This is a genomic window from Dietzia sp. WMMA184, assembly GCF_002441635.1.
In the GTDB taxonomy this organism is placed as follows: domain Bacteria; phylum Actinomycetota; class Actinomycetes; order Mycobacteriales; family Mycobacteriaceae; genus Dietzia; species Dietzia kunjamensis.
In genome coordinates, this window is sequence record NZ_NXEI01000001.1 from 1,035,130 (window position 1) to 1,265,815 (window position 230,686).

Genomic DNA, 230,686 nt, shown 5'->3' on the forward strand with positions numbered 1-230,686 from the left:
CGGACGCAATGAACTCCCCATCGCCGACCAGTGGCGAGGCGAGGGCGCGATCATCCTGCACATCCTCGCCGAGGGCCGGGTGATCGGCGCGCTGCGGCTGGCCGACGAGATCCGGCCGGAATCCCGGGACGCCGTCGACGCCCTGCATGCCGCCGGAGCCCAAGTCGTCATGATCACCGGCGATGCTCGCGCCGTGGCCGACACCGTCGCCGCCGAACTCGGCATCGACCGGGTCTTCGCCGGGGTCCGGCCAGAAGACAAGGCCGCCAAAGTCGCCGAACTGCAGTCCGAAGGCAAGAAGGTCGCCATGGTCGGCGACGGGGTCAACGACGCGCCCGCACTGGCCCAAGCCGACGTCGGCATCGCCATCGGCGCCGGGACCGACGTGGCGATCGGCTCCGCCGGCGTCATCCTGGCCTCATCGGATCCCCGCTCTGTGCTCTCGGTCATCGAACTCTCCCGGGCGAGCTACCGCAAGATGAAGCAGAACCTGTGGTGGGCCGCCGGCTACAACCTCGCCGCCGTGCCCCTGGCCGCAGGTGTCCTGGCCCCGATCGGATTCGTACTGCCCATGGGCGTCGGCGCCATCCTCATGTCCGCCTCCACCGTCGTCGTTGCTCTCAACGCGCAGCTGCTGCGCCGTCTCGACCTCCGCCCGGACACCGTCACCACAGCGATGCAACGAGGATGAATCCGATGAACACCACCCACTCCACTCGGAGACGAGCCGCGATCGCGCTCGTTGCCGCCGCTGCCCTGACCCTGACCGGCTGCTCGCCCGGGCCCGCCGAAAATGCAGTACCCAACTGGCCTCCCGCGTCGTTGGAGCACTACGACCTCGCCGGCCTCGACGCACCCCAGATCATCAACACGCTCGACACCATGCCGGTGGCCGACAGGCCGAACGATCTGATCGCCTCGGTGCAGCCGACAGAGCTGGTCTTGACCAGTGGCGATGAGAGCCTCGAGACGATTCCTATTCCAGAGGACCAGTTCTATCTGTCAGTGGCTCCGTATTACACGAGCACCCACCCCTGCCGATTCCACAGCCTGACCACTTGCCTCGGCGAGATCGCCAACGAACAGGTGCACGTCACAGTCACCGATAACGCCTCCGGTGACACCCTCATCGACGAACCGCTCACCACCTACGACAACGGCTTCCTCGGGCTCTGGCTACCGCGAGGCATCACGGCCACGCTCACCATCGACCACGACGGCAGAACGGCCACCGCTCCGATCTCCACGGGCGACGACGACCTCACCTGCCTGACCACTATGCAACTCGCCTGACATCCCCACTCGCGCCGATATCGCCACCGACGCGGCCACCCACCGGCAGGAAGGTAGTGCGGTCAGCATGGACCACAGCACACAGTCCCAAGACAAGCTCACTCTCACCGGATCCGTCGCGCTGGGAACCGGGGTAATGATCGGAGCCGGCATCTTCGCCCTGGTGGGCCAGGTCGCGGAATTGGCCGGCGGCTGGGTGCCGTGGGCGTTCCTCGCCGGCGCGGTGGTGGTGGCGTTCAGTTCCTACTCCTACATCCGGTACTCGGCCACCAACCCGTCCTCGGGCGGGATCGCGATGCTGCTCAAAGCCGCCTACGGGCCCGGGGTGGCGGCCGGCACGTTCTCCCTGTTCATGTACGTGTCGATGATCCTCGCCGAGTCCCTGCTGGGGCGGACCTTCGGCACCTACGTGCTGCGGCCGTTCGGCATGCAGGACTCCTCCCTGTGGGTGCCGGTGCTGGCAGTGTTCGCCATCGCCGCCGCCGCGCTGGTCAACCTGGTGGGCAACCAGTGGGTCGAGCGGTCAGCCACCGCTACCGCGGCGCTCAAGATCGTGGGCATCGCGGTGCTGGCGATCGCCGGCATCCTGGCCGCGGGCGTGTCCTCGCTGGGCCGACTGTTCACCGTCGCCGAACGCACCCCACCGGAGCACGGCTGGATGGGCTTTCTGGCCGGGGTGACCCTGTGCATCCTGGCCTACAAGGGCTTCACCACGATCACCAACCAGGGCGCGGACCTACGGGACCCGGAGCGCAACATCGGCCGCTCCATCATGATCTCCATCGCCCTGTGCACCGTCCTCTACCTGTTGATCACCGTCGCAGTAACCGCCAGCCTGACCGTTCCGCAGATCATCGGGGCCCGCGACTACGCCCTCGCCGAGGCTGCCAAGCCGATGTTCGGATCCTGGGGCGTCACGCTGACCGTGATCATCGCGGTGGTGGCGACGCTGTCAGGACTCATCGCGAGCTTGTTCTCTGTCTCCAAGCTCTACGACATGCTCCGCGACATGGGCCAGGTGCCGGGCCTACCCGGGGCTGGCGGACACCAGTCGCTCTACATCACAGCCGGCCTGGCGATCCTCATGGCAGCCTTCTTCGACCTGTCACAGATCGCCTCCCTGGGGGCGATCTTGTACCTGGCAATGGACATCGCCATCCATTACGGGATCGTCCGACGCCTCAAGGACGACGTCAATGCCAAGGCGTGGATCCCGTGGGTCGCGATCGTCCTCGACGTCGCAGTGCTCGTACCCTTCCTCCTGCTCAAGGCGCAGTCCGACCCACTCACGCTGGGCATCACCGCGATCGTGGCCCTAGTCATCATCACAGCGCAGTGGATCACCGTGCGTCACCGCTCCGCACAATGATCCGCCCTTCTGCGAAAAGCCGCTACAACGGGTATTGGACGCTTGTTATTACAAAGATTCTGCGAAGGTCGAACCGAGGGACTGTAGCCAGTTCTGCGCATCAGTAGCGTCGGCGTTAGCTGGGCGCCTCCAGCGACGACTCGGAGAAGAAGGGAGCACATCGATGTCTCACATCACTTCAATGATCGAAACCCACCCCAACGACGCTTCCGGCATAGACGTGCAGAAGCTTGCCGACTGCATCGCCGCGTGTCTCGAATGCGCACAGACTTGCACCTCGTGCGCTGACGCCTGCCTGGCCGAAGAGATGGTCGCAGACCTACGGAACTGCATTCGCCTCAACCTTGACTGCGCCGATCTCTGCGCAACCACTGGCAAAATCCTCAGCCGTCGCACCGGGCAGAACCTCGCCACGGTCAAGACCACGCTCGAGGCATGCCGGACAGCATGCGCAGAATGTGCCACCGAGTGTAAGAAGCACGAGGACATGCACGAGCATTGTCGCGTCTGCGCCGAAGCCTGCCGCAAATGCGAACAGGCCTGCACCGAACTCCTGTCCGCGATCAGCTAACGATCAATGCCCGGCCTGGTCGGTCGTACGACAATCGACCAGGCTGGGTCACCCGCCGATATCCAGACCTTATGTCAAGTCAGCCTCCTCCCCGTAGGTGAACCTGGTAGATGGCGCTTCACCAGAACGTCCCGGGATAGGTCGGCCCCTTGCCGGGCCGACTGCCCACCACGGGCATATCCAGGAGGCCACCGAGTTTGACCCGCCCGCAGCACCCCACGCATTGAAAGGGGCGCGGCGAGTCAGGGCGTCCCGTGAACGTGTCGCGCGAGTTTGGAGTGAACACCACTAGGGAAGTCGATCGGAGGAACCTAACGGTACACAAGTGGTAGCCGTCTCTTCCATCGGCTTGTATGGTGCCCACATGAGTGACTTCGAGTACAGGGGCGACTGGAACAATCAGTGGAATTTCATCGAGAAAAGCACTGGGATGGCCTATACGTACAATCGATTCGACGACGATTCGTTCGAGTTGGACACGGGCGACCGTCTTATAGTCACTCAGGCGAATAGTACTCGTTTCGTGTGGTCACTCAGAGAAAACAGAAATATAGAGTGGCTTTAGCTTCCCTTCGCCTAGTCGCGGAAGAAGCGCGCTGCGGGGAAAGCTCAAGAGCCGGCGACGTCAACTAGCGTTCTCCCCACGACCGTGACAGTCCGGCCTGGATCATCTTCCATGGATGAAACGTTTGCTCGGGAGGCCCGGTGACCTCATGCCAAGGGACCGGACCCCACGCAGGTGTCGCGATTGACGATCACCAAATGCGGTACGTGTTGCGCCTTCCCAGCGTCAGTTCCGACAACTGCACGATCGAACTATTCGATCACGTCTTCCGTGGCGTACACCTCGGGAATGGGGTGACGCTCCCCGGCGAGGTGAGCATTGAGTTCGACCCCGGCTTCCAATTGGTGTCGCTCGGCTCTGCGCTCGGCGTCATACTCGGAGGGATGGCCTCCGCGTGAGTGTGCCCCGCAGGGGCACCTCCAGTGATAGAGGGCCCGCGTCTCGGGCTCAACTAGCTTGCGAAGGAAGTTCTTGACCATTTGTCTCTCCGTCTCTGGCGTAATCTTCGATTCTATCGTTGGGGTGCTACCACCAATTACGGTCTGCGCTCAACCGGCACTCGCTGAGCGGAAACTTGAGGACTCGCGCGGCTCAGGACGACGTCTGACTTATCCGCGCTGTCTCGTTCACGTGTAGGTCCGGCTTCGTCATGCTGGGGACGGGCTACCGCTACACATCAGCTATCTACGACTGCGGGCGCTGAAGTGCGCGATAGAGCGTGGAACGGCCCACTCCGAGGTCCCGGGCAATGGCCGATGGCCCCTCCCCCGCCTGGATGTGGGCGCGGGCCTTGTCGATCTGCTCCTCGGTCAGGACGCGTTTGCGGCCTTTGTACTTGCCCTTCGCCTTGGCGATGGCGATGCCCTCGGCCTGGCGTTCACGGATGATGGCGCGTTCGAACTTGGCGAACGCCCCGAGAAGAGAGAGCATCAGGTCGGCGCGAGGATCCTGGGCGCCAGCTGCGTAGGTGGCCCGCTCGTGGACGAACTCCACACTCGCGCCTTTTCCGGTGATCTCGCCGACGATCTGTTTGAGGTCGACCAGGGATCGGGCGAGCCGGTCCATCGAGGCGACAACCAGCTCGTCACCATCTCGCAGATACCTGATGCATTCGGCGAGCTTCACCCGATCAGCACGCGAGCGAGCCGACTGCTTTTCGACATAGACCCGGTCGCACTCCCCCACTGCCTCGAGCTGACGCGCCTCGTTCTGATCGGCGGCCGACACCCGCACGTACGCCACTCGCTGCCCACGCGGACGCGAGGCCCGGCGAGCCGACTTCGGAGCCGGCTTTGGCTTCGCATTCCGCTCGATGACGTTCTCCGAGTCCGTCGACTCCACCCGGAAGTTCCAACCCAACTCATCCCGGCGACGGAACCGAGTGCGCACGCTCCCGCGGCTGACGATGAGCACCTCCTCGTCACCGTCACCCGAGCGGCCCCGCAACGTCCCGATCCGATCAGCCATCAGAAGACCCTTTCGCCCGGTCTGCGTGTCAATACATACTAGACCCGGCGGGACGCCGTTTCATAAGTATCGAACCGAACCCTGTGGACTTGATCGCTTTGTGGCGGTCTTCTGTCGGCTACTTTTTGGCGGCGACGTACCAATCGGGCGTTCTGTCGGAAGGGTTAGAGCGAGTCGGCGGCTCACGAGTGTGCGGTGGGGTTTGAGTCGGTTTTGTCAGAGTCCGAATGCTCCGCCGCTGATCAGGATGAAGGCACCTAGGCCGATCAGGACTATCGGGAACAGGATGTGTTCCCAGCGCTCTAGGACTTCGGCGATAGGTCGGCGGGTGGCGACGAATTTGGCTATGCCCACCAGTCCCGCCACCAGCACTAGGAACACGATGCAATAGGCGACCACGGCTCCTGGGCCCACGTTGAGAAAGACGGGGACGTAGACGCCGATGTTGTCTCCACCGTTGGCGAAGGTTACGCCGGCCACGGTCCACACGGCGACGTTCTTGCCCTCGATCTTTTCGTCGTCGTCATCATCGTCCCCGCGCCAGGCATGCCACGCGGCCCACAGTCCCAAGCCAAGTGGGATCAGGCCGAAGTAAGGGATGGCCTCCGGGGGCAGGAAGGCTCCCGCGCCCAGGGAGACGAGCACAGCGGCGCCAAGGATGCCGGCGAATCCAAGGTATTGGCCGACCAAGATGCGTGCGGTGGTTCCGCGTTGGCCTGCTCCGCGGGCGAAAAATAGCGACAGGACGATGATGTCGTCGATATTGGTGGCAACGAACAGGCCGATCGCCTGCAGGGCCGAGGACAGGATCACGCCTGGACCTCCGTGGCGTGACAACCCGGCACTGAGCAGTCGGGCTCCAAGCAGGGGGCATCTTCGTTGACGGCGAGGGTGACCTCGACCAAGGAGGATAGCGACCGCGCCAAGTGCGGGTCTGCGATCTCATACCGGGTCTGGCGTCCTTCGGGCACTGCGACAACGATCCCGCAGTCGCGCAGGCATGCTAGATGGTTCGACACGTTCGACCGCGTCAGCTCCAAGATGCGGGCCAGCTCTGCCGGATAGGCCGACCGCTCGAGCAGGATCAGCAGTATCCGGGACCGTGTCGGGTCGGCCATCGCCCGTCCTAACCGGTTCATTACATCCACACGAGAAGCAATAGTCAGCACTTGCTGAACTATACAGCGTCTACTGAACTACTGCGAACGCCTTGAAAACCTAAAGGTTGTCAAGACACTTAATCTCGTCCAGGACTACGGCCAGTTTTGAACAGGTTTCCTGGCGCTACAGGCACCCACCGGAGTCTCACTAAGTCGTCTTGACGTAATTTGTTTCAGAGCCGGCTTCGGTAGGGATTTGTGGGGCAGAATCGGGCTATGAGGCATCTGGGGTACACCACGACCGTGTCGCCGGACTCGACGTAGTCCAATAGCCGCTTCATCCCCGGGCGTTCGATCGCGGTCCGGCTACCCGAGGTCACATCCGCGAACACATCCCGCTTCTGCACCCCGGAATCCACGAGTGCATCCAACTGCAACTGCGCGTCCTGACTCGCAGTGCTCACGCGGGTGTACCCCAAGAGCCTCACCCCGCTGATTCACGGGCCGGTGTGACTGCTGCTGTCGGGTGACGGCGGGCTTGTTTTCGCGTAAGGGCGTGCGGGGGTGCCGGCTGGCGCTGCCGGTGGGCGGGTCTCCGGGTGGTGATGTCGAGGGCGGGCAGGTGAGATCAGGCTGGTTTGGGGATCGCGGCGATCTTGTTGAACGCGGCGACGATGGCGGTGGCCCAGGGCCACGTTTCGGGGATCTTCACCCGGCGTCGCCGGCCGCTACGGGTCAGCCGGGCTGCGACGTGCAGGAAGCGGTAGCGCAGCGCTTTGGGCTCGCACAAGGCCAGAACCGCAGCCTCGCCGGTACAGGCCAGCATCCGTGTCCACGCCACCAGATCTGCGGCGAGCATCACCGCCACCAACCAGGCCTGGTTGAGCGCGAACTCGCGTGAGGGCAGACGGCCAAGACCGGTGTCCTTGGCGTGACGGATCCGGTCCTCTACCCGGGCGTGCGCCCGATGCCGTGCTTCAAGAAACTGCAGTTGCCCGGTGGTGGTGTTGGTGGCAAACGCCTGGTAGCGCCACCCGTCGATCTCCTCGAACATCGACAACTGGGCGCCGGGGTGGGGTCGTTCGCGGCGGACGATGACCCGCATCCCGTCTGGCCACTTGGCGAGCATCCCGGGAGCGAGAAATCCGGTCAGCTCGGCAACCTCGGCCCCGTCCCGGATGTCACCGGAGGGATTGAGCGCTGGTCCCCACGCGGCCTCGGGGCAGGTCACGATGGCCCGGCGAATCGGGGCGGTGATGGAGAACCCGACCGAGTACTCCACCCGTCGACCACGGACGCGGTTCTGCTCGGTGATCCAATCCAACAGGTCGTGAGAGGCGCCGGCGCCGTCCGAGCGGATCAGCAGGTCACGCCGGTGAGCAGCGGGGATCTGCGCGATTGCCTGGCCCAGGACGTCGATGTGGTCGGCAGCGGTGTTGGAGCCAGCATTGCCCGGGCGCAAGCTCGCGGCGAGGAACTCTTCTGTGTTGTCGCACCACACGCCGATCGGGTGGTAGCCGAACGTGCGCTTATACGTCGGAGCTGCATGTTCCTTCTCGCTGTGGGTGACCACGATGGTGGCATCCACATCGAGCACGACCGTCGATCCCAGATCCCGCCCCGCACACGCCGATGCGGGCACCCCGCCGGGCAGGTGCGACCACACGTGCCGCCGGGTGCGGGCACGCGCGACCTGGATCTTCTTGCGCTTGCCGGCAGTGACCTCATCGAGCGTGCGCCACACCGTCGGCGCCGACGCCACTGGGCCCAGGGCCCCGGACTGGTGGCGCAGGACGCCGATGTCGGAGATGGACTCGCCGCCATCGGCGAGCATCACCGCGGTATCGATCAGCACACGGCCGCGGTCGTGGATCGGGATAAATTGTCGGCGAGCCATGGCCCCTGACAGCTCGGCGGTCAGACCGACCTGATCAGCCAGAAGTCGAGGCGCGATGGCCCCGGCGTGGGCGATCACCCCGACACCATCAGCAGTAACGGACAGACCGGCCGACCACGAAGTACGCTTCACCTACCGAGTGCTTTCTGCTGGAGAACATGGAACCTTAGACAAGTCCCAGTTTCCCCTGTTCAGGAAGCACTTCGGTCTATTTTCGCCCAGCGATCCGCAGATCCCCGTGAATCACCGGGGCTCATGACATGATTATGACTCACAAACCCCTACCGAGCACCACCCTGCGACAGTTCACGGTGAGACGACTTCGCGAGAGGCAGAAGGTGCCCATCGGCCCATGAAGCGGTCTCGGCGTCCGGTCCCCGCCTGGTGTCTCATAAGACTGTAGGTTTTTAAGGCACATTCACGGCGCCAGGCGGGCCGCCGCGGGAGCCCTCGTCCACCCCGCTGGGGCCGCGGGTTTCAGGCGCAGCATGACGTCGGCATCTGGTTTCGGAAGAGGCCGGCCACGATGCGCAGGCTTTCGCTCATGGTCAGGTACGGCGCCCAGGTGTCGGCCAGATCGTCGACGGTCATGCCGCTTTTGATGGCGTAGGTGGCCGCCAGCATGATCTCCCCGGCCCCGTCCGCCAGAGCGTGCACGCCCAGAACCTTGCCGCTCACGGCGTCGGCGACGAGCTTCACCGCCCCGCGGGTGTCGTGCTGGACGAGCGCCCGGGGGACATCGGACAGGTCCAGGACGCGGCAGTCGCACGCGTGCCCTCGGGTGAGGGCCTCGTCCTCGGTCAACCCCGCCGAGGCCAGCTGGGGCCGGGTGAACACGACCGCAGGAAAGCCGGCGTAGTCGACCCGAGCTGCCGGCGGGTACCTGTCCTCGGTCAGGGCGTTGAGCGCGGCGGCCCGACCGCCGGCGGCGGCGGCGTAGACGTACTGGGGAGCCCCCGAGACGTCACCGGCGGCCCAGACGCGCGGGTTGGAGGTGCGCTGGGTCTGGTCGACCACGACGAAGCCGCGCTCGTCCACGTCCACACCGGCAGCGGCCAGGTTCAGGCCGTCGGTGCGGGGCAGGCGTCCGGTGGCCACCAGGACCTGCGCGCCGCGCACCTGTTCGCCCGAGTCCGTGGTCACCACCACCTCTCCTGCGGGGCCTAGTTCGCGGGCCACAGTGGTCGCGCGCTCTTCGACCACGGTGATGCCGTCGTCGGTGAAGACTTCCCGAAGTTTCTGGGCCAGCTCCGGCTCGGCGTGCGGCGCCAGACGCCCGACCACAGAGACCCGGGTGCCGAGGTGAGCGAACAGCTGGGCCTGCTCCATCCCGACGTACCCGCCACCGATAACGACCAGGGACTCAGGCAGCTCGGTCAGCTGCATCGCGGTGGTGGACGTCAGCCGGTCCACAGAGTCGAGACCGACCACCTCCGGGATGGCGGGGGTGGCACCGGTGGCGACCAGATAGGCCCGGGCCCGCAGCGCCTGGCCGTCGACGGCCAGGGTGTCCCCGTCCAGGAAGCTGGCCTGGCCTGGGCGGACCTGGAAGCCGTAGGCAGCGGCCACATCGGCGTACTTCGCATCACGCAGGCGCTCGATGAGTGCGTCCTTCTGGGCCACCAGATCGCCGAGGTTCACCGGTGCGGCTGACGTTGGGGCACCTTTGAAGGGATTGGTGAGCGCGGCGTGCCGGGCCCCGGCGGCCGCCAGGAGCGTCTTGGACGGCACGCAGCCGATGTTCACGCACGTCCCGCCCAGAACACCGCGCTCAACCAGCACGACGCTCTTACCGGCCTGGCTGGCCGCGATGGCGGCGGACATCGCCGCGCCTCCTGAGCCGATCACGGCCAGATCGACGTCGTAGTCCACACCCATTTGCCCACCTTCCTTCGCGTGACCCCTCTTCAGCGTCCATAGTGGACGTTCCAGCGCAGGGGAAGGTCAAGGCGAACATGGACGAGAGCCGAGAAAGGGGCCACTGTGCGCATCGGTGAGTTGGCCGTGGCCAGCGGCACCACAACCAAGACGCTGCGCTTCTACGAAGAAGCCGGCCTACTACCTGCGCCTGAGCGCACCGCCAACGGATACCGCGACTACACCCCTGCGGCCCTGGCGCGCCTGGACTTCGTTCGCCGCGGCCGCACCGCTGGGCTCACCCTGGCCCAGATTCGCGAGATCCTCGACATCCGCGACGCCGGAGTCGCACCCTGCCAGCACGTGCACGCCCTGCTCGAAGCCCACCTGGGCGACCTGGACCGCCAAATCGCCGACCTGCAAGCACTGCGACACACCGTCGCGCACCTTCACCACAGTGCCACCTCCAGCGACCCCACCAAATGCGACACCACGACTGTCTGCCGCTATCTGTGACCAGACCGGTGCTCGCGTGTATCGCCATGAGCAGATGCCGCCACAGAGCGTCGACAGAACCCCGCCATATAACGGCGAAAGCCACAAACTAGACCCTGTGGCACAGCAGCGATGGTCGGAGGCTTATCGTCCCGCACGGGTGTACCCCAGAGCGACAGTATTTGCGTCTTCAGGAGCTGTGAAAACCCGCCAAATGAAGTTGCGAGTCACAGTACGGCTACCCCACGGGGCACTATCACCGCAGCCTGTTGCCGAACTAAACCCCGCTGTCATCTCAAGCTGCGGCAGTCCTGCCGCAGCTTGTACAGAGTGCGTGTCAGAGGCATCTCGTACTCTCGTTTCAGGCAGGTAGCAGCGAGAGGACGCGATGAGCAGAAGTGACACCATCCGGTCAGACATCAGTCGGCTGGAGACCAAAGGGGCCACACTCTCACGTGACTTAGCCAAGCACCAGGACGCAGCAGTAAAAGCAGACGCTGCGGCTAGCAAGAAGCGCGCGGAGGCGGCTCGAACGAAGTCCGAACCCACTCGCAGATCAGCGGTCGCGGCAGCGGAGCGAGAAGATAGAAAGAAGGTCGATGCGCTGAGAAAAGCGGCGGAGGTCGAGAAAAAGATCGCGGCCAATAACAGGGCCATTGGCCAAAAAAGTACCGCGCTGACCGGTGCGTTGAAGTCCGAACAGACCGTGCAGGACCGAGCTGCCGACAAGCGCCGCAGGACCGAGCTGCAGCATGCTCGTCAGGTCGTGCAAGCCTCTCGTCCTACCAGTGCGATCCGGTATGTCCAGGTTGCCCCGCCCCAGCCAGAAATCCTGCGCGTGCTGTTCGTGACCGCGAACCCCGAGGCAGTTGAGAGAACCGTCGAGCATCCGGACGGATCGGTTGAGACCACTGGCGTATGGCTCCGCGTGGACTACGAGGTGCGGCAGGTCCGAGAGATGCTGAAGAAGTCGAAGTATCGTGAGCTGGTCACGATCGAACACCTAGAGCCTGTCAAGATAATTGTGTGAGTTTTGGTTAGTGATGTCTGTCACATGTGGGGGTCGAAGCGTTCCGGGTAGGCCAGTGCGAGTTCGGCCAGTGCGGCTCGCCAACCGTGGATGGTGGCGCCTTCGACGAGTCTGGGGATCGATTTCCGGGGGCCTGCGTGGCCGTCTGCTCGGCGTTGAGCGTCCTTGGCGCGTTCTCGGTCTCGTCGGTCCTCGATGTTGCGTATGGCTAGCCATAGCAGCTTGATCGCGGCGGCATCGCTGGGGAAGTGCCCGCGGTTCTTGGTGATCTTGCGCAGCTGGTAGTTCAGCGACTCGATCGAGTTCGTGGTGTAGATCAGCTTGCGTGTGGCTGGGCCGAAGGCCAGGAACGGGATGAACCGCTCCCAGGCGGCCTCCCACGACCTGACGGCGGTGGGGTACTTGGCGCCCAGCGGCGATTCGGCGAAGGCCTCCAGTGCGGCTCTGGCGGCCTCGGCGTTGGCGGCGGTGTAGATCGGCTTGAGTGCCTTGGCCACGTTCTTGCGGTCGCTGTAGGACACGAACCGCATCGAGGCCCGGATCAGGTGCACCACGCAGGTCTGCACCTCGGCGAAAGGCCAGGTCGCGGCAATCGCCTCGGACAGTCCGGTCAGCCCGTCGCAGGCCACGATCAGGACGTCTTTGACGCCGCGATTGGCCAGTTCGGCGCACACGCTGGCCCAGAACGCCGCGCCTTCCTTGGCCTGCACCCAGATGCCGAGCACGTGCTTGACGCCCTCAAGATCGACCCCGACCGCGATGTGGGCAGCGCGGGTCTTCACGTGGGCTCCATCGCGGATCTTGATGTGGATCGCGTCCAGGAACACCACCGGGTAGAACGCCTCCAACGGGCGGTGCTGCCAGGCGGCGACTTCGTCCAGGACCGCGTCGGTGACGTTGGCGATGGACTCGTGCGACAGCTCCACCCCCAGGGTCCGCGCGAGGTGGTGCTCGATCTCCCGGACGGTCATTCCGCCGGCGTACAGCGAGATGATCTGGTCCTCCAGCCCGCCGAGCCGGCGGGCGCCCTTCGGGACGAGCTGGGAGGCGAACGAGCCCTGCCGATCGCGGGGCTGATCCAGTTCCACCGGGCCGACCTCGGTGGCCACGGTCTTGCGCGAAGTGCCGTTGCGGTGGTTTCCGTCCCCGCCACGGGCGTGGGCATCGCGGCCCAGATGCTCGGTCAGCTCGGCGCCCATGCCCCGCTCAAGGACGGCCTTGAGCATCTCGTTCAAAAAGCCGTCCTTGCCAGTCAACTCCAACCCTCGCGAACGGGTCTCGGCGAGTACGTGATCAATCAGCGCATCCGAGAACACCTCCCGGCGAAGCCCAGCAGCATCTGATACATCCGTAGCGTCGTGGTCGTCAACAGCCATAGCGTTCATGATTCCTCCTCCGGCTCAACTCACACAGACCATCTGACACGCCCAACACCTACCCGCCGCGACCACGTATGACCTCCTTGAAGGCCTCAACGAACACCGGCCCCACGTCGTGCACTTCTCCGGACATGCCAATAGTCTCGGCTTGCTCATGGAGAACGACGCTGGGACTCAAGTGGGAGACGGGCTGGACTTCAGTTTGCTCGCACGTCTGCTCGGCGCCACCGACGAGCCTCCGCGTCTAGTAGTCCTCAACGCCTGCGAGAGCTTGGCCGGAGCTGAGGATCTACTTCAAACGATCCCTACCGTGATTGCGATGTCGGAGGCAATCGACGACGCCAGCGCAGTTGTCTTCGCAGCAAGGTTCTATTCAGGAGTTGCATCCGCCCAGTCCGTTGCAAGTGCACTGGAACAGGCGAAGGTAGCGATGGAAGCTGCTTCGTTGGATGGATCGCACGTCCCCGAAGCTCGAAGCAGGGACGACGTAGATCTGGAAACGCTCGTTTTAGTTCGACCACCGACCTAAGCGGTATTCCAAGGGCGCTCTACCGTATGTCTAGGAGCGTTCACGGTCCGCACCGTTCCGATCAAGCATTTGTGTGTCGGAACAGTGAATCGGCCCATGTAGATCAGGAGTGTGTGAGTGTCGGCGACGACGTTGGACCGCGGCCAGATTCGTCAACAACTGCAAATCTTCTCGACCCACTGGTCTGAACGCATTGCTCAGTGGCGCAGCGACAAAGTCACTGGGACCGAGTCGAGCTTCGCCCAATCATTTTGGTCTGACCTTCTCGCCTGCTTCGGCATTAACGCCGCTCGCATCGACTTGTTCGAGCGGGAAGCTACCCGTGCCAGTACTGGAAACAAGGGCTCGATCGACGTCTTCCAGTCCGGGGTGTTCATCGGCGAAGCCAAGTCTCTCGGCGTCGACCTGGACAAGGCCCAAGCCCAGGCCCAGGATTACCTCGCGGGCGGTTCCATTGGACAGCACGAGTTCCCCAAGTACGTGGTCGTCACCGACTTCGAGCGCATCCGCATCGACCAGCTCGGAGAGGGCGAGAGTCACGTCGAGTTCACTATCGACCAGGTGCCCGCACACCTCGATGAGATGCTGTTCCTTGCAGGGCACGAAACCGTCACGCGGCGCGAGGAGCAGGACGCCTCCATCCATGCCGCGCAACTGATGGCCCAGCTCTACGAAGCGATGGTCGGTGACGAGGCCGATCAAGACATCGACGTCGATTTAGTTCTCACCGGAGATCCCGCCGATGAGGACGCCAGTGTGCAGCGGGCCTCGATGATGCTGACCCGCATCCTGTTCCTGCTTTACGGCGACGACGCCGGGCTCTGGGAAGCGGACCTGTTCCACCGGTGGGTCGAGCAACGCACCGACGCCGACAACCTCGGCGCACAACTGCACTCCCTGTTCGGTGTGCTCAACACCCCGACCAGCAAACGCAACAAAAATCTCGGTGACCTGCTTGCCCGTTTCCCTTACGTCAACGGTGCCCTGTTCGCCGATGCTCTGCCGCTGGAGTACTTCACCCCCGCCATGCGCGACGCGCTCCTAAAAGCGTGCCGGTTCAGGTGGACCCGGATCTCCCCAGCCGTGTTCGGCGCGATGTTTCAGCTCGTCAAAAGCAAAGAAGCGCGACGCGAGGCCGGGGAGCACTACACCTCCGAGACGAACATCCTCAAGACCATCGGGCCGCTGTTCCTCGACGACCTACAGGCCGAGGCCAACCGACTCTGCGATAACAAGTCCACCAGCGTCAAAGCACTACGCGAGTTCCGCGACAGTCTCGCTACCCACGTGTTCGTCGACCCGGCCTGCGGATGCGGGAACTTCCTGGTGGTCGCCTACCGCGACCTGCGACGGATCGAAACCCAGATCATCCGCGAAATCCGCACCCGCGAGGGGCAAACCGGTATGGCACTGGACGCCACGCTGGAAACCAAGGTCACCATCGGTCAGTTCCACGGCATTGAGATCAACTGGTGGCCGGCCAAGATCGCCGAAACCGCCATGTTCCTCGTCGATCACCAAGCCAACCGTGAACTCGCCGCCGCCGTCGGCCAAGCTCCCGAACGCCTACCGATCGCGATTACTGCCCACATTCACCACACCAACGCTCTCCAAATCGACTGGAAGGACCTCCTTCCCGTACCAGCCGGAAACACCTACGTATTCGGTAACCCGCCGTTCCGTGGGGACGGTCGGGAGCAGGACCAGCTGCGCGATCTACAAGCTGCGTGGGGCGAGGACAAGCAGCTCTCTCGCATGGACTTCGTGACTGGGTGGCACGCGAAAACTCTCCAGTTGTACGCCAGCCGGGCCCACGGCGAGTGGGCGTTTGTCACGACGAACTCGATCAGCCAAGGGGACCAGGTTCCGCGCCTATTTGAACCGATCTTCGACGCTGGTTGGCGGATCAAGTTCGCGCACCGCACTTTCGCCTGGGACTCTGAAGCGCCAGGCAAAGCAGCTGTGCACTGTGTCATCGTCGGTTTCACCCGAGACCGTAGTGCCAAGCCTGAGCTCTGGGACTATCCCGATGTGAGGGGCAGGCCCACACCGCGCAGCGTCTCAACGGGAATCAATGCGTACCTAGTGGACGGCCCCAACGTTCTAGTCACGAAGGCTGCTGCACCGATTTCACCGGAGGTCGGCAGGACTGTTTACGGGTCGAAGCCGACCGATGACGGGAATCTGATCGTGGAGGTCGACGAGTATGACGAGGTCATGGCTGACCCCATTGCAGCGAAATACGTGCATCAATTCGTCGGAGCGCGTGAGTTGTTGCGTGGAGAAGACCGCTGGTGTCTGTGGCTCGACGGAATGAACCCGGCCGACGCAAGTCGGTCTCAGATCTTGAAGACGCGTATCGAGCGGGTACGCGACTTCAGATCGGCATCGCGAGCAGCTAGTACTCGTGACTTCGCGCAGTTCCCCCATCTGTTCCGTCAGCGTGCCAAGCAGGATCTTCCCTATGTGTGCATCCCCAGGCACGTTAGTGAAAACCGGCGCTACTTTCCGGTGGCAAAGTTCGGTCCAGAGGTGATCGCTGGCGACGCAAACTTCACTCTCAAGGACCCGGACAACCTCCAGTTCGCCCTGATCTCATCGTCGATGTTCATTACTTGGCAGCGAACTATCGGTGGGCGAATCAAGTCTGATTTGCGCTTCGGAAGCACGCTGACTTGGTACACCTTCCCCGTGCCTGAACTCACGGACAGGGACAGGAAACGAATCATCGAGGGCGGCCAAAAAGTTCTGGATGCTCGAGCGCAGCATCCAGACCGAAGTCTGGCGGATGCCTACAACCCGTTGGCGATGGACCCGGTGCTCGTGAAGGCGCACGATGCTTTGGACCGGGAGGTTGACCGAGTTTTCGGTGCGTCTCGGAAACTCAGCAACGAACGGCAGCGGTTGGAACTCTTGTTTGCCCGGTACGCCGAGCTCACCCACTAGCCCACTAGGCCCCTAGGGCATTAGGACACTGTGGGCTAGGTAGCTAGTGACCTAGGTTCGGGGCTCCCTTGGCAGATAGGGCCAGTGGGTACGCCTAGTCCGGCGATCCGGTGTGTTATCTCGCAACATCGTGGACACCGGATCTCGACTCTTCGGTGACAGCCGATCTCACGACTTCGTGCACGTCTACCAGGCATCGCGCGTTGCCCCGTTGGAGTTGGTGGCCGGTGTCATCGACCGTCCCCAAAGACTTCGGGGACAGCCTCCTGACGCCGAGCGAACTCTGCTTCATGTTCGGCAATCTTCCGCGCCCACTGTGCGGTCGGGTTGGCCACGTGAACGCCTCGGATGGCGTAGGAGGCGACGTGCCGGCCGCGGACCCGCAGCGCCACCATTGGCAGCGGGAAAGACATGACGACCTCGCCGGTGGTGATGTCGGACAGGAGAAATTCGTCGTCGGTGATGGTCCGGTAGAACTCGCGTCCGCCGAACGTGGTCGGAAGACGCACGGCGTACCCGTGGTAGTAGACCTGCCGGTTCGCTGCCGTGACCTCAACGACCGTTTGGTCTGCGGCCTGCTCCATCGCGTCGACGCTGGGCGGTTCAGGCAGCACTTGCCCTGACTTGGAGACCGTTACCGTTGCACGCCCGATCTGTCGTTGGCTCAAGCGTCGAGCCTGCCGATACTGGGAGGCCTTTGCTTGGAGCACCTCCATGCGAATCGGTTCGACCGCAGGGGTGTGGTCGAGTAGATCCCACGCAGTCCGTGGCGTGGCCTGGTCCAGAGCCTGGTGCGGGCGGCGGTGGTTGTAGTGCTCGCGGAACCTGGTGATCCGCTCGCGCAACTGCTCCAGCGTGCCTGGACGGTTCGCATTGAGAAACCGGGTCATCGTCTGGTGTGAGCGTTCATTCTTGCCCTGCGTGGTGGGCCTTCCCGGCAGGCCCGTGATGGGCATGGTGCCTCTCGAGGCGAGGAACACCTCCACGTTGCCGATCCTGCCACCGCGTAGCTGGTTGAACGCAGACGAGTTGTCTGACAGCAACTCCTGAGGAGCGCCGTGCCGCTCAATCGCGTCCTCGAGTACACGTTTAGCGTCGATGCTGTTCTCGTGCCGGCTATGGGCCCACGATCCGACGTCGTAGCGGGTCGCGTCGTCGAGCACCTGATAGACGGTCGCAGTTGTGCCGTCAGCGAGGCGATACTCGAACGCGTCCAGCTGCCACAGCGCCATCGCTGTGGCGCGGACGAACGGGATGTAAGACGACTTCGGTCGCTTCTTCGGGGCCGGGTCGACTTGCCCGACTGCGGACAGCAACCGGCCGATGGTCGCCACCGACGGAATGAAGTCCCCGGGGAAGGCGTCTTGCATCGCGGCCTCGTAGTGGATCGAGCGTGGGCCGTAATCCCATCCATCCTTCTTGAGACGCTTGCGGATCCCGACGATCTCGTTGACCACGTCTGGGCCGTACCGCCGAGCCGGTGACCGTGGCGCTCGAGAGCGAGGATGCAACGCCGCCGTCGACTCCTGGGCCGCGCGGGTGCGCACCTTGTAGAACACGCTGCGCGAGATCTTCAAGGACCGGCAGAACTCGGTCACGGACAAGGCGTGCGGTTGGGTCGGGTCGTAGTTGATGATCGAGGCCCGCGTGCGCGGCGACAGTGAATTGGACATGACCGCCACACTCGCCCAGCCCACGCCGATTCCTGTGCACGATGTGGTGAGACAGCGTGTCCACGATGTCATGAGATCGTGTGTCCTCGAAGTGATGAGACAGGACACACGAAGTCGTGAGATCGGCTGTCACCGAAGAGTCGAGATCCGGTGTCCACGATGTTGCGAGATAACACACCAACTCGCCGGACCCGCGGTACCGACAAGCCCTATCTGCCACTCCCTGGCCGCGATCGGTCCCTCATTTACGACTTCCTCGACCTAGAGGGTTTCTACCTGCACTTTCGTTGGCGTGCTGCACCGGCATGAGTCGCCGATAGGGTCACCGACCTACAACGAAAGGAGGTGAAATGGAGACCATCGTTTATTCGTTCATCGCACTCGCGTTGATGCTCGTGGTCGTCGCCGCTGTTTACGGAGGAGTGACCGTGCACAAGGCGGCGAACGGCACCGCGTCCAGTGGTGAGCTGGCAGTCGGGGCCGTTCGTGTCGCAGGCATCATCGCGGCCGCGAGCCTGGTCGCGTTCGCGACCAGCTACACGGCGACATTCCTGTCGCAGTTCGGCTGAGTCACCCAAGGGGCGCCCCTGCGGTCTGACGACTGCGGGGGCGTCGTCGTTGGTTAAACTAAACGTCGGACTGGTTTTCGTCGGTCCCCCCAGCACCCGCCCTACGGATGTGCCGATAATGTTGGGTTATGTGAAATTCCCTGGTCAGCGCTCGGGCGCCGGCCGCGTTCAATCCCCTCCGAGCGTATCGGCGACACTCCGCCGCTTCGACTCACGCTCGGGATTCGAGGCGTACAGCCACGATTCCGCTTCGCCCGGCCTGACCAGCGCGCGGCCGACCATGATCACAGCAGCCTGCCTCAGTCCGGCAGCCTCGACCGCGTCCGCGATGTCAGCGAGAGTGCCGCGCAGCTCCACGCGGTGCGGGCGGCTCGCGTTGGCCACCACGGCCACCGGGCAGTCGGCGCCGTGCGTGGGGATCAGCCGCTCAGCGAGTTCGCGGGTACGGGTGATCGCCAGGTGCAACACAAGCGTCGCGCCGGTGGCGGCGAAATTCTCCAACGACTCAGTCGACGGCATCGCCGTCGATCGCGCCTGAACACGGGTGAGCACCACCGACTGAACCACTTCGGGAACCGTGAGCTCCACGCCCAGCTCGGCGGCCGCGGCGGCATAGGCGGGAACACCAGGAACTACATCCCACGGAACGCCCGCCGCGTCGAGTCGGCGAGTTTGCTCGGCGAGCGCCGAGTACAGCGACGGGTCACCCGAGCACAGCCGGACCACCTCGAGACCCTCTGCGTGAGCGGCGACGATCTCGCCGATGATCCCATCCAAGTCCAGATGTTGGGTGTCCACCAACCGGGCCTCGGGTCGGCAGTGGTCGAGCACACCGTCGTCGAGATACGTCCCCGCGTACAGGCACACGTCGGCGGCGGCAAGCGCCGCAGCCGCGCGCAGCGTCAGCAGGTCGGCGGCGCCGGGGCCGGCTCCCACGAAGTGAACGGTCACGAGCTCTCCCCTGTTTCCGAAGTATCAGCCGTAGCGACGAAGGGCTTCACGGCCACCCACTGCACCACCGCACGGGCGGGGGCCCAGCCGGTGAACCGGCCGATCGAGTCCGCGTGCTCGACCTGGATCCTGGTCAGCTCCCCGCCGAATTCGGAGCGGGCGTCGACCACCACGCGCTCGGTCTCCAGCGTCACCGCGTGGGCGACCAGCCGGCCGCCCGGCGCCAGCGCTTCCCAGCACTGTCGCAGCAGGCCAGGAGCGGTGCCACCCCCACCGATGAACACCGCGTCCGGCCGCGGCAGATCGTCCAGAGCCTGGGGCGCCCGTCCGTAGACGACCTCCAACGACGGCACCCCGAGCCGCGCGGCGTTGCGCGCGATACACGCCGCCCGCCCGGGATCGGCCTCGATGGCGATAGTCCGGCAGGACGGGTGAGCGCGCATCCACTCGATGCCCACCGACCCGGCGCCGGCGCCCACGTCCCACAAGAGCTCACCGGGGGCCGGTGCTAGCCGCGACAGGGCCGAGGCGCGTAGGTCGCGGCGGGTGAGCTGGCCGTCGTTTTCAAAGGCGTCGTCGGGCAATCCCGGCGCCAGCCCGAGCGGGCGGGCGGACGCGTCGGCCACGAATTCAACCGCCAACACGTGCAGGGCGGGAGCCTCGCGGCCAGCCGCCCAGTCGCGCGCCGCGCGGGAAAAACGGGCCTCGGCCGGGCCCCCGAGATCGGACAGAACGGTCATCGCGCTCCCCCCGAAGCCGGCGCCAACAAGCATCGCGACGACCTCTCCCGGCGTGTGCCGGTCGGCCGAGAGCACCAGCACCCGCCGTCCCGGCGCCAGCTCCCGGGGCAGCGCGCGGTGGTCGCGCAGCACCGCCACGGACTCGGCGGGCCACCGCATCCGGGCGCAGGCCAGCGCGACCGAAGACACCGCCGGGAGCACCTCCACCGCGTCCACGCCGAGTACATCGATCAGGGTGGTGCCGATCCCGGCGACCAGCGGATCACCCGAGGCCAGGGCCACGATCGACCGCCAGCGGAACCGCTCGAGGAGCTCCGGCAACCCGTCCCGCAGCGGCCGCGGCCACGGCACTCGTTCGGCCGTCACGTCGCCCGGAATCATCGCCAGATGACGCTCCCCGCCGAGCACCACATCGGCGCCCAGGACGGCGCGACGGCGGGCCTCGTCGAGCCCCGCCCACCCGTCGCCGCCGATGCCGACGACCACCACCCGTGCATTCATGACGCGGAACCCTACCGCGACACCTGAGGCGCCCCGGGACAGGCCGTTGGGCTAGCCTCGGGACCACACAACCGAACAGACCCCACAGCACGAGGTGCCCCACGACCCGCCACTGGCGGAGCGGAGGGGAGAATCAGGGAAGCCGGTGAGAATCCGGCACAGGGCCCGCTACGGTAACCCGGCCTCTCAGGCGATCGCGCCCCGCGCGCACGTCCGAGATGAGCCGGGAAGTCCGGAGACCGGCCTCGCGCTGACCAGCCTGGCAGACGAGAGCGGGAGCCCCCATGCCACTGCACTACCCCTTCAGCGCTGTCGTCGGTTCCGACGACATGGCGCTGGCCCTGACGCTGACCGCGGTGTCCCCGGCGGTCGGCGGCGTGTTGATCCGCGGTGAGAAGGGCACGGCCAAGTCCACGATGGTTCGCGCCCTCACCGGGATCCTGCCGGAGGTCGAGGTCGTCACCGGCGACCGCTTCTCCTCCGCACCCGAGGACCGCGGCTCCGAGACCCCGGACGGGCGTATCCCCCACGACGCGCCCACCGAGCGGCGGCCGGTCCGCCTGGTCGAGCTACCGATCGGGGTGTCCGAGGACCGCATCACCGGATCACTACACCTGGAGAGTGCGCTCGCCGACGGTGTGACCGTGTTCCAACCTGGCCTGCTCGCCCGCGCGCACCGCGGACTGCTCTACGTGGACGAGGTCAACCTGCTCCACGACCACGTGGTGGACCTGCTGCTCGACGCCGCCGCGATGGGCCGGGTGACCGTGGAGCGCGACGGCATCTCGGTGGAGCACGCCGCGCGCTTCGTACTGATCGGCACCATGAACCCCGAGGAGGGTGAGCTCCGGCCCCAGCTGCTGGACCGCTTCGGCCTCACCGTGGAGGTGGCCGCGCCCCGGGACCCGGAGCTACGGGCCGAGGTGGTGCGCCGCCGGATCGCGTTCGAGGCCGACCCGGCGGGATTCGTCGCCGCCCACGCCGCTGACGAGGTCGCAGTGCGCGAGCGGATCGCCGCCGCGCGGCGCGTGCTCGACCGGGTGTCGCTGACCCCCTGGGCGCTGTCGACCATCGCCCGGGTGTGTGCGGGCTTCGACGTGGACGGCATGCGCGCCGACATCGTCACCGCCCGCACCGCCGCCGCCCACGCCGCGTGGCAGGGCCGGACCCGGATTACCCGCGAGGACATCCGCGTCGCCGCGCGCATGGCGCTGCCCCACCGCCGCCGTCGTGCCCCGTTCGATGCGCCGGGGCTCGACGAGGACCTGTTGGAACGGCTCCTGGGCGACGACGACGAGCCCGATCCCGACCCCCGGGACGAGACCGCGCCGGCCGAGAACGCCGAACAGTCGGAGTCCGCAGAGGAGTCCGCGTCGGCAGACACCCCGGATGCTGAGTCGACCCCGGCGCGGGCGTCGGCCGAGGACGCCGGGCACGAGCACGCGCCCGAGCAGACCGAGCAAACCGAGGACGGCCCCGGCGCTGGCGACAACTCCGGCACCGCGGGCACCGACCAGGCGGACGGCCAATCGGACGACGACGCCGACGGCCGAGCCGACGAGCAGCCCGGCGGACACGCCGCGGAGGACACCCCCGGCGACGGCTCGCGGTCCGACGCTCCCGTGCCCACCCCGCCCGAGCCAGGCACGGTCACCGCTGCCGCGGCGCCGTACCGCACCCGCCTGCTCGCCGTCGCCGGCACCGGCCACGGCGCGGCCGGCCGCCGGTCGAGGGCGATCACCACCAGCGGACGCCGCATCGGCGCGGGCGCGTTCACCGGGTCCGACCTGCACCTGCCCGCCATGATTCGGTCCGCCGCGCCGCAGCAGCCCGCCCGCGGTCGCGAGGCCGGCCGCGACGGTGGCCGACTCCGGCTGGCCGCCGAGGACCTGCGCTCGTCCGTCCGCGAGGGCCGCGAGTCGAACCTCGTGCTGTTCTGCGTGGACGCCTCCGGCTCCATGGCCGCCCGCACCCGGATGGAGCAGGTCAAGACCGCGATCCTCTCCCTGCTGCTGGACGCCTACCGCCGCCGCGACAAGGTGGGACTGGTGACCTTCCGCGGGTCCGCGGCCCACGTGGCCCTGCCGCCCACGTCGTCGGTCGACATCGCGGCCACCCGCCTCGCGGAACTCCCGGCGGGCGGCCGGACCCCACTGGCCGAGGGACTGCTCACCGCCGCCGAGGTCCTGCGCATTGAAGGCGTCCGCGATCCGCGGCGGCGGGCCCTCCTCGTCGTCGTCACCGACGGCCGCGCCACCCACGGCCCGGACGCCCTCGCCAGGTCCCGCACCGCGGCGACCGGGCTGGCCTCCCTCGGCGTGGCCTCGGTGGTGGTGGACTGCGAGACCGGCCGCTTCCGGATGGGCCTGGCCTCCGAGCTCGCCGGGCACCTGGGCGCTGAGCACGTGCCACTGGGCGAGGTCACCGCCGAGGGACTCACCGACACGGTCGACGTTCACACAGCCCGCGCCCGCACCGCGCGCCCCCGGGGCGTCGACCCCCGGAACGAGGTGGCCTGATGCCCAAGGGACAGCCGGAGATCGTGCCCGACGACGGGCTCAGCACCCGCCAACGCCGCAACCGGCCGCTGGTCATGGTCCACACCGGGCCCGGCAAGGGGAAGTCCACCGCCGCGTTCGGCCTGGCCATGCGCGCGTGGAACCAGGGCTGGGACATCGGGGTGTTCCAGTTCGTCAAATCCGCCAAGTGGCGCATCGGCGAGCAGACCGTCATGGAACGCCTCGCCCGCCTGCACGACGAGACCGGCGAGGGCGGGCCGGTGGAGTGGCACAAGATGGGCTCGGGGTGGTCGTGGTCGCGCAAGGACGGCACCGAGGACGACCACGCCGCCGACGCCGCCGAAGGATGGGCCGAGATCAAGCGGCGCCTCGCCGACGAGCGGCACGACCTCTACCTGCTCGACGAGTTCACCTATCCCATGAAATGGGGCTGGGTGGATGTCGACGACGTGGTCGCCACCCTCGCCAGCCGCCCCGGCCGGCAGCACGTGGTGATCACCGGCCGCGATGCCGACCCCCGGCTGCTCGAGGTCGCCGACCTGGTTACCGAGATGACCAAGGTCAAGCACCCGATGGACGCCGGGCAGAAGGGTCAGCGGGGCATCGAATGGTGACCGCGCTGCCGCGGATCGTCGTGGCCGCGCCGGCGTCGGGGCACGGCAAGACCACCGTCGCGACCGGCCTCATGTCCGCGCTGCGCCGCACCGGGCTGGAGGTCTCGGGGCACAAGGTGGGCCCCGACTACATCGACCCCGGCTACCACGCCCTGGCCACCGGGCGGCCAGGCCGCAACCTCGACCCGCACCTGGTGAGCGAGGAGCGGATCGTGCCGCTGCTGCTGCACGGCGCGGGGGCGGTCAACCGGCCCGGGGGGCGGCCCGCCGACGTCGCGGTGATCGAGGGCGTGATGGGCCTGTACGACGGCCACATCGGCGGCAACGGGTTCGCCTCCACGGCCCACGTCGCCGCGCTCACCGCAACCCCCGTCGTGCTGGTCGTGGACATCTCCCACGCCTCCCGCAGCATCGCCGCGGTGGTGCTGGGGATGGCCTCCTACGACCCGGCCGTGCACATCGCCGGGGTGGTGCTCAACAAGGCCGGCTCGGTCCGCCACTCCGACGAGGTCCGCCGCGCGCTGGCCCCGCTCGGCATCCCGGTGCTGGGTGTCCTCCAGCGCGACGATGACGTCACCGCCCCCTCCCGCCATCTCGGCCTGGTCCCCGCCGCCGAACGCCCGGAGGCTGCGCGGTCGCTCGATCACCTGGCCGGGAAGGTGGCCGCGTCGATCGACCTCGAGGCGGTCATGCGGATCGCGCGTGAGGCGCCGCCGCTGGCGGGCGGGGCGTGGTCGGCGCGCGTGGCGCTGGGTGGTGACCGAGCCCACGAGGTCGACGACGACGAGGGCCGCCCGCTCATCGCCGTGGCCGGTGGCCGGGCCTTCACGTTCCGCTATGCCGAGACGGTCGAGTTGCTCGAGGCGGCCGGCTGCTCGGTCGTGCCGTTCGACCCGCTGTCCGACGAGGCACTGCCCGACACCGCCGGGGGGATCTACCTCGGGGGCGGGTTCCCGGAGGTCCACGCCGCGGACCTCGCCGCCAACGAGCCGATGCTGCGGGCGCTGCGCGCGGCGACGGCCGCCGGGACGCCGACCGTCGCCGAGTGCGCGGGCCTGCTCTACCTCTGTCGCACCCTCGACGGTGTCCCCATGGTCGGTGCGGTCGACGCCGACGCGGCCATGGCCCCGCGGCTCACGCTGGCCTACCGCCGGTCGACCGCCGTCGCCGACAGTGTCCTGGCGACCGCCGGCACCGAGGTCACCGGCCACGAGTTCCACCGCACGGCCGTCAACCCGCCCGCCGGCGCGGCGGGCGCGGCGGGCTCTTACGCGGCCGTGCCCAGCACGGACGGGCCGGGCGCGGCTCCGGCCTGGACCAGCAGCGCCGGACCGGAGGGCTTCGTCAGCGGGTCGGTCCACGCCTCCTACCTGCACACGCACTGGGCCGGGCATCCGGCGATGGCGGCCCGGTTCGCGGCGCACGCGCGGCGCTTCGCCCGGTTAGCGGACCGCGGAATGGGCACGGCCGCCGAGTTGGTCTGACTCCGCGACGACGAGCGCGCTATCCGGCGACACCAGCCCCTCAAACCGCGCTCACTGATACACATCCCGTCTGTGCTCGACCCGGAGAACGAGGATCTCTCTGGCGTCGTCGTCGATCCGATACAGGATGCGATAGGTCCCGCGACGGGCGGAGTACACGCCGCTCAGCTCCCTCCGCAGTTCCTTGCCCACTCGCCGCGGGTTCGCGATCAATGGCCCGGTAAGGAATTCGACAACCGCCGCGGCGATGTTCTCCGGAAGGCCCGGCTGGATCGCCCGAGCCGCGGGTGGGGCGACGACGAGCTCGTAGCCTTCCACCGCGCGGCCTACGGACGGAGGGCCCGGACGGCATCGACGCCGCGCACGACATCTCCGCGCGTCCTCGCCGCATCGGCCTCCCGGATATCCGCCAACGCTGACGGGTCGGAGAGGACATCAAGCGTCTCCTCGAGAGCGGCGAGATCGTCCGGGCTCATGACCACGGCCACCGGACGTCCGTTCTTGGTCACGGTGACGCGCTCGTGGTGCTTGGAGACACGGTCAACCACGTCGCTGAAGTTGGCCCGGACCTCACGGAGCGGCTCGGTAGACATGTACACAATTGTGCCACGCTTCGCGCGTAGGCGACATCCTCAATCCAGGCTGTGGGCCCACTCCGCGGCGGCGGCCGCATCGGCCACCACGTGCACGCCCGGCGCGGACCCGGGCCGCCGCACCACCACGATCGGTACGCCGAGCTCGTCGGCCACGGCCATCTTCGACCACGTGTGACCGCCGCCCGAGTCCTTGGTGACCAGCACGTCCACACCGTGATCGGCGAAGAGCTCGCGCTCACCCTCCACCGAGTAGGGGCCGCGGTTCAGCAGCAGCCGCCACGACGCGGGCAGCTCCACCTCCGGCGGGTCCACCACCCTGACCAGCGCGTGGTGCTCGGCGAGCGGGCCGACGAACCTGTCCAGCGACTGCCGGCCGATCGTGAGGAACGGCCGCCGGCCCACGCGGGACGCAGTAGCGGCGGCCTCGTCGTGGTCGTCCACCCAGTGCCAGCCGTCCGCGCCGGGGGCGGCGGCCCACCCCGGTCGCTCGAGGCGGAGCAGCGGGACCTCCGCGGCGGCGCAGGCTGCGGCGGCATTGGCCGAGATGCCGGCGGCGAAGGGGTGGGTGGCGTCCACGACCGCGGCCACGCCGGCCTCCGTGAGGTGCCGCCGGAGCCCGTCGATGCCGCCGAACCCGCCGACGCGCACCTCCCCCACCGGCAACCGCGGCCGCGCGACCCGGCCCGCCAGAGACGAGGAGAACCGCAGGCCGCGCTCCTGCAGCAGGACGGCGAGGTCGCGGGCCTCGGCGGTCCCGCCGAGGATCAGCACGCTCACCGCTCCGCCCCCGGCGGCAGCAGCGGCAGCTCCGGAGCACCCGAGCGGGCCAACTCGAGAAGCGCGTCCAGGTCGAGGTGCTCCTCGGCGAGATCGGCCAGCAGGTCGAGCCGCGCCTCGCGGGCCCGCGCGAAACTCACCCCGGAGGCCGGACGCACACGACCCGCGCCGCCGGAGCCCTCCCCCACGCCGCCGGAGCCGCCGACGACCTCGGCCAGCAGAGCCGACCGGAAGCCGTCCGACTCGAGGGTTCCGTGCCACATGGTGCCGAACACGCGGCCCCGCCGGGCTCCGCCGGGGAACTCCTCGTCGTCGTCGACCCGCTCGCCCCCGCCGCCGACGCTCACCCTGCCGTGGTGGATCTCGTACCCGCCCACGTCCTCGCCCAGCGCACGTCCGGTGGGCAGTCGCAGGACCTTCTCGGCGCCGAAGCACGTGGTGGTGGGAAGCAGTCCGAGTCCGGTCACCCGCGCGCCGGGCTCGCCCTCGATGCCGTCCGGGTCGGAGATCTCCCCGCCGAGCATCTGGAAGCCGCCACAGATCCCCAGCACCGCGCCGCCGCGCTCGACGTGGGTGGTGAGCGCACGGTCGAGGCCCCGGGCGCGGAGCCAGGCGAGGTCGTCGAGGGTGGCGCGGGTCCCGGGGACGACGACGAGGTCCGCCCCCGCGAGGTCGCGGGGCTCCGTGACGTACTCCAACTCCACGTCCGCCTCCAGGCCGAGTGCGTCGACGTCGGTGAAGTTGCTGATCCGCGGCAGACGGATCACGGCCACCCGCAGGGTGGCGGCGGCGTCGGCGGCGCGGGGACCCACCGCGAGGGCGTCCTCCGAGTCCAGCCAGAGGTCGGGATTCCAGGGCAGCACCCCGTGGACCGGCCGGCCGGTGAGGTCCTCGATCTGCCGCAGCCCGGGGGCCAGCAGCGTCGGGTCGCCGCGAAACTTGTTGATGACGAACCCCGCGACCAGCCGCTGATCGGCGGGCTCGAGCAGTGCGACCGTGCCGTAGAGGGCGGCGAAGACCCCGCCGCGGTCGATGTCCCCCACCACGACGACCGGCATGTCCGCGTGCCGGGCCAGGCCCATGTTGACGTAGTCGCTGGAACGCAGGTTGATCTCGGTGGGGCTGCCGGCCCCCTCGCAGATGACGAGCTCGTGACGGGAGGCGAGGTCGTCGTAGGCGGCGTACGCGGCCTCGGCAAGGTGGGCCCGTCCGTCGACGAAGTCGCGGGAGGACACCGACCCGGCCGGCTGTCCCATCACCACCACGTGACTACGCCGGTCGCCGCCGGGTTTGAGGAGCACCGGGTTCATCGCGGGCTCCGGGGCCACGCCCGCGGCCAGCGCCTGGATCCACTGCGCGCGCCCGATCTCGGCGGTGCCGTCCGGGCTTGTGCTGTGCGGACCTGTGCTGTGGGGGGCGGCGACCACCATCGAGTTGTTGGACATGTTCTGGGCCTTGAACGGGGCCACGTCGATGCCGCGTCGGGCGAACGCCCGACACAGTGCGGTGGTCACGACGCTCTTTCCGGAATCGGAGGTCGTACCGGCGACGAGCAGTGAGTCGACCATGGAGATCGATTCTAGTCGGGCGCTCCGGGCCCGCCTGACCGGGCCGACCCGCGTCCGCGGTGGGGTCGCGGCGTGGTGGTGGGGCCAGCTGTGGTGGGGCCAGCGGGGCTCGAACCCGCGACCAGCGGATTATGAGTCCGCGGCTCTAACCAACTGAGCTATAGCCCCCCGCACGCGCCGGGTATGTCACCGGCACGCGCCGCGCAATCGTAGCAAGACGTCAGGAGTCTCCGGCGGGCCACCAGACCGCGCGGACGTCGGCCAGTCCGTCCTCGACGACGGCGGGAGGGTCATCCCACACCTGCACCCGTCTCCCGGGAGGCGCATAGGGCGGGGACCCAGGGTCCCCGGAGCGGACGAAGTCGACCCACGACCGGTGCATCGCGTCGACCAGATCCGGAGGCGCATCCGCTCCGAGGTAGGCCCGCACGTTCGCGGCTTCCGGCACCGACCAGAAGAACGGCAGGTCCGCGCAGTGCACGGCGCCGCGGCCCTCGGCCCAGCGGAAGTCGTACACCCAGGTGGGCGCGCCGGCCGCCACCCGGGTCTCTGCCGCCCGCACAACGGTCGAGTGGATGGTCGCGGCGTCGACCACCGCCCCCACCGCCCGGCGCAGCGACTTGCCCGCCGACTGTCTGGCCAGCGCGCGCAGTCCGGTGGTGGGCAGTTCCTGGGACCGCAGGATCATCGCGGCACCCGGCACCAGCGCCGGACCGGGGAGGGCCCGGACGACCCCCTCGAACTCCGTGGCCGTGGAGCCGATGAGCAGGGGCAGGGCGAGCCCGGGACCGCTCCCGATGCCCTCCAGGGGCGGGACCGGGACGGTGTCGTCGCCGACCGTCGGCCGGAACGGCATGAGGAAGGGATTGTCCTTGCGCAGGCGCCGGTGGAATTCGTCGACGGCGCCCCGCCCGCCGGCGGCCAGTTCCGCCGCGGTCGTGCCCTTGGGGGCCTGAGCGGCAGGCGATCGCAGCACCGCGGGCGACGAGGCGATCCCCCGGTGGAACAGGCCGACCGACAACGGCGAGGCGAGCAGGCAGAGCACCGCCCCGCCGCCCGCCGACTGACCCGACACCGTGACCTGCCCGGGGTCGCCGCCGAACGCCGCGATCTCGTCGCGGACCCACTCCAGGGCCATGATCCAGTCCCGCACCCCGCGGTTGTCCGGGGCGTCGGGGAACGCGGTGAACCCCTCGACGCCCAGGCGGTAGCCCACCGAGACCACGACGATCCCGGCGCGCGCGAAGGCGGTCCCGTCGAACCAGGGCTGGTGCGACGACCCGGACTCCCAGCCGCCGCCGTGGATCCACACCAGAACCGGGTGGCCCGTGCCCTCGGTGGGAGCCCACACGTCGACGTGCAGGATGTCCGTGCCGGCGACGATCGGCTCGGGGATCGCCGGATCGGGGTCGAAGCGCAGCCGCTGCGCGGTGGCCGCCGGCCGGGTGGCGTCGCGGACGCCCGGCCACGGTTCGCGGCGGACCGGGGCGGCGAACCGCAGGTCGCCGACGGGGTCCTCGGCGTACGGAATGCCGTAGTAGCGGACCACATCCCCCAGATCGGTGCCCTTGACGCGGCCGGTGGACAGCGCGATCTCGACGTCGGTCATGGCGGCCAGATTAGCGACGACAGCTGAGATCCCCCGGCGATCACTGCTACCAAGGGGAGATGACAAGTGATAGGGACCTGATCATTGAGCGTCTGGCCGACGTGGCCTCAGCGTTGGACTCACGTGACTGGGACGGGCTGGGCGAGCTGTTCACCGAGTCCGCCACCGGGTACGGCGCGACCGGTCGGCAGGCGATCATCGAGAGGGTCAGGGAGCACCTCGGGGGCTGCGGACCGTCCCAGCACCTGTTGGGCAACCATCGGGTCCAGCTCGCCTTCCACGGAGACGAGGACCGGGCACGAAGCCTCACGTACGCGCGGGTCCTCCACCTCGGTGCCGGGGACCAGTCCGATCTGTCCTACGAGTGCCTCGGCGAGTACTCGGACCTGTGGACCCGCACGCCGGAGGGCTGGCGGATCGACTCGAGGAGGTTCCACATCAGCTTCGACCGAGGCGATTTCCGGACACTCCAACCGGGCTGATCGCCGACTGCCTCCCATGGGAGGCGGCTTCGGGTCGTACAACGACAACGGTGATTGGGGCGGCTACTGACGATTCCGGCGTGTTCGACCCCTGGGTCACCCAGATGACCACGCTGCTGACCACGGTGGTGTCAACGACGCTGGATGGTCCCCTCGACTGGCCGGACGCGGCCATCGTCAGCGGAAACGCCGTCGAGGTGGTCGCTCGCTTGAAGCAGCAATCCGACGTGTCGTTGCGCTCGCACGGCAGCTTGTCGATGAACCGGGCGCTGATGGCCGCCGATCTGGTCGATCGGGTGCAGGTGACGGTGTTTCCCTGGCGCAGTGGGTGGGTACCAGGTTGGGGTGAGTGATCGAAAATGATCGAACCCTTGTGCTAGTGCGCCGGTGCGGGTATTGTCGAATGTAGGTTCGATGTCGGTGGCGGAGGGGGTGGAATGGTGACGACGACGAGTGCACTGTTCGCCGTACCCGAGCCCCTCGGCATGGTCGACATGGAGGCCGTCAGCGAGGCGGCCCGTGCCGCGACGTTGGCGCAGAACCGCGCCGGGGCCACGCGGCTGGAGGCGGCGCATGTCCTGGTCGACCAGTTCGCCCGGGCCGCCCAGGCACAGGCGGAGCAGGCCGACGAGGCCGGCGCCGGTTCGCGTCGGCCCGCGTACGCCCGGCTGGATCCGGAGGCCCGGGCCCGCGATCACCTCGTGGCGGCGTGCCAGCTCACGTGCTGGCACGCCGCGCGGTTGGTGACGGCCGGGACGCAGATCCACCGACGGCTGCCCCGTCTGCGATCCACGGTCGACCGCGGGCTACTGCCCGAGCAGTTGGCGGTCGATATCGCGTGTCGCCTGGCGGAGGTGTCCGACGCGATCGTGTCGATCGTGGAGGACGAGGTGGTCGCGCGCTTCACGGACGATCTCGACGGTGGCGACCGGCCGACCCGCAACGCGGTGGACTCGGCGATCGATGACGCCGTGGAGCGACACGACCCGGCTGCCGCGCAGGACGCCGCCGCCGCGGCGGCCGCCACCCGCTCGGTCCGATTCCGCGGCGACCGGAACGGCATGGCCACGATGTGGGCCAGGCTCACCGCCGCCGATGCCGAACTCCTCCGTCGTCGCATCGAGACCGATGCGTCGGCCGCCTCGGCGGACGGACTGGACGGTTCCCTGGACCAGCTCCGCGCCGACGCCCTCGCCGCGCTCGCCGTCTATCCGCCTGCTGGTGACCCGTCCACGACCAGCCCCGGCCCCGGCTCCGACACTGACTCCGCGTCCGAGCACGACGGCATCGCACTCGGCGACGTCAGGCTCGGGGCGGACCTCCCCCGGCCCACGCTGGGTAACGCCGCGCGGGCCGGTCAGCCGATCCGCATCAGCGTGATCGCCTCCGCGGCCCGGGGCCTGCCCAACCGTGTCGAGTTCGTCCACGGCACCTACAGCAGCGTCGAATGGCTCTGCACGGAACTGCTCGAGGGCGACGACGCGAGCGTGCGGTTCGAGCTCATCGACCCCGCCCCCGGCGTGCTCGACTCCCCCGAGCACGCCCTGCGGTACATGATCACCCCCGCGATGGCCGAGCGAATCCGCATGCGCGACGGCACCTGCCGGCACCCCGGGTGCTCGGTTCCCGCCGAGGCCTGCGACGTGGACCATGTGATCGCGTTCAACACGAAGGACCCCGAGCTCGGCGGGCCGACCACCGAGTGGAACCTCGTCTGCCTGTGCCGCAAACACCACCGGGAGAAGACGTTCGGGACCAACGCCTACCGGTCCGGGCCGTTGGGTGAACTCGTCATCATCACCGACACCGGACACGAACACCGCACCCGACCCAAGGGCCCCTTGGCCCGTGCCCGTGACGCCATCTGGGAACGCGAGTGGAACGCCTTCGCCGACCGCATCGTCGCCGACGACGGCACACTCATCAATCCGCCGGGTCAGGACAGGTACCGACCCCGCAGACGGCCGGCCTGACCAACTCAGCAGTCGCCGACGCCCACCCATTCGGAGACGCCGTCGGTGAAGCGCTGCCGCTTCCAGATGGGCACCCCGTGCTTGAGACGCTCGATGAGCTCCGAACACGCCGCGAACGCCTCGGCCCGATGCGGAGCCACGGCGACCACCACCACCGCGACCTCGCCCACCGGCAGCACGCCCACGCGGTGGACGGCGGAGACGCGGACCGTGCGCCCGGAATCGGCCGCCGAGGTGTGCTCGACCGCGACCTCGTCGCAGAGCCGGGCGAGAGTGTCCCGGGCCGTGGGGTGAGCGGAGTATGACCTCGAACTGCTCGAGAGCCGCACCCTCGACGGCCGGATCCAGGAGCTGATCTACCGGCCCACCCTGCACGCCCCACCCGGCTGACCACCCTGAAATGCAGACCAGGTCAGGGCTCGGAAGCCACTGACCTGGTTGCTGAGCTCCCCCAATTGGACTCGAACCAATAACCCTTCGATTAACAGTCGAATGCTCTGCCAATTGAGCTATGGGGGATCACTGCTGGCGCCCGGCGGTGATGCCGGATACCGAGAACTCACCTTAGTGCGCCCCGGGCCGACGAACCAAATCGGCTGGTCAGGCGATGTCCGGAGTCGCGCCGACCGCCTGGTTCAACAGGCCGCGCCGGTACTCCTCCAGAGCCACCAGATCACCGAACAACGCGGAATAACCCTCCGGGTCCTCGGCGGGGCTCATCCGCTGCACCTTGGACTTGAGGTCCGCGATCTGACCCGAGACCCACACCTCCTGCAGACGCGCCAGGACACCGGAGATGTAGCGGGGCAACGCCTCCTCGGACACGCGCAGCGTCTCCACCGCGAGGCTCCCGACCAGTCGGCGCAGCCCGTCGTCGCCCAGCCCCTCGGAGACCTCGGAGACCCAGTTCGCGCCGCTCTTGCCGGCCGCGCACCCCCCGGCCTTCGACAGCGCCTGCGCGATCGTGGCATAGGCGGGGTGGGTGTAGCACTCCTCCGGCAGCGAGTCGAAGAGCGGACCCGCCAGGCCCGGGTACTGCAGGGCCGCCTTCACGGCCTCCCGCTGGGGCCACAGCACCGGGTCCGCCGCGGCGGGGATGGGAACGCCCGACGGCACCTCCGGTGTCTGCGGAGCTTCGCGGCCGCCGACCTCGTCGTCGTCGTATCCCCCACGGCCACGACCCGCGCCGCCCCCACGCTCGGCGGCGTCCCACCCCGGTCGGGCTCCCCCGCCCGGTCCACCGGGGGCACGCTTGCGCAACCCGGGACCCGACCCTGCCGACCGCGCGCGGCCCTTCTTGCGCGCCTCCTCGCGGACGCGACGCACCACCGTCGCCGGGTCGTCCCAACCGACCCAGCCGGCGAGCTGGCGGGCGTACTCGTCACGCAGCGTCGAATCGCGGATGTCCGCCACCACCGGCACCGTGCGACGCAGGGCCTCCACGCGCCCCTCGGCGTGGTCGAGGTCGTAGTCCTCGAGCATCGAGCGGATCGCGAACTCGAACATCGGCACCCGCGCGGACACGAGATCCCGCACCGCCGCGTCGCCCTTGTTCTGACGCAGGTCGCACGGATCCGTCCCCGGCGGGGCCACCGCCACGAACGTCCGGCCGGAGAACTGCTGATCCCCCGAGAACGCCCGGAGCGCGGCCTTCTTGCCCGCCTCGTCACCGTCGAAGGTGTAGATGATCTCGCCGCGGAAGTAGTTGTCGTCCAACATCAGGCGCCGCAGCGTGGACAGGTGGTCCTCGCCGAACGCGGTGCCACACGCGGCGACCGCGGTCGTGACGCCGGCCGCGTGCATGGCCATGACGTCGGTGTAGCCCTCGACCACCACCGCGCGGCGCTGCGAGGCGATCTCTCGCTTGGACAGGTCCAGACCGAACAGCACCTGCGACTTCTTGTAGAGCATCGTCTCGGGCGTGTTCATGTACTTGCCCAGGGTGTCGTCCTCGAACAGCTTGCGCGCGCCGAACCCGATCACCTCACCGCCGAGGTTGCGGATGGGCCACAGCAACCGGCGGTGGAAACGGTCGATGAGGGTGCCGCGCGAACTCGTCTTGGACAGCCCGGCCGCCTCCAGCTCCTTGGGCTCGAACCCCTGACGCATGAGGTGCTTGCTCATGGTGTCCCAACCGGCGGGCGCGTACCCGCAGCCGAAGTGCTGGGCCTGGGCCATGTCGAACCCGCGGTCGGTGAGGAAGGTGCGCGCCGTCTCCGCCTCCGGATCCTGCGCCAGTCGCTCGGCGTAGAACTTCTGCGCGGCCGCGTTGGCCTGCGCCAACCGGGACCGCGTGCCGCGATCGCGCTGGACGACCTGCCCGCCGCCCTCGTAGGAGATGCGGTAGCCCAGCCGGTCGGCCAGCTGCTCCACCGCCTCGACGAAGCTGATGTGCTCCATCTTCATGAGGAACGCGAAGACGTCGCCGCCCTCACCCGTGGAGAAACAGTGGAAGTAGCCGTGCTGCGGACGCACGTGGAACGAGGGGGTCTTCTCGTCCTTGAACGGGGACAGCCCCTTGAGCGAGTCCGCGCCACCTGGTTTGAGCGCGACGTACTCGCCGACGATCTCCTCGATACGGGTGCGTTCGCGGATCGCGGCGATGTCCTGCTCCGGAATCCGCCCTGCCATGACGCCCAGAGTAGCCGCCTCCGGCGAGGACCGGCGTGCCCCCTGTTCGGGGCCGATACGCTGGGGCCATGATCGCCGCCCAACTCCTGCCCGCCGCCGCCCGGCGACCCCGTTCCCGGTTCAGCCAGGCCCCGGTGACAGCGCTCGCGACGGTGGTCGCGTTCCTGGCCTGCGCGCTGGTGTGGGCCGCCCCCGGCGCCTCGGCCGAGCCCCCGTCGAACCTGCAGCAGCAGCTCACCGACTCCGCGGGGGTCCTCGGCGGTGACACCCCCGAGGTGGAGAGCCGACTGGCCGAACTGCGCTCGACCGACCAGATCCAGCTGTGGGTGACGTTCGTCGACACCCTCGACGGCATCCCGGTCGAGCAGTGGACGCAGCAGACCCGGGAACTGTCCGACCTGGGCGCGTCCGACGCGCTGCTCGTGGTGGCCGTGGACGAGGGCAGGTACTGGTTCGAGTTCGACGACCCCGAGGCCTCGCCCACTGCCGATCAGCTGACCGCGCAAGAAATCGCCGATCGCGACATCGAACCGCGCCTCGCCGCCGGCGACTGGGCCGGCGCCGTCACCGGCGCGGCCGACGGGCTCGAACGCCAGGGCTCCGGCTCGGAGATCTCGCCGTTCGCCATCCTGGCCATCATCGTGGTGATCATCGCCCTCGTCGCGGCCGTGATCCTGTTCGCCCGCAGGCGCCGCGCCACGCGGACGGCCAGGCAGGCCGAGGACGCCCGCGACATCCCCGGCGACGACACCGCCCGGATGTCCGCCCTGCCGGTGGAGGTCCTCGACGCGCGCGCCCGCTCCGGGTTGGCCGATGCCGACCAGTCGGTGGACGCCTCCACGGACGCCCTCGAGACCGCCGCGGGCGAGTTCGGCGAGCTGCGTACCCGGCCGTTCCGCTCCGCGCTCGACTCGGCACGGGCCGAGGTCGCCGCCGCGCACGCACTGGTCCAGCGGCTCGATGACGACATCCCCGAGACGCCCGACCAGCGCAAGGCCATGCTGCTGGAGGTGGCCGCCCGCGCCGAGCGAGCCGAACGCGGCCTCGAGGGACAGGCCACGGCCTTCGCCGAGATGCGCGACCTGCTCATCAACGGCGCGGCCTCCGTCGACACGCTCACCCGCCGCGCGGTCTCCCTGCGCGCCCGGCTCCCCGAGGCCGAGAAGACCATGGCGGACCTGCGCGAGCGGTTCCCGTCGGCCGTGCTCTCCTCCATCTCCGACAACCTCTCGCTGGCCGGGGAACTGCTCGACGCCGCGGAGGGCGAGACCGTACGCGCCCGCGCGGCACTGGCCCGGCCGGTGGGCGAACAGGGCGAGGCCGTGGACGCCATCACCTCCGCCGAAGGCGAGCTGTCCCGGGCCGAGAAGCTGGTCAACGGCGTCGAACACGCCGCCGACGACATCGCGACCGCGCGCCGCGACCTCGACCCGCTGATCGAGGAGGTCGAGGAGGAACTGACCATGGCCTCGCGGCTGCTGGCGTCGACCGACGTCAGCGACACCTCCAGCCAGACCCTCACGCAGGTGGCCGCCGCCGCGCGCGAGGCCGTCGACGCGGCCCGCCGCGACGGTGAGACCGATCCGCTGGGGACGTTCTCCCACCTCATCGACGTGGACCGCGACCTCGACGAGGCCCTGGCCGCCGCCGGGCACGAGGCCGAGGCCGCCAACCGCGCCCGGGCCGCCCGCCGGGCCGCGATCACCCGCGCCGCCGGAGCGGTCCGCGAGGCCGACGACTTCATCGGCAGCCGCTCGTACGTGATCGGGCAGGCCGCCCGCACCCGCCTCGCGGCCGCCAAGAGCTCGCTGGCGACCGCCGAGGGCACGGTCGGACCGGCCGCGTTCCCCGCCGCCGAGCGCGCACTCAACCTCGCCCGCGAGGCGCTCCGTCTCGCACAGAGCGACGCCTCCCGGCCCCAGTACTCCGGCGGCTACGGCGGGTACGGCGGCCGGGGCGGCCCGTACGGACGCGGCGGACGACGCGGGTCCAGCACCGGCGCGATGGTCGGCGGCATGGTCGCCGGCGCGCTCATCCAGGGGATGCTCCGCGGCGGCGGTGGCGGTTTCGGATCCGCCCGCGGCTTCGGCGGCGGCGGCCTCGGTGGCGGCTTCGGCGGTGGCTTCGGAGGCGGTGGGGGCGGCTTCGGAGGCGGCGGCGCGGGCGGGCGGTTCTGACCCCATGACACGTCGTCGGAAAGCTCTCATCGCGGTGGTCGCGGTGGTCGCGCTCCTCGTCGCGGCCGTGGTCGCGGTGGGCGTCTGGTACCGGCCGATGCTGCTCACCGGCACCGGGTACGCCACCCACAACGCCTGCGCCCTGCACTACCTCGTGGGCCGCGAGGATTACGACACCGACCTCCCGCCCAATCCGCTGGTCCCCGTCATGCGGACATCGGTCGACGAGGAGGCCGGGACCGCGACCGCCTCGGTGCTGGGGGTGGGCTTCCGGCAGACCGCCCACGTCTCCGAGCACGGCTGCGCCCTCGGTGACCGCGCGGCGGGATCGCAGGGCACCGAGCCGCCCCCGCCGCTGCGCGAGGACGGCGCCCAGGGTGTCCGCCTGGCCGAGGCGACCGACGCCCCGGACGAGGTCTCGTCGGCACTGGATGAGGCCGCGGCGCAGGAGGGGACGCGGGGCCTCGTCGTCGTCCATCGCGGCGAGATCCTCGGCGAGCGGTACGCCGACGGTTTCGGCCCCGACACCCGCCAGCTCGGCTGGTCCATGGCCAAGAGCGTCGCCGCCACCCTCGTGGGGCGCGCGCAGGTCGAGTTCCCCGACGCCGACCTCGACCCCGCCGCCACCGGCCTGCGTCCCGAATGGACCGACGAGCGGTCGCAGATCTCCCTGGACCACCTGCTGCGCATGACCTCCGGCCTTGAGTGGGACGAGGAGTACGACCTGGGCACGCCCATCACCCGGATGCTCTTCCTCGAACCCGACATGGCCGCCTTCGCCGCCTCCCAACCGGCCGCCCACGCCCCCGGCGAGTTCCGCCAGTACTCGTCCGGCACGAGCAACATCGTCTGCGACCTGCTGCACGAACGCACCGGGCTGGGGCCGGAGATGGCCGAGGAACTGCTCTTCCGCCCGCTCGGGATGCGCAGCGCAGTCCTCGAGGCCGACGCCTCGGGCGGATCGGTGTGTAGTTCGTACCTGTGGGCGAGCCCGCGCGACTGGGCGCGGTTCGGTCAGTTCGTGCTCGACGACGGCGAGGTGGACGGACAGCGGCTGCTGCCCGCGGGATGGATGGACTACGCGACGACCGGGGTCCCGGCGGGCGGCGAGCCCGAACCGTACGGCGCCCAGTGGTGGCTCAACACGGCCGGTGACGGGACCCCGCTCCGGTTCACGGGCATGCCGACCGACGCGTTCTGGGCCTCCGGGCACGACGGGCAGTACGTCGTGGTGGTCCCCTCGGCCGACCTCGTGGTGGTCCGCACCGGCTTCTCCCCCGGCTCGACACTCGACGCGGTGGGCGTGGACCGGCTTGTCGGCGCGGTCGTGCGCGCGGTCGGCTGACGGGGCCCGGGCGCGGGCGGCTCAGCCCCAGGCGGCCTGGATGCCGGCGCTCGCCCGGTCGACCCGCTCGAGCCGGCTCTCGGTGTACAGGGCGATCTGGTCGACGATCACCCGCATCCGCGCGGCGTCGTCCGGCGCCGAATCCCACAGGGGCCTCAGAACCGGGTCGAGGCCCGCGGGCGCGGACTGGGCGAGGAACTCCGCCACCCGGTGGATCCGGTCCCGCTGGCGGTCCTGCCTGAGGCGGTGGCCGGGGTCGCTCATGACGTAGCGCACCGCCATCGTCTTGAGCATCACCACCTCGGCCTCGACCTCCACCGGCACCTCGAGACCCGCGCTGTAGCGGCCGTGCGGCCTGGCCCCGTGCACCTCGCGGGTGGCGTGGATGGCGGGCATGACGAACCGCCCGACCAGCTCACTGGTCAGGGCCTTGAGCGCCACGAACCCGGTGAAGCTCTCGGAGAACGGCTGCACGGCGCGGACCACCTCGAGCGCACCGAGACGCCCGGCGGCCTGCTCCAGCTGATCGGCGTCCGGACCGCGGAACTCCTCCGCGCCCAGTTCCGCGAGCGCGGCGACCTCCGACCGGTCGGACAGCGAGCGCAGGTCCAGCCGGCCGGCGACGATCGCGTCCTCGACATCGTGGACCGAATACGCGACGTCGTCGGAGAAGTCCATGATCTGCGCCTCGAGGCACCGGGTGTCCCCGGGAGCGCCTTGCCGGATCCACGCGAGGGTGTCCGCGTCATCGGTGTAGGCGCCGAACTTCCGCGTCCCCTCCCGCGGCAGCCACGGGTACTTGGTGGCGGCGTCCAGCGCGGCGCGGGTGAGGTTCAACCCCACCCCACGTCCGGAGGCGTCGACGACCTTGGGCTCGAGCCGCGACAGGATCCGGACGGTCTGGGCGTTGCCCTCGTAACCGCCGAACCCGCGCGCGACCTCGTCCAGCGCCCGCTCGCCGTTGTGGCCGTAGGGCGGGTGCCCGATGTCGTGGCTCAGGCCCGCCAGGTCCGCCAGGTCCGGGTCGCACCCCAGCCCGGCCGCGATGCTGCGGGAGATCTGGGCGACCTCGAGCGAATGGGTGAGGCGGGTCCGCGGGGTGTCGCCGTCCCCGGGGCCGACCACCTGGGTCTTGTCGGCGAGCCGGCGCAATGCGGCCGAGTGCAGGACGCGGGCGCGGTCCCGGTCGAACGGGCTGCGTTCGCTCGCCTTCCCGCGGGCGCGGCCGGAACCCTCGTCGACCCGGCGCTCGGCGTCCGCGGCGTCGTACGCGTATCCCGTCATCCACTTCTCCTCCGGGCGTCACCGCCCCGTCATCCCTGCGGCAGGCCGCATCCGCACGCGCGACCCGCCCCGGCGGTTCAGTCCGGGAAGTCCACACTGCTCCCGGCGAGCCGGTGGTACTGGTACCAGAGCACCGCGCCCGTCTCCCGGATAATCCCCATGATCTGGTTCTCCCGGGTCCACACCGCCGGCCCGTGGCGGGTCGGCGAGGTCCACGCGTCCAGCCCCGCGTCCCGCGCCATCATGCGCGAGCGATACGAGTGCGTGGGGTCGCTGACCAGCACCACCGACTGCCCGCCCTGGTCGCGCACGGTCTGGGCCACGGCGTCCAGACTGCCCTCGGTGTTGGTCCCGGTCTCCACCGCCAGGATCACCTCCGGGGGCACGCCGAGGCGGGTCAGATAGGCCCGCCCCGACCCGGCCTCCGTGTACAGGTCACCCGGCTGGCTACCACCGACCGTGATGACCTGGGGCGCGACCCCCTCCTCGAAGAGCAGGGCCGCGTGCTCCAGCCGGGCCTGGAACACGGGGGTGGGGATGCCGTTGTACTGCGCTGCGCCCAGCACCACGATCGCGTCGGCCGGAGATCGATCGTCGACACGCGCCACGGACCACACCCGGAACGAGATGAATCCGGGTATGACCAGGCACAACAGCAGTGCGATGGCCAGGAGCCAGCCGACGGCCCTGGACACCGCACGGAGCGGGGACCGGGTTGTTCTTCTCACCCGACCAGTGTGCCAGGGGAGTCCGTCAGCACCCGATCAGGCGCTGGGCGAGGTACCCCTCGACCTGGTCGATCGCCACGCGCTCCTGCGCCATGGTGTCTCGCTCACGGATGGTCACGGCCTGGTCCTCCAGGGTGTCGAAGTCGACCGTGATGCAGAACGGGGTGCCGATCTCGTCGTGGCGGCGGTAGCGGCGACCGATGGCCTGGGCGTCGTCGAAGTCGACGTTCCAGTTCTTGCGCAGCTGGGCCGCCAGATCACGGGCCTTGGGCGACAGGTCCGCGTTGCGCGACAGCGGCAGCACCGCGGCCTTGACCGGCGCGAGCCGGCGGTCGAGCTTGAGCACCGTCCGGGTGTCCACCCCGCCCTTGGCGTTGGGCGCCTCGTCCTCCGTGTAGGCGTCCACGAGGAACGCCATGAGCGAGCGGGTCAGGCCGAAGCTCGGCTCGATGACGTAGGGGATGTATTTCTCGCCCGAGGCCTGGTCGAAGTACTGCAGGTCCTCACCGGAGTGGGTCTGGTGCTGCGTGAGGTCGTAGTCCGTGCGGTTGGCGATACCCATGAGCTCGCCCCACTCGTTGCCGGAGAACCCGAACTTGTACTCGAAGTCGATCGTGCCCGCCGAGTAGTGGGCGCGCTCGTCCTCCGGGACGTCGAAGCGACGCAGGTTCTGCGGGTCGATCCCCAGGTCCACGAACCAGTCCCAGCAGTCCTCGACCCACGTCGTGAAGTGCTCGTCCGCCTCGTCGGGCTTGACGAAGTACTCGATCTCCATCTGCTCGAACTCGCGGGTACGGAAGATGAAGTTGCCGGGGGTGATCTCGTTGCGGAACGCCTTGCCGATCTGGCCGATACCGAACGGCGGCTTGCGACGCGCGGTGGTCATGACGTTCTTGTAGTTGATGAAGATGCCCTGCGCGGTCTCCGGACGCAGGTAGTGCAGGCCGGTCTCGTTGTCCACGGGGCCGAGGAAGGTCTTCATCAGGCCCGAGAACAGCTGGGGCTCGGTCCACTGGCCCTTGTTCCCGCAGTTGGGGCAGGCGATCTCCGACATCGGGGCCTCGGACGGGTGATCCAGCTTCTTCTTGGCGGCGTACGCCTCCTGGAGATGGTCCTGACGCAGCCGGGTGTGGCAGGACCTGCACTCGACCAGGGGGTCGGTGAACGTCTCGACGTGGCCGGAGGCCTGCCACACCTGGCGGGGCAGGATGATCGACGAGTCCAGGCCCACCACGTCGTCCCGGCCGGTGACGAAGTTGCGCCACCACTGCTTCTTGATGTTGTCCTTGAGCTCCACACCCAGGGGGCCGTAGTCCCACGCCGAGCGCGTACCGCCGTAGATCTCGCCACACTGGTACACCAGTCCTCGGCGCTTGCAGAGGTTGACGACGGTGTCGATGACGGAAGCTGAGGCTGCCACGTCGGGGGTTCTCCCTTGGTGAGTCGGTTGGCGGAGGCGTCGGGTGGACCACCTCGGCGCGGGCCGGCGCCCGGGCACTTTCACCAGGGTATCCGGTCGGCCCCCCGGGTCTGGGATACTGGGGTCCCCTACCCGATACGACGCCGGCGGCGACCGAGCCCGGGAGCGAGCCCGGAAGGTGGAGACGATGCACAGCGGACCCCGATCGACCGGATCCGACCCGGTCACGGACGTCCACGACGCCGACCACCGGGCCTCCCCGCTCCCCCTGCCTCCCGAGCGGGTGGTGTCCGCGGCCGGGGAACTGCTCCGGGCCCTGTCCGCCCCGCTGCGTATCGCGATCGTGCTGCAGCTACGGGACGGTCCCCGGTGCGTGCACGAGTTGGTCGACGCACTCGGCGTCACCCAGCCGCTGGTCAGTCAGCACCTGCGCATCCTCAAGTCCTCCGGCGTGGTCTCCTCCCACCGGCAGGGTCGGGAAATGCGCTACGAATTATTGGACGAGCATCTGCTCGACATCGTCGAGGCGGCCGTCGGGCACGCCGGGGAGCAGTAGATCCATGACGACACCGGACAAGCCGATCGGCGTGCGGTCGACTCGCCAACGCAGCGCGATCTCCGCTCTGCTCGACGAGTCCAAGGGCTTCCGTTCCGCCCAGGACCTGCACGCCGAACTCCGCGAGCGCGGGGACACGATCGGGCTGACCACCGTGTACCGGACCCTGCAGTCGATGGCCGACGCGGAGGCCGTCGACGTGCTGCGGACCGACTCCGGGGAACTGATCTTCCGCAAGTGCTCCGACTCGCACCACCATCACCTGGTGTGCCGCGTCTGCGGGTTCACCGTGGAGGTCGAGGAGCCGGGGGTCGAGGTGTGGGCCCATCGCGCGGGCCGGGCACACGGGTTCACCGACGTCAGCCACACCGTCGAGCTGTTCGGCCTGTGCGCGGAGTGCGCGGCGGGCCAGGCGGGCGGGGCTGGCCTGCCTGACTGACCGGGCCTCCGCGAGTCAGGGGCTGGTGACGCCGCCGAAGCGCCGGTCACGCTCGGCGTACTCCAGGCACGCCGCCCACAGGTCGCGGCGGTCGAAGTCCGGGAACAGCGTGTCCTGGAAGACGAACTCGGCGTAGGCGGCCTGCCACAGCATGAAGTTGGACGTGCGCAGCTCCCCGGACGGGCGCAGGAAGAGGTCGACGTCCGGCATGTCCGGCTCGTCGAGGAACTGGGAGAAGTTGTCCTCCGTGAGGTCGTCGGGCGAGAGTTCGCCGGCGGCCACGCGGCGGGCGAAGTCGCGGGCGGCGTCGACGATCTCGGCGCGACCCCCGTAGTTCACGCACATGGCCAGGGTCATGACCGTGTTGTCGCGGGTGAGCTCCTCGGCCTCCTCGAGTTCCGAGATCACCGACCGCCACAGCCGGGGTCGCTGCCCCGCCCACCGGACCCGCACGCCCAGCGAGTGCATCTCGTCCCGCCGGCGGCGCAGGACGTCCCGGTTGAAGCCCATGAGGAACCGGACCTCCTCGGGACTTCGCTTCCAGTTCTCAGTGGAGAAGGCGTACGCGGACAGGTACGGGATGCCCATCTCGATGCAGCCCTGGACAACGTCCATGAGCACGGCCTCGCCGCGCTTGTGCCCCTCGGTGCGGGGCAGACCGCGCTCCTGCGCCCAGCGGCCGTTGCCGTCCATGACCAGCGCGACGTGGCGGGGCACGAACTCGGCCGGGATGGCCGGCGGGCGGGCACCCGACGCGTGCGGGGTGGGTGGCCGGACCGTGGTCGCCTGAGGGGCGGGACGCTTACGAAATCTGGGTAGTCCGGGCACGGGACTCCTCTACTGGCTCGACGGGGCCGACCGTGCCGCGGTCGACCAGGGGCAGGCTGCGCAGGTCTCGTTCGAGATGCCACTGCAGGTGTGCGGCGGCGATGCCGGAGGCCTGCCGCACGACGGCGGGCGAGGACACCCCGACGGCGTCCCACTCCCCCGCCAGCAGCGCGGACAGGTGCTCGGCGACGCCGGGTGAGAGCATCGCGCATCCCTGCGGGCGGCAGTGCACGCACACGGTCCCGCCGGACGCGACGTGGAAGGCCCGGTGCGGGCCCACCACGCCGCAGCGCACGCAGCAGTCCAGGACGGGCTCCCAGCCGGAGGCGGACATGGCGCGCAGGAGGAACGCGTCGGCGACCAGTCCGGGCTCGCGGCGGTGCTCGGCCAGTGAGCGCAGGGCGTTCACGGCGAGGCCGAGCAGCCGCGGGGTGGGCGCCCCCTCCTCGCCCGCGAGGCGCTCGGCGGTCTCCAGGACCACGCACCCGGAGGTGTACGCCGGGTAGTCCGCCACCAGCGGACGAGCCAGGGACTCACGGCTGCTGGCCTGGCGGACGGTCCCGAGCCCACTGCGACCACGGCCCGGGGCGATCTGCACCTCCACCACCGCGAACGGCTCGAGGCTCGCGCCCATCCGGGACCGCGTGCGTCGCACGGCCCGGGCAACGGCGCGGACGAGCCCGTGCCGCTCGGTCAGCAGGGTGACGATCCGGTCGGCTTCCCCGAGGTCGTAGGTGCGCACGACGAGGCCCGTGTCGGTGAAGGGATGCATCCGGGCCTCCTTCCGGGGCGATGTCCGGGCGGGCGCGCACGCGGGTGCGTGCGCGCTCAGGTGTCCAGTGTCCCACGGGCCAAGAGCCGTGGAGAGGCTAGAAGCCCAGGCGTCCCAGCATCTTGGGGTCGCGCTGCCACTCCTTGAGGACCTTGACGTGCAGGTCGAGGTAGACCTTGGTGCCGAGCAACTTCTCGATGCCGGCCCGGGCGGTGGTGCCGACCTCGCGCATCCGCGAGCCGCCCTTGCCCAGGACGATCGACTTCTGGCTCTGTCGTTCCACGTACACGGTGGCGTGGACGTCCACCATGTCGTCGCGGCCCTCGTGCGGCAGGATCTCCTCGATCGACACGGCGATCGAGTGGGGCAGCTCGTCGCGGACGCCCTCGAGGGCCGCCTCGCGGATGAGCTCGGCCATGCGGCTCTCGTCGGACTCCTCGGTGATGATGTCGTCGGGGTAGAACTGGGGCCCCTCGGGCAGCAGGGTCGCGATGACGTCGGCCACCACGTCGACCTGCTCGCCGGACGCGGCCGACACCGGGACGACCTCCGAGTCCGGTCCGAGGAACTTCGATACGGCCACGAGCTGCTCCATGACCTTCTTCTTGGAGACGGTGTCGATCTTGGTCACCAGCCCGAGCACCGGCGTGGTGGGGCACAGCTTGCGGACCTGCTCGAGGATCCAGCGGTCCCCGGGGCCGATGCGCTCCCCGGCGGGGATGCACAGGCCGATGAGGTCGACATCGGAGTAGGTGTCCTCGACCAGCGCGTTGAGCCGCTCGCCGAGCAGGGTGCGGGGGCGGTGCAGTCCGGGGGTGTCGACCAGGATGATCTGGGCGTCCGGCCGGTGCACGATCCCGCGGATCGCGTGCCGTGTGGTCTGCGGCCGCGAGGAGGTGATGGCGATCTTCTCCCCCACGAGCGCGTTGGTCAGGGTGGACTTGCCCGTGTTGGGTCGGCCCACGAAGCTGACGAACCCGCTACGGAAGTTCTCGGGAGTGCTCATCGGTTGTCCTCGCGCTGGGGGTCGTCGTCGTTGTCGTCGTTCTTCTCGGTCCGCTCGGCCACCACGGTGACCACCTTGACCCGTCCGCGCCGGTCGTGGCCGCCCTCGGCGCGCAGGTCGAGCCCGGTGGACACGACGTGCGCGCCGGGCAGCGGGACGCGCCCGAGCTCCAGGGCGAGCAGCCCGCCCAGGGTCTCGACCTCCTCGGTCACCTCGTCGGCGAACTCGACGTCGAACAGCTCGGCCACCTCGTCCAGTCCGAGCCGGGCGGACAGGCGGTAGCGCCCGTCACCGAGGTCCTCGACGGGCGGCACCTCGGTGGTGTCGTACTCGTCGACGATCTCCCCGACGATCTCCTCGAGGATGTCCTCGATGGAGACCAGCCCGGCGGTCCCGCCGTACTCGTCGACGAGGATCGCCAGGTGGTTGTGGTCCCGCTGCATCTCGGCCAGCAGGTCGTCGATCCGCTTGGCGTCGGGCACGAACACCGCGGGGCGCATCACGTCGGCCACCGGGGCGGCGCGCCCGTCCGGGTCGTCGAGCCGGGCGACGATGTCGCGCAGGTAGACGACGCCCACCACGTCGTCGGAGTTGTCCCCGTCGACCACCGGGATACGCGAGTACCCGGACTTCACGGTGAGCCGCGCGGCCTGGCCGACCGTCTTGTCGGACTCGATCCACACCATCTCGGTGCGCGGGGTCATCACCTCGCGCGCGGTGGTGTCACCGAGTTCGAACACCGACTGGATCATGCGGGACTCGTCGTCGGCCACGACCCCGCGTTCGCGGGCCATGTCGACGATCTCGAGCAGCTCGATCTCGGAGGCGAAGGGACCGTTGCGGAAGCCGCCGCCGGGGGTGACGGCGTTGCCCAGGCCGACGAGCAGGGTGGCGACGGGGCCCAGGACGAACCCGGTCACGGTCAGCGGGGTCGCGGCGCCCAGGGCGAGGGAGTAGGCGTGTTGTCGGCCGAGGGTGCGGGGTCCGACCCCGGCCACGATGTAGGCGGCGACGGTGGTCACCACGACGGCGACGGCCAGCGCCCAGCCCGTGAAGTCGATGAGATCGTTGAACACGACGGTGAACAACACCGCCGCGGCCACCAGGCTCAGCATGTGGAGCAGGACGGTGACGTTGATGTACCGCGGCCGGGTGGCGAGCATCTTCGACAGCCGCGTCGCTCCGTGACGGTTCTCCTTGGCCATCTCCTCGACGCGGGCCACCGAGACCGTGCTCAGGGCGGCGTCGAGGGCGGCGAACAGTCCGGCGACGGGAATGAGCACCGCGGCCGCGACGGCCGTGAGGATGGTGGTGTCCACGTCTCAGGCGTCCACTCTCGGGGACTCGTCTCGGTGGTCGTACCACTCGCCCAGCAGTTCGTTCTGGAGGCCGAACATCTCCCGCTCCTCGGCGGGCTCCGCGTGGTCGTACCCCAGCAGGTGCAGGCACCCGTGGACGGTGAGCAGCGCGAGCTCGTGCGCGAGGGGATGGCCGGAGCTGGCGGCCTGGTCGGCGGCGAACGCCGGGCACAGGACGATGTCGCCGAGCATGGCCGGTCCGGGTTCGGGCAGGTCGGGGCGGCCTCCGGGCGTGAGCTCGTCCATGGGGAAGCTCATGACGTCGGTGGGGCCGGGCAGGTTCATCCACGTCACGTGGAGATCGGCCATCGTGTCCTTGTCGACGAGGGTGATCGACAGCTCGGCGGCCGGGTGGACGTCCATCCGGGCGATCACGAACGCGGCCACGTCGATGAGTTCTGCCTCGTCGACCTCCACGCCCGACTCGTTGGCGACCTCGATACTCATCGGCGGCGCTGCTCCCTGTTCTTGTGGATGGTGGGTCGCTCGCCTCGTTCGAGGCGCGCTTCGTGCTTGGCGTAGGCGTCGACGATCCGCCCGACCAGCGCGTGACGGATGACGTCGCGGGAGGTGAGTTCGGAGAAGTGGATGTCGTCGACCCCGGTGAGGATGTCGCGGACGACCTTCAGTCCCGAGCGCTGCCCGCCGGGGAGGTCGATCTGCGTGATGTCCCCGGTCACGACGATCTTCGAGCCGAAGCCGAGTCGGGTGAGGAACATCTTCATCTGCTCGGGCGTGGTGTTCTGCGCCTCGTCGAGGATGATGAACGAGTCGTTGAGCGTCCGCCCGCGCATGTACGCCAGCGGCGCCACCTCGATCACCCCGGCCGCCATGAGCTTCGGGATGGCCTCGGGGTCCATCATGTCGTGCAGCGAGTCGTACAGCGGCCGCAGGTACGGGTCGATCTTCTCGTGCAGGGTGCCGGGCAGGTAGCCGAGGCGTTCACCGGCCTCGACCGCGGGCCGGGTGAGGATGATGCGGCTGACCTCCTTGGCGCGGAGCGCGGCGACGGCCTTGGCCATGGCGAGGTAGGTCTTGCCGGTGCCGGCCGGGCCCAGTCCGAACACGATCGTGTGGTCGTCGATGGCGTCGACATACCGCTTCTGGCCGAGGGTTTTGGGCCGGATCATGCCGCCGCGGCGGGACAGGACGTCGGTGCCGAGCACCTCCTCGGGCGTGAGCGGCCCCGAGTCGGCGAGGATCTCCACCGAGCGCCGCACCGAGGCGGGGGTGATCTCCACTCCCCTGCGGGCCTGCCGCAGCAGGTCGGACACGACCCGGGAGGCACGGTCCACGTGGGGCGGATCGCCCGAGATGGTCATGGTGCCACCCCGCACGTGCAGGTCCGCGTCGAGCAGGTCCTCGAGTGCGCGGAGGTTGGCGTCGGCGGTGCCGAGCACCGCCATCGCCAGGTCCGGGTCGAGCTGGACGGCCGTGCGGGCGGAGGAGTCGCCGGTGTCCCGTCGGACGCCACCGGTGTCGGTGGCCGTGGCGGGATCCCGGTCGTTCCCGGTGGGACGGTCGTTCCCGGTGGCGCTGTCGTTTCCGGTGGCGCGGTCGTTTCCTGCGGTGCTTACGTGGATCACTTCCCGTGTCGTGGTGAGGTTGGATCGAGTGTAGACCCCGCGGGCGACCATCTCGGTGTGAGAACGCCGAGTGCGGCGAGCGCCACGGTGGCGGCGGTGGAGGTGCGGAGCACCTCCGGGCCCAGGACGACGGGCCGGGCGCCTGCCGCGGTCAGCGCGTCGAGTTCGGCGTCGGAGACCCCGCCCTCGGGGCCGACGACGACGAGGACCCGTGTCGCCGGCGGGCCCGCGGTGACCGCGTCGGCGAAACCGGCGGCGCCGTCCTCGTGCAGGACGAGTGCGCAGGCGCCGGCGTCGACCTCGGAGGCGACCAGGGCGGCGAGAGCGGTCGAGTCGACGAGGTCGCCGATCTCGGGCTCCCACGCCCGCCGCGACTGCTTGGCCGCGGCGCGGGCGGCGTTGGTCCACTTGGTGCGGCCCTTGTCGACCTTGGGGCCGGTCCAGCGGCTCACGCAGCGGTCGGCCTGCCACGGCACGATCCGGTCGGCTCCGGCCTCGGTGGCCAGTTCGACCGCCAGCTCGGACCGCTCGGACTTGGGCAGGGCCTGCACGACGGTGACCTCCGGGGTGGGGCGTGGGACGTCGACCCGGGTGACGACCTCCGCCTCGACCCTGCCGGGGCTCGTCGTCATCACCACACAGTCCGCCACCACTCCCCGACCGTCACCGACCCGCACGGCCTCTCCCACCCGGACGCGGAGCGCGGATCCGGCGTGCCGGCCCTCCGGCCCGTCGAGCACCAGTGTCTCGCCGACACCGGGGACCGTCCCGGCCCGGAACAACGACGGGGTCACGGGCGCCTCAGTGCCCCGCGACGGCGTCGCGCAGGCGGGAGAACAGGCCACCGCGGCGGGCGGTGTCCTCGTTGACGACCTCGGCCGAGTCGCCGTCGAGGCGGCGCAGCTGCTCGACCAGGTCGCGGCGCTTGCGGTCCAGCTTCTCCGGGACCACGACCTCCATGTGGACCGTGAGGTCGCCGGCGCCGCCGCCGCGCACGCGGGGCATCCCACGGCCGGTCAGCGTGACGGTGTGACCGGGCTGGGTACCGGACGGGATGTCGATCGTCAGGGGCTCGCCCACGACGGTCTCGAGTTCGACCTCGCCGCCCAGCATGGCGTCGACGACGGGCACGCGGACGGTGCAGTGCAGGTCCTCGCCGTCGCGGACGAACACCGGGTGGTTGCGCTCGTTGACCTCGATGTACAGGTCGCCGGCGGGACCGCCACCGGGACCGACCTCACCCTGCCCGGACAGGCGGATGCGCATGCCGCCGCCGACGCCGGCGGGGATCTTGGCCGAGACGGTGCGGCGCTTGCGGACGCGGCCCTGGCCGGTGCACTCACCGCACGGGTCGGTGATGATCTCGCCGGTGCCCGCGCAGGTGGGGCACGGGCGGCTGGTCATGATGTTGCCGAGCAGCGACCGCTGGACGGACTGGATCTCGCCCTGGCCCTGACACATGCCACACGTGGCCGGCGGCGTGTCCGTGGCCGACCCCTTGCCGTGGCACTTCTCGCACAGCACGGCGGTGTCGACCTGGATCTCCTTGGTGACTCCGGTGGCGCACTCGTCCAGGCCCAGGGTCACGCGGATGAGGGCGTCCGAGCCGGGCTGCACGCGGCTGCGCGGACCGCGGCCGCCGCCGCCTCCCCCGCCGCCGCCGAAGAAGGCCTCGAACACGTCACCGAGGCCGCCGCTGCCGAAGCCACCACCGAAGCCGCCGCCGGGCGAGGAGTCCAGCGGGTCGCCGCCCATGTCGACGACCCGGCGCTTCTCGGGGTCGGTGAGCACCTCGTAGATCGCGGTGATCTCACTGAACTTCTCACGCGCCTCGTCCGACGGGTTGACGTCGGGGTGGAGCTCCCGGGCGAGCTTGCGGTAGGCGCGCTTGATCTCGGATTCCGAGGCGCCCCTATCGACCCCGAGGGTCCCGTAGTAGTCGCGTGACACGTGTGGCCTTTCGTCGAGAGGAAGATCTGGCTCCGGGAAGGAGCGTACGGACGTCAGCGCCCGGTGATGAGCTCGCCCACGTAGTGGGCAACAGCGGCGACCGAGGCGATTGTTCCCGGGTAGTCCATCCGTGTGGGCCCGAGCACCCCCATCCCACCGAATGTCTGGCCCTCCGCCCCGTACTGCGAGGACACCACGGAGGCGCCGCGGATCTCGGCGGCCTGGGTCTCCGCCCCGATCTGGACGGAGACACCCCCCGGCCCTCCCCGGCCCACCGAGTGGGCCGCGGTGAGCAGCCGCAGGATCACGACCTGCTCCTCGAGCGCCTCGAGAACCGAGCGCAGGGAGCCGTCGAAGTCGGCGGCGCTGCGGGTGAGGTTGGCCGTGCCGCCGAGGACGATCCGGTCGTCGGGGTGTTCGACGAGCGTGCCGACCAGGACCGTGACGCAGCGCTCGACCGCGTCGCGGATCTCGGGACGGGCCCGGTCTCCTGTGCCGGCCAGGGCCTCGGAGGCGTCGGGAAGACGTTTGTCGGCGACGGCCTCGGACAGCAGGGTCCGCAGTTCCGCGAGGAGCTCGTCGGTCAACGGCGCGGCCAGTTCCACCGTCCGCTGATCGACGCGGCCGGTGTCGGTGATGAGGACCAGCAGCAGCCTGGTGGGGCTCAGGCTCACCACCTCGAGGTGGCGCACCGTGGAGCGACCGAGGACCGGGTACTGGACGACGGCGACCTGACGGGTGAGCTGGGACAGCAGCCGTGCGGCCCGCCGGAGGACGTCGTCCAGGTCGACGGCGCCCTCGAGGAAGGCCTGGATCGCCCGGCGTTCCGCGCGCGACAGCGGGGTGATCTCCTCGATGGAGTCGACGAAGTGCCGGTAGCCCTTCTCCGTGGGGACCCGACCGGAACTGGTGTGGGGTTGGACGATGAACCCCTCGGCCTCGAGTACGGCCATGTCATTGCGGATGGTGGCGCTGGACACGCCCAGCGAGTGCCGGTCGACGAGGGCCTTGGACCCGACCGGTTCGTGGGAGGCGATGTAGTCGGAGACGATCGCCCGTAAGACGTCGGTCCTACGATCGGCCGTACTCGACATACTCGCTCCTCCCTGTGCTCGTCGTGGCGATTCTATGCCACTTCCCGGGCCGACGGTTCAGACGAGGACGTCGCGCACGACCCCGTCGGCCAACAACCGGCCCGCCTCGGTGAGCGCGTAACCGGGGCCCGCGGGATCGCCGGCCGACCGTCGCCGGAGCAGTCCGGCCGCCACCTGGGTGTCGGCGCGGATCCGCTCGTCGGCGGTGAAGGCGCCGTCGTCGAGCCCCTCGGCCAGGCGGAGCCCGGTCATGATGCGCTCGATGTGGCGGTCGGTGTCGGTGAGGAGTTCCCCGCCGTCCACGGGCAACCGGCCCGCGTCGCACTCGGCGGCGTAGCGGGCGGGATGCTTGACGTTCCACCACCGGGCCCCGGCGACGTGCGAGTGCGCGCCCGGCCCGATGCCCCACCAGTCGCCGCCGCGCCAGTAGCCCATGTTGTGGCGGCAGTATCCCGAGGAGTCGGTGGCGAAGTTGGAGACCTCGTACCAGTGGAACCCGGCACGAGCGAGACGCCCGGCCACCTGCTCGTAGCGGTCGGCGAGGACGTCGTCGATCGTGCCCGGCATCTCACCGCGGCGGATGCGGCGGGCCAGCGCGGTGCCGTCCTCCACGATCAGCGAGTAAGCGGAGACGTGGTCGACCCCGGCGTCGACGACCGCGTCGAGTGTCCGCGCCAGGTCGTCGTCCGTCTCGCCCGGGGTGCCGTAGATGACGTCGAGGTTGACGTGCTCGAACCCGGCCCGCAGGGCCTCGGCCACCGCCTCCTGCGGGCGTCCGGGGGTGTGGGTCCGGTCGAGCACGCGCAGGACGTGGGCTGCCGTCGACTGCATGCCCAGCGAGATGCGGGTGAATCCGCCCTCGCGCAGTCGGGCGAAGAACTCCGGCGAGGTGGACTCCGGGTTGCTCTCGGTGGTGACCTCCGCGCCGGGCGCCAGCCCGAACGCCGAGTCGATGCGCTCGAGCAGGCCCACGAGGACGTCCGCGCCGACCAGCGACGGGGTGCCGCCGCCGATGAAGACCGTGTCGACCTGTGGGGGCGTGCCCGTCGCGGCCAGGGCCTGCGCGGCCCGGTCGATCTCGATGGCCGCGGCCCGTTCCCAGTCGACCGGGGAGGTCGCCGAGCCGAGTTCGCCGGCGGTGTAGGTGTTGAAATCGCAGTATCCGCACCGGGTGGAGCAGAACGGCACGTGGAGGTAGATGCCGAAGGGCGCCCGCGGATCGCGGGTCGGGGGCGCGCTCGCCAGTGTGGCGGGGTCGTGGGGCGCGGCGGTCACACCTGACCGGTCTGGGTGTCCGATGAGGTCTCATCTCCAGTCGGGTCCGGGGCGGGCAGGGTCTCGATCGGCGGGGTCGGCGTCGCCGAGATCTCGTCGTCGCCAAGGACTGTAGCCGCGGGCGCGCTGTAGGTCGGTGCCTGGGCGGCATCGTCGGGGGTACCCGGTCCCGCGGGAGCCTCCGGCGCGGTTGTCCGACGATCGGGCCCGGCCGCAGTCTGCGTGAGCGCGGTCTGCGTGGTCGCGGCCGGTGTGGTCGCGGCCGGTGTGGAGGCTGCGGGCTTGGACCCGGTCGGCTTCGCCGCCCGCTTCTGACGTGAACTCGTCGTGGCCGGGGTCTTTCTTGCCGAGGTCTTTTTTGCCGGAGCCTTCGTCGCCGGTGCCTTTTTCGCGGGCGCCTTTTTCGCGGGCGCCTTCTTCGCGGGAGCCTTTTCCGCCGAGACCTTCTCCGCGGGCGCTTGCTTCGCGGCCGCCTTCTTGGCCGGGGCCTTCTTCGCGGCCGCCTTCTTGGCCGGAGCCTTCTTCGCGGGCGCCTTCTTGGCCGGCGCCGTCGTGGCACCCGCCTCTCCGGCGGCGGGCCGAGACGCCGCGTCCGCGCCGGACTCGTCCTGCGTGGCCGCCCGGGTCGAAGCGCGATCGCGTCCGATCACCGCCGTGGCCTTGGACCCCGACTTCGCGGACTCCTTGGACGCCTGGCGGGCAGCACTGCGCTGCTCCTTGCGCTCCTGCGCCAACTCGCCCGCCGATTTGCGCGCGGCGGTGGGGGTGCCGCTCTTCTCCCGCTCCTCCGCCGCGACCACGAACTCCGCCAGGGCGTCCTCGACCGCGTTCGCCAACGGCCAGGGATCCGGGACGAGGTCACGACACCCGATGAACCCGAAGTGCAGACTGCCGTCCAGCGACATCACGGTGCAGTTGAGGCCCGCGCCGTGGAAGACCGGGCCCAGGGGCAGCATCTTCTCGATCTTCGCGCCGAGGAAGTACAGCGGGAAGTTGGGGCCGGGCACGTTCGAGATGACGAGGTTGTGCACCACGGGGTGGCGCTCGGACAGCCGGAGTCGCGAATACATGCGGACCGCGGAACCGAACACCGAGGGCGCCGCGAACTGCGCCCAGTCGGTGAGCAGGTTGGCGTCCAATGCGTCGGTGTGGTCCTTGGCGACGGTGTTGGCGTCGCGGATCGCCTCGAGCCGGCCGACCGGGTCGTCGATGTCGGTGGCCAGCGACATGAACATGCCGGAGACACGATTGGTGCCGGGGCGCGATTCCGCGGCGTGCACCGACATCGGGACCATGGCGATCAGCGGCTTGCGCGGCAGCGCGTCCCGGTCGTCGAGGTACTTGCGCAGGGCGGTCGAACAGACCGCGAGTACCACGTCGTTGACCGTGGTGCCGAACGCGTTCTTGACCCGCTTGATGTCCGCCAGGTCCACGCTCGCGTAGGAGATCGACCGGTGTCCGGTGATCGTGCGGTTGAACGGGGTGCGCGGGGCGGTGAACGGCGCGGGCATCGCCAGTCCCTTGCGGGCGCGGTTGATCCACGAGGGGAGCACCCCGACCGTCCCCGGCAACAGGGAGGCGAGTCGCCACGGCGTGGCCAGGCGCGACAGAGCGCCCCCGACGGCGAGTTCCAGGGCGCCGGATCCACCGGCGGTCTCCTCGACCAGCTCCTCGTCGAGCTCCGGCTCGTCCGGGGAGAGGGTGCACAGCTGCGAGAGCATGTTGGCGCCGGTGACGCCGTCGACGGTCGAGTGGTGCATCTTGGCGAAGACCGCCACCCGGCCGTCCGGCAGTCCCTCGATGACGTACATCTGCCACAGCGGCATCGACCGGTCGATCGGCTGACTGCTCAGGTGGGCGCACAGTTCGGCGAGCTCGTGGTCCCCGCCGGGCTCCGGTATACCGACGCGGTGGAGGTGGTGGTCGATGTCGAAGTCCTCGGCCTCGACCCACACCGGATGGTCCACGTTGAGCAGCGAGTCGTGCAACTTGCGCCGGAACGGCGGCATCGCGGTGATCCGACGTCGGAGCTCGGCTCGCAGGGCCTCGAAGGAGTACCCGTCCTCCATCCCGGAGACGTCCAGGACGATCAGCCCGCACACGTGCAGGAGCTGGGACCTGGTCTCGAAGTAGAGGAAGCTGGCATCGAGCCCACTCAAGCGCTGCATGTCGAGGAGTGTACGGCCGGACGGCGCCGCGTGGCGGTGGTTGGAATTCCGCGGCGATCGCGGACTTCCTGCCGTGGAACGGGGGTCAGAGCACCTCGACGAGGACCCATGCGATCACGACGAGCGCGATCAGCAGGACCAGGGCGAGTGTCACACGCGACCGGGGCATCAACGGACCTCCTTCCGGGTCTCGACGGTCCTCGGGGCGACGAGCGCCCGGAACCGGTGGACGAGGACATCCGCGCCCTTCTCGACCGCCACCGCGACGAGGAAGAACAGCGGGAGCCCCATCACGAGCAGGAGCATCACCTGCAACGGGAACGGCAGGGTGGCGAGCCAGAGCTCGACTCTGTCCCAGAACTGCAGGAACGCCGTCACGTCCCGATCCTACGACCGCCCGGCGGTGGCGACCCCGTGGCCTCCCACCACCGAGGAGTCGAGCCCACGCCGACGCAGCAGCGCGGCGGTGCTCGGCTCCGACCCCCGCATGCGGCGGTAGGCGTCGAGGAAGTCGATGGCCCCGCCCCGGGACAGCACCTCGCGCCGCATCCGCTCGCCCGAGGACCGCGTCAGGCCCCCGCTCTCGACGAACCACTCGGTGGCGTCGGCGTCGAGCACCTCGGCCCAGAAGTAGGAGTAGTACGCGGCGGAGTACCCGCCCGCGAAGATGTGCTGGAAGTACCGGGACCGGTAACGCGGCTCGATGCCGGGGACGTCGAGACCTGCCTCGGCGAGGACGCGGGCCTCGAACTCGTCGACGTCGGTGACGGCGTCGGCCTCCTCCGGCGACAGGGAGTGCCAGGCCAGGTCGAGCAGTGCCGCCCCGAGGTACTCCACGGTCGCCTGCCCCTCACCGAAGCGCTCGGCCTCCCGCATCCGCTCGACGAGGTCCTCGACGATCGGCGCCCCCGTCTCCACGTGCCGGGCATAGTGCGCGAGCATCTCTGGTCGACGCGCCCACATCTCGTTGACCTGGGAGGGGAACTCGACGAAGTCCCGGGGCACGGAGGTGCCGGAGAACACCGGGTACTCCACGTCCGACAGCAGCCCGTGCAGGGCGTGCCCGAACTCGTGGAACATCGTGGTGACCTCGTCCATCGTGAGCAGCGTGGGCTGCCCCGCCGCGGGACGGGCCAGGTTCATGACGTTGACGACGACGGGCCGCGAATCCAAGAGCCGGGACTGGTCGCGGAACGAGCTCATCCACGCCCCGCCGCGCTTGGTCGGGCGGGCGTAGTAGTCCAACAGCAGGAGCCCCACGCCGGCGTCGGGCTCGGCCCGCTCGTCGTCGAACACCTCGATGACTCGGACGTCGGGGAGGAACCCGCGCAGGTCGTTCCGCTCGGCGAAGCGCAGCCCGTACAGCTCGGATGCCGCGTGCATCACCCCGTCACGCAGCACCCGCTCGAGCTCGAAGTAGGGACGGACGGTCGCGTCGTCGACCCGGAACCGCTCGGCCCGCAGCCGCTCGGACGCCCAGGCCCAGTCGGCCGGGTTCAGTTCACGGTCGTCGCCGCCGAGCAGGTCCTTGGCCTCGTTGCGGGCGTTGGTCACGGCCGCGTCGACCACGTCGAGCAGCAGCCCGCGAGCCGCCTCGGGCGATCCGGCGGTCTCTACCGCAAGGACGTGCTCCGCGTGGCATCCCAGCCCGAGCAGCCGCGCCCGCTCGGCGCGTAGGCGGACGATCTCCAGCACGACCGGGGTGTTGTCGTGGCCCGGTGTCGCGCCCCGACCGAGTGATGCCTCCATGACGCGGTGGCGCAGACCGGCGTCGTCGAGCAGGGCGCTGATCGGCTGCACGGTGGGAAGCCCCAGTGGGATCAGCCACCCCTCTCGCCCCGACTCGGCGGCGACCGCGGCGAGCGTGGACCGCATGGACTCCGACAGGCCCGCGAGTTCGGCCTCGTCGGAGACCGGGACGGCCAGTTCCGTGGTCGAGGCCAGCAGGTTCTCGCCGAACTCGGTGGTCAACTCGGCCAACCTGGTGTCGATGGCGGTGAGTCGGGCGCGGCCGGCGTCGTCGAGGGCGGCGCCCGCGCGCAGCAGGTCGCGGTGGTGGCGGCGCACGAGCCGCTCCGTCTCGTCGTCCACCTCCAACTCCCCCGCCTCCAGAGCGGAGAGGACCGCGTCCACCCGGCCGAACAGAACCGGGTTGGTCGTCACCGCGGAATGGTGCGCGGCCAGCAGCGGCGAGACGACCCGGTCCACGTCGAGGCGGGCCTTGGTGGCGTCCGGACCGAGCAGGCCGTAGAACACCGACAGCACCCGGTCCAGGGCCAGGCCCGAGCGCTCGAGGGCGACCACGGTGTTGTCCACGGTCGCCGACTCCGGGTTGGCGACGATCGCGGCGACCTCGGCCGCGTGGTCGTCGATCGCGGTCCGGATGGCCGGCTCCAGATCCTCCTCCCGGATGGCGGCGAAGTCCGGCAGGCCGTACGGCAACGACGACTCGTCGAGCAGCGGATGACGGGAGGCCTCGGGGGTCGGAAGGGTCATGTGCGGGAGTCTACGTCCGCCGGCGGTCGCGTCGGCGCCCGCCGCGGCGGGCCCCGGGGTCACAGCCACTGCGTGGCGGTCTCCCAGGCCAGTCTCACCGCCAGGATGCTGATGACCACGAGGAACACGGTGCGGATGAACTCGTTGCCGTGCCGCATCGCCATCCGCGCCCCGAGGAACCCGCCGGCCAGGTTGGCCAGCGCCATGCACCCGCCGATGATCCACAGCAGTTCACCGTGGAGGCCGAACACCAGGATCGAGGCGATGTTCGTGGTGAGATTGGCGAGCTTGGCCGCCACGGTGCCCTGGAGGAACCCGAACCCCAGGAACGCGACGATCGCGATGACGAAGAACGACCCCGTCCCCGGGCCGAGCACCCCGTCGTAGAACCCGATCACCCCACCGATGAGCGCCGAGCGCCACGTCCGCGACCAGCCGGTGTGCCGTTCCTCGTGGACCCGCCCCATGGTCGGCTTGAAGTAGGTGTAGGCGCCCACCGCCACGACGGCCACCAGGACGATCGGCGTGAGGAGCTCCTTGGGGATGAACCGGGCCACCGAGGACCCGGCCGCGGATCCCGCGAAAGCCGCCACCACCAGTGGGAGCACCATCGCCACCGGCACACGGATCTTCCGGAGATAGGTCAGGGTCGCGACCAGGGTGCCGGCGACCGAGGACAATTTGTTGGTGCCGAGGATCTCCGGCGTCGAGGCCTCCGCCGGCAGCGCGATGACGAGCGCCGGCAGCTGGATGAGCCCTCCCCCGCCGACCACCGAGTCCACCCACCCGGCGACGAACGCCGCCAGGACGAGCGCGGCGAGCACCCAGACGGACACACCGAGTGCGGGGGACGCGGCGACGGCCGCGAACGATGAGGGCATGGCGATCACTGTGCTGTAATCGGTTTGTGTATATCAACCCTTACGGGGCCGATCCGGTCACCCTGGCCGCCGACCTGGCCAATCGCCGCCCCCGCACCACCCGCGAACTGGTGGACCGCTGTCGCGAGGCGGGGGTGACCATCGACCGGAGCGCCTCGGACGCGGACCTGGACGAGGTCGACACCTTCCTGGACGAGTGGCTCGTCGTCGTCGACACCACTGCGCCGCACGGGCGCGCCGACGCCCTCAACGCCCTCCTGGCCGAGCACTCGGCACCGCCGCGCCTGACCGACCACGACGGCCACTGGCACGTGCACTACCGCGCCGACGACGTCTCCTTCGCGCGCCTGCTCACCGCCATGTTCGCGGTGGGCACCGCACTGCACCTGACCTCGCGGGGCATCGACCGGCTCGCGCGGTGCGCCGCCGACGACTGCGACGCCGTCTTCGCCGACACCACCCGCAACGGACGCAAGACCTACTGCTCGACGCGGTGCACCAACCGGTGCGCCGTCCGCCGACACCGCGCGCGGACCTGAGTCACGCGCACGGTGCGGGGACCTACTTCTTGTCCGCGCTCGAATCCGCCGACAGTGCCGCGACGAAGGCCTCCTGCGGCACGTCCACCCGCCCGATGGACTTCATCCGCTTCTTGCCCTCCTTCTGCTTCTCCAGCAGCTTGCGCTTACGGCTGATGTCGCCGCCGTAGCACTTGGAGAGCACGTCCTTGCGGATCGCGCGGATGTTCTCGCGGGAGATGATCTTCGCGCCGATCGCCGCCTGGATCGGCACCTCGTACTGCTGACGCGGGATGAGCTCCTTGAGCTTGCCCGTCATCTTGTTGCCGTAGGCCTGGGCGTAGTCGCGGTGCACGATCGCGCTGAACGCGTCCACGGCCTCACCCTGCAGCAGGATGTCGACCTTGACCAGATCGGAGACCTGCTCGCCGGCCTCCTCGTAGTCCATCGACGCGTAGCCCTTGGTGCGGGACTTGAGCGAGTCGAAGAAGTCGAAGATGATCTCGCCCATCGGCATGACGTACCGGAGCTCGACGCGGGTCTCGGACAGGTAGTCCATGCCCTTCATCTCGCCGCGCTTGGACTGGCACAGCTCCATGACGGTGCCCACGTACTCGCTCGGCACGATGATCGTGCACTTGACGATCGGCTCGTAGATCTCGCGGTGCTTGCCCTCGGGCCAGTACGACGGGTTGGTGACCTGGTGCTCGCTGCCGTCCTCCGCGACCACCCGGTACACCACGTTCGGGGCGGTGGAGATGAGATCGAGGTTGAACTCGCGCTCCAGCCGGTCCCGGGTGATCTCCATGTGCAACAGTCCGAGGAAGCCGCAGCGGAAGCCGAACCCGAGCGCGACCGAGGTCTCCGGCTCGTAGTCCAGCGAGGCGTCGTTGAGCTGGAGCTTGTCCAGGGCGTCGCGCAGGACCGGGTAGTCGGAGCCGTCGATCGGGTACAGGCCGGAGAAGACCATCGGGTTGGGCTCGGCGTACCCCGCGAGCGGCTCCTCCGCCCCGCCGCGGGCGGTGGTGATGGTGTCGCCGACCTTGGACTGGCGGACGTCCTTGACGCCGGTGATGAGATAACCGACCTCGCCGGGCCCGAGCCCCTTCGTGGCTTTGGGCTCCGGCGAGATGATGCCGACCTCGAGCGCCTCGTGGGTGCTGCCCGTGGACATCATCCTGACCTTCTCGCGCGGGTTGAGCGAGCCGTCGAACACCCGGACGTAGGTGACGACACCGCGGTAGGTGTCGTACACCGAGTCGAAGATCATCGCGCGGGCCGGGGCGTCCGGATCGCCCACGGGCGCGGGCACCTTTTCGCACACCTTGTCCAGCAGCGCCTCGACGCCCATGCCCGTCTTGCCGGAGACCCGCAGCACGTCGTCCGGCTCGCACCCGACGATGTGGGAGATCTCCTCCGCGAACCGGTCCGGGTCCGCCGCCGGCAGGTCGATCTTGTTGAGCACCGGGATGATCTCGAGGTCGTTCTCCATGGCCAGGTAGAGGTTGGCCAGGGTCTGCGCCTCGATCCCCTGCGCGGCGTCGACCAGCAGGATCGCGCCCTCACACGCCTCAAGTGCGCGGGAGACCTCGTAGGTGAAGTCGACGTGGCCCGGGGTGTCGATCATGTGCAGGACGATCTCCTCGCCCTCGTGCGCACCGGAACGGGGTACCCACGGGAGGCGCACGTTCTGCGCCTTGATGGTGATGCCGCGCTCGCGCTCGATGTCCATGCGGTCCAGGTACTGGGCGCGCATGAGCCGCTCCTCGACCACTCCGGTGAGTTGCAGCATGCGGTCGGCGAGCGTCGACTTGCCGTGGTCGATGTGGGCGATGATGCAGAAGTTCCTGATCCTGGCGGGATCGGTGAACGTCGTCTCTGCGAAGTTGGGAATCTCGATCACTCCTCGGGCGGGCCCGGGCGTGGCTGGGTGCGGTCCGACCGGGCGATCACCCCATTGTCACACGCCCGCGCCGGGAACTCCCACCACGTACCGCCCCGTGGGCACGGCGTCCACCGTGCCGTCGTCGAGGAACCGTCCGGTCGAGGCGGTCATGGCCTCGATGTTGGCCGCCATGCGAGCGTCGTCACCGCCGGCGTCGAAGAACACCCCGAGGTCCGTCGCGGCCTCGATGGGGAAGACCTCCTCCACGATCCCGTCGATCACCGGTGCGTCGGCGGTCAGCGCGCGGACCACCACGTGCTGGGTGTAGGCGGTGGTGGACTGGGTGTCGATGGCGACCTGCGTGTGCTCCTCGAGCCACGTGCGCAGCCACTCCTCCCGGCCGATGCGCTCGGGCCGCCGCAGGAACGCCAGGTTGGCCATCCCCTCGCACCGGCCGTCCGGCCCCGGTCCGGGCGCGGGCAGCGGCTCGGAGGCGGTGACCGACCAGGCCGACACCGGCCCCAGGTCGCGCAGTGCCTCCAGCAGGTCGGCGCACGCGGAAGCCGAGGCGACCGGCACGCGGGCGCGCAGCGCCGCCAGCACCGGCCGCGGCGTGACCCGGACGTCGATCATCGCGCCCGCGACCGCCTCGTCGCGCACGTTGAGCAGGTACTCCTCCACCCCGAGGGCGGCCAGCGGCCCCTCGACGGCGTCCGCGATCCGTGCCCGCAGGCCCGCGGCGTCCGCAGGATCCACCGGGACGTCGTCGTCCGCCCACACCACTGCCAACAGCATGTCCATGTCGAGATCATAGGGCGGTTACGCTGACGCCCATGGCTATCGACTGGGCCCGGGTGGGTCGAACGGCGGTCCGCGTGGGCCGCAGGTACGGACCGACCGTCGCGCGCGAGGTACGTAGGCGGCTGGACGACCGTGGGGTCTCCCCCTCCCTGTCCCCGGAGGTCGCGGGCGGGGGACGCCCGGCCACCACCGGGACCGCCCCCACCTCGAGCCGGGCCCGCCGGATCGCCTACGCCCCCGACCTCGACGGCCACGCCGACCCCGGCGAGATCGTGTGGACCTGGGTCGAGTTCGAGGAGAACGACGGCCGCGGTAAGGACCGCCCGGTCCTCGTGGTGGGGCGCGACGGGGACCGTCTGCTCGGCCTCCAGCTCTCGTCGCAGGCCTCCAGGGACGACGACGAGGGGTGGCTCGGACTCGGATCGGGCCCCTGGGACCCCGAGGGCCGACCGAGCTGGGTACGCCTCGACCGGGTACTGGACGTTCCCGAACAGGGCATCCGTCGCGAGGGCGCGATCTGCCCGCGGCCGAGGTTCGAGGCGGTCGCCGATCGGCTCCGCGCCGACTACGGCTGGCGCTGAGACGTCCGACCCCTCCGGGGCCGGGGATCGACGGAGGCGTCCTCGCACGTTTTGGCCGGTGACACCCCCGCTGGTAAAGTGGGCCGTCGGTGTCCACCGGAGCACGTTGTGCACGTGTCCGCGCGGACGAGACGACAAGACATCCGATCGGCGGGATCCCCTCGTGGAGCCGTCGACACACGACAAAAAGGTGTGACGAGTGGCCAACATCAAGTCCCAGATCAAGCGGAACCGCACCAACGAGCGCAACCGCCTCCGCAACCAGTCGACCAAGTCGGGTCTGCGTACCGCCATCCGCAGCCTGCGTGAGGCCACCGCGGCCGGTGACAAGGAGAAGGCCGGCGCCCTGCTCGTCGCCACCTCCCGTCAGCTCGACAAGGCCGCCAGCAAGGGTGTCATCCACCCGAACCAGGCCGCCAACAAGAAGTCGGCGCTCACCAAGGCTGTCAACAGCCTCTGAGCACCCCGGTCCCTCCCCTGACCGGGAGGCACCCAGCCCCGCGTCTACTCGACTGACGTGACGAGGCTCCGAGGGCCCACCCCGCACCACGTGCGTGAGGTGGGCCCTCGTCGTATGTATGGTCGTCGTGTGCCTGGCCGCCATGTGTCTGGCCGTCGATTCCCCGATTCGGGCCCGCCCGCGTCCCCGCCGCGCGGGTCCGGTCAGCCGGCAGACGCGAGCGTTCCGACCGCGCGGACGGCGCGCTCGAGGGCGTAGGACGTGTCCTCCGCCCCGCCCTTGACCTCGCCGTTGAGCGTGGCGACGACCTGCAGCGCGCTGCCCAGGGTCTCGATGGACCAGTAGCGGGTCTGCGCGGTGACCTTCTTGACCTTCCACGGCGGCAGGCCCTGCCGGGCCAGGTCGGCCGGCGGCACGCCCCGCTGGGTGCCGACCAGGGCGATGGAGTTCACCGCGTCGGCCAGGGCGTCGGCGAGCACGACGTGCGGGACGCCGGTGTGCATGGCCCACTCGAGTGCCTCGATCGCGCCGGCCACGTCCCCCGTGACCGCGCGTTCGGCCACGGTGAACCCGCTGACCCCCACGACCCCCGAGTGGTAGCGCCGCACCGCCTCCACGTCGACCTTGCCGCCGGTGTCGGCCACGAGCTGACCGCACGCCGACGCCAACTGCCGCAGGTCCGTGCCCACCGCCTCCACCAGGGCCTCGCAGGCCTCGGGCGCGACCCTCACGTCGAGTGTCCGGAACTCGGACCGGACGAAGCCGACCACGTCCGTGTGCCGGGTGAGCTTGCCGGCCGCGTGTTCCTCGGCCCCCGCCTTGCGCAGGTCCGCCACCAGGGCCTTGGCGCGGCCGCCACCGGTGTGCTGGACGACCAGAACCGTCTCGGGGGGCAGGTCACGGGCCGCGCCGAGCACCGCGGACTGGGCGTCCTTGCCCAGCTCCGCCGCGCCGGTGATCACCACGATGCGGGCCTCACCGAACAGGGACGGCGAGAGCAGCTCGAACAGCTGCGGAGCCGTGACCTCGGGCCCGCCGAGCCTCGAGACGACCGGCGCGTCCTGCCCGGCGGGGGTCGCCGCACGCACCGCCGAGACGACGCCCGTGGTGGCGCGTTCGGTGAGGAACTCGTCCTCGCCCAACACCAGGTGCAACACAGCCGGTGCCGACCCCGATGCCATCTGCGCTCCTCGTCGTCGTTGTGGTTGTCGTCGTCATCTCTCCCAGTCATCGTGCCACGCCCCGCCGACAGGCCCGCACCACCACCGCGCACCGACCGGTCGACCCGGCCCGCTCCCCCACGTACTTTCGGGGCCACGAGCCAGTCCGACCGTGCGACGCCGACGCGGAGCGCCACGATGCGCGGTGTCCCAGCATCGAAAGGAACGACATGAGCGAGAACCAGGACGTTAACACCGAGACGACGGACCAGCTGACGTTCCAGAACCCGGCTACCCGCTACCCCGCCATCGAGCCGCCGGTCCAACACCAGGACGAGCCGGGCCTCGACGCCGACCTGGAGCCGAAGGCGGACCTCGGCGAGCACTCCTACCGTGGCACCGGCCGGCTCACCGGCCGCAGGGCGCTCATCACCGGCGGCGACTCGGGCATCGGGGCCGCGGTGGCGATCGCCTTCGCCCGCGAGGGCGCCGACGTGGCCATCCACCACCTGCCCGAGGAGGAACCCGACGCCCGCGCGGTCGCCGAGATCATCGAGCGCGAGGGCCGCACGGCCGCGCTCATCCCCGGCGATCTCACCGACCGCGCGTTCTGCGAGAGCCTCGCCGACACCGCCGTCGAGCGGCTCGGAGGCCTCGACATCCTCGTCAACAACGCCGGCAAGCAGGTCGTCGCACCCGCGCTCGAGGATCTGCCCGACGAGCAGCTCACCGACACCTTCGGGGTCAACATCGTGGGGATGTTCCGGGTGACCAGGGCCGCGTTGCGCCATCTGGAACCCGGGTCCACGATCATCAACACCACGTCCGTGGTGGCCTACATGGCGCCGCCGAACCTGTTGGACTACGCGTCCACCAAGGCCGCGATCAACAACTTCACCAAGGGGCTGGCGCAACAGCTCGCCCCCAAGGGGATCCGGGTCAACGCCGTGGCGCCCGGCCCCATCTGGACTCCTCTACAGGTGTCGGACGGGCAGCCCAAGGAGGAGTTGCCCGAGTTCGGCACGTCCACCCCGCTCGGCCGCGCCGGGCAACCCACCGAGTTGGCGCCCGCCTACGTGTTCCTCGCCTCGCCCGAGTCCAGCTACGTGATCGGCGAGACGCTCGCGGTGACCGGAGGCATGCCCACGCCGTGACCCCCGGACCTGTCGGCCTCAGGACCGCCGCTCGGCGTCCTCCATGACCATCCGCTCCCGGGTGTCACCGTGGACCGCGGTGCCCTCCGCGACCGGCTCGTGGAGGGCGCCGGCGGTGTCCGGCACGGGCGTGCCCTTGCTGATCTCGGACTCCGAGAGCTTCCCGGAGAACCGCTCGCCCAGCTCGCGGAACAGCCTGTGCGAGGACCTCGCGGTGCGGGCCTTGGGGCCGACCGGCCGCTCCTGCTGCGGATCGGTGCACGCGTCGATGATCGCCTCCACCACGATGTCGGGATCGTCCATCGCCGACAGCCTGGGCGCGTGTCCGGTGTAGTTTCCGACGTGATCCCACCAGGGCGTGTCGGCGGCCCACGGCAGGATCGTGGACACCGTGACCTGTTCGCCCAACCCGGCCAACCGCAGCTCCTCGTTGAGTGAACGTCCCAGGCTGCTGATGCCCGCCTTCGCCGCGGCGTAGCTGGCCTGGTACGCCAACGGCACCTCGCCGGCGACCGAGCCGACGTTGACCAACACGCCCTCCCCTCGAGCGGCGAAGCGGCGCAGCGCCGCATGGGCACCGAACATCATCCCCTTGAGGTCCACGTCGACGAGCCGCGCGTGGTCGGCGACGGGCACCTCCCAGAACAGACCCATGACGCCGACCGCAGCGTTGTTGACCCACACGTCGATGTGACCGAAACGCTCCTCCGCCGCCGCGGCGAGCTGCTCGACGGCGTCCGCGTCGCTGACGTCGGTCGGCACTGCCACCGCGCTGCCGCCGGCCCCGGTGATCTGCGTGACGACCTCCTCCAGCGGTGCGGCCCTCCGGGCGGCGACGACGACGTGGGCACCCCGCTCACCGAGTGCCAGTGCCGTGCCGCGGCCGAATCCGCTCGAGGCACCCGTGACGACGACCGTACGTCCCGCCAGGTCTTCCCGCTTGCCCATGATTCCTCCTCCGGGTGGTCTTCCAGGGTCCGACTGTGACGCCCATGGTCCACCGCGGTCGCCGACCACGCATCCGGTCAGGCAGCGCCGACGAACGGATGCGGCGGCCTGTGGTCGCCGGGATACTGGGGAGGTGGATCTGCTGCTCGACGCCGTACGCCGCTGGCGCCTGGAGAACGTGCCCGGCGCGTTGGCCAGGGTCGTGCACACCGGGGGGTCGGCGCCCCTTCCGCCGGGTGCGGCGATGGCGGTCGCCGCCGACGGCGAGGTCGTCGGCGGCGTCTCGGGTGGCTGCGTGGACGGGACGGTGTTCTCCCTGTGCGAGCAGGTGATCGCCGACGGCACCCCCGTGCTCGCCCGTTTCGGCGGGGATGAGCTCACCGCGTTCGCCGAAGGGCCGACCTGCGGCGGGACCTCGGAGGTCCTCGTCCACCCGCTCGACGACGCCGGTCACGATGCGCTGGAACGGGTGCGCCAGACGCTGCGCGGAGGTCGGTCGGCGGTCCTCGCGACCACCGTGACAGGCCGATGCCCCGGCGCCCACCTGGTGGTGGCAACCGACGGCACCGAGGGTTCCCTCGGTGACACGCACCTGGACCGTCACGCGACCCGCGTCGCGGCCGAACACGTCGGTCGCCCCGGTGCGGTGACGGTCGACATCCCCGGCCCCACGGGCGTCGACGAGCCGGCCACCCGCGTGCTGGTGCACTCCTTCGCTCCCCCCTCCCTTCTCATCTTCGGCGCGAGCGCGTTCGGCGAGGCGCTCAGCCGGGCCGGCGCCCTGCTCGGCTACCGGGTGGTGGTCTGCGACGCCCGCCCCGCCCTCAACCGACGAGAGCGCTTCCCGGAGGCACACGAGGTGATCACCTGCTGGCCGCACGACTACCTGGACTCCGTGACGGTCGCCGAATCCACCGCGATCTGCGTGCTCACCCACGACCACAAGTTCGACATACCGCTCCTGCGGTCGGCCCTGCGCAGTCCGGCGGGGTACGTCGGCGCGATGGGTAGCCGCCGCGTCCACGCCGAACGACTCGATCTGCTCAGAGCGGAGGGACTCACCGACTCCGAACTCGCCCGCCTGCGTTCCCCCCTCGGACTGGACCTCGGTGCGCGCACAGCGGAGGAGACCGCCGTGTCCGTCGCCGCCGAACTGGTCGCCCATCGCCGCGGCGGCACCGGCGCGCCGCTCACGGGCCTCGACGTGGCCATCCACCGATGACCGGCCTGGTGCTGGCCGCGGGCGCGGGTCGCCGGTTCGGCCGGCCCAAGGCCGTGGTCGACTTCCGCGGAGCACGGCTGGTCGACCACGCCGTGGCGCTGCTCCACGCGGGCGGATGTGAGCGGGTCGTGGTGGTCAGTGGCGCGGTCGAGCTGGACGTGCCCGGCGCCGAGGTGGTGCACAATCCGCTCTGGCAGACGGGGATGGGGTCCTCGCTGCGCGCCGGGCTCACGGCCGTCGGGGCCGAGGACGCGGTGGTCGTCCCCGTCGACATGCCGTGGCTGGGCGCGGAATCGGTCCGCCGGGTCATGGCCGCCGATGCGCCACTGGCGGTCGCGACCTACGGCGGGGTCCGTGCACACCCCGTCCTCCTCGGCGCATCGCACCATGCCGCGATCATCGCCTCGGCGGTCGGTGACGCCGGAGCTCGCCACCATCTACGGGAGCACTCGCACGAGGTGCGGGAAGTGCCGTGCGACGGCACGGGGTCCCCGCGCGACATCGACCATCCCGCCGATCTCGGGGACGACGGCGGTCCGACCGGCGGTCACTGATCGACGGGCAGGTGTTCCAGGAGCGCGTCGGCGTGGACCGGTAGGTCGCGGATGCGGGCACCGGTCGCGTTGTAGACGGCGTTGACGACGGCCGCCGCGCTGCCGACGTTGCCGATCTCGCCCGCACCGCGCGTGCCCATCGGGGTCGCGTGCTCGTCGACCTCGTCCAGCCACACCGCGTCGATATCCGTGGCGTCGGCGTGGGTCGGGACGTGGTAGTCCGCGAGGTTCTGCGTGACGACGTGGCCGAACCGGGTGTCCCGCACGCTCTGTTCGTGCAGCGCCATGGACAGCCCGAACGTCATGCCGCCGATGAACTGCGACCGCACGGTGCGGGGATTGACGACCCGGCCGATGGAGAACACGCCCAACATCCGGGGCACCCGGATCTCCCCGGTGTCGGCGTCCACGCGGACCTCGACGAAGTGGGCGCCGAAGGAGATCGCACGGTAGCGCTCGAGCTCGGGATAGTCGCCGGCTGCGGCGGTGGTCTCCGCGCCGCGGGGCGGATCGTCGCCGTACCTGGTCCGGAACCGTCCGGCCGCGGCGAAGATGGCCGAACCCCAGGATGAGATGCCGGACGAACCGCCGGCGACCGTGGCGTAGGGCAGGGCCGAGTCGCCGATCTCCAGGGTGATCGACTCGGCGGGTCGGCCGAGCGCGTCGGCGGCGACCGCGGTGAGCGCGGTCCACGTGCCGGTGCCGATGTCCACGGCCCCCACCCGGACGCGGTATCGGCCGTCGCCCTCGGCACGGATCGTAGCGCGCGACCCGGGTTGCACCATGTGCGGGTACGCCGCACCCGCCACGCCGTAGCCGACCAGCCAGCAGCCGTCCCGACGGGAGGCCGGAGTGGTCGGGCGTCGGGACCACCCGAATCGCTGCGCACCCTCGCGCAGGCAGTCGACCAGGCGCCGCGACGTCCAGGGTTTGCCCGACTCCGGGTCGGTCTCCGGGTCGTTGCGCACCCGTAGGTCGATGGGGTCGAGCCCGCACGTCTCGGCCAGCTCGTCCATCGCGACCTCCGCCGCGAACGCGCCCGGGGCCTCCCCCGGCGCACGCATCCAGTACGGCGCGGGCACATCCAGAGGCACGGCACGGTGAGTCGTCCTGCGGTTGGGCGCGGCGTACATCGACCGGGACGGGACCGCGGACTGCTCCACGAACTCCTTGACCCGCGAACTCTGCGACCAGGCCTCGTGGCCGATCGCGGTCAGGTTCCCGTCAGCGTCGGCGGCCAGCCGGATCCGGGACACCGTCCGCGGGCGGTACCCGACGAAGACGAACATCTGCTGCCGGGTGACCGCGTACTTGATCAGTCTGCGCGGCAGGTGCATCGCGCCCAGGGCGGCCAGCACGTCGTGGGCGTGCGGTGCGCCCTTGGAGCCGAAGCCGCCGCCGACGTGTGGCGCGATGACCCGGATCTGCCCGGCCTCCAGGCCCAACACCGGTGCCAGCGTCGTGGCCACGCCGTGCGGGGACTGGGTGGAGTCATACATCGTCAGCAGGGGCTCGTCGGGGTCCCAGTGGGCGGAGACGGCGTGCGGCTCCATGGGATTGTTGTGTTCCTCGGGAGTGGAGTAGCTCTGGTCCACGACGTGGCCGTCGACGCCCGCCTGTGCGAGGGCGGGGCCCATCTCACCGGTCGCGGACGTGGGCCCGTAGCCGCCGTTGACGACCTCGGGCTCGTAGGCGTCGGCATGGTCGGGGCGAAAGGCGACGTCGTGGGGCGCCTGGTCGTACGCCACCCGCACCAGCGACTGGGCCCACCGCGCCACCTCGGCGGTCTCGGCCAACACCAGTCCGATCGGCTGACCGCGATAGAGCACCTCCGCGTCCTGACAGATGGCGTACTCGCGCTCCGAGGTGTCGGCCAGCCGCGGCGCGTTCCACGGGGTGAGCACGGCGAGAACCCCCGGCTCGGCCTCGGCCGCCGCGGTGTCCATCGCGGTGACGGTGCCCCGCGCGATGGTGGCGGTGATCGGATGAAGATGCACCGTCTCGCCCGGCCCGGTGTGCTCGAAGGCGTACGGTGCCGTCCCGGTCACCTTGGCGGGGCCGTCGAGACGGGGGACGGACGTGCCCATGGCGCTCATCGAGCATCCTCCTGTCCGGCCGCACCGGCGCGACCGCTCGTAGACCCGGCCGTCAGGTCGCGCAAGACGGCGATCATCGTCCGCCGCAGCAACGGCACCTTGAACTCGGTGCCGTCGACGGGCTCGGCCGCGGCCAGCTCGGCGTCGGCCGCCTCGGCGAACGACGCGGCGGTGGCGGCCCGACCCGTGAGCGTCTCCTCGGCCCGGGTGGCGCGCCACGGCGCGTGGGCGACTCCACCGCAGGCGATCCGGGCGTCGGTGACGACTCCGTCGTCGACGCTCAGATGCGCGGCCACGGAGACGATCGCGAATGCGAAGGACGCCCGGTCACGGACCTTGCGGTAGGTGGCGACGGCGCCGCGCACGGGAGGGGGCAACTCGACCGCCACCACCAGCTCGTCACTCTCCAGGACAGTGTCCCGCTGGGGTTGGTCACCCGGGAGACGGTGGAACCGTGTGACCGGGATCCGACGTTCCCCGCCGGGACCCACGACGATCACAGTCGCGTCGAGTACCGCCAGGGCGACCGCCATGTCGGAGGGATGGGTGGCGATGCAGTCGGAAGAGTGGCCGAAGACCGCGTGATAGCGCGTGTAACCACCTATGGCGGAGCAGCCGGTTCCGGGCTCGCGCTTGTTGCACGGGGTGGTGACGTCCTGGAAGTACACACAGCGGGTCCGTTGGAGCAGATTGCCCCCCGTCGTGGCGAGGTTGCGCAGTTGCGGTGACGCGGCGGACAGCAGTGCGCGGCTCAGCACCGGGTAGTCGGCCCGGATGAGAGGGTGGGCCGCCAGGTCGGCGTTGCGCACGTTGGTGCCGATCCGCACGCCGCCGTCGCCCGACCGGTCGACGGAGTCCAGCGGGAGCCGGGACACGTCCACGACGACGTCCGGGGTGGCCACTCCCAGCTTCATCAGATCGATGAGATTGGTACCGCCCGCCAGTGGTCTGGCACCGGCGTGCTCCTGCAGGAAGGCGACGGCCGAGTCGGTGTCCGTGGGACGTTCGTACCGGAACGGTCTCATCGCTCGGCCCCTTCCGCCTCGTCGCCCGCGGAATCGACGACCTGTCGGATGGCGGCGACGATGTTGGGGTAGGCGGCGCATCTGCACAGGTTGCCGCTCATCCGTTCCCGGATCTCCTCGTCGGTCAGGGCGATCTCCGCACCCGGATCCTCGGTGACGAGGCTCGGCGCGCCGGCCCGGGCCTCGTCGATCATCCCGACGGCGCTGCACACCTGACCGGGTGTGCAGTAGCCGCACTGGAACGCGTCGGTGTCGATGAACGCCTGTTGGAGCGGATGGAGGCCGTTCTCGGACAGGCCCGCCGCGGTGACCACGTCTTTCCCCTCCTGCGCCACCGCCAGCGACAGGCACGAGGTGACCCTGCGGTCGTCAACCAACACGGTGCAGGACCCACACTGTCCGTGGTCGCAGCCCTTCTTGGCCGAGTAGTTACCGAGCCGGTCGCGCAGAGCGTCGAGGAGGGTCGTGCGTGTGTCCACGGTGACGACATGCTGCTCGCCATCAACCCTGAGAGTGATGTCCATCTCCATATTCCGACTGTAGGCGCGGCGGCAGGTGCCCCGCGACCGGTCGGGGGCGCGTGCGGTGGGAGCACACCGCCCAGTGCGCATACGCTCGACGGTCCGGGACCATCCCACCGCGGGCAGCCCGACCGCGGATAGAGAGGACGCACTCGTGACGACGACCCAGGCCGAGGCCACCGATCCCCACGAGGTGGCGCGCCGCGTGTTCGGCTGGGACGACCTGCGCCCGATGCAGGCCGAGGCGATCGAGGCGGCGGTGGGAGGCCGCGACGTGCTGGCGGTGCTGCCCACCGGCTACGGCAAATCGGCGATCTACCAGCTCGCCGGGATCATGGCGGACGGCCCGTGTGTGGTGGTCTCACCGCTCATCGCGTTGCAGAGCGACCAGTGCGAGGGTCTGAACTCGCTCGCGGATTCCGCGCCCACCCGGTCGCTGGCGATCAACTCCTCGATGGGCGTGCGACAGCAGGCGGAGGCCTGGGACGAGGTCGTCGCGGGGCGCGTCCACTTCGTGTTCCTCACCCCTGAGCAACTGGCCAAACGAGAGGTGCTCGACCGGCTCCGTGCCGCCGAGCCGAGCTTCCTCGTGGTCGACGAGGCGCACTGCGTCTCCGCCTGGGGCCACGACTTCCGCCCCGACTACCTGCGGTTGGACGCCGCCCGCCACCGGATGGGGTCGCCGACCGTCATCGCGCTCACCGCCACCGCCTCGACCCCGGTCCGCGAGGAGATCGTCGACAGGCTCGCCATGTCCGACGCCCTGGTGCTGGCCGGAGGATTCGACCGGTCGGAACTGCACCTCGCGGTGAGACGGCACGTCGAGGACGACGGCAAACAGGACGCGGTCGTGGAGCGGGCCGTCGAACTCGGCGGCCCCGGACTGGTCTACACCGCCACCCGCCGGTCCACCGAGGAGTACGCCGAGCGCATCGCCGCACGAGCGGCCGACTCGGATCGGCCGATGAGGGTGCGTGCCTACCACGCCGGCCAGAAGTCGGCCGACCGCGAGGAGACGCTGGGCGCCTTCCTCGATGGTGACCTCGACGTGGTGGTGGCGACGAGTGCGTTCGGGATGGGGATCGACAAGGAGGACGTGCGGTTCGTCCTGCACGCCGACATCCCCGACTCACTCGACACGTACTACCAGGAGGCGGGACGGGCCGGCCGCGACCGCGAGCCGGCGACGATCGAACTCCACTACCGCAGCGAGGACCTGGGCCTGCGGAGTTTCTTCTCGTCGCACAGCGCCGACGAGGAGGTCATCCGGGCGGTCATCAAGCACCTCCGCCGGGCCGACGGCCCGGTGCGGCTGACCCGGTTGAGGAAGTCGCTGGACTTCGGCGGAAAGCGCGTCACGGGGGCGGTCAATCTCCTCGCGGCGGCGGCGGTCGTCGAGTCCGGGCGGGAGGGCCTGCGACTCGTGGAGGACGTGCGGCCCAAGGAGGCGGTCCGGCGGGCCGAGGAGACGTCGGAGACGTTCGAGCGGATCGATCGCTCGCGGATCGAGATGATGCGCGGATACGCCGAGACCGACGGGTGCCGTCGCCAGTTCCTTCTGGGGTATTTCGGTGAGGAGCTCGCGGACCCGTGCGGGAACTGCGACACCTGCGACGCCGGCACCGCGGTCGACCTCACCCACGACGCGGCGGATTTCCCCCTGCAGTCCGCGGTCGTGCACCGTGAGTGGGGCTCGGGGATCGTCATGAGCGTCGACGACGACCGGCTCACCGTGTTCTTCGAGGAACAGGGCTATCGAACGCTGTCACTCGACCTGGTGCGCGACCAGGAACTGCTCACCCGGGCATGACGGGTGGCGAGCCCGGCAGCCCGGCAGCGATGCCGGCGACGGTCTCGAGCCACCACAATGCGGGGGCGCAGGCCGCGGCCAGCAGGACCGCACCGCTCTCCCACACCGGGCCGAGCGCGGCCGCCGCGGTGCCGAGCACGGTGACCAGCGGGACGGCCGGGGCGACGGCGATGTTCGCGGGCAGGGCCCACGGCCCCTGACCCAGGCCCGAGGCCACGAGCACCGGCAACGTGGCCAGGTGGGCGACGACGCACACCGCCAGGATGTCGGCGGCCGGCCCGGGCATCCACGGTCGACGGATCCGCTGGGCCACCGGCCTCGCCGCCAGGACCAGGGCGGCGGTCGCGGTGACGGACAGGACGAAGCCGGTGCCGGTGGCCGTGGCGGGATCGAGCAGGGCGACGACGAGCACCACCGCCGCCAGCGCGGCCAGCGGGCGGCCGGTGCGGTGGGCGCCGAGTGCCGCCAGACCGATGGCCCCGGTGCCGGCGGCGCGCAGGACGGCCGGTTCCGGGCCGACCACCGCCACGAATCCGGCCAGCGCGAGTCCTGCCGCCACGATCCGCCCGCGTCGCCCCACCCCGAGGGCCGCCGCGGCGAGCAGGACCGCACCCACGACGTAGGTGGTGTTGGCACCCGAGACCGCGGCGAGGTGCGCCAGCCCGGCCGCCCGGAACTCCTCCCGGGTCCGGGTGGACACCCCGCCCTCGTCGCCCAGGACGAAGGACGGGAGCAGCCCTGCGGCCTCTCCCTCGAGCGCGCGGCCGGACACCTGCCGGAGCCGCTCCCTCACCGCCGCCGGGACCCGTCCGGACCATCCGGGTGGGCCCGTCACGCGGGGCGGGGACAGCGCCCGGAGTGCAGGTGGTTCTCCCGCGGATCGCGGCTCCACCACCGCCACCGATGCCTCCACCCGGGTCCCCGGCGGGAGCCCCCGCCAGCCGTTGCGGGCCAGCAGCACAACGTCGAGTTCGGCCTCGCGCGCCGAGCTCCCCGACCCGGTGGACTCCACCCGGACCGGCACCATCACCCCGCCGCCGCGGATCGGCCGGTCAAAGCCGGTCACCACCGCCTGTACCCCTGTCCGCGCGCCCACCAGATCGTTCAGCGGGTGCGCGGACAGGGCGTGCACCCGGGCGGCCTGTACCCCCGCCGCAACCGCGCCCGTCGCGCACACCACCGCGAGGACGCCCAGCGCGGCGCGGTCGAGTCGCTCACGCACCCCGTGCCCGGAACCGGTCGACCCGCCGACGGACCACAGCGCGGCGACCACCGCGGCCGCCGCCAACACCACCGCGACGGCGGCGGCGAGAGCCGGGCGGACCACGCCCGTCGCGGCCGTGGCCGCGAACACCGCGAGCGTCGGCACGACCAGCCGCAGATCCCGCGCCGCAGGGATCCGGCGCCGTGACGTGTCGACCGGGTCGCTCACACCGTGACCAGCGGCCGGAGCCGTGCCAGGGTCGCCGGCCCGATACCGTCGACCTCCACCAGCTGGTCGACGCTGGTAAACGACCCGTTCGCGGCCCGCCACGCCAGGATCGACGACGCGGTCACCGGCCCCACGCCGGGCAACGACTCGAGTGCCGCCGCGTCGGCGGCGTTGAGATCGACCAGACCCCCACCTCCTCCCGGATCCGGTGAACCCGCCGCGGGCGCTCCGGTCCCCGGTGCCGCCTGCCCCGGGCCGGGGCCCGGTGCGATGATGTCGCTGCGCGGACCTCCCGACCCGTCCGGGCCGGGGGCCGACCCGACGAGGATCTGTTCGCCGTCGGAGACCTTGCGCGCCAGGTTGAGCCCGTCCCGGTCCCCGCCCTCCAGGACACCCCCCGCACTGTCGAGCGCGTCGGCGACCCGGGCGCCGGGCGCGAGGGTGACCAGTCCACTGCGGCCGACCAGCCCGACGACGGAGACGACGACCGGCTCCCCGGCGGGAACCGCCTCCCCGGGTACCGACCCCGGGGACGGCGGGGCGGGCCGGTGCGAGGCGCCGGTCTCGTCAGCGGCCTCGGTAACGGTCTCCCCCACCTCCGCCAACGGGAGGTCGGGCACCGCAGGCCCCTCGGGGACGGACGAGATCAGACGGTGCACGGAGAACGCGCCGAGACCCAGCACGAGCATCACCAGGGCGATCCCGGCGAGCCGGTCGGGCGCCCACCGGATGCGACCCCACCACGGCGGGTCGGCCCAGGCGGTCGCATCCGGGTACTGCGGCGGGATCCGCTCCGGCCGGTCACCCGCGGGGTCGAGGTCGGCCCACGGCACCGCGGCCAGCCGGCCGGGCCCACCACCGGTTGCCGGAGGGGCGTCGCCCGGGGCCGGACGATGATCGACCGCGGCAGGACGGTCGGCGTCCGGTGGCGAGAGTGCGCTGGCGAGTCGGTGCAGGGCGGCCGCCCGCGCAGGGTCCCGGTGGGAGTCGACGGGGCCGCCGGATCGTGCCGGGGTCTCGGTTCGCATGGCGCGAAGCTAGCCCGGCACATCCTCCGCGGTGGCCCCGATCGCGGCCGTCAGTCCGCCGGCTGTGGAGAGGGGGGAAGGATGGGGAATTCGGTGTCGACCAGGTCCGTCACCGAGACACCCACTGTTCCCGGCCCCAGGTGCCATGCGAGGACCTCGTCGAATTCGACGATCATGACCCGCTCCGGAAACTGGGTCTCCTTGCGGATCTCGGTGGCCATCTCCTCGGCCCGCTCGCGCGCCTGGTGGTGGTGGACCACCACCAGCACGTCACCGCGCGCCACGTCGTCGCGCAGCAGGGACCGCAGCCGCGCATGCGCCTTGGTGGTGGTGCGGGCCTTGGCCGCCAGGTCCACCGATCCATTGCGCAACACGATCACCGGGCGCATGGCCAGGGCACTACCGAAGAGCGCGGCGAGCGCACTGATCCGGCCGCCTCTGCGCAGGTTCTCGAGTGACTCCAGTGCGGCGTACGTCGAGGCGCCCCGGCAGAGTCGCTCGGCCAGTTCGTAGGTCGCGGACAGGCCGAGCCCGTTCCCCGCCGCCCACGCGCACTGCGCGACGGCGGCCCCGAACGCCATGCCCGCTCCGCGGGAGTCCGAGACCAGGACCCGGCCCCCGAACCTGGTCGCGGCGTCGGCCGCCGACTGCCACGTTCGCGAGAGCTCGCGGGACAGGTGCACCGACACCACGCCGGTGCAGTCGGGATCCGCGAGCAGTTCTCCGTAGATCTCCGCCAATTCGTCGGGCGTGACCGCGGCCGTGGACACCGCGCGGTCGTTCTCCTCCACGACGTGCAGACCCACCACCGTGATGCCGAACCCGCGGACCCACTCGGCCGGCAGGTCGGCACTCGAGTCGGTGACCAGGCGGATCGTCATGACGAGCCCACCGGAGGCGTGATGCCGGCGTTCCACTGGTCCAGGCGCCACAGAACACCTCGGGCGGCCTCGGTGGTGGGGCCGACCTCGGACTCGGGAGGCTGCGCGGCCGTGCCCTCGGGGCGGACGTGCGCCGACAGCTGCACCCAGCAGGTGTTGCCCAGTCCGTTGAACACCGAGTACTGCTCCACCGGCAGCTCGAGCAGCGACGCGGTCAGGGCCGCGATCGCGCCGCCGTGGGCGACGATCACGGCGGGGTGCTCGCTCCAATCCGGCGACGACTCGACCAGCTCGTCGACGACCTCTCGGGTCCGCCGCGCCACGTCCAGACGGCTCTCGCCCTCCGGCGGGGACCACCGCGGGCTGCTGCGCCACCGGACCCGGGCGTCGGGCCACTGCCCGTCGACCTCCGAGTGGCTCATGCCCTGCCACGTGCCCAGGTGCGTCTCCCGCAGCCGCGGGTCGGTGCGGACGTCCAATCCCACCTCGGTGGCCAACGCCTTCGCCGTCTCGTGCGCCCGCTGCAGGTCCGAGGACAGGATCGTCCACGGGCGACGCGGCGCCAGCACACGGCCCACGGCGTGGGCCTGCCGCACACCCAGCTCACTGAGCTCGGTGTCCAGCTGTCCCTGCATCCGCAACGAGGCGTTGTAGTGCGTCTGGCCGTGACGCAGGAGGATGAGACGTCGGGTCACCGGGTGGTTCAGAGCTCCTGATCCCGCTGTGGCTCCTCCGGCGCGAGCGAGTCGTCGGCGTTGCCGGCGTCGTCAGCGGACCGTCGCGACGTCTCGACGCCCTCGATCTCGACGACCGGGCAGTCCTTCCACAGGCGGTCGAGCGAGTAGTAGTCACGCTCGTCGACGTGCTGGATGTGCACGACCAGCTCGTTGTAGTCGAGCAGTGCCCACCGCCCCTCACGGGTGCCCTCGCGACGCAGCGGCTTGTGGCCGGCCTCGCGCAGCTTGTCCTCGATCTCGTCGACGACGGAGTTGACCTGCCGCTCCGTGTCGGCGGACGCCAGGACGAAACAGTCGGTGATGATGAGCTGGCCGGAGACGTCGATGACGACGATGTCGGTCGCCAGTTTGTCGTCGGCGGCGCGGGCCGCGATGGCGGCCATCTCAAGGGCCTCGGGGCTTGCGGTCACTGGGAATTCTCCTCGGGGTGGGGATCGGTGGGGACGGGCACCCGGTGTACCGGGGCCGTCGCTGCGGGGGTGCCGTCCAGGCGGGTCGAACCCTCGGGCCGGTAGAGATTGCGTTTCGCGATGTACTGCACGACACCGTCCGGCACGAGATACCACACGGGCGCGTCCTCGGCCGCCCGGCGGCGGCACTCCGTGGACGAGATGGCCAGCGCGGGGATCTCGAGCAGGTAGACGCGCCCGTCCCTGATCTCGGCGAGGTGTGTGTCGGACAGTTCGAACCCGGGCCGGGAGACCCCGACGAACGTGGCGAAGTCGAACATCTCCTCCCACCCGCGCCATGTGAGGATCTTCTCCAGCGCGTCGGCGCCCGTGATGAAGTACAGATCGGTGTCCGGGTGCTGGCGCAGCAGGTCCTTGAGCGTGTCGAGCGTGTAGGTCGGCCCGTCCCGGTCGATATCGACGCGGCTGACCGAGAAGCGCGGGTTGGAGGCCGTGGCGATGACCGTCATCAGGTAGCGGTCCTCGGCCGGTGACACCGCCCGGCCCCGTTTCTGCCACGGCTCGCCGGTGGGGACGAACACCACGTCGTCGAGACCGAACCGGTGGGCGACCTCGCTGGCCGCGACGAGGTGACCGTGATGGATGGGGTCGAAGGTCCCGCCCATCACTCCGATACGGCGTCGAGCGCCGTCGGAGGTCCCCGTCGTGGTCATGGTCGGTGAGTCTATCGGTCGGGGGTGACGCCCAGTCGTCTGCCGCGCCCCGCCGCCGCAATCGCTTACACGGGAAGCAGGCTCGCGACGACCGTCGTGAGCTGTTCGACGTTGCGGCACTCGTGCATGGGGACGTACTGGGAGTACAGCCTGGCGGCCGAATCGCCGGTCCCCCACTGCCGCTTGGGCTCCGGGTTGAGCCAGTGGGTGTGTCCGACCCGCTCGCTGACGAACTCGAGTGCCTCGACGGACGGATCCCGGTAATTGTTGCGGCCGTCTCCCAGGATGAGCAGCGACCCCGTCCTGGTCAGGGTGTGGGCGTACCTGTCCGCGAAGCCCGCCAGCGCGTGGCCGTAGTCGGAGTGACCGTCGTAGGTGACGATCTCGGCCTCGCGGACCATCCGGCTCATCGCGGATCCGAGGTCCGACCCGGTCTCGAAGAACGAGGTCACCTCGTCGGTGGTGTCGACGAACGCGAACACCCGTACCCGGGAGAACTGCTCCCGGAGCGAGTGCACCAGCTGGAGGGTGAAGTGGCTGAACCCGGCCACCGAGCCGGACACGTCGCACAACACGACCAGCTCCGGACGGGCCGGGCGGGGCTTGCGCAGCACCAGTTCCACGGGCACGCCGCCGGTGGACATGGACCGGCGCATGGTCTTGCGCATGTCGATCGCACCGTGCCGGTGACGACGCCGGCGGGCCGCCAGCCGGCTGCCCAGCTGCCTGGCCAGCGGACCCACCCTGCGGCGCAGTGCCTGCAGGTCCTGGTCGTTGGCCCGCAGGAAGTCGACCTGTTCGGCCGCGGGCCCCACCGCGTACTGCGCGACGCGGTCGCGGCCCACGGTCTCGGCGGTGCGGCGGCGGGTCTCGTCGGCGACCTCCCGCAGGAAGCCACGGACCATGTCGGCGGCCGAATTGGCGGCCGCGGTCTTCTCGGCGTGCCGCTGGGAACCGTCCGGGTCGAAGGGGTCGGCGCCGAGCAGCCCGTCCAGGATCCGCTGCATGATCGAGTTGGTGTCGAGCGGGCTCAGTGCCTGGTAGGCGGAGTAGCGCGGTCCGTTCACCGAGTCGTACGAGCCCAGCTGCTCGACCAGGAGTTCCGCCAACGCCCGGGCCTTGGCCCGCGACTCCTCGGTGTCCTCGAGCAGGAGCGACGCGATGAGCTCGTTCAGAGCGTCCGGATCCACCTTGCCGTCGTCGTCGGTCGGGATCTCCACCTCGAGCGTCACCGCGTCGCCCGCGGTGTGGGACCCCACGGCGGCCGGGAACCACAGGTCGAAGAGCTGGTCGAACACCCCACGGTGCGTGGACTTGTGCAGGATCGTCGAGGCCAGCGCCTCGCGCAGCGCGGCGCGGTCGAGCAGGTCGACGTGCACCATCGCCGCGGCGGCGTCCACGGCCTCGCTCGGGCCGACGGGGATGCCCTTGCGGCGCAATGCGTCGACGAAGTCGACGAGGTGACCGGACATCCCGCCCGGGGCCCTGTCGGTCATTCCACCCACCTCCCTGTCACCCACGGCCCTAGTTGAGCCGGAGCTCGGCGGCCGCGCGCAGCTGGTCGGACTGGTGCTTGAGCACCACGCCGAGCGTCTGCAGGACGACCTCGTCGTCGATGGTGTCCAGGCCCAGCGCCACGAGCGTGCGACCCCAGTCGATCGTCTCCGACACGCTCGGCACCTTCTTCAGCGCCATCGCGCGCAGGACGCCCACCACGCGCACGAGCTGCTCGGCCAGCCGGTCGTCCAGCTCGGGCACCCTCGAGGCCAGGATCTTGCGCTCGAGCTCGGGCGTCGGGAAGTCCAGGTGCAGGTAGAGGCACCGCCGCTTGAGCGCCTCGGACAGCTCGCGGGCCGCGTTGGAGGTCAGCACCACGAACGGGCGTCGGGAGGCCTCGATGGTCCCGAGCTCGGGGATGGTCACCGCGAAGTCGCTGAGGACCTCCAGCAGCAGCCCCTCGATCTCGATGTCGGCCTTGTCCACCTCGTCGACGAGCAGGACGGTGGGCTCACTGCGCCGGATGGCGGTGAGCAACGGCCGGGAGAGCAGGAACTCCTCGGCGAACACGTCGTCGCGCGTGGAGTCCCACCCCTCGCCCTGACCGGCCTGGATCCGCAGGATCTGCTTGGCGTGGTTCCACTCGTAGAGCGCACGGGCCTCGTCCACGCCCTCGTAGCACTGCAGGCGGATGAGTTCGGCCTCCGTGGCGGCGGCGACGGCCTTCGACAGCTCCGTCTTGCCGACACCGGCCGGGCCCTCGATGAGCAGCGGCTTGCCCAGCCGGTCGGCGAGGTAGACCACCGTCGCGGTCGATCGGTCGGCCAGGTACCCCTGTCCGCCGAGGGCCTCGATGACGTGGTCGATGCTCTCGAATGCGGGTCGCTGGGCGGTGCGGGCTCGGTCCATCGGGTGGGTCCTTTTCGGTTCGGGGTCGTCGGTGGCGGGCCGGCGGGTGGCCCGGGCGCGAGTGCCTCTACGGCCGCACGTGCCCCTTGCCGTGGGCGATCCACTTCGTGCTGGTCAGTTCCTCGAGCCCCATCGGGCCGCGGGCGTGGAGTTTCTGGGTGGAGATTCCGATCTCGGCGCCGAAGCCGAACATCTCACCGTCGGTCCAGGCGGTGGAGGCGTTGACCATCACCGCCGCCGCGTCGACGCGGGCGCAGAACTGGTCCGCTACGTCGATGCTGCGGGTGGAGATGGCCTCGGTGTGTCCGGAGGACCAGCGGTCGATGTGCTCGATCGCCTCGTCCACCCCGTCGACGACCTTGAGCGCGATGTCCATGCTGAGGTACTCCTCGCCCCAGTCGACGTCGTCGGCGGGGACGAGGCCCTCGCGGTCGCCGTGGACGGTGACGCCGGCCGTCCTCAACGCCCCCACGACGCGGTCCACGGCCGCGTCGCCGAGTGCGGAATCGAGCAACACCGTCTCGGTGGCGTTGCAGACGCTGCAGCGACGCGTCTTCCCGTTGAGCAGCAGGCTGATCGCCTCGTCCAGGTCCGCGTCTCCGTGGATGTAGAGGTGACAGTTGCCGGTGCCGGTCTCGATGGCCGGGACCTTGGCGTTCTCCACCACGGCCTGGATCAGCCCCGCACCACCGCGGGGTATGACGACATCCACCAGACCGCGCGCCTGGATGAGGTGGGTGACCGACGACCGGTCCTCGGACGGCAGGAGCTGGACCGCATCGACGGGCAGGCCGTGCTCCGCGAGGACACCGCGGAGCACCTCGACCAGCGCCTCATTGGAGTTGCGGGCCGAGCGCGACCCCCGCAGCAGTGCGGCGTTGCCCGATTTGAAGGCGAGCCCGAACGCGTCGACGGTGACGTTGGGGCGACCTTCGTAGATCATCCCGACCACGCCGAGCGGGACCCGGACCTGTCGCAACTGCAGCCCATTGGGGCGGGTCGAGCCACGCGTGACGGTGCCGACCGGGTCCGCCAGGCCGGCCACCTGGCGCAGACCGCCGGCGATGCCCTCGATCCGCTCGGCGGTGAGCCGCAGCCGGTCGAGCATGGCCTCGCCCATTCCGGCCTCGGACTGCTCGGCGAGGTCCCGGGCGTTGGCCTCGAGGATCGTCGACTCCGCCACCACGAGGGCGTCGGCGGCGGCCTGCAGCAGTGCGTTCTTGCGGTCCGCGGTGAGCAGGGCCAGCTCGCGCGAGGCGGACCGGGCCCGGCGGGCGGCGTCGTGGACGGCGTCGCGGGTCGGGTCCGCGGCGGGCCCGGCGTCCGTCTGGCCAGTGAGGTCGGAAGCGTCGAGGTGGCTGGCTGTCATACGTTCCAGCTTACCGATGCGGCCGGCGGAGCCACCTCCGACGAGTCAGACCGTCGGGACGGCTCCGGTCTCGCGCACGGCGAACTCCCGGAATCGGCGGGCCAGGTCCGGGTCGCCGGCAGGGCCCGATCGCTCACCGGGTCCGGGCGGGCCCGCGATCTGTCGGAAGCCCGTCGGTCCGATGTACGACGCCGGCGGCAGATCCTCCGTCGCCGCGAACAGCAGCGGGCGTGCCCCATCGGCGGCCGTGGGCACGATCCGCCGGCCGAGCAGGTTGAGCACGGCGTTGACCGGCGGGAACGGGGTCGGGTCGAGGATCGAGGTGGCGGCGAACCCGGGGTGCGCGAGCTGTACGTCCACCGCGGAGCCCGCGGCGGCGAGACGGGTCTGCAGGTCGAGTCCCCAGAGCATGCACGCCAGCTTCGACTGGGCGTACGCCGCCGCCATCGAGTAGGGGCGCTGTCGGAAGTGGGGGTCGTCGAAGTCGATCCGCCCCTTGGCGTGGGCCATCGAGGCCGTGATCACCACCCGCTCCCGGATCCGGGGCAGCAGGAGTTCGGTGAGCAGGAACGGCGCGAGGACGTTGACCCCCAGGTGCAGCTCGAAGCCGTCGGCTGTCTCCCGCCGGGTCTTGCTCATCAGACCTGCGTTGTCCATCAGGATGTCGACGGGGTCCGTGTACGAGGTCGCGAACTCCCGCACGGCGTGCAGGTCACTCAGGTCCAACTCGTGGACCTCGGTGGAGCCGCCGATCTCCGCGGCCGCCGCCTCCCCCTCGGCGCGGGTGATGGACGGGAGCACGACGTGGGCGCCCCGACGCGCGAGTTCACGCGCGGCTTCCTTCCCGATGCCGCTGGTGCCGCCCGTGACCACGATGGTCTTCCCGGTCAGGTCGGGCAGGTCGTCGACGGTCCACGCCGCGGAGGTCACGAGGCGGCCCCGTCGCTGCGCACGAGGACGGTGACCATGAAGCCGCTGTCGTCGTCGAACGGCAACAGATCCCACGTCGACCAGCGCTGCTGCACCCGCAGCCCGGCGCGGTCGGCGTCGCGGTCGAACTCCTCCCGGGTCCAGCCCCGGTCGAGCCCGAAGCCCACGACCAGGCGGCCGGCCCTACCCTCGGTGCCCTCGTCCGCCGTGGCGAGCCGCGCGGCGAGGTTGGTCAGCACGGTGCCGCGGTCGGCGGGGTCGACGAAGGCCAGGACGTTGCCCGCCGACACGGCGAGATCGAACGGCCCGCGGGGCCAGCCCTCGTCCGCCAGGTCCGCGACCTCCCACGACGCTTCGGGGCACAGCTCCCGCGCGCGCTCGATCAGGTGCGGGTCGAGGTCGACGCCGGTGACGCGGTGTCCACGCGAGTGCAGGTAGGCGCCGGTGCGCCCCTGACCACAACCCACATCGAGGATCCTGGCACCGCGCGGGGCCATCGCGTCGATCAGCCGCGCCTCGCCGTCGATGTCCACTCCCTCGGCGACCATGTCGTCCCACCGTCGGGCGTACCGCCGGGAGTGCTCGGGGTCTGCCTCCACGATCTGCTTCCATGTCTGAGCCATGCGGCCCAGTATGGCCGCAGGGAGCGACATGCGTCGCGGAGGACGACGACGACGACGAGCGCGGCCGCAGCAGGGCCGGCGGAACGCGGTGGTCACGAGCCGATGGCGCGGAGGAGTCGGAAGGTGGGCAGATCGGCTCCCCTGGTCTGGTTGACGAGGGTGACCGCGAGGGTCCCGCCGACGGTGTCGACGACGGTGATCGACCGGAACCCGCCGGTGCCGCCGTTGTGCCACAGGGTGCCCGGGCCGGCGCGATGCCACCCGAGCCCCATCCGTCCCGGACCCGACGGCGGCGTGGCCTGCGTGAGTCGGACGGCGGCCCTGAGGTCGGTGGTCGACGGATCGAGGTGCGCGGCGAGGAACCGCGTCATGTCGGCCGCCGTGGAGCGCAGTGCTCCGGCGCCCGGCATGCCGCGCAGCGGCCACGGTTCGGCGCCGCGGCGGCGGCTGCGGTGCCCGAGGGCCGTTCGTCGCCGCTGATCGTCGGTCATCTGATCCTCGGTCACGGTGTCGGGCATGCCCAGTGGTCCGCAGATCCGGTCGCGGACGAGCGCCCCGAAGTCGGCCCCGGTCGCGCTGGTCATCGCGATGCCGAGAAGGCCGAAGCCGAGATTCGAGTACCTCGGCGTGCCCTGCCCCGGGTGCCGACGCGGGCGGAGGCCACGGAGTCCGGCGAGGACGTCCGATTCCGTGAGGTCCACATAGGGATCCGCACCCGTGCGCACGTAGGCGAGGTTCTCCCGGAGCCCCAGCCGGCCGGGCGTCCTGGGGAGCCCGGAGGTGTGGGTCGCGAGGTGCTGCAACGTGATCGGGTCGTCGTCGCCACCCGGCAGGTCCGTGCCGGTGGGGAGCAGGTCCCGGACCGGGGTGTCCAAGCGCCACTGCCCCCGGACGACACCGTCGGCCAGCAACAGGGCGGTGAACACCTTCGTGACGGAGCCGATCTCGAAGAGCGTGTGGGCGTCCGGCGTGGCGCCCCGACCGGTGTCCCCGCGTGCAGCGGTGTGGACGCCGCCCGGTGGCCCGGCAGCCATCACGACCCCGACCCGCCGCCGCGACAGTCGGTCCGTCGCCCGCTCGACCTGCCCCGCGATTCCCTGCCCACCACTGGTCACGGGGCCGAGTAAACGCTCCCGGGCTCCGCTCCGCAGGTGAGCTGTCGGAGCGGTGGGGCACGATGGGCCCATGACCTCGACAGCGGACCGTCCCACTTCCGACGACCCGGCCACCGGGGACCGGGCCGCCCTCCGGGCCCGCGCCGACGAACTGCTCAGCGCCCTCGCCGGCCCGGGCGCCGTCCTGCGCGAGGACCAGTGGGTCGCCATCGAGGCCCTGGTGGCGGACCGGCGACGCGCGCTGGTGGTCCAGCGCACCGGCTGGGGCAAGTCGGCGGTGTACTTCATCGCCGCCCGGTTGCTCCGCGAGCTGGGGTCGGGCCCCACCGTGATCGTCTCGCCGTTGCTCGCACTCATGCGGAACCAGGTCGAGTCCGCCGCCCGGGCCGGGGTGCGGGCGGCCACCATCAACTCGGCCAACATGACCGAGTGGGACGAGGTCCGCTCGGCGGTCCGGGCCGGTGAGGTCGACGTGCTGCTGGTGAGCCCGGAGCGTCTCAACAACCCCGACTTCCGGGACACGGTCCTGCCCGCGCTCGCAGCGGACGCCGGCCTCGTGGTGGTGGACGAGGCCCACTGCGTCTCGGACTGGGGTCACGACTTCCGGCCGGACTACCGGCGTATCCGCACCCTGCTCGCCGATCTGCCCCACGGCGTGCCGGTCCTGGCCACCACGGCCACGGCCAACGACCGGGTGGTCCGCGATGTCGCGCAGCAGCTCGGGGTCGGTGAGTCCGCCTCGGAGGACACCCTCGTCCTGCGAGGCGGACTGGACCGCGAGTCGCTGCGGCTGTCGGTGGTGGATATCGACGACTCGGAGAAGCGCGCCGCCTGGCTCGTGGAGAACCTCGAGTCGATGCCGGGCAGCGGCATCATCTACAGCCTCACCGTCGCGGCGGCCGAGGACATGGCCGAACTACTCACCTCGGCCGGGCACCGTGTCAGCTCCTACACCGGCCGCACCGACGCCGGTGAACGCGAGGAGCTGGAGCGCGCGCTGCTCGACAACGAGGTCAAGGCCCTGGTCGCCACCTCCGCGCTGGGCATGGGCTTCGACAAGCCGGACCTGGGCTTCGTGGTCCACCTGGGTGCCCCACCCTCCCCCATCTCGTACTACCAGCAGATCGGCCGCGCCGGACGTGCCGCCGACCGCGCCGAGGTGGTCCTGCTTCCCGGGCCCGAGGACCGCGCGATCTGGAACCACTTCGCCTCCCTGGCGTTCCCGCCCGAGGACGTGGTGCGGCGGGTCCTCGACGCGCTGGAGCCCGATCGACCGCAGAGCACGCAGGCGCTCGAACCCGCCGTCGACCTCGGCCGCAACCGGCTCGAGATGGTGCTCAAGGTCCTCGACGTCGACGGCGCGGTCCAGCGCGTCCGGGGTGGCTGGGTGGCCACCGGGCGGCCGTGGCACTACGACGCCGAGCGGTACGCGGGGCTGGCGGAGGCACGGCAGTCCGAGCAGCAGGCGATGTTGGAATACCAGCGCACCGTGTCCTGCCGCATGGAGTTCCTCCGCGGCCAGCTCGACGACTCCACCCTCGACCCGGCCTCCGGCGGTTGCGGTCGCTGCGACAACTGCACGGGCCAGCGCCGCACCACGGACGTCGACTCCGGCGCCCTGACCCGCGCCCGCGACGCCCTCGAACGGCCCGGCGTGGTCCTGCCGCCCCGCCGCCAGTGGCCGACCGGCCTCGCCAAGCTCGATGTCCCGCTCAAGGGCAAGATCGCCGACGGCCCCGCCGAGGGCCGGGCTCTGGCCCGCCTGACCGATCTCGGCCTGGGCCAGAAGCTGCGCGCTCTGCTCGCCGAGCCCGACCAGGACGCTCCGGAATGGCTCGCACGCGCGTGTATTCCCGTCCTCCGCGAGTGGGGCTGGGCCGACCGGCCCACCGGCGTGGCCGCCCTCCTCACCGGCGAGCACCCGCAGCTGGTCACCACTCTCGCCCATGCCCTGGCGCAGATGGGTCGCATGGAACATCTCGGGGAGATCTCCCGCGATCCGGCCCTGCCCGCCGTGACGGCCCAGAACTCCGCATACCGCGTGGCTCAGTTGTGGGGCACGTTCTCCGGCCCGTCGACGCCGTCCGAGGGCCCCGTCCTCCTGGTCACCGACCTGCTCGGGACGGGGTGGACGATCACCGAGGCGGCCCGGCATCTCCGCTCCTCCGGGGTCCCCGCCGTCCTGCCCCTGGCCGTCGCCACATCCGGCTAGGTGTGATGTCCGGCTAGGTGTGTTGTCCGGCTGGGTGTGATGTCCGGGGAGGTCGCCGCCCGCGCATCGACAGACCGGAGTCCGGCACGGGATCATCGACCCATGGGTAACGCAACGAGACCGTCACCGTCGGCCGGGCCGGGGTTCACCACGATCCGGTCGGACCCGTCATGAGCGCCCTCACGGTGCTCGCCCTCGCGGTGGGATTCGTCCTACTCATCGGCGGCGGCGAAGTGCTGGTGCGAGGCGCCGGCGGTCTGGCCGCGACCCTCGGGATCTCCCCGCTGGTGGTGGGACTCACCGTCGTCGCCTTCGCCACCTCCGCGCCGGAGTTCGCGGTGAGCGTCGACGCCGCGCTGAGCGGGTACCCGGGGTTGGCCGTCGGCAACGTGGTGGGCAGCAACATCGCGAACATCCTGCTCATCCTGGGTCTGACAGCGATCGTTGCCCCGCTGGTGGCGACGTCCCGCATCGTGCGGGTCGACATCCCCATCATGGTGCTGTTCTCGGTGGTCGCGCTGCTGGTGGCACTCGACGGCACGATCAGCTTCCTCGACGGTCTGCTGTTGTTCGCCGGCCTCGTGGCGTATGTGGTGGCGACGATCGTCATCTCGCGCAAGCAGGATGGAGGCCGGGCCGCCGCGGCACCGGAGGACCCGGTCGCTGACGGCGCCGGTGGTGGCGACGCCGCCGTCGACGGCGCGGGTGATGGCGACGCGGGTGGCGCCAGTGCCGGCGAGACGCGGTCGTCCGGCGTCGCGTCGTCACACCCGGTTCTGGTCAGCAGCGTCTTCGTGGTCGTCGGAGTGGCCCTGCTGGTGGTCGGCGCGCGACTACTCGTCGCGGCGGCGAGTGATCTCGCGTCGGCATGGGGGATGAGTGACCTGGTCATCGGCCTCACGGTGGTGGCGGTCGGGACGTCGCTGCCGGAGCTCGCCACGAGCGTGGTGGCGGCGATCCGCGGCGAACGGGACCTGGCCATCGGCAACATCGTCGGTAGCAACATGTTCAACATCGGTGCCGTTCTCGGGATGACCTCGCTCATCACGCCCATCGACGTCGCCCCCGGGGCCGTCCGCTTCGACCTGCCGATCATGCTCGCCGTCTCGCTGGCCCTGCTCCCGATCGCCTTCACCGGTATGGCGATCAAGCGGTGGGAGGGACTGCTCTTCACCGGCTTCTACGCCGCGTACGTCGTCTACGTGGTGCTGCAGGCGGCCGACCACGACGCGTTGGATCCGTTCAGCGCCGCCATGCTCTGGTTCGTCATCCCCATCACGGCCCTGTGGCTCATCGTGCTGGCCACCTATGAACTCGGCGTGCTGCGGGGGCGCAGACAAGCGCGAGGACAGCGCGTCGCGGCGGGGGCGCGCGGAGCGGACGAGGAGGGCCCGACGGAAGGGGTGACCCGCGACGTCTGAGCGCCCTCGCCGGGCCCGTTCGCCGAGGACCTCCGGTTCACACGGAGAGTCGGAGGCTCCGGAGGCGACGGACCAGAAGACTCTGATGCCATCGTGTCTGCGATACGTCGATCTCGAGGTCCCCGCCGAGATCGAGGAGGAAGTCGAGTGCGGCGCGGGATTCCACGCGCGCCAGGGCCGCACCCAGGCAGAAGTGGATGCCGCGCCCGAACGACAGGTGCGAGCCCTCATCGCGGTCCGGTCTGAACCGGTCCGGGTCACCGAACCGGCGGGGGTCCCGGTTGGCGCTTCCCCAGAGGAGGAAAAGGTGGGTGCCCGCGGCGAGAGCGGTCCCACGGAGTTCGGTGTCCGTGGTGACGTGGCGGTAGTGCCCCCGGAAGGGCGCATCCGTTCTGAGGGTCTCCTCGATGAACGGCGAGCGGCGCCCCGGGTCCGACCGGAGTGTGTCGAGGTGCTCGGGGTGCTGCCCCAGGCGCCACGCCAGCGTGCCCAGGTGGCCCACGGTGGATTCGATCCCGGCCGCCACGAGCTGGACGAGGACCTGCACCGCGGCGTCGTGGGAGATCTCGCCGCGCTCCAGCTCACGGGCGAGTGCCCCGAGCACCGAGGCGCCCTGCCCGGCCTCCGCCCCGGTCAAAGCGGCCGAGAGGTGGTCGACCAGCTCCCCTCCCGACCGGAGCGAGTCGTCGAGCTCGTCGGCCGTGACCATCCCGTCCAACATCCTCGTGCTGGCGAACGCCCACTCCCACAGGCGGTCGGCATCCTGTGGCGGCAGCCCCATGAGCTCCGCGACGACGGCGGGCGGGAGACGCTCGGCGATGTCCCTCACCCAGTCGATCCCGCCGTCTCGCCAGCCGTTCGCCCACAGTTCTCGCAGTCGGCGGTCGACGAAGGGCCGCCAGGCTCGCAGTGTGCGCGGGGAGAGGGACGACGTGACCACGCTCCGGTGGGCTCGGTGCACCTGCCCGTCAACGGTCGCCAGCGCGTGGACGGGGGATCCGAGTTCGGCGACGGGGAACTCGGTCACCTCCCCGCCAGGGCCGACCACCATCGTCGCGGTGAGGTTGGACGAGAAGTCCTCGACCCTGCTCGCCGCCTCCACGATCAGGTCCCATGACCGGACGGCGTAGAAGCCCGAGTCCCCCACCCGCTCGATTCCCGGCGACGTCCTCGAGGGGTCGAACAGGTCCAAGATCTCGTGCGCATCCTGCATACCCGCAACACTCGCGGACGGGTACCCGGCCCACATCGGAATCGCACATTCCGGTGGTCACCCGGCGGGCGCGGGCGACCGTCGTGGGGCTCCGGGGGCCCGGAGCAGCACGACACAGCTGATCCCCGAGACCGCGGCGGAGGTCAGCAGCAGTGCACCGAGCCCCAGGGACGGTATGACGGCCCCGGCGAGCGCCGGCGCGATCTCCGAGCTCACGGCGCCCACCACCAGGCACGCCGTGAACGCCGCCCCGCGCGATCGGGGGCCAGGTCCGCCGTCCACACGGCGAGGACCGCCGAACCGGTCATGTACCCCACACCGAAGACGCAGGCGGAGATCACCGTCGCGCCCAGGGAGTTCCCCGCCTGACCCAGCAGCGCCAACGACACCGCGACGGTCACCAGGCACATCGCCGCGACCCGGGCACTGCCCCACCGTTGCGCCATGGCGCCGGTCGCCAGTGCCGTCAGGCCGCTGGCACCGATCAGGACGTAGGCCGCCGGGACAGCGAGCTCCGGCAGGTCCGTGCGGTCGAGGACGTCGGAGGCGTAGGTGAAGTAGATGATGACGACGGCGAAGTAGACGACCGCAGGGCGATCAGCCCGACGCCCGTACCGGTGGTGATCATCGCCAGCGCCCTGGGCTGTTGTCGGGCGGTCACCGTCCGGGTGACGATGTCCGAGTACGGCGCCCAGACCCAGCCGCCCGCGCTGCCGGCCAGAACCGCGCCCACGGCGAGCAGCCACGGCGACTGGGCGGTCACCACGATGGCGGCACCGAGCGCGCCGCAGACCCCGCCCACGGTGGTCGGTGCGCGCGGTCCACGCCGGGCCGTCAGGGGTCCCGCGAGCAGCAGGCCGGCCAGGTAGCCGACGAACGTGGCGCTGGCGACGAGCCCGAGCACCAGCTCCGGCAGACCGAGGTCCCGGCGGATGTCGGGCAGGGTGAGCCCGTAGACGTACCGCGCCATGCCGAAGGCGACGCCGACGACCGCCGCGCCGGCGATACCGATCCTCGCCGCGGAGAGCGTGCGCTCCTCGCGGCCGCCCGCGCCGATCAGACCTCCCGCGCCATCGCCCGGCCCGCCTTGAGCCCGGAGAAGATGCACCCGCCGAGGAACGTCCCCTCCAGCGAGTTGTACCCGTGCACGCCGCCGCCGCCGAAGCCGGCGACCTCGCCCGCCGCGTACAGGCCCGGGAAGGGCTCGCCGCCGGGGGTCAGGCACTGGGAGTCGAGGGTCGTCTCGATGCCGCCGAGCGTCTTGCGGGTCATGAGGTGCACCTTGACCGCGATGAGCGGGCCGCCGGAGCCGGCCGCCGAGCCCGTGCCCTGCCCCGAGTCCCTGAGCAGCCGGTGCGGCTTGGCCATCCGGGTGAGCTTGTCGGTGAGGACGCGCCGGGCGTTGTGGATGGCCTGCACCTGCGCGTCCTTGGCGAACGGGTTGTCCATCTGGCCGTCCATGGCCAGGACGAACTCGCGCACCCTCTCCACGTCGAGCTCCGGCTCCCCGTCGCGCAGCAGTGAGTTCATGCCGGCGACCATCTCCTCGAGGGTGTCCGCGACCACCCAGTCGACGCCCTTCTCGGCGAACTCGGCGATCGACGGCGGCAGTCCGCTGCCGGCCTTGGAGGCGAACTTCCTGATGCTCTTGTCCGTCAGCTCGGGGTTCTGCTCGGACCCGGAGAGGATGAACTCCTTGCCGGCGATGGCGGAGTCGAGGATGAACCAGGAGTAGTCCCGGCCGGTGCGGCGGATGGCCTCGATGGACGCTGTGGTGTGGAACCCCGGGAACAGCGGTACCGGCATCCGGTCGCCGTTCGCGTCCAGCCACAGGGTGGACGGCCCGGGGATGATGCGGATCGCGTGCGAGGGCCACACGGGCGCGTAGTGCTCGACGCCCTCGGTGTAGTGCCACATCCTGTCCCGGTTGATGAGGTTGGCCCCGGCCACCGCGGAGATCTCCAGGATCCGGCCGTCCACGTGCTCGGGCACCCCCAGGATCAGGCGCTCGGGAGCGTCGCCGAGCCGGTCCGCGGGCCAGTACCGACGAACGAGGTCGGGGTTGCCGCCGATACCGCCGGAGGCGAGGAGCACCGCCCCGGCCCGGAACTCGAACGCGCCGGTCTCCTCGCGCGGGGAGGCCACACCCCGGTCGTGGTCGCAGGGCACGAGGGTCGCTCCTCGCACGCCGACGGCGCGACCGTCCTCGACCACGATCTCGTCGACCCGGTGACGTACGGCGAAGCGCACGAGCCCGGCCCGGGCGGCCTCCAGGACGGGTTCCTCGAACACCCGCACCACCTCGGGCCCGGTCCCCCAGGTCACGTGGAAGCGCGGGACGGAGTTGCCGTGCCCGGCCACGTCGCCGCCGCCGCGCTCGGCCCAGCCGACGGTGGGGATGATCCGCAGGCCCAGGTCGTGGAGGTACCGCCGCTTCTCCCCCGCGGCGAACTCGACATAGGCACGCGCCCACTGCCGCGGCCAGTGGTCCTCCGGCCGGTCGAAGCCGGCGGAGCCGAGCCAGTCCCGCCACGCCAACTCGAGCGAATCGGAAATCCCGATCCGCTTCTGCTCGGGTGTGTCGACCAAAAAGAGGCCGCCCAGCGACCAGAACGCCTGACCGCCGAGGTTCTTCTCGTTCTCCTGGTCCACCACGAGCACCTTCTTGCCCGCGCGGGTCGCCTCGTGGGTGGCGACCAGTCCGGACAGACCGTGCCCCACGACGATCACGTCCGGGGTGAAGCCCGGCTCCGGCGCGGGAAGCGGTCCGGTGTTGGCCGCCCGTGACGCCGACGGCGGCTGCCACTCCGGGTAGACGGGGTGGACGGGCCGGGCCTCGCCGGTGGTGCGGTGCGATCGGGACTCAGAGCGGCTCATGCGCCCCAGTGTGCCCGGTCACTCCAGCAGGTGGCGCAGATACCGTTCCGGCGCGTCGAGATAGCGCCGGTGGTCGACCATCGCCAGATCCTCCCACCGGGTGCGGTGCATCCCGGCGTCGGAGAGCTCGTACACCGCGGCGCCGGGCACCGAAGCGAGGATCGGCGAGTGGGTGGCCATGAGCACCTGCGCCCCGCGCCGGTCGGCCAGCTCGAGCAGCAGGGCGACCAGTCGGAGTTGGGCGTCGAAGGACAGTCCGGCCTCGGGCTCGTCCAGCACGAACAACCCGCCGCCGGAGAACCGCGAGGTGGTGACGATGTCCCAGAACGCCTCACCGTGGCTGCGGGAGTGGAAGTCCTGCTCCGGGCCGGAGGACTGCAGGTAGGTGAACATGCCGTGCATGGTCTCGGCGCGCAGGAAGTAGCCCCACTTCGGCGCGCCCCCGCCCCGGACCAGCCGCAGTGAGTCGTGCAGCGGGGACTCCGACTCCCAGGTGACGTCACGGCCATTGACCGACCCGCCCTCGGCGCCGAGCCCGTACGCCATGGCGACGGCCTCGACGATCGTCGACTTGCCGGCGCCGTTCTCCCCCACGAGCACGGTGAGGTCGTCGAGTTCGAGTCCCTCGCGCAACAGCTGGGCCACCGCCGGGATCGAGTACGGCCACCGCCCCGCCCCGGCCGACACGGGCTCGGCCCGCTCGTCCACGCCCCCGTCGCGCTGCCGCTCGACGCGTACCACCGGTCGTGGATCGAGCACTCCACCTGCGGCCATGCCACGCACCCTACCGTCGGTCGGTACCGTTTCTCCCATGCGGATCCACCAGCTCAACTGCGGCACGATGGGGGGCCTCGTTCCGACGCGCGTGCTGCTCGTGGAGGCCCCGGACGGGCTCGTGCTGGTGGATTCCGGGATCGGGTTGCAGGACATCGCCGACCCGGCCGGCCGCCTCGGGGCGATGCGTCACGCGCTGCGCCCGGCGCTGCGCACCGGCGAGACCGCCGTCCACCGCATCGAGGCGCTGGGCCTGGATCCGCGGGACGTGCGGCACATCGTGCTGACCCACATGGACGTCGACCACATCGGTGGGCTCGCCGACTTCCCGCAGGCGCAGGTGCACGTCGCCGCCCAGGCGCTGACGTGGGCGGTGCGCACGCCGCGGTTCGTCGAGCGCCGCCGGTACCGCCGCCCCCAGTGGTCGCACGGGCCGCGGTTCGTCGAGTACTCCTACGGGACCGACCGGTGGGAAGGCTTCCGGGTGCACCCCCTGGACGACGTCGCCGAGGGGATGATGCTGGTGGACCTGCCGGGCCACGCGGTGGGTCACGCCGGGGTGTTGGTGCCCGGCGGCGGCCGCACCGGTGGTGTCGGGGACCACGACCGCGTCCACGGCAACGACGACGACGACGACAAAGACCTCCTCCACGCCGGGGACGCCTTCTACCACCGGGGGCAGATCGGTCAGACGGGTCGCGTGCCGCGGTCGATCCCCGTCCTGGAACGCGCCCTGGCCCTGGAACCGGGCGCGGTGTCCCTGACGCACGCCAGGCTCGCCGGGTTGGCCCGGCGTCGCCACGACACCCTCGACGTGGTGTGCGCGCACGACCCCTCGGGGCCCGGGGGCCTCTAGATGGTCAGGATCCGTGAGACCGCCTGGACGCCGGCCGAGCGCACGGAGGCGGACCCGGACCTGCCCGACCGCGCGGCCGCACTCGCCGAACTCCTCCGGGGCCGGCGGGCGGTGGTGCTCACCGGCGCCGGCATCTCGACCCCGTCGGGCATCCCCGACTACCGCGGGCCCGATTCGCCCGGCCGGACCCCGATGACGTTTCAACAGTTCGTGGGCGACCCCGCGTTCCGTCGGCACTACTGGGCGCGCAACCACCTCGGGTGGCGGCACATGGAGGCCGCGCGGCCCAACGCGGCGCACCTCCTGCTCGCCGACTGGGAGCGGCGCGGCCTCGTCACCGGGGTGATCACCCAGAACGTGGACCTGCTGCACCTCAAGGCGGGCAACCGCCGGCTCGTGGACCTGCACGGGACCTACGCCGTGGTCATCTGCCTGGACTGCGGCCTGCGACAGAGCCGGTGGGCGCTGCACGAACAGCTCGAACGCCTCAACCCCGGCTTCATCGAACGCGTGACCTCCCGCGGGGCGATCGAGGTGGCGCCGGATGCCGACGCCGTCCTGGCCGAGACCTCGGACTTCCGCATGGTCGATTGTCGGGCCTGCTCGGGAGTCCTCAAACCGGACATCGTCTACTTCGGCGAGAACGTCCCCGCGCATCGCGTGCAGGAGGCCAACGCGCTCGTCGACGGGTCGGACCTCGTCGTCGTCGTCGGCTCCTCCCTGACCGTCCGCTCCGGATACCGGTTCGTACGGCGTGCGGTGACCACCGGCACGCCCGTCGCGGTGGTCAACCGCGGCCGCACCCGCGCGCACGACGAGGCCACCCTGACGATCGACGGCGACTGCGTGGAGGTCCTCGAGCTGACAGATGCGGCCCTGCCGCACCACGGGTGAGCGTCGAGGAGCAAAATAGGGCCATGCAGATCGCAAAGACACCGGGGACCGCACTGGCCCGACTACTCCGCGGCAACGCCCGCTACGTGGCCGGGGAGAACCTCAACGAGCACAAAGACCCCTCTCGGCGCACCGAGCTCGCCTGCCAGCAGAATCCGTTCGCGCAGGTGTTCGGCTGCGCGGACTCCCGCGTCCCCGCCGAGGTCGTCTTCGACCAGGGGCTCGGCGACCTGTTCGTGATCCGCAACGCCGGCCACATCGTGGACTCGTCGGTGCTCGGGTCGATCGAGTTCGGGATCGAGGCCCTGAACATCCCGCTGACCCTGGTCCTGGGACACACCTCGTGCGGCGCGGTGGGCGCCACGATCACCGCCATCGACACGCACTCCACCCCGTCCGGGTACCTGCGCGACGTGGTCGAGCGGATCTCGCCGGCCGTGTTCGAGGCGCGGCGCGACCCGGACGCCGGGTACGACGACGTGGTGGTGGAGAACGTCCGCCACACCGTCACCGCGATCCGGCAGAAGTCGGCCGCCGTCGACCGCGCGATCACCGAGGGCCGCACCGCGATCGTCGGCGCGATCTACAACCTCGAGGAGGGGACCGTCACCCCGGTCCACACCGAGGGGACCGTCACGGAAGGCTGAGCGCGGGCCGACCGGGGTCGGTGGTCGGACCAGCGCTGGTCAGACCGGGACGAGGTCGTCGGCGTGCACCAACGGGCGCCCCTGACCGGAGCCGGTGCCGCCCGCCGCCCGGTCGACCAGCCGGGCGCGGACCTCGACCGAGTCGTACTGGGCGATCCCGCGGGCGACCACCCGGCCGTCGACGTCGTGCATCTCGATGACGTCGCCGAAGTGGAACAGCCCGTCCACCCCGGTCACCCCGGCCAGTAGCAGGGAGCGTCGCGAGCCGGTCACCGCTCGGACCGCTCCGTCGTCCAGCAGGACCGCCCCGCGGGCGTCCGCGGCGTGCCGGACCCAGAAGCGCCGGGCGGTCATCCGCTCGGGCCGGGCCGCGAAGACCGTGCCCACCGTCGGGTCGGCGGCGAGGGCCTGCGGCGCCAGCTCCGCGGCCGTGAGCAGGACCGGGATGCCCGCGTCCGCGGCCAGACGGGCTGCGGCGAGCTTGGAGGCCATGCCGCCGGTCCCCAGGGCACCGCCGGCACCGGCGATCACGCCGTCGAGGTCGCCCTCGCCGCCGACCATGGTCACCGCGCTGGCCCCGCCCTTGCGCGGGTCGGAGTCGTACAGGGCGTCGACGTCCGAGAGCAGGATGAGGGCGTCGGCGCTGATGAGGTGCGCGACCAACGCGGCGAGCCGGTCGTTGTCACCGAACCGGATCTCGTTGGTGGCCACGGTGTCGTTCTCGTTGATCACCGGCACCGCGTGCAGGGTGCGCAGGCGGTCGAGGGTCCGCTGGGCGTTGGCGGCGCTGTCCCGCCGCCCGATGTCGGCGGCCGTGAGCAGCACCTGGCCCACCACCCGGTCGAAGCGGGCGAACGAGTCGCCCCACGCGCGCGCCAGCTCGAGCTGTCCGACGCTGGCCGCGGCCTGCTTCGCGGACAGGGTGCCGGGGCGGGTGGTCATCCCCAGTGGCGCCATGCCGGCGCCGATCGCACCGGAGGAGACGACGAAGACGTCCGACCCCGCGGCCATCCGCGACTGGCAGACGTCGGCGAGTGCGTCGAGTTCGGCCCGCCGGATCCCGCCGTGGAAACTGGTGATGGCCGACGAGCCGATCTTAACCACCACGCGGCGGGCCGCGCCGATACGACGGCGCAACTCCCGCTCCGTGGTCACTCCAGGATCTCCTCGTCCGGGTCGATCAGGCCGCGGCGCACCCGCTTGCGGTACTTGCGCTCGGTGGCGCCGATCCGCTCGTCGGACTCCAGCCGGATGTCGGTCCCACGCCCGGTGCGCATGAGGTCGACGCCGGCCGGGGTCTGCGGCTCCCACTCGAACGAGACGTCACCGATGGTGACGGTGCAGCCCTCCGTGGCGCCGGCCTTGATGAGCGCCTCCTCGACCCCGATCCGGGCCAGCCGGTCGGCGAGGAAGCCCACGGCCTCGTCGTTGTCGAACTCGGTCTGACGGATCCACCGCTCCGGCTTGGCCCCGGTGACGATGAACGCGCCGCGGTCGGCGGGATCCGGGCGGACGCGGAACTCCTCGACGTCCACCGCCTTGGGGCGGATGACGATCCGCTCGGGCGCGGCGGGCGGGTTGGCCTTACGGTGCGCCTTGATCAGCTCGTACAGGCCGTACCGCAGCTCGTCCAACCCCTTGTGGGCCACCGCGGAGATCGCATAGACCGGCCACCCCTTTGCCTCGAAGTGCTCGCGCACCATCTCCGCCATGTCGGCGGCGTCGGGCACGTCGATCTTGTTGAGCACGACCACGCGGGGGCGGTCTGCCAGGTCGCCGATCCCGGCGTCGGTGAGTTCGGACCGGTAGGCGGCGAGCTCGGCCTCGAGGGCGTCCACGTCGGAGATCGGGTCCCGGTCGGACTCGAGGTTCGCGCAGTCCACCACGTGGGCCAGCACGGCGGTGCGCTCGATGTGACGCAGGAAGTCCAGACCCAGGCCCCGGCCCTCGCTGGCACCGGGGATGAGGCCGGGAACGTCGGCGATGGTGAAGGTGTCGTCGCCGACCGAGACCACGCCGAGGTTGGGTGCCAGGGTGGTGAAGGGGTAGTCGGCGATCTTGGGCTTGGCCGCCGAGAGCACCGAGACCAGGGAGGACTTCCCGGCGGACGGGAAGCCCACCAGTCCGACGTCGGCCATGGACTTGAGCTCGAGCGTGAGATCGCGGACCTCGCCGGGCTCGCCGAGCAGCGCGAAGCCGGGGGCCTTGCGGGCCCGGGAGGCCAGGGCGGCGTTGCCCAGCCCGCCCTTGCCACCTTCGGCGGCGACGAAGCGGGTGCCGACGCCGGTGAGGTCGGCCAGCACCTCGCCGTCCTCGTCGAGCACGACGGTGCCGGGCGGTACCGACAGTACGAGGTCGGCGCCCTGGGCACCGTTACGGTTGGCGCCCATACCCGGCTGGCCCCGGCCCGCGCGGGCGTGGGGCCGGAAGTGGAAGTCGAGCAGGGTGTGGACCTGGGGGTCCACGACGAGGACGACGTCGCCGCCGTGCCCGCCGTTACCGCCGTCGGGGCCGCCGAGGGGCTTGAACTTCTCGCGGTGCACCGAGGTGCAGCCGCGGCCGCCGTCCCCCGCCGCGAGGTGGAGCACTACGCGGTCGATGAATCTCGACATGGTGGGGACTCCTCCGGGTGACGGGCGATGACGGGCGGGGTGGTGCAAATACTCTCGGGGGCCGGGTGTGGGGTCTTGACGACCCCGCCCGGCCCCCGAGGGCTGTTCATGAAAGTGGTCGGCTGGGAGACTCAGGCCTCGACGCCGGCCGGCACGATGTTCACGGTCTTGCGACCGCGCTTGGTGCCGAACTCCACCGCGCCGGCGGAGAGGGCGAACAGGGTGTCGTCGCCACCACGGCCGACGTTGACGCCCGGGTGGAACTTGGTGCCGCGCTGGCGCACCAGGATCTCACCGGCGTTGACCTCCTGGCCGCCGAACCGCTTGACGCCGAGGCGCTGTGCGTTGGAGTCACGACCGTTACGGGTGCTGGATGCGCCCTTCTTACTTGCCATGTCCGAGTCCCTCCTTCAGGGAGCACGCCCGAGGGCGCTGAGCTGGTGGCCTGAGCGGCCGGAGATGGATTACTTGATACCGGTGATCTTGACGACCGTCAGCTTCTGACGGTGGCCCTGACGCTTGTGGTACCCGGTCTTGTTCTTGAACTTGTGGATCCGGATCTTCGGTCCCTTGGTCTGCTCGACGATCTCGCCGGAGACGGTGACCTTGGCCAGGGCGTCGGCGTCGGAGGTGACGGCCGAACCGTCGACCACGAGGATCGGGGACAGCGACACGGAGGTTCCGGCCTCGCCCTCGATCTTCTCGACCTTGACATGGTCCCCTTCGGCGACCTTGTACTGCTTGCCGCCGGTCTTGACGATCGCGTACATCGAGGGCTTCCCCTTGCTTCTCGGGTGTGCGGCCGCCTGGGGCGACCACACCTGGTGTGCGGTGTTCTCTCTTGCTCGCCGACTCGCGTCGGTCGAGGGTCGCGGGCCCCGGAACCGTTCCCGGTCCCGTCGCGCGACTCCTCGCGCCACGACGTAGCGCCGCGACGAGCGACCTGTCAAGGTTACGGTCCGGCGGCACAGCAGGTCAAACCGACCGTGCCGCCGGCCCGCGGCCGGGTGCGTCAGTCGCCAGCGGGGGCGGTCGTCGTCCTGGTGGCACGTCGCCTCGCGGGCCGCGTGCGCGGCTCGGCGACCACCGAGGTGGGCGCTTCCGCCAGGGGCGCGGCCTCGACCTTCGCCACCGGATCGGCCGGTGCGGCCTGCGGCGCGGTGTCGGTCCCGGCGGCGCCAGCCTCGCGGCGGGTGGACCGCCGGCGGGGGCGGCGCCCGCCCGGGGCCTGACCCGTGAGCCCGGTATCCGGACCCGCCGTGTCCGGACCCGCAGTGTCGGGACCCGGGGTGGAGACCTGCTCCACGACGGTCTCCGCCTCGGCGACCACGGCGGCCTCGGACTGCGGGGAGTCGGTCACCTCGGCCGCGGCTGCGTCCTCGGCCGCGGTCGTCGGCGCCGGAGCACTGCTCGTGGCCCGCCTCGCTGCCCGGCGGCGACGCGCCGGCCGCGTGGTCCCGGCGGCGTCCGCCGAGTCGGGCTCGGCGGTCCCCGGCGTCGGCTCGGCGGTCTGCTCCGCGGCGGGAGCGGCCGGTGCCTCCGCCGCGGGCGCGGTCACGACCTCGGGGGCGGTGGCCCCCCGGGCGCCGGCGTCCGCTCTCCCGGCTGCCCGGGTCTCGGGCGCCGCGTCACGGCCCTGGTCGGTGTCACGGCCCCCGTCGGTGCGGGTGTCACCCTGGGCGTTCGGCTCGGCGCCGCTGTCGGCGTCTGCCTCGGTGTGCTGCCGTGAGATCGCGAGCGCGGCCGGGTGCGCGGCCGGCGCGGGGCCGTCCTTGCGCGCGGCCTGCTTGGGCGCGGGCGCCTCGGACTCCCCCGAGCCCTTGCCGTTGCCACCCTTGCGACGGCCGCGGCGGCCACCGGGCTCGTCGGCGTTGTGCGACTCGGTGTGCAGGGGGTCCGCGTGCACGATCAGCCCGCGGCCCTGGCAGTGCTCGCACGGGGTGGAGAACGCCTCGACCAGCCCGGTACCGAGCTTCTTGCGGGTGAGCTGCACCAGCCCCAGTGACGTGACCTCGGAGACCTGGTGGCGGGTGCGGTCGCGCCCCAGCGCCTCGGTGAGGCGCCGCAGCACGAGGTCGCGGTTGGACTCGAGCACCATGTCGATGAAGTCGATGATCACCATCCCGCCGACGTCGCGCAGGCGCAGCTGGCGGACGATCTCCTCCGCGGCCTCGAGGTTGTTCTTGGTGACGGTCTCCTCGAGGTTGCCGCCGGAGCCGGTGTACTTGCCGGTGTTGACGTCGATGACGGTCATCGCCTCGGTGCGGTCGATCACCAGCGAGCCGCCGGAGGGCAGCCACACCTTGCGGTCGAGCGCCTTGGCCAGCTGCTCGTCCACACGGTAGGTGGCGAACACGTCCACATCCGGGTTGTCGTACCGCTCCACGCGCTCCGTCATCTCGGGCGCGACCCGCGAGACGTAGTCGTGCACCGTGTCCCAGGATGTCTCGCCCTGGATGACGAGCTTGGAGAAGTCCTCGTTGAACAGGTCGCGGACGACCTTGACCAGCAGGTCCGGCTCCTCGTACAGCGCCACGGGCGTGCCGGCCCCGGAGCCGGTGCGCTTGGCGGCCGCCTCCGAGATCTCGGTCCACTGGGCGGCCAGGCGCTCGACGTCGCGGCCGATCTCCTCCGCGCTGACGCCCTCGGCGGCGGTGCGGATGATCACGCCGGAGCCCTCCGGCACGACCTCCTTGAGGATCGCCTTGAGGCGGCGACGCTCGGTGTCGGGCAACTTGCGCGAGATGCCGGTGGAGTTGCCGTCCGGCACGTACACGAGGAAGCGCCCGGCCAGCGAGATCTGCGTGGACAGGCGGGCACCCTTCTGCCCGATCGGGTCCTTGGTGACCTGCACCAGCACCATGTCGCCGGACTTGAGCGCCTGCTCGATCCGCCGGGCCTTGCCACCGAGCCCGGCGGCCTCCCAGTTGACCTCGCCGGCGTACAGGACGCCGTTGCGGCCGCGCCCGATGTCGACGAACGCCGCCTCCATGCTGGGCAGCACGTTCTGCACACGGCCGAGGTAGACGTTGCCGACCATCGAACGCGCCGATTCGGTGGTGACGAAATGCTCCACGAGGACCTTGTCCTCGAGCACGCCCACCTGGGTCATGACGCCCTTGCCGTCGCCGCGCTGCTTCTCGCGGACCACCATGACGCGGTCCACGGCCTCGCGGCGGGCGAGGAACTCGGACTCGGAGAGGATCGGCTGGCGACGACGACCGGCCTCGCGGCCGTCGCGGCGGCGCTGGCGCTTGGCCTCGAGCCGCGTGGAGCCGGTGATGCCCTGGACCTCGTCGGACGACGTACCCGAGCCCTGTCCCCCGCGTCCGGAGCGACGGCGGGCCTCGCGTTCGTGGACCTCGGTCTGGGGCGGGTCATCGTTGGACGTCTGGGTGTCGTCGGAGCCGGAGCTCCCACTGCGACGACGACGACGGCGACGGCGCCTCGAACCCGACGGACCGTTCCCCGAGTCGTCCGAATCGTCACCGTCGGCGTCACCCGGACCGGACTGCCCGTCGGAGTCGTCGGCGGACCGGTCGTCGGTCTCGGCGGCGGAATCGGGACGGGCGTCGGAGCTCCCGTCATCGCTGCCGGAGGTCTCGTCCGGGGCGTCGTCGCGCTGGTCGCTGTCGCGCTGGTCTCCGTCGTCCGACGACTCGGTCCCGGTGTTCTCGCCGTTCTGGTCGTCGCCGGCCTCGCCGCGACCGCGCCCACGCCCACGACGGCCCCGACGGCGACGACGGGCCCCGCCGTCACCGGAGTCGGACTGGTCCGTGGCGCGGCCGTCGTCGGATCCCTGCTCCTGCCCGTCCTGCTCGACCTGCGCGTCCTCGGCGGGAGGGGTGGGGGCGGTGTCGGGGGCGGTCTCGGTGCGGGCCCGGCCCTGGGTCTGGCCCTGGGTCTGGCCCTGGCCGCGGCGGCCGCGGGGCTCGTCGCCCGAACGGGTGTCCGCCTGCGTCTGCGCGGGAGCCTCGTCGGGCGAGAGGAACAGTGGAGAGAACGACGGGGTCGCGGTGGACCGACGCCGACGGTTGCCCGACTCCTCCGACCCCACCTCGCCGGTGACGATCGCGATCTCGGGCAGCGCCGGGCGGTTCCGACCGCTCGTCCCGCCTCCCCCGGTCCCTGCGGACTCGTCCGCGGAGCCCTGCACGGACTTCTTCCCGGTCCTCGTGCCGGACTTCTCCGCGGACCTGGAGGCGGACTTCTCGGCGTCCGTGGCCTTCTCGGCGGTCTTCTCGGCTGTGGTCTTGCGCGCCGGGCTCTTCCTGCCGGACGCCTTCTTCGCGGGAGCGGTCTCCGTCGCCGACTCTGCAGCAGGCGCCTCGGCCGGCGTCTCGGCCGGCATCGTCTCAGCGGCGGTCGGCTCAGCCGACGCCGGGTCGGCGGGCACCTCTGCGGTGGGGGTCTTCCCGGCGGTCTTCCCGGCGGGCGCCTTGGCCGCCCTCTTGGCGGCGGCCTTCTTCGCCGGGGCCTTCCGGGCGGGGGCGTCGGTCGCGGACGCCTCGGCCGCCGGCGCCTGGGCACCGGTGTCCCCTGCCGGCGCGACACCGGACGCCGTCCCCGTGTCCTGCCCGCGGCTGGTGAACCAGTCGAACAGCACCTGCCTGGTCACCCCGGACTGGGCGCTCTTGATCTCCACGCCGATCCCGGCCATGGCGGTCAGGAATTCCCTGCTGCTCATGCCCACGGCCCTGGCGGCCGCGTGCGCGCGCATCCTCTCGGGAAGCGCGTTGATGTCGTCGATTGTCAGGTTCGGATCCGACACGTGTCTCCTCCGGCCGGACTCCGGGCGCGATCACGTCACCGGATACCGGTGACCCACGCCGCCGCACGGGGTCGGGCGTCTTCTTGTCTGGGCCCCACCGGGGTGGGGCGACGTCTTGTGGTCCGCGGCACCGGGACGAACCGGGCCACGGGTGGCGGGCGCCCGTTCCGGGGCGGACTGGTGGTCCACTCGCCAGGATGGGCTTCGACCATTCTCCCACACCCGCCGCCGAAACGTCGTCGCCCGGCACCACCGAACGCAAACGCGCCCGCCGGGCCTCAGGGCCGACGGGCGCGCGCAGCTCGATCACTGCGGGAGGACGGGGGATCTACAGACCGGGGAACCAGAGCGCGATCTCACTGGCGGCGGACTCCTCGGAGTCCGAGCCGTGGACGAGGTTGAACTGGGTCTCGAGACCGAAGTCGCCACGGATGGAGCCGGGCGCGGCCTTCTCCACCGGGTCGGTGCCCCCGGCGAGCTGACGCCACGCGGCGATCGCCCGGGGCCCCTCGAGCACGCCGGCGACGACGGGACCGGAGGTGATGAACTCGAGCAGGTCCCCGTAGAACGGACGCTCGGAGTGCTCGGCGTAGTGCTCGGCCGCCGTCTCCCGGGACACCTGACGCATGTCCATGGCGACGATCTTGAGGCCCTTGGCCTCGATACGGGCCAGGATGGTCCCGGTCAGCGCGCGCTCGACACCGTCGGGCTTGATGAGGAAGAAAGTTCTCTCGGTCACGAGGGCGATCCTACAAGCCCGGTGTCCACGCCGACCGTCCGGAGCCGTCAGTCGTGCTGGCTGGGCAGATAGCCACCGGCCATCCGGCGGGTCAGGTCCCGGCGCAGGTACAGGATGTACGCCCAGACCGCGGCGAACATCAGGCCGCAGACCCCCATCGACCAGTGCACGGCCCAGCCGGCGACGGCCAGACCCGCGAGCGTGAGGTTCAGCGGGATCGCCCAGGGCTTGCGCTGGAGTCCACTGGCCACGAGCATCGCGACCGCGAGGAGGCTGACGAACCACACCTTCCACGGCTGGAAGTGGGCGCCGCCGTCGAGCCGGGCGATGACCGTCAGCACCAGACCGATCACGATCGCCTCGAGCACGAGGGTGCCGGCCATGATGCCCCGCAGCCCCTTCCACGGGTCCACCGAGGGCTCGTGCGCGGCGCCCCGGGGGCCGGGGGTCGGGTCGGTCACTGTGCGTCCTTTCCGAACAGGCTGCGGGCGGCCCCGGCGGTCACCACGGAACCCGTGATGAGCACGCCGACGCCCGAGACGTCGTCGTCCGCGGTCGGATCCGGGACCCCGACCAGGTCGAGGGCCGCGCTGACCGCGTCGGGCAGGGTGTCCACCACGTGGACGCGCTGGGCGGTGAACCGTTCCTCGGCGATGCGTGCGAGGTCGCCCGGGTCCATCGCGCGAGATGAGGCGGCCCGGGTGACGACGACCTCCTCCACCACCGGCTCGAGTGCGGCGAGAAACGCGTCGGCGTCCTTGCCGTCGAGCATCGCGACCACGGCGACCAGCCGCTTGAAGTCGAACTCCGAGGTGACAGCCTCGGCGAGTGCGCGTCCTCCGTGCCCGTTGTGGGCGGCGTCCACCAGGACGGTGGGGCTGGAGCTGAGCCGCTCGAGGCGCCCGGGATTGTCGACCGCAGCGAAGCCGGCACGGATGAGTTCCGGGTCCAGGGCCCTGTCCGGGCCCGCGCCGAAGAACGCCTCGACGGCCGCGAGCGCGGTCGCGGCGTTCTCGGCCTGGTGCTCCCCGAACAGCGGGAGGAACACCTCGGGGTACTCGCCACCGAGGCCTCGCAGGGTGAGCTGCTGGCCGCCGACGGCGACCCGCCGCTCGACCACGTCGAACTCCGAACCGAGGCGGGCGACGACCGCGCCCACCTCCACGGCGCGACGCAACAGGACGTCCATGACCTCGGGCTCCTGGCGCCCGATCACGGCGATCGGGTCCCGCGGCAGCAGATCGTCCTCCGGGCCCGGCTGGATGATCCCGGCCTTCTCCCCCGCGATCGTCGCGAGGTCCTCGCCCAGGTAGTCGGTGTGGTCCAGGCCGACGGGGGTGATCACGGCGACGGCGGGCCGGACCACGTTCGTGGCGTCCCACGTCCCGCCCATCCCCGTCTCCACGACCGCCACCTCGACCGGTGCGTCGGCGAACGCGGCGAACGCCATCGCGGTCAGCACCTCGAAGTAGCTCATGCGTGGGCCGCCGGCCTCCTCGGACCGCTGGTCGACGAGCTCGAGATAGGGCTGGAGTTCGCGGTAGGTGTCCACGAAGGTGCGGGCGGTGACCGGCTCCCCGTCGAGCGCGATGCGCTCGGTGACGCTCTGAAGGTGGGGGCTGGAGTTGCGTCCGGTGCGCTGGTGCAGGGCCCGCAGCAGCGCGTCGACCATCCGCGTGACCGATGTCTTGCCGTTGGTGCCCGCCACGTGGACCACGGGGTACGCGTGTTGCGGGTCGCCGAGCACGGACATCAGCTCGGCGATCCGGTCCAGGCTCGGCTCGAGCCGGGACTCCGGCCAGCGGGTCGTCAGTTCCTCCTCGACCGCGGCCAGGTCGGCCGCGTCGGCCTGCCATTCGGGGCTGCCGACCTCGGGGACCGGGCGCGGCGGCAGGTGATCGTCGCCGTCGCCGTCCTCGTCACCCGGGATCGGACCACCGAGCGGGACGCCCGAGACGAGGCCGTCCTCGCCGAGCATCTCGGCGACGTCCTCCTCGGTCGGGGTGTCCCACCCCTCGCTCGGGTCGTGCGGTGGGAGCCACTGTCGATCGCTCACGCGGGGTCACTTCCTACCGGCATCGACTCGAGCCGGGCGGTGATCCGGGCGACCTCGGCCTCGGCGAGGTCGCGGCGACCGCGGATCTTGTCGACGACGTGGTCGGGCGCCTTGCCCAGGAACGCCTCGTTGCCGAGTTTGGCACCGGTGGTCTCGAGTTCCTTGCGGGCGGCGACGAGATCCTTCTCCAACCGGCGTCGCTCGGCGGCGAGGTCGATCGTCCCGGAGGTGTCGATCTCCACGTCCACCGTCGACAACCCGAGCCGGACCTCGAGCGAGGCCGTCGCGGTGAAGTCCTCGGCGGCCGGGGTCAGCCGGGCGAGTGCGCACACCTGGGCGAGCAGGTCCGCCGGCAGGTCGGCGGCGTCGACGCCGGAGATCCGTGCCGGCACCCGCTGACCGGGCTTGAGGCCCTGGTCGGAGCGGAACCGCCGGATCTCCGTGACGAGGGTCTGGGCGTCGGCCACGCGGCGGACCGGCTCCGTGGCGTCATCGGCCGGCGCCACGTCGGTGGGCCAGTCCGCGACCACCACGGACTCCCGCTCGGTCAGTGCCGTCCACAGCGTCTCCGTGACGAACGGGATGACCGGGTGCAGCATCCGCATGAGGACGTCCAACACGTGTCCGAGGACGAGTCTCGTGTTCTCGGCCCGCTCGGACGCGCGCGCGGCGTCGTCCGAACCGAACTGGACCTTCGCGAGCTCGAGGTACCAGTCGCACACCTCGTCCCAGGCGAAGTGGTACAGGGCCTCGCACGCCTTGGAGAACTCGTAGCGGTCCAGCGCGTCGTCGACGCCCACCCGCACCTCCCCGAGGCGATGCAGGATCCACCGGTCGGCGTCGGTGAGCGCGGACGCGGCGGGCAGCTCGCCCACCTTCGCCCCGTTCATCAGCGCGAAGCGGGTGGCGTTGAACAGCTTGGTGGCGAAGTTGCGCGACGCCTGGGCGGCGTCATCCCCGACCGACAGGTCGCCGCCCGGGCTGGCCCCGCGGGCCAGGGTGAAGCGCAGGGCGTCGGCGCCGAAGCGGTCCACCCAGTCGAGCGGGTCGATGCCGTTGCCCTTGGACTTGGACATCTTCTGGCCGTGCTCGTCGCGCACGAGGCCGTGGAGGAAGACGTCGGTGAACGGAACCTTCCCCGGAGCGGCCTTGTCGCCGGTGAGGGTCCGGCCCACGAAGGTGCCGAACATCATCATCCGCGCCACCCAGAAGAAGAGGATGTCGTACCCGGTGACCAGGACGGACGTCGGGTAGAACCGCTCGAGGTCGGCGGTGCGATCGGGCCAGCCCATGGTGGAGAACGGCCACAGTCCGGAGGAGAACCACGTGTCGAGCACGTCGGTGTCCTGGGTGTATCCGGCGGGCGGCTCCTCGCCTGGTCCCACGCAGACCACGTCGCCGTCGGGGCCGTACCAGATCGGGATGCGGTGACCCCACCACAGTTGGCGGGAGATGCACCAGTCGTGCATGTCGTCGACCCAGTCGAACCAGCGCGGTTCCTGGCTCGTCGGGTGGATCACCGTGTCACCGTCGCGCACGGCGTCCCCGGCCATCCTCGCCAGTTCCTCGACCCGCACCCACCACTGGAGCGACAGCCGCGGCTCGATCGGCTCGCCGGACCGTTCGGAGTGGCCCACCGAGTGCAGGTACGGACGCACCTCCTTGACGATGCGCCCCTGCTCGGCGAGGTCCTCCCGGACGGCCTTGCGGGCGTCGAAACGGTCCATGCCGTCGTAGCGGGTCCCGGTCCCGGTGATGTGGCCGGTGGCGTCCATGATCGTGGGCATCTCGAGGCCGTGACGCTGGCCGATCGCGAAGTCGTTGGGGTCGTGCGCGGGCGTGACCTTCACCGCGCCGGTCCCGAACTCGGGATCGACATAGTCGTCCGCGACCACTCGCATGGTCCACCCGTCCCGGAACGGGTGCGGGATCTCGGTGCCCACCAGGTGCGCGTAGCGCTCGTCGGAGGGATGGACGGCGATCGCGGTGTCACCGAGCATCGTCTCGAGCCGGGTCGTGGCCACGACCAGGTGCGGCTCGGAATCGTCCATCGAGCCGTAGCGGAAGCTCACCAGCTCGCCCTCGACGTCCGCGTACTTGACCTCGATGTCCGAGATCGCGGTCTGCAGGGTGGGCGACCAGTTGACCAGTCGCTCGGCGCGGTAGATCAGACCGCTGTCGTAGAGCTCCTTGAAGATGGTCTGCACCGCGCGCGACAGTCCGTCGTCGAGGGTGAACCGCTCACGCGACCAGTCGACACCGTCGCCGAGGCGACGCATCTGCTCCCCGATGGTCCCACCGGACTCGCGCTTCCATTCCCAGACCTTCTCGATGAACGCGTCGCGGCCGATCTCGTGGCGGTCGATCCCCTCGTCGCGGAGCTTGCGGTCCACGAGGGTCTGCGTGGCGATCCCGGCATGGTCCATGCCGGGCAGCCACAGGACCTCGAAGCCCTGCATGCGCTTGCGCCGCGTGAGCACGTCCATGAGGGTGTGGTCGAGCGCGTGGCCCATGTGCAGGCTGCCCGTGACGTTGGGCGGCGGCAACACCACCGAGTAGGCGGGCTTGTCGCTGGACGGATCGGCCTCGAAGTAGCCGGCCTCCACCCAGCGCTGGTACAGCCCGCCTTCCACCTCACCTGGGTTCCAGGAGGCGGGCAGGGCGTCCGCGCGGTCGGTGTTCGGGGAGGCAGAAGCTGGAGTCGTCACCCGACCATCCTAGGCCGTGGACGCCGGGGCCCGGCACACGCCGTCAGCCCCGGTGCACCCGAGGTCAGTCGGCCAGTCCCAGTCCGTGAACGGCGTCACGCTCCGAGACCAGCTCCGCCACCGACGCGTCGATGCGGGCTCGTTGGAAGTCCCCGATCGCCAGTCCTTCGACGACCTCCCACTCCGCGCCGCGGCTGCGGCAGGGCAACCCCGTCACCACACCCGGCACGGTGCCGTACTGCCCCTCCGACGGCAATGCGACCGTGGTCCAGCTCTCCCCACTGGTGCCGTGCACCCAGTCGCGCATCTGGTCGACCGCCGCGCCGGCGGCCGAGGCGGCCGACGACGATCCGCGCACCGAGATGATCTCGGCTCCCCGGTTCGCGACCCGTGGGATGAACGTGTCGGCCAACCACTCCTCGTCGAGCCCGGAGGTGACCGGCTCGCCTCGTCGCGTCAGGTACGACACGTCGGGGAACTGGGTGGCCGAGTGGTTGCCCCAGACCACCACCCCGTCCAGGTCGGCGACCGGCGCTCCCAGCCGGGTGGCGAGCTGGCTGAGCGCGCGGTTGTGGTCGAGCCGCATCAGGGCGGTGAAGCGACCGGCGGGGACGTCGGGCGCGTGTCGGTGGGCGATGTAGGCGTTGGTGTTGGCGGGGTTGCCCACCACCACCACCCGCACGTCGTCGGCGGCGTGGGCGTTGATGGCGCGGCCCTGTTCCCGGAAGATCGCCCCGTTGGCGGTGAGCAGGTCGGCGCGCTCCATCCCCTTGCCGCGCGGCCTGGCGCCCACCAGGAATGCCGCGTTGGCGCCGTCGAACGCGGTGTCCACGTCGTCGGTGATCTCGATCGACTCGACCAGCGGGAGAGCGCAGTCCTCGATCTCCATCGCGACGCCCTCCGCCGCGACCACGGCCGACGGGATGTCGAGCAGACGCAGGCGGACCGGGGTCCCGGGCCCGAACACCAGCCCGGAGGCGAGACGGAACAGCAACGAGTAGGCGATCTTTCCGGCGGCGCCGGTGACGGTCACGGTGGCCGGGGTGGCGGTGACCGGGGTAGAGGTGCTCATGTGGGACGGACCTTCCGGGGACGACGACGGGGTCGGTTCCCACAGTAGTGAGAATCCGACCCCGCCTCCCGCCTCCGCGGGCGGTGTACACCTGACGTCCACCCGAGCGTCGACTCAGGCGTGGATCTCGGCGCCCGTCTTCCGGCGGACCTCGTCGATGGTCACGTCCGGCGCCAGTTCGACGAGTCGGAAGCCCTCCGGCGCGATGTCGAGGACGCACAGGTCGGTGACGACCCGCTGGACGCAGCCCTTGCCCGTGTACGGGAGCGTGTTCTCCTGCATGAGCTTGAGGTCGCCCTTGCGGGTGACGTGGTCCATCATCACGATCACGCGGTCGGCGCCGTGGACGAGGTCCATCGCACCGCCCATGCCCTTGACCATGGCGCCGGGGACCATCCAGTTGGACAGGTCGCCGGACTGCGAGACCTGCATAGCGCCGAGGACGGCGACGTCGACGTGACCGCCGCGGATCATGGCGAAGGACTCCGACGACGAGAAGAACGCCGCCCCCGCCTCGGCGGTGATGGTCTCCTTGCCTGCGTTGATCATCTCGGGGTCGAGCTCGTCGTCCGTCGGGTACGGCCCGACGCCGAGGATGCCGTTCTCCGAGTGGAGGGTCACCTGCACACTCTCGGGAAGATATCCGGGGATGAGGGTGGGCATACCGATACCGAGGTTGACGTACTGGCCGTCGGTGAAATCCGCGGCGATGCGAGCCGCCATCTGCTCGTGGGTCCAGCTCATGGCTCAGGCCTCCCTGGTGGTGCGGATCTCGACGCCGGTCTCCTGGCGGCCGACCTCGACAATCCGTTGGACGAAGATGCCGGGGATGTGGACGTTGGCCGGGTCGATCCCGCCCGGCTCGACGACCTCCTCGGCCTGCACGATCGTGATCCGACCGGCCATGGCCACGTCCGGGTTGAAGTTGCGAGCCGTCCCACGGAACTGCAGGTTGCCCACGGTGTCGGCCCTGTGGGCGTGGACCAGGGCGAAGTCGGTGACGATCCCGCGCTCGAGGACGTACTGTTCGCCGTCGAAGACCCGGACCTCCTTGGGCTCGGACGCCTTGGCGACGCCCCCCTCGCCGTCATAACGCAGCGGCAGGCCCCCGTCGGCGACCATCGTGCCGACGCCGGCCGGGGTGTAGAAGGCGGGGATGCCGGCGCCTCCGGCCCGCATGCGCTCGGCGAGCGTGCCCTGCGGCGTGAGCTCCACCTCGAGCTCGCCGGAGAGGTACTGGCGGGCGAACTCCTTGTTGGCGCCGACATACGAGGCCGTGGTCCGGGTGATCCGGTGCGATTCCAGAAGCTTGCCCAGGCCGAAACCGTCGGTGCCGCAGTTGTTGCTCACCGTGCTCAGGTCGGTGGCGCCCTGCTCGAGGAGCGCGTCGATGAGGACGGCGGGGATGCCGACCAGACCGAACCCGCCCACGGCCAGGGAGGCACCGTCGGGGATGTCCGCGACCGCGTCCGCGGCCGACGAGAAGATCTTGTTGGTCATGTCACGAACCCTATCCGGTGTTCGCATCTTGTACAAGTGTTCGCCCTTCGCACGATCTCCGCGTATCGTGGTCCCGAACCGGAAACCAGACGCACGAGAGGACCGACACCATGCCCGCCACCCTGTCCCACGAGGTCAGCGGACCCCGGTCCGCCGACACCCCCGTCCTCGTCCTCCTCGGATCACTCGGGTCCGACCGTTCGATGTGGGACGCGCAGGTCCGGGACCTGTCCCGCGACCACACCGTGGTCGCGGTGGACCACCGGGGCCACGGCACGTCCGAGGTCGCCCCCGGGCCGTGCACGATCGCCGACCTGGCCGCCGACGTTCTGGCCCTGCTCGACTCGCTCGACGTCGACCGGTTCCACGTGGCCGGGTTGTCGCTCGGTGGCGCGGTGGCCCAGTGGCTCGCCGTCCACGAACCCACCCGCGTGCTCTCCACCGCCCTCCTGTGCACCGCCGCGAAGTTCGGTGAACCGTCCGGCTGGGCCGATCGCGCCGCCGCGGTCCGCGAGGGCGGGACGGCCGCGGTCGCCGACGCCGTCGTCGCACGGTGGATCACCGCCGCGCGGGCCGAGGCCGAGCCCGAGCTGGTCGCCGGGCTCCGTGAGATGGTCCTGGGCACCCCGGCCGAGGGATACGCCTCCTGCTGCGACGCGCTGGCCGGCTGGGACAACCGCGCCGAGCTGGGTCGGATCTCCTGCCCCACCCTCGTGCTCGCCGGGGAAGAAGACCCCTCCACTCCCCCGGAGGTACTGCGCGAGATCGCCGACGGGGTGCCCGGAGCGGACTTCGTCGTCGTCTCCCCGGCGGCCCACGTGCCCACCGTCGAGATCCCGGACCGCATCACCGACGTGCTCCGCCGACACCTCGACGCCGCACGGAACACGGGCGCGGCGTGACCCGCCCCGACGTAGTGTCGACCCCGGCCGGGTCCGTGGACGACGGCGGCGACCGCCCGGCCTCCCCCGACTTCGTCCAGTCGCTCGCGCGCGGCCTGGCGGTCATCCGGGCATTCGACGCCCGCCAGCCACGCCAGACCCTCAGTGACGTCGCGCGCAACACCGGACTGACCCGGGCGACCGCCCGCCGCTTCCTCCACACCCTCGTCGAACTGGGCTACGTGGACACGGCCGACTCTGTCTTCTGGCTCACCCCCCGGGTCCTCGACCTCGGGTACAGCTACCTGTCGGCGCTCCCGCTGACCGATCTCGCCCAACCGCACCTGGAGAAGCTCAGCTCGCGGCTCGGCGAATCCTCGTCCGTGGCGGTACTCGACGGCCCCGACATCGTCTACGTGGGGCGCGTCCAGGTGCGTCGCATCATGACCATCGGCATCACCATCGGAACCCGGTTCCCCGCCTACGCCACATCGATGGGGCGGGTCCTGCTCGCCTCGCTCCCCGCCGAGGACCTCGACGCCTACCTCGCCGCGACGGACCTGCGGGCGCTCACCCCCCACGGCCTCGCCGACGAGTCAGCGCTCCGCGCGGAGCTGGCGCGGGTGGCAGAGCGCGGGTGGTGCGTCGTCGACCAGGAACTCGAGCCCGGCCTGCGCTCGGTGGCCGCCCCGGTCCACGACCGCCACGGCGCGGTCAGCGCCGCCCTCAACGTCTCCACCCACGCCGCCCGCTACTCCCCCGACCAGCTCACAGGCGAGGTCATCCCCGAACTGCTGGCCACCGCCCGCGCACTGTCGGCCGACCTCGCCATCGTCAACCGCTGAACCCGAACTGAGGAAAATCCATGCGTGACGTCGTCATCTGCCAACCCCTGCGCACCCCCGTGGGACGCTTCGGCGGGGTGTTCCGCGACCTGGACGCGAACACCCTGGCCACCGACCTGCTCACCGCCCTCGTCGAGCGCACCGGCCTGACCGGAGCCGACGTCGACGACGTGGTGCTGGGACAGGGCTCCCCGAACGGCGAGGGACCCGCCATCGGCCGCATCGCCGCACTCGACTCCCCCCTGGGGATCGACGTGCCGGGCATGCAACTCGACCGGCGCTGCGGCTCCGGACTCCAGGCGATCATCACCGGCGCACTCCAGGTCGCCTCCGGCGGCATGGACCTCGTGGTCGCCGGCGGCGTCGAGTCGATGAGCCAGGTGGAGTTCTACGCTTCCCCGAGCCCCCGCTGGGGCATCCGCGGGGACGGGATCTCGCTGGTCGACCGTCTCGGCCGGGCTCGCACGACCGTCGGCGGACGCTCGCACATCATCGACGGCGGGATGATCGAGACCGCCGAGAACCTCCGTCGTGAGTACGGCATCAGCCGGGACGAGCAGGACCGGTTGGCCGTGCAGTCCCACCAGCGGGCCGTGGCCGCGCAGGAGTCCGGGGCGTTCGCCGAGGAGATCGTCCCGGTGACCGTTCCGCAGCGCAAGGGTGACGACCTCGTCGCAGACACCGACGAGCATCCCCGTGCCGACAGTTCCGTCGAGGCGCTGGCGCGCCTGCGGCCCATCATGGGCCGCACCGACCCGGAGGCCACCGTGACCGCCGGGAACGCCTCCGGCCAGAACGACGGTGCCGCGATGTGCATCGTCACTACCGCGGACAGGGCCGCCTCCCTCGGACTGACCCCCCTGGTCCGCCTTGCCTCGTGGGCCGTCGCGGGCGTGGCACCGGAGACGATGGGCATCGGGCCGGTCCCCGCCACCGCCAAGGCGCTCGACCGACTCGGCCTCACGCTCGCCGACATGGATGTCATCGAGCTCAACGAGGCGTTCGCCGCGCAGGCCCTGTCCGTGATGCGCGAGTGGGACATCGACCCCACCTCCGAGCACCTCAACCCGCACGGCTCCGGCATCTCCCTGGGCCACCCCGTCGGCGCCACCGGGGCGCGCATGCTCGCCACCCTGTCGCGCGAGATGGTGCGCCGCGACGCGCAGTGGGGCCTGGAGACCATGTGCATCGGAGGCGGCCAGGGGCTCGCGGCGGTGTTCGAGCGCGTCTGACCGACACACCTCCCGCGCGACGAGGCCGCCCGCCCCTTTCGGGGCGGGCGGCCTCGTCGTCTTCCGCGGGACGGGAGTTCCCGGGCGGTCAGCCCGGCGCGATCACTCGATTCGCGACGGGTGCCGCGTCAGGGCCATGACCTCGATGTCCATGTACGGGAACAGCGGCAGCCCCTGGAGGATCTCGTGCAGTTCGTCGCCGGACTCGACATCGAAGATGCTGATGTTCGAGTACCGGCCCACGATGCGCCACAGCGCCCGCCACGTGCCGGAGCGCTGCAGCTCCTGGCTGTAGGCCTTCTCACGGGCCAGGGTGTCGGCGCGGACCTCGGGGTCCAGGTCATTGGGGATGTTGACGTCCATGCGGACGTGGAACAGTGCCATCGTCGGGCTCTCCTTCTCGTGTGGTGCCGCGGTCAGCGGCGGGTGAACTTGTCGACGGCGTCGTGGTCGAGCTCGACGCCCAGCCCGGGCCCGGACGGCAGGTGGACCCGGCCGGCCTCGTAGCGGATCGGGGTGGTCACGTAGGTCTCGGCGAGCAGCAGCGGCCCGAAGAGCTCCGAGCCGTAGTTGAAACCGGGCTCGGCGCACGCGAGATGCAGTGAGGCGACGGTCCCGATCGGCCCCTCGAGCGACGTGGCGGCGTGGCAGGCGATCCCGGCCGCGCGGGCGATCGCCACGACCTCCTTGCCCCGGGTCAGTCCACCGAGCTTGGTGGTCTTCACCGCGATCACCCCGGCCGCGTCCCGGCGTGCCACCTCGAGGGCGTCGTGCGGGGACTGGACCGACTCGTCGGCCATGAACTGCACCGGCAGCGAGCGGTTGAGCTCGGCCAGCACCTCGATCTGCTCGGTGGGGGTCGGCTGCTCGATCAGCTCGATGCCGGCCTCGACGAGCGCCGGGAGGTGGACGTTCGCGGTGAACCGGTCCCAGCGTGCGTTGATGTCCACCCGAAGGCCAGCCCGGCCGTCGAGGCGCTCGGCCAGCGCCGCGATGCGGGCGACGTCCTCGGCCGGGTCCAGGGCGCCCATCTTCAGCTTGAACGTGCGGTGACGATCCGCGGCGAGGAGCTCGTCGATCTCCTCGACCATCTCCTCGAGCGGCATCGCGCCCAGGGCCCACGTGCACTCGATCGAGTCGCGGACCGCTCCGCCGAGCAGCGAGCGCACGGGTACGTCCAGCGACCGGGCCCACGCGTCGAATAGGGCGATCTCGAGGGAGGCCTTGGCGAAACGGCCGCGGGCCACCACGCCCTCCATCGCCTCGAGGACGGCGGGGATCTCGTCGACCCGCCGACCGACGGCCACGGGGGCCAGGTACTTCTCCACCAGGACCTGCATGGTCTCGGCGGACTCGCCTCCCCACCAGGGGCCGCCCGGTGTGACGCCTTCGCCGTAGCCCACGACCCCGGACTCGGTGGTCACCGCCACGAGCAGGATCGACTGGGCGGTGGCGGTGGTGGTGGCGAACTTGTGCGGCCTGATGAGCGGCACGTCGAGGATCCGTGTCTCCACGGAACGGATGGTCAGGTCAGACATCGTCGAGCCCTTCGTGTTGGTGGTCCGGCCGGATCGACCGCCGACGCCCCGGCCGCTCGTGGCGGCCGGGGCGGGCGGGGATTGCAGACGAGGTCGTCGCCGGTCAGGCCACGAAACGCTTTTCGGAGACGGGGTCCAGGACGAAGTCGTAGACGACCTCGTCGATCCCGTCCGCGTTGGGCTTCGGGTCCAGGATCAGCTCGGGCTTGACGGCCCCGGCCACGTCGTCCTCGACCCACTTTCCACCCTGGAAGTACAGCTGGGTGGTGATGAGGCGCTTGCCCGGGGCGGTGACCTTCAGGTGCAGGTGCGCCGGACGCCACGGGTGGCCACCGTAGCTGGCGATGAACTCGCCGGTCGGGCCGTCGTGCGGGATCTGGTACGGCGCCGGCTGGACCGTGGTGATGTGGAAGTTGCCCTCGGCGTCCGTGGTGAAGGTGCCGCGCAGGTTCCACTCCGGGATGCCCATGCCGTCGTCGAACTGCGAGTAGTAACCGTCGGCGTCGGCGTGCCACAGCTCGACGGACGCGCCCTCGATGCCCGTGCCGTCCAGGTCGCGGACCTGGCCCTTGAACACGAACTGCGTGCCCTTCTCGTCCTCGCGCATCGGCATGACGCCCTTGGCTCCGAGCTCCGGGGCGTTCGGCACGTAGTAGGGGCCCTCGATGGAACCCTTGGTCCCGTTGAAGATGCGGCTGTTGGAGTCCTCGATGAAGTGCTCCAGGAAGACGTCCAGCCAGAGCGGCCACTCGCCACCCTCGCCGACCTCGATGAGCCACTGCTTGAGGACGCGGTACTCGTCGTAGGTGACCTCGTGCTCGAAGATCACCTCGGACAGCTTGGTGAGCACGTCCTTGTAGATGGCGGCCGCACGCTCGGTGCTCGTGTCGGACGTGAAGCGGCTGCCCTTGAACTTGTCCGTCGCGGCGGAGCCGGAGCCGGCGGCGGTGGGCACTGCGGTGCTGGTCATGACGCTCCCTTTGGTGGGGTCGGGGTGGGGGTCGGATCGGACCGGTGGGGCCCGGTCGATGTCCCTACTGTGCGCCGGATTCGATGTGTCGTCAATCACCGCACACAACGTCTGTAGAGGACCTTTCGTGCGCGAAGCGAACACTTTTCAGGCAATAGCGCAGGTCTCGCGCCTGATGCCTCAAAAGTGTTCGCATTGCGAACGCAACACACCTAGGTATGACTAGGAGGTGCCCTAGTGTGATCGAACCCACAGTAGGGCACCGTGGAGGAACACCGGCAGCAGGCCGCATCGTCGCGGCCGGAACCGACCCCACGCTAGGAGCCCTCGATGTCAGATCGACTCGACCACGTCCAGGCCACCCTCGAGACCGCACTCGAGGACCGGCCCGCGGACGGCATCATCCGCGCCAACCGTCGCATCTTCACCGACGAGGAGATCTTCGAACTCGAGATGAAGCACATCTTCGAGGGCAACTGGGTCTATCTGGCGCACGAGAGCCAGATTCCGGAGGTCGGCGACTACTTCACCACCGACATCGGCCGCCAGCCCGTCGTGATCACCCGCGGCAAGGACGGGCAGCTCAACTGCCTCATCAACGCCTGCTCCCACCGCGGCGCGATGCTCTGCCGGCGCAAGACCGACAACCGCACCACCCTGACCTGCCCGTTCCACGGCTGGACGTTCTCCAACTCCGGGGAGCTGCTGAAGGTCAAGGACCCGCGGGACGCCGGGTACCCCGAGCAGTTCAACACCGACGGCTCGCACGACCTGCGTCGCGTGGCACGCTTCGAGAGCTACCGCGGGTTCCTGTTCGGCAGCCTCAACCCGGACGTGGTCCCGCTGGAGGAGCATCTCGGTGACAGCCGCACGATCATCGACATGCTGGTCGACCAGTCCCCCGAGGGACTGGAGGTCCTGCGCGGCTCGTCCACCTACACCTTCGACGGCAACTGGAAGCTCCAGGCCGAGAACGGGGCCGACGGTTACCACGTGTCGGCCACCCATTGGAACTACGCGGCGACCACCGCGCGCCGCTCGTCGGGTGAGTCCAAGAACGAGACCAAGGCGATGGACGCCGGCACCTGGGGCAAGCAGGGCGGCGGCTACTGGTCGTTCGAGCACGGCCACCTGCTCCTGTGGATGTGGTGGGGCAACCCCGAGGACCGGCCGCTGTGGGACCGCCGCCAGGAGCTCGCCGACCAGATCGGCACCAAGAAGGCCGAGTTCATGGTGGGAGCCTCCCGCAACCTGTGCCTGTACCCGAACGTGTACCTGATGGACCAGTTCTCGAGTCAGATCCGGCACTTCAAGCCCGTCTCGGTGGACAAGACCGAGGTGACGATCTACTGCATCGCCCCCAAGGGCGAGAGCGCCGAGAACCGCGCGGCCCGGATCCGTCAGTACGAGGACTTCTTCAACGCCACCGGGATGGCGACCCCGGACGACCTGGAGGAGTTCCGGTCCTGCCAGAAGACCTACCTGGCGGACGTCGCGCCGTGGAACGACATGACCCGCGGCAGCACCCACCAGATCACCGGCCCGGACGAGACCGCCCGCGGCCTGGGCATGGAGAACGTGCTGTCCTCCGGGGCCAAGACCGAGGACGAGGGGCTGTACCCGATCCAGCACGCCTACTGGCTCGAGACCATGCAGCGCGCGCTCGAGGCCGAGACCGCCGCCCGTGATGCCGCCGAGGCCCGCGCCCGCGAGGACGACGAGCGTCGGGCCCGGCAGCGCACGACCGTCCCGGCCGACGCCTGACCCGGCCCGAGTCGACCGCACGCCCCACCCCCGCCCCACGAAAGGCCTGACCATGACCGCACCCGCCGTGGCGTCGATCTCCGTCGACGAGATCTCCGCCTTCCTGTTCCGCGAGGCACGACTGCTCGACGACCGCCAGTTCGAGCAGTGGATCGAGTGCTACCGCGAGGACGCGATGTACTGGATGCCCGCCTGGGACGACGACGGTGAGCTCACGACCGACCCGTACTCGGAGATCTCGTTGATCTTCTACCCGAACCGGGCCGGTATCGAGGACCGGGTGTTCCGCATCCGGACCGAGCGCTCCTCCTCAACGTCACTGCCGGAACCGCGGACGAACCACCTCATCAGCAACATCGAGGTGCTCGACCGCCGGCCCGGAGAGGTCGACATCCGCTTCAACTGGCTGTCGTCGTACTTCCGGTACAACACCACCGACCAGTACTTCGGCACGTCCTTCTACACCCTCGACGTCACCGGTGAGTCCCCGCTGATCACCTACAAGAAGGTGGTCCTGAAGAACGACTACATCCACCACATCGTGGACGTCTACATGGTGTGATCCCACACCCACGCCGGCGCCCGCCCAGGGCGCCGGCACCCACCCGGTCGCGTGCGCGGCCGACACCGCCAGCGACCTGGAGTGAGACCCCATGAGCTATTCAGTGGCACTGGCCTTCGAGGACGGCGTGACGCGCTTCGTCAACTGCGGTCCGATGGAGACCGTCGCCGACGCCTCGTACAAGGCCCGGATCAACATCCCCCTCGACTGCCGCGACGGAGCGTGCGGGACGTGCAAGTCCCTGTGCGAGTCCGGCGACTTCGACGGCGGCGACTACATCGACGACGCCCTCACCGAGGACGAGGCCGCGGCCGGATACTGCCTGCCCTGCCAGATGGTCCCGCGATCCGACCTGGTCGTGCAGATCCCCACCACCTCCGACGTGGCCAAGACGGCCGCCGCGGCGCACCCGGCGACGGTCACGGCCGTCGAGCGCCTGGCCGAGGGCGCGTTCGCACTGTCGGTCGAGTTGGACGACCGCGACGCCCTGGCGTTCCTGCCCGGCCAGTACGTCAACATCTCGGTTCCGGGTACCGACCAGACGCGGTCGTACTCGTTCTCCACCGGAGCGGACTCGCGGCACCTGTCGTTCCTCATCAAGTACGCCTCCGGCGGGGCGATGTCGGAGTACCTGGCCCAGCGCTGCGCGGTGGGCGACCGCCTCGAGCTGACCGGTCCGATGGGCAGCTTCTTCCTCCGCGAGTCCAGCCGCCCCCTGCTCCTGCTGGCGGGCGGCACCGGCCTGGCGCCCGTGCTGTCGATCCTGGAGACCCTCGCCGCCGCCGGCACCGCCGACCGGCCGGTCCACCTCATCTACGGCACCTCGTTCGACACCGACGTGGTCTACACGGACCTGCTGGACGAGTTCACCACCCGGATCCCGGGCATGACCTGGGATCTGGTCGTCGCCGACCCGGCCACGACCCACCCGAACAGCGGGTACGTCACGGGGCTGATCCGCCCGGAGCACCTGCATGACGGGACGACCGACATCTACCTGTGTGGGCCTCCCCCGATGGTCGAGGCGGTGCGTGGATTCCTCGACGACGAGGGCCTGCAGGTGACGCATTTCTACTACGAGAAGTTCACTCCCGCGACCGCGGTGCCCGACCGGTCCGCCGAGCCCGCCGCGGAATCGGCGGAGCCGACGGAGGAGGCCGCCCTCGTCGTCGACACCTCCTCCTCCACCCCGGAGACGGAGCCCGCGGCACCCGCCGCGGCCACCACGGCCCCGGCCGCACCACACGGGCCGGCCCGGATCATCTCGCGCCGCCCCGGGGACCCCGTGCCGGCCATCGAGGCCCGACCGGTCGGCTACACCCCTCCCGCCCCCGGTGGCCACACGGCGCCCGTCACCCGGACCGCCGAGCCGGTGGCGAACATCGCCGCGCGCCCGGTCGGTTTCACCCCGCCGACCCCGGGCGGGCACGCCGTGCCCGCCGACCGCGCGACCGAATCCCCCGCGCCCATCGCCGCACGCCCGGTCGGCTACGTCCCGCCGCAGGTCACCCTCGCGCCCGCGTCGCCCGCACCCACCGCCGGCACCACGACCACGGTGTCCCTGGCCGGCGGGAACCGCTCCGAGACCATCACCTCGGCCCCCGGCGTCGTCAGTGGCGAGGTGCACCCCGCGATCCGCCACTCCGACGCCCAGTTCGACGCCCGCATGGCGCTCGAGCTCGGCGTGATCGAGCTGACCATGGGACGCCTCGACGGCGCCCGCCTCGCCGAGTTCCGGATGCTCGCCGAGTCGGCCAACCAGTACATCGAGGGCGATCGGTTCCGCGACCCCGAACGGTTCACCGCCGCGAACGCCCAGTTCCACGAGTTCCTGTTCCGCTGCACCGGCAACGACTCGCTGCTGCAGGCCTACCGCATGCTGGAGGTGACCCAGGTGATGAACAGCGTCCTGCCCGACGCCCGCTGGGTGTCCGAGGACATCGTCCCCGAGCACCTGGAGATCGTCGCGGCCTTCGAGACGGGCGACCGCGACGCCGCCCGATACCTCATCCGCCGGCACAGCGAACACGCCAAGGCCACCATGCGCACCGCACTGGACCAGAAGGCCGTGGAGGCGGCGTCGTGAGCGCGCCCGTCGGCGAGTACGACCCCGTCCCGCCCGTCGTCTCCCCCGGTCGCTTCGCCGGCCGGTCGGTGCTCATCACCGGCGCCGTCCAGGGGATCGGCCGCACCGTCGCCGACCGGGTGGTCCGCGAGGGCGGGCTGGTCACCGTGGTGGACCGGGCCGACCTCATCACCACGGTCGCCGACGAGCTGACCGCGGTGTCCCCGGACGGCCACCGGGTCGTGCCCGTGGAGGCCGACCTGGAGACGTTCGAGGGTGCCGAGTCGTCGGCCCGTGCGGCGTTGGACGCCCACGGCCGGATCGACGTGCTCATCAACAACGTCGGTGGCACCATCTGGGCCCGGCCGTACCACGAGTACTCGGCCGAGCAGATCGAGGCCGAGGTCCGCCGCTCCCTGTTCCCCACGCTGTGGATGTGCCGGGCGGTCCTGCCGTCCATGGTCTCGGCGGGCGCGGGCACGATCGTCAACGTCTCGTCCGTCGCCACCCGCGGCGTCAACCGTGTCCCCTACGCCGCCTCCAAGGGCGGCGTCAACGGCCTCACCTCGGCGTTGGCGCTGGAAGCCGCGCCGCACGGGGTGCGGGTGGTGGCCACCGCCCCCGGCGGAACCCTCGCCCCCGAACGACGGATCTCCCGCGGCGGCGACGCCCGCACCGACCAGGAGAAGACCTGGTACTCGGAGATCGTCGAGCAGACCGTCGACTCGACCGTGATGGGCCGCTACGGCACCCTCCACGAGCAGGCCGCGCCGATCTGTTTCCTCGCCTCCGACGAGGCCTCCTACATCACCGGATCCGTCCTCCCCGTCGCCGGCGGCGACCAGGGCTGAACCGCCTGCCACCCCGGGGCTGACCGCCCTGCCACCCCGGGGCTGACCGCCCTGCCACCCCGGGCTGACCGCCCACACCTCTCCCCACCCCCCACCGAACGGAGCCCTTCCGTGTCCTCGAGCACCCCTGTGCCTTCCAGCCGCCCCGTCCCCTCCAGCCCACCCGGGACGACCGCCCCCGCCTCCGAGGTGTGGGAGTCCCCCGCCCACCGCCGCACGGTCTACGGTGTCCTCGCCGTGGTGGCGCTCGCCATCCTCTTCGACGGCTATGACCTCGTCGTCTACGGCGCCGTCCTGCCCACCCTCATGGCCGACCCCACCCAGATCGGCGCCCTCGGCGCGGCTCAGGCCGGCGCACTCGGCTCGTACGCCCTCGTCGGAGTGATGATCGGCGCCCTCACCGCCGGCGCGGTCGGTGACCGCATCGGCCGACGCCGGATCATGCTCGGCGCCATCGCCTGGTTCTCCGTCGGGATGGCCGCCACCGCGTTTGCCCGCGACATCACCACGTTCGGCGTCCTTCGCCTGCTCACCGGGCTGGGGATCGGCGCCATCGTCGCCACGGCCGGTGCGATCATCGCCGAGTTCGCCCCCGCCGGGCGTCGCAACCTTTTCAACGCGGTCGTCTACAGCGGGATCCCCGCCGGCGGTGTCCTGGCCTCCGCGCTGGCCATGGTGCTGCGGGACCACATCGGATGGCGCGGCCTGTTCCTCATCGGCGCCGTCCCGTTGGTGCTGGTCCTTCCCTACGCCTGGTTCGCGCTCCCCGAGTCCCCGCGGTGGCTGGCCTCCCGCGGCCGCACCCGCCAGGCCGCCGAGGTGTGCGCCAGCAGGGGCCTGCCGCTCGAGATGGCCGCGGCGCCGGGCGCGCCCCGCACCGCCGACACGACGCCTCGCGATGACCGCGACGCCAACTACGACGACGACAACTACGACGACGACAAGGTGGCCGCCCGCACCGGCTTCGCCGCCCTGCTGTCCCCCGCCTATCGTCTGGGCACCCTGCTCCTGGGGTTCATGAGCTTCGCCGGCCTGCTGCTCACCTACGGCCTCAACACCTGGCTGCCGACGATCATGGAGAACTACGGCATCGACGCCAAGAGCTCCCTCGGCTTCCTGCTCGTCCTCAACGGCGGCGCGATCGTGGGCGGTCTCGCGGCCTCGTGGCTCGCCGACCGGCACGGGCCGCGCGTGATCGTCGCCTGCTCCTTCGTCCTGGCCACGCTGGCCCTGGTCGCCATCACCGTGTCCCCACCGTTCGTCCTGGTCGTCGCCCTCGTCGCCGCCGCCGGCATGGGCACGATCGGCACGCAGGTCCTGCTGTACGGGTTCGTCTCCAACTACTACGAGACGGGCGCACGCGCCGCGGGTGTGGCGTGGTGCGCGGGGTTCGGACGCCTCGGCGGCATCCTCGGTCCCGTGATCGGCGGATTCCTCGTCGCGGCCGGACTGGAGGCCGACACCTCCTTCCTCGTGTTCGGCGGGATCGCCCTCGCCGGCGCCGCCCTGACCCTGGCCGTGCCCCGCTCGCCCGCCCAGTCCGAGCCCGTCGCGGTGCCCGACGAGATCACGCCCCTGGACTTCGACCCGCCGGCCGCCGCGGTGGCCGGGGAGCCCGTCGCCGCGGAACCGGTCGAGCATGCCGGGTCGGATCTACGCTGACCGCATGACCTTCGCCCACCCCGTCCCCCGCTACGGTCACCGCCGCGCCGCGGATCGTCTCCATTCGATCCACGGCGCGGTGGCGGGCAAGCGGTCGACGACCGTGCTGGTCACCGCCGCCGACGGTGGGGGCAAGAGCCACCTCGTCGATTCCGTGGTCGCCGAACTCGCCGGGGTCACCTCGGTGCTCGTGCGGGCGCTGCCGTGGGAGAAGGACACGAGGCTCGTCGTGGCCGCCCGGGTCCTCGAGCGCCTGCCCCGGCCCGACGCCGAACCACCACGTCGCGCCGCGGCCGCAGAGACGGCCGGGGCCGCGGGGGCCGCAGGGACGGCCGGGCCGGTCGGTGACGTCGTGCTCGTCGAGGCCCTGGCCCGGGCGTTCGTCACCGCCGGCCCCGGCGCGGTGGTGGTGATCGACGACGCGGAGTACTCCGATCCCGACTCCCTGCGTGTCCTGGCCTCGGCTGTGGAGGCGGCCGGCCGGGCCTCCGTCATGCTCGTGCTGACCCTCGGCAGCCCCGCGCACGGTCCCTCCGCCGAACTGTGCGCGGAACTGGCCCGCGAGACCGTGCGGCTGGGAGCCCTGGACCAGTCCGAGATCCGGACGCTCGTCGCGACCCGGACCGGGCGCGAACCGTCCGCCGCGGCGGCCCGGCGCCTACTGGACTACACGGGCGGCGAGGCGGGTGCCGTGGCGACGGTGGCCGATCAGGCGCCCGACTCGTGGTGGATCGCCCCCTTCTCCGTCCCGCCGCTGCCCGCCTCCGTCGAGCGGGAGACGGCGGCCCTGCTCGCCGCGATGGAGCCCGGGCAGCGGGAGGTCATCGAGGCTGCCGCCGTCCTGTCCCCACCGGTCACGCTCGAGTCGCTGACCGCACTCATCTCCGCGCGGGGCGGGGTCGTCCCCGGCCCCGCGCTCGTGTCCGCCGCCCTGGACGCCGCCCACACCGCCGACCTGGCCCAGGTGGACCTCTCCCCCGGCGCCGCGACCGTCCGGTTCCGCTCCCCACTGTTGCGGACGGCCGTCCTGCGCGGGGTACCGCCCAGCGAACTGCTCCACCTGCATGCACTGGCCGGCCGCGTCGCCGAGGCCGCCGACGACGTCGACGGCGCGCTCGACCACCGCGCCTCCGCGTCGACGGGGCCCGATGCGGACCTGTCCGAGACGCTGCGCGCCCGCGCGCTCGTGCACGCCCGCGCCGGTCGATGGAGCTCGGCCGGCCACGCCTACCTCACCGCGGCGGCGCTCACCCCGGACGGCGACCGCGCCCGCGACCTGCACATCGACGGGGTCGACGCACTCATCAACGCGGGCCGGATCAGTGAGGCCCGATCACTGGCCCAGGGACTGGAGCGGGTGCGGTCGGATCCCCGGCGGGACGCCGTGCTGGGATCCCTCGCGGTTCACCTCGGTCACGCCGGGGAGGCCCAGGTCCTGCTCGACCGCGCCCTCGCCGCCCGGGAGGGCGGCGTGCCGGGTTCGCCCGCCGCGGACCCGGTCGCCCTGGCCCAGAAGTTCGTCGTCCACTCCCTGTGCGAGTGGCGACCGACCCGCATCCGCCACTGGACACGGGTGGTCACCGGCAGCGGGCGCCCGGACCAACCCGAGGTCGAGGAGGCCCGGGCCATCGAGATGCTGGGCCGTGCGATCGAGGGCGGCCCCGACGCGTCCCCCGCCGTCGATGACCGGCTCGCCGGCCTCGCGCCGGCCGTGGCCCAGCGCTTCGAGATGGCGGCGGGGTGGATCGCCCTGGCTCGCGACGACCTGGAGACCGCCCGCCGGCACCTGGGATCCGCGGTCCCCACGGCGGACGTCTCGGGCTCCGCACGCATCTCCATCTGGGCCCAGGCGTGGCTCGCCCGCACGCTCCTGCTGCGCGGCGACTGGGATGACGCCCTGCGGGTGGTGGACACCGCCGCCCGCAGGGTCGACGATCTCGAACTGGACCTGCTCGCCCCGGTCGTGCACTGGCCCGGCGCCGTCATCCGGTCCATGCGGGGTGACCACCTCGGGGCGGCCGCCCACCTGCGCAATCTCACGACCAGCGCCGACGCCTACCCGGTCCAGGTCATCCCGTCGGCGATGGCGCGGATGCAGGTGGCGGCCTCGTCCGGTGACTACACGTCCGTGCGTCTGGCCGCCGAGCCCCTGGTGGCCCTGTCCCGCGAGCTCGACATCGATCAGCCCGGGTACTGGCCGTGGCACGACCTGTACTCCCACGCTCTCGTCCTCGCGGGTCGGCTCGACGAGGCGGAGGACCTCATCGGTCCCGCCGAGGCCCGCGCCGAGCGCCGGGGCCACCGTTCCACCCTCGCCCGGCTCGGGGCGGTGCGCGCCCGGGTCGCCGCGGTGCGCGGGGACGTGGACGAGTGCAACCGGATCTTCCGCCGCAGTCTCGACCACCTCGACGGCCTGGCCATGCCCTACTACTCGGCACGCATGCACTTCGGCTACGGGCAGACCCTGCGCAGGGCCGGCCGGCGCCGGGAGGCGCACCTCGCGCTGGGTACCGCCCGCGACATCTACGAGCAACTGGGGGCCCGCGCCTACGTGGAGCGGTGCGATCGCGAACGCCGCGCGGGCGGCGTGGACGTGGCCAGGACGGGGGGCAACAGCACCCTGACGCCTCAGGAGAGTGCGGTCGCGACGCTCGTCGCCGCGGGCCGGACCAACGCCCAGGCGGCCGAGGAGTTGTTCCTGTCGGTCAAGACCGTCCAGTACCACCTGACCCGCATCTACTCGAAGCTCGGAGTGAGCGGTCGCACGGAACTGGCCGCCCACGTCTCCCGCAGCAGCGAGCCCTTCCGTACCGACTCGCCCCGTATCGATTCAGCGCGTATCGATTCCCCGCGTATCGATTCCCTGCGTACCGACCCCGACCCCACGGGAGACCTGTGAGCAACGGAACCCCGGACGACACCACCGTCCGCCCCGCCGACCCGACCGCGACCGGCCAGCCGCCCGTGCGCGGCCGCCGACGCGACTCCGCCCCGGTGGCGCGCCCCTCGCCCCGCCGGGTGCTCGCCGACCTCGGCCCCCGTGAGTTCGCCAACGCGCTGATCGCGCTCGTGTTCTCGGCGACCGGCCCCGTCGCCGTCATCCTCGCCGCCGGTGGGCAGGGCGACCTGTCCCCCGCACAGTTGTCCTCGTGGATCTTCGGCGTGTTCTTCGCCAACGGACTGCTCACCATCATCATGAGCTGGACATACCGCACGCCGCTGGCGTTCTTCTGGACCATCCCGGGCACCGTGATCGTGGGCAACTCACTCGGGCACCTGCGGTGGTCGGAGGTGCTGGGGGCCTACGTCGTGACCGGGGTGCTGATCCTGCTGGTCGGGCTGTCCGGCCTGGCCCGCCGGCTCATGGACTGGATCCCCATGCCGATCATCATGGCGATGGTCGCCGGGGTGTTCCTCCGGTTCGGGCTGGGACTGGTCGAGGCCGTGTGGGCCTCCGTCGCGGTGGCCCTGCCGATGGCGATCGCGTTCCTCGTCGTCGGCGCCGTCCCCCGCCTGGCCAGGGTGGTACCGCCCATCCTGGCCGCGATGGTCGTGGGGATTGTCGCCGTGGTCCTGTCCGGCGGGCTGTCGCGCGGCGTCCTCGACGACGGACTGATCGCCGCCCCCATGCTGCAGGCCCCGGAATTCACCCTCCGGGCGATCGCCGAGCTGGTCGTCCCACTGGCCATCACCGTCCTCGTGGTGCAGAACGGTCAGGGCATCGCGGTCCTGCGTGCGAAGGGCCACCACCCCCCGGTCTCGGCGTGCGCGGTGGCATGCGGCGTCTGGTCTCTGCTGGTCTCGGCGGTCGGCGCGGTCTCGACGTGCCTGACCGGACCGACGAACGCCCTGCTCGTCTCCTCCGGTGAGCGCGACCGCCACTACGCCGCCGCGATCGGCAACGGCGGCCTGGCCCTGGTGGTCGGCGTCTTCTCCCCGGCCTTCGTCGGGCTCATCCTCGGCACGCCCGCAGCGTTCATCGCCGCCCTGGGCGGGTTGGCGATGCTCGCGCCGCTGCAGTCGGCGTTCGTCACCGCGTTCCGGACCGACCGGGCACTCGGACCGCTCGTGTGCCTGCTCGTCACCGTCGCGGACGTGTCGTTGCTCGGGATCTCGGCGCCGTTCTGGGGCATCGTGCTGGGGATGGCCGTCTCGGCGCTGCTGGAGCGGCGCGCGGCGGCCTGACCCGGCGCCCGCCCGGGCCGGAGACGAAGGAAGGCCCCCGCCGAGTGGCGGGGGCCTTCTCGCGGGTCCGGTGTCAGGCGGAACGCTCGCGCAGTTCCTCGTCGGAGAAGGGGACGATCGTCGGCAGGACGTTGTCGCGGACCGTCTCACCGGTGACCACCACGCGGGCGACGTCGTCGCGCCCGGGGATGTCGTACATGACCGGCAGGAGGACCTCCTCCATGATGGCGCGCAGGCCACGGGCACCGGTCCCCCGCAGGATCGCCTGGTCGGCCACGGCCTCGAGGGCGTCCTCGGTGAACTCCAGCTCGACACCGTCCATCTCGAACAGCCGGGCGTACTGCTTGACCAGTGCGTTCTTGGGCTCGGAGAGGATGTTGACCAGGGCCTCGCGGTCCAGGCTCGTCACGGTCGCCACGACGGGCAGGCGGCCGATGAACTCGGGGATCAACCCGTACTTCACCAGGTCCTCCGGCATGACCTCGCTGAAGTTGTCGGTCGTGTCGAGGTCCTTCTTGCTGGCGACCTCGGACCCGAAACCCATCCCCTTGCGACCCACGCGGTCGCCGACGATCTTCTCCAGGCCCTGGAAGGCACCGGCCACGATGAACAACACGTTGGACGTGTCGATCTGGATGAACTCCTGGTGCGGGTGCTTGCGGCCGCCCTGCGGCGGCACCGACGCCTGCGTGCCCTCGAGGATCTTCAGCAGCGCCTGCTGGACGCCCTCACCGGAGACGTCCCGGGTGATCGACGGGTTCTCGGCCTTGCGGGCGATCTTGTCGACCTCGTCGATGTAGATGATGCCCATCTCGGCACGCTTGGTGTCGAAGTCCGCGGCCTGGATGAGCTTGAGGAGGATGTTTTCCACATCCTCGCCCACGTAACCGGCCTCGGTCAGCGCGGTGGCGTCCGCGATCGCGAAGGGCACGTTGAGCATCTTGGCCAACGTCTGGGCGAGGTAGGTCTTGCCACAGCCGGTGGGGCCCAGCATGAGGATGTTGGACTTGGCCAGCTCGACACCGTCGCCGCGGCCGAGGGAGGCCCCCACCCGGATGCGCTTGTAGTGGTTGTAGACGGCCACCGCCAGGTTCCGCTTGGCGGCGTCCTGCCCCACCACGTACTCGTCCAGGAACGCGTGGATCTCGGACGGCTTGGGCAGCGTGTCCGGACCCGTCTCCTGCGCATCGTCGACCTCGGACTCGATGATCTCGTTGCACAGCTCGATGCACTCGTCGCAGATGTAGACGCCGGGACCGGCGATCAGCTTCTTGACCTGCTTCTGGCTCTTCCCACAGAAGGAACACTTCAACAGGTCGCCGCTCTCACCTACACGCGCCATGAGTTCTACGTCCTCGCATTCCGGGGGCGCCGATGTCACGCCCCGTAGTCGACGGTACGCGGTGACGGCCGTAAAGCCGACCCCGCGTGATCAGTTCATTGCACCCGACGGCCCACCGCTACCCCCAGCGGCGCGCCGCCGTCGGCTCAGTTGCTCGTCGACAGCTTGCGGTAGTCGAACACGGTGTCGATGATGCCGTAGTCCTTGGCCTCCGCGGCCGTGAGGATCTTGTCGCGATCGGTGTCCTTGCGGACCTGCTCGGCGGAGCGCCCGGTGTGCTGCGCCAGCGTGGTCTCCATGAGGCGACGCATCCGCTCGATCTCCGCGGCCTGGATTTCGAGGTCGGAGACCTGGCCCTGGATGCCGCCGGTGGCCGGCTGGTGGATGAGTACGCGGGCGTTGGGCAGCGCGGCCCGCTTGCCCTTGGTGCCCGCCGCGAGCAGTACCGCGGCGGCCGACGCGGCCTGGCCGAGGCAGACCGTCACGATGTCCGGCCGCACGTACTGCATGGTGTCGTAGATCGCCATGAGCGAGGTGAACGAGCCACCCGGCGAGTTGATGTACATGGTGATGTCGCGGTCCGGGTCCTGACCCTCCAGGACCAGCAGCTGGGCCATGATGTCGTTCGCCGAGGCGTCGTCGACCTGGGTGCCCAGGAAGATGATGCGCTCCTCGAAGAGCTTGTTGTAGGGGTTGGACTCCTTGACGCCGTAGCTGGAGTGCTCGACGAAGGACGGCAGGATGTATCGGGAGGTCGGCATTGAGGTCATCGGTGACTCCGTGGTGGTGTGCGGGGCTGGGTGGGCTGCGGGAGCGCTCCCGTGGGCGGAGGGCTCGATCACGACGGCGAGGTCCCGCCCGTCTGGGACGCACGCGAGATCACGTGGTCGACGAACCCGTACTCCTTGGCCTCCTCCGCGGAGAACCAGCGGTCACGGTCGGAGTCCTCGGTGACCTGCTCGAACGACTGGCCCGTGTGGAAGGCGATGAGCTCGGCCATCTCACGCTTGGTGGCGGCGTACTGCTCGGCCTGGATGGCGATGTCGGCGGCCGAACCACCGACACCGGCCGACGGCTGGTGCATCATGATCTTCGCGTGCGGCAGGGCGTAGCGCTTGCCCTTGGTGCCCGCGGTCAGCAGAAACTGACCCATCGAGGCGGCCAGGCCCATGCCGTAGGTGGCCACGTCGCACTCGACGAACTGCATCGTGTCGTAGATCGCCATGCCGGCCGTCACGGAACCACCGGGCGAGTTGATGTACAGCGCGATGTCGCGGGTGGGGTCCTCCGCCGCGAGCAGCAGGATCTGCGCGCAGAGGCGGTTGGAGATGTCGTCGTCGACCTGGGAGCCCAGGAAGATGATCCGCTCCTGCAGGAGGCGCTCGTACACGGAGTCGCCGAGGGTGAGTCCGTGCGACCCCGGCGAGCTGAGTGCGGGCTGCGTCGAACCGGGCTGAGCCGCTGAACCGTTCTGGGCCACGGGGAACCTACCTTCGCTCATCGTCTTCACCGCTAGCGCGGCGCCCGGCCGACCGGTGGCCGGGGAACCGTTACGTCAAACACTAACCAACACCGACGACGGAACCGTCCCGCCGGGGCGGGTGTTCGCTCTCAGCGTCGGGCCACCAGCATCGTCCGCGGGGGCCACGACGACAGGGCCGGGGCCGCGTGGTGCGGTCCCGGCCCTGTCGGGGGTCGATCAGGGGACGATCAGGCGTCGGAGTCCTTCTCGTCCGCTGCCGTCTCGTCGGCGTCGGACGCGGTCGCCTCGGCGTCATCGGCGCCGTCGGCGGAGTCGGCCTCGACGGTGCCGAAGAACTCGCTGGTGTCGACGACGTTGCCCTCGGTGTCCTTGACAGTGACCTTGCCGATCACGTCGGCCAGAGCCTTGGACCGGCGGACGTCGGAGAACAGCGAGCCGAGCTGACCGGCCTGCTGGATCTGCTGCACGAACTGGTTGGGGTCCATGCCGTAGCGCTGGGCCTGGAACAGGATGTGCTGGGTGAGCTCTTCCTGCGAGACATCGGTCGAGTTCTGCTCGGCGACGGCATCCAGCAGCAGCTGGCTGCGGATGGCGCGGGCGGCACCCTCACGGGTCTCGGCCTCGAAGGTCTCGCGGTCGGTGCCCTCGGCGGCCAGCGCCTGGTCCAGGATGGACGCGTCGCCACCGAACTGGTCGATGAGCTGGTGCATCTGGGCGTGGGCCTCGGACTCGACGACCGCCTCCGGGGTGGGGACGTCGGTGGCCTCCATCAGCGCGTCGAGGACCTTGTCGCGGATCTCGCCCGCGAGGCCGGCCTTGGCCTGCTGCGCGACCTTCTCGGTCAGATCGGCCTTGAGCTCGTCGAGGGTGTCGAACTCGCTGGCCATCTGCGCGAACTCGTCGTCGGCCTCGGGCAGCTCGCGCTCCTTGACGGACTGAACGGTGACGGTGATGACCGCCTCCTTGCCGGCGTGGTCACCGGCGACGAGCGAGGAGGTGAACTCCTTGGACTCGCCGGCCTTGAGACCCGCCGCCGCGTCGTCCAGGCCCTCGACGAGGGTGCTCGAGCCGAGCTCGTAGGACAGTCCCTCGGTGGAGGCTTCGTCGACGGGCTCGCCGTCGACGGTCGCGGCCAGGTCCACCGAGAGGAAGTCGCCCGTGGTGGCGCCGCGCTCGACGCCCTTGAGGGTGCCGAAGCGGGCTCGCAGGTTGTCCAGCTCCGCGTCGACGGCGGCCTCGTCGGTCTCGGGGGCCTCGACGGTGACCTCGAGGTCCTCGAAGGTCGGCAGGGTGATCTCCGGGCGGATGTCGACCTCGGCGGTGAACTCGACGACGTCGTTGTCCTCCAGCTTGGTCACCTCGATCTCGGGCTGGGCCAGCACGACGAGCTCGTGCTCGTCGACGGCCTGGCTGTAGCGCGACGGGATCATGTCGTTGATGACCTGCTCGAGGACCGCCGGGCGACCGATCCGCGACTCGAGGAGCTTGGCCGGGGCCTTACCCGGGCGGAAGCCCGGGATGTTGACCTGGCCGGCGAGCGACTTGTAGGCCTTGGCGAAATCCGGCTCGAGCTCCGCGAACGGCACCTCCACGGTGATCTTGACCCGGGTCGGGTTGAGCTGCTCGACAGTGCTCTTCACGGTGATGTTCTCCTAGGAAGTCATGTGGGGTTCGTGTCTTTCGGCTCCGCTGGTCGGGATGACAGGATTCGAACCTGCGACCCTCCGCTCCCAAAGCGGATGCGCTACCAAGCTGCGCCACATCCCGGTGAGTCGCGCGGCCGACCATCCCGCGATCGTGCACAGGACATCCGCCGGGCCGCAAACCAACTCGCCCAGTGTACGACAGGGCCATCCGCCCGCCGATTCCGACTTGTCGGGCCGGGAGTTGGGAGCGTCGCCACGGTCCGGTAGTGTTATCCGGGCGCGAGCGTGACCGTGGATGAAACGCCAGGTCAGGCTGCCGATGCGGGTGTAGCTTAATGGTAAAGCCCCTGCCTTCCAAGCAGGCTACGCGGGTTCGATTCCCGTCACCCGCTCCACCGGATGCCCTGTCCCGTCAGACACTGACGAGGCAGGGCATCGTCGATTTCACGACCGGAGCTCCCGCAGATGGCGTCTCGCGCAAGCGCCTGCCCGCACCTCCCACAGCCGCTCCCGCGGATGGCGTCTCGCGCGAGCGCCTGCCCGCACCTCCCACAGCCGCTCCTCGGCCCGGCGCCCTGCCCGCACCGCGGTGCGCGCGAGACGCCATGGCGGCGGGCGGCTGCGAAATGCCACCTGCGGGGCCGCAGCCTCCCCGGGCGCGCCGACGCACCCGCTCGGGCAGCTCCGAAAAACGTCCCCGCGGCCTCAGCGCGGTCGGCCCGCCTGGCACGTCGGGCACCAGAAGAGCGTCCGGGCGTCCATCGTCTGCAGGGCGATCTCGTCCCCGCACACCCGGCACGCCCAGCCGTCGCGCTGGTAGACGTAATTGCGCGGTCGATCGGCTCCCCGGCGGGGTACGTCGCCGTGGTCGTGCTCGGGACGGATCGTGTGGATGGCGCCGGTCTCCACCCCGACCTCCATCAGCGTCACGAGGTCGTCCCAGAGCGCCCGGAACTCCCCCTCGCGCAGCTCCACCCCGGGGAGGAACGGGCTGATCCCGTGCCGGAAGAGCACCTCGGCGCGGTAGACGTTGCCGACGCCGGCCAGCACCTTCTGGTCCATGAGCAGCGCACCGATCGTCCGCGCGCTACGACTGATCCGCGCCCACGCCCGATCGGGATCGGCCGCGGGGTCCAGCGGGTCCGGGCCCAGCCGATCTCGTACGTCTGCGACGCCCGCCTCGGCGATCACCTCGCAGCGGGTCGGGCCGCGCAGGTCGACGACGTGGGCGGGCCCGTCCCCCGCCGTCGCGCCCACCCGCATCCGCACCTGCCCGACCGGGGCGGGCGGGTCCTGCCCCTCGGGGACGAGGTGCGTGTCGAAGAACCCGTACAACCCCAGGTGGACGTGGACCGCGAGGCCGCCCTCGTAGTGGTGGAAGAGGTGCTTGCCGACGGCCGTCGCGCGGTCGAAGTACCGGCCGTCGACGCTGACGTGGTCGGCGAACCGCCCCTGCGGGCTGGACACACGAACGGGCCCGCCTGCGAAGTACTCGGTGTGCAGGCGGGCCAGCCGGTGAAGGGTGTGCCCTTCAGGCACGGGGACTCAGGCGCCGGGGACGGGCGGGGCCTCGTGGGTGGCCTCGTACTCGGCGAGGATGTCGATGCGCCGCTGATGACGCTCGACCCCCGACCACTCCTGGTCGAGGAAGGCGTCGACGATCGCGAGCGCCTCCTCCTCCGAGTGCATGCGGCCCCCGATGCCGATGAGCTGGGCGTTGTTGTGCTCACGCGCCAGCCGCGCGGTCTCGACGCTCCACGCCAGGGCGCAGCGGGCGCCGGGGACCTTGTTGGCCGCGATCTGCTCGCCGTTGCCGGAGCCGCCGAGCACGATCCCGAGGCTGCCCGGGTCCGCGACGACCTTGGCTGCCGCGTCGATGCAGAAGGCCGGGTAGTCGTCCTCGGCGTCGTAGGTGTGGGCGCCGCAGTCGACCACCTCGTGCCCGGAGGCCTTCAGGTGCTCGGCGATGGCGTTCTTGGTCTCGAAGCCGGCGTGGTCCGCCCCCAGGTAGATGCGCATGACCGCGATTCTGCCACGCGCGACCGCGACCCCACCCCCGGGTCTCAGTCGAACTGCGGGTCCTCGGTACGGCTTCGCTTGAGCTCGAAGAAGTACGGGTAGTCGGCGAGCATGGCGGCGCCGTCGAAGACCTTGCCGGCGTCCTCGCCTCGCGGGATGCGGGTGAGGACGGGACCGAAGAACGCGGTGCCGTCGACGTGGAGGACCGGGGTCCCGACCTCGTCGCCCACCGGGTCCATCCCACGGTGGTGGGAGGCGCGCAGCTCGTCGTCGTACTCGTCGGTCCCCGCGGCGGCGGCGAGGTCGGCGTCCAGGCCTGCAGCCTGGAGCGCCTCGGTGATCACGGTGGGGTCCTCGATGCCGCGGCCCTGATCGTGGATGCGGGTGCCCAACTCGGTGTACAGCGTCCCGAGGACCTCCGGACCGTGGAGCTTCGCCGCGGCGATGGCCACGCGCACCGGCCCCCAGCCGCGCTGCATCAGTGCCGTGTAGTCCTCGGGCAGGTCGCGACCCTCGTTGAGCACGGACAGGCTCATGACGTTCCACGTCAGAGAGATGTCGCGGACCTTCTCCACCTCGAGGATCCAGCGGCTGGTGACCCACGCGAACGGACACAGCGGGTCGAACCAGAAGTCGACGGAGCGGGTGGCGGACCGGGTAGTTGATGTCATGACCCCATCCTCCCCGTCTCCGGCGGCCGCCGCCACTGCGGCCGCCTCGGCTCCCCGCCGGGTGGTAGGACTGGTGCGGTAGCCGAACCCCCACCGAACCGAGGTCCTCACCGATGCGCTCGCTCAACCTCACCCGCGCCGACGCCGCCGCCCGGTCGGAACTGCTCGCCGTCGAGTCGTACGACGTGGAGATCGATCTCACCGACGGCCACGGCAGTCCCGGGACCGACACCTTCCGTTCGCGCACCGTGGTGCGGTTCTCCTGCTCGCGTCCGGGTGCGGAGACCTTCATCGACCTCCGCGCGGCCGTGATCCGGTCGGCGACCCTGAACGGCCGGGAACTGTTCCCGGCCCCCGGCGACGAGCGGTACGACGACGAGGACGGCATCACCCTGCCCGACCTGCAGGAGAACAATGAGCTGATCGTGGACGCCGATCTGGCGTACACCACCACCGGTGAGGGCCTGCACCGGATGGTCGACCCGGCCGACGGGGAGGTCTATCTCTACTCGCAGTTCGAGACGGCGGACGCCAAGCGGGTGTTCGCCTGCTTCGACCAGCCCGACCTCAAAGCCCGCTACACCCTGACGGTGACCGCGCCCGAGCAGTGGGTGGTGGTGGCCAACACCCCGGCCCAGGAGTCCCCGGCCCCCGGCGGTGGCGTGGTGCACCGCTTCGCCCCCACCGAGATCATGTCGACGTACCTCGTCGCCCTCATCGCGGGCCCGTACCACGTGGTGGAGGACGCCTACACCGACGAGCACGGCACCATTCCTCTACGCCTGCTGTGCCGGGCGTCGCTGGCGGAGTTCCTCGACTCGGAACGCCTGTTCGCCGAGACCAAGGAGGGCTTCGGCTTCTACCACCGTGAGTTCGGCCTGCCGTACGCGTTCGGCAAGTACGACCAGATATTCGTCCCAGAGTTCAACGCCGGTGCCATGGAGAACGCCGGTGCCGTGACGTTCCTCGAGGACTACGTCTTCCGCTCCCGGGCCACCGGCTACCGCTACGAACGGCGCAACGAGACGATCCTGCACGAGATGGCCCACATGTGGTTCGGCGATCTGGTGACCATGTTCTGGTGGGACGACCTGTGGCTCAACGAATCCTTCGCCACGTTCGCCTCGGTGCTGGCCCAGGTCGACGCGACGCAGTACACGGACGCCTGGACGACCTTCGCGATCGTGGAGAAGTCGTGGGCGTACCGCCAGGACCAGCTGCCCTCCACACACCCCGTCGCCGCGGACATGACCGACCTGGAGACGGTGGAGACGAACTTCGACGGGATCACCTACGCCAAGGGCGCCTCGGTACTCAAGCAGCTCGTGGCCTATGTCGGTCGCGAGCCGTTCCTGGCCGGTCTGCGCGCGTACTTCGCCGACCACGCCTTCGGTAACGCCCGGTTCGACGACCTGCTCTCCGCACTGGAGGCATCGTCGGGGCGCGACCTGTCGGGCTGGGCCGACCAGTGGCTACGCACGACCGGCATCAACCCGATCTCCGTCGAGGTCACGACAGGTGGCGACTCCCGCACGATCGACGACCTGACCGTGGTCCAGGGCCCGGCGTCCCCGGGCGCCGGCGAGCTGCGCACCCACCGGCTCGGCGTGGGCCTGTACAGCCGCGACGGGTCCGGTGCGATCGTGCGCACCGAACGGGCCGAGCTGGACATCTCCGGTGAGCGGACGCCCGTCGCCTCGCTCGCCGGGCAGCACGTGCCCGATCTGATCCTGCCCAACGACGACGACCTGACCTACTGCTCGGTCCGGCTCGACGAGCGGTCCCTGGCCACCGTCCTGGAGTCGCTCGAGGACGTCGCGGACCCGCTGGCGCGGACGCTGTGCTGGTCCGCACTGTGGGAGATGACGCGGGAGGGGCGCCTGCCGGCCCGCCGGTTCGTCGAGGTCGTGGCCCGGGCCGTGCCGCGTGAGTCCCACATCGGCGTGGTGCAGAGGGTACTCACCCAGGCCCAGACAGCCCTGGCCCGGTACGCCGACCCGGACTGGGCCGCCGCCACCGGCTGGAAGACGTTCTCCGCGGCCATGCTCACCGCGGCCCGCGACGCCGAGGCGGGGTCCGATCACCAGCTGGCGTTCCTCACCGCCCTGTGCGCCTGCCCCATCGGTGTCGATCAGGGGCGCGTGCTCGCCACGCTCCTCGACGCCGGAGCCGACGAGGCGGGACTGCCCGGCCTCGTCGTCGACACGGACCTACGCTGGACCGTGCTCACCGCGCTGGTCGCCGCCGGCGCCGCGGACACCGACCGCATCGAGGCGGAACTGGCCACCGACGACACCGCCGGCGGAGCCCGGCGGGCCGCCACCGCGCGTGCCGCCCGCCCCACCGTCGGAGCCAAGGAGGAGGCCGAGCAGCTGCTGCTGGAGACCGGTGCCGACGCCCCCACCAACGCGATCGTGCGCGCCACGCTCCTGGGTGTCGACCTGCCCGGTCAGGAGCACCTGCTCACCGGCCTCTGCGAGCGCTACCTGGACGACGTCACTGCGCTGTGGAGGGCACGACCCGGCGATCTCGCCCAGACCGTCGCCGAGGGGCTCTTCCCGTCCTGGGCGGTGGACCGCGACACCGTCGAGCGTTTCGAGCAGGTCGTCGCGGACGAGACCCACCCGTCGGCCCTCCGGCGGATCATCGCCGAGCAGACCGCCGACATGGTCCGGGCTCTGGACGCCCGGGCCGTCGACGCGGCCGAGGCCGGCTGACCGGCCGGTCGGCCGGGCGGCCACACCGGTCGGTCAGGCGGCGTCGAGGTAGAGGTAGTCCTCCCAGTGCGGGCCGATCTCCCGCAACTGGGAGACCAACCGCCAGGTCCGGCCCCGCGGCGCGGCGAGGGGCACCCGCAGCTCCCAGCCGAGCTCGGAGAGCAGCTTGTCGGCCTTGCGGTGGTTGCACGGCGCACAGGAGGCTACGCAGTTCTCCCACCCGTGCGCTCCCCCGCGGCTGCGCGGGATGACGTGGTCGACGGTGGTGGCCTTGGCGCCGCAATAGCCGCACCTGTGGCCGTCGCGGTGCATGAGCGCCGCGCGGGTCATGGGGACCTGCGAGCGGTACGGGATCCGGACGTATTCGCGCAGTCGGATCACCGACGGCACGCGGATCGCGGTGTCCACCGAGCGGACCAGGAGCTCGACCGGGTGGTCATGGACCACGTCGGCCTTACCGCCGATCAACATCACCACCGCGCGGCGGGCGGGCAGGGCCGTCAGGGCCTCGTAACTGGCGTTGAGCAGCAGGACGCGCGGGGCGGAAGACAGCGGGACGTGCCGGTCCGGGACCGGTTCCAGCCGGGAGGGGGATCGTGAACCCCGTTGTCGGTACTCCGTGTTCTCGCGCACTGCAGTGCCCATGGTCGGTCTCCGCTCGTCTGCCCCGAGCCCAGTGCATCAGCCGTGTCCGGGCTCGTCGTGAACCTCGCCTGCCACGATGATGCACCTTCGGTGAACACTTCGTGCGGCTAACGCGTAGCAGAAGGTGGCCGACCCCGCCGGTTCGGCCCGGCGGGCGGGCGGATCCGGGTCGCCGTCGCGGGATCTCGTCGTCGTCGTCCCCGGGGGGTCCGGCCACCACCGCCCACCCGTCACCACCTGCCCAGGGGCCCCACGAGCGCCTGGGCAGGCATGATGGGAGGCATGAGCAGCAGCACCTTTTATGACGAGATCGGTGGAGCGGAGACGTTCCGGAAGATCGTCCACGAGTTCTACCGCCGGGTGGCGGGCGACCCCGTGCTGCGCCCGATGTACCCCGAGGAGGACCTGGGGCCGGCCGAGGACCGCCTGCGGATGTTCCTCGAGCAGTACTGGGGAGGGCCCACCACCTACTCCGAGCAGCGCGGGCACCCGAGGCTGCGGATGCGGCACAACCCGTACGTCGTCGACCGCGCCGCCCACGACGCCTGGCTCACCCACATGCTGGCCGCCGTGGACACGATCGACCGCGAGACGCTGGACGACGAACACCGGGCCGCGCTGGTCGACTACCTCACCCGCGCCGCGGCAATGATGGTCAACACCGCGGAGATCGGGTGAGGCCTCCCTCCCACGCGACGCGCCGGTGGGAGGACATGGTCCTCTACCAGATCTACCCGCGGTCGTTCGCCGACTCCGACGGCGACGGCGTCGGTGACCTGCAGGGCGTGATCGACCGCCTCGACCACCTGGACCATCTGGGCGTCGACGGGGTGTGGTTCTCCCCGATCATGCGCTCCCCCGGCGCCGACCACGGATACGACGTGTCCGACCCGCGGGACGTGGATCCGCTGTTCGGCAGCGTCGACACGCTGCGTGAGCTCCTCGGGCGGCTCCACGCCGCCCGCAAGGTGCTCATCATGGACCTGGTGCCCAATCACACCAGCATCGAGCACCCCTGGTTCGCCGCCGCGGTCGCCGCCGGACCGGGCAGCCCGGAACGCGCGCGCTATCTCTTCCGGGACGGCCGCGGCGAGGACGGCTCCGAACCGCCGAACAACTGGCCGTCGGTGTTCGGCGGACCCGCCTGGACCCGCGTCACCGAGCCCGACGGCACGCCCGGCCAGTGGTACCTCCACCTCTTCGCCCCCGAACAGCCGGACCTGGACTGGACGAATCCCGAGGTCGCCGACGATCTCGAGCGGACCCTGCGGTTCTGGCTGGACCTGGGGGTCGACGGCTTCCGGATCGACGTGGCCCACGGGCTGGCCAAACCCGACGACCTGGCGGACCTACCCGACGACGTGGAGATCGCCCAGCTCGTCGTCGACCCCCGCGACGCGCGCTGGGACCGACCCGGCGTCCACGACATCCACCGACGGATCCGCCGCGTCCTCGACGACTACCCGGGCGCCGCCGCCTTCGGCGAGGTGTGGGTGGGACCGACCGAGCGGTTCGCACGCTACCTCCGGCCCGACGAGCTGCACTTCGCGTTCCACTTCGCCCTCACCGGCGCCCCGTTCGACGCGCGCGCCCTGCGCGAGGCGATCGACTCCACGCTCGAGGCCGCACGGGTCTCGCGGGCGGCACCCACGTGGGCGCTGTCGAACCACGACGTCGTCCGCGAGGTGACCCGGTACGGCAACGGGGCCGTCGGCACCGCCCGGGCCCGCGCCATGCTCCTGGTGACCCTCGCACTGCCGGGGATCGCGTTCCTCTACAACGGTGCCGAGCTCGGTCTGCCCAGCGATTTTGCGATCCCCCACGATCGGCTCACCGACCCCACCTGGGAACGCACCGGCCACGCCGAGATGGGCCGTGACCACTGCCGCGTGCCGATCCCGTGGGAGGGCGACCGGCCCCCGTACGGGTTCTCGACCGCCGACGACACCTGGTTGCCGATGCCCGAGGGATGGTCGCACCTCACGGTCGTCGCCCAGCGGGAGGACCCCGACTCCGTGCTGTCGCTGTACCGGACGGCGATCGGGATCAGGCAGTCCTGGCCGACGGCGGACACGGAAGCGATCGTCTGGGAAAGTGAACTTGACGGGTGTCAGGCGTTTCGGCGCGAAGGCGGCGGGATCCTGTGCATGATCAACACATCCCCTCGGACGGTGCCCCTGCCCGACGGCGAGATCCTCCTCGCCTCCGGCCCACTCGACGGGAGGGATCTGCCACCGGACACCGCCGTGTGGCTGCAGGACTCCTGAAGGGCTTCGACGTGCGACTTTCCGACAAGACCGCGATCGTCACCGGCGGTGCCGGCGGGATCGGCCGCGGCATCACCCGTGCGTTCGTCAAGGAGGGCGCCAACGTCCTCGTGGTGGACATCAACGACGACGCCGGGGACGCGCTCGCCGCCGAGCTCGGTGAGCAGGTGCGCTACCTCCACTCGGACATCTCGGTCGAGGCCAACGCCGCATCGATCGTCGCGGCCGCCGTGGACGCGTTCGGGCACCTCGACGTCCTGGTCAACAACGCCCACGCGTCCCGACAGGCACCACTGCTCGAGACCACCGGCGACATGATGGACCTGTCCTTCTCCACCGGCTTCTACCCGACGTTCTGGCTGATGAAGGCCGCGCACCCGCATCTGGCAAGGCGGGACGGGTCGGTGATCAACTTCGCCTCCGGCGCCGGCATCGACGGCAGCCCCACCCAGGCGTCGTACGCCGCGGCGAAGGAGGCGATCCGCGCGATCAGCCGGGTGGCCGCCAACGAGTGGGCGCGCGACGGGATCAACGTCAACGTCATCTCCCCCCTCGCGCTCACCGAGGGCGTGGAAGCCTACATCGAGGCGAACCCGGGGATCGAGAAGCGGCTCCTGTCCGGCACCCCGATGCGCCGTTTCGGGGATCCCGAGTCCGACATCGGCCGGGTCGCGGTCTTCCTGGCCAGCGACGACGCGTCGTACATGACCGGCCAGACGATGATGGTCGACGGCGGCGGACTAATGCTCCGCTAACCGTCGTCGGAGCCGACGCGCAACCTCGGCACCAGCACGTCGCGGACCGTCTCGGGGTTGCGTTCGACCACCACCCAGCGCCGGCCCAGCGCACGGGCCGCGACCGCCGTGGTCCCGGACCCGGCGAACAGGTCCACGACCAGTTCGCCGGGGTCGGTGGCCAGTTCGACGACCCGCCGCATCAGCGCTTCCGGCTTGGGGGTGCGGAACCCGTCGACCCCGGCCGCCCTCAGTTCGGCTCGCGCGGTGTCCGTCGAGCCGACCTCCTGGGACAGCCAGATGGTCTTGAGCTTCTTGATCCGACCCGCCTCGAACCGGTCCCGTTGGTAGATGTCGACCCGGGGTCCCGAGCGACCCTTCACCGTCCGGCACACCAGGTCGCCGACGCGTTCCCGCGCCCGCTCTCGCGACCACCGCCACACCGCAGGGGTGAGATCGCCGAAGACCGGGAGGATCTCTTCCAGTCCCCCGCCCGGTTCCACCGACACCTCGCCGGTGACCGGGTCGCCGTAGAGTGGGTACGTCATGGTGGGCGTGGTCCGCGGGTTGAAACGCTTGTTGGTGTTGCGCAGCGGTAGGAGCCGGAAGCTGACCCCGTCGACGCCCCGGTGCGGGAAGTCCGCCGGATCGACCGCCGAGGCCACCCCGCCCGCCAGCCGCACGTGCTCGGGGTCACGGGCGTACACCATCAGACGGTCGTGCGAACCGGCGAAGAAGCGGTCCAGTTGCCGTCCCTTGGGGTTACTCTCCACCGTGAGGTCCGCGATGAACGCGTCGGCGCCGAAGATCTCGTCGAGCAGGCAACGCACCCGGTGGGCTTCGGCGTCGTCGAGGTGTACCCACACGGTTCCGGTCTCGGCGAGCAGGTCGCGGGCCACCACGAGCCGGGTCTCGATGTAGTCGAGCCACTCGTGGCGCGGCATGTTGTCGTGGTAGGCGTCGAACCGGCCCCCGCGGTTGTACGGCGGGTCGAGGTAGACCACCTGCGCGGCGCCGCAGGGCGCGAGGCCGTGCGCGTCCAGCGCGTCGTGGGCCTCGGCGATGCGCGCGCCGTCGCCGACCAGCACGGCCCCCTCGGCGACGAACCCGGCCCCGTCGGCGCGATCCGCGTCGCCGGTGACGAGGGCCTCGATCCGCGGGACCGGTCCGTCGGCACCCGAGGCCGCGGCGCGGCCCCGCCCGGGCCAGGAGATGGAGAAGTCGGGAGCGGTCACCGCAGTGGTTCGAGGGTGAGGGAGTCGGTCCGGCGGAACACCGTGCCGTACCGGGCGTCCAGGCGGAGCCAGGCGCCGCGTTCGCTCACGCGGACCGGCTCGCCCTCCGGGGCGGAACCGGCCTTCTCCGGCACGAACCCGCACATCACCATGGAGAACACCGTCCGCATGTCCACGCCGACGGGGTGGGCGGTGTCCGCTCGGACGGTGAGGGCCACCTGGTCGAGCAGCGACGGCGGCAAGCCGGCGGGCCCGGCGTTCTCCCGCGCGGCCTCCCGACCCGACCGGGTGAGGTCGAGCAGCACCTGGGCCGGCACGTCCTCGACGGGCTGGAACCCGTCGGCGGGCGGCAGCAGTCCCTGCCATGCCGAGAGGAGCGGCATGCCGGGGTCGATCCGACCGTCGATGTCTCCGCGCGGCAGGACGTCGAGTTCGGTGAGCAGGTGGTCCGCACCTGCCACGACGTCGCCGCCGGGGCAGTCGCCGCCGAGTCCGCGGACGACCAGTGCCCCGAAGGGGGTGCGGGCCCACACGCGCATCCGGCCCCCGGCCCCGGAGGTCAGCCGCACCACGGCGGCCTCGTCGAGGCGGAGGATGCGCCGGAGGAGGGTGCGCAGGTCGTCGCGGTCGGCGGGGTCGGGCACGCGGATCATCCCGGCGTCCGGTCCGGGTGCCATCACGCCGGGTCCTCGTGCCGGAACTCCAGCAGGTAGTCGCGCTCGGCGCGCGTGAACCGGCGCGGGCGCTGGGTTGCCAAGTCGAACGCGGCGATGGTGGCTGTGCAGTCCACCGCGGGCGGCGCCGAGTCCGGCGTCATGCGGCCGCGGACCTCGTGCCGGGCCACGAACATCGCCCCGCCGACCTTCTCGCACCACATGCGCACGCGGATGGGGCCGTCTGCGTGCTTGACCTGGCCCCGGTACTTCACCGCCAGGTCGGTCATCACCGCACCCGCGGTGAGCGTCGCGGTGGGCATGCCCTCGGAGAAGAGCCACGGGATCCGCGCCTCCTCGATGAGCGTGACCATCCGGGCGTGGTTGACGTGGTGGTAGAGGTCCTGGTCCGACCACCGGACCGGCATCGCCGAGGTGAACACCCTGCGGCCCGGCTCTCCGGACACGCCCAGGGGGCCGCCGGTCTCGTAGACGAGCTGGTCGGTCACGTGGCGGGCCCCTGGTCGGTGATCGCCGCCGGCTGTGAGGCCGCCTCCAGCACGTTGCGGACACCGGAGGGAATCTCCACCGCGGTCGAGGTGGAGGAGTCGTAGGCGACCATGACCACCCGCAGCGTGCAACAGATCTCGCCCGCCGCGTCCAGGATGGTCTGGCGGATCTGGTACGACGTGGTCCCTACGTGTTCGACGTCGATCTCCACGTCCACCGAGGTGGAGTCACGCAGGACGGGCCGCAGGTGGTCGATCTCGGTGCGCCGCACGACCTGTGGCAGGTTGCCCAGGCCGAACGGTCCGAATCGGCTGCGGATGAACAGGATCCGCGCCTCCTGCGCGTACTCGAGGTACTTGATGTTGTTGACGTGGCCGTACTGGTCGAAATCCGCCCACCGCACCTGCAGGGTGCAGCGGAACGTTCCGGCGTCCACGGCGTCGCGCATGGTCATCCCGCCTCCTCCCGGTCCCCGAGCAGCGCCGCGCGCTCCTCGGGGGTGATCTCCAGTGTCGTGGTCTCGTCAGCCGCGGTCACCACCATCACGGTGTCGACCACCGCGCAGGGCTCGGCACCGGTCGACTCGGAGCCGATCGAGGTCCGCATCGTGAACGAGGTGCGGCCCACCCGCACCACCTGCACGTCCACCCACACCTCGGGCACGCCCATGGCGATGGTGCGGCGAAAATCGATCTCCATCCACCGCGCCAGCGCGATCGGCACCCGGGAGCCCGGCACCCCGAACTTCTCGCGGAACCACATCAGGCGGGCGTCCTGCGAGAACTCCTGGAACCGCACGTTGTTGACGTGCATGCCCACGAAGTCGGAGATGCGCAACGGGATCCGGACCCGGTGCACGGCCCCCGCCACGGTGGCGGCCCCGGGTGAGGTTCCGGTGGTCGGGGCGTCCGAGCCCTGGGTGGTCGGCGTGGCCATCTGCGGTCAGTCCCTGGTGAGCTTGCGGTGCGTGACCCGGTGCGGGCGGGCCGCGTCGGGGCCGAGACGCTCGACCTTGTTCTTCTCGTAGCCCTCGAAGTTGCCCTCGAACCAGTACCACTGCCCCTCGTCCACGTTGCCCTCCCAGGCGAGGATGTGGGTACAGGTGCGGTCCAGGAACCAGCGGTCGTGCGAGATGACCACGGCGCAGCCCGGGAAGTCCTCGAGTGCGTTCTCCAGGCTGCCCAGCGTCTCGGTGTCGAGGTCGTTGGTGGGCTCATCGAGGAGGATCAGGTTGCCGCCGACCTTGAGCGTCAGCGCCAGGTTGAGGCGGTTGCGCTCACCACCGGACAGGACGCCGGACTTCTTCTGCTGGTCCGGGCCCTTGAAGCCGAAGGCGCTGACGTAGGCACGCGAGGGCATCTCGTTCTGGCCGACCTCGATGTAGTCGTTGCCCTCGGAGACGACCTCCCACACCGACTTCTCCGGGTCGATGTTGGCGCGGTTCTGGTCGACGTAGCTCAGCTTCACCGTGTCGCCCACCTTGACGGTGCCGGAGTCCGGCTCCTCCAGGCCCACGATGGTCTTGAACAGCGTCGTCTTACCGACGCCGTTGGGGCCGATCACGCCGACGATGCCGTTGCGCGGCAGCGTGAACGACAGGTCCTTGATGAGGACCCGGTCGTCGAAGCCCTTGGTCAGCTTGTCGACGTCCACCACCACGTTGCCGAGCCGCGGCGGCGTGGGGATCTGGATCTCCTCGAAGTCGAGCTTGCGGTGCTTCTCCGCCTCCGCGGCCATCTCCTCGTACTTGGCCAGACGGGCCTTGGACTTGGACTGGCGCGCCTTGGCACCGGAGCGCACCCACTCGAGCTCGGCCTTGAGCCGCTTCTGCAGCTTCTGGTCCTTCTTGCCCTGGACCTCGAGGCGCTCGGCCTTCTTCTCCAGGTAGGTGGAGTAGTTGCCCTCGTAGGGGTGCAGCTGACCGCGGTCGACCTCACAGATCCACTGCGCGACGTGGTCGAGGAAGTACCGGTCGTGTGTGACGGCCAGGACGGCGCCGGGGTAGGCGGCCAGGTGCTGCTCCAACCACAGGACGGACTCGGCGTCCAGGTGGTTGGTGGGCTCGTCGAGCAGCAGCAGGTCGGGCTTGCTCAGCAGCAGCTTGCACAGCGCCACCCGACGCGCCTCGCCACCGGACAGGTTCGTCACCGGCGAGTCGCCCGGCGGGCAGCGCAGGGCGTCCATGGCCTGCTCGATCTGGGAGTCCACGTCCCAGGCGTCCACGGCGTCGAGCTGCTCCTGCAGCCGACCCATCTCCTCCATGAGCTCGTCGGTGTAGTCGGTCGCCATCTCCTCGGCGACCTCGTTGTACCGACGCAGCTGCACCATCGTCTCGCCGAGGCCGTCCTCGACGTTCTCCTTGACGGTCTTGGACTGGTCGAGCTCCGGCTCCTGCAGCAGGATGCCGACGGTCGCCTCGGGATCGAGGAACGCCTCGCCGTTGGAGGGCTGGTCGATCCCGGCCATGATCTTGAGGATGGAGGACTTGCCGGCGCCGTTGGGGCCCACGACGCCGATCTTCGCACCGGGGTAGAAGGACATCGTGACGTCGTCGAGGATCACCTTGTCCCCGTGCGCCTTGCGTACCTTCTTCATCGTGTAGATAAACTCGGCCATTCTACCCTCTCACCTGCGCATATAGTTCACTTCACCGCGGGTCGGCCGCGGGCACGACCCCCATGTTACGTGTCCGCCCGCGGCCCCGGCGTCCGCGGCGGACGCCGGCCCCACCCCCGGGAGCATCAGGCGCCGGCCGCCCCCACGAACTCGCCCGCCTCGCTCTGCTCGGACCCCGGCTCATCCGGGTCCAGCGACCCGAGCGCCATGGCGTCGGAGTCCTCGGCCGCTCCCCGCAGGCCGCCCTCGTCGACGCCCGCCCCGTCGACACCCGCCCCGTCGACGCCGGCCCCCTCGACCGGGGCGTCCGTCCTGGCGCGGCGCACGGTGACGTCCATGCGGGACAGGTCGGGCCCCACGGCGCTGACCCGCATCTCCAGGTCGCGCATGATTCGACCGTCGCGTTCGTACTCGTTGGTGAGCAGCCGACCGTGCAGGATCACGCCGTCGCCCTTGCACAGTGCGCCGGACGCCCGTTGCCCGAGGCGTCCCCAGCAGTTGGCCGAGAAGTACAGAGTGCCGCCGGTCTTCCATTCGCCGGTGAGCCGGTCCTGGTAGCGGCTGTTGCTGGCCACCCGGAAGGTGAACACCTGGTCGTCGCCCACTCTCCGGGTGGTGGGGTCGGTGATCACGGTTCCGCGGACGGTCGTGTGGGTCTCGTTCATGGGGTCACTCCTGTCACGTTCGGCCGACCGTGCGTCGGCCTCGTGACTTGCAGCGTGCCCCACCTCGTCGTCGTCACCCCTCGTTCCCACCGCCCGCGGTGGCCGCCCTGTGGAGGGGGGCGGGGGTGTGGAAAACCGGCGCCTGTGACGACGACGAGGTGTTCGGGGTCAGGGCCGGCGGTCGGCGCGGGACATCTCCCGGAGCATCTCGTTGTAGGCCTTGAGCTCGGCATCGTCGTCGCGGTCGGCCTGCCGCTCGCCGCGCCGCGCCTCGCGCATGTCGCTCTGGTACCACTGCCACGCCAGGGCCAACATGACGATCACCAGCGGGATCTCCCCCGCCGCCCACGCGACGCCACCGCCGACCTGCTGGCTCTGCAGCAGATCCGGGATCCACGGCAGGCCGATGCCCGAATACCAGGGCTCGGCCAGCACGGTCTTGGTGTTCATGAGCAGGATGCCGAAGAACGCGTGGAAGGGCAGCGAACTCAGCAGGACCATGAGCTTGTACATCGGCGAGAAGTGCCGCGGCGCGGCGTCCACGCCGATGATCACCCAGTAGAACAGGTAGCCGCTGATGAGGAAGTGCACGTTCATGAACATGTGGCCCAGGTGCTCCGAGGCCAACGTCTGATAGAACCCGCCGAAGTAGATGAGGTAGAAACCGGCCACGAACTGCACCGACGCCACGATCGGGTGGGTGAGGAAGTGCGAGAGCGGGTTGTTGATGAACTCGACCAGCCACTCGCGGGGCCCGGGCGGGTTGCCGCGGCCGGCGGCCGGGAGTGCGCGCAGGGCCAGTGTGAACGGGCCGCCGAGCGCGAGGAGGACCGGCACCAGCATCGAGATGAGCATGTGGCCCACCATGTGGCTGGCGAAGTCGGCCATCATGTACATCCCCATGCCGGAACTGGTGGTGAGGAAGAGGATCACGCAGCCCGCCACCCAGAACGCGGTGCGGCTCAGCGGCCAGGCGTCCCCGCGGCGGCGCAGGCGCACCAGGCCCCAGAGGTACAGGCCGAGCAGGATCACCGCGGCCAGCCCCAAGACCAGGTCGAAGCGCCAGGTGCCGAAGACCGTTCCGAACGCGAAGGGCCCGGGCAACTCGAAGCCCAGTAGCGCCTCCTGCCTCGTGGGCACGTACAGCGGCGCCGGCGGCGGGGTGCGGCCGAGAGAGACCGACAGACCCAGGGTGCCGGCCATGACGACGGCCTCCACCACGATGATCCGCAGCAGCGTGGGCCGGTCGACCGGCGCGTTGGCCCCCGTCGACTCGATCTTGGCGATGATCCGGCGGCGGATCGCCAGACCGAACAGCGCCAACAGGCACAGCGCCAACGCCTTGGACACCACCAACAGTCCGTAGGTGGAGGTGAGAAGGTCACCCGGGTGCAGGCGGACGAGCGCGTTGATCACGCCCGTGAACCCGAGGGCGACGATCGCGACCGTCGCGACCACCGAGTAGCGGCGCAGGGCCAGGGCGACGCGCGAGCCGCCGCGCCACGTGTGGATGATCAGCGCGACGAGCCCACCCACGTAGAACGCGGCGCCGAACAGGTGGATCATCAGCGAGTTGGTGGCCAGGTCGTGCGCGGTGCTGCCGGACGCGTGGCCCGTGGCCGCCACCGGAAGCAGCGACAGCAGGGAGACGGCCAGCCAGATGACCGACCATCGCCAGCTCAGCGTGAGCCGCTGCCCGATCCCGGCGACCAGCGCGATGATCGCCGCCCAGCGCCACGAGGACGCGATGTCGATCTGGTTGATCGCGACCAACCACTGGTCCGGCGGGAGCGACTGGAGGAAGGTGCGCCCGGAGACGTCCGACAGGGTCAGCGGGATGAGCAGTGCCGCGGCGATCGCCCAGGCGATGTTCGCCCACGACGAGATCTGCTGCATGCGGTAACCGTCGACGTCGAGGGTCTTGTCCTTCTGCGGCGGGGTGAAGAACGCCGCGAACAGCGCCGCCCCCACGGCCACGGCGGCGAGGAGCTCGGCGATCGACCGGACCGCCGGGAGGCCGGCCGTGGTGAGCGGACCCGGATCGGGCACGCCCACCAGCTCGAGCGCCACCTCGGCGGACATGGCCGACAGTGGGATCACCACCCCGGCCGCCACCGCCGCCAGGAGCAGTACCAGGGCGACGATGTTGCGGGTTCCGAACCGCCCGGCGGTGGCGGGGGCGGTCTTCGACGACGTCATGACCACCATCGTAGGAACCGCGGCGCCCCCGGGCCGATTCGCCACTGTCGGACCCACCCCCCGGATCGGTTACCATTCTCCCGGCGACGCCCCACGCGCGCGTCGCCAGGCCTCCGTAGCTCAGTGGATAGAGCATCCGGTTTCTACCCGGCTGGTCAGGGGTTCGAATCCTCTCGGGGGCGCACTCACGCCGACACGGGCCGGCAATCCGCTCTCCACTGACGGCGGCCCGCCCGCGCCTCGCTCCAGCCATGGACGCACATCAGATCCCGAGACGTGCCGGTGGTACGTTCGGACTTCGAGCTGATTCGCAAGATCAGCATCGATGACACGGGGTGCCCCTACCGAACGGGGCTGAGATCACACCCGCTGAACCTGAACTCGTTCACACGAGCGGAGGGATGTCAGATGCGCTGGCATGGGCTTTCGTGAGCCGCCCAGGAACCACGGCAGTGGCGTTAAATGGATTGGGACACACCTATCCGGGCGCGCTCCGCCCGGTTCTCGCAGACCTCAACCTGTCCGTTCCGGTAGGCGAGCACATCGCCGTTGTCGGACGCAGCGGATGCGGTAAGTCGACGCTGCTGTCGGTGATCGCCGGCCTCGTCGAACCGACCACCGGGACCGCCGCCGTCCTCGATGACCGCCGGCCCGCACGACGCCTGGAGTCCTGCGCGTTGATGCCCCAGGGCGACAGCCTGTTGCCCTGGCTGTCCCTGCTCGACAACGTCGCGATCAGTCTCCGCAACCAACGAGTGCGCCGGCGCGTGGCCCGATCCGAGGCCCAGCGCATGCTGGACCGTGTGGGACTGGGCGCCTGGTCCGATGCCCGTCCCTCAGCTCTCAGCGCGGGCATGCGCCAGCGCGCCGCTCTCACGCGGGCTCTGCTGGCGCGCAAACCCGTGCTGCTGGCCGACGAGCCGCTCGGTGCGCTCGACGCGATCACCCGTGCGGAGGTCCAGCAGTGGCTCCGCGACACCATCACCCACACCTCGGCCACCCTCGTCATGGTCACGCACGACGTCGATGAGGCGCTGCTCCTCGCCGAACGCGTGGTCCTGCTCGCACGACACGAGCCCGACGCCCCGGCGCGTGTGGTCTCCACCTGGCCGGGATGGTTCGGTGACGACCGCCCCCGCGAGGTCCTCCTCGGCGACGAGGACTTCGCCACAGCTCGCCGGGAAGTGCTCCAGGCCCTGGCCCGGGAATCCCACCTGACCGGAGGCGGCACCGCCCCATGACCGTGCGATTCCTCCGCTCCGCCGGCCCTGCCTGCGTCACGCTCCTGCTGGTCCTCGCCGCGTGGATCACGGTCACCACGCTCGAGCTCGTGCCCGAGTACGTCATTCCCTCACCCCTCGCCGTGCTCGACTCGCTCGTATCCACCTGGCCCGACCGGCTGGGCTCGGCCACATTGCTGACCGCCACGGAGACCGTCGTCGGGGTGGTCCTCGGAGTGGTCGTCGCGGTGACCGTGGTCGTCATCAGCGGATTCGTGCCCGCCGTCGGTCAGGCCATGACCCCCCTGCTGGTCGCCTCCCAGGCCATCCCGGTCATCGTGATAGGCCCACTGTTGACGATCTCCCTCGGCTACGGCATGGCGCCGAAGGTCATCGTGGTGGCCCTGCTGTGCTTCTTCCCGGTCGCCCTCAATCTCCTCTCCGGAATCCGCTCGGTCGACGCCCGGATGATCGACACCCTGCGGAGTCTGCACGCCACCAGGTGGTCGCTCTTCTGGCGGGTGCGTCTGCCCTTCGCCGCGCCTCGCGGCTTCGCCGGGCTGCGCGTCTCGGTCACCTTCGCGCCGGTGGCCGCCGTCTTCGCCGAGTACACCGGCTCCACCAACGGCCTGGGCTACCTCATGCTCCAGGCGATCCCCCGGCTCCAGACCGATTTCGTCTTCGCCCAGGTGGCGGTGCTGACGATCATGTCCAGCGTCCTCCTCGCCAGCGTGACCATGCTCGAACGCCTGATCTGCCCGTGGAACACACCCACCGGGGAAAGGAACCCATCATGACGGACACACGACCCAGCAGGATCCGGCGCCGGACTCTCACGCGCCCCGGCGCCCGCATGCTCGCGATGGTGGCCGCAGCCGCGGTGGCTCTGACCGGCTGCCAGGCATCCTCGGACAACGCCGAGCCAGGCGAGACCGGCGCCGCCCCGGTCAGTGTTCTGCTCGACTGGAGCCCCAATCCCGACCATGTGGCCCTGTACACCGCGCAGCACACCGGCACCTACGCCGACGCCGGCGTGGACGTGACGTTCACGACGCCGTCCAACACGGCCGACGCCGCCCGGGAGGTGTCCCTGGGGCGGGTCGACCTGGCCATCTCCTACGAGCCCGACACGCTCATCGCCCTCGAACAGGGACTCGACGTGATCTCGGTCGCGGCACTGATCCCGACGTCCTTGACCTCCCTGATCGCCAGGACGGAGTCCGGCATCACCTCCGCAGCCGATCTGGAGGGCAAGACCGTGGGGTTGTCGGGGCTGGCCTCCCAGGAACCGACCCTCGACTTCATCGCCCGTGAGGCCGGAATCGATCCTGACTCGATATCCACCCCCAATGTGCAGCAGAGTCTCAACCAGTCGCTGCTCACCGACCAGGTGGACGCGATCTTCGGGGCGTTCCGCAACATCGAAGGCGTGGAACTCGGCGCCCGGGGCGATGTCGAGATCATGCCGGTCACCGAACTCGGGGTGCCCGACTACGCGGAACTGGTGATCATCGCGAACCCGAACCGGCTCGCCGGCGACGCCGACTATGCCGAGCGCGTGGGCGACTTCCTCACCGGAACCGAGGCCGGGCAGCAGGCCGCGTTGGCGGACCGCCGGATTGCCCTCGAGTCCCTCATCCCGGTGACCGAGGGCTCCTACGAGCCCGACATGCTGGAGAAGATGATCGACGCCACCCTGGCGCTTCTACCCGAGGAGGATTTCGGGCGGCAGACAGCCCGGGACTGGGCGGCCTACGCGTCGTGGATGCATGACAACGGACTGCTGGAGACCGAGGTCGACGGCGCCGCCGCCATGACCAACGACTACCTGCCCCTGTCCGGCGGCTAGATGGTCTGGTCACGCAGATCGTGGCCATGACGTCTGCGGCCGCGTTCCGCACCGGGCAGGCGCCGCCCTACCGGTCGGGACGCGTCCGCATGGTCCGGGGCGACGGGCCTGGTGGAACTCACTCCTGCGCCTCCCCGAACCGGGCGCGGTAGGACGACGGTGTCGTCGAGTACTTCCCGTCGAAGTTCTGCCGGAACGTCACCGCGCTGCCGAACCCGCAGTCGCGGGCGATGTCCTCGATCGAGCGGGTCGTGGTCTCGAGCAGCGTCCGCGCGTGGTCGAGCCGACGCGACAGCACCCATCGCCCGGGGCTCGTGCCGGTGGTCGCGCGGAACTTCCGGGCGAAGCTGCGTCTGCTCATGCAGGCGTGTCCGGCGAGGTCGTCCACCGAGAGTGGCCGGTCGAGATTGGCCAGTGCCCAGTCGATCGTCTCCCTGACCTCCCCGTCGTCTCCCCCGTCGGGAACCGGCAGTTCCACGTACTGCGCCTGGTCACCCTCGCGGTGCGGCGCCACCACGATCCGGCGGGCCAGCACGGCGGCCTTCGCGGCACCGAGCCGGGATCGGACGATGTGGACGCACGCGTCGAGCGAGGCGGCCGTCCCCGCGGAGGTGATCACATCCCCGTGGTCGATGTACAGGTCGGACGAGCGGACGTCGACCGCCGGGTACCGCAGGGCGAGCTCCGCCGCACCCTCCCAGTGGGTGACGACGGTACGACCGTCCAGCACTCCGCTCGCGACCACGGGATAGGCACCGAGGCACAACCCCGCCACCAGGCTGCCCCGGGAATGGGCGCCACGCACGATCGATAACAGGCACGGATCCCGGTCGGGGAGTTCCGGAGACCATGAGGGGAAAACCAGTATGTCGGCCTGCTCCGCCGTCGCGGGCCCGTCGAGGTCGCCGAGCACGATCCCCTCGGCGGTGTTGACGTCTCCGCCGTCTGTGCTCCAGGTGTCGACCTGCCACCCGTCCGCGAGTCCGAGCCGGGTCACCTCGCCGAAGACGAGGAGGGGCGCCGCGAGGTGGAACATCGTGATGCCCGACGCCTGGGTCGAGTCCGTCTCGTCGGGGGCCGAGCTAACCGGCAGCGATCTGGGCAGTTCCGCCATGCAGGGCCGCGCCGAGCACTGACCGCGGGACGTCGCGAAGGGCCCGGCCGACCGAGGCACTCGCCCCGGCCGGCCGGACAGCCACTGCGTGGCCCCGCGATCAGCCCGCGGCCTCCCGCAGCCGCGCCAGCAGCGGCTCGGCCGCCTCCTCAAGGAACCGGTCGAGGGTGGAGTCGCCGATCTGGATCAGCGCGATGTCGGTGTACCCGGCCTCCCAGTAGGGCCGCACCTTCTCGACGATCGCGTCGAGGTCGGGCCCGCACGCCAGCTGCTCCCCCACGTCCTCGGGGCGGATGAACTGGGTGGCGGCGGCGAACCCGGCCGTGGTCGGCAGGTCGGAGTTCATGGCCCACCCGCCGGCGAACCACCGGAACTGGTCGTGGGCGCGCTCGACAGCGGCGGACTCCGAGTCGGGGTCCCAGCTGATGGGGATCTGCGCGATCGCGCGGGCACCGTCGCCGATCCGGGTCTGGCCCTCGAGGCCGTTCCACTTCTCGATGTAGCTGCTCTCGGGCTCGGTGGCGATGAGGTGGTCGCCCAGCGGTCCGAGGTGCGCGAGGGCCTTCTCGCCGCCGGCGGCCACGCCGATCGGCACGCGCTTGTCGGGTAGATCCCACAGTCGGGCGGAGTCCACGCGGAAGTGCTCGCCCGAGTAGGTGACGAGGCCGCCGTCGAACAGTTCTCGGATGATCTCCAGCGCCTCGACGGTCATCTCGTGGCGCTCGTCGACCGACGGCCAGCGCTGCCCGACGACGTGCTCGTTGAGGTTCTCCCCCGCGCCGATGCCGAGCATGAACCGGCCGTCGGACATGATCTGCATCGTCGCGGCCTTCTGCGCCACCACGGCCGGGTGGTAGCGCAGGATCGGGCAGGTGACGTAGGTGCACAGGTCGACCCGTTCGGTGACGTGCGCGACCGCCCCGAGCACGCTCCACACGTACGGCGCGTGCCCCTGCGATCTGAGCCAGGGGAAGTAGTGGTCCGAGGCCACCTCGAAGTCGAACCCCGCCTGCTCGGCCTTGGCCGCGTAGCGCACGAGTTCCTTGGGGCCGGACTGTTCGGTCATGAGGGTGTATCCGAATCGGGTCATGCCTATCGATCGTGCGCGCGGCCGGTCCGCGATGCCACCGGTCCCCGCGTCGGATCGACGCCGCCACACGTGCCCGACGCCACACCAGCAAGCGGTTGCCGGCCGGCGCGGGGCGCGGCACCGTCGAACACATGACTACCCAGCGCGCTCTCCTCCTCGACGTCGACGGCACCCTCGTGGATTCGACCTACGTGCATGTCTGGACCTGGGTCCGCGCTCTCGCCGAGGCCGGTGCGCCGGTGCCGTTCGTGGACGTCCACCGTCGGATCGGCAAGGACGGTTCGACGATCGTGGAGGAGCTGCTCGATATCGCGGGGATCGACGACGACGAGGAGCGCGAGAGCATCGCGGGCCGGGCCAAGGACCTGCACGGTGAGTACTACGCCGAACAGGCCGAGTCGCTGCGGGTGCTCCCCGGTGCCCGCGACCTCGTGCGCGGCGCCAAGCAGCAGGGGTGGATCACTGTGCTGGCCACGTCCGCGCCGCCGTCGGAGTTCGCCGAGGCCCGCGAGTTGCTCGACATCGACGACTACGTGGACGCCGTGACGACCGGTGAGGACGTCGACCGGGCCAAGCCCGATCCCACGATCGTCGAGATCGCCCTGGAGCGCTCCGGTGTCGACGCCGCGGATGCCGTCATGGTCGGCGACGCGACCTGGGACGCGATCGCGGCGACCAAGCTGGGCATACGTTCGGTCGCGGTGCGCACGGGCGGCATCGGCGACTCGGAGTTCCGCGCCGCCGGGTTCTCGGAGATCGTCGACGACGCCGCCGCGGTGCTGGACCTGCTGAACGCCGGCCGGCTCTGACCGCACTCCCCGGACCTTTCAGCCTGCGGGCTCCGCGTCCTCCCAGGTGCTCTCCGCCTCGGCGCGGCTCGGGGTGCGCACCGGCAGCAGCAGGAGCAGCCCCACCAGCAGCACCAGCCCTATCCCGGCGATGCCCGCGCGGTCGGCGGAGAAGGCCCACGTGAACAGCCCGAACATCGCCGGCGCGAGGAACGAGACCGCACGGCCGGTGGTGGCGTAGAGGCCGAACATCTGGCCGTCGCCGCCCGGCGGGGCCAGCCGCGCCAGGAATGACCGGGACGCGGACTGCGCGGGCCCCACGAACAGGCACATCAGCAGCCCGAAGATCCAGAACATGCCCGTGCCGTCCACGACCAGCAGGACGGTCATGGTCGCGATCATCGCCACCAGCGACCCGATGATCACCGCCTTGGGGCCCACCGTGTCGTCGATCAGTCCCGCGACAGCCGCCCCCAGCGCCGCGACGACGTTGGCCGCGACGCCGAAGATCAGGACGTCCCCCGGGGCGAGTCCGTAGACCGTCACGGCCAGGATCGCCCCGAAGGTGAACACCCCCGCCAGCCCGTCCCGGAAGATCGCGCTCGCGAGGAGGAACCTCACCGTCCGCGGATCCCGCCGCCAGAGAGCCTTGAGGTCGCGCCAGAGGATGCGATACGACTCGAGGAAGCCGGGCTCGTCGTCGTCGCTGTCGAGGGCGTCGTCGTCGCTCCTCCCCGCCCCCGGGCGGTGCTCGGGCACCGACCGCAGCACCGGCAGCGCGAACAGGGCGAACCACACGGCGGCGACGAGGCAGACCAGCCGCACGTTGAGGCCACCGTCGGTGGTGATGCCGAACACCCCGCGCACGGGGCCGTCACCGTAGATGAAGCCGACGAACGCCGCGAGCAGCAGGAAGATCCCGCCGAAGTACCCCATCGCCCACCCGAACCCGGACACGCGGCCGACGGTGGACGGCGTGGAGACCTGGCGCAGCATCGCGAAGTAGGCGACCTCGGCGAACTCGAACGTGATCGACCCGACCGCCAGCAGCACCAGGCCGACGAAGAACCACGGGTAGGGCGCGTCGGAATCGACGAGGAACATCAGCGCAGTGAGCAGCACCGTCGCGTAGGTCCAGAGGCCCAGCGCGCGGCGGCGCCGGCCCCCGCGGTCGGCGCGTTGGCCCATCACCGGCGCGGTGAGGGCGATGACCAGCCCGGCCACGGCGATGGAGATCGACAGCCACGTGGCGGCCGAGAACGGCCCGTCGAGGTCCGCACCCACCGAGTCGGTCAGGTAGACGGAGAACACGAAGGTGACGATCACCGCGTTGAACGCCGCCGACCCCCAGTCCCACGTCCCCCAGGCCAGGACCTGCCCGCGGGCGACGCCACGGCGCGATGGTGACGACGACGAGGTGGTCGATGACGGGGGCGGTGTTCCGATGCTGCTCACGCCGATCAGGCTAGGACCTCCACCACGCTCCGGAGGGCGGCACGCGGGTAAGGTCAGCGCTGCCACACCCGCCGTACGCGGGCGAGCCGAGTGGAAGACCCGAGGAGCCCTATGTCCCTGCCCACGCCCACCGCGTCGAACCGAGCAGTCGTCACCGGCGCCTCCTCGGGGATCGGCATGGCCCTGGCCACCGAACTCGCCCGGCGTGGGCACTCGCTGATCGTGGTGGCCCGACGCGAGGCCGTGTTGCAGGAGCTGGCCGCCCGGCTCGAGGGCGAGTTCGGCGTGGCCGTGGAGGTCCGCGCGTGCGACCTCGCCGACCCCGCCGCACGGCAACCGCTGCTGGACGAGCTGGCCGGGCGCGAGATCTCGGTCCTGTGCAACAACGCCGGCATCGCCACCTTCGGCCCCGTCGCCTCGCTGGACCCGCAGTACGAGAAGCACCAGGTGCAGGTCAACGCGGTGGCGTGCCACGACCTGGTCCTGGCGGTGTTGCCCGGGATGGTCGAGCGGCGCTCGGGGGCGATCCTCAACGTCGGCTCCGCGGCCGGCAACATGCCGATCCCCAACAACGCCACCTACGCCGCGTCCAAGGCCTTCCTCAACACCTTCTCCGAGTCGTTGCGGGGTGAGCTCAAGGGCTCCGGCGTCACCGTCACGCTGCTGGCACCCGGCCCGGTGCGCACCGAGGAGATCGCCGAGGAGGAGAAGACCTTCGTCGACCGCCTCGTCCCCGACCGGCTCTGGGTGGACACCGAGTACACCGCCCGCGTCTCACTGGACGCGCTCGCCCGCAACAAGATGCGCATCGTCCCCGGCCCGCTGAGCCAGGCGATGTCCGTGGCCGGGAACTACACCCCGCGCGGCATCATGGCGCCGATCGTCGGAAAGTTCTACGCCAAGCTCGGCGAGGGGCAGCAGGAGGGCTGATCGTCCCGCGCGGGGCCCGCGAGCCTGCGGCGATATAGTCGAGTGATGCCAGAGCCGACCTCCGCCGAGACTCCTGCCCCCACGTCCTCGCCGACTCCCCACCAGGAGTCCAAGAACGACCGCATCGTCTGGATCGACTGCGAGATGACCGGCCTCGACATTAAGTCCGACGCGCTCGTGGAGATCGCCGCGCTGGTGACCGACTCCGAGCTCAACGTTCTCGGCGACGGGATCGACATCGTCATCCACGCCCCCGACGCCGAGCTCGACGCGATGGTGCCGGTCGTACGCGACATGCACGCCTCCTCCGGCCTGACCGAGGAGATCCGCGAGTCCACGGTGACGGTCGCCGAGGCCGAGGAGCAGGTCCTCGCCTACATCCGCGAGTGGGTCCCGGTGGCGGGGTCCGCTCCCCTGGCGGGCAACTCGATCGGCACAGACCGCGGGTTCCTCGCCCGGGACATGCCCGAGCTCAACTCGTACCTGCACTACCGGATGATCGACGTCAGCTCCATCAAGGAACTGTGCCGCCGCTGGTACCCCCGCATCTACTTCGGCCAGCCGGAGAAGGGCATGTCGCACCGGGCCCTGGCGGACATCAAGGAATCCATCCGCGAGCTCGCGTACTACCGGGCCACCGCGTTCGTCCCCCAGCCCGGCCCGACCAGCGACGAGGTCAAGCAGGCCGCCGCCGACCTGCCCGCGGTCGACTGACGCCCGTCCGGGTCGCGGCTACTGACCCCACCTGCGGATTTCTCGGCGACGGGCCCCACGGGGTAAAGTCGTCAGCGCTGTCCGCGAGGACGGCGGTGGTGGCTGTAGTTCAGCTGGTAGAGCACCAGATTGTGATTCTGGATGTCGCGGGTTCGAGCCCCGTCAGCCACCCCGACTGAATGGCGGGTGACGCGCACTTCGTGCGCGTCACCCGCCATTCGCCTTTCGCCGCAAGAGATGAAGGAGCCGCCCCCACCTAGCTTGGCGGGGGCGGCTTCTCGTCATTTCGAACCTAGTTGCCGCCCAGGGCGCCGTCTTCGAAGAGAGACGATCCGCAGAGGCGATCACCCTCAAGGCCCATCCCCTGCCGCCACGCCATATCTGAGCAGTTCCCCTCCAAGTACCGGCTCTCGGCTGCGCCTGGCTGATTGGCGCAGTAATCGGTGCTCTGAATCGTCCCGTCCGACATCCGGGACGGCCCAGGAGTACCGAAGAGGCATTCAACGACGTACGGTTCGGCAGCAGCAGCCGGGGATGACTGAGCAGGTGCTGCTGCTGGAGGTACAGGCGCTGCCGGCGGATCAGGGGTCAATGACGCCGACTGTATGTCAATCTCAGCAAGGTCGAGGACGAAGACTTCAGCGATCGGGTCGCCCTGCGGTGTCGGGGTGTTTATCAGGATCTCCGATTCAGGGTTGACGTCGTCGTGGAGCCACCGCACCCCACGGAACTTGTTACCACTCTGTACGTCCCGCGCATCCAACTCCTCAATGTCCCCACAGGTAGTCGACACCGTCCGATCCCGCGTGATGTACCCGTCCGGATCCCGTTCGCGAATGGTCCCCGTGTTCAACACTTCCCTCGTTCCGTCTCCGGTCACGACTTCCACGTCTACTTCGAGGGCGATATTGGTGTTCGGGTAATCGCCGCACTGTGCGGGAAGGTAGACGCGCTCAATCGTGACGTCCGCGGTGTAGTTCGGACCGTTGATGGTGAACGGCTCACCTAGCGCGATCGAGGTCTCGGTGGGCTCAACTGGAGCGGTGGTGATCACCTCTGTGGTCTGCGTGGCTTCGGGCTCGGCACTCGGGCTGGAACATCCAGCAAGGGCAAGAAGTGCCACGGCGGCAATAGCGAGGATCGAGCGCATGAGCAGCCTTACGTCGAGGAAATCTATTCGTACCACGCTGAAACGCCGATCACATCAGGACCAAAGCAGAGCGTTACCAGCGGTTGCGGGACTGCTCCGCCCAGCCGACCAGCCCGTCGAGCGAGACCTGCGACCCGTCGTCCAGCACCCCGGTGCCGCTCCAGACGCCGAAGGCCTGGTGCGTCTTCACCGCCAGCACACCGAGCTCGGTGATGTCGCGGCGCAGATGGAACGGCGTGAGCGTCGCGTCGAGGCGCTCGCCCCGCACCCGCCAGGCCCCCGCCGGATCCGTGAGGTCGTAGCTCCACCGCAGGTCCTCGCCGAGCTTGTGCATCCGGCCGTCCACCAGGATCCCGTTCTCGGTGGACCCGGTGCCGTCCGTCCACTTCCCACCGACCTGGATCGCGCGTGTCGAGCCGTCCACCACCCCGCTGCCGGCGCCCCAGTTCCAGGTGGTGGCGTAGCGCCAGCGGCCACGCCCGCGGTCCAGGACCGCCCACCCATTGCCGAGGTCGTGCGTCGTGCCGTCCAGGGTCACCGTGCCGGTGACGGGATTGGCGAGATCCTTGAGCGTGTACTGGAACCGGCGCTCACTCCACGGCACCACCACCGCGAGACTGTCATGGCCCGCGCGCTCGACCTCCAGGCTCACCTGCAGTCCCCGCGCCTGCACACGGATGGAGGTGCGGCCCTCGTCGTCGTCGTCGACCTCGATCCCCACGCGCCCCGCACCCACGCCGGCCGACGCGTGGAGGGTCCCGTCACCGGGGTCGTCGCCGAAGCGGGGCCGGTGCAGGGGCCGGATCCCGCTGCGGGTCGTCGCCACGCCCGTCCGGCGGTCCAGGACGTAGACCGCGCAGTTGGCCAGGTAGTCCAGACCCGCCACCGTCAGCCCCACCACGAAACGGTCCGTGACGATCCCCCAGTACTCCCAGCGCTTGGTGCGGCCCCAGCCGGCGATCCGCGTGCGGTGCACGGGCGACCGGGACCAGCCCACCGCCTCCGGGTTGAGCCGGTGGCCGCGGGCCAGGTCGACGGGCCGGGTGATCTCGCGCTCGGTCATGGGATCACTCTTGCAGGTGCCCGCCCCGCGGCGGGCGGAGGGCGGCGACGGGCGAGGGGCACGGATGCGCAAGCGCCCGGGCTCTCCTATGGTGCGGGGTGATCCGACTGACCCGGGGAGGAACCGTTGTCCACGCTCGATGTGTTGCTGGCGATCGTCGGGGCGCTCGGGGTGGTGATCGTGGCGTTCTCCGCACGACTACGCCAGTGGCCCGTGACGGAGCCACTGCTCGCGCTCGCCGCCGGGATCGTCCTGGGGCCGGCAGTCCTCGGGGTGCTCGACGTGCCCGACATCGTCGCCGAACATGCGACCCTCCACCACGGCGCGGAGATCCTCCTGGCCATCTCGGTGATGGGCGTGGCCCTGCGGTACCCCTTCTCGGCGATCAGGACCCACTGGCGTCGACTCGCGTTGCTGCTGGTGCTCGTCCTGCCCGGGATGGCGCTCGTCTCCACCGGGCTGGCGATGTGGGTGCTCGGCATCCCCTTCGCACTCGCACTGCTGTTCGGAACCGCCATCTGCCCCACCGACCCCGTCCTCGCGTCGAGCGTCGTCACCGGAGAGGAGGCCGAGGAGGACCTGCCGGAGCACGACCGCCAACTACTGTCGCTCGAATCGGGCGCGAACGACGGACTCGCCCTCCCCCTCGTCCTGGTCGCCCTGGCGGTCGCCACCCCGCTCACCGCCGGGCAGGCGGCTGGTGAGGCCGCCTGGCAGATCGCGGGCGCCCTCGTCGTAGGGATCATCGCGGGCGTGGCGGCCGCCAAAGCGCTGCACTTCTCGGAGCGACACCACGACACCGAGACCGGGCCGATTCTGCTGTACACACTCCTCCTGGCGCTGCTCGTCCTGGGAGTATCGGGCATCATCGGGGTCAACGGCATCTTCGGCGCGTTCGTCGCCGGACTCGCGTTCAACGTCACCAGCTCCGGCAGTGAACGCCGGACCGAGGTCGAGATCGACGAGGCCGTCAACCAGTTCGCGGTGATCCCCTTCTTCGTCGCCCTCGGCGCGATGATCCCGTGGGTCGAGTGGGGCCGGCTCGGATGGGGCGCGGTGTGGCTCACGGCCGCGGTGCTGCTGCTGCGCCGGCCGCCACTGATCCTCGCCGTGATGAAGCCGCTGGGGCTGAAGCCTCGGGGCGCCGCCTACCTCGGCTGGTTCGGGCCCGTCGGCGTCGCGGCGGTCTTCTACCTGACGGAGGAGGCCTCCCGCGCGGGTGCGGACCCGGTACTGCTCGGTGCGGGCACGCTGATCGTCGTGGCCAGTACCGTCGCGCACGGCCTCACCGCCGCACCCGGACGCGCGCTGTACCGGGCTGCCGCAGAGCGCGATCCGAGGTCGCCCACCTCGTCGTCGTCGTCGTCGTCCTGAAGTCGTCCTGAACCCCGCCACGGGGTTCTCACCACTGCCCTCGCGGTTCTCACCTCTGCCCTCGGGGCCCGCCGGTCACCCGGGGGTTCTACTCGAGGTCCCGACTGTCGCCGGTCCCCGCGTCGAGCTCGTCACCACCGGGGCCGCGCGACTCGCGATGGGCGGCCTCCACCGCCCAGATCATGACACCGACCGACGGGCCCAGGGCCACGCCCAGCCCGATATTGTCCAGCGCGGCCCCGAACGCCACGCCGATCCCCATCCCGATGCCGATACACAGGCCCAGCCGGGAGGAATCCATCGGCTCAGGCCGCGCCCTGATCGGCGTTACCGGCCTTCCAGGTCTCCCACGGGACGTTCCAGTCGCCCAGGCCGTCCCAGCCCGGCAGCGTGTCGCCCACCGTGCCGGTGACCTCGAAGACGTCGCCGCGCTTGGCGTTGTCGTAGAACCACTTCGCGTCCGCCGTGGTGACGTTGAGGCAGCCGTGGCTCGTGTTCTGGCTTCCCTGCGCCCAGACCGACCACGGCGCGGCGTGGACGAAGATGCCGCTGTAGGACATCCGGGTCGCGTACTGCACCGGGGTGCGATACCCCTCGGCCGAGTCCACGGCCACGCCGTACGTCGACGAGTCCATGATCATCGAGGCGTGCTTCTCACCGATCACGTAGACCCCGTTGGGGGTCGGGGTGGCGGCCTTGCCCATCGAGGTGGGCATGGTCTTGACGACCTCGCCGTTGCGCTCGATGACGATCTGCTTGGTGGAGTCGTCCACCCGGGAGATCACGGCGTCGCCGATCTCGAAGCTGCTCTGGGCGTCCTGCTGGCCGTACATCCCGCCACCGAGGTCCTGGCCGTAGATGTCGACGCGGACGTCGATCTTGGTGCCGGGCGCCCAGTACTCGGCCGGACGCCAGCGGACCTCCTGGTCGGAGACCCAGTAGAACGCACCCTCGACCGCGGGCTCGGTCGTGATGTGGATGTTGTCCTGGGCCGCCCGACGGTCCGCGATCGGCTCGTCGAACATCACCGCGACCGGCTGCCCGATACCCACGACGGATCCCTCACCCGTGGTCAGGTAGGCCGCCGTCATGATGGTGGGCGTCAGCGTGGTGAAGCTGGCGTTTTTCCGGGTGACCAGGCCGGCCTCGTCCGTGGCGGTCGACTCCAGCGTGTACTGGCGGCCGTAGCCGAGCTCCTCGGTGGTGCGCCACTCGGTGAGCTCGGGGTTGAACTCACCCCCGACCTCGAGACCCTCGGGATTGCGCATCACGACCGAGTCGAACCGGCCGTCCCTGGCGGTGAGCACGATGGGCTCGACCGGGTTGGCGTCGGTGGAACCCTCCGCCACCGACAGGTCGATCACGGCAGAGGGCTCCGCAGGAGCCTCCGCGACCTGCGTGTCCTGCGGACCGCCGTCGCCGATGGTGCAGCCCGTGAGCAGGAGCGTCCCCGTGAACACCACGGCCAGTCCGAGGCGGGCCTTCGACCGGATTCCGGTCGCTCGCCGCCCCGTCCGATCCGTTGTGCTCACGTTCACTGATGCCCCTTCCGACGTGCGCTTCCCCCCGGACGCAGCCGCGGCCGAGAAGATGTCCCCTCCAGTATGCCTGGTCACATCGCCGCACTCCATATCGAAACACCAGGGCAGGCAGTGTCCACAACCCCGATTCACCCCTCGTGAACAGGCGATTTCGTGAACCGACTCGGCTGCTGTTACTGTTTCTCTCGCACCAAGCAAGCGCCATTAGCTCAATTGGCAGAGCAGCTGACTCTTAATCAGCGGGTTCGGGGTTCGAGTCCCTGATGGCGCACAACAGAGAAAGCCCCGGGTCCACGACCCGGGGTTTTTTCGTGCGCCGGGCCGCCTGAGGCGCGCCGGATCGCCTCGCCAGAGCGGGACTCGACTGGTGCCCGGTCGGACGGGGCGATGCGGGTGGCCGAACGGAAACGACGAGAGCGTCCCGCACACGCCCCCGGTGACGGGGGTGGGCGGAACGCTCTCGGGAGTCGGGCGGGGATGCCCCTGCCGGGCAGGGTCCCGGGCGGGGCTCCGGACGCCCGGGGGAGGCCAGTCGCCTCAGAGGGCGCGACGGGCCGCCAGGTAGGCCTCGATGCGCTGACGCTCCTTGCGCTTGTTGACCATTGACACGGTGATCCCGCCGACGACCAGCGTCGCGATACCCCCGAGCACCGCCAGGACGCGCGGGTCCTTGAGTGCCGCGGTGGCGCGCTCCTTGCCCTCGGACGCGAGGTTCTTCGGATTCACCCGGTCGATGATCTCGTCCAAGGTCGTCGCGAGATCGTCACGCGCCTTGGCGATGTCGCCTTCGATGCTGTCGTAACTCCTGGACACGAGACCTCCGTCGATCGCTCGTCCGCGGGGCGCCCCGCGGGTTCTTGACCCCGCCCACGCTACTGCACCCGGCGTGGATCCGCGCCCGTGCACCGAAGCATCGGATAGGTTGGGATGGTCCGCCGCCCCGACCCGACCCCCAGGAGCACCGGTGACCGCACCACGGCTCGAGGTGGGCCAGACGGCCCCCGCCTTCACCCTCCCCGACGCCGACGGCACACCCACGTCGCTCCGGGAGCTCCTCGACGAGCACGGGAAGGTCCTCGTGTACGCCTACCCGGCCGCGATGACACCGGGCTGCACCACTGAGACCGTGGACTTCGAGAACGCGCTGCAACAGTTGAACGACGCCGGCCTCGGCGTGGTCGGCGTCTCCCCCGACGCCCCCGAGAAGCTGGCGCGGTTCCGCGACAAGTACGGCATCACGTTCCCCCTCCTGTCGGATCCGGACAAGACGATGCTCACCGAGTGGGGAGCCTTCGGCGAGAAGAAGAACTACGGCAAAACGGTGATGGGCGTGATCCGCTCAACCTTTGTCGTCGACTCCGACGGCACCGTGTCGATGGCCCGGTACAACGTCCGCGCCAAGGGTCACGTCGCGATGGTCGCCAAGCTGCTCGAGATCGAGTTGCCCGAATCCGATCCCGCGGAGGGCTGACCCACCCATGACCACCGACCCGTCCGAACGCGCGCAGGAGCCGCCGCAGGATCCCACCGACGAGGCCGTCCAGGACGAACCGAACATCCTCGTCCCCCGCCGTCGGCCCATCCAGGAGCGCAGCCGCAAGAAGTTCCAGGCGCTACTGTCCTCGGCCCGGGAAGTGCTGGTCGAGGTGGGGTTCGACTCGTTCACGTGCGAGGAGGTCGCCTCACGTGCGGGCGTTCCGATCGGCACGCTCTACCAGTTCTTCGCCAACAAGTACGTGCTGGTGTGCGAGCTCGACCGCCAGGACGCCCACGGGGTGATCGAGGAGGTCGAGCGATTCGCCCAGAAGATCCCGGCGCTGGACTGGCCCGAACTGCTCAACGACTTCCTCGACCACCTGGCAGACCTGTGGCTGCGCGACCCCTCCCGTCGGGCGGTCTGGCTCGCGACGCAGGCCACTCCCGCCACCCGCGCGACGGCGGCGGTGAACGAGCGCGAGATCGCTCGGATGATCGCCAGCGTGCTGGCCCCACTCATGCCCGCCACCGAGCGTGAGCGCCGCGCGTTCATGGCCGAGGTGCTGGTCCACGTGGCGTACTCGATGCTCAACTTCTCGGTCAGCGCGGGCCACGTGGCCCCGGGCCACGCCAGCGCGGACCCCGGGGACGGCGGCGGGGTCTCCGGCGGCGCGAGCACCGGTTCGGCCGGTGGCGAGGACATCCACGACGCCACCGTCACCGAACTCAAGCGGATGCTCACCGCCTACCTGTGGCTGGCCGAGAAGGAAGCCCAGTCCGACTGACCCGAAACCCGCCCCCGGGTGTGGACGGCGACCAGTTCAGGCGGCTTCTGCCGCGAGCAGGACGGCCCGGATCCTCTGGACGAGTAACCAAGGTCGCTCGAAGTCGGCCCATCGCCAGTGGATCACCCGGTACCCGAGGGCAGTCAGGATCGCATCGCGGTCCTTCTCCACGCCGAGCCTGCGGCGGGTTTCCATCTCGTCGGCGCCGTCGAAGTACTTCCCGAACCCGTCACATTCTCCTACGACCCCGAGCTCCCGCCACAGGAAGTCCACCCGGCCGATGAAGCGGCCGTTGTCGTCGAAGATCTCGACCTGTGTCTCGGGCTCCGGCAGCCCGTACTCACCGAAGTAGAGGCGACTCCGCGTCTCCGCGATGCTCTCACTTCTCCGATCAGTCATCCCGATCACCGTACGAGCCCTCCTCACACCGGCCCGTCCCGAGGCGCGGTCCAGCGCCTCCCGCAAGGAGACCTCTGTGACGAGTTCCCGCTGCAGTCCGGCGTCAGCCACCGCAACGCCGGGAACCGGATCACAGCCCCGGGCGATGTCGATGATCGTCCGGTCCGCAGACGTGACGAAGATGCCTCCAACATTGACGATCTCGTCCGGGGCGATCGGGCACAGGTCATGCCTCAGGAGTCTGGTGGTCCTGGACCGCTGCGCATGTCCGTGCCGGGAGACCGCGACTCTGCGAAGTGGGAGCCCCCAATCCGGAAGCGAGTGGATCATGGCGGCCGACCAGTGAGTGAATACGGGGCCGTGCAGTGCAGCGTCCGTGGCGAGAACCGACAGCAGATGACGTGCTCCCCTCTCGAGTTCGCGGGCGCTGCCCTCCACGTAGAAACCCGGCCGCAGTCGCACGAGCTCTCCTGTCGTCACCGCCCGGGCGAGCGATTGCGTGCTGTGCCCGGCGGCGATCAACCCTTCGGCGGTCAGGATTCGGGAACGTAGTTCATCGATGCTGGTCATGCGGCGATACTCTCGCGCAACATCGCCGGGTCCGTCGGATCGCGTAGGCGGAGCCGGCCCGCTGTGGACGCGCCGGGACCTGTGGACAACATCGCGCCTCCCACCGACCTCGGCTCGAGCCGGCGAGGTCGACGAGCGAAGCGAGATGTGCCCGGCTGCGGCCCCGAGCCACGTTGAGAACCTCTCGCACCCGGTAGGTCGGACGTGCAGAGGAATCCGGTCCGTCCCGACCACCGGACCGAGGCACTCCTCAGAGTTCGATCCGCCCTCGGGGCCCCGCGTGCGTAGGAAATGCCGAGGGGCGGATCGGGTCGCGGGCCCCGCTGAGCGGCGCTTCCCGCGGGCGAATGAAATTCCGAGGGGCGGATCGGGCCTCAGGGCCGCACGACGGCGAGCCGCAGGACCGACGGTGGCCGGGCGCAGACGGTGGCCGGGCGCAGGCGGTGGCCGGGCGCAGGCGGTGGCCCGGCTCGCACTGCGGCTGGAGGCCGCTACTGCACGCCCGGGCCCTCGAGCACCACGAACGCGATCGCCGATCCACCGTCGTGGCTGAGTGAGACGTTCCAACGAGCGCCCTCGCCGATGGTCGCGGCCACCTGACGGGCCACCTCTCCCCCGAGCCGCACCGAGGGCCGACCCCAGTTGTCGCACACGGTCTCGATCTCGGACCACCGCAGCAGGTCCGGCGCAATGGGCGGGGGCGCGCCATACAGCGCCGCCGACCACGCCTTGACCACGGCCTCCTTCGCCGCCCAGCGGGCAGCGAGGTGACGCGCCAGCGGGTCCTCCCCCGATCTCGCCCCGCGGGATTCGGCGCGCTCGCGGCACTGCCTGCGCTCAGTGGCGGAGAACGCCCTGGTGAGCCGCGTGCCGGGTTCGGCTAGAGACGCGGCGAAGGCGCCGAGGTCGACGATGTCGACCCCGACGCCTCTCACCCCGGTCGTCACTGCCCGGCCGTCACTGCCCGGCCGTCACCGGCCGGCGGTCTCCGCGGCCCCGGTGCCCGCGGCCCCGGTGTCCGCGGACCCGGCAGCGGCGAGGATGCCGTCGGCGTCGAGCCGCGCGGCCGGGTCGAGCAGGACCGCGGCCTCGCGCTCCTTGACCTCGTCGGCCGACCCCTCGCCCAGGCGACGCGCCTCGGGACGGGCGTAGAGCGCCTCTCCGCCGTAGATGGCATCGGTCAGGCGACGGGCGCCGGAACGCTCGCGCTGCAGTCCGGCTTCGCGGATGCGCTCGGACTCGTCCTGCCCGTACTCCGCGGCGACCGCCCGGTGGAAGGCCTCCGGGTGGGCGACGGCGATGAGGCCCGAGACGTGGCCGAAGCCCAGCGAGGTCAGCAGACCGGCCTTGAGCGGCAGGTCACCGCCAAGCTGTAGGGTCTCTCGCAGCCACACCAGGTGGCGGTGGCGGTCCAGGACGTCGTCGACGCAGTCCAGGGCGCGGTTCGGCGGCAGCGTGCCCGACCGCAGCATCTGGGTCAGCCCGATGAGCTGGAATGCCGCGGCGCCACCCTTGGCGTGCCCGGTGAGCGACTTCTGCGACACCACGAACAGCGGGTTGCCCTCCGACCGGCCGATCGCGGCGGCGAGCCGCTCGTGCAGGTCGGACTCGTTGGGGTCGTTGGCCTTGGTCGAGGTGTCGTGCTTGCTCACCACGGCCACGTCGTCGGCGGTCAGGCCGAGCTGTGCGAGCCCGCGGGCCAGCGGCGAGCGCTGCCCACCGCGACCGGCACCCAGTGCACCCAGGCCGGGGGCCGGGATGGAGGTGTGCGCACCGTCCGCGTACGACCCGGCCCAGGCCACGACACCGGTGACCGGCAGGCCCATGCGGGCCGCGACGTCGCCGCGCGCCAGCAGGATCGTGCCGCCGCCCTGCGACTCGACGAACCCGCCGCGCCGCCGGTCGTTGGCCCGGCTGTAGTGCCGCTCGTCGATCCCCTTGGCCGCCATGGCCGCCGAGTCGGCGGTCGCGGACATGTCTGCGAAGCCCTGGATGCCCTCGGTGGACAGGTCGTCGAACCCGCCGGCCACCACGAACTCGGCCTTGCCGGCGCGGATCTTGTCGAAGCCCTCCTCGACGCTCACCGCGGTGGTGGCGCAGGCCGCCACCGGGTGGACCATCGAGCCGTAGCCGCCGACGTAGGACTGCATGACGTGCGCGGCCACGACGTTCGGCAGCGCCTCCTGCAGCGTGTCGTTGGCGCGGCTGCGGCCGAGGATGCCGTCGATGTACAGCGAGCGCATGCTCGTCATGCCGCCCATGCCGGTGCCCTGCGTGTTGGCGACGTCGGCCGGGTGGACGTGGGCCAGCAGCTCCGCCGGGGTGAAGCCCGAGGAGATGAAGGCGTCCACGGTGGCGACCAGGTTCCACGCCGCCACCCGGTCGATGCCGGAGACCATGTCGGCGGGGATGCCCCACGCCGTGGGGTCGAAGCCGGTGGGGATCTGCCCACCGACCACGCGGGTGAGCGTGGCGCGGCGCGGCACCCGGATCTCGGTGCCGGCCTTGCGGGTGACCGTCCACTCGCCGTCCTCGCTGCGGGTGACGACGGTGTTCTCGGGGTCGTCGGACTGGTAGGCGCGGGCCTGGCCCTCGTCGTCCACCACGAAGGACAGGTCCTCCGGAAGGAACACCGAGGTCAGCTGCGGCGATGTGTTATCGAACATCTCCGCGCGCGAATCGTCGGCGTAGGTGCGCACGCCCACCCGGGCGAGGACCTCGTCGTGGAAGCGATCGGCGATGTCGGCCTCGTCGATCGGGTCACCGGAGGAGGTGACGGTCCAGCCAGCGCGCGGCGAGTCCTCCCAGGTGATGAGCCCGGTCGACCAGGCCAGCTCGACCACGCCGGCGGCGGTGAGGTCGCCGGTGGTCTCCACCTCGAAGCGGGTGCGGGCGCTGCCGTAGGGGCCGACCTCGCCGGCGCCCACCATCACGACCATGTCCTCGAGCTGCTGGGTGACCTCGCCCCACTCGGGGCGCTCGTCGGCGGTGACCGTCGGCAGCGAGGGCAGCGCGGCGATGGTGCCCGCGGCGTCCTCTGTCGAGGTCTCGGTGGCGGCGGCCGGGCGGTCCGCCGCGAGGGCGGACATGTCCAGGTTTGCCGTGCCGAGTCCGCCGGTGAGGTCGACGGTGACGGGGGCGTCACCGGCCGCGGAGCGGAAGTCCGGGGTGCACCAGCGCAGCAGCTCGGCGGCCATCTCGGCCGTCGACCAGGTGGACACGCCCGCGGCCTCGACGGCCTCGACGAGCGGGTCGTTGTGGCCCATGAGGCCGGTGCCGCGGACCCAGCCGATGATCGCGTGGACGAAGGTCACGCGCTCCGACCAGGCCTTCTCCGAGCCCCACTTGGCGATCATGGCGTCCAGCGCGGCCTTGGCCTCGCCGTAGGCGCCGTCGCCGCCGAACATGCCCCGGTTGGGCGAGCCCGGCAGGACCACGTGCAGGCGGGAGTCGACGTCGGTGTCGGCGCCGATCGCACCGAGTCCGGCGACGAGCTTCTCCACGCCCCACAGCAGGACGCGCATCTCGGTCTCGGCGCGCGGGCCGGCGTCGGCCATCGAGCCCTGGACGCGGGGGGCCGCGAACGGGAACAGCAGCGTCGGGGTGAGGGCCGGCTTGAGCACGGTGGTCTGGCCACCGGCCGACTCGGCGTGCTCGGATCCGACCCACTCGACCAGCGCGTCGACGTCCGAGTAGGAGGTCAGGTTGGCCGGCAGGACCCACAGCGCCGCGCCGCCACGAGCGTTGCTGCGGTACAGGTCCTTGAAGAACGCCAGCTTGGACTGGTCCAGGTTGGAGGTGGTGGCCACCACGGTGGCCCCGCCCGCCAGGAGGCGTCCGGTGACGGCGGCGGCGATGGAGCCCTTGCCGGCGCCGGTGACGACGGCGACGTCGTTCGCGTACTCGCCGACGAACTCCTCGGAGGCGACCTCCGAGATCTCCCGGTAGGCGCTCACCAGGGCGTCGCGGCGGGCATCGGTCGCCCGGGCCGCCCACCAGCGGGCCTGCTCGGCGACGATCTCACCCGCGCCGCGGAAGGCGTCCGCCGCGTCGGCGGGCACGTCGGACCGGGTCCACAGGCGGGCCAGGTCCTCGCGGGCCGAGGCCCAGCGGTCGTCCATGAGGACGGCGCGGCCGGCGTCGAAGGCCGGGGCCACCACGCGACGCCAGTCGGCGCCGAGCTCAGCGGCCACGAGATCGGCCAGCTCGGAGTCCGGGTCGGCCTCGGCGAGCAGGTCGACGGTCTCGGGCTCGAGGTGTCCGAGGCGGGTGAGCACGCCGCGTGCGGCGCGGGCCAGGACACCGTCGGCGCCGGTGATCTCGTCGGCGAACTCGGTCAGCGCGGCGGAGTCGACGACTCCCCCGCCTCCGGCGCCGGACGACGGCATCGCGACGGCCACACCGTGCGCGGCACCGACGGCCGACACGGCGGCGTCGATGAGCGAGTCCAGGCCGGCCACGTCCTTGACGCCCGAGGCGTCGAGGGTGGCCAGGTCGCCGCCACGGATGGAGGCGCCGTCCCGGGTGCCCAGCGCGATCTCGGCGATCACGTGCTGGGCCCAGCCGGAGCCGAGCTCCCAGGGGCCGGTCACGCGCTCGGTGATGTAGGCGGCCCGCTTGCCGGTGCGGCCGAGGACCGCGCGCAGCGCCTCGCCGACCGCGTCGGACAGGACGGGGCCGAACGGGGCGTACCCGCGCGCCAGTCGTGAGACCTGGTCGGCCAGGGTCGGGAAGTCCGCCTCGGCGGCGCCGTCGATGGCGCCCAGGCTCAGCTCGGTGCCCAGGTCCAGCAGCAGCTGGTTGCGGCGCGAGGACACGCCGTCGCACAGCGTCTCGATGGAGTCGCCGGACGCGATCTGCTCGGGACGGACCTTGGTGCGCAGCGCCACCAGCATGCGGGTGGCGGCGGGCGCGCCGAACTCGAGGTCGTCCGGGCGGGGTGCACCGGGGGCTGCGGTCGCGGCCGGAGCCGCGTCTGATCGGTCCGCACCGGCCGTGCCGGGGGTGTTGACGGCCGGTGCGGGGTCTGTGGGGGCCGCCTGATCGGCGGCCGCGGTGTTGGTCGAACCAGTGGTGGTGGATCCGGTGGAGGCGGAGCCGTCGCCGGCGTCCAGCTCGTCGTCGTCGACCTCCACGCTGGGCGGCAGGGTGCCGTACAACGTCGCCGCGTCGCGCTCGACGTTGATCACCTGGGCCCGGGGGCCGCGGTGCGTGGGCAGGTCGAGGGTCTTGGAGGCGAGGTTCGCGACGGTCGGGGCGTTGGAGACACCGACCTCGATGAACTGCTCGATACCGAGTCCGCCACGCTCTACGGGCGTGAAGAACAGCTCCTGGGTCTCGATCCACCGGACCGGGCTGGCGAACTGCCAGGCCAGCAGCTCCACGAGCAGCAGGCGACCCAGTCGCGTGGGGGTGGCGGCCCACTCGTCCCAGTTCGCGAGGACCTCGGCCAGCGAGTCGGCCGGCACGAGATCGGCGATCTCCTGCACGAAGTCGCGCTCGAGGCTGAACAGGCGCGGCACGAGGTTCGGCACGTAGCGGCCCACGAGCACCGAGATGTCGATGTCGTGCGGGATCAGCTCGTCGAGGGTGGCCCGGAAGTCCGGGACGCCGCCACGCAGGACGGTGGAGTGGAACGGCACGTCGATGCCGGGCACCAGGATGAAGGCGTTCTTGCCGCCCGAGACCGCGAGCTCGCGCTCGACGGCCTTCTCCAGTGCCTTGCACCCGGCGACGGTCCCGGCGAGCGCGTACTGCGAGCCCGCCAGGTTGTAGTTGACGATCTCGATGAACTCGCCGGACTCGCGGGACACGCCGGCCACCCAGTCGGCGACCTCGTCGTCCGAGATCCCCATCTGGGACGGACGGATGGCGGCCATGCGGTAGTCCGAGCGGCCGTGGGCGTCACGCGGCACCAGCTGGTGCATGGTCGACCCGCGCTGGAAGACGATCTCCAGCAGCGGCTCCAACGCCAGCACACCGGAGATGGCGGCCAGGGCGTCGTACTCGCCGATCGAGTGACCCGCGAAGTACGCGTCCTCGATGAGCAGGCCGTCGGCCTCGAGCTCGGCGCGCTGCGCCACCGCCAGGCAGGCCATGGCGACCTGGGTGAACTGCGTCAGGTAGAGCACGCCGTCGGGATGCCGGTGGACCTCACCGCGGACGGTGACCTCGGTGGGGTTCTCGCGGACGAGCGCCAGGATCGAGAAGCCGAGCGCGGAGCGGGTGTGCTTGTCGGCGCGGTCCCAGATCTCGCGGGCGGCGGGGCAGCGGGTGCGGCCCTCCATCCCCATCCCCTTGGCCTGGATGCCCTGGCCGGGGAAGGCGTAGACGGTGCGCGGGGCCTCGGTCAGCGCGGTGGCGGCCATGACGGTGGCGCCGTCGACCGTGCACGTGACCTCGAGGACCTGGCCGCCGGCGTGGCGGCCGGTCTGCACGGCACGGACCTTGATGTGGTCGCCCGGACGGACCGGGGCGAGCATGCGGGCGGTCCAGCCGGCGATCCTCAGTGCGGGGGTCTTCCCGTCCGAGGCCTGCACCGCGTGCTGCGCGGCGGCCGAGAGCCACATGCCGTGGACGATCACGCCGCCCAGTCCGGCCAGCTCGGCCGCGGTGTCGGAGACGTGGATCGGGTTGTGGTCGCCCGAGACCAGCGCGAACGCGGTCATGTCGTGCGGCGCGGTGATCGTGGTGGACACGCGCGCCTGGCGGGAGGTCTCGGCGGGCTCCACGGCCCCACCGGACGGGGTGACGAGGGCGCCGCCGGCGGGGCGGGGGTCGCCCACCTCGGCGCGGCCCGTGCGGCCGCGGATCGCGAACCGCTCGGACAGGGTGCACAGCGGGGTGCGGGTGCCGTCGGAGTCCTCCGCGGCCACCTCGACCGACACCTCGACCACGCGGCCGAGGTCGGTGTCGCGGACACCGCCGGACCGGGCGACGACGACGAGGTCGGTCTCCTGCTGCGGCAGCGCCGCGTGCATGCGGACACCGTGGTCCAGATGGACCAGATCGAGCAGTCCCTCGACGACGGTGCCGGTGCCACTCGGGCGGCGCGTCTCGCCGAGCACGGCGAACACGGCGGGCCAGGCGGCGCCCACGAGGGCGTCCGGGACGCCGGCGGACGGCACGAGCGAGGTGGGCAGGCTGCCTGCGGTCACGCCCGTGTGGTCGACGGCGAGGGTGGGCTCGAAGGTGAAGCGCGCGGTGGCGGTGTTGCCGTCGACCTCGGGGAGCGCGTCGATCACGGAGCCACCCGCACCGCCGCGGCCGACGCCGGAGGCGGTCGCGAGCAGGGTGCGCATGGCGGCCTCGGCGGCGGCGTCGGTGACGACCGGCGCGGCGCCGGTGGCCACGTCGTCGCCGAGGGTGATGGTGATGGTCATCTCGGTCGGGCCGACGGGCAGCGTCAGGTCGACGGTCCGGCCGTCGGCGGCCGGGGTGAGCACGGCGCCGGAGACGGGATGGCGCCCGACGCCCTCGGCGTCGATCTCCCAGGCGTGGAGCACACCGAGGCGGTGGACGGGGCTGATGACGAGACGGCCGGCCCAGGTGACGTCGGGGCTGTTGAGCACGTCGGCGACGGGCCCGGAGGCGGTGGTGACGATCCCGCGGCGGCGGCTGCTCACGGCCTCGGTGGAGGGCATGTAACCGGACACGCGCTCGGCGGTGGCGGCCTCGAAGCGGTCGAGGAGGTCACCGACCGGCTCGTCGGCGCGGGTGATGCCGGCGACGGCGGTCGTGCCGGGGATGATGCACACGGCGTCGGCGTCGTAGCGCGGATCGTGGGCCTGCCACAGCGAGTCCGAGCGCCACCAGCGGCGCACGTCACCGTCGATGACGGGCACGAACGGCACGGGCTTGCCGGGCATACGGCAGATGTCGAGGAACTCGGCGGCGTCGGCCGGGTGCAGCACTGCGTCGGCGAGCCCGGGGTACCGGGCGGCGAGGGTGGCGATCACCTCGGCCGGGCGCTCCATGGACTCCTCCCGCGGGAACGCCGAGATGATCCGGCCGGTGTCGGCGGCGTCGAGGCGGGCCTCGGTGCGCTGCACCATGCGGTGGAAGCGCTCGCGAATGGTCGGGTCGAGCCACACCGAGCGGGTGTCGTCGGCCACTGCCTCGGAGGCGGTGCCGGCGGCAGGATCGGCGGCGACGGACAGCTCGACGAAGCGGCGCAGCCACTGCTCGTAGGTCATCGAGTCGAGGTCACCGAAGTACGGCTTGGCGGTGCCGTTGATCGCGGCGATGATCTCCTCGCGGCGGGCGGCGACGGCCTCGGCGTCACCGGCGACCTCGTCGAGGAGGCGCCCGGTGCGCGCGGCGGTGTTGTCGATCTCGTGGATGTCCGCACCGAGCTGGCTGCGGCCGGAGGCCATGCCGCCGTCGGCCTGGCCGGCACCGACCCAGGCGTCGACGCCCACGGTGTCGACGAGCATCTGCTTGACCTGGGGGCTGGTGGTGGCCTCGAGGGTGGCCATGGCCGCGGTGCCAACGAGGATGCCGTCGACGGGCATGGCCGGGTAGCCGTGGGCGTTGGCCCAGGACCCCGTCAGGTAGTCGGCCGCCCGCTCGGGGGTGCCGATGCCGCCGCCGACGCAGAGGACGACGTTGGGCCGCTCGCGCAGCATGGCGTAGGTGGCCAGCAGGAGGGCGTCGAGGTCCTCCCACGAGTGGTGTCCGCCGGCGCGGCCGCCCTCGACCTGCACGATCACCGGCATGTGGGGGACCTCGGCGGCGATGCGCACGACCTGGCGGATCTGGGCGACGGTGCCCGGCTTGAAGCTCACGTGCCGCAGTCCGGCCTCGGTGAGCTCCTCGATGAGGGCGACCGACTCGTCGAGCTCGGGGATGCCGGCGGTGACGATCACGCCGTCGAACGGCACGCCCGCGGCGCGGGCACGCTGGACGAGGCGCTTGCCGCCGACCTGCAGCTTCCACAGGTAGGGGTCGAGGAACAGGGAGTTGAACTGGGCGCTGCGTCCGGGCTCGAGGAGCTCGGTGAGGCGCTGGGTGTTCTCGGCGAAGATCGCCTCGGTGACCTGGCCGCCGCCGGCGAGCTCGGCCCAGTGGCCGGCGTTGGCCGCGGCCGCGACGATCGCGGGATCCACGGTGGTGGGCGTCATTCCGGCGAGAAGGATCGGCGAGCAACCGGTGAGGCGGGTGAAGGAGGTCTCCACGTGGACGCTGCCGTCGGGCAGGGTGACCAGCTGCGGCTGGAACGCGGTCCACGGCCGCTCGATCGGCGGGGTCGCACCCGGGGTGAAGAGGTTGCGCAGGCCGCCGCGGGTGGCGGCGGCGACCACGCCGACGCCCTGGCCGCGGATCACGGAGCGGTTGAGTCGGGTCAGCGCCTCGCCCGGACCCATGTCGAGGATCCACTGGGCCCCGGCGTGCAGGGTCTCGGCCATCTCCTCCACCCAGTCGACCGGCTCGGCGAAGACCTGGCGGGCGAGGTGGGCGGCGCGGTCGGCGTCCAGGCCACAGCGCTCCGCCCAGCGGGAGACGACGTCGACTGCCGGGGCCATCGCCGGGTGGTGGAACCCGACCTCGACGTCGAGCGGATCGAAGACGGGGGCGAAGATCTCGCCGCCGGTGAGCTTGGCCTCGCGACGACGACGCGACTCGGCCTCGAGGTCGGCGCAGTGGCGACGCAGCTCCTCGAGATCATCCGGTCGACCGACCACGACGTGGCGGCGCTGCGCGTTGCGGATGGAGACGGTGGGGCGGATCGTGGCGTCGACGCCGGCGAACAGCTCGTCGACCAGCGTGCGCAGGTCCTCGCCGTCGATCCCCGACACGCCCATCATGGGGCTCGCCTCTCCGCGGCGGAACAGACCGACGCGCCGTCCGACCAGGGTGGCGGCGGCGCCGATGAGCTCGGCGACGGCCAGCAGCCGGTCGTCGATGGACCCGAAGGTCTCCACCGACTCGACGGCGAGGATGCCCTGGGAGTGGCCGACCACGGCCGCCGGGGTCGTGTCATTGACGTCGAAGCCCTCGGCGGCGAGAGCGCGCAGGGCACCCATCTGCGTGAGCAGCACCGCGGGCAGCGAGACCGCGGCAGCGGAGAGGGAGGCGTCGTCGGGCAGGTCCGCGCCGTCCTCGTCCTCACCGGTGGTGGTGTTGGCCCACTCGATGGGCCGGAAACCGTGCGTGCGGACGACGGCGATCTCGTCGTGGACGGGCTCGGTCAACGCGACGGAGGCGTCGACCAGGTCCTGGAGCTCCGGGCCGATGCCCGTGCCGTCGATGAGGTCGCTCAGCGCGTCGCGCCAGGCGATGCCCTGTCCGCCGAAGGCGAGCGCATAGGCCGTGCCCTCACGGAGCTCGTCCGCGAGCGCGGGGGCGCCGCGGCGGGCGGCGAAGCCGGTCTCGCGCGGGCGGGGGGTGAGGTCGCGGTCATCGATCGTCACGTGGGGAACTCCTTGGGCACTGCGTCAGGGACATCGCGTCGACCGGCCAGCGGTTTCGGCGCAGGACACAGATTGCCACACGAACTTGAGGGGTTCCTCAGCTTGAGGGGGTACGCGCGACCGGAACAGGGGGCTCTTTCGCCGCGCGCCGAGTGATCCGCACCACATCAAGACATGACGCGAACCTCATATCGACAGGTGAGGGGCCCCTCAGGTTTCCCAACGCCCCCGTTATCCGATCGTTATCTCGTTCTCAGGGGTTCTCCGACCCCCCACGGCGTGTCGCGGACACCCCCGCAGCGTGCCGCGGCCGGGCCCGCAGGGTGTCGCGGGCCGGGCCCGGGCCCGTCTGCGTCAGGCGCCGCAGCGCAGGATCGCCATGGCGACCGCGTCGAGGCCTTCAGCGGGACACAGATCGGCGGAGAGTCGTCGCGGCCCCGACGTCCACTCGACGTGCGCCGTCCGCACCGGAGCGCCGAAGGCGATGGTCACCAGTCCCCCGATGCCCGGTGTCCCGTCCGGCCCCAGGGCGCCGGCGCCGACCGTCTCGACACCCACCACCTCTGCGACGGTCGCGGGTCCCGGAGCGGGGATGAGGCTCACGTCGATCCGGGTCCCGTCGAAGGCGCCGACCCACACCGCGAAGGTTCCCGTCCCGTCCGAGCGGAGATCCAGGGTGTATCCGTGCGCGAACCACGACCCCGTCTCCCCCACGAGGTCCGCAGGCCCCGGGACCGGCGTCGCCACCGGGACCGGCGCCACCACGGGGGCCGGTGAGCCGACCGGGCCTGCCGGGCCTGCTGTGCTCGGAGCGGAGGCGATCGCGGGATTCACCGCCCCCACGGCGAGGACACCGGCGACGACCGCCGACACCACCGCGCGGAATGCAGACGTGCGATTCTCCGCGCTTCGTGTGCCGATATCGGTCCTCATGGGCTTACCGTATTCCCACGAGTCACACATCTCGATGCAGAGATTGCGTCGATCCGGTCACCAACACGCAACGGCCGGGCTAGAAGTTGGTACACGCCGGGGACGCACGCACCGTCCCATGACAGGACCGCGCGGGCCCGCGGGCCCGCCCGTCGACAAGGAGTCGTCCCATGACACGACCAACCACCCGGAGCGGGGTGAAGCCCCGGGAGACGTTCTCCCGTCGCTCCGTCTTCGTCTTCGCCGCCATCGGCTCCGCCGTCGGCCTGGGCAACATCTGGCGCTTCCCCTTCGTCGCCTACGACAACGGTGGCGGCGCCTTCCTGCTGCCCTATCTGGTGGCACTTCTCACCGCGGGTCTCCCCCTGTTGTTCTTCGACTACGCCATCGGTCACCGCTTCCGCGGATCCGCCCCGTTGAGCTTCCGGCGGATGAACCGGTTCGCCGAGCCCATCGGGTGGATCCAGGTCCTGGTCTCCTTCGTCATCGCGGTCTACTACGCGGTCATCATCGCCTGGGCTGCCAGTTACGCCTGGTTCTCCCTCGATGAGCGGTGGGGCTCGACCTACGAGGAGTCCGCGACCTTCTTCGCCGAGGACTTCCTCCGCGCGGGCAGCGGGTTCGGCATCGATTTTGTGCCGGGCATCGCCATCGTCCTCGCGGTGGTCTGGATCGCCACCCTCGGCGTCCTCCTCGCCGGCGTCCAGAAGGGCATCGGACGAACCGCGATGTTCTTCGTCCCGCTCCTGGTCGCTCTGTTCGCGGCCCTGGTGGTCCGCTCCCTCTTCCTCGACGGCGCGCTCGAGGGTCTCAACAACTTCTTCACGCCCGACTGGGGCGTCCTCACGGAGCCGTCCGTGTGGATCGCCGCCTACGGTCAGATCTTCTTCTCCCTGTCGGTCGGCTTCGGCATCATGCTGACCTACTCGTCCTACCTCAAGCGCAAGACCAACCTCACCAGCTCCGGCCTGGTCGTGGGCTTCTCCAACTCGGCGTTCGAGGTCCTCGCGGGCATCGGCGTCTTCGCCACCCTCGGCTTCCTGGTGACCACGTCGGCGGGAGCCGGCTGGGACGATGTCGGGGGCGGCCCGGGCCTGGCGTTCATCGCCTTCCCCGCCCTCATCTCTCAGATGCCGGGCGGGCCGATCTGGGGCGTCGTGTTCTTCGTCTGCCTCATCCTGGCGGGCCTCACCTCCCTGATCTCCATCACCGAGGTGGTCATCTCGTCCTTCCAGGACAAGATCGGGTCCTCGCGCACCGCTGCCACGCTGGCGGTGGGTGTCCCGATGGCCGCCATCTCCCTGCTTCTCATGCCCACCGAGACCGGCCTGCAGAATCTCGACATCCTCGACAAGTTCGTCAACAGTCTGGGCATCGTCGGCATCTCGCTCATCGCGTTGGTCGTGGTGATCTTCGGCATGCGCCTCGCCCCGCAGTTGCGCGATCACCTCAACTCGGTGTCCTCGTGGAGGGTGGGCACGTTCTGGATCGTGTGCCTGGCCGTCATCACGCCGCTCGTGCTCGGCTACTCCCTCATCCGCGAGATCATGACCCTGATCGCCGAACCGTACGAGGGGTACGAGGCGTCCGTCCTAGGCGTCTGGGGTTGGGGCATGATCGCCACGATCCTCGTGCTGTCGGTGGTCCTGTCCCTCCTGCCGTGGCGCGGGTCCCGTCAGCTCGACGGCCCCCCGACGGTCGACGACGACCCGAGCGACTTCGCCTACGAGGAGGGCCTCACCCCTCCCGCCGCCGACCGCCCGTCCGGTGCGACGGCGTCCCCGCGCAAGACCAAGGAGGCCTGAGCAATGGATGCTCCCGCGATCATCATGATGGTCCTGTTCCTGCTCGTGATCTGGGGCGGACTCGTCGCCAGCATCGTCCACTACGTGGGCCACCCCGACGGGGTCGACGAGGGTGCCGTCCGAGAAGCGGCGGAACGCGGCAGGGGCTGACCCCGCCCGACCGCAGCTCCCGGCCCCGGTTCCGCCCACGGACCCGGGGCCGGGTCATTCCCGGCGGTCGCCCACCGCCGGGCCGTCGGAACCCGCCTCGTACTCCTCGAGTGGGACCCCGCCGGCCTCCCACGCCTCGATCACCGGAGTGAGGATCCGCCAGCACTCCTCGGCCACGTCACCGCGGACCGTCAGCAGTCGATCGCCGTCGAGGATGCGTCCGAGGACCTCCCCGTACGGCAGCAGCTCGCTGTCCCCCAGGTCAGCGGCCAGCCGGGTGCTCTCGAGCGTGAACCGGTCGTCGGCCGCGTTCGTCGCCAGGTCGAGGGACACCCGGTCGGGCGCGATCCCGATCGTCAGCCGGGTCGGCGGAACACCCCCCGAGAACGCCCCGGGCACGTGGCGCGGCGGCCGGAACGCCACCGTCACCCGCATCGAATCCTCGCCCAGCGCCTTGCCCGACCGCAGGAACACCGGCACCCCGGCCCACCGCTGGTTCCGTATCTCCAGGACGACCTCGGCGAACGTCTCGGTCCCCCGAGCCGGGTCGACGCCGTCCTCTTCCGCGTAGGACACCACGTCCCTGCCACCCGCCCGCCCGGCGGTGTAGCGGCCCCGGCGCGAGGAGACGAGCGGATCGCCATCCCACACGCGCGTCGCACGCAGCGTGGTGACGATGAGGTCGTGGAGTTCGGTGGCGTCGAGGCGCGCGGGTGCATCCATCGTCGCCAGCGCCATCACCAGCAGCAGGTGGGACTGGAGCATGTCGACGAGCGCGCCCGCGGAGTCGTAGTACCCGGCGCGGCCCTCGAGGGCGAGCGTCTCGTCCGCGACCACGTCGATGCGCTCCACGTGTTCCGCGGTCCACACCGGCTCCATGATGCGATTGGCGAACCGCATGCCGAGGATGTTGAGCACGGTCGCCTCCCCGAGGAAGTGGTCGACCCGGTACACGCGGTCCTCGGGCACGAGGTCGGTGAGCAGTGCGTTCACCCTGCGCGCCGAGGCGAGGTCGTCGCCGAACGGCTTCTCCAGCGCGAATCGCACGTCGTCGCGCAGTGGGCGCCCGCGCAGGCCCTCACACGCTGCGGCCGTGACGGCCGGTGGGAGGGCGAAGTACAGCACCACCGGTCCGTCCAGCCCGTCGATGAAGTCGGAGAAGGCCTCGGCGTCCGTCACGTCCAGTTCGACGAACCGGGTCGAGCCCACGATCCCGTCGACCTGCTCCGGGGAGCGGTCCCCGGCGCGCAACGCACCGCGGACGAGGTCGCGCCAGTCACCGTCGTCCATCCCGGAACGCCCGGAGCCGATGACGGTGACGTCACGGTCGGGATCCGTGGCGAGCAGGGTCCCCAACCCGGGGAGCAGGAGTCGCTCGGTGAGGTCGCCACCGGCTCCCAGGATCGCGAGGGTGGGACGGTCGGTCGTGGTCGGCGACATGCCGCAGACGCTACCCGCGGGGCGGCGCCGCAGTAGCGTGTGACCATGGACACCAACAGCCCCGATGTCACGACCGACGCCCCCGCCGCCGAGCCCGCCGGGCAGGCCCCCGAGGAGATCCGTCACCTCATCCAGCAGTGGAAGCGCCTCGACGAACTGCTCGCCGGGCTCAAGAGAGACGACTGGATCGCACCGACCCCTCTGCCGGGGTGGACCGTCCGAGATGTCGTGGCACACGTGGCGGGCACCGAGCACATGCTCGCCGGTGAGACGGTCCCGGACATCGAGTTGCCCGCCTCCGCCCGCGAGTACGTGCTCAACCCGATCGCGGAGCTCAACGAGAAGTTCGTACAGGAGGCGCGCCCGCTGGCTGTCGAGGACGCGTTCGAGGACTTCCGCGACGTCGTCGCCGAGCGCACGGAGCAGCTCTCCGAGATGAGCGCCGCAGACCTCGAGGCCGAGACCGACTCCCCCGTCGGCCGCGTTCCGTTCCGCCGCTTCATGGGTGTGCGGGTCTTCGACTGCTGGATCCACGAGGACGACATCCGGCAGGCCATCGGGATGCAGCATCACCTCGGCGGCGACATCGGCCGGTTCGCGGTCGGGGAGATCGTGAACGCCCTGCCCCGCATCGTCGGCAAGAAGGCCGCCGCGCCGGACGGCTCCCGGGTCCGGTTCCGCGTCACGGGTGATGCGGGCACCGATCTGCCGCTGGCCACCGATGTCGTCGTGGACGGACGCGCAGCCCTCGCCGACGTCGACGACACCGCGCAGCCCACCGTGGAGCTGGTCTTCGACACCCCGACCTTCGTCCGCGCGGCGACCGGCCGGATCGTCGCCGAGCCGGGCAGCGGCGTGGAGATCAGTGGCGACGAGGACCTGGGCCGGACGATCCTCGGGTCGCTGGCCTTCACCATCTGACGCCGCCGTCGCCCGTGTCCGGACCCCACATCGTCGTCATGGGCGTCTCGGGTGCCGGGAAATCGACGGTCGCCCGTGTGATCGCCGTCCGCCTCGGTGCGCCGTTCCTCGACGCCGATGACGTGCATCCGCCCGCCAACCGCCGGAAGCTGAGCGCCGGTGAGCCCCTGACCGACGATGACCGCGCGCCCTGGCTGGCCGCGGTCCGGGACGGCATGCGGGAACGCGACCGGTCGACGGGCAGCGGCCCGGGGCTCGTCGTCGCGTGTTCGGCGCTGCGACGTGCCTACCGCGACATACTGCGGCAGGTGGAGCGCCCGGTGTTCTTCGTCGAACTCGGCACCGACCCCGAGCTCATCGCGGCCCGACTCGCCGCCCGCCGGGGGCACTTCGCGTCCCAGCGGATCCTCGAGTCCCAGCTGAGCACAGTGGAGCCGCTCGAGGCCGACGAGACCGGGATCGTCTGCCCGATCACGCTGCCGGCGTCCGAGATCGCGGACGAGGTCCTCGCCGCTCTCTGACCCTGTTCTCGCCGCCCTCTGACGCGCCCCCTCGCCGGGGGGTCACTCCGCGCCCCGCCGGCGGGTCAGTCCGCGTCGCGTCGCGGCCACCCCGGGACGTCGTCGAGAACGGAGCCGTTGCCCAGCTGCGAACCGGTGATGACGCTCCTGCTCCCGTCGCTCTCCAGGATGACGGCGGCGGCCTCGCCGAGGTCCCCGATACCCGAGGAGCGGAGGGTCTGGCGGATGTCGGCGTGCGTGAGCCGGTGCCGCGCCAGCTGGTCGTCGAGGATGATCCCGTCGCGGACGAGCAGAGTCGGCTGTGCGGTGAGGGCCTTGCGCCCGCCCGGCAGTCGCCTCAACTGGGAGACGACGTACTGCAGGAGGACGAGCAGCGCCAGGGCGACCGCGCCCTCGGTCCACGACACGTCGGAGCTGAGGATGATGGTCGCCAGCGTCGAACCCAGCGCGACGGTGACGATGAAGTCGAAGGCGTTGAGCTGCGCGAGGGTGCGCTTGCCGAACGCCCGGATCGCCACCACGAGGAAGATGTACGCCGCGGTGCCCACGAGGAGTATCCGGAGTATGTCGGACCAGTTGTCGAACCACATGCCCGAACCGTACTGACCACGACGGTTCCTTCTACCTCTCCGACATCGGGGTGGCGAAGTGCTGGACGTAGAGATGAGCCTCCGGGAGACCCTGGTACGCGGCCGTCCGCAGGCAGACACCCACGCGGGTGAGGTCCGGGTCGAGGATGTTCTCCCTGTGGCCCGGGCTCTGCATCCAGTTGGCGACCGGATCCGGACCGCCCGTGGACGAATAGAACAGGTTCTCGGCAGCCCTGGAGTAGTCGACACCGGCCTCCCGGATGAACGTGGACGGGCCGCCGCTGCCGTCAGGCGCGGTGTGCCCCCAGTAGTCCCTCGCGATCATGTCGTCCGCTTTCGCGCAGGCACTGTCGCGGAGCCTCTCGCTGGCGTCCAGAGGCGGAAGGCCGTTCTCGCTCCGCTGTACGTTCGTCTCCCCTTCGACCGGGGACGGCTCCGCCGGGGGCTCGACCGCAGACTGACCCCCGGGGGCCTTCGACGAGAGGCCCCGGTCCACCGCGACATCCACCTGCGCGCAGCCGGCCACCATCGTCGAGGCCGCGAGGATCAGCGACGCGGCCGATGCTCTCGCGGCCATCCGGTTCCTCATCCTGATCACCCGATCCGAGGGAAGACCTGTGCGCCCGGGGAGACTTGAACTCGCTAGACGCTGCAGGTCCATTGCGCTGAAATCGATCCTACCTGCAGTTTGAGCCTTTCGAGATCGCTGCCCATCCTGCTGGTTTCTACGAGTTTGTGGGCAGAATGTGGGCAATTTGTGGGCATGGGTTGCCAACCCTCGAGGGCTACCGACGAACAGCCCAGAGACAACGACAACAACCTGCAGACCTTCTCCTACGTTCCCGTCCCTGGGGTCTGTGAGACGCAACTTAACTCATCATCGATAATGACTACCATGAGCGCTCAAGTTGCCAAGATCAGCCAGTCAGCGGTCTGGGACACCGCCGACAAGTACCTGCGCAACGTCGTGGACCCCGAGGACTACGGCGAGTACATCCTCCCGTTCCTCATCTTGCGCCGACTTGAGTGCCTGCTCACCGATACCAAGGACGAGGTCGTCGCACTCGCCGAGTCCGGCAAGTTCACCGGTGAACTGCTTAACATGGCCGTCCACTCGAAGTTCGGGCTCGGCTACTACAACACCTCGCGCTTCGACCTGGAGGTCATCGGCAAGACCGACGACCACGTACAGGAATCGCTCCTGGAGTATCTCGACGGGTTCTCCGAGCAGATCGCTGATATCTGGGATGCGTTCAAGTTCCGAGAGAAGATCGCCACCCTGGAGCGGAGCAGTCGTCTCTGGCAGATCATTCGGCACTTCGCGGCGATGGACCTGCACCCTGAGACGATCCCCGACGTGAGCATGGGTGACTTGTTTGAGGACATCATGTTCCGCGCCTTCACGACCAAGGGCAAGGGCGCTGGTGCGTTCTACACGCCGCGTGATGCGATCCGGCTCATGGTCGACGTGCTGTTCGCTTCCGACGACGAGGGCCTGACCGGCAAGGCACCGGCCCGGTCTGTCTACGATCCGACCGCCGGAACGGGCGGCATGCTCTTGGTCGCGCAGCGGGCGCTTGAGGAGATGAACCCGCACATCGACGTGACCCTCTACGGGCAGGAGATGATGGACTGGGCCTACGCCATCGGCAAGGCTGACCTGCTGATCCAGGGCGGTCGTCCCGAGTCGATCAAGCAGGGTGACACCCTGCGCGTGGACCGCTACGAGGGCGCGACCTTCGACTACGTCCTGTCCAACCCGCCTTTCGGTGTCGACTGGTCGGTCTCCAAGTCCGAGGTCATGCGTCAGGCAGAGGTTCCCGGGTCCCGCTTCTCGCACGGACTTCCTGCCGTGTCTGACGGGCAGATGCTGTTCCTGAGCCACGTGGCCTCGAAGATGGCCCCAAAGGGTCCGAACGGTGCCGGAGGGCGTGCCGCCATCGTCTCCAACGGCTCACCCCTGTTCACCGGCAAGGCCGGGTCCGGACCGGACAAGATCCGCGCATGGCTGCTCACGAACGACCTCGTGGACGCGGTCATCGCGCTGCCGGAGAAGATGTTCTACGGCACCGGAATCGCCACCTACGTGTGGATCCTGGACAACAACAAGGAGCCGCACCGCCAGGACAAGATCCAACTCATTAACGCCGCGCCATTCTGGTCTCCGATGCGTAAGGGCATGGGAGACAAGACCCGCGAGATGAGTGAGAGCGACCGCGAGGCTGTCCTAGACCTCTACACCGCGTTCGAGGACGGCGAACACTCGAAGATCGTCACCGCCGACGACCTCGGTTACCGCGACGTTCCGGTGGTCAAGCAGAAGCACTACGCCACCAAGGTGACGTCCGAGGCCGTCGAGGAATCCATGACGCACCCAGCAGCGGTAGAGGGTCACCGCTCCATCGTCGAGAAACTGGACGGCGTGGTCTGGAACAGCCTGCCGACCCTGCTCAAGACCAGGGCTAAGGCCGCAGGTGTCAAGATGCCCACCGGCTTGATCGACGCGATCATGGACGCGGTCGCGCACGACGATCCCGAGGCTCCCCCGGCGGTGTCTCGCACCGGCAAGCCCGTCCTAGTGGATGGGTTCTCGATGACCGAGCGCATCCCGCTGTCCGAGGACGTGGACGAGCACATGCGCCGCGAGGTGCTTCCGTTCGCGCCCGACGTGACGTGGGACGAGGCTGCCTCCAAGGTCGGCTACGAGATCCCCTTCACCCGGCTGTTCTACAAGCCAGAGCCGGTCCGTCCCTTGGAGGAAATCGACGCCGACATCGCCCGAGTCATGGCGAGCCTAGAAGCGAAGTTCAAGGCGGTGCGGGAATGAGCTACACCGATAATTCAGCGTTCGCGGGGAGCCGGTACGAACTCTGGCCCCTCGGCACACTTGTTGAGGAACGCTCCGAGACGGGTGACGCAGCAGACCTCGCTCCGCTATCTGTCGGAAAGCAGGGTGTAACTGCACAGTTGGCGGGTGTAGCCAAGTCTGCGAACACTTCCAGCAGAAAAGTAGTTCGCGCGGGCGACATTGCCATCAATTCCAGGTCTGATAGGCGGGGCGCGGCGGGGCTCGCCAGACAAGATGGGACAATATCGGTTGTCTACTCGGTAATGACGCCAAACCCCCACCTACTCGACAAAGAGTATGCCCACCATCTTTTTCGGTCAGTTCCTTTCCAGGAGGAGTTCTTTCGGTTTGGAACCGGTATTCACTGGGATCTCTGGTCGACTCGTTTCACGAGCATGCGACAGATACCGGTACCCCTCCCGCCGCTCCCCACCCAACGCGCCATCGCCGACTACCTGGACCGAGAGACGGCGGAGATTGACGCGATGGCGGCTGAGCTAGATGAGCTGGTGGAGAGGTTGCGTGATCGTCGAGAGGCGGTCGTGGGATCAGAGGGGGTCTTGGATGCCCCGAGAGTTTCTCTTGGGATGTTGTGTGACTTCAATTCGGGCGGCACACCTCCAACTTCGGACCTGTCTATGTGGGATGAATCCGACACTGGAACCCCGTGGGTCGCCATTTCCGACATGAGCACTGTCGACTCCGTTTCAGAAACCAAGAAGTCGGTAACCAAGCTAGGGATAGAGACAGCGCGGCTACCCGTAGGCAAACCCGGAACTGTACTGTTCGCGATGTACGCGAGCGTAGGTGCCGTTTCAGTTCTCGGAATCAATGCGACCTGGAATCAGGCCATCCTAGGACTGTCTCCAATCGAGCCGGAAACCCTTTCACCGGATTGGCTATTCCATGCCCTGACACTTCTGAAACCGGAACTCCCGCTCTATTACCGGAGTAATACGCAGAACAATCTCAATGCTGAGCAGGTCAAGGCTCTACGCATCCCCCTACCGTCCCCTGATGAACAGCGGCGAGCCATCGAACTCATTAGGTCACGGCAAGACGAGATCGACTCGATGATCGCGGATGCTCAGAAGCTGAAAGCCCTGCTGGCCGAGCGCCGGTCCGCGCTCATCACCGAGGTCGTCACTGGCCGTAAGGAGGTTCCCGTCCCGTGAGCACCGCCGTGTTGATGGAGCGCGAGTTCGAGAACAACATCTGCCAGTCGCTCGCTGAGCGTGGCTGGCTCTACGACCCCGCAGACACCGGCTGGGATCCGGAGCTGGCCTTGCATGGTCCGGACGCGCTGGCGTGGCTGGAGTACCGCCATCCCACGGAGTACGCCAAGGCTGTCCCGGATAACGGGTCGGACGTGGAGCGCGCGCTGGCGCAGCACCTGTTGCTCACGCACCTGTCCGAGCGGGTACTGGGCGGCAAGGTCAAGTACGACGCCGCGCACGGCAAGATCCGTGGCGGGCTACTCGGTGCGCTACGGGAGGGGTTCAAATACACCCGCGCCGGGCACATGACCTCAACCTTCGGTGCGATGGCGGCGTACCCGCCCGCGAACCCGATCCTCACCACCGCTGTCGAGGCCGCGAAGACCAACCGCTTGCGGGTGATCCGGCAGGTCCGGTTCGACGCTGAGACAAACGAGACCATCGACCTGGTGCTGTGCGTCAACGGCGTGCCGGTGGTGACGATGGAACTCAAGACCGACAACACCCAGGCCATCGACGAAGCCAAGAAGCAGTACCGCCGCGACCGCAAGCCGGGACGAGGGAAGTCCAGGGCACTGCTGGCACCGGGGCGCTGTCTGGTCCACTTCGCGGTGTCGAACTCGGAGGTCTACATGACCACCGAACTCAAAGGCGAGGACACGTTCTTCCTCCCGTTCAACCAGGGCACCGAGGACGGACAACCGGGCAATCCGCCGTCGGAGACCGGCTCGGCGACGGACTACCTGTGGCGGCAGGTCTTCGACCGTGACCTGTTCCTGCGGCTGCTCAATGACTACGCACTGTGGGAACCGGCCAAGCGGGACAAGAAGGGCAAGGCCATCGGCACCGCCGGGCGGCTGATCTTCCCGCGCTTTCACCAGCTTAGAGCCACCGAGGCCGTAGTCTCCGACATCCTCACGAACGACGTGGGTGACCGGTACTTGATCTGGCACTCTGCCGGGTCGGGCAAAACCAAGACGATGGCGTGGATGGCGCACAACCTCATCCGCAGACACGACGCGGGCGGTAACAAGCTGTTCGACTCGGTGATCATGATCTCCGACCGCACGGTGCTGGATCAGAACATCCGCGATGACATCGCACTGCTTCAGGCATCCGAGGGTCTGATCGTTCCGGTCGGCGAAGCCGGTGGGGCCAAGTCTCCGCAGCTCCTCCAGGCGCTGAGGGATGGCGGGCACATCATCTCCTGCACTCTCCAGACCTTCCCCGAGGTTCTCAAGATCATCGGGGACCGTAGTGATCTGGAAGGCCGCAAGTGGTGCGTGATCGCTGACGAGGCGCACTCATCCCAGACCGGCTCCGCTGCACTGGCGCTGCGACGCCTGCTTGCCGATGCGGTGGCCGAGTCCGAGGACGGTGAGCCACTGACCGGGGACGATCTGTTGACCGCGCAGGAGTCCGCCGTGTCGCAGGCGATCAACCTGACGTACGTGGCTCTGACGGCCACCCCGAAGGCCAAGACGTTGCGGCTGTTCGGTTCCAAGCACGGTGACGGCGAGGATGTCACCTACCTGGCGTTCGACACCTACACGATGGCTCAGGCTATCGGCGAGGGCTTCATCCTCGACGTGCTGGGTAACTACACCACCTACGACATGCTCGCGAGCGTGCGCGACGAGCTGGGCCGCGAGGAGCACGTCAATCGCGGCGAGGCGGTCTCGGATCTGGTTCGGTTCGTCCGCCTGCACCGCACCTCGATTGCACAGAAGGTCGAGGTCGTCGTAGAGCACTTCCGACGCAACGTCATGCACCACCTCGACGGGCACGCCAAGGCCATGGTCGTCACTTCGTCCCGCCAGGCAGCGGTGAAGTGGTCCCTGTCGATGAATGAGTACATCGCCAAGAAGGGGTACGGCGATATGCGCACCCTGGTGGCGTTCTCCGGCTCCGTCGACCTCGATGACGACCCGACAGCCACCGGGCTGACCGAGGCCGGACTGAACCAACGCGGCGACACCGAGAACGCCTTCAAGACCGACGACCAGTACCGCGTCCTCATCGTGGCCGACAAGTTCCAGACCGGCTTCGACGAGCCCCGACTGTGCGCGATGTACGTGGACAAGAAGCTCTCGGGAATCACCACCGTCCAGACCCTGTCTCGGCTCAACCGCGTCTACCCGAACAAGCCGACCCCGATGATCCTTGACTTCATCAACACCCCCGAGGACATCCAGGCCGACTTCAAGGTCTACTACTCGGACGCGCAGGTCCACGGCGAGGTAGATCCCAACAGCCTCCACGACCTGGCCGACGTGCTGGATACAGCGGGCTTCTACTCGACCGAGAAGATGATCGAGGTGGCCGACGCCTACGCGGCGGGCGAGAACGGTGAGACGCTGCGCAAGCTCATCACGCCCATCGTCCACGTCTGGAACGGCGAGTACAAGCAGGCGAAACTGGCCGGGGACAAGGAAAGGTCGCAGGAGATCTTGGACTTTAGAACCAACCTCATCAAGTACAAGAACGCCTGGGAGTTCCTCACCCAGATCATCGACTACGCCGACATCGAGATCGCCAAGCGGGCCGCGTTCGCCATGATCCTGGGACGCAACCTCAAGATCACCGACCGCCCCCAAGAGGAGGACTACGTGGGCGGCGTGACCCTGTCCGGAGTCGGTGTCGTTCCTGACCGGATCGAGGAGGACATGGCGCTGACCGAGGGCAGCGAGGAGCCGCTGAAGAGCCCTGAGTTCCTGCCCCAGACCGGCTCCATGCCCGCCCCGGTGAAAGAGACGTTCGAGCGCGTCATCGAGGAAGTCAACGCCCGGTTCGCCGCCGCCGGAATCACCGCGAACAACCGCGAGAAGCAGGGCTTCGTCACGGCCATGTGGGGTGCCCTGTCGGGCGACACCGAGGTGTCCGACATGGCATCGGAGAACACCGGCGAACAGATGAGCAAGTCCGCCAAGTTCAAGAGCAAGGTCCAGAGGGTCCTGTTCGAGCACATGACCTCGACCGAGGAGATGGGCACCGCTGCGCTCGCCAACCCCGAACTGCTCGACGCGCTCACGGCGGGACTTGCCGAAGTTGCCGAAGCCGCGAAGAAGTTCGGACTGCTGGACGGTGACGGCGAGTAGGTCGAGGAATAGCGACAGACCGTTTTCTCACGCCGACGATGTCGTACCGCGCACCTATGCTGCTGCCCGAATGCAGATCAGTGTCCGACAATTAGGAGATCACGTGTTCGAGAGAATGATCGACTATCCGTGCGCGGTCGCCGAGGACGACCAAGCAAATGAAGGCGTTCGACTCGCCTGGCGCTGGGTCCTGGATCACGTATCTGAGAATTCCAAAGACGCTGTGCTTTGGGCTCCGCAGAAGCAGTCGCTCAGGGATAACCAACTCGCACAGCGCATCGCCGCTATGCCCGGTGTCAGGACTGCGACTGGACGAGGCAGCACATATCACGGCTCACGTGGACCCGTCCTAGCTCTATGGCCCGACATCGACGAATTGGCCACGATCTGCCACTACGGGGCGTCTGCGCTCGCCGTCGTCATGTGGGGCGAGCCGTTCCGACTGTGGGCGAACGAAGTCGGAGCCGAGTTCCTCTCCCGCGACCCGGAAATGCAAGACGAACCAGAGCCGACCTTGGAACCGGAAGTAGTCTCCGCGCTTGAGACCATCACCAGCCTGATCAACCAGAGCAACTCCATCGGAAGTCGCGGGTACGACAAGCGCGACACGGTAAAACCACTACTCGACCTCCATGATCGGGGCTTCCGGCCAGACGACAAACTCGTGCGGCAGTGGGCCGCAGCGCACGGCTGGCGCGGAGAGAACGTCGCACACCTCGGAAGCTACGTCCGCGACATCATTGCGGGTAAGCGACCTCAGATTAGGTAGGTGGGCGTCCCCCGAGAACCGGCAGCTTCTTTTCAAGGCTTCCCTCGCCTATCACCGATGGCGAGCGGCCCAGAACCCGGGCGGTGTGGCGGCTCGATTACGACCACGAAACGCCCTCCTACAGGGGAGAGGCCGCACCTCACCAACTCGGGCACATCGACCTGGCCAGACGGGAGTTCCCTGGCTGTGCGACGAAGGATCCACTGGGCCACGCGGGTAGGCACAAATGACTTTCCTTGAACCCAGGATTCATATCTACCGAGAGCGTCCGGTATCACCTTCTCACCCTTCGGACGCGGGAGCATCCTTACTGCGTGCGTGACGATCCCTCCCCGCCGGGATGTATCAGCCCACGTCACCCCGATCTTTGTGACAGCCACCCGATCCGCAGGCACGACTACCTGCGCAACAATGGTTTCGGTCGAACTGTCGAGTCGGAAGACACTCGGCGCTTTAGAGATCGGAACCCATTCGCTCCCAGATTTTAGGAACGCGCCTGAGGTCCATGCGTGGAAGCTGACATCGTAGAGAACACCTGGCCCTACGACGTCGAAGTTGACCACACAAGTTGCATACTTGCGTCCGTCAATCTCCCGGCTGATACCGATCTCCTGGACACCGAAGCCGATACCCATCCCAAACGGCTTCTTTGCAGTCACGAGCTGGTGGCGGACGACCTTGAGCGACAATCCCGCTACTAGAAGAGACACAGTAGAGACCGCGAGCGTGGCCAGCCCGAATAACGCCGACTGGTCTCCGAGTAGTTCTCCCATAGGGTTGAAGATTACTGAGGACGTCCGACACCCTCCGCTGCTCGCGCCCGTCCTGCCGTGACTACTGACCTACACTGCCTCGGATCCTTGGCATCGAGACACCTCAGCGACGAGCGGACCCGTCACTGGAACTCCGTGGTCACACTGCCTCAGAGGCCCGTCTCAATATCAGAGTCGCAAGCGTTACAAACCCACCAATTTTAACGACCTGCAGGTTTGAGCGCCAACCGTTGCCGTCTCGGGCACGTCCGCATGTCCACCCCAGAGTTTGGACCACCAGATCGACCCCCTCGACATCGCGGGGTGGCCCGATGGGCACCGACTAGTCGACCGGTTGCAATAAAAACCGGCCGTGGAAGACGCGTAATCAATGTGTCCGTTATCCACCGAATGTGACACCCATTCAGGCCGCACCGGTTCCCGCAGGCGGCAATGATTCACAACTGGTGTCCGTTATCTATTGAATTCGGACATGGAATGTGACACGGTAGAAGCATGGCCGCCACCAAACTCCCCGCCGAAAACCCGATCCGCTACGAGGGCGGCGACCCGACCAAGGTCGGATACGCCCGCGTCTCCACTGGGGACCAGGACCTCACACTGCAGCTCGATGCCTTGAAGGCCGCGGGGTGTGGCCGCGTGTTCTGGGACCATGGCGTCTCCGGCTCGACGAAGGCCCGCCCCGGCCTGGACGCGGCCCTCGGCCACATCCGGGACGGCGACACCCTCACTGTGTGGAAGCTCGACAGGCTGGGTCGCTCAACTGCCCACCTCGTCACCTTGGTCGAGCAGTTCCGCAACGAAGGGATCGGGTTTCACTCCGTCACCGACGGAATCAACACCGCCACCCCGGCGGGCGAGATGCTGTTCACAATCATGGCAGCGGTCGCACAGATGGAGCGGTCGCTCACCATCGAGCGCACCCGCGCTGGACTCGCAGCGGCCAAGGCCCGAGGACGGCAGGGCGGGCGGAAACCCTCGCTCAATCCGCGACAGGTGGAGCAGGTACGAAAGATGCGCGACGAGGGCGAGACCCTCGACGGGATCGCCGAGATGTTCGGAGTCTCCAGATCCACCGTCATCCGCGTGCTGAATCCCGACGCCAAGGCGACGAAGTCCCGGAAGACCTGACGCAACGCCTCCGCCCGTGAGCAAGGTCGGTAACGCCCGCCCAGGTCCGACCACGAGCATGGCCGAGCAGTCCCCGACACACTCAAGGTGCCGAGCGCCACCTCATGTCGAGCACCACGCCGACCTGCTTGATCGAATCTCGGCGACCGAGTTACAACACTCTATGGGACTTTACTGACCTAGAGACCACGTCAAAGATGCCGCACTTTGCTAAAGACTAGGAAACTAACCCTCCCGGTAGGCATCTCTCACCCTATCGACTTCCTCTAGGAAGAACTTGATGTCCTCTTCCCCAGAAGACATGCGGCGTAGATCTCGGGCGAGCTTGAAGAACCCTGCACCTGGCATACCGCCGGACTTGCTCAGCACAACGGCGGAGAGCATCACTTCTCGATCCGCGTAGGACCGCCTCGACACCTCGGCCAGCAGCACCGACATTCCATTCTGGCCCCGCCAAGTTCCAAGCTCGAACGGATCACCTAGGGCCTCATTGAGTTCAGAGTAGAAGGTGAAGTCCTTCTCCCTCCCCCTTGCCGGACGACGCGCCACTTCCGCGAGAATTTCCTCCGCTCTGTCGACCAGCTCCTCCCAGTCCCCGTCGTACCACTGGTTTCCCTTGTCGGCGCTCATAACCTCACGCTACGACGAAATCTGGACGGTTGTAGCCGGTTAGCTTGCGGTGGCACACCTACGCCCAGCCTGTTCCGAACCCGAATACCTCTATCGATAGCTGCTACCTTGCGACGACTGGAGTGTTCCCGCTAAAGTGGCCACTGCAATTAAGCGGCGAGTTCGTATATGTCTCTGAATCCTAGTTCAAACTCGGCTGGTGTCAAATAGCCCAGTGTGGAATGTCGTCGCGTCCTGTTGTAGTACTCCTCGATCCAGATGAATGTGCTCTTTTTGAGTGATTTGAGAGTGGGCCATGGGCGCGTGTGAATGAGTTCCTTCTTGTAGCTCGCGAAGAATGATTCTGCGACCGCGTTGTCGAAACAAATGCCAGTTCGCCCCAATGATCGTCTGATATTGTTTTCACTGCAGTATTTGTCGAAGTCGGTGGACGTGTATTGAGTTCCGCGATCGCTGTGGAATATGACTTCTCCGGATGGTCGACGGCGAGCGATGGCCATGTCCAGTGCGTCGGTGACCAGCTCGGTGCGCATGTGGTCGGCCACGGCCCATCCGACGACCATCCTGGAGTGCAGATCGATGACCGTGGCCACGTACGCCCAGCCGTTCCAGGTCCGCACGTAGGTGATATCGCCGCACCACTTGGTGTTCGCCTCTGCCGCCGTGAAGTCGCGGCCGATGAGGTCAGGTGCGGCGACGGGGCTGTCTCCGGCGACGGTGGTGCGCTTCCACGCCTTCGGGTGGCGGCCTTCCAGGCCTGCGGCCTTCATGAGCCGCCACACCCGCTTGTGCGAGGCCCGGTGGCCGCCGGCGGCGAGCTCGGCGCGCATGCGTCGAACGCCGGGACGGCCGTTGAGGTGCTCGTAGTGGTGCTCGATCAGCGCTGTTAACTCGTCGTCTCGGAGGTCTCGAGCTGAGCGGGACGTGCCGCGCCACTTGTAGTAGCCAGAAGTCGAGACGCCGAGTTGAGCACACATGAACGTGACCGGGTAGGAGTTGGATTCAGCCCAGTCCGCGATAGCCGCGAATTTCACCGCGGGTCTTTCGCGAACCAGGTCGCTACTTTTTTTGCGAACTCCGCCTCCATCCGGGCGTGCTTCACTTCTTCGCGGAGGCGCTCGAGTTCTGCCCGCTCGTCCTCATTCAACGGGCGGTCAGAATCGCCGTTTCCCTCGTCTCGAGTCTTCTTCACCCATTTCCCCAGTGTCATCTCGTGAACGCCGATACTGCGTGCAACTTCGGCGATCGTACGGCCATCGTCGATGACCAAACTTACCGCGTTGGCCTTGTACTCGGCAGTGAAGCTCCGACGAGTCGATCCCATAATCCGCTCCCTCTATCTTGGGGGAACTCACCGCTCATCTCCGGGTGTCCACCAGAACGGGAACGGTCCAGACGAGGAAAGTCGACAACCTACTCAACAAGGTCAAGCCCCTGGAAGTGGTGTAACTGAATGGTGATCCTTCGTGGGTGGTCAGGCGGGTAGTTGCATCAGGTCATCGGTGCTCACCTCCGTCGGCGAGCTGGTGGCGGGGTCGGTGGTCAGGGTGAGTCGGCAGCGGCTGAGGACTTCGAGACCGAGGTAGCGGCGGCCTTCGGCCCATTCGTCGGTCTGCTCGGCCAGGACGGCGCCGATGAGGCGAACGATGGCATCCCGGTTCGGGAAGATCCCGACCACGTCGGTGCGGCGTCGGATCTCCCGGTTGAGCCGCTCGGTGGGGTTGTTGGACCAGATCTGCCGCCACACATCGTCGGGGAACGCGATAAACGCCAGCAGGTCCTCGCGGGCATCGCCGAGGTGGTCAGCAACCTCGGGCAGTCTGCCTTCGGTGTAGTCCAAGAGCCGGTCGAACTGGGCATTGACAGCCTCGGCGGTGGGCTGGTCGTAGACGCTATGCAGCATCGCCTTCACGGCCGGCCACATCGACTTGGGGCACGCGGCCATGAGGTTTGCGGCGTAGTGGGTGCGACAGCGCTGCCAGGCGGCCCCGGGCAGGTTCGCCGCGATCGCCTCGATCAGCCCGGCGTGGGCATCGGAGGTCACCAGCCGGACTCCGCCCAGGCCACGGGCCACCAGGTCGGCGAAGAAGGTGTTCCACGAGGCCTTCGTCTCGCTGGTGGCGACTTGCATGCCCAGGACCTCGCGGTGGCCGTCACCGTTGACCCCGGTGGCCAGCAGCACCGAGGCTTTGACGACCTGCTTGTTCTCCCGGACCTTGATCGTCAGCGCATCGGCGGTGACGAACGTGAACGGTCCGGCCTCGTCCAGGCGCCGGTGCCGGAACGCCGCGACCTGCTCATCGAGGTCTTCGGCCATGCGGGAGACCTGGGACTTGGACAGCGAGTCGATGCCGAGAGTTTTGACCAGCTTGTCCATCCGGCGGGTGGAGACCCCGGCCAGGTAGCAGTCCGCCACGACGGTGATCAGCGCGGATTCGGCCCGCTTGCGACGCTCGAGCAGCCACTCGGGAAAGTAGGAGCCCGAGCGGAGCTTGGGGATGGCGACGTCGACGGTGCCGACCCGGGTATCCAGGGGCCGGTGGCGATAACCGTTGCGGTAGTTGGTGCGCTCTGACGAGCGGGCGTTCCACTCGGCGCCGCACACGGCGTCGGCGTCCGCGGACAGCAGGGCGTTGATCATGGTCTGCAGCAGCTCGCGCATCAGATCCGGTGACGCGTCGGTCAGGGCTTGGCTAAGCAGGCCTGCAGGGTCGACAATATGGGGTGCGGTCATCGTGATGACTCCGTTCGAGGATTCGGTAGAAGGTTGACTCGAAGGATCACACGGTGGCCGCTCTACATCCGTACACAACACGGAATCGCAGACGATCTCGGCCACCGAGTTACACCACTCTATGGGGCACTACTCTCAACAAGTTGAGTCACGGGTGCATACACTCGAAGTTCGCACCAAGCGAGGTGGACTACAGATGACCAACGACCAGCTTGGCCCCCATGACTTCAGCTCCCCCGGCCCCCACGAAGAAGCCAATCAAGGCCAGACCACCTGGAAATGGGTGGCGATTCTCGCCTTAGTGGCACTGGGGATCGCCATCGCGGTAGCAGTCATCGCGCTAACCCGACTGGACGCCTCAAGCGGGGCCTCAAGCGGGCTGGGCGGAGGCACAGCGTCGGCTCCCGAGAGCCCTAGCCCAGAATCCGCACAGCCCCCCGCCCCGACTCAATCGGACAGGTCGTTCGTCATGGATCAGCAAGGTTGGCAGGACTCCACTGCACGCTGCGACGGCACCGACAGGACCCTTGTCACTGCTCGCACCGAGTACGCCCTCATCGCCATCTGTTCAACAAACAGCAGCCTCGTCTACAAGGGCGAACGCATACTGCAAGGGGTCTCCGTTGAGATCGGCAATCTCATCGTCGATGGCTGGGGGTTCAGAGCACTAGATAACGGCGTGGAGTATCGGGTCACCGAGACAGAGTTGACTACAAGTTCGGGAGGCTCCGTTCTTTCGGAAGACCCATTCATCGAGTACCGAGGCAACGACCAGTCCCAACCCGCCCGCACAGACTTCCTTCCACAACCTCAATCACGCTCGGTGGTTCCACCGTTGCCAGGCGCTTCAAACGAACCAAAAAGTAGCGAGAGCCCGAACGGCACCGGCGAACAGAACGGCTACGGGAAGTACGAGTCCTGGGGCGAGTACGCGACACATTGGCAATGCGTCGTGAACTACACGCCATCCCAGATCTGCCGAGAGCTTGTAGCAAAGTACGGACCAGAGGCCGAAGGGGTCAGATAGGGGCTCCGCCGGCGGGCGCTCACGGGAGCGGGGACACGGTTACTCCTCCAAGACCCCCACCGTCCCAATGCGGGAGAATGGGGTCTCATTGGTACCTCCGGGGTCAGTATGGAGAGTTCGCGTTGCAATACTCGGCGGTGTTACCCGCCTCGATGCAGTTGCTCCAGTAACTCGCATCAGCGAGATCCTCGGGGCTATAGGTGATCGCCGGGGAGCCGTCCTCTAGGAGGTACGGGCCACCTGCAGACTCGTTGCAGGTATCCAGGTAGGTCGTGGTGCCGTCTGACATCAGCGCAGTCCCGTCAGCTAGCTGGCACTCCACGAAGGTTGGGGCGGCAGCCGGGGCCGCAGCGGCAGGGGCCGGGGCAGGGGCAGGAGCAACCTCGGATGTGGGCTCAGCTGCCGGCTCAGTCGCCTCTGGCTCGCCCGCCAGATCGAACTGCGAGAGGTCGAGAACGTAGGTCTCCGTCGGCACCGGTTCCTCAGCGGAGACGTGCGGCTCCAAGATGATCTCCGAGTTCGGGTCGACGTCCTCCTGGAGCCAGAGGACTCCGCGATGCTTCTCGCCGGTCCTCACGCGGGTGGCGGACAGCTCCTCGTAGCCCTCACAGTTGACGGCAGCGATGCTCCGGTTCTTCTCGATGAAGCCATCTGCGGTGCGCTCGTTGACGCCGTTAGGGACAAACCCCTCGCCGTTGCCCGACTCGACCTCGACATCCATCTCGATCCCGATGAAGGTGTCGTACTCCACGTCCGTGTACGGGACCGGCCCGCAGGTCTCGGGGCGGAACACGTCGGTGACGGTGACGTGTGCGACGTAGTGGGGACTGTTGATCGTGAACGGCTCCCCCACCACGATCTCGTGCTCGGCGACGTCCACTTCGGTCGTAGCGGGAGCGGCGATCTCCGGAGCCTCCGACTCGCCGGAGCCGCTACCGCAGCCTGCGAAGACCAAGATCGTTGTCGCTGCCAGCAAGACGATCTTCATCATGATTGGGCCTTCCGAGGTAGTCACTCGTTCCCATCCTCGTACTTAGGAGCACTGATGACAGCGGATTCTGCACTATGCCTACGACAAGACCTCACTAATTTGGTCCCGGAAGCACGCACCAAACGAACCCCACGCGCGCCAGCCAAGTGGCCGGGAGCTTCCTCGGGGTCTGCTCACCAGCCTCCGCGATGCCCGGTAGATCAAGCTCCGAGAGGTTCAGACCGAAAGACTCGGTCACCACCGATCATTAGCGGAGTCCTGGGATTCGGTAGGTAGCCGACGCTCCCCGGAGCGGGGTAGCCGTGCGGGATCTTCTTGTGGTGGTGGGAGGGGTCCAAAATGGCCGATCATGGTCTGGGGGGCAAGTCACGACTGCTCCTTCTCGGCCTGCTCCCCCCGCTCTTGCTCGGCCCATAACCGCTTGCTGGTGACCTCCCACCGCTTGGACAAGGCGTAGCTGACCCCGTTCTTCGGAGAGATGAATCGCCGGACGAACACGTCCCAGAAGTCGGTCTCACGATGGTGCACACCCCTACTGGTTTTCCTTCCAGTAGATCTTGGGCCACTCAGACTTCGGAGGAAGGTTGTCGATGTTCGGCTTCTGCCACTCGGACTTCGGAGGCAGATGATCTGGGCTGATGGCCTCGGATACCCGAGGCTTTGAGACGGAGTCGGTAATGACCCACTCGGCCTCGAACTTGCTGGGGTGGGAGCCGTAGATGAGACCGAACACCGAGAGGATCATCCAGTCACCCCGCTGCACGTCCTGCTGAGCCGCTCCCTTGTAAGCGCCGTACCGAAAGGCCGGGGGGTACCAGCCAGCATTGAGATGGGGCAGGATCCGCCACTCGTAGGCGTCGGAGTCCCCGCCCTTGACGACCAAGTCACCGAACATGTGCTCGATGACTTCGTCGTTCTCAGGGAGAGCACGAACGGCCATATACTGGTTTTGCCAGTCCCGCTCCACGTCGCCCCTGTCAAACTGATCTTTGGTGACGATAGCTACTACTGCGCTCATCAGACGGCCTCCCAGCCGGTTGCGACCTCGATGTCCGAGATCATGTTTTCAGGATCCTCCAGCAGCTCCAGCACCTCCGGGCGGGCGTCGTGGCCGCCGATGTAGTCGAGAAGACCTCCTGCATCACGATGAGCTGGAAGTTGGCACGGTCTGCCTCCCCGAGCAAACCTGTGCGGGCTTGTGAGGTTCTCCGTAGCGACTTCCACGTACTTGAGCGGCTCGTCCCGGCGTCCCGGCTCTCCCTGACGCAGGGGCTCCGGAAAGTGGGGCCTGAGCTGGGCGACTCGGGGACTTATTAGCACCGCGGGCCCATCACAGATCGCCGCCATCGGGCTCGTCGAAAGGGCCTCCACCATCGAGCCGGTGACCCACGCCGGGAAGCGAAGACGATGTGGCATCCGACACCTGTGTCTCTAGCAGCTGCGCCGACAACCGCGGGTTAGCGACCCTGTCACAGTTCTCACGGGGTCTCACGTCAGATTCACACTTACATCCGGGGGCATATACCCAGTTCAGGACGCTTTCAACACACTTCTCACACTTTCCCCAAAAAAGGAGATACAGGGAGAAGGGATACATAATAGGAAACGGTTTCCGAAAGATCGCGTGAGAAGCGTGAGCCCGTCCGACCAGCGGAATTGCTCTCTCACTTCCACGCAGACCTCGGTTGAAACCTGTGTGAGGGCCACAGTCACACCTCCCCTGCTGCAGCTCGGACCCTGCTTGCCAGGCGGACGCCGTTAAAGAACCGCCTGTTCCGACCTATGTCGGGGTCGTACTGGGAGACTGACTTGAGGTGAGGCCGCGCGGCGCAAATGTCCTTGGTCATCCCCGACTTGGACGTCGGAGAATGTCCGTTGCGATCCCGCCACATGCGCCACCTATCGAAGACGGCATCCGTGCTGACGCGCTCCCCGGGGACCTCCACGAGCTCCTCGGTTAAGAAGGCAGCAACAGGTGAGGAGAGGTCATCCATCACTTCCTGGTCCTCTAGTGAAGATAGTGGTGGGACGAAAGCGCCACGCTCGTCGAGACGATCCAGCCCGTCCAGCGCCCAGTTAAAGATTCCGGCGAGCTCTGCCCTCAGGCGTCCCTCCATGCCTGTGTCCTCGTTACCGACGAAGGATCGGGTCATCGAGACGATGAGGAACCTCTTGGCGAGGGCCTGTGAGGCGTCCCCCAGGCGTGGCAGCTCATTAGTCATGAGCATCAGGCGGGCAGGTAGCTTCCCGATCCACGGTTCCTTGTACTTCCGGTTAGCCGCCACGGTGTCTTCGCCCGAGATCGTCAGCAGCCGCTCCACGAGGACCTGCGAGTCCTTGCGCATACGGGCATCGGAGACCAGCGCGAGCGAGGAACCTACCAGGGGAGCCAGACCGAAGTCAGTCGCCAGGGATGCCAGGGAAGGGCCGCAGACGTTCTTCCTGCCCACCAGGGCGGTGAGGATGCGACCTATTACCCCCTTACCCGCACGCGGTGGACCAACGAGCATGAATATCTTCTGGAGGTCGGTGCGCCCGCTCAAGACGTATCCCATCCACTCCTGGAGCGCCCGCACAGCCTCCTCGTCCTCGGGCCAAATCGAGCTCATGAAGCTGTCCCAGACAGGGCAGGTGGACCGTTCCCGTTCTGGTGGACACCCGGAGATGAGCGGTGAGTTCCCCCAAGATAGAGGGAGCGGATTATGGGATCGACTCGTCGGAGCTTCACTGCCGAGTACAAGGCCAACGCGGTAAGTTTGGTCATCGACGATGGCCGTACGATCGCCGAAGTTGCACGCAGTATCGGCGTTCACGAGATGACACTGGGGAAATGGGTGAAGAAGACTCGAGACGAGGGAAACGGCGATTCTGACCGCCCGTTGAATGAGGACGAGCGGGCAGAACTCGAGCGCCTCCGCGAAGAAGTGAAGCACGCCCGGATGGAGGCGGAGTTCGCAAAAAAAGTAGCGACCTGGTTCGCGAAAGACCCGCGGTGAAATTCGCGGCTATCGCGGACTGGGCTGAATCCAACTCCTACCCGGTCACGTTCATGTGTGCTCAACTCGGCGTCTCGACTTCTGGCTACTACAAGTGGCGCGGCACGTCCCGCTCAGCTCGAGACCTCCGAGACGACGAGTTAACAGCGCTGATCGAGCACCACTACGAGCACCTCAACGGCCGTCCCGGCGTTCGACGCATGCGCGCCGAGCTCGCCGCCGGCGGCCACCGGGCCTCGCACAAGCGGGTGTGGCGGCTCATGAAGGCCGCAGGCCTGGAAGGCCGCCACCCGAAGGCGTGGAAGCGCACCACCGTCGCCGGAGACAGCCCCGTCGCCGCACCTGACCTCATCGGCCGCGACTTCACGGCGGCAGAGGCGAACACCAAGTGGTGCGGCGATATCACCTACGTGCGGACCTGGAACGGCTGGGCGTACGTGGCCACGGTCATCGATCTGCACTCCAGGATGGTCGTCGGATGGGCCGTGGCCGACCACATGCGCACCGAGCTGGTCACCGACGCACTGGACATGGCCATCGCTCGCCGTCGACCATCCGGAGAAGTCATATTCCACAGCGATCGCGGAACTCAATACACGTCCACCGACTTCGACAAATACTGCAGTGAAAACAATATCAGACGATCATTGGGGCGAACTGGCATTTGTTTCGACAACGCGGTCGCAGAATCATTCTTCGCGAGCTACAAGAAGGAACTCATTCACACGCGCCCATGGCCCACTCTCAAATCACTCAAAAAGAGCACATTCATCTGGATCGAGGAGTACTACAACAGGACGCGACGACATTCCACACTGGGCTATTTGACACCAGCCGAGTTTGAACTAGGATTCAGAGACATATACGAACTCGCCGCTTAATTGCAGTGGCCACTTTAGCGGGAACACTCCAAGGTCGCCTCGGGGTCGTAGTCGAACGGGACGGTGACGAAGTTGAACAGCGCGGGGGTGTGGCTGTTTAGCTCCCTGTTCGTGATGTGGACCAGGCCGTTCTCGCACGAGACGAACTCCCCTGACGGCGGGTGATTGGAACCGTCGATCCAACTGTGGGGCTCGGTGTCAGTGTCCAGGTAGCAGACGGCCTGCAGCGCTTCGATGAGGTTGCCAACCTTGTGTCTGTTCGGCGACCACGGCTGGTGAGTGCCCCCGGCGTCGGTATAGACCACTGGATCAAGGATCTCGTAGAGCTGACTGCGCAAACCCCCTCGGTCCAACTCCTTCCACCTTGTCCCGGTCCAGTGGTAGAACTCGCCCTGCCACCAACGCAGGGTCATGGTCCCGTCAGAGCTGAAGTGCTCGCGAACCAATTGTTTGGCGACCGAGGCGGGGGCACTGGGTGAGTGGTAGACCGAGGAGCTCATCGGGCCACCTCCACACGGGCAGGTGCCTGACGGGCAGAGTTCATCGTCGCTTCGATCTCGTAGGGGTCCAACCCGTTGCGCGCGGCAGCATCGGCCAGAAGGTCGAGAACATACTCGCCCGCGTCCTCGTCCAGAGCTCTGCAGGTGGCCCAGTACAAGACGTTGTTCCGCTGGCCCACCTCAGCGGCCAGAACGACTCGTATCAGCGAATTGAAGCTACCCCTAGGGCGGAGCCAGGGCGCGGCCGCTGGAGACACCTGGGTAGGCACATGAGGCTCAGGGAGCCGCACTACCCGGCCCACTAGGTGCTCGGGAAGGACGGCGATCTCCTTAGAGACCACGACCTCGTACCGGCCACCGTCAGGATGGAGCGACGGGGGCATCACCAGGTAGCCCGAGTTGCTCTTCACATCGATGCCCCTGGCACCGGTAAGAGCTCCTCGGACCCTGCCCTCACAGGGCAAGCGGTACCACAAGTGCGCTCCCCCGCCACCTGAGAGCATCATCAACGTCCGACGGATCGGTTCCAACTCGTCCAAGTCGCCCCCGCTGCGAGGGTCCACGTCAAGCACGACGTACCCCTCGGGAGGCCGGACTCCGATGTTGGCATCGGGGACCTCGGACCACCACTGGTCGATAGTGTCCAGGTTCGTCGTCGCGTTGTGGAGCCCATTGGGAGTCATGGGATTCTTGCCCCTCGGGACCAGCCGCAGAACGGACCATCCTCGCTGGGCATACCCGAGCGCGTGCTCACGCATCGACAGCGCTTTAGGAGACGCCACCAGCTCGGAGGCGATGGTAAACTCAATCACTGAGAACTCTCTCTCACGATGTAGGACGGCCCCCCGAGTGAGCGCCTGGGGGGCTTCGTCGTCTTATGTGTGCGTGTGGGCATTCGTCGCAATCCAGGAGTCAACATCCTCGGGGCGATAGAAGACCTTGCGCCCGAGCTTTATGAACTGCGGACCGGTGCCCATATACCTGCGCTGGTTCCAAAAGGACGCACTGGTCCCGGGTACGTAGTTGGGCATCTCCCTCGCGGGGATGAGCTGCCTTGTCGCCTCCATGTCTCTCCTACTTTCGTCGTCGTGTTCCCGTGCGGCCTACCCGCTGTTACCGAGATGCTAGCAGTACTACTGAGAGTCCGGTAGTGCTCCCGACTATCGTGTACGCTGAGTTCGTGACGTCAGTGTCGATCCCCGCCACGATCGGGGCCAATGCAAGAGCCATCCGCCTTGAGGCCGGAGCCACGCTCCAGGAGGTCGCTACGCAATGCCAGAAGTACGGACTGCGCTGGTCATTCGGTCGCGTCGGAGACCTGGAGAGAGGCAAGGTGCAGGCCACGTTGCCTACCCTCTTGGCCCTTGCCCATGCCTTATCGGAGCTGGACCCCGAAGGGGTCTCACTGAGCGATCTACTGGAGACCGATGAGGATCTGGAGGTGACCGAGCAGCTGACCATCCCGGCAGAGGAACGGCGACGCCTCCTCACGGGCCAGCGGGTGAAGGCAGATCTCCGCACCACGCTGACCGATGCTCATACCGGGGAGAAGATCGCACCGACGGTAAACGGTGCCCTCGTGCTCGTAAAGCTCAGTAGAACCGACGTCGAGCGCAAGGTCGCCCGAGACCTCGGGGTGAGTATCGATCAGCTGGAGGAGGCCATGGCAGAGCTGTGGGGGGCCTCTTACACCGAGGAGCGCACCCGCAGGGCTGGCAAGGGTTCCACCAGACAGCGCAAGGCCCGCGTCGGAAAGGATCTGCGTCGAGAGCTTCGGGAGGCGTTGAACCTTGGCGACGATTGAGCGGTACTCCACGAAGTCCGGCCCCCGTTACCGCGTCAGGTACCGCACCCCTGACCGCCGCCAGACGGACAAGCGGGGATTCACGACGAAGCGCGAAGCTCAAGCGTTCTTAAACACAGTGGAGGTCTCCAAGCTGGAAGGCCGATACGTCTCGCACAGTGCTTCCAGGACGACGATTTCCCAGGTGGCGTCGGAGTGGATGACCATCTCCGAGGCCAGCAAGGCCCCATCCTCGTGGCGCTCATACGAGACCGCCTGGAGGGTCCACGTCATGCCGACATGGGGCTCCACGGCTATCGGCGACGTGACGCTGACCGGAGTCAACAGGTGGCTAGCAACGATGGAGCGCAAGGACGGCCGGGCGGGCAAGCCAGCCCCGGCCACCATCGAGCGGGCCTACACCGTTCTGCTGTCCATCCTGGACGTGGCGGTGGCGGACAAGCTGCTGCACTCCAACCCGGCCCGCGGTGCCGAGGTACCCGCCCGGCAACCTAAGCGCAGGACGTATCTGACCGCACGCCAAGTGGCGCTGCTTGCCTCGCACAGTGGTGAGCGTGCCGAGCTCGTCCTGACGCTGGCCTACACAGGACTTAGATGGGGTGAAGCTATTGCCCTACGTCGGAGGGACGTGGACCTGGAGGCCCGGCGCATCCATGTGGACCGCTCCGTGACACAGATTGGGTCCAGGCTGGTCGAGGGGACACCCAAGACATCTACCGGAGTCCGTCAGGTACCCATTCCCGAGTTCCTCGTTCAGCGCCTGGAGCAACACCTTCTGAGCATTGGGGAGGATGATCTCGTCTTCCCTGGGCACGATGGCGACTATCTGCCCTCCCCTGACGTGAGACGGGGTTGGTTCGCTCGTGCGCAGCGTCAGGCGGAGCTCCCCCGGGTCCGCATCCACGACCTTCGTCACACTTGCGCATCCCTGGCAGTGTCTGCTGGGGCCAATGTCAAGGCGCTCCAGCGAATGCTCGGGCACGCGAAGGCCAGCATGACCCTGGACGTGTACTCCGACCTCTTCGACTCGGACCTGGATTCAGTCGCCGATGCCCTGAATCAGATGCACCGGGATTGTGGGCAAGATGTGGGCACGAAGACCGCCACCGGAGGCCAAGCAGGTCGTCTAGCAGGCAATTCACTGCCCTAACTCGGTGCGCCCGGGGAGACTTGAACTCCCACGTCCGTAGACACTGGAACCTAAATCCAGCGCGTCTGCCAATTCCGCCACGGGCGCGTCACCCGGGGGTACCGGGCGAGATGAGCTTACCGTGTGGTCAGAGGTACCGTGGAGGCGTGTCCGACACCCTTGGCTCCCACGCGACCGGAAGTGCAACGGCTTCCGGCGACCCGGCGCGGACCAGGGTCAAGCACCGCCCGGGGTGGATCGCGTTCGTCGTCCTGGGCGCGATCTTCTGCATGGGCATGGGACTGTGGCAGCTCGCCCGCTACCAGGAGGCCACCGGGACCGCGCAGAACCTCGGGTACACGTTCATGTGGCCGTTCCTCGCCGGGTTCCTCGTCTACGCGTACCTGAAGTACGTGCGCATGGAGGCCCGTGAGGACGACTGGGCCTCCGCCTCGGCGGGTGCCGCGGACGGACCGGGTACCGACAACGAGGACGACGACGAGGCCGACCACCGCGCGCCCGACCATCCGGCCGCCGGGAAGAACCGAACGGGCCGGGACCGCTTCGGCGTCATGACGGAGATCCCCTCGGACCTGCTGCCGACGCGTCGACCCGCCCGGGACGAGGCGGTCCGGGACGAAGGTCTGGACGCCTACAACTCTTATCTCGCCGAACTCGCCCGGAAAGACCGGGCCGACGGCACCCACCAGGAGAAGCCTGCTTCATGACCGCCGCAGCCACCCAGCAGACCGACAACCGCAAGCCTGATCCGGGGGGCAGGATCGCCGGCGCGCTCAAGCGCTATCGGGTCCTGGCCTGGATCACCGGCGTGTGGTTGCTCGTGCTCACCGTGGAGATGATCTACAAGTATCTGATCCTGGAGAACTCCTCGGACGCGCCCGACTGGTTCACCTACATCGGTCAGGCCCACGGTGTGTTCTACATCCTGTACCTGTTCATGACGCTGGACCTGGCGATCAAGGCCCGCTGGCCCGCGTCGCGGACCCTGCTCACCGCGCTGGCGGGGACGATCCCGTTCCTGTCGTTCTGGTTCGAGCACAAGCGGACCCGGGACGTCCACGCCGAGTACGCGGTCTGATCCGCCCGTGATCTGACGCGATGCCGACCAGCCGTGACCGTGACCTCAGATGACGGTGCTGGTCTGACATGCCTGTGATCGCCGCGGCCAGGCGCCTGCCCGGGACTACGGTGCAGCGCGTCGGCCTGGCGCTCGCCGTCCTGGTCCCGGTCGCGGTGTTGTTCGCCGATCTCCCGGGCCTCGACCCGCCCGCCCAGCGCATGCTGGCGGTGTTCTCCGTGGCGGTCATCCTGTGGGTCACCGAGGCGATCCCCCTGGTCGCCACGGCGGTCCTGGTGATCTTCCTGCAGGTCCTGCTCATCTCCGACGAAGCTCTGGTCGGCTTCGGTGACACCGCGTTCGAGGCACCCACGGCGGAGTCGATCTACGCCACCCTGGCCCACCCCGTCATCATCCTGTTCCTGGGCGGCTTCCTCCTGGCTGACGGCGCCGCCAAATACCGACTGGACCGCAACCTCACCGCGGTGATGCTGCGGCCGTTCCGCGGCAACCTCCGGCTCACCGTGTTCGGACTGATGTTCATCACCGCCGTGCTCTCGGCGTTCATGTCCAACACCGCCACCACCGCCACCATGCTCGCGGTCCTCATCCCCGTCCTGGCGGTGTCCCCGTCCCCCGCCGCCCGTGCGGGGCTGGCGTTGAGCATCCCCGTCGCCGCCACGGTGGGTGGCCTGCTCACCCCGGTCAGTTCGCCGCCCAACGCGATCGCGGTGGGCACCCTCGCGGACCAGGGCATCCGCATCACCTTCGTCGACTGGCTGCTGGCGACCGGACCGTTGGTCATGGTCCTGCTGGTCGTGGCATGGGCCGTGTTGTCGGTCCGCTACCTCGACCGTGGCGTGGCCGTGGACATCGACGTGCGAGTGGACCTCGACACGCGTCCCCGGGCGGTCCTGTTCTACGTGGTCGCCGGACTCACCGTGGTGCTGTGGCTCACCGAGGCCGCGCACGGTATCCCGGCGGCGACGGTGGCGTTCCTGCCCGTCACCGTGCTGCTGGCCACCTCTGTGATGACCGGCGAGGACCTGCGGCGCCTGCAGTGGCCGGTGCTGTGGTTGGTCGCCGGCGGGATCGCGTTGGGCAGCGGGGTCGCCGCCACGGGGCTCGACGAGTGGATGATCGGGCTGGTCGACTGGGCGACCCTGCCGGGGCTGGCAGTCACACTGGGATTGCTCACCCTGGCCCTGCTCCTGGGCACGCTCATCTCGAACTCCGCCACGGCCAATCTGCTCATCCCGCTGGTGCCGGGCCTGGCGGTGACCGTCGGCTCGGATTCGGTGATCCTGGCCGTGGCCCTGGCCGTCGTCTGCGGCCTCGGTATGGCTCTGCCGGTGTCCACCCCGCCCAACGCGATCGCCTACGCCACCGGCGAGATCCGTACCAAGGACATGGCCGCGATCGGCATCGTCGTCGGCGTGGTCGGGTTGGTGCTGGTGGCGTTCGTCATGCCCGCCTGGTGGTCCCTGACAGGCCTGACATGACCGCCCGCGACACGACCCCGCCGCGCCCGATCACCCGTGACGAGGGCCGGCCCCTCCGGCCGATTCTGGTGGTGGGCCACGGCCCGGTCGCCGCCGCCGTCGCCCGCGAGATCGACAGCGCGGCCAGCGCGGCCAGCGCGGGTACGGCCAGCCCGGCCGGCGCGGATGCGGCCGAGGTGATCGTCCACCGCGCCGACGATCCCGCGGCCGCGTCCCGGCTCGTCGCCGCGCTCGGCGGCACCGCCGCCGGTCCGGAGGTGGTGGTCGCGGTCGGCGACGAGCACCATCCCGACGCGATCCTCAGCGCGGTCGTCTCCGCCTCCGGGCCGGAGGATCCGCCGCCGCGACTGCTCGTGGTCACCTCCGGCGCCACGGTCACCGGGATCGAGCGGGCGGTCGACGCGGGCCTGCTCGACGGCGTCGTGGCGGTGCCGTGGGCGCCCGGCGAACTGGGCCCGCGGATCCTCATCTGGTGGGCCAGGCTGGACGCCGGGCGCCGCCGGGACGCCGAGGGCGGGCCCGAGCACGCCGCCCTGCGCCACCGCGCCCCCACCGGGATACCCGGAGTGCACCCGCGGGCCGCCGAACTGCTGCCGTCGCTGCGGGGCTCGCGGCGGACCGCCGTCGCCGAACTCGTGGACGCGCTCGAGGAGTCCCTCGGCCCCCGCCCGCGGATCGAGCTTCCGCCCGGCGTCGTCCTGTCCCGCCGCGACGCCCGGCTCGGTGGGCTCTACATCCTGCTGCGCGGCGAGGTCGAGGTCCTCATCCCGGGCCGCCCCTTCCCCGAGGGCCAGAACCCCTACCGTGGCGGCCCGTTGATCGGGCTGCCGGGCCTCGTCGGCGACCGCACCGCCCTGCACACCACCCGGACCCTCACCGACTGCGCGCTCGTGCACCTGTCCGAGGAACAACTCGTCACCGCCCTGACCCGCAGCCCCCGCGTCGGGACCGCACTGGGCGTGGCCGCCGTCCACGGACTCGACGACCGGCTCCGCCACGCCGAGTCACAGCGCCTCACCGAGACCGAACTCGCGGTGCGCCTGCGCGAGGAGCGCGAGCGGCTCGCCGACGCCCTCGACGCCCTGTCCGAGGCCCGCGTCGAGCTCATGAGCCAGGCCTCCGCCGCCGCGATCGGACAGATGGCGGCCGGGCTGTTCCACGAGCTCAACAACCCGCTGGCCGCCCTCGAGGGCGCCCGCGACCACCTGCTGGCCGACCTCGAGACCCTCGTCGCCCGCGGCGGGGACGCCGAGCTGGTGACCAGGGCGCTCCGCCGCGCGCGGACCGCGAAGGCGCGCCCCACGGCCGAACTGCGCAGCGCGCGCCGGCGGGTCCGTGCCGTGCTGCCGGACGCCGAGACCACCCGCAGGGTGGTGGCCGCCGGATTGGACGACGACGAGACGCTCCGGGCCCTCTCGTCGTCGTCACCCGGTACGCGCGAGGCCGTCGTCACGGCGGCGGCGATCGGCTCGGCGGCCCGCAACCTCGACCTCGCGGTGGATCACATCGCCGACCTCGTGTCCTCGCTGCGCTCGTCCATGCGCCCGCTCGACGCCGCCTACGTCCCCACCGACGTCGCCACGACCATCGACGACGCGCTGCGCATCACCGCCCACCGTCTGCCCGGGGTCCAGGTGGTCCGCGACATCGCCGAGGGCCTGCCGGACGTCACCGCCCACCCAGGCCAGCTGACCCAGGTGTGGATCAACCTGCTCACCAACGCCGCCGACGTCCTCACCGGCCCGCAGGCCCCGCCCGACCCCCGGGTCCGGATCGGTGCCGGGGCCTCGAACGGCGGCGAGGTGATCGTCACCGTCACGGACAACGGCCCCGGCGTGCCGGACGAGATCAGCGACAAGATCTTCGAGCCCCGCTTCACGACCAAATCCGGACGCATACGCTTTGGGCTGGGCCTGGGGCTGGGGATCAGCCACCGGATCGTGCTCGACCACGACGGCGTGATCGACCTCGACTCCCGGCCGGGGCACACCGCATTCCGGGTGACCCTGCCCGCCGCCGACCACAGCGAGGAGCCCCTGACGTGACGCACGCCCGATCCGCCCGAGCCGTCCCCGACCCGCGACTCACGATCCTGGTCCTCGAGGACGAACCCGAGGTCCGCGAGGCACTCGAGGCCGATCTCGCGCCGTTCGCCGACATCGCCCGCGTAGAACCCGCCGAGGACGTGCCCGACGCCCACGCCGTGCTGGACGAGGTCGCGGCTGACGGCGACGTGCTCGCGTTGGTCCTGGCCGACCACCGGCTGCCCGGACGCTCCGGGACCGACTTCCTCGTGGAGCTCATGGCCTCGGGCCGGCACCCACACGTGCGGACCGTGCTGGTGACCGGCCAGGCCGACCACGCCGACACCATCCGCGCGGTCAACGAAGGCGGGCTGGACTATTACGTCGCCAAGCCGTGGAACCCCGACGACCTACGAGCACTCGTACGTCGGCAGCTCACCGAGTACGTCCTGTGGTCGGGCGCCGACCCGGTCCCCCACCTGCGCGTGCTCGAGACCGAGCGGGCACTGGAGGCCGTGCGCGGACGCAGCGAGCTCTAGTCGGCACCGGCATCCGACCGGCGCGCGTCGGCCAGCGTGCGCCGGTCGGATGCCGCCGTCAGGCCCGCTCGGCGAGTACCCGCAGCGCCGGCACCAGGGCGCGCAGGGCCCGGCCACGGTGCGAGGCCGCGTCCTTCTCCTCCGGGCTGAGCTCGGCGGCGGCGCGGTCGGACCCCTCGGGCATGAACAGCGGATCGTACCCGAATCCGCCTTCACCACGCGACTGCCGCAACACGCGGCCCGGCCAGCGGCCCTCCTGCACGATCTCGCCCACCCCGTCCTGAGCAGCAGGCGAGCCCGCAGCGTGCGGGACGCCCTGACCGACCAGCGCGCACGCCGAGACGAACGCCGCTCCCCGGCGCTCCTCCGGCACATCCGCCAGCTGCGCGAGCAGGAGCGCGTTGTTCGCGGCGTCGTCGCCGTGCCGCCCGGCCCAGCGCGCCGACAGGACCCCGGGCATGCCGTTGAGGGCGTCCACCGCCAGTCCCGAGTCGTCCGCCAGGCACGGCAGGCCGGTCGCCTGCGCACCGGATCGGGCCTTGATCAGCGCGTTGTCCGCGAAGGTGGCGCCGTCCTCGGGCTCCTCCGGGTACTCCGGCACCTCGTCCAGTCCCACCGGCTCGATGCCGACGATCCCCGCCGACTCCAGCACCCGGCGCAGCTCGGCCAGCTTCTTGGCATTGCGGCTCGCGACCACCAGGCGAACGGTCACGACTACCGCCCTCGGTTCCGTGCAGCCGGCGGCGACGGCAACTCGCCCGGGTAGGGCGCCGCGAGGGCCTCGCGCTGCATCTCGAACAGTCGCTCGCAGCCGGCCTGCGCCGAGTCGAGCATCGCGTCCAGCAGGTCGCGGCCGAACGCCGCGCCCTCGGCGGTCCCCTGGACCTCGATGAGCTTGCCGCCGTCGGTGCACACCACGTTCATGTCCACCTCGGCCCGCGAATCCTCCTCATAGGGCAGGTCGCACAGGACGCGGCCGTCGACGACGCCGACGCTCACCGCGGCGACCGCCCCGGTGAGCGGGTTGCCGGTGACCGCGCCCTTGGCCTGCAGCCACGTGATCGCGTCCGCCAGGGCCACGTACGCGCCGGTGATCGCCGCGGTCCGTGTCCCGCCGTCGGCCTGCAGGACATCGCAATCCAGGGCGATCGTGTTCTCCCCCAGCGCGGACAGGTCGATGCAGGCCCGCAGGGAGCGGCCCACCAGACGGCTGATCTCGTGGGTGCGACCGCCCACCTTGCCGCGGACCGACTCCCGGCCCGAGCGCTCGTGGGTCGCGGCCGGCAGCATCGCATACTCCGCCGTGAGCCACCCCAGGCCCGAACCCTTGCGCCACCGCGGCACGCCCTCGGTGACGCTTGCCGTACACATGACGCGGGTCTGCCCGAAGGTGACGAGGACCGACCCCGCCGGGTGCGAGGTGAACCCCCGCGTGATGGTCACGTCCCGCAGGTCGGCGTCGCCGCGTCCGTCTGCTCTGCTGCTGTTCGATGAGGTCACGACCGCCGATCCTAGCCGCCGGACGCCGGCCCCGGAGGGGCAGGCGGTGTGGGTGGGGCCGGCGGACGCCTCCTGGTGAGGTGCCGCCGGCGAGACGCCGACGCTGTCGCCGCAGCTGACGCCGCCGGACTGGCTTATGCGCTCTCTTTGGTCCATTCGCGCAGCTCAACCCCGGCGGATGCGTACATTCCCCAGGCACAAGCCAGGAGTGGCTCACAAGTCAGGAGCGGCCGGGAGGGGCCGTAGCGGGAAGGGCCGGGGCCGGGAGGGGTCGGGTGGTGCCGACCCGCCACCTAGACGGTGATCCGCAGATCCGGCTCCGCCAGCAGGATCTCCCCGCCGAACTCGACGGCCGCCTCCGCGCGCACCGCCTCGCGGTCCACCCACGGCGGGATGTGGGTCAGCACGAGACGACCCACGCCGGCGCGGTGAGCGGTCAGGCCCGCCTCCGCCCCCGACATGTGGATGCCCGGCGGGCGTCCCTCCTCGTGCGTCCAGGACGCCTCACAGAGCAGGACGTCCGCGCCGACCGCCAGCTCGACCAGGGCGTCGCAATAGGCGGTGTCCCCGCTGTACGCCAGGACCCGGCCGCTACGGGAGGTCAGGCGCATTCCGTACGACTCCGGAGGATGCTCCACCCGGTCGGCCCGCACGCGCAGGGCCACCTCGTCGTCGTCGCCCCTCATCTCCACCTCGGGCGCGACGTCCCACGTGGCCACGTCGAACGTGTCCGACAGGTCGTCGACCGTCCCCGGCTCCTCCGCCGACGCCACCCCGATCCGGTAGGCCGTCCCGGACGGCCCGACCAGCGGCACGCGGCCCGCGCCCTTCGCACCGGGGCCGAAGCGCCGCAGGACCAACAGACTCGGGACATCCAGGCAGTGGTCGGCGTGGAGGTGGGACAGCAGGACGGTCGCGTCCTCGGGGGCCACGTGTCGTTGCAGCGCGCCGAGGACACCGGGCCCCATGTCGATCACCACGGGGGCGAGACCGTCGACCTCCACCAGATACCCGGACGCCGGCGAGGTGGGTCCACCGATACTTCCCGAGCACCCGAGGACAGTCAGAAACATGGGCACCATCGTGCCACGCCGCACCGCGTGTCGTGGTGTTCGCGGCTGTGCCCGCGATGCGTGTCACCGTCCATCAGTCCGACACCGCCCGCCCGACGGCCACCAGACCGGGGCCGAGGAACCGTGACGCCACCCGGCGGAAGGCGTCGGGATCACCGGTGACGAGGTACTCGTGGGTCGCCGGCTCGGCCGCGTCGTGTGGCCGCAACAGGTCCTGCGCGGTGAGTACCCGCAGCACGTCCTTGGCGGTCTCCTCCGCGCTCGAGACCAGCGTGACGTGGTCCCCCGCCGCCAACTGCACCACACCGGACAGCAACGGGTAATGGGTGCACCCCAGCACCAGGGTGTCGACGTCGGCGTCCCGGATCGGGGCGAGATATGCCTCCGCCAACCCGAGCACCTGACGGCCACTGGTGATGCCGCGCTCGACGAACTCGACGAACTTCGGACACGCCACCGACGTCAGCTCGATCCCGGCCGCCGCGGCCACCGCGTCGTCGTACGCCCGCGACGCGACCGTCGCGCGGGTGGCGATGACCCCGATCCGGCCCGACCGGGTGGTGGCCACCGCGCGCCGGGCCGCCGGCTGGATGACCTCCACGACCGGTACCGGGTAGCGCTCGCGGGCGTCGCGGAGCATCGCCGCCGACGCCGTGTTGCACGCGATCACCAACACCTTGACCCCGCGGTCGACGAGTTGGTCCGCCACCGCGAGGGCGTGCGCCCGGACCTCGGCCAGCGGCAACGGACCGTACGGCCCGTTGGCGGTGTCACCGACGTAGACGACCGACTCGTCGGGGAGCTGGTCCACGATCGCCCGGGCCACCGTCAGACCGCCGGCGCCCGAGTCGAACACCCCGATGGGAGCCTGCGGGTCGGGGCGCGTCACCTCCGCGGTCCGGTGGACCACCGCGGCTGGGTGGCGAGCTGTTGCTGCGGTGTCCGGTCGCGCTTGAGGCCGTACGCCGACGCCACGCCGCCGATCGCGCCCCCGAGATGGCCCTGCCAGGACACCCCGTCCAGCATCGGCGACAGGCCCGCCAGCGCCTCGAGCCCGTAGTAGAAGCCGATGACCAGTCCGATCACCAGGTGCAGGATGCGCCGGGAGAAGAAGCCCCGGACGATGACGTAGAAGATGTAGCCGAACACGATCCCGGAAGCCCCGATGTGGACGGTCCCGGTGCCGCCGAGCAACCAGGACACCACTCCCGAGATCAGCCACGACACGAGGGTGACGGTGACCAGCGGCCGGATCCCGGACAGGGCGATGATCGACCCCAGCACGAGCAGGGCGATCGAGTTACCGATCAGGTGCGCCCAGTCCCCGTGCAGCAGCGGCTGGAACACGATGCCGAGCAGCCCGTCCGTCGCCAGCGGCTGGACCCCGTAGCCGTCGAGGGTCTGCTGGGGTCCGATCGCCGCGATGATCACCTGGTCCGCCGCCTCGACCACCCACATCAGGGCGACGAGCGACCACAGCAGGACCAGGGCCGGCCAGCGCCGCGGCCCCGGGTCCGCCGGGCGGGTCGCGCCGGCGCCGGTACCCGGCCACGGCGAACGGGGGTCTCGGTTCACGATGTTCTCCTCATTGCCCGTCGTCTCACAGCCCGTCGTCTCACAGCCCGTCGAGGGCCGTGCACAGGGAGTCCTGCATGAAGGTCAGCCAGTGGTACACGTCCAACTGGGCGGACCGGGGGTCATCGTCGGGCACGTACTCGGGGATGTCGGTGGCGGCGACCCCGTCGAATGAGCCCGCCTCCAGCAGGACGGCGCCCAGCCCCAGCCGCACATCATTGAGGCACCGCATCCACGAGTTCGCCTGCTCGAGGGTCAGCGACACCGTCCCGCCCCGCGACGGCAACGAACGCAGCACCACGCCCGCGCAGCCGAGTTTCGCGTCGATGATCGCCGGCTCGTGGATCATCCGCATGCCCGAGTTGTGGGCCCGCGCGACGGCCGCCCCGTCCGTGTCGGACCCGTCCGCACTGTCGGCCGCCTCGGGGCGGTGGAAGTCCGGCAACAACCGCGCCAGGGGCGCCTCGGCGGGCACCTGCGAGTGGCCGCTGCGCATCCCGGTGATCTCGGCCAGCTCATCGCGCGGGGCGGAGTCCCGGCGCTGTTCGAGCATGTCCACCACGTTGGAGACCAGGGCGTGCAGGATCTGCACCTCGTGGTTCTCCATGACCGACTTGATGCGCGCCCCACCGAGGGACGCCTTGCGCTGCCACGCCTTCACCGCCTCACGCCTCCCGCTGCATCGTGGCCCACAGTCCGGCCTCCTGCAGCTTGCGGACGTCGTTCTCGACCTTGTCGCGGCTGCCGGACGACACCACCGCCCGTCCGTCGTTGTGGACCTTGAGCATCAGGTCATGCGCCTTCTCCCTGCTGTAGCCGAACACCCGCTGGAACACGTACGTCACGTAACTCATCAGGTTCACCGGGTCGTCCCAGACCACGGTGAGCCAGGGGCTGTCCACCCCGCCGTCGAGGTCCGCGTCCGTGGACTCCACTGGCGCGGCCGACGGCATCGCCATCACCGGGGCGGTGCTCCGGACGGCCGCAAGCGGTGTCGTCACAGGGTGCATGGAACCCAGGATACGGATTCCCGCCGGGTAGGCCACGCCGTAGAGTCGCCCCCGTGACCCCGCCGACTCCCTCCCATGTCACGCCCGCCGCCGGGCGACCGTCCACCGCCCTGCTCACGGACAAGTACGAGCTCACCATGATCCGTGCGGCCCTGGCGGACGGCACCGCCGACCGGCTCTGTGTGTTCGAGGTCTTCGCCCGACGCCTGCCCTCCGGCCGTAGGTACGGGGTGGTCGGCGGCACCGGTCGGCTCCTCGAACGCGTGGCGGACTTCCGGTTCGACGACGAGGAGATCGAGGCACTGTCGGACTCGCTCGACGAGCGGACCATCGACTGGCTCCGCGACTTCCGCTTCACGGGAGACGTGGACGGCTACGCGGAGGGCGAACTGTTCTTCCCCGGCTCGCCCGTGCTGAGCATCCGGGGCGGGTTCGCGGAGTGCGTCGTACTCGAGACCCTGGTCCTGTCCGTGCTCAACCACGACAGCGCGATCGCCTCGGCCGCCGCGCGCATGACCTCGGCGGCGTACGGCCGCCCCATCATCGAGATGGGGTCCCGCCGCACACACGAGGAAGCGGCGGTCGCCGCGGCCCGGGCCGCCTACCTCACCGGGTTCGACTCCACCTCCAACGTGGAGGCGACGCGCCGGCACGGCGTGCCCTCCGCCGGGACGTCCGCCCACTCGTTCACCCTGCTGCACACCGGCCCGGAGGGCCCGGACGAGGCGGCCGCCTTCCGCTCGCAGGTGAAGACCCTCGGTGTGGACACCACCCTCCTGGTGGACACCTACGACATCGCGACGGGCGTGGCGACGGCGATCGAGGTCGCCGGGCCCGGACTCGGCGGCGTCCGCATCGACTCCGGGGACCTGGGGGTGCTCGCCCGCCAGGTCCGCGGTCAGCTGGACGCCCTCGGAGCCCGCAACACCCGGATCGTGGTCTCCGGGGACCTCGACGAGTACGCGATCGCCGCTCTGCGCGCGGAGCCGGTCGACGTGTACGGCGTCGGCACCCGGCTCGTGACCGGCTCGGGCGCCCCGACCGCCGGCATGGTCTACAAACTCGTCGAGGTCGACGGGATCCCCGTGGCCAAACGCTCCGCCCAGAAGGAGTCCCTGCCCGGCGCCAAGCGCGCGGTCCGCCACCACCGCCGCTCGGGCACCGCCGTCGAGGAAGTACTGCTGCCGTGGTCCGGGGACGCCCCCGAGGAGCCCGGTCTCGTGACTCGCGATCTCATGGTCCCGCTGATCCGGGGCGGCCAGACCGTACCCGGGCTCCCCACCCTCGAGCAATCACGCGCCCACCACACCGCCGTGATGGTGTCCCTGCCGTGGGAGGGGCTCGCGCTGAGTCAGGGCGACCCCGCCATCCCCGTGAGGGTCATCCCCCCGGCCACCCGCTGAGCGGAGCAGTCGGTCGACCGCCGACGCACCCGGGTGGGCCCCGAGCCGGCCGGGTCTGCCCCCGAGCCGCCCGGGTCTGCCCCCCGAGCCGCCCGGCGGCCCGGCGGCCCGGGCCACTGTCCGGTGCGGCCGCTAGGGTATCCGCGTGACCGACTCGCTCCCCCCCGTCTCCGACCTGCTCGCCACCGCGGTCGCGGGTCTGGGCGGCAGCGAACGCACGGGCCAGGTGACGATGGCCGAGGCCGTGGGCAACGCCCTGGCGACGGGGGAACACCTCGCCGTCCAGGCCGGCACGGGCACCGGTAAGTCCCTGGCCTACCTGGTGCCGGCGCTGCGCCACGCCGTGGCCACCGGGAACACCGTGGTGGTCTCCACCGCGACCATCGCGCTACAGAACCAGTTGGTCGACCGCGACCTTCCGCGCCTGTCCAAGGCGCTCCGCCCGGAACTCGGCGTGAGTCCCTCCCACGCGATCCTCAAGGGCCGGGGCAACTACCTGTGCCTGCACCGGGTGAGCTCGGGGCCGGTCGACGAGGCCGACCCGGAGGAGGTGGAGACCGAGGAGCTGTTCGACCTGCCCCTCGGCGGCGAGTCCACGGCCGCGCGCACCCCACGTGAGGCCGCCCCCAGGGACACCGGCCCGAGCTCGTGGCTGGGCCGCGAGATCGCCCGCCTGCACGACTGGGCGCAGGACACGGACACGGGCGACCGCGACGACCTGCCCCGCGGTGTCTCCGATGCGGCGTGGCGGCAGGTGTCGGTGACCAGTCGCGAGTGTCTGGGGCAGGTCTGCCCCGAGTTCTCCGAGTGCTTCGCCGAACTGGCCCGCCAGGAGGCCGGCCGCGCCGACGTGGTGGTGACCAACCACGCGCTGCTCGCGATCGACGCCATGACCGATGTCTCCGTGCTGCCCGAACACGACGCCGTGGTGATCGACGAGGCCCACGAGCTGTCCGACCGGGTGACCGGCGTGACCACCGCCGAACTCACCGGCGCGGCCGTGATCCAGGCCGCGCGCCGGGCGGCGAAGCTCGTCGACCAGCAGACCGCGGACCGCATGGTCGCCGCCGGGGAGGGCCTCGCGACGCTGCTGGAGATCTGTCCCGAGGCGCGATGGGACCTCATGCCCGAGGGCGCGGACCTCGCGCTGGCCGCTGTCCGCCACACCGCCGAGAACTGTCGCAGCGCGGTCCCGGGTCCCAAGCCCGGAGAGGCCGCCGGTGACCCACAGGGTGCCTCCGACCGTCAGAAGACCCTCGCCGCGCTGGACGAGATCGCCGACGCCGCAGACCGCATCCTCTCCTCGTTCGAGCGGCCGGTCACCGAGCGCCTCGAGATCGTGTGGATGAGCGTGGAGGACCGGCGTGGACGGATCCTGCGCGTCGCTCCCCTGTCCGTCGCCGGGCTCCTGCGTGCCCGCCTGTTCGCCGAGTCCACGGTGATCCTCACCTCCGCGACCCTCACCACGGGCGGGAAGTTCGACGGGCTCGCCGCCACCTGGGGACTGCCGCCCGCCTCGTCGGCACGCCCGGACACGGCGAGCGCGGTGTCGCTCGAACCGCCCTCCGACGACGACGCGAGCGCACTGCGGTGGACGGGCCTCGACGCGGGATCCCCGTTCGACTACCGCCGCAACGGCATCCTCTACGTGGCAGCTCACCTCCCCGCGCCCGGCCGGGAGGGCCCGTCGCCCGCGGCCGAGGAGGAACTGGTCGACCTCATCACCGCCGCCGGGGGCCGCACGCTCGGACTGTTCTCGTCGATGCGCGCGGCGAAGGCGGCCGCCGAACTGCTCCGCGAACGACTCGACACGCCCGTCCTCTGCCAGGGCGAGGACTCGACGGCCAACCTCGTCGCCACGTTCGCTGCCGACGAGGAGACGACCCTCGTGGGCACCCTGTCGCTGTGGCAGGGCGTCGATGTCCCGGGACGGACCCTGTCGCTGGTCGTGATCGACCGCATCCCGTTCCCCCGTCCCGATGATCCGCTGCTCTCGGCGCGTCAGCGTGCGGTGGCGGCCCGCGGGGGGAACGGGTTCCTCGCCGTCGCCGGTAACCACGCCGCCCTCCTGCTCGCACAGGGCGTGGGCCGGCTGCTCCGCCGCACCGAGGACCGCGGCGTGGTGGCGGTGCTCGACTCCCGCCTGGTCACCGCACGGTACGGCGGTTACCTGCGCGCCTCCCTGCCGCCGTTCTGGCAAACCACCGACAAGGATGTCGTGACCGGCGCCCTGGAGCGCCTGCGCGACGCTTGAACGCTCCCCGGGGCGCCCTTCAGGCGTCGACGGCGATGACCGTGAGCGACCCCGGCGCCACCTCGGTGTAGCCGGCGTCCACCACCGCGGCGACTCGCGGTGTCCCGGCGGCCACCGCCTCCGCCAGGTCCCGCCACCGGGAGGGATCGGCTTCGCGGACGGCGACCGGGAGCCCGTCGGCCAGCCAGCGATCGAGACGATCGCGTTTCATCTCGGCGATGAGCAGCATGACCCCGTGGCCGACCTGCGCCGCCGCCTTTCCCGTCGACATCTCGAGCGCACCGTCGATCCACACCACCGGCGTCCCCTCGGGCGGCGCGCCGGGGTCGTCACGCTCGAGGTCGGTGCCGCCGATCTGCAGTCTGGCCAGCCGCGGGTCCACCTCGTCCACCGGGCCGGGGACGAACGCCCTCGCGGCGGCGCCGTCGATCTCCCGCGTCACCCCGGGAACCTCGAGCGAGGCCCGCCACTGGGCGCCGCGGGCACGTCGCGCGATCTTGCGCATCCGGGCGTCCAACCACGCGGAGTAGGCCTCGTGCCACGGCCCTCCCGGGGCGACCCGTTCGTCGAGGCACAGCGCCGCGACCGCGCCGGCCACCGACTCGAGCAGCGGGGTCCGGGCCGGCGGGTCCGCCTTGGGCAGGTGCAGCACGATCGGCATCGACCGAACGGTCGCACGATCCTCGGGGTCCTCCGCGCCGGCCGATCCCGCCCGGAGTCGGGCGTGGCACCAGTCGAGTGCGGCACCGGTCGCCGGGCCGCCGCTCGCGGGCGCATCGAGCTCGGGAGCGCCCTCCCCCACCCCGGGCGTGCCGGTCACGTCAGGGGGACGCGGCGGTACGTCCCGGCGGCGGTGTCCGCGGCCTCGATCTCGTCGCGGGTGATCCCCAGCACGAACAGAACGGTGTCGAGGAACGGCTTGGACAATGACGCGTCCGCCACCTCGCGGAGGGCGGGCTTGGCGCAGAACGCGATTCCCAGCCCGGCGGTGGTGAGCATGTCGATGTCGTTGGCACCGTCACCGACCGCGACGGTCTGGCTCAGCGAGATACCGACCTCGTCGGCGAACTCGCGGAGGTAGGCGGCCTTCGCCTCGCGGTCCACCACCTCGCCGACCACCCGGCCGGTGAGCGTGCCGTCCACGATCTCGAGGGTGTTGGCGCGGGCGAAGTCGAGTCCCAGCTCCTCGGCGAGGCCGGAGATCACCTGGATGAAGCCGCCGGAGACCACCCCGCAGCGGATCCCCAGCCGCTTGAGCGTGCGGATGGTGGTGCGGGCCCCGGGCGTGAGCACGATGCTCGAGGCGACCTCGTCCAGCACGGTGGCGGGCAGACCTGCCAGCGTCGCGACACGCTCGTGCAGGGACTGGGCGAAGTCGAGCTCTCCGCGCATGGCACGCTCCGTGACGGCCCGGACCTCGTCCTCCTTGCCCGCGTGCGCGGCGAGCATCTCGATCACCTCGCCCTGGACGAGGGTGGAGTCCACATCGAACACCACCAGTCGCTTGGACCGACGGCCGAGCCCGGCCCGGTCCACCGAGATGTCGACGCCGTGGGCGTCCGAGAGGGGGGCGAGGGTCTCGCGCAGGCGGGCATCGTCGGCCGAGTCCCGGCCGGCGGTGGACACGTGCAACTCGATACCGGTGACCGGGTAGTCGGCGATCCCGCGGATCGTGTCGATGTTCGCGCCGATGGAGGCCAGCGAGCCGGCGACGGCCGAGAACGCGGAGGCCGGGACGGGGCTGCCGAGAATCACGACCGCGTGCGTCGAGGGCGGGGCCGCGGGGGCGATGTCGTCGAACTGGACCTCGAGTTGCATCCCGAGGTCGTGGACCTGCTCGGTGAGCTCCCGCACGACGGTGACCACATCGGCGCCGTCGTCCACCCGGACCATGAGCCCCAGGGACAGATGGCCGTTGACGACGACCTGCTCCACGTCGACCAGATCGGCGTGGTGGGACGCGAGGACGGACATCACCCGCGCGGTCACGCCCGGGCGGTCGGGCCCGGTGACGGTGAGGAGAGCCGGGGTGCCGGTGGTGCTCACATGTACTCCTGACAGGTGATCGGGGAGGGCGGTGCTGATGTTGCGGGGCCTGACAAGCGGAAACCCCGCCGGTGGACGAGCCGCCGACGGGGTTCCCGGGACCTACGCCCGTGGGTGAGTACGGGCGGGCGATCAGCCCTTCTGCGGGGATGGTCCCCGGTCGGCCACATCCTTGGCCGAGTCCGGGTCCTGTGCCTTGCGACGGCCCCCGACGTGGGCCTCCGCCCGCATCCGCTCGCTCATGTGCGGGTAGTGCAGCTCGAACGCGGGGCGCTCGGAGCGGATCCGGGGCAGCGTCACGAAGTTGTGGCGCGGAGGCGGGCACGAGGTCGCCCACTCGAGGGAGTTGCCCGCGCCCCACGGGTCGTCGACCGTGACGATCTCCCCGTAGCGCCAGCTCTTGATGATGTTCCAGATGAACGGCAGCATCGCGATGCCGAGGATGAACGAACCGACCGTGGAGATCTGGTTGAGGACCGTGAAGTTGTCCGAATCCAGGTAGTCGGCGTACCGGCGCGGCATGCCCTGGTTGCCCAGCCAGTGCTGTACCAGGAACGTCGTGTGGAAACCGATGAAGATCAACCAGAAGTGGATCTTGCCGAGCCGCTCGTCGTACATCCGGCCCGTCATCTTGGGGAACCAGAAGTACACGCCGGCGAACGTGGCGAACACGATGGTGCCGAAGAGCGTGTAGTGGAAGTGCGCCACGATGAAGTACGTGTCCGAGATGTGGAAGTCGATCGGCGCCGAGGCCATCATCACGCCGGTCAGACCGCCGAAGAGGAAGGTGATGATGAAGCCGAGGGCGAACAGCATCGGCGTCTCGAAGGTCATCTTGCCGCGCCACATCGTGCCGATCCAGTTGAAGAACTTCACGCCGGTCGGGACCGCGATGAGGAACGTCATGAAGGAGAAGAACGGCAGCAGCACCGCGCCGGTGACGTACATGTGGTGCGCCCACACGGCCGTCGACAGTGCGGCGATCGCGAGGGTCGCGAAGACCAGGCCGGCGTAGCCGAACAGCGGCTTGCGAGAGAAGACCGGGAAGACCTCGGAGACGATGCCGAAGAACGGCAGCGCGAGGACGTACACCTCGGGGTGACCGAAGAACCAGAACAGGTGCTGCCACAGGATGGCGCCACCGTTGCCCGGATCGTAGATGCGCCCGCCGAACTGCCTGTCGTAGAAGACGCCGAGCGCGGCCGCGGTGAGCAGCGGGAAGATCAGCAGGATCAGGACCGACGCCACGAGGATGTTCCACGTGAAGATCGGCATCCGGAACATGGTCATGCCCGGTGCGCGCAGGCAGATGATGGTGGTGACGAAGTTGACGGCACCGAGGATGGTGCCGATACCGCCGATGCCGACGCCGAGGATCCAGAGGTCCGCGCCGACGTTCGGCGAGTGGATCTTGTCCGCCAGCGGCATGTACATGGTCCAGCCGAAGGACGCCGCGCCACCGGGGGTCAGGAAGCCGGAGAGCATGATCGTGCCGCCCGCCGCGAACAGCCAGAAGCCGAACGCGTTGAGCCGGGGAAACGCCACGTCGGGGGCGCCGATCTGCAGCGGAATGATGTAGTTCGCGAACCCGACGACGATCGGGGTTCCGTAGAGCAGCAGCATCACCGTGCCGTGCATGGTGAACAGCTGGTTGTACTGCTCATTCGACAGGAACTGCATACCCGGGAAGAAGAGCTCCGCCCGGATGAGCAGTGCCATGAGGCCGCCGGCGAAGAAGAAGATGAAGCAGGTGACGATGTACATGATGCCGAGCAACTTGTGGTCGGTCGTCGTCAGCATCTTCCACACGAACGAACCCGGCCGGGCATCACCCGTGGGTTCACCCGGCGGGTGGTCGAGTTCGTGGACCGGCTTGGGGGCCACTGCGGTCATAAGGGTCCTCCTGAACGCCTCACCCGACGTCGCGGGTCGAACCACCGACCCCACGTCGAACGCATAGGAATAGTGCGTGACCGCAATCCTAACCCCCGCCTGAGAGAGACGTCCACCCGCCCCGTCGAACTCGTCACCGGTGGTCACCCCCGCTAATCACGCCGTGGTCCGGCAGCCCGGGACAGGTACCCACCGCCCGCCCGCGACCTCCGCGTGAGCGGCCCTTCTCGGCCGATCTCCTAGGCTGTTGTCCCATGACCGATTCCGTGACCGCCCCCCGCCGACACCCCGCGCGGGGGTATGCCCGGCGCGCCGTCAGGGCGGCGGTCCCCGTGGCGGCCGGGCTGACGCTCGTGGCGTGTGGCCCCTCCCCCGTCGACATGGTCGAGCACCCGATTACGACGACCCCGTCGCGGATGGCCGGCGAGGAGTTGCAGCGCTCGGCGGAGCCGGAGGAGTCGTGCGCCCCGGCACCGGTCCCCGCGGAGTTCCCCGGGCCGGGTGACCGCAGGGTCCCCACGGAGGGGCCGGGTCCGGACCGGGTGGAGGTGCCGCGGTCGCCGGAGAGGATCCTGGCGCTCGGCACAGGCGCGGTGGACACGGCCTGTGCCCTCGGGCTGCAGGACCTCGTCGTCGGCACGTTCGGCCTACCCGACGGTGCGGACGTCTACCTGCCCGACTCACTGACCGGACTCCCGACGGTCGGTCCCCTCGTCGGCGGGGACCCCGACGAGGTCGCGCGGGCCGCGCGGGAACTGCGTCCGGACCTCATCGTGCTGGCCGGGTCGGACGAGGTGGACCCGGCCGTCGTCGCCGCCGTGACTGATGTCGCCCCCACCGTGGTCTACGACGCCGACATCGTGGACTGGACGGAGGCCACCGAGGCGATCGCCGACGCCTACGGTCGGCCCCGCGCCGGCGGCGATCTCCTGCTGGAGGTGATCGAGCGGGCGCAGCGCACCGCCGACGCGACCACCCCGTCGGATACCCGGGTCTCCCTGGTGTCGGTGACCGGAGGGGAGGGTGACGGCATAGAGGTGCAGCGGCCGGACACGCTGGGCTCCCTGATGCTCGAGGCCGTGGGTGCCGAACGGCCCCCGGCGCAACGCACGCGCGACGGCGAGCGCGTCCCGCCCCTGCCCCAGTCCCCGGCCCTGGGTGACGAGCTGGACGGGGATGTGATCTTCGCGGTGGTCGGAGGCGAGGCCAGCTCCGAGGACGCGGCGCGAGAGGTCTTCGCCTCGGACAGGTGGACGGACCTCGACGCCGTGGGGTCGCAGCGCATGTTCGTGGTGGACCGTGCCGTGTGGGAGGGCGCGGGCCCGGTGGCGGCGCGAGCGGTCCTCGACGACATCCGGGGATCGATCAACGGGGTCGCACCGGACGGGTAGCCAGCAGTCCCTCCACGACCGTGGATCGACGACGCCCCTGCGACCGTGTTCGGTCGCAGGGGCGTCGTGGGTCAGAACCGGTACGTCAGAAGTCCCAGTCCTCGTCCTCGGTGGCCTCGGCCTTGCCCATGACGTACGAGCTGCCGGAGCCGGAGAAGAAGTCGTGGTTCTCGTCGGCGTTGGGGCTCAGGGCCGACAGGATCGCCGGGTCGACGTCGGTCTCGTCCTTCGGGAACATGCCCTCGTAGCCCATGTTCATCAGCGCCTTGTTGGCGTTGTACCGCAGGAACTTCTTGACGTCCTCGGTCCACCCCACCGGATCGTAGAGATCCTCCGTGTAGTCCGCCTCGTTGTCGTACAGCTCGAACAGCAGCTCGAAAGTGTAGTCCTTGAGCTCGTCCCGCTCTGCCTGGGTGACGTGCTCGAGGGCGCGCTGGTACTTGTACCCGATGTAGTAGCCGTGCACCGCCTCGTCGCGAATGATGAGCCGGATGACGTCGGCGGTGTTGGTGAGCTTGGCCCGCGAGGACCACCGCATGGGCAGGTAGAAGCCCGAGTAGAACATGAACGACTCGAGCATCACCGAGGCGATCTTGCGCTTGAGCGGATCGTCCCCCGCGTAGTAGCCGAGCACGATCTTGGCCTTCTTCTGGAGGAAGGGGTTCTCCTCCGCCCAGCGGAACGCGTCGTCCACCTGCGGCGTCGAGCACAGCGTGGAGAAGATCGTCGAGTAGCTCTTGGCGTGCACCGACTCCATGAACGCGATGTTGGTGAGCACCGCCTCCTCGTGCGGGGTCGACGCATCGGGGATCATGCTGACCGCGCCGACCGTGCCCTGCAGGGTGTCCAGCAGGGTCAGGCCGGTGAAGACGCGGGTGGTGAGCTGCTGCTCGTACTCGGTCAGGGTCTGCCACGACGGGATGTCGTTGGAGACCGGCACCTTCTCCGGCAGCCAGAAGTTGGTGGTGAGCCGGCCCCAGACCTGATCGTCGACCTCGTCGGGGACGCGGTTCCAGTTGATGGCCGACACCCGGTCGACCAGCTTGGGCTGGATGCCGGCGGCGGGACTGTGGGATCCCGGAGCGTGCAGCTCGGCGGTCATCGGATCTCCTCCTGGTGGCGTGTGGGGTTCGGGACGCGGGCCTGTGGCCGGGCGGTCAGAGCATGCACGAGACGCAGCCCTCGACCTCGGTGCCCTCGAGCGCGAGCTGACGCACGCGGATGTAGTACAGGGTCTTGATGCCCTTGCGCCACGCGTAGATCTGGGCTCGGTTGACCTCACGGGTGGTGGCCGTGTCCTTGAAGAACAGGGTCAACGACAAGCCCTGGTCGACGTGCTGGGTGGCCGCCGCGTACGTGTCGATGATCTTCTCGTAGCCGATCTCGTACGCGTCCTGGTAGTAGTCCAGGTTGTCGTTGGTCAGGTAGGGCGCCGGGTAGTAGACGCGCCCGATCTTGCCTTCCTTGCGGATCTCGATCTTCGACGCCACGGGGTGGATCGACGAGGTCGAGTTGTTGATGTAGCTGATCGACCCCGTCGGCGGCACGGCCTGCAGGTTCTGGTTGTAGATGCCGTACTTCTGCACGTCGGCCTTCAGCGCGCGCCAGTCCTCCTGCGTGGGGATGGTCACCTCGGCCTCGGAGAACAGCGTGCGGACCCGGTCGGTGGCCGGCTCCCACACCTGGTCGGTGTACTTGTCGAAGAACTCACCCGAGGCGTACTTCGACTCCGGGAACCCGGCGAACCAGGTCCCCCGCTCCCGCGCGATCGCGTTGGACGACCGGAGCGCGTGGTAGAGCACGGTGTAGAAGTAGATGTTGGTGAAGTCGACGCCCTCCTCGGATCCGTAGTGGATCCGCTCACGCGCGAGGTAGCCGTGGAGGTTCATCTGCCCCAGGCCGATCGCGTGCGACTCCGAGTTGCCCCGCTCGATCGAGGGCACCGAGTCGATGTGGGTCTGGTCGGAGACAGCGGTCAGTCCCCGGATCGCCGTCTCGATGGTCTGACCGAAGTCCGGCGAGTCCATGGCCTTGGCGATGTTGAGCGAACCGAGGTTGCAGGAGATGTCCTTGCCCACCTCGGAGTAGCTCAGGTCCTCGTTGAACTCCGATGCCGTGGAGACCTGGAGGATCTCCGAGCACAGGTTGGAGTGCGTGATCTTGCCGGCGATCGGGTTGGCCCGGTTCACGGTGTCCTCGTACATGATGTACGGGTAGCCGGACTCGAACTGCAGCTCGGCGACGGTCTGGAAGAAGTGCCGGGCGTTGATCTTGGTCTTCTTGATCCGGCTGTCCTCGACCATCTCGTGGTAGTGCTCCGAGATGTCCACGTCCGCGAACGGCTTGCCGTAGATCCGCTCGACGTCGTACGGCGAGAACAGGTACATGTCGTCGTTGCGCTTGGCGAGCTCGAAGGTGATGTCCGGGATCACCACGCCCAGGGAGAGCGTCTTGATACGGATCTTTTCGTCCGCGTTCTCACGCTTGGTGTCGAGGAACTTGAAGATGTCCGGGTGATGCGCGTGCAGGTACACGGCGCCGGCACCCTGGCGGGCCCCGAGCTGGTTGGCGTAGGAGAACGAGTCCTCCAGCAGCTTCATCACGGGGATGACGCCCGAGGACTGGTTCTCGATGTGCTTGATGGGCGCGCCGTGCTCACGGAGGTTGGACAGCAGCAGTGCCACGCCGCCGCCGCGCTTGGACAACTGCAGCGCGGAGTTGATGCTGCGGCCGATGGACTCCATGTTGTCCTCGATGCGCAGCAGGAAGCACGAGACGGGCTCCCCGCGCTGCTTCTTGCCGGAGTTGAGGAACGTGGGCGTGGCCGGCTGGAATCGACCGTCGATGATCTCGTCCACCAGCTGGCGGGCCAGCACCTGGTCGCCGGCGGCGAGGGTGAGCGCCACCATGCACACGCGGTCCTCGTAGCGCTCCAGGTAGCGCTTCCCGTCGAAGGTCTTGAGCGTGTACGAGGTGTAGTACTTGAACGCGCCGAGGAAGGTCGGGAAGCGGAACTTCTTGGCGTACGCGTGGTCGAACAGTTCGCGGACGAAGTTGCGCGCGTACTGGTCCAGCACCTCGCGCTCGTAGTAGTCCTTCTCGACCAGGTAGTCGAGCTTCTCGTCCAGGTTGTGGAAGAAGACCGTGTTCTGGTTGACGTGCTGCAGGAAGTACTCCCGCGCCGCCCGGCGGTCCGCGTCGAACTGGATCTTCCCGTCCGCGTCGTAGAGGTTGAGCATCGCGTTGAGGGCGTGGTAGTCGAGACGCTGACCGTCGCCCGCCTCTCCCGCGGTGATGCTCTCGGGGTTCACGGTTGGTGCTGCCAAAACTCTTCCAATCCCTCTCGGACGCGGATGACGTCCTCGTGTGTGCCCATCAACTCGAAGCGGTAGAGGTACGGGACCCCCACTTTCTTGGCGATCACGTCGCCGGAGCGACCGAAATCCCGTCCGAAGTTGGTGTTGCCGCCGGCGATGACTCCCCGGCAGAGACTTCTGTTGTGCGCGTTGTTGAGGAACGCGACCACCTGCCGCGGGACCGCGGCTCCGTTCTTGCCTGTGATCTCGAGGCTTCCCCCGTAGGTCGGAACGATCAGAACATACGGGTCCGACACCGTCGGGACGGGCTCGGTCCTCCGCACCGGGATACGCAGTGCGGGGAGACCGAGCCGGTCGACGAATCGTTTGGTGTTCTCGGAGATGTTGGAGAAGTAGACGATCCTCACCGGCTTCTCGGCCGGTATCGGAGCCGCCATCGCCGCCCCCTTGTCGAAGGAATCCTGGTGTTACCGCGCCGTCGGACTGCTACTGCGCGGTCAGGCCGCCACGGAGGCGAGTGCCTTGATGCGGTCCGGGCGGAAGCCGGACCAGTGGTCGGAGCCCGCGACCACGACGGGCGCCTGGAGGTACCCGAGCGCCATGACGTACTCCCGAGCCTCGTCGTCCATCGAGATGTCGATGATCTCGTATTCGATGCCCTGCTTGTCGAGCGCCTTGTAGGTGGCGTTGCACTGGACGCAGGCGGGCTTGGTGTAGACGGTGACCATGTGTCTCAGGACCTCTTTCGGCACGGCGCCCGGACGGCGCGAGGGGCTCTTCTCGTAGCGGCCTCCCGGGCCCGGGCTCTCGCCCGGCCTGTGGATAACCGCGGTGTCTGTCGGGGGTCACGGTCCGAATCCCACGAGTGACATTCATTGGGGCCGCAACGCTTCTAGACACTACCCCTAGTGGCCAGCGAGTCAATCGACCACAACATTTTGGTCTTACATCGCTGGTATTCCCAGGTCGCGATCCCGCCTTGTGGACACCGCGGGCCCCCGGTGGGAACCCCGTCCCCGGACCGTCGATCCGGCGCCGCGCACACCTACCGTCGCACGCCGATCACCGTCCCGGAGCGGCGGGTCGGCATCCCACAGGACCTCCCCAGAGACCCCACAGATTGTCCCCACGCCCTCCACAAGCGAGCGGATGGTCACCGCCGCGGGGCGCGCCGGGGAGGCCACGACGACGAGGGGACGACGACGAGGGCCCGCCGCCGGCGAACCGGTGGCGGGCCCTCGAGGGTGCGTGAGGACTCACGCGGACATGTCAGCCCTGGCGGGCCTTGAAACGGGGGTCCTTCTTGTTGATCACGTAGACCTTGCCGCGACGACGGACAACCTGGGCGCCCGGCTTGTTCTTCAGCGACCGAAGGGACTTGCGGACCTTCATCTGGCGCTCCTTAGGCTCTCGGGGCGGCCGCTATGGCCGCCGACACGACTGGGGATCACTGTGCGACACGTCCGTCCCGAAAGGCCGGATGTACGACACACAACTGGTCCATCGTAACGGACTGCCCGACCAGAACTCCAACCGGCGACGGAGGGCGCCCCGGCCGCACCCCGACCGCGCTCCGGGCACTCGCGGCCACCGGCGGAGATGTCACGCGGTCGTCACACGTGGTTCCTATGCTGACGCCATGACCGAGACCACGACAGACCGCGCTGCTGCCCTGCGCGCCGCCATCATCGCCGAACTCGGCGTCCGTCCCGACATCGATCCCGCGGAGGAGGTCGAGTCGCGGGTCACGTTCCTGGCCGACTACCTCCGTTCGACCCCCGCCACGGGCTTCGTCCTGGGGATCAGCGGCGGGCAGGACTCCACCCTGACCGGCCGGCTCTGTCAGCTCGCCGCGGAGCGACTCCGGGACGAGGGGATGTCGCGCGCCCGGTTCGTGGCGATGCGCCTGCCCTACGGCGAACAGGCCGACGAGGCCGACGCGCAGGCGGCCCTGGAGTTCATCCGTCCGGACGAGAGTCTCACGGTGGATGTCCGCCCCGCGTCCGACGCCGCCTCCGAGGCCGCCT

Annotated in this window: 205 protein-coding genes, 8 tRNA genes, 5 pseudogenes and 2 riboswitches (2 of these 220 running past the window's edge); of the genes and pseudogenes, 82 read left to right on the forward strand and 136 right to left on the reverse strand. The window is 69.8% G+C overall.

Annotated features, from left to right (window positions below; genetic code table 11):
- From CK206_RS04760 to CK206_RS04775, 4 genes are all read left to right on the forward strand, one after another.
- A protein-coding gene (locus tag CK206_RS04760) for a heavy metal translocating P-type ATPase (RefSeq protein WP_096905717.1) crosses the window boundary here: on the forward strand, positions 1-691 show its final stretch. It extends 1,250 nt beyond the left edge of the window; the window shows 691 of its 1,941 coding nt (coding positions 1,251-1,941); the start codon falls outside the window, past its left edge; the stop codon is at positions 689-691.
- Between the two features lie 5 nt (positions 692-696).
- Positions 697-1,293, forward strand: coding sequence for a CueP family metal-binding protein (locus CK206_RS04765; protein ID WP_173674769.1), 597 nt, complete (start codon positions 697-699; stop codon positions 1,291-1,293).
- Between the two features lie 67 nt (positions 1,294-1,360).
- The gene (locus tag CK206_RS04770; protein ID WP_096905718.1) at positions 1,361-2,662 is read left to right on the forward strand and encodes an APC family permease; all 1,302 of its coding nucleotides are present in this window, start codon (positions 1,361-1,363) and stop codon (positions 2,660-2,662) included.
- A gap of 163 nt (positions 2,663-2,825) precedes the next feature.
- Positions 2,826-3,233, forward strand: a complete 408-nt coding sequence (locus tag CK206_RS04775) for a four-helix bundle copper-binding protein (RefSeq protein WP_063973295.1) — start codon at positions 2,826-2,828, stop codon at positions 3,231-3,233.
- Between the two features lie 1,249 nt (positions 3,234-4,482).
- Here the strand turns inward: CK206_RS04775 and CK206_RS04785 are convergent.
- From CK206_RS04785 to merA, 6 genes are all read right to left on the reverse strand, one after another.
- A complete protein-coding gene (locus CK206_RS04785) occupies positions 4,483-5,265 on the reverse strand; it encodes a recombinase family protein (RefSeq protein WP_096905720.1) in 783 nt (260 codons plus the stop codon).
- Positions 5,266-5,481: 216 nt separating this feature from the next.
- Complete coding sequence (locus CK206_RS04790; RefSeq protein ID WP_096905721.1) at positions 5,482-6,078, reverse strand: cadmium resistance transporter; 597 nt, start codon at positions 6,076-6,078, stop codon at positions 5,482-5,484.
- Positions 6,075-6,434: a helix-turn-helix transcriptional regulator gene (locus CK206_RS04795; protein ID WP_096905722.1), complete on the reverse strand. Its 360-nt coding sequence runs from the start codon at positions 6,432-6,434 to the stop codon at positions 6,075-6,077. The genes CK206_RS04790 and CK206_RS04795 overlap by 4 nt, the downstream gene beginning before the upstream one ends.
- A 164-nt stretch (positions 6,435-6,598) precedes the next feature.
- Entirely contained in the window at positions 6,599-6,853 is a 255-nt protein-coding gene (locus CK206_RS04800) for a recombinase family protein (protein ID WP_241728303.1), read from the reverse strand.
- Between the two features lie 140 nt (positions 6,854-6,993).
- Positions 6,994-8,394 carry an IS1380 family transposase gene (locus tag CK206_RS04805; RefSeq protein WP_096905723.1) on the reverse strand — a complete coding sequence of 467 codons (1,401 nt, stop codon included), beginning with the start codon at positions 8,392-8,394 and terminating at the stop codon, positions 6,994-6,996.
- A 345-nt stretch (positions 8,395-8,739) separates the two neighbouring features.
- The gene (gene merA, locus CK206_RS04810) at positions 8,740-10,140 is read right to left on the reverse strand and encodes a mercury(II) reductase (RefSeq protein WP_096905724.1); all 1,401 of its coding nucleotides are present in this window, start codon (positions 10,138-10,140) and stop codon (positions 8,740-8,742) included.
- A gap of 105 nt (positions 10,141-10,245) precedes the next feature.
- Between merA and CK206_RS04815 the strand changes: the two genes are divergently transcribed.
- The gene (locus CK206_RS04815; RefSeq protein ID WP_096905725.1) at positions 10,246-10,635 is read left to right on the forward strand and encodes a heavy metal-responsive transcriptional regulator; all 390 of its coding nucleotides are present in this window, start codon (positions 10,246-10,248) and stop codon (positions 10,633-10,635) included.
- A gap of 367 nt (positions 10,636-11,002) precedes the next feature.
- A complete protein-coding gene (locus tag CK206_RS19455) occupies positions 11,003-11,644 on the forward strand; it encodes a hypothetical protein (RefSeq protein ID WP_143337691.1) in 642 nt (213 codons plus the stop codon).
- 20 nt (positions 11,645-11,664) lie between these two features.
- Here CK206_RS19455 and CK206_RS04825 read toward each other — a convergent pair whose 3' ends face one another.
- Positions 11,665-13,020, reverse strand: a complete 1,356-nt coding sequence (locus CK206_RS04825; protein WP_069388925.1) for an IS256 family transposase — start codon at positions 13,018-13,020, stop codon at positions 11,665-11,667.
- Between the two features lie 67 nt (positions 13,021-13,087).
- Here CK206_RS04825 and CK206_RS04830 point away from each other — a divergent pair.
- Both CK206_RS04830 and CK206_RS04835 read left to right on the forward strand, forming a co-directional pair.
- Positions 13,088-13,552, forward strand: a pseudogene (locus CK206_RS04830) (CHAT domain-containing protein); the annotation flags it as partial.
- A gap of 117 nt (positions 13,553-13,669) precedes the next feature.
- Positions 13,670-16,498 (forward strand): DNA methyltransferase, encoded by a 2,829-nt coding sequence (locus CK206_RS04835; protein ID WP_096905729.1) that lies wholly within the window; start codon positions 13,670-13,672, stop codon positions 16,496-16,498.
- 230 nt (positions 16,499-16,728) lie between these two features.
- Here CK206_RS04835 and CK206_RS04840 read toward each other — a convergent pair whose 3' ends face one another.
- Complete coding sequence (locus CK206_RS04840) at positions 16,729-18,171, reverse strand: IS481 family transposase (protein WP_069390199.1); 1,443 nt, start codon at positions 18,169-18,171, stop codon at positions 16,729-16,731.
- Positions 18,172-18,521: 350 nt separating this feature from the next.
- Here CK206_RS04840 and CK206_RS04845 point away from each other — a divergent pair, with 350 nt between their 5' ends.
- On the forward strand, positions 18,522-18,740 hold the full coding sequence (locus tag CK206_RS04845) for a hypothetical protein (RefSeq protein WP_096905730.1): 219 nt from the start codon (positions 18,522-18,524) through the stop codon (positions 18,738-18,740).
- A 168-nt stretch (positions 18,741-18,908) separates the two neighbouring features.
- Here CK206_RS04845 and CK206_RS04850 read toward each other — a convergent pair whose 3' ends face one another.
- The gene (locus CK206_RS04850) at positions 18,909-19,691 is read right to left on the reverse strand and encodes a cobalt-precorrin-4/precorrin-4 C(11)-methyltransferase (protein WP_096905731.1); all 783 of its coding nucleotides are present in this window, start codon (positions 19,689-19,691) and stop codon (positions 18,909-18,911) included.
- Complete coding sequence (gene cbiE, locus CK206_RS04855; RefSeq protein ID WP_096905732.1) at positions 19,688-20,932, reverse strand: precorrin-6y C5,15-methyltransferase (decarboxylating) subunit CbiE; 1,245 nt, start codon at positions 20,930-20,932, stop codon at positions 19,688-19,690. The genes CK206_RS04850 and cbiE overlap by 4 nt, the downstream gene beginning before the upstream one ends.
- A gap of 75 nt (positions 20,933-21,007) precedes the next feature.
- Positions 21,008-21,195, forward strand: a riboswitch (cobalamin riboswitch).
- 21 nt (positions 21,196-21,216) lie between these two features.
- Here cbiE and CK206_RS04860 point away from each other — a divergent pair.
- The 3 genes from CK206_RS04860 to CK206_RS04870 are packed head-to-tail and all read left to right on the forward strand — an operon-like array spanning position 21,217 to position 25,549.
- Entirely contained in the window at positions 21,217-23,451 is a 2,235-nt protein-coding gene (locus CK206_RS04860) for a magnesium chelatase subunit D family protein (RefSeq protein ID WP_096905733.1), read from the forward strand.
- Complete coding sequence (cobO, locus tag CK206_RS04865; protein WP_067714278.1) at positions 23,451-24,065, forward strand: cob(I)yrinic acid a,c-diamide adenosyltransferase; 615 nt, start codon at positions 23,451-23,453, stop codon at positions 24,063-24,065. The genes CK206_RS04860 and cobO overlap by 1 nt, the downstream gene beginning before the upstream one ends.
- Positions 24,059-25,549, forward strand: coding sequence for a cobyrinate a,c-diamide synthase (locus tag CK206_RS04870; protein ID WP_096905734.1), 1,491 nt, complete (start codon positions 24,059-24,061; stop codon positions 25,547-25,549). The genes cobO and CK206_RS04870 overlap by 7 nt, the downstream gene beginning before the upstream one ends.
- 51 nt (positions 25,550-25,600) lie before the next feature.
- Here CK206_RS04870 and CK206_RS04875 read toward each other — a convergent pair whose 3' ends face one another.
- The 6 genes from CK206_RS04875 to CK206_RS04900 all read right to left on the reverse strand — a co-directional run bounded on the left by CK206_RS04875 (position 25,601) and on the right by CK206_RS04900 (position 30,099).
- Positions 25,601-25,867: a type II toxin-antitoxin system RelE/ParE family toxin gene (locus tag CK206_RS04875; RefSeq protein WP_096905735.1), complete on the reverse strand. Its 267-nt coding sequence runs from the start codon at positions 25,865-25,867 to the stop codon at positions 25,601-25,603.
- A gap of 8 nt (positions 25,868-25,875) precedes the next feature.
- The gene (locus CK206_RS04880) at positions 25,876-26,142 is read right to left on the reverse strand and encodes a type II toxin-antitoxin system Phd/YefM family antitoxin (protein ID WP_096907289.1); all 267 of its coding nucleotides are present in this window, start codon (positions 26,140-26,142) and stop codon (positions 25,876-25,878) included.
- Between the two features lie 39 nt (positions 26,143-26,181).
- Positions 26,182-26,922 (reverse strand): cobalt-precorrin-6A reductase, encoded by a 741-nt coding sequence (locus tag CK206_RS04885; RefSeq protein WP_096905736.1) that lies wholly within the window; start codon positions 26,920-26,922, stop codon positions 26,182-26,184.
- Positions 26,919-28,490: a cobyric acid synthase gene (locus CK206_RS04890; RefSeq protein ID WP_096905737.1), complete on the reverse strand. Its 1,572-nt coding sequence runs from the start codon at positions 28,488-28,490 to the stop codon at positions 26,919-26,921. Before CK206_RS04890 ends, CK206_RS04885 begins: the two co-directional genes overlap by 4 nt.
- A gap of 91 nt (positions 28,491-28,581) precedes the next feature.
- A tRNA-Ile gene (locus CK206_RS04895) sits at positions 28,582-28,658 on the reverse strand.
- Between the two features lie 52 nt (positions 28,659-28,710).
- Positions 28,711-30,099, reverse strand: coding sequence for a carboxylesterase/lipase family protein (locus CK206_RS04900; RefSeq protein WP_254050481.1), 1,389 nt, complete (start codon positions 30,097-30,099; stop codon positions 28,711-28,713).
- A gap of 59 nt (positions 30,100-30,158) precedes the next feature.
- Between CK206_RS04900 and CK206_RS04905 the strand changes: the two genes are divergently transcribed.
- From CK206_RS04905 to CK206_RS04915, 3 genes and pseudogenes are all read left to right on the forward strand, one after another.
- The gene (locus CK206_RS04905) at positions 30,159-30,581 is read left to right on the forward strand and encodes a nuclear transport factor 2 family protein (protein ID WP_096905738.1); all 423 of its coding nucleotides are present in this window, start codon (positions 30,159-30,161) and stop codon (positions 30,579-30,581) included.
- Between the two features lie 71 nt (positions 30,582-30,652).
- A pseudogene (locus tag CK206_RS04910) lies at positions 30,653-30,910 on the forward strand (dihydrofolate reductase family protein); the annotation flags it as partial.
- A gap of 108 nt (positions 30,911-31,018) precedes the next feature.
- A complete protein-coding gene (locus CK206_RS04915; protein ID WP_096905739.1) occupies positions 31,019-32,554 on the forward strand; it encodes an HNH endonuclease signature motif containing protein in 1,536 nt (511 codons plus the stop codon).
- 5 nt (positions 32,555-32,559) lie between these two features.
- On the opposite strand, the pseudogene CK206_RS04920 reads toward CK206_RS04915, so the two are convergent.
- Positions 32,560-32,874, reverse strand: a pseudogene (locus CK206_RS04920) (molybdenum cofactor biosynthesis protein MoaE); the annotation flags it as partial.
- On the opposite strand from CK206_RS04920, the pseudogene CK206_RS20710 reads away from it, so the two are divergent.
- A pseudogene (locus CK206_RS20710) lies at positions 32,849-32,944 on the forward strand (deaminase); the annotation flags it as partial. The pseudogenes CK206_RS04920 and CK206_RS20710 sit on opposite strands and share 26 nt — an antisense overlap.
- 56 nt (positions 32,945-33,000) lie before the next feature.
- Here the strand turns inward: CK206_RS20710 and CK206_RS04925 are convergent.
- Together CK206_RS04925 and dnaG are read right to left on the reverse strand one after the other, a co-directional pair.
- Positions 33,001-33,073 (reverse strand) — tRNA-Asn (locus tag CK206_RS04925).
- 81 nt (positions 33,074-33,154) lie between these two features.
- Positions 33,155-35,185 (reverse strand): DNA primase, encoded by a 2,031-nt coding sequence (gene dnaG, locus CK206_RS04930; protein ID WP_096905741.1) that lies wholly within the window; start codon positions 35,183-35,185, stop codon positions 33,155-33,157.
- Between the two features lie 68 nt (positions 35,186-35,253).
- Between dnaG and CK206_RS20655 the strand changes: the two genes are divergently transcribed.
- Together CK206_RS20655 and CK206_RS04940 are read left to right on the forward strand one after the other, a co-directional pair.
- On the forward strand, positions 35,254-37,362 hold the full coding sequence (locus CK206_RS20655) for a YgcG family protein (RefSeq protein ID WP_096905742.1): 2,109 nt from the start codon (positions 35,254-35,256) through the stop codon (positions 37,360-37,362).
- A gap of 4 nt (positions 37,363-37,366) precedes the next feature.
- Entirely contained in the window at positions 37,367-38,707 is a 1,341-nt protein-coding gene (locus CK206_RS04940) for a serine hydrolase (RefSeq protein WP_096907292.1), read from the forward strand.
- 21 nt (positions 38,708-38,728) lie between these two features.
- Here the strand turns inward: CK206_RS04940 and CK206_RS04945 are convergent, their stop codons facing one another.
- The 3 genes from CK206_RS04945 to CK206_RS04955 form a co-directional block, all read right to left on the reverse strand.
- On the reverse strand, positions 38,729-39,991 hold the full coding sequence (locus CK206_RS04945; RefSeq protein WP_069388957.1) for a deoxyguanosinetriphosphate triphosphohydrolase: 1,263 nt from the start codon (positions 39,989-39,991) through the stop codon (positions 38,729-38,731).
- Positions 39,992-40,068: 77 nt separating this feature from the next.
- Positions 40,069-40,686, reverse strand: a complete 618-nt coding sequence (locus tag CK206_RS04950; RefSeq protein ID WP_096905743.1) for a YdcF family protein — start codon at positions 40,684-40,686, stop codon at positions 40,069-40,071.
- A 58-nt stretch (positions 40,687-40,744) separates the two neighbouring features.
- Positions 40,745-42,139: a glycine--tRNA ligase gene (locus CK206_RS04955; protein WP_067719603.1), complete on the reverse strand. Its 1,395-nt coding sequence runs from the start codon at positions 42,137-42,139 to the stop codon at positions 40,745-40,747.
- Between the two features lie 187 nt (positions 42,140-42,326).
- Here CK206_RS04955 and CK206_RS04960 point away from each other — a divergent pair, with 187 nt between their 5' ends.
- Complete coding sequence (locus CK206_RS04960; RefSeq protein WP_096905744.1) at positions 42,327-42,695, forward strand: metalloregulator ArsR/SmtB family transcription factor; 369 nt, start codon at positions 42,327-42,329, stop codon at positions 42,693-42,695.
- 4 nt (positions 42,696-42,699) lie between these two features.
- Complete coding sequence (locus CK206_RS04965; protein WP_069388954.1) at positions 42,700-43,134, forward strand: Fur family transcriptional regulator; 435 nt, start codon at positions 42,700-42,702, stop codon at positions 43,132-43,134.
- Between the two features lie 15 nt (positions 43,135-43,149).
- Here the strand turns inward: CK206_RS04965 and CK206_RS04970 are convergent, their stop codons facing one another.
- From CK206_RS04970 to CK206_RS05040, 14 genes and pseudogenes are all read right to left on the reverse strand, one after another.
- Positions 43,150-43,962, reverse strand: coding sequence for an isoprenyl transferase (locus tag CK206_RS04970; protein WP_096905745.1), 813 nt, complete (start codon positions 43,960-43,962; stop codon positions 43,150-43,152).
- Entirely contained in the window at positions 43,937-44,734 is a 798-nt protein-coding gene (gene recO, locus CK206_RS04975) for a DNA repair protein RecO (protein WP_096905746.1), read from the reverse strand. Before recO ends, CK206_RS04970 begins: the two co-directional genes overlap by 26 nt.
- Before the next feature lie 97 nt (positions 44,735-44,831).
- Positions 44,832-45,740: a GTPase Era gene (era, locus tag CK206_RS04980; RefSeq protein ID WP_069389266.1), complete on the reverse strand. Its 909-nt coding sequence runs from the start codon at positions 45,738-45,740 to the stop codon at positions 44,832-44,834.
- Entirely contained in the window at positions 45,737-47,059 is a 1,323-nt protein-coding gene (locus tag CK206_RS04985; RefSeq protein ID WP_096905747.1) for a hemolysin family protein, read from the reverse strand. The genes era and CK206_RS04985 overlap by 4 nt, the downstream gene beginning before the upstream one ends.
- Positions 47,060-47,062: 3 nt before the next feature.
- A complete protein-coding gene (ybeY, locus tag CK206_RS04990; RefSeq protein WP_007626431.1) occupies positions 47,063-47,545 on the reverse strand; it encodes an rRNA maturation RNase YbeY in 483 nt (160 codons plus the stop codon).
- Complete coding sequence (locus CK206_RS04995; RefSeq protein WP_253003403.1) at positions 47,542-48,684, reverse strand: PhoH family protein; 1,143 nt, start codon at positions 48,682-48,684, stop codon at positions 47,542-47,544. The genes ybeY and CK206_RS04995 overlap by 4 nt, the downstream gene beginning before the upstream one ends.
- A complete protein-coding gene (locus CK206_RS05000; RefSeq protein ID WP_096905748.1) occupies positions 48,681-49,478 on the reverse strand; it encodes a 16S rRNA (uracil(1498)-N(3))-methyltransferase in 798 nt (265 codons plus the stop codon). The genes CK206_RS04995 and CK206_RS05000 overlap by 4 nt, the downstream gene beginning before the upstream one ends.
- Before the next feature lie 7 nt (positions 49,479-49,485).
- A complete protein-coding gene (gene dnaJ, locus CK206_RS05005; RefSeq protein ID WP_096905749.1) occupies positions 49,486-50,634 on the reverse strand; it encodes a molecular chaperone DnaJ in 1,149 nt (382 codons plus the stop codon).
- 53 nt (positions 50,635-50,687) lie between these two features.
- Complete coding sequence (gene hrcA, locus CK206_RS05010; protein WP_096905750.1) at positions 50,688-51,728, reverse strand: heat-inducible transcriptional repressor HrcA; 1,041 nt, start codon at positions 51,726-51,728, stop codon at positions 50,688-50,690.
- A 57-nt stretch (positions 51,729-51,785) separates the two neighbouring features.
- The gene (gene hemW, locus CK206_RS05015; RefSeq protein WP_254050672.1) at positions 51,786-52,973 is read right to left on the reverse strand and encodes a radical SAM family heme chaperone HemW; all 1,188 of its coding nucleotides are present in this window, start codon (positions 52,971-52,973) and stop codon (positions 51,786-51,788) included.
- An 809-nt stretch (positions 52,974-53,782) separates the two neighbouring features.
- Positions 53,783-55,171 (reverse strand): annotated as a pseudogene (locus CK206_RS05025) (wax ester/triacylglycerol synthase family O-acyltransferase); the annotation flags it as partial.
- 168 nt (positions 55,172-55,339) lie between these two features.
- Positions 55,340-55,549 (reverse strand): hypothetical protein, encoded by a 210-nt coding sequence (locus CK206_RS05030; protein WP_069389696.1) that lies wholly within the window; start codon positions 55,547-55,549, stop codon positions 55,340-55,342.
- Between the two features lie 9 nt (positions 55,550-55,558).
- Positions 55,559-57,667 carry a M3 family metallopeptidase gene (locus CK206_RS05035; protein WP_096905752.1) on the reverse strand — a complete coding sequence of 703 codons (2,109 nt, stop codon included), beginning with the start codon at positions 57,665-57,667 and terminating at the stop codon, positions 55,559-55,561.
- A gap of 59 nt (positions 57,668-57,726) precedes the next feature.
- The gene (locus tag CK206_RS05040; protein WP_096907293.1) at positions 57,727-58,548 is read right to left on the reverse strand and encodes a TSUP family transporter; all 822 of its coding nucleotides are present in this window, start codon (positions 58,546-58,548) and stop codon (positions 57,727-57,729) included.
- A 26-nt stretch (positions 58,549-58,574) separates the two neighbouring features.
- On the opposite strand from CK206_RS05040, the gene CK206_RS05045 reads away from it, so the two are divergent.
- A complete protein-coding gene (locus CK206_RS05045) occupies positions 58,575-59,087 on the forward strand; it encodes a CGNR zinc finger domain-containing protein (RefSeq protein ID WP_096905753.1) in 513 nt (170 codons plus the stop codon).
- A 22-nt stretch (positions 59,088-59,109) separates the two neighbouring features.
- On the opposite strand, the gene lepA is transcribed toward CK206_RS05045, so the two are convergent.
- Entirely contained in the window at positions 59,110-60,969 is a 1,860-nt protein-coding gene (lepA, locus tag CK206_RS05050) for a translation elongation factor 4 (RefSeq protein ID WP_096905754.1), read from the reverse strand.
- 57 nt (positions 60,970-61,026) lie between these two features.
- Positions 61,027-61,752 carry an EthD domain-containing protein gene (locus tag CK206_RS05055; protein ID WP_096905755.1) on the reverse strand — a complete coding sequence of 242 codons (726 nt, stop codon included), beginning with the start codon at positions 61,750-61,752 and terminating at the stop codon, positions 61,027-61,029.
- Between the two features lie 32 nt (positions 61,753-61,784).
- Here CK206_RS05055 and CK206_RS05060 point away from each other — a divergent pair, with 32 nt between their 5' ends.
- Together CK206_RS05060 and rpsT are read left to right on the forward strand one after the other, a co-directional pair.
- Entirely contained in the window at positions 61,785-62,333 is a 549-nt protein-coding gene (locus CK206_RS05060; RefSeq protein WP_096905756.1) for a type II toxin-antitoxin system PemK/MazF family toxin, read from the forward strand.
- 199 nt (positions 62,334-62,532) lie between these two features.
- A complete protein-coding gene (gene rpsT, locus CK206_RS05065; RefSeq protein WP_096905757.1) occupies positions 62,533-62,793 on the forward strand; it encodes a 30S ribosomal protein S20 in 261 nt (86 codons plus the stop codon).
- A gap of 203 nt (positions 62,794-62,996) precedes the next feature.
- On the opposite strand, the gene holA is transcribed toward rpsT, so the two are convergent.
- On the reverse strand, positions 62,997-63,974 hold the full coding sequence (gene holA / locus CK206_RS05070) for a DNA polymerase III subunit delta (protein ID WP_096905758.1): 978 nt from the start codon (positions 63,972-63,974) through the stop codon (positions 62,997-62,999).
- A 209-nt stretch (positions 63,975-64,183) separates the two neighbouring features.
- Between holA and CK206_RS05075 the strand changes: the two genes are divergently transcribed.
- Positions 64,184-65,107, forward strand: coding sequence for an SDR family oxidoreductase (locus CK206_RS05075; RefSeq protein WP_096905759.1), 924 nt, complete (start codon positions 64,184-64,186; stop codon positions 65,105-65,107).
- 18 nt (positions 65,108-65,125) lie between these two features.
- Here CK206_RS05075 and CK206_RS05080 read toward each other — a convergent pair whose 3' ends face one another.
- Positions 65,126-66,055, reverse strand: coding sequence for an SDR family oxidoreductase (locus tag CK206_RS05080; RefSeq protein ID WP_069389690.1), 930 nt, complete (start codon positions 66,053-66,055; stop codon positions 65,126-65,128).
- Positions 66,056-66,188: 133 nt separating this feature from the next.
- Between CK206_RS05080 and CK206_RS05085 the strand changes: the two genes are divergently transcribed.
- Positions 66,189-67,277: an XdhC family protein gene (locus tag CK206_RS05085; RefSeq protein WP_253695805.1), complete on the forward strand. Its 1,089-nt coding sequence runs from the start codon at positions 66,189-66,191 to the stop codon at positions 67,275-67,277.
- Positions 67,274-67,831, forward strand: a complete 558-nt coding sequence (locus CK206_RS05090; RefSeq protein ID WP_069389689.1) for an NTP transferase domain-containing protein — start codon at positions 67,274-67,276, stop codon at positions 67,829-67,831. The genes CK206_RS05085 and CK206_RS05090 overlap by 4 nt, the downstream gene beginning before the upstream one ends.
- Here CK206_RS05090 and CK206_RS05095 read toward each other — a convergent pair.
- From CK206_RS05095 to CK206_RS05105, 3 genes are read right to left on the reverse strand one after another with little or no spacing between them, the layout of a single operon-like run.
- On the reverse strand, positions 67,825-69,927 hold the full coding sequence (locus CK206_RS05095; protein WP_096905760.1) for a xanthine dehydrogenase family protein molybdopterin-binding subunit: 2,103 nt from the start codon (positions 69,925-69,927) through the stop codon (positions 67,825-67,827). The two genes, CK206_RS05090 and CK206_RS05095, sit on opposite strands and share 7 nt — an antisense overlap.
- The gene (locus CK206_RS05100) at positions 69,924-70,952 is read right to left on the reverse strand and encodes a xanthine dehydrogenase family protein subunit M (protein WP_069389687.1); all 1,029 of its coding nucleotides are present in this window, start codon (positions 70,950-70,952) and stop codon (positions 69,924-69,926) included. Before CK206_RS05100 ends, CK206_RS05095 begins: the two co-directional genes overlap by 4 nt.
- Positions 70,949-71,482 carry a (2Fe-2S)-binding protein gene (locus CK206_RS05105; protein ID WP_069389686.1) on the reverse strand — a complete coding sequence of 178 codons (534 nt, stop codon included), beginning with the start codon at positions 71,480-71,482 and terminating at the stop codon, positions 70,949-70,951. Before CK206_RS05105 ends, CK206_RS05100 begins: the two co-directional genes overlap by 4 nt.
- 145 nt (positions 71,483-71,627) lie before the next feature.
- On the opposite strand from CK206_RS05105, the gene CK206_RS05110 reads away from it, so the two are divergent.
- Entirely contained in the window at positions 71,628-73,283 is a 1,656-nt protein-coding gene (locus CK206_RS05110) for an ATP-dependent DNA helicase RecQ (protein ID WP_096905761.1), read from the forward strand.
- Here the strand turns inward: CK206_RS05110 and CK206_RS05115 are convergent.
- From CK206_RS05115 to CK206_RS05170, 12 genes are all read right to left on the reverse strand, one after another.
- On the reverse strand, positions 73,270-74,715 hold the full coding sequence (locus CK206_RS05115; RefSeq protein WP_096905762.1) for a ComEC/Rec2 family competence protein: 1,446 nt from the start codon (positions 74,713-74,715) through the stop codon (positions 73,270-73,272). The two genes, CK206_RS05110 and CK206_RS05115, sit on opposite strands and share 14 nt — an antisense overlap.
- Positions 74,712-75,743: a helix-hairpin-helix domain-containing protein gene (locus tag CK206_RS05120; RefSeq protein WP_096905763.1), complete on the reverse strand. Its 1,032-nt coding sequence runs from the start codon at positions 75,741-75,743 to the stop codon at positions 74,712-74,714. The genes CK206_RS05115 and CK206_RS05120 overlap by 4 nt, the downstream gene beginning before the upstream one ends.
- A gap of 50 nt (positions 75,744-75,793) precedes the next feature.
- The gene (locus tag CK206_RS05125) at positions 75,794-76,624 is read right to left on the reverse strand and encodes a DegV family protein (protein ID WP_096907294.1); all 831 of its coding nucleotides are present in this window, start codon (positions 76,622-76,624) and stop codon (positions 75,794-75,796) included.
- Positions 76,621-77,319 carry a histidine phosphatase family protein gene (locus CK206_RS05130; protein ID WP_096905764.1) on the reverse strand — a complete coding sequence of 233 codons (699 nt, stop codon included), beginning with the start codon at positions 77,317-77,319 and terminating at the stop codon, positions 76,621-76,623. The genes CK206_RS05125 and CK206_RS05130 overlap by 4 nt, the downstream gene beginning before the upstream one ends.
- 8 nt (positions 77,320-77,327) lie before the next feature.
- On the reverse strand, positions 77,328-77,771 hold the full coding sequence (gene rsfS, locus CK206_RS05135; RefSeq protein WP_096905765.1) for a ribosome silencing factor: 444 nt from the start codon (positions 77,769-77,771) through the stop codon (positions 77,328-77,330).
- Positions 77,768-78,484: a nicotinate-nucleotide adenylyltransferase gene (gene nadD, locus CK206_RS05140; RefSeq protein ID WP_096905766.1), complete on the reverse strand. Its 717-nt coding sequence runs from the start codon at positions 78,482-78,484 to the stop codon at positions 77,768-77,770. The genes rsfS and nadD overlap by 4 nt, the downstream gene beginning before the upstream one ends.
- Before the next feature lie 65 nt (positions 78,485-78,549).
- Positions 78,550-79,980 carry a VWA domain-containing protein gene (locus CK206_RS05145; protein ID WP_096905767.1) on the reverse strand — a complete coding sequence of 477 codons (1,431 nt, stop codon included), beginning with the start codon at positions 79,978-79,980 and terminating at the stop codon, positions 78,550-78,552.
- Between the two features lie 28 nt (positions 79,981-80,008).
- Positions 80,009-80,890 carry a MoxR family ATPase gene (locus tag CK206_RS05150; RefSeq protein ID WP_096905768.1) on the reverse strand — a complete coding sequence of 294 codons (882 nt, stop codon included), beginning with the start codon at positions 80,888-80,890 and terminating at the stop codon, positions 80,009-80,011.
- A 67-nt stretch (positions 80,891-80,957) separates the two neighbouring features.
- Entirely contained in the window at positions 80,958-82,259 is a 1,302-nt protein-coding gene (locus CK206_RS05155) for a glutamate-5-semialdehyde dehydrogenase (protein WP_096905769.1), read from the reverse strand.
- Positions 82,260-82,304: 45 nt separating this feature from the next.
- Positions 82,305-83,189: an SDR family NAD(P)-dependent oxidoreductase gene (locus tag CK206_RS05160; RefSeq protein WP_096905770.1), complete on the reverse strand. Its 885-nt coding sequence runs from the start codon at positions 83,187-83,189 to the stop codon at positions 82,305-82,307.
- Positions 83,186-83,812: a class I SAM-dependent methyltransferase gene (locus tag CK206_RS05165; RefSeq protein WP_096905771.1), complete on the reverse strand. Its 627-nt coding sequence runs from the start codon at positions 83,810-83,812 to the stop codon at positions 83,186-83,188. Before CK206_RS05165 ends, CK206_RS05160 begins: the two co-directional genes overlap by 4 nt.
- Before the next feature lie 92 nt (positions 83,813-83,904).
- Positions 83,905-84,927 (reverse strand): serine hydrolase, encoded by a 1,023-nt coding sequence (locus tag CK206_RS05170; RefSeq protein WP_159981071.1) that lies wholly within the window; start codon positions 84,925-84,927, stop codon positions 83,905-83,907.
- A gap of 70 nt (positions 84,928-84,997) precedes the next feature.
- Between CK206_RS05170 and CK206_RS05175 the strand changes: the two genes are divergently transcribed.
- Together CK206_RS05175 and CK206_RS05180 are read left to right on the forward strand one after the other, a co-directional pair.
- Positions 84,998-87,139: an ATP-dependent DNA helicase RecQ gene (locus CK206_RS05175; RefSeq protein ID WP_096905773.1), complete on the forward strand. Its 2,142-nt coding sequence runs from the start codon at positions 84,998-85,000 to the stop codon at positions 87,137-87,139.
- Positions 87,140-87,309: 170 nt separating this feature from the next.
- Positions 87,310-88,560, forward strand: coding sequence for a calcium/sodium antiporter (locus tag CK206_RS05180; RefSeq protein ID WP_096905774.1), 1,251 nt, complete (start codon positions 87,310-87,312; stop codon positions 88,558-88,560).
- A gap of 37 nt (positions 88,561-88,597) precedes the next feature.
- Here CK206_RS05180 and CK206_RS05185 read toward each other — a convergent pair whose 3' ends face one another.
- From CK206_RS05185 to CK206_RS05200, 6 genes are read right to left on the reverse strand one after another with little or no spacing between them, the layout of a single operon-like run.
- A complete protein-coding gene (locus CK206_RS05185) occupies positions 88,598-89,773 on the reverse strand; it encodes a cytochrome P450 (protein ID WP_096905775.1) in 1,176 nt (391 codons plus the stop codon).
- 57 nt (positions 89,774-89,830) lie between these two features.
- Positions 89,831-89,989, reverse strand: a complete 159-nt coding sequence (locus CK206_RS20255; protein ID WP_254050483.1) for a hypothetical protein — start codon at positions 89,987-89,989, stop codon at positions 89,831-89,833.
- Positions 89,986-90,219, reverse strand: coding sequence for a hypothetical protein (locus CK206_RS20260; protein ID WP_254050484.1), 234 nt, complete (start codon positions 90,217-90,219; stop codon positions 89,986-89,988). Before CK206_RS20260 ends, CK206_RS20255 begins: the two co-directional genes overlap by 4 nt.
- Before the next feature lie 38 nt (positions 90,220-90,257).
- Positions 90,258-90,881, reverse strand: coding sequence for an MFS transporter (locus CK206_RS20265; protein WP_254050485.1), 624 nt, complete (start codon positions 90,879-90,881; stop codon positions 90,258-90,260).
- Complete coding sequence (locus tag CK206_RS05195; protein WP_096905776.1) at positions 90,830-92,650, reverse strand: FAD-binding dehydrogenase; 1,821 nt, start codon at positions 92,648-92,650, stop codon at positions 90,830-90,832. Before CK206_RS05195 ends, CK206_RS20265 begins: the two co-directional genes overlap by 52 nt.
- A gap of 18 nt (positions 92,651-92,668) precedes the next feature.
- Positions 92,669-93,424 carry an AAA family ATPase gene (locus CK206_RS05200; RefSeq protein ID WP_096905777.1) on the reverse strand — a complete coding sequence of 252 codons (756 nt, stop codon included), beginning with the start codon at positions 93,422-93,424 and terminating at the stop codon, positions 92,669-92,671.
- A 37-nt stretch (positions 93,425-93,461) separates the two neighbouring features.
- On the opposite strand from CK206_RS05200, the gene CK206_RS05205 reads away from it, so the two are divergent.
- Genes CK206_RS05205 through CK206_RS05215 form a run of 3 tightly spaced genes read left to right on the forward strand, consistent with a single transcriptional unit; the run spans position 93,462 to position 95,821 of the window.
- Complete coding sequence (locus tag CK206_RS05205) at positions 93,462-94,280, forward strand: MBL fold metallo-hydrolase (RefSeq protein WP_096905778.1); 819 nt, start codon at positions 93,462-93,464, stop codon at positions 94,278-94,280.
- A complete protein-coding gene (locus CK206_RS05210; RefSeq protein ID WP_096905779.1) occupies positions 94,281-95,174 on the forward strand; it encodes a Sir2 family NAD-dependent protein deacetylase in 894 nt (297 codons plus the stop codon).
- Positions 95,175-95,197: 23 nt separating this feature from the next.
- Entirely contained in the window at positions 95,198-95,821 is a 624-nt protein-coding gene (locus CK206_RS05215; protein ID WP_096905780.1) for a carbonic anhydrase, read from the forward strand.
- Positions 95,822-95,860: 39 nt separating this feature from the next.
- Here the strand turns inward: CK206_RS05215 and proB are convergent, their stop codons facing one another.
- The 12 genes from proB to CK206_RS05275 form a co-directional block, all read right to left on the reverse strand.
- Positions 95,861-96,976, reverse strand: a complete 1,116-nt coding sequence (proB, locus tag CK206_RS05220; protein ID WP_096905781.1) for a glutamate 5-kinase — start codon at positions 96,974-96,976, stop codon at positions 95,861-95,863.
- Complete coding sequence (gene obgE / locus CK206_RS05225) at positions 96,973-98,433, reverse strand: GTPase ObgE (RefSeq protein ID WP_067719726.1); 1,461 nt, start codon at positions 98,431-98,433, stop codon at positions 96,973-96,975. Before obgE ends, proB begins: the two co-directional genes overlap by 4 nt.
- Before the next feature lie 131 nt (positions 98,434-98,564).
- On the reverse strand, positions 98,565-98,828 hold the full coding sequence (gene rpmA, locus CK206_RS05230; protein WP_096905782.1) for a 50S ribosomal protein L27: 264 nt from the start codon (positions 98,826-98,828) through the stop codon (positions 98,565-98,567).
- Between the two features lie 69 nt (positions 98,829-98,897).
- Entirely contained in the window at positions 98,898-99,203 is a 306-nt protein-coding gene (gene rplU, locus CK206_RS05235; protein ID WP_067719729.1) for a 50S ribosomal protein L21, read from the reverse strand.
- A gap of 242 nt (positions 99,204-99,445) precedes the next feature.
- Positions 99,446-103,204, reverse strand: coding sequence for an Rne/Rng family ribonuclease (locus CK206_RS05240; RefSeq protein ID WP_096905783.1), 3,759 nt, complete (start codon positions 103,202-103,204; stop codon positions 99,446-99,448).
- 328 nt (positions 103,205-103,532) lie between these two features.
- Positions 103,533-103,943 carry a nucleoside-diphosphate kinase gene (gene ndk / locus CK206_RS05245; RefSeq protein ID WP_067719736.1) on the reverse strand — a complete coding sequence of 137 codons (411 nt, stop codon included), beginning with the start codon at positions 103,941-103,943 and terminating at the stop codon, positions 103,533-103,535.
- Positions 103,944-103,990: 47 nt separating this feature from the next.
- Entirely contained in the window at positions 103,991-104,404 is a 414-nt protein-coding gene (locus CK206_RS05250; RefSeq protein WP_067719739.1) for a DUF4233 domain-containing protein, read from the reverse strand.
- Positions 104,401-105,999 carry a folylpolyglutamate synthase/dihydrofolate synthase family protein gene (locus CK206_RS05255; RefSeq protein WP_173674770.1) on the reverse strand — a complete coding sequence of 533 codons (1,599 nt, stop codon included), beginning with the start codon at positions 105,997-105,999 and terminating at the stop codon, positions 104,401-104,403. Before CK206_RS05255 ends, CK206_RS05250 begins: the two co-directional genes overlap by 4 nt.
- Complete coding sequence (locus CK206_RS05260) at positions 105,996-108,707, reverse strand: valine--tRNA ligase (RefSeq protein ID WP_067719741.1); 2,712 nt, start codon at positions 108,705-108,707, stop codon at positions 105,996-105,998. The genes CK206_RS05255 and CK206_RS05260 overlap by 4 nt, the downstream gene beginning before the upstream one ends.
- Positions 108,708-108,771: 64 nt before the next feature.
- Positions 108,772-109,779 (reverse strand): malate dehydrogenase, encoded by a 1,008-nt coding sequence (locus CK206_RS05265; protein ID WP_067719743.1) that lies wholly within the window; start codon positions 109,777-109,779, stop codon positions 108,772-108,774.
- Between the two features lie 114 nt (positions 109,780-109,893).
- Complete coding sequence (locus CK206_RS05270) at positions 109,894-110,523, reverse strand: 3-oxoacid CoA-transferase subunit B (RefSeq protein ID WP_067719746.1); 630 nt, start codon at positions 110,521-110,523, stop codon at positions 109,894-109,896.
- A gap of 3 nt (positions 110,524-110,526) precedes the next feature.
- A complete protein-coding gene (locus CK206_RS05275; RefSeq protein ID WP_067719751.1) occupies positions 110,527-111,279 on the reverse strand; it encodes a CoA transferase subunit A in 753 nt (250 codons plus the stop codon).
- Between the two features lie 110 nt (positions 111,280-111,389).
- Between CK206_RS05275 and pcaD the strand changes: the two genes are divergently transcribed.
- From pcaD to CK206_RS05290, 3 genes are read left to right on the forward strand one after another with little or no spacing between them, the layout of a single operon-like run.
- On the forward strand, positions 111,390-112,181 hold the full coding sequence (gene pcaD, locus CK206_RS05280) for a 3-oxoadipate enol-lactonase (protein WP_096905784.1): 792 nt from the start codon (positions 111,390-111,392) through the stop codon (positions 112,179-112,181).
- A gap of 35 nt (positions 112,182-112,216) precedes the next feature.
- Positions 112,217-113,005 carry an IclR family transcriptional regulator gene (locus CK206_RS05285; protein WP_096907296.1) on the forward strand — a complete coding sequence of 263 codons (789 nt, stop codon included), beginning with the start codon at positions 112,217-112,219 and terminating at the stop codon, positions 113,003-113,005.
- Between the two features lie 20 nt (positions 113,006-113,025).
- A complete protein-coding gene (locus tag CK206_RS05290; protein ID WP_096905785.1) occupies positions 113,026-114,237 on the forward strand; it encodes an acetyl-CoA C-acetyltransferase in 1,212 nt (403 codons plus the stop codon).
- A gap of 102 nt (positions 114,238-114,339) precedes the next feature.
- On the opposite strand, the gene catC is transcribed toward CK206_RS05290, so the two are convergent.
- The 3 genes from catC to catA form a co-directional block, all read right to left on the reverse strand.
- Complete coding sequence (catC, locus tag CK206_RS05295; protein ID WP_096905786.1) at positions 114,340-114,621, reverse strand: muconolactone Delta-isomerase; 282 nt, start codon at positions 114,619-114,621, stop codon at positions 114,340-114,342.
- Between the two features lie 32 nt (positions 114,622-114,653).
- On the reverse strand, positions 114,654-115,775 hold the full coding sequence (locus tag CK206_RS05300) for a muconate/chloromuconate family cycloisomerase (protein ID WP_096905787.1): 1,122 nt from the start codon (positions 115,773-115,775) through the stop codon (positions 114,654-114,656).
- Between the two features lie 103 nt (positions 115,776-115,878).
- Positions 115,879-116,745 (reverse strand): catechol 1,2-dioxygenase, encoded by an 867-nt coding sequence (gene catA / locus CK206_RS05305; RefSeq protein WP_096905788.1) that lies wholly within the window; start codon positions 116,743-116,745, stop codon positions 115,879-115,881.
- A 330-nt stretch (positions 116,746-117,075) separates the two neighbouring features.
- Here catA and benA point away from each other — a divergent pair, with 330 nt between their 5' ends.
- The 7 genes from benA to CK206_RS05340 all read left to right on the forward strand — a co-directional run bounded on the left by benA (position 117,076) and on the right by CK206_RS05340 (position 127,834).
- On the forward strand, positions 117,076-118,509 hold the full coding sequence (benA, locus tag CK206_RS05310) for a benzoate 1,2-dioxygenase large subunit (protein ID WP_096905789.1): 1,434 nt from the start codon (positions 117,076-117,078) through the stop codon (positions 118,507-118,509).
- Between the two features lie 52 nt (positions 118,510-118,561).
- Complete coding sequence (benB, locus tag CK206_RS05315) at positions 118,562-119,071, forward strand: benzoate 1,2-dioxygenase small subunit (protein WP_173674771.1); 510 nt, start codon at positions 118,562-118,564, stop codon at positions 119,069-119,071.
- Positions 119,072-119,162: 91 nt separating this feature from the next.
- Positions 119,163-121,157 (forward strand): benzoate 1,2-dioxygenase electron transfer component BenC, encoded by a 1,995-nt coding sequence (benC, locus tag CK206_RS05320; protein ID WP_096905790.1) that lies wholly within the window; start codon positions 119,163-119,165, stop codon positions 121,155-121,157.
- A complete protein-coding gene (locus CK206_RS05325; protein WP_096905791.1) occupies positions 121,154-121,987 on the forward strand; it encodes a 1,6-dihydroxycyclohexa-2,4-diene-1-carboxylate dehydrogenase in 834 nt (277 codons plus the stop codon). Before benC ends, CK206_RS05325 begins: the two co-directional genes overlap by 4 nt.
- A 129-nt stretch (positions 121,988-122,116) precedes the next feature.
- Positions 122,117-123,649 carry an MFS transporter gene (locus CK206_RS05330; protein WP_371607067.1) on the forward strand — a complete coding sequence of 511 codons (1,533 nt, stop codon included), beginning with the start codon at positions 122,117-122,119 and terminating at the stop codon, positions 123,647-123,649.
- 4 nt (positions 123,650-123,653) lie between these two features.
- Complete coding sequence (locus CK206_RS05335) at positions 123,654-126,548, forward strand: LuxR family transcriptional regulator (RefSeq protein WP_159981074.1); 2,895 nt, start codon at positions 123,654-123,656, stop codon at positions 126,546-126,548.
- Positions 126,545-127,834, forward strand: coding sequence for a benzoate/H(+) symporter BenE family transporter (locus CK206_RS05340; protein WP_096905793.1), 1,290 nt, complete (start codon positions 126,545-126,547; stop codon positions 127,832-127,834). The genes CK206_RS05335 and CK206_RS05340 overlap by 4 nt, the downstream gene beginning before the upstream one ends.
- Positions 127,835-127,907: 73 nt before the next feature.
- Here the strand turns inward: CK206_RS05340 and clpX are convergent, their stop codons facing one another.
- The 5 genes from clpX to CK206_RS05365 all read right to left on the reverse strand — a co-directional run bounded on the left by clpX (position 127,908) and on the right by CK206_RS05365 (position 132,426).
- Complete coding sequence (clpX, locus tag CK206_RS05345; protein WP_096905794.1) at positions 127,908-129,176, reverse strand: ATP-dependent Clp protease ATP-binding subunit ClpX; 1,269 nt, start codon at positions 129,174-129,176, stop codon at positions 127,908-127,910.
- Between the two features lie 146 nt (positions 129,177-129,322).
- Entirely contained in the window at positions 129,323-129,946 is a 624-nt protein-coding gene (locus tag CK206_RS05350; RefSeq protein WP_096905795.1) for an ATP-dependent Clp protease proteolytic subunit, read from the reverse strand.
- 68 nt (positions 129,947-130,014) lie between these two features.
- Positions 130,015-130,677: an ATP-dependent Clp protease proteolytic subunit gene (locus CK206_RS05355; RefSeq protein WP_096905796.1), complete on the reverse strand. Its 663-nt coding sequence runs from the start codon at positions 130,675-130,677 to the stop codon at positions 130,015-130,017.
- Positions 130,678-130,886: 209 nt separating this feature from the next.
- Positions 130,887-132,299 carry a trigger factor gene (gene tig / locus CK206_RS05360; RefSeq protein ID WP_096905797.1) on the reverse strand — a complete coding sequence of 471 codons (1,413 nt, stop codon included), beginning with the start codon at positions 132,297-132,299 and terminating at the stop codon, positions 130,887-130,889.
- Positions 132,300-132,349: 50 nt separating this feature from the next.
- A tRNA-Pro gene (locus CK206_RS05365) sits at positions 132,350-132,426 on the reverse strand.
- Positions 132,427-132,626: 200 nt separating this feature from the next.
- Between CK206_RS05365 and CK206_RS05370 the strand changes: the two genes are divergently transcribed.
- A tRNA-Gly gene (locus CK206_RS05370) sits at positions 132,627-132,700 on the forward strand.
- A 310-nt stretch (positions 132,701-133,010) separates the two neighbouring features.
- Here CK206_RS05370 and CK206_RS05375 read toward each other — a convergent pair.
- Genes CK206_RS05375 through CK206_RS05385 form a run of 3 tightly spaced genes read right to left on the reverse strand, consistent with a single transcriptional unit; the run spans position 133,011 to position 134,995 of the window.
- Positions 133,011-133,844, reverse strand: a complete 834-nt coding sequence (locus tag CK206_RS05375; RefSeq protein WP_096905798.1) for an Fpg/Nei family DNA glycosylase — start codon at positions 133,842-133,844, stop codon at positions 133,011-133,013.
- A 6-nt stretch (positions 133,845-133,850) separates the two neighbouring features.
- Positions 133,851-134,324 (reverse strand): ribose-5-phosphate isomerase, encoded by a 474-nt coding sequence (locus CK206_RS05380; RefSeq protein WP_096905799.1) that lies wholly within the window; start codon positions 134,322-134,324, stop codon positions 133,851-133,853.
- Between the two features lie 44 nt (positions 134,325-134,368).
- The gene (locus CK206_RS05385) at positions 134,369-134,995 is read right to left on the reverse strand and encodes a DsbA family protein (RefSeq protein WP_067719785.1); all 627 of its coding nucleotides are present in this window, start codon (positions 134,993-134,995) and stop codon (positions 134,369-134,371) included.
- A 113-nt stretch (positions 134,996-135,108) separates the two neighbouring features.
- Here CK206_RS05385 and pepN point away from each other — a divergent pair, with 113 nt between their 5' ends.
- Positions 135,109-137,712 carry an aminopeptidase N gene (gene pepN / locus CK206_RS05390; RefSeq protein ID WP_096905800.1) on the forward strand — a complete coding sequence of 868 codons (2,604 nt, stop codon included), beginning with the start codon at positions 135,109-135,111 and terminating at the stop codon, positions 137,710-137,712.
- A 33-nt stretch (positions 137,713-137,745) separates the two neighbouring features.
- On the opposite strand, the gene CK206_RS05395 is transcribed toward pepN, so the two are convergent.
- On the reverse strand, positions 137,746-138,357 hold the full coding sequence (locus CK206_RS05395) for an HNH endonuclease (RefSeq protein ID WP_096905801.1): 612 nt from the start codon (positions 138,355-138,357) through the stop codon (positions 137,746-137,748).
- Positions 138,358-138,639: 282 nt separating this feature from the next.
- Here CK206_RS05395 and CK206_RS05400 point away from each other — a divergent pair, with 282 nt between their 5' ends.
- Genes CK206_RS05400 through CK206_RS05410 form a run of 3 tightly spaced genes read left to right on the forward strand, consistent with a single transcriptional unit; the run spans position 138,640 to position 141,379 of the window.
- Entirely contained in the window at positions 138,640-139,035 is a 396-nt protein-coding gene (locus CK206_RS05400; protein ID WP_096905802.1) for a globin, read from the forward strand.
- Between the two features lie 35 nt (positions 139,036-139,070).
- Positions 139,071-140,624, forward strand: coding sequence for a glycoside hydrolase family 13 protein (locus CK206_RS05405; RefSeq protein ID WP_096905803.1), 1,554 nt, complete (start codon positions 139,071-139,073; stop codon positions 140,622-140,624).
- Positions 140,625-140,635: 11 nt separating this feature from the next.
- A complete protein-coding gene (locus CK206_RS05410) occupies positions 140,636-141,379 on the forward strand; it encodes an SDR family NAD(P)-dependent oxidoreductase (protein ID WP_096907298.1) in 744 nt (247 codons plus the stop codon).
- Here CK206_RS05410 and CK206_RS05415 read toward each other — a convergent pair.
- The 8 genes from CK206_RS05415 to CK206_RS05450 form a co-directional block, all read right to left on the reverse strand.
- A complete protein-coding gene (locus CK206_RS05415) occupies positions 141,376-142,593 on the reverse strand; it encodes a site-specific DNA-methyltransferase (protein ID WP_096905804.1) in 1,218 nt (405 codons plus the stop codon). The two genes, CK206_RS05410 and CK206_RS05415, sit on opposite strands and share 4 nt — an antisense overlap.
- Positions 142,590-143,270, reverse strand: coding sequence for a hypothetical protein (locus CK206_RS05420; protein ID WP_082924105.1), 681 nt, complete (start codon positions 143,268-143,270; stop codon positions 142,590-142,592). The genes CK206_RS05415 and CK206_RS05420 overlap by 4 nt, the downstream gene beginning before the upstream one ends.
- Positions 143,270-143,755, reverse strand: a complete 486-nt coding sequence (locus tag CK206_RS05425) for a thioesterase family protein (protein ID WP_096905805.1) — start codon at positions 143,753-143,755, stop codon at positions 143,270-143,272. The genes CK206_RS05420 and CK206_RS05425 overlap by 1 nt, the downstream gene beginning before the upstream one ends.
- Complete coding sequence (locus tag CK206_RS05430) at positions 143,752-144,210, reverse strand: thioesterase family protein (RefSeq protein WP_069389358.1); 459 nt, start codon at positions 144,208-144,210, stop codon at positions 143,752-143,754. Before CK206_RS05430 ends, CK206_RS05425 begins: the two co-directional genes overlap by 4 nt.
- On the reverse strand, positions 144,207-144,692 hold the full coding sequence (locus tag CK206_RS05435; RefSeq protein ID WP_254050486.1) for a thioesterase family protein: 486 nt from the start codon (positions 144,690-144,692) through the stop codon (positions 144,207-144,209). Before CK206_RS05435 ends, CK206_RS05430 begins: the two co-directional genes overlap by 4 nt.
- A 6-nt stretch (positions 144,693-144,698) precedes the next feature.
- Complete coding sequence (ettA, locus tag CK206_RS05440) at positions 144,699-146,372, reverse strand: energy-dependent translational throttle protein EttA (protein WP_067719805.1); 1,674 nt, start codon at positions 146,370-146,372, stop codon at positions 144,699-144,701.
- A gap of 125 nt (positions 146,373-146,497) precedes the next feature.
- Positions 146,498-147,037: a single-stranded DNA-binding protein gene (locus CK206_RS05445; protein WP_096905806.1), complete on the reverse strand. Its 540-nt coding sequence runs from the start codon at positions 147,035-147,037 to the stop codon at positions 146,498-146,500.
- Positions 147,038-147,205: 168 nt separating this feature from the next.
- A complete protein-coding gene (locus tag CK206_RS05450; RefSeq protein WP_096907300.1) occupies positions 147,206-149,236 on the reverse strand; it encodes a cytochrome c oxidase assembly protein in 2,031 nt (676 codons plus the stop codon).
- Between the two features lie 109 nt (positions 149,237-149,345).
- On the opposite strand from CK206_RS05450, the gene CK206_RS05455 reads away from it, so the two are divergent.
- From CK206_RS05455 to CK206_RS05470, 4 genes are all read left to right on the forward strand, one after another.
- Positions 149,346-149,418: transfer RNA gene (locus CK206_RS05455), tRNA-Arg, on the forward strand.
- A gap of 139 nt (positions 149,419-149,557) precedes the next feature.
- A riboswitch (TPP riboswitch) is annotated at positions 149,558-149,655 on the forward strand.
- 48 nt (positions 149,656-149,703) lie between these two features.
- Positions 149,704-150,477, forward strand: coding sequence for an ABC transporter ATP-binding protein (locus CK206_RS05460; RefSeq protein ID WP_254050487.1), 774 nt, complete (start codon positions 149,704-149,706; stop codon positions 150,475-150,477).
- Positions 150,474-151,253 carry an ABC transporter permease gene (locus CK206_RS05465; protein ID WP_096905808.1) on the forward strand — a complete coding sequence of 260 codons (780 nt, stop codon included), beginning with the start codon at positions 150,474-150,476 and terminating at the stop codon, positions 151,251-151,253. The genes CK206_RS05460 and CK206_RS05465 overlap by 4 nt, the downstream gene beginning before the upstream one ends.
- The gene (locus CK206_RS05470; RefSeq protein ID WP_096905809.1) at positions 151,250-152,305 is read left to right on the forward strand and encodes an ABC transporter substrate-binding protein; all 1,056 of its coding nucleotides are present in this window, start codon (positions 151,250-151,252) and stop codon (positions 152,303-152,305) included. The genes CK206_RS05465 and CK206_RS05470 overlap by 4 nt, the downstream gene beginning before the upstream one ends.
- Positions 152,306-152,423: 118 nt before the next feature.
- Here CK206_RS05470 and CK206_RS05475 read toward each other — a convergent pair whose 3' ends face one another.
- Positions 152,424-153,341 carry a GlxA family transcriptional regulator gene (locus CK206_RS05475; RefSeq protein WP_254050488.1) on the reverse strand — a complete coding sequence of 306 codons (918 nt, stop codon included), beginning with the start codon at positions 153,339-153,341 and terminating at the stop codon, positions 152,424-152,426.
- Between the two features lie 178 nt (positions 153,342-153,519).
- Positions 153,520-154,509 (reverse strand): TIGR03557 family F420-dependent LLM class oxidoreductase, encoded by a 990-nt coding sequence (locus tag CK206_RS05480; RefSeq protein WP_096905811.1) that lies wholly within the window; start codon positions 154,507-154,509, stop codon positions 153,520-153,522.
- A 131-nt stretch (positions 154,510-154,640) separates the two neighbouring features.
- Here CK206_RS05480 and CK206_RS05485 point away from each other — a divergent pair, with 131 nt between their 5' ends.
- On the forward strand, positions 154,641-155,318 hold the full coding sequence (locus tag CK206_RS05485) for an HAD family hydrolase (RefSeq protein ID WP_096907301.1): 678 nt from the start codon (positions 154,641-154,643) through the stop codon (positions 155,316-155,318).
- An 18-nt stretch (positions 155,319-155,336) separates the two neighbouring features.
- Here CK206_RS05485 and CK206_RS05490 read toward each other — a convergent pair whose 3' ends face one another.
- On the reverse strand, positions 155,337-156,668 hold the full coding sequence (locus CK206_RS05490; RefSeq protein WP_254050675.1) for an MFS transporter: 1,332 nt from the start codon (positions 156,666-156,668) through the stop codon (positions 155,337-155,339).
- Positions 156,669-156,863: 195 nt separating this feature from the next.
- On the opposite strand from CK206_RS05490, the gene cmrA reads away from it, so the two are divergent.
- From cmrA to CK206_RS05505, 3 genes are all read left to right on the forward strand, one after another.
- Entirely contained in the window at positions 156,864-157,682 is an 819-nt protein-coding gene (gene cmrA, locus CK206_RS05495) for a mycolate reductase (RefSeq protein ID WP_096905812.1), read from the forward strand.
- 45 nt (positions 157,683-157,727) lie between these two features.
- Complete coding sequence (gene orn / locus CK206_RS05500) at positions 157,728-158,396, forward strand: oligoribonuclease (RefSeq protein WP_096905813.1); 669 nt, start codon at positions 157,728-157,730, stop codon at positions 158,394-158,396.
- Positions 158,397-158,494: 98 nt separating this feature from the next.
- Positions 158,495-158,567 (forward strand) — tRNA-His (locus CK206_RS05505).
- Positions 158,568-158,688: 121 nt separating this feature from the next.
- On the opposite strand, the gene CK206_RS05510 is transcribed toward CK206_RS05505, so the two are convergent.
- Together CK206_RS05510 and CK206_RS05515 are read right to left on the reverse strand one after the other, a co-directional pair.
- On the reverse strand, positions 158,689-159,546 hold the full coding sequence (locus CK206_RS05510; RefSeq protein ID WP_254050489.1) for a hypothetical protein: 858 nt from the start codon (positions 159,544-159,546) through the stop codon (positions 158,689-158,691).
- Positions 159,547-159,619: 73 nt separating this feature from the next.
- A complete protein-coding gene (locus tag CK206_RS05515) occupies positions 159,620-160,609 on the reverse strand; it encodes a DUF2804 domain-containing protein (protein WP_096905814.1) in 990 nt (329 codons plus the stop codon).
- 126 nt (positions 160,610-160,735) lie between these two features.
- Here CK206_RS05515 and CK206_RS05520 point away from each other — a divergent pair, with 126 nt between their 5' ends.
- The gene (locus CK206_RS05520; RefSeq protein ID WP_096905815.1) at positions 160,736-161,983 is read left to right on the forward strand and encodes a cation:proton antiporter; all 1,248 of its coding nucleotides are present in this window, start codon (positions 160,736-160,738) and stop codon (positions 161,981-161,983) included.
- Positions 161,984-162,071: 88 nt separating this feature from the next.
- Here the strand turns inward: CK206_RS05520 and CK206_RS05525 are convergent, their stop codons facing one another.
- Both CK206_RS05525 and CK206_RS05530 read right to left on the reverse strand, forming a co-directional pair.
- Positions 162,072-162,284, reverse strand: a complete 213-nt coding sequence (locus CK206_RS05525; RefSeq protein WP_096905816.1) for a hypothetical protein — start codon at positions 162,282-162,284, stop codon at positions 162,072-162,074.
- A gap of 4 nt (positions 162,285-162,288) precedes the next feature.
- The gene (locus CK206_RS05530; RefSeq protein WP_254050490.1) at positions 162,289-163,521 is read right to left on the reverse strand and encodes an Ig-like domain-containing protein; all 1,233 of its coding nucleotides are present in this window, start codon (positions 163,519-163,521) and stop codon (positions 162,289-162,291) included.
- Between the two features lie 201 nt (positions 163,522-163,722).
- Here CK206_RS05530 and CK206_RS05535 point away from each other — a divergent pair.
- Positions 163,723-163,795, forward strand: a tRNA-Lys gene (locus CK206_RS05535).
- Between the two features lie 266 nt (positions 163,796-164,061).
- Here the strand turns inward: CK206_RS05535 and CK206_RS05540 are convergent.
- Positions 164,062-164,337, reverse strand: coding sequence for a DUF3618 domain-containing protein (locus tag CK206_RS05540; RefSeq protein WP_067719851.1), 276 nt, complete (start codon positions 164,335-164,337; stop codon positions 164,062-164,064).
- A 151-nt stretch (positions 164,338-164,488) separates the two neighbouring features.
- Here CK206_RS05540 and CK206_RS05545 point away from each other — a divergent pair, with 151 nt between their 5' ends.
- Together CK206_RS05545 and CK206_RS05550 are read left to right on the forward strand one after the other, a co-directional pair.
- Positions 164,489-164,995 (forward strand): peroxiredoxin, encoded by a 507-nt coding sequence (locus tag CK206_RS05545; RefSeq protein WP_083249479.1) that lies wholly within the window; start codon positions 164,489-164,491, stop codon positions 164,993-164,995.
- Between the two features lie 7 nt (positions 164,996-165,002).
- The gene (locus tag CK206_RS05550) at positions 165,003-165,785 is read left to right on the forward strand and encodes a TetR/AcrR family transcriptional regulator (RefSeq protein WP_069388534.1); all 783 of its coding nucleotides are present in this window, start codon (positions 165,003-165,005) and stop codon (positions 165,783-165,785) included.
- Between the two features lie 36 nt (positions 165,786-165,821).
- On the opposite strand, the gene CK206_RS05555 is transcribed toward CK206_RS05550, so the two are convergent.
- The 4 genes from CK206_RS05555 to CK206_RS05570 form a co-directional block, all read right to left on the reverse strand.
- Entirely contained in the window at positions 165,822-166,754 is a 933-nt protein-coding gene (locus tag CK206_RS05555; protein ID WP_096905817.1) for a type IV toxin-antitoxin system AbiEi family antitoxin domain-containing protein, read from the reverse strand.
- Between the two features lie 491 nt (positions 166,755-167,245).
- Positions 167,246-167,701: a holo-ACP synthase gene (locus CK206_RS05560; protein WP_096905818.1), complete on the reverse strand. Its 456-nt coding sequence runs from the start codon at positions 167,699-167,701 to the stop codon at positions 167,246-167,248.
- Between the two features lie 24 nt (positions 167,702-167,725).
- The gene (locus CK206_RS05565) at positions 167,726-177,166 is read right to left on the reverse strand and encodes a type I polyketide synthase (protein ID WP_096905819.1); all 9,441 of its coding nucleotides are present in this window, start codon (positions 177,164-177,166) and stop codon (positions 167,726-167,728) included.
- A 354-nt stretch (positions 177,167-177,520) separates the two neighbouring features.
- Positions 177,521-178,099, reverse strand: coding sequence for a hypothetical protein (locus CK206_RS05570; RefSeq protein WP_240341490.1), 579 nt, complete (start codon positions 178,097-178,099; stop codon positions 177,521-177,523).
- 170 nt (positions 178,100-178,269) lie between these two features.
- On the opposite strand from CK206_RS05570, the gene CK206_RS05575 reads away from it, so the two are divergent.
- Complete coding sequence (locus CK206_RS05575) at positions 178,270-179,904, forward strand: sodium-dependent transporter (RefSeq protein ID WP_096905821.1); 1,635 nt, start codon at positions 178,270-178,272, stop codon at positions 179,902-179,904.
- Positions 179,905-179,907: 3 nt separating this feature from the next.
- Entirely contained in the window at positions 179,908-180,054 is a 147-nt protein-coding gene (locus CK206_RS05580) for a methionine/alanine import family NSS transporter small subunit (protein ID WP_096905822.1), read from the forward strand.
- A 54-nt stretch (positions 180,055-180,108) separates the two neighbouring features.
- On the opposite strand, the gene CK206_RS05585 is transcribed toward CK206_RS05580, so the two are convergent.
- Positions 180,109-181,494 (reverse strand): glucose-6-phosphate dehydrogenase, encoded by a 1,386-nt coding sequence (locus CK206_RS05585; protein ID WP_096905823.1) that lies wholly within the window; start codon positions 181,492-181,494, stop codon positions 180,109-180,111.
- 45 nt (positions 181,495-181,539) lie between these two features.
- Here CK206_RS05585 and CK206_RS05590 point away from each other — a divergent pair, with 45 nt between their 5' ends.
- Positions 181,540-182,415: a maleylpyruvate isomerase family mycothiol-dependent enzyme gene (locus CK206_RS05590; RefSeq protein WP_096905824.1), complete on the forward strand. Its 876-nt coding sequence runs from the start codon at positions 181,540-181,542 to the stop codon at positions 182,413-182,415.
- Between the two features lie 14 nt (positions 182,416-182,429).
- Entirely contained in the window at positions 182,430-182,936 is a 507-nt protein-coding gene (locus tag CK206_RS05595; RefSeq protein ID WP_240341489.1) for a gluconokinase, read from the forward strand.
- A gap of 65 nt (positions 182,937-183,001) precedes the next feature.
- On the opposite strand, the gene CK206_RS05600 is transcribed toward CK206_RS05595, so the two are convergent.
- On the reverse strand, positions 183,002-183,526 hold the full coding sequence (locus CK206_RS05600) for a DUF421 domain-containing protein (RefSeq protein WP_096905825.1): 525 nt from the start codon (positions 183,524-183,526) through the stop codon (positions 183,002-183,004).
- Positions 183,527-183,557: 31 nt separating this feature from the next.
- Positions 183,558-184,103, reverse strand: a complete 546-nt coding sequence (locus CK206_RS05605) for a CAP domain-containing protein (RefSeq protein ID WP_159981080.1) — start codon at positions 184,101-184,103, stop codon at positions 183,558-183,560.
- A 318-nt stretch (positions 184,104-184,421) separates the two neighbouring features.
- Between CK206_RS05605 and CK206_RS05610 the strand changes: the two genes are divergently transcribed.
- From CK206_RS05610 to CK206_RS19460, 4 genes are all read left to right on the forward strand, one after another.
- The gene (locus CK206_RS05610) at positions 184,422-186,353 is read left to right on the forward strand and encodes a class I SAM-dependent DNA methyltransferase (protein ID WP_096905827.1); all 1,932 of its coding nucleotides are present in this window, start codon (positions 184,422-184,424) and stop codon (positions 186,351-186,353) included.
- Positions 186,350-187,549: a restriction endonuclease subunit S gene (locus CK206_RS05615; RefSeq protein WP_096905828.1), complete on the forward strand. Its 1,200-nt coding sequence runs from the start codon at positions 186,350-186,352 to the stop codon at positions 187,547-187,549. Before CK206_RS05610 ends, CK206_RS05615 begins: the two co-directional genes overlap by 4 nt.
- On the forward strand, positions 187,546-190,689 hold the full coding sequence (locus CK206_RS05620; protein ID WP_254050491.1) for a type I restriction endonuclease subunit R: 3,144 nt from the start codon (positions 187,546-187,548) through the stop codon (positions 190,687-190,689). The genes CK206_RS05615 and CK206_RS05620 overlap by 4 nt, the downstream gene beginning before the upstream one ends.
- Before the next feature lie 103 nt (positions 190,690-190,792).
- On the forward strand, positions 190,793-191,458 hold the full coding sequence (locus tag CK206_RS19460) for a hypothetical protein (protein ID WP_143337693.1): 666 nt from the start codon (positions 190,793-190,795) through the stop codon (positions 191,456-191,458).
- A gap of 32 nt (positions 191,459-191,490) precedes the next feature.
- On the opposite strand, the gene CK206_RS19465 is transcribed toward CK206_RS19460, so the two are convergent.
- Positions 191,491-192,231: a hypothetical protein gene (locus CK206_RS19465; RefSeq protein ID WP_143337694.1), complete on the reverse strand. Its 741-nt coding sequence runs from the start codon at positions 192,229-192,231 to the stop codon at positions 191,491-191,493.
- 495 nt (positions 192,232-192,726) lie between these two features.
- Here CK206_RS19465 and CK206_RS05630 point away from each other — a divergent pair, with 495 nt between their 5' ends.
- Positions 192,727-193,362, forward strand: coding sequence for a recombinase family protein (locus CK206_RS05630; RefSeq protein ID WP_096905830.1), 636 nt, complete (start codon positions 192,727-192,729; stop codon positions 193,360-193,362).
- Positions 193,363-193,587: 225 nt separating this feature from the next.
- On the opposite strand, the gene CK206_RS05635 is transcribed toward CK206_RS05630, so the two are convergent.
- From CK206_RS05635 to CK206_RS05645, 4 genes are all read right to left on the reverse strand, one after another.
- Positions 193,588-193,992: a hypothetical protein gene (locus CK206_RS05635; RefSeq protein WP_096905831.1), complete on the reverse strand. Its 405-nt coding sequence runs from the start codon at positions 193,990-193,992 to the stop codon at positions 193,588-193,590.
- 149 nt (positions 193,993-194,141) lie between these two features.
- Positions 194,142-195,026 (reverse strand): IS3 family transposase, encoded by an 885-nt coding sequence (locus CK206_RS05640; RefSeq protein ID WP_205475956.1) that lies wholly within the window; start codon positions 195,024-195,026, stop codon positions 194,142-194,144.
- A complete protein-coding gene (locus CK206_RS20085) occupies positions 195,023-195,316 on the reverse strand; it encodes a transposase (protein ID WP_205475954.1) in 294 nt (97 codons plus the stop codon). Before CK206_RS20085 ends, CK206_RS05640 begins: the two co-directional genes overlap by 4 nt.
- A gap of 150 nt (positions 195,317-195,466) precedes the next feature.
- Positions 195,467-196,726, reverse strand: coding sequence for an IS256 family transposase (locus CK206_RS05645; protein ID WP_096905832.1), 1,260 nt, complete (start codon positions 196,724-196,726; stop codon positions 195,467-195,469).
- A 196-nt stretch (positions 196,727-196,922) separates the two neighbouring features.
- Here CK206_RS05645 and CK206_RS19470 point away from each other — a divergent pair, with 196 nt between their 5' ends.
- The gene (locus CK206_RS19470; protein ID WP_143337695.1) at positions 196,923-197,753 is read left to right on the forward strand and encodes a hypothetical protein; all 831 of its coding nucleotides are present in this window, start codon (positions 196,923-196,925) and stop codon (positions 197,751-197,753) included.
- 103 nt (positions 197,754-197,856) lie between these two features.
- Here CK206_RS19470 and CK206_RS05650 read toward each other — a convergent pair whose 3' ends face one another.
- The 5 genes from CK206_RS05650 to CK206_RS05665 all read right to left on the reverse strand — a co-directional run bounded on the left by CK206_RS05650 (position 197,857) and on the right by CK206_RS05665 (position 201,557).
- On the reverse strand, positions 197,857-198,744 hold the full coding sequence (locus CK206_RS05650) for a hypothetical protein (RefSeq protein WP_096905833.1): 888 nt from the start codon (positions 198,742-198,744) through the stop codon (positions 197,857-197,859).
- Positions 198,745-199,110: 366 nt separating this feature from the next.
- A complete protein-coding gene (locus CK206_RS19840) occupies positions 199,111-199,272 on the reverse strand; it encodes a hypothetical protein (RefSeq protein ID WP_159981083.1) in 162 nt (53 codons plus the stop codon).
- A gap of 4 nt (positions 199,273-199,276) precedes the next feature.
- Entirely contained in the window at positions 199,277-199,762 is a 486-nt protein-coding gene (locus CK206_RS05655; protein ID WP_143337696.1) for a hypothetical protein, read from the reverse strand.
- On the reverse strand, positions 199,762-200,160 hold the full coding sequence (locus CK206_RS19475; protein ID WP_143337697.1) for a hypothetical protein: 399 nt from the start codon (positions 200,158-200,160) through the stop codon (positions 199,762-199,764). The genes CK206_RS05655 and CK206_RS19475 overlap by 1 nt, the downstream gene beginning before the upstream one ends.
- A 293-nt stretch (positions 200,161-200,453) precedes the next feature.
- Positions 200,454-201,557: a phage/plasmid primase, P4 family gene (locus CK206_RS05665; protein ID WP_256385626.1), complete on the reverse strand. Its 1,104-nt coding sequence runs from the start codon at positions 201,555-201,557 to the stop codon at positions 200,454-200,456.
- Between CK206_RS05665 and CK206_RS20090 the strand changes: the two genes are divergently transcribed.
- Entirely contained in the window at positions 201,447-201,740 is a 294-nt protein-coding gene (locus CK206_RS20090; protein ID WP_205475954.1) for a transposase, read from the forward strand. The two genes, CK206_RS05665 and CK206_RS20090, sit on opposite strands and share 111 nt — an antisense overlap.
- Complete coding sequence (locus tag CK206_RS05670; protein ID WP_205475956.1) at positions 201,737-202,621, forward strand: IS3 family transposase; 885 nt, start codon at positions 201,737-201,739, stop codon at positions 202,619-202,621. The genes CK206_RS20090 and CK206_RS05670 overlap by 4 nt, the downstream gene beginning before the upstream one ends.
- 14 nt (positions 202,622-202,635) lie before the next feature.
- Here CK206_RS05670 and CK206_RS05675 read toward each other — a convergent pair whose 3' ends face one another.
- Complete coding sequence (locus CK206_RS05675) at positions 202,636-203,121, reverse strand: hypothetical protein (protein ID WP_096905837.1); 486 nt, start codon at positions 203,119-203,121, stop codon at positions 202,636-202,638.
- On the reverse strand, positions 203,118-203,933 hold the full coding sequence (locus tag CK206_RS05680) for a bifunctional DNA primase/polymerase (protein ID WP_096905838.1): 816 nt from the start codon (positions 203,931-203,933) through the stop codon (positions 203,118-203,120). Before CK206_RS05680 ends, CK206_RS05675 begins: the two co-directional genes overlap by 4 nt.
- A 338-nt stretch (positions 203,934-204,271) precedes the next feature.
- On the opposite strand from CK206_RS05680, the gene CK206_RS05690 reads away from it, so the two are divergent.
- Positions 204,272-204,925, forward strand: coding sequence for a helix-turn-helix domain-containing protein (locus CK206_RS05690; protein WP_096905840.1), 654 nt, complete (start codon positions 204,272-204,274; stop codon positions 204,923-204,925).
- Positions 204,912-206,075 (forward strand): site-specific integrase, encoded by a 1,164-nt coding sequence (locus CK206_RS05695; RefSeq protein ID WP_096905841.1) that lies wholly within the window; start codon positions 204,912-204,914, stop codon positions 206,073-206,075. The genes CK206_RS05690 and CK206_RS05695 overlap by 14 nt, the downstream gene beginning before the upstream one ends.
- A gap of 5 nt (positions 206,076-206,080) precedes the next feature.
- Here the strand turns inward: CK206_RS05695 and CK206_RS05700 are convergent.
- A tRNA-Leu gene (locus CK206_RS05700) sits at positions 206,081-206,162 on the reverse strand.
- Positions 206,163-206,221: 59 nt separating this feature from the next.
- Here CK206_RS05700 and CK206_RS05705 point away from each other — a divergent pair.
- The 5 genes from CK206_RS05705 (at position 206,222) to CK206_RS05725 (ending at position 211,197) form a co-directional block, all read left to right on the forward strand.
- Positions 206,222-206,782 (forward strand): hypothetical protein, encoded by a 561-nt coding sequence (locus CK206_RS05705; RefSeq protein WP_096905842.1) that lies wholly within the window; start codon positions 206,222-206,224, stop codon positions 206,780-206,782.
- Positions 206,779-207,153, forward strand: a complete 375-nt coding sequence (locus CK206_RS05710; RefSeq protein ID WP_096905843.1) for a DUF3817 domain-containing protein — start codon at positions 206,779-206,781, stop codon at positions 207,151-207,153. Before CK206_RS05705 ends, CK206_RS05710 begins: the two co-directional genes overlap by 4 nt.
- 68 nt (positions 207,154-207,221) lie before the next feature.
- Positions 207,222-208,634, forward strand: coding sequence for a DASS family sodium-coupled anion symporter (locus tag CK206_RS05715; protein ID WP_096905844.1), 1,413 nt, complete (start codon positions 207,222-207,224; stop codon positions 208,632-208,634).
- Positions 208,631-210,679 carry an ATP-binding protein gene (locus tag CK206_RS05720; protein WP_096905845.1) on the forward strand — a complete coding sequence of 683 codons (2,049 nt, stop codon included), beginning with the start codon at positions 208,631-208,633 and terminating at the stop codon, positions 210,677-210,679. The genes CK206_RS05715 and CK206_RS05720 overlap by 4 nt, the downstream gene beginning before the upstream one ends.
- On the forward strand, positions 210,676-211,197 hold the full coding sequence (locus CK206_RS05725; protein ID WP_067719896.1) for a response regulator: 522 nt from the start codon (positions 210,676-210,678) through the stop codon (positions 211,195-211,197). Before CK206_RS05720 ends, CK206_RS05725 begins: the two co-directional genes overlap by 4 nt.
- Before the next feature lie 58 nt (positions 211,198-211,255).
- On the opposite strand, the gene CK206_RS05730 is transcribed toward CK206_RS05725, so the two are convergent.
- The 7 genes from CK206_RS05730 to clpS form a co-directional block, all read right to left on the reverse strand.
- The gene (locus CK206_RS05730) at positions 211,256-211,909 is read right to left on the reverse strand and encodes a non-canonical purine NTP pyrophosphatase (protein ID WP_067719897.1); all 654 of its coding nucleotides are present in this window, start codon (positions 211,907-211,909) and stop codon (positions 211,256-211,258) included.
- Positions 211,910-211,911: 2 nt separating this feature from the next.
- Positions 211,912-212,697, reverse strand: coding sequence for a ribonuclease PH (rph, locus tag CK206_RS05735; RefSeq protein ID WP_096905846.1), 786 nt, complete (start codon positions 212,695-212,697; stop codon positions 211,912-211,914).
- A 293-nt stretch (positions 212,698-212,990) separates the two neighbouring features.
- Positions 212,991-213,770, reverse strand: a complete 780-nt coding sequence (locus CK206_RS05740) for an MBL fold metallo-hydrolase (RefSeq protein WP_067719963.1) — start codon at positions 213,768-213,770, stop codon at positions 212,991-212,993.
- 73 nt (positions 213,771-213,843) lie between these two features.
- The gene (gene murI, locus CK206_RS05745) at positions 213,844-214,659 is read right to left on the reverse strand and encodes a glutamate racemase (RefSeq protein WP_096907307.1); all 816 of its coding nucleotides are present in this window, start codon (positions 214,657-214,659) and stop codon (positions 213,844-213,846) included.
- Positions 214,656-215,345 carry a rhomboid family intramembrane serine protease gene (locus tag CK206_RS05750; RefSeq protein ID WP_096905847.1) on the reverse strand — a complete coding sequence of 230 codons (690 nt, stop codon included), beginning with the start codon at positions 215,343-215,345 and terminating at the stop codon, positions 214,656-214,658. Before CK206_RS05750 ends, murI begins: the two co-directional genes overlap by 4 nt.
- A gap of 40 nt (positions 215,346-215,385) precedes the next feature.
- Entirely contained in the window at positions 215,386-216,006 is a 621-nt protein-coding gene (locus CK206_RS05755; protein WP_096905848.1) for a DUF2017 domain-containing protein, read from the reverse strand.
- A 4-nt stretch (positions 216,007-216,010) separates the two neighbouring features.
- Positions 216,011-216,355, reverse strand: a complete 345-nt coding sequence (gene clpS / locus CK206_RS05760) for an ATP-dependent Clp protease adapter ClpS (RefSeq protein WP_096907308.1) — start codon at positions 216,353-216,355, stop codon at positions 216,011-216,013.
- A gap of 53 nt (positions 216,356-216,408) precedes the next feature.
- On the opposite strand from clpS, the gene CK206_RS05765 reads away from it, so the two are divergent.
- The gene (locus CK206_RS05765) at positions 216,409-217,758 is read left to right on the forward strand and encodes a nicotinate phosphoribosyltransferase (RefSeq protein WP_254050492.1); all 1,350 of its coding nucleotides are present in this window, start codon (positions 216,409-216,411) and stop codon (positions 217,756-217,758) included.
- Between the two features lie 145 nt (positions 217,759-217,903).
- A complete protein-coding gene (locus tag CK206_RS05770; RefSeq protein WP_096905849.1) occupies positions 217,904-220,012 on the forward strand; it encodes an ATP-dependent DNA helicase in 2,109 nt (702 codons plus the stop codon).
- Between the two features lie 19 nt (positions 220,013-220,031).
- On the opposite strand, the gene CK206_RS05775 is transcribed toward CK206_RS05770, so the two are convergent.
- From CK206_RS05775 to ctaD, 3 genes are all read right to left on the reverse strand, one after another.
- On the reverse strand, positions 220,032-220,832 hold the full coding sequence (locus CK206_RS05775; protein ID WP_254050493.1) for an aminoacyl-tRNA hydrolase: 801 nt from the start codon (positions 220,830-220,832) through the stop codon (positions 220,032-220,034).
- A complete protein-coding gene (serB, locus tag CK206_RS05780; RefSeq protein ID WP_067719911.1) occupies positions 220,829-222,058 on the reverse strand; it encodes a phosphoserine phosphatase SerB in 1,230 nt (409 codons plus the stop codon). The genes CK206_RS05775 and serB overlap by 4 nt, the downstream gene beginning before the upstream one ends.
- Before the next feature lie 132 nt (positions 222,059-222,190).
- The gene (ctaD, locus tag CK206_RS05785; RefSeq protein WP_096905850.1) at positions 222,191-223,951 is read right to left on the reverse strand and encodes a cytochrome c oxidase subunit I; all 1,761 of its coding nucleotides are present in this window, start codon (positions 223,949-223,951) and stop codon (positions 222,191-222,193) included.
- A 254-nt stretch (positions 223,952-224,205) separates the two neighbouring features.
- Between ctaD and CK206_RS05790 the strand changes: the two genes are divergently transcribed.
- Positions 224,206-225,342 carry an ABC transporter substrate-binding protein gene (locus CK206_RS05790; RefSeq protein WP_254050494.1) on the forward strand — a complete coding sequence of 379 codons (1,137 nt, stop codon included), beginning with the start codon at positions 224,206-224,208 and terminating at the stop codon, positions 225,340-225,342.
- 85 nt (positions 225,343-225,427) lie between these two features.
- Here the strand turns inward: CK206_RS05790 and nrdF are convergent, their stop codons facing one another.
- The 5 genes from nrdF to ykgO form a co-directional block, all read right to left on the reverse strand.
- Positions 225,428-226,444: a class 1b ribonucleoside-diphosphate reductase subunit beta gene (gene nrdF, locus CK206_RS05795; protein WP_067712425.1), complete on the reverse strand. Its 1,017-nt coding sequence runs from the start codon at positions 226,442-226,444 to the stop codon at positions 225,428-225,430.
- 55 nt (positions 226,445-226,499) lie between these two features.
- Positions 226,500-228,581 carry a class 1b ribonucleoside-diphosphate reductase subunit alpha gene (gene nrdE, locus CK206_RS05800; RefSeq protein WP_067712491.1) on the reverse strand — a complete coding sequence of 694 codons (2,082 nt, stop codon included), beginning with the start codon at positions 228,579-228,581 and terminating at the stop codon, positions 226,500-226,502.
- Between the two features lie 68 nt (positions 228,582-228,649).
- Entirely contained in the window at positions 228,650-229,096 is a 447-nt protein-coding gene (nrdI, locus tag CK206_RS05805; RefSeq protein ID WP_096905852.1) for a class Ib ribonucleoside-diphosphate reductase assembly flavoprotein NrdI, read from the reverse strand.
- Between the two features lie 60 nt (positions 229,097-229,156).
- Positions 229,157-229,387 (reverse strand): redoxin NrdH, encoded by a 231-nt coding sequence (locus tag CK206_RS05810; RefSeq protein WP_096905853.1) that lies wholly within the window; start codon positions 229,385-229,387, stop codon positions 229,157-229,159.
- Between the two features lie 541 nt (positions 229,388-229,928).
- The gene (ykgO, locus tag CK206_RS05815; protein ID WP_003852698.1) at positions 229,929-230,051 is read right to left on the reverse strand and encodes a type B 50S ribosomal protein L36; all 123 of its coding nucleotides are present in this window, start codon (positions 230,049-230,051) and stop codon (positions 229,929-229,931) included.
- Between the two features lie 247 nt (positions 230,052-230,298).
- Here ykgO and nadE point away from each other — a divergent pair, with 247 nt between their 5' ends.
- Positions 230,299-230,686 carry the start of an ammonia-dependent NAD(+) synthetase gene (nadE, locus tag CK206_RS05820; RefSeq protein ID WP_096905854.1) on the forward strand. 482 nt of this gene lie beyond the right edge of the window, so the window shows 388 of its 870 coding nt (coding positions 1-388); it begins with the start codon at positions 230,299-230,301; its stop codon lies beyond the right edge, outside the window.

Coding starts and splice junctions, on each gene's coding strand:
- CK206_RS05600 (WP_096905825.1), bottom strand. CDS start 183,526: ATGTGGTTCGACAACTGGTCCGACATACTCCGGATACTCCTCGTGGGC.
- CK206_RS05200 (WP_096905777.1), bottom strand. CDS start 93,424: ATGGCCGCAGGTGGAGTGCTCGATCCACGACCGGTGGTACGCGTCGAG.
- benA (WP_096905789.1), top strand. CDS start 117,076: ATGTCAGATCGACTCGACCACGTCCAGGCCACCCTCGAGACCGCACTC.
- CK206_RS04870 (WP_096905734.1), top strand. CDS start 24,059: ATGGTGACCGCGCTGCCGCGGATCGTCGTGGCCGCGCCGGCGTCGGGG.
- ybeY (WP_007626431.1), bottom strand. CDS start 47,545: ATGAGTATCGAGGTCGCCAACGAGTCGGGCGTGGAGGTCGACGAGGCA.
- CK206_RS05445 (WP_096905806.1), bottom strand. CDS start 147,037: ATGAACGAGACCCACACGACCGTCCGCGGAACCGTGATCACCGACCCC.
- pcaD (WP_096905784.1), top strand. CDS start 111,390: ATGCCCGCCACCCTGTCCCACGAGGTCAGCGGACCCCGGTCCGCCGAC.
- dnaG (WP_096905741.1), bottom strand. CDS start 35,185: ATGGCAGGGCGGATTCCGGAGCAGGACATCGCCGCGATCCGCGAACGC.
- CK206_RS05385 (WP_067719785.1), bottom strand. CDS start 134,995: ATGACATCAACTACCCGGTCCGCCACCCGCTCCGTCGACTTCTGGTTC.
- CK206_RS05090 (WP_069389689.1), top strand. CDS start 67,274: ATGACCGGCCTGGTGCTGGCCGCGGGCGCGGGTCGCCGGTTCGGCCGG.
- CK206_RS04965 (WP_069388954.1), top strand. CDS start 42,700: ATGACGACACCGGACAAGCCGATCGGCGTGCGGTCGACTCGCCAACGC.
- CK206_RS05055 (WP_096905755.1), bottom strand. CDS start 61,752: ATGGACATGCTGTTGGCAGTGGTGTGGGCGGACGACGACGTCCCGGTG.
- ykgO (WP_003852698.1), bottom strand. CDS start 230,051: ATGAAGGTCCGCAAGTCCCTTCGGTCGCTGAAGAACAAGCCGGGCGCC.
- CK206_RS20655 (WP_096905742.1), top strand. CDS start 35,254: ATGATCGCCGCCCAACTCCTGCCCGCCGCCGCCCGGCGACCCCGTTCC.
- CK206_RS04860 (WP_096905733.1), top strand. CDS start 21,217: ATGCCACTGCACTACCCCTTCAGCGCTGTCGTCGGTTCCGACGACATG.
- CK206_RS04840 (WP_069390199.1), bottom strand. CDS start 18,171: ATGTCCAATTCACTGTCGCCGCGCACGCGGGCCTCGATCATCAACTAC.
- recO (WP_096905746.1), bottom strand. CDS start 44,734: ATGCATCCCTTCACCGACACGGGCCTCGTCGTGCGCACCTACGACCTC.
- CK206_RS04945 (WP_069388957.1), bottom strand. CDS start 39,991: ATGACGGGATACGCGTACGACGCCGCGGACGCCGAGCGCCGGGTCGAC.
- cobO (WP_067714278.1), top strand. CDS start 23,451: ATGCCCAAGGGACAGCCGGAGATCGTGCCCGACGACGGGCTCAGCACC.
- CK206_RS04775 (WP_063973295.1), top strand. CDS start 2,826: ATGTCTCACATCACTTCAATGATCGAAACCCACCCCAACGACGCTTCC.
- CK206_RS04770 (WP_096905718.1), top strand. CDS start 1,361: ATGGACCACAGCACACAGTCCCAAGACAAGCTCACTCTCACCGGATCC.
- CK206_RS05060 (WP_096905756.1), top strand. CDS start 61,785: ATGGCTATCGACTGGGCCCGGGTGGGTCGAACGGCGGTCCGCGTGGGC.
- CK206_RS05570 (WP_240341490.1), bottom strand. CDS start 178,099: ATGAGGACCGATATCGGCACACGAAGCGCGGAGAATCGCACGTCTGCA.
- CK206_RS05645 (WP_096905832.1), bottom strand. CDS start 196,726: ATGACCGCACCCCATATTGTCGACCCTGCAGGCCTGCTTAGCCAAGCC.
- CK206_RS05210 (WP_096905779.1), top strand. CDS start 94,281: ATGGTCAGGATCCGTGAGACCGCCTGGACGCCGGCCGAGCGCACGGAG.
- CK206_RS04845 (WP_096905730.1), top strand. CDS start 18,522: ATGGAGACCATCGTTTATTCGTTCATCGCACTCGCGTTGATGCTCGTG.
- rpmA (WP_096905782.1), bottom strand. CDS start 98,828: ATGGCAAGTAAGAAGGGCGCATCCAGCACCCGTAACGGTCGTGACTCC.
- CK206_RS05420 (WP_082924105.1), bottom strand. CDS start 143,270: ATGGCACCCGGACCGGACGCCGGGATGATCCGCGTGCCCGACCCCGCC.
- CK206_RS05105 (WP_069389686.1), bottom strand. CDS start 71,482: ATGGAGATGGACATCACTCTCAGGGTTGATGGCGAGCAGCATGTCGTC.
- orn (WP_096905813.1), top strand. CDS start 157,728: ATGCCAGAGCCGACCTCCGCCGAGACTCCTGCCCCCACGTCCTCGCCG.
- holA (WP_096905758.1), bottom strand. CDS start 63,974: ATGGCATCGGGGTCGGCACCGGCTGTGTTGCACCTGGTGTTGGGCGAG.
- cmrA (WP_096905812.1), top strand. CDS start 156,864: ATGTCCCTGCCCACGCCCACCGCGTCGAACCGAGCAGTCGTCACCGGC.
- CK206_RS05355 (WP_096905796.1), bottom strand. CDS start 130,677: ATGAGCGAAGGTAGGTTCCCCGTGGCCCAGAACGGTTCAGCGGCTCAG.
- CK206_RS05450 (WP_096907300.1), bottom strand. CDS start 149,236: ATGACGTCGTCGAAGACCGCCCCCGCCACCGCCGGGCGGTTCGGAACC.
- clpX (WP_096905794.1), bottom strand. CDS start 129,176: ATGGCGCGTGTAGGTGAGAGCGGCGACCTGTTGAAGTGTTCCTTCTGT.
- CK206_RS19470 (WP_143337695.1), top strand. CDS start 196,923: ATGACCAACGACCAGCTTGGCCCCCATGACTTCAGCTCCCCCGGCCCC.
- CK206_RS05585 (WP_096905823.1), bottom strand. CDS start 181,494: ATGTCGCCGACCACGACCGACCGTCCCACCCTCGCGATCCTGGGAGCC.
- CK206_RS05435 (WP_254050486.1), bottom strand. CDS start 144,692: ATGGCCACGCCGACCACCCAGGGCTCGGACGCCCCGACCACCGGAACC.
- CK206_RS05380 (WP_096905799.1), bottom strand. CDS start 134,324: ATGCGCATCTACCTGGGGGCGGACCACGCCGGCTTCGAGACCAAGAAC.
- CK206_RS20090 (WP_205475954.1), top strand. CDS start 201,447: ATGGGATCGACTCGTCGGAGCTTCACTGCCGAGTACAAGGCCAACGCG.
- CK206_RS05125 (WP_096907294.1), bottom strand. CDS start 76,624: ATGACGATCCGCCTGGTCACCGACTCGAGTGCCGACCTGCCGGCCGAG.
- CK206_RS04900 (WP_254050481.1), bottom strand. CDS start 30,099: ATGACCGACGTCGAGATCGCGCTGTCCACCGGCCGCGTCAAGGGCACC.
- CK206_RS05470 (WP_096905809.1), top strand. CDS start 151,250: ATGACGGACACACGACCCAGCAGGATCCGGCGCCGGACTCTCACGCGC.
- nadD (WP_096905766.1), bottom strand. CDS start 78,484: ATGACCACGACGGGGACCTCCGACGGCGCTCGACGCCGTATCGGAGTG.
- CK206_RS05610 (WP_096905827.1), top strand. CDS start 184,422: ATGAGCGCTCAAGTTGCCAAGATCAGCCAGTCAGCGGTCTGGGACACC.
- CK206_RS05650 (WP_096905833.1), bottom strand. CDS start 198,744: ATGATGAAGATCGTCTTGCTGGCAGCGACAACGATCTTGGTCTTCGCA.
- CK206_RS05100 (WP_069389687.1), bottom strand. CDS start 70,952: ATGAGACCGTTCCGGTACGAACGTCCCACGGACACCGACTCGGCCGTC.
- nrdF (WP_067712425.1), bottom strand. CDS start 226,444: ATGACCGCCGAGCTGCACGCTCCGGGATCCCACAGTCCCGCCGCCGGC.
- CK206_RS05580 (WP_096905822.1), top strand. CDS start 179,908: ATGGATGCTCCCGCGATCATCATGATGGTCCTGTTCCTGCTCGTGATC.
- CK206_RS05400 (WP_096905802.1), top strand. CDS start 138,640: ATGAGCAGCAGCACCTTTTATGACGAGATCGGTGGAGCGGAGACGTTC.
- obgE (WP_067719726.1), bottom strand. CDS start 98,433: ATGTCGAGATTCATCGACCGCGTAGTGCTCCACCTCGCGGCGGGGGAC.
- hrcA (WP_096905750.1), bottom strand. CDS start 51,728: ATGTCGAGTACGGCCGATCGTAGGACCGACGTCTTACGGGCGATCGTC.
- CK206_RS04915 (WP_096905739.1), top strand. CDS start 31,019: ATGGTGACGACGACGAGTGCACTGTTCGCCGTACCCGAGCCCCTCGGC.
- CK206_RS05715 (WP_096905844.1), top strand. CDS start 207,222: ATGCCTGTGATCGCCGCGGCCAGGCGCCTGCCCGGGACTACGGTGCAG.
- CK206_RS05590 (WP_096905824.1), top strand. CDS start 181,540: ATGGACACCAACAGCCCCGATGTCACGACCGACGCCCCCGCCGCCGAG.
- CK206_RS05155 (WP_096905769.1), bottom strand. CDS start 82,259: ATGACAGCCAGCCACCTCGACGCTTCCGACCTCACTGGCCAGACGGAC.
- CK206_RS05145 (WP_096905767.1), bottom strand. CDS start 79,980: ATGACCGACAGGGCCCCGGGCGGGATGTCCGGTCACCTCGTCGACTTC.
- CK206_RS04765 (WP_173674769.1), top strand. CDS start 697: ATGAACACCACCCACTCCACTCGGAGACGAGCCGCGATCGCGCTCGTT.
- CK206_RS05740 (WP_067719963.1), bottom strand. CDS start 213,770: ATGTTTCTGACTGTCCTCGGGTGCTCGGGAAGTATCGGTGGACCCACC.
- CK206_RS05195 (WP_096905776.1), bottom strand. CDS start 92,650: ATGAGCCGCTCTGAGTCCCGATCGCACCGCACCACCGGCGAGGCCCGG.
- CK206_RS05040 (WP_096907293.1), bottom strand. CDS start 58,548: ATGCCCTCATCGTTCGCGGCCGTCGCCGCGTCCCCCGCACTCGGTGTG.
- clpS (WP_096907308.1), bottom strand. CDS start 216,355: ATGCACCCTGTGACGACACCGCTTGCGGCCGTCCGGAGCACCGCCCCG.
- benC (WP_096905790.1), top strand. CDS start 119,163: ATGAGCTATTCAGTGGCACTGGCCTTCGAGGACGGCGTGACGCGCTTC.
- CK206_RS05515 (WP_096905814.1), bottom strand. CDS start 160,609: ATGACCGAGCGCGAGATCACCCGGCCCGTCGACCTGGCCCGCGGCCAC.
- CK206_RS05405 (WP_096905803.1), top strand. CDS start 139,071: ATGGTCCTCTACCAGATCTACCCGCGGTCGTTCGCCGACTCCGACGGC.
- CK206_RS05480 (WP_096905811.1), bottom strand. CDS start 154,509: ATGACCCGATTCGGATACACCCTCATGACCGAACAGTCCGGCCCCAAG.
- CK206_RS05185 (WP_096905775.1), bottom strand. CDS start 89,773: ATGCAGGATGCGCACGAGATCTTGGACCTGTTCGACCCCTCGAGGACG.
- CK206_RS19475 (WP_143337697.1), bottom strand. CDS start 200,160: ATGCCACATCGTCTTCGCTTCCCGGCGTGGGTCACCGGCTCGATGGTG.
- CK206_RS04880 (WP_096907289.1), bottom strand. CDS start 26,142: ATGTCTACCGAGCCGCTCCGTGAGGTCCGGGCCAACTTCAGCGACGTG.
- CK206_RS05095 (WP_096905760.1), bottom strand. CDS start 69,927: ATGAGCGCCATGGGCACGTCCGTCCCCCGTCTCGACGGCCCCGCCAAG.
- CK206_RS05430 (WP_069389358.1), bottom strand. CDS start 144,210: ATGACCATGCGCGACGCCGTGGACGCCGGAACGTTCCGCTGCACCCTG.
- CK206_RS04940 (WP_096907292.1), top strand. CDS start 37,367: ATGACACGTCGTCGGAAAGCTCTCATCGCGGTGGTCGCGGTGGTCGCG.
- CK206_RS05275 (WP_067719751.1), bottom strand. CDS start 111,279: ATGACCAACAAGATCTTCTCGTCGGCCGCGGACGCGGTCGCGGACATC.
- CK206_RS05300 (WP_096905787.1), bottom strand. CDS start 115,775: ATGTCTGACCTGACCATCCGTTCCGTGGAGACACGGATCCTCGACGTG.
- CK206_RS20085 (WP_205475954.1), bottom strand. CDS start 195,316: ATGGGATCGACTCGTCGGAGCTTCACTGCCGAGTACAAGGCCAACGCG.
- CK206_RS05475 (WP_254050488.1), bottom strand. CDS start 153,341: ATGTTCCACCTCGCGGCGCCCCTCCTCGTCTTCGGCGAGGTGACCCGG.
- CK206_RS05335 (WP_159981074.1), top strand. CDS start 123,654: ATGACCTTCGCCCACCCCGTCCCCCGCTACGGTCACCGCCGCGCCGCG.
- CK206_RS04785 (WP_096905720.1), bottom strand. CDS start 5,265: ATGGCTGATCGGATCGGGACGTTGCGGGGCCGCTCGGGTGACGGTGAC.
- CK206_RS05525 (WP_096905816.1), bottom strand. CDS start 162,284: ATGGATTCCTCCCGGCTGGGCCTGTGTATCGGCATCGGGATGGGGATC.
- CK206_RS05350 (WP_096905795.1), bottom strand. CDS start 129,946: ATGACCTCAATGCCGACCTCCCGATACATCCTGCCGTCCTTCGTCGAG.
- cbiE (WP_096905732.1), bottom strand. CDS start 20,932: ATGAATGCACGGGTGGTGGTCGTCGGCATCGGCGGCGACGGGTGGGCG.
- CK206_RS05165 (WP_096905771.1), bottom strand. CDS start 83,812: ATGGCTCAGACATGGAAGCAGATCGTGGAGGCAGACCCCGAGCACTCC.
- CK206_RS04960 (WP_096905744.1), top strand. CDS start 42,327: ATGCACAGCGGACCCCGATCGACCGGATCCGACCCGGTCACGGACGTC.
- CK206_RS05465 (WP_096905808.1), top strand. CDS start 150,474: ATGACCGTGCGATTCCTCCGCTCCGCCGGCCCTGCCTGCGTCACGCTC.
- CK206_RS05485 (WP_096907301.1), top strand. CDS start 154,641: ATGACTACCCAGCGCGCTCTCCTCCTCGACGTCGACGGCACCCTCGTG.
- CK206_RS04890 (WP_096905737.1), bottom strand. CDS start 28,490: ATGGTCGACTCACTGCTCGTCGCCGGTACGACCTCCGATTCCGGAAAG.
- CK206_RS05215 (WP_096905780.1), top strand. CDS start 95,198: ATGCAGATCGCAAAGACACCGGGGACCGCACTGGCCCGACTACTCCGC.
- CK206_RS05655 (WP_143337696.1), bottom strand. CDS start 199,762: ATGAGCGCAGTAGTAGCTATCGTCACCAAAGATCAGTTTGACAGGGGC.
- catC (WP_096905786.1), bottom strand. CDS start 114,621: ATGGCACTGTTCCACGTCCGCATGGACGTCAACATCCCCAATGACCTG.
- era (WP_069389266.1), bottom strand. CDS start 45,740: ATGAGCACTCCCGAGAACTTCCGTAGCGGGTTCGTCAGCTTCGTGGGC.
- pepN (WP_096905800.1), top strand. CDS start 135,109: ATGCGCTCGCTCAACCTCACCCGCGCCGACGCCGCCGCCCGGTCGGAA.
- CK206_RS05575 (WP_096905821.1), top strand. CDS start 178,270: ATGACACGACCAACCACCCGGAGCGGGGTGAAGCCCCGGGAGACGTTC.
- CK206_RS05710 (WP_096905843.1), top strand. CDS start 206,779: ATGACCGCCGCAGCCACCCAGCAGACCGACAACCGCAAGCCTGATCCG.
- CK206_RS05555 (WP_096905817.1), bottom strand. CDS start 166,754: ATGACCAGCATCGATGAACTACGTTCCCGAATCCTGACCGCCGAAGGG.
- CK206_RS19465 (WP_143337694.1), bottom strand. CDS start 192,231: ATGGGAGAACTACTCGGAGACCAGTCGGCGTTATTCGGGCTGGCCACG.
- CK206_RS05175 (WP_096905773.1), top strand. CDS start 84,998: ATGACCTCGACAGCGGACCGTCCCACTTCCGACGACCCGGCCACCGGG.
- nrdE (WP_067712491.1), bottom strand. CDS start 228,581: ATGCTCAACCTCTACGACGCGGACGGGAAGATCCAGTTCGACGCGGAC.
- CK206_RS05290 (WP_096905785.1), top strand. CDS start 113,026: ATGCGTGACGTCGTCATCTGCCAACCCCTGCGCACCCCCGTGGGACGC.
- CK206_RS05120 (WP_096905763.1), bottom strand. CDS start 75,743: ATGCGAACCGAGACCCCGGCACGATCCGGCGGCCCCGTCGACTCCCAC.
- CK206_RS05635 (WP_096905831.1), bottom strand. CDS start 193,992: ATGAGCGCCGACAAGGGAAACCAGTGGTACGACGGGGACTGGGAGGAG.
- CK206_RS19455 (WP_143337691.1), top strand. CDS start 11,003: ATGAGCAGAAGTGACACCATCCGGTCAGACATCAGTCGGCTGGAGACC.
- CK206_RS04825 (WP_069388925.1), bottom strand. CDS start 13,020: ATGGCTGTTGACGACCACGACGCTACGGATGTATCAGATGCTGCTGGG.
- CK206_RS05630 (WP_096905830.1), top strand. CDS start 192,727: ATGGCCGCCACCAAACTCCCCGCCGAAAACCCGATCCGCTACGAGGGC.
- nrdI (WP_096905852.1), bottom strand. CDS start 229,096: ATGGCGGCTCCGATACCGGCCGAGAAGCCGGTGAGGATCGTCTACTTC.
- CK206_RS05180 (WP_096905774.1), top strand. CDS start 87,310: ATGAGCGCCCTCACGGTGCTCGCCCTCGCGGTGGGATTCGTCCTACTC.
- CK206_RS05150 (WP_096905768.1), bottom strand. CDS start 80,890: ATGGACCGAGCCCGCACCGCCCAGCGACCCGCATTCGAGAGCATCGAC.
- catA (WP_096905788.1), bottom strand. CDS start 116,745: ATGACCAGCACCGCAGTGCCCACCGCCGCCGGCTCCGGCTCCGCCGCG.
- CK206_RS04905 (WP_096905738.1), top strand. CDS start 30,159: ATGACAAGTGATAGGGACCTGATCATTGAGCGTCTGGCCGACGTGGCC.
- merA (WP_096905724.1), bottom strand. CDS start 10,140: ATGGGTGTGGACTACGACGTCGATCTGGCCGTGATCGGCTCAGGAGGC.
- CK206_RS05035 (WP_096905752.1), bottom strand. CDS start 57,667: ATGACCCTTCCGACCCCCGAGGCCTCCCGTCATCCGCTGCTCGACGAG.
- CK206_RS05080 (WP_069389690.1), bottom strand. CDS start 66,055: ATGGGCAAGCGGGAAGACCTGGCGGGACGTACGGTCGTCGTCACGGGT.
- CK206_RS05395 (WP_096905801.1), bottom strand. CDS start 138,357: ATGGGCACTGCAGTGCGCGAGAACACGGAGTACCGACAACGGGGTTCA.
- ettA (WP_067719805.1), bottom strand. CDS start 146,372: ATGGCCGAGTTTATCTACACGATGAAGAAGGTACGCAAGGCGCACGGG.
- rplU (WP_067719729.1), bottom strand. CDS start 99,203: ATGTACGCGATCGTCAAGACCGGCGGCAAGCAGTACAAGGTCGCCGAA.
- CK206_RS05790 (WP_254050494.1), top strand. CDS start 224,206: ATGACCGATTCCGTGACCGCCCCCCGCCGACACCCCGCGCGGGGGTAT.
- CK206_RS05605 (WP_159981080.1), bottom strand. CDS start 184,103: ATGGCCGCGAGAGCATCGGCCGCGTCGCTGATCCTCGCGGCCTCGACG.
- CK206_RS05510 (WP_254050489.1), bottom strand. CDS start 159,546: ATGCGCTCGATCCTCGCTATTGCCGCCGTGGCACTTCTTGCCCTTGCT.
- CK206_RS05675 (WP_096905837.1), bottom strand. CDS start 203,121: ATGAGCTCCTCGGTCTACCACTCACCCAGTGCCCCCGCCTCGGTCGCC.
- CK206_RS05550 (WP_069388534.1), top strand. CDS start 165,003: ATGACCACCGACCCGTCCGAACGCGCGCAGGAGCCGCCGCAGGATCCC.
- CK206_RS05075 (WP_096905759.1), top strand. CDS start 64,184: ATGAGCGAGAACCAGGACGTTAACACCGAGACGACGGACCAGCTGACG.
- CK206_RS20260 (WP_254050484.1), bottom strand. CDS start 90,219: ATGGCGCAACGGTGGGGCAGTGCCCGGGTCGCGGCGATGTGCCTGGTG.
- ctaD (WP_096905850.1), bottom strand. CDS start 223,951: ATGACCGCAGTGGCCCCCAAGCCGGTCCACGAACTCGACCACCCGCCG.
- CK206_RS05265 (WP_067719743.1), bottom strand. CDS start 109,779: ATGAGCACCTCTACCCCGGTCACCGCCACCCCGGCCACCGTGACCGTC.
- CK206_RS05270 (WP_067719746.1), bottom strand. CDS start 110,523: ATGAGCTGGACCCACGAGCAGATGGCGGCTCGCATCGCCGCGGATTTC.
- CK206_RS05810 (WP_096905853.1), bottom strand. CDS start 229,387: ATGGTCACCGTCTACACCAAGCCCGCCTGCGTCCAGTGCAACGCCACC.
- CK206_RS05205 (WP_096905778.1), top strand. CDS start 93,462: ATGCGGATCCACCAGCTCAACTGCGGCACGATGGGGGGCCTCGTTCCG.
- CK206_RS05720 (WP_096905845.1), top strand. CDS start 208,631: ATGACCGCCCGCGACACGACCCCGCCGCGCCCGATCACCCGTGACGAG.
- benB (WP_173674771.1), top strand. CDS start 118,562: ATGACCGCACCCGCCGTGGCGTCGATCTCCGTCGACGAGATCTCCGCC.
- CK206_RS05615 (WP_096905828.1), top strand. CDS start 186,350: ATGAGCTACACCGATAATTCAGCGTTCGCGGGGAGCCGGTACGAACTC.